Source organism: Pseudomonas sp. B21_DOA, assembly GCA_030544685.1.
GTDB classification, from domain to species: Bacteria; Pseudomonadota; Gammaproteobacteria; order Pseudomonadales; family Pseudomonadaceae; genus Aquipseudomonas; species Aquipseudomonas fluorescens_AO.
In genome coordinates, this window is sequence record CP086683.1 from 519,043 (window position 1) to 749,728 (window position 230,686).

175 protein-coding genes, 1 other RNA gene, 53 pseudogenes and 1 riboswitch (2 of these 230 running past the window's edge) are annotated in these 230,686 nt (G+C 61.3%); of the genes and pseudogenes, 99 read left to right on the forward strand and 130 right to left on the reverse strand.

Annotation, left to right across the window (positions count from 1 at the left end; genetic code table 11):
• The 3 genes from metK to LJU32_02465 all read left to right on the forward strand — a co-directional run.
• Positions 1 to 155, forward strand: the final stretch of a protein-coding gene (gene metK, locus LJU32_02455) for a methionine adenosyltransferase (protein WKV89332.1). Its footprint begins 1,036 nt before the window's first position; the window shows 155 of its 1,191 coding nt (coding positions 1,037-1,191); its start codon lies off the left edge, out of view; it ends in the stop codon at positions 153 to 155.
• A 218-nt stretch (positions 156 to 373) separates the two neighbouring features.
• The gene (gene ligB, locus LJU32_02460) at positions 374 to 2,050 is read left to right on the forward strand and encodes an NAD-dependent DNA ligase LigB (protein WKV89333.1); all 1,677 of its coding nucleotides are present in this window, start codon (positions 374 to 376) and stop codon (positions 2,048 to 2,050) included.
• 96 nt (positions 2,051 to 2,146) lie between these two features.
• Complete coding sequence (locus LJU32_02465; GenBank protein WKV89334.1) at positions 2,147 to 2,542, forward strand: DUF1090 domain-containing protein; 396 nt, start codon at positions 2,147 to 2,149, stop codon at positions 2,540 to 2,542.
• Positions 2,543 to 2,706: 164 nt separating this feature from the next.
• Here the strand turns inward: LJU32_02465 and LJU32_02470 are convergent, their stop codons facing one another.
• Positions 2,707 to 3,156 (reverse strand): cytochrome c, encoded by a 450-nt coding sequence (locus LJU32_02470; GenBank protein ID WKV89335.1) that lies wholly within the window; start codon positions 3,154 to 3,156, stop codon positions 2,707 to 2,709.
• A 128-nt stretch (positions 3,157 to 3,284) separates the two neighbouring features.
• Between LJU32_02470 and LJU32_02475 the strand changes: the two are divergent.
• Positions 3,285 to 4,468 (forward strand): annotated as a pseudogene (locus LJU32_02475) (MltA domain-containing protein).
• A gap of 114 nt (positions 4,469 to 4,582) precedes the next feature.
• Here LJU32_02475 and LJU32_02480 read toward each other — a convergent pair.
• Positions 4,583 to 4,966, reverse strand: a complete 384-nt coding sequence (locus LJU32_02480) for an MAPEG family protein (protein WKV89336.1) — start codon at positions 4,964 to 4,966, stop codon at positions 4,583 to 4,585.
• 38 nt (positions 4,967 to 5,004) lie between these two features.
• Positions 5,005 to 5,082, reverse strand: a pseudogene (locus LJU32_02485) (hypothetical protein).
• A 228-nt stretch (positions 5,083 to 5,310) separates the two neighbouring features.
• On the opposite strand from LJU32_02485, the pseudogene LJU32_02490 reads away from it, so the two are divergent.
• Positions 5,311 to 6,479 (forward strand): annotated as a pseudogene (locus LJU32_02490) (MFS transporter).
• A 249-nt stretch (positions 6,480 to 6,728) separates the two neighbouring features.
• Entirely contained in the window at positions 6,729 to 7,994 is a 1,266-nt protein-coding gene (locus tag LJU32_02495; protein ID WKV89337.1) for a sodium:proton antiporter, read from the forward strand.
• Here the strand turns inward: LJU32_02495 and LJU32_02500 are convergent, their stop codons facing one another.
• Positions 7,995 to 8,882, reverse strand: a complete 888-nt coding sequence (locus LJU32_02500; GenBank protein WKV91023.1) for a formate/nitrite transporter family protein — start codon at positions 8,880 to 8,882, stop codon at positions 7,995 to 7,997.
• Between the two features lie 173 nt (positions 8,883 to 9,055).
• Positions 9,056 to 9,460 (reverse strand): annotated as a pseudogene (locus LJU32_02505) (acyl-CoA thioesterase).
• A 189-nt stretch (positions 9,461 to 9,649) separates the two neighbouring features.
• Positions 9,650 to 9,748: riboswitch (S-adenosyl-L-homocysteine riboswitch) on the forward strand.
• A 23-nt stretch (positions 9,749 to 9,771) separates the two neighbouring features.
• On the opposite strand from LJU32_02505, the gene ahcY reads away from it, so the two are divergent.
• The 4 genes and pseudogenes from ahcY (at position 9,772) to LJU32_02525 (ending at position 15,278) form a co-directional block, all read left to right on the forward strand.
• The gene (gene ahcY, locus LJU32_02510; protein ID WKV89338.1) at positions 9,772 to 11,181 is read left to right on the forward strand and encodes an adenosylhomocysteinase; all 1,410 of its coding nucleotides are present in this window, start codon (positions 9,772 to 9,774) and stop codon (positions 11,179 to 11,181) included.
• A gap of 186 nt (positions 11,182 to 11,367) precedes the next feature.
• Positions 11,368 to 12,213, forward strand: a complete 846-nt coding sequence (gene metF / locus LJU32_02515) for a methylenetetrahydrofolate reductase [NAD(P)H] (protein WKV89339.1) — start codon at positions 11,368 to 11,370, stop codon at positions 12,211 to 12,213.
• A 163-nt stretch (positions 12,214 to 12,376) separates the two neighbouring features.
• Positions 12,377 to 13,189 (forward strand): transporter substrate-binding domain-containing protein, encoded by an 813-nt coding sequence (locus LJU32_02520; GenBank protein WKV89340.1) that lies wholly within the window; start codon positions 12,377 to 12,379, stop codon positions 13,187 to 13,189.
• Between the two features lie 221 nt (positions 13,190 to 13,410).
• A pseudogene (locus LJU32_02525) lies at positions 13,411 to 15,278 on the forward strand (DEAD/DEAH box helicase).
• Between the two features lie 83 nt (positions 15,279 to 15,361).
• Here LJU32_02525 and LJU32_02530 read toward each other — a convergent pair.
• The 4 genes and pseudogenes from LJU32_02530 to LJU32_02545 all read right to left on the reverse strand — a co-directional run bounded on the left by LJU32_02530 (position 15,362) and on the right by LJU32_02545 (position 18,865).
• A pseudogene (locus LJU32_02530) lies at positions 15,362 to 15,454 on the reverse strand (metal ABC transporter ATP-binding protein).
• A gap of 89 nt (positions 15,455 to 15,543) precedes the next feature.
• Positions 15,544 to 16,122 carry a YceI family protein gene (locus LJU32_02535; protein ID WKV89341.1) on the reverse strand — a complete coding sequence of 193 codons (579 nt, stop codon included), beginning with the start codon at positions 16,120 to 16,122 and terminating at the stop codon, positions 15,544 to 15,546.
• 31 nt (positions 16,123 to 16,153) lie between these two features.
• Positions 16,154 to 16,705: a cytochrome b gene (locus LJU32_02540; GenBank protein ID WKV89342.1), complete on the reverse strand. Its 552-nt coding sequence runs from the start codon at positions 16,703 to 16,705 to the stop codon at positions 16,154 to 16,156.
• Positions 16,706 to 17,095: 390 nt separating this feature from the next.
• A complete protein-coding gene (locus LJU32_02545; GenBank protein ID WKV89343.1) occupies positions 17,096 to 18,865 on the reverse strand; it encodes a flavin monoamine oxidase family protein in 1,770 nt (589 codons plus the stop codon).
• A 221-nt stretch (positions 18,866 to 19,086) separates the two neighbouring features.
• On the opposite strand from LJU32_02545, the gene LJU32_02550 reads away from it, so the two are divergent.
• Together LJU32_02550 and LJU32_02555 are read left to right on the forward strand one after the other, a co-directional pair.
• A complete protein-coding gene (locus LJU32_02550) occupies positions 19,087 to 20,493 on the forward strand; it encodes an adenosylmethionine--8-amino-7-oxononanoate transaminase (GenBank protein WKV89344.1) in 1,407 nt (468 codons plus the stop codon).
• A 207-nt stretch (positions 20,494 to 20,700) separates the two neighbouring features.
• The gene (locus LJU32_02555) at positions 20,701 to 21,420 is read left to right on the forward strand and encodes a 16S rRNA (uracil(1498)-N(3))-methyltransferase (GenBank protein ID WKV89345.1); all 720 of its coding nucleotides are present in this window, start codon (positions 20,701 to 20,703) and stop codon (positions 21,418 to 21,420) included.
• Between the two features lie 111 nt (positions 21,421 to 21,531).
• Here the strand turns inward: LJU32_02555 and LJU32_02560 are convergent, their stop codons facing one another.
• Positions 21,532 to 22,149: a hemolysin III family protein gene (locus tag LJU32_02560; protein ID WKV89346.1), complete on the reverse strand. Its 618-nt coding sequence runs from the start codon at positions 22,147 to 22,149 to the stop codon at positions 21,532 to 21,534.
• 140 nt (positions 22,150 to 22,289) lie between these two features.
• Here LJU32_02560 and LJU32_02565 point away from each other — a divergent pair, with 140 nt between their 5' ends.
• Positions 22,290 to 23,210, forward strand: a complete 921-nt coding sequence (locus LJU32_02565; protein ID WKV89347.1) for a LysR family transcriptional regulator — start codon at positions 22,290 to 22,292, stop codon at positions 23,208 to 23,210.
• 116 nt (positions 23,211 to 23,326) lie between these two features.
• Here the strand turns inward: LJU32_02565 and madM are convergent.
• From madM to pilG, 16 genes and pseudogenes are all read right to left on the reverse strand, one after another.
• Positions 23,327 to 24,090 (reverse strand): annotated as a pseudogene (gene madM, locus LJU32_02570) (malonate transporter subunit MadM).
• Positions 24,091 to 24,095: 5 nt separating this feature from the next.
• Positions 24,096 to 24,488: a malonate transporter subunit MadL gene (gene madL, locus LJU32_02575; GenBank protein ID WKV89348.1), complete on the reverse strand. Its 393-nt coding sequence runs from the start codon at positions 24,486 to 24,488 to the stop codon at positions 24,096 to 24,098.
• Positions 24,489 to 24,555: 67 nt separating this feature from the next.
• A complete protein-coding gene (gene mdcH, locus LJU32_02580; GenBank protein ID WKV89349.1) occupies positions 24,556 to 25,476 on the reverse strand; it encodes a malonate decarboxylase subunit epsilon in 921 nt (306 codons plus the stop codon).
• Positions 25,473 to 26,093, reverse strand: coding sequence for a malonate decarboxylase holo-ACP synthase (locus tag LJU32_02585; GenBank protein ID WKV89350.1), 621 nt, complete (start codon positions 26,091 to 26,093; stop codon positions 25,473 to 25,475). The genes mdcH and LJU32_02585 overlap by 4 nt, the downstream gene beginning before the upstream one ends.
• Positions 26,087 to 26,872 (reverse strand): biotin-independent malonate decarboxylase subunit gamma, encoded by a 786-nt coding sequence (gene mdcE / locus LJU32_02590; GenBank protein ID WKV89351.1) that lies wholly within the window; start codon positions 26,870 to 26,872, stop codon positions 26,087 to 26,089. Before mdcE ends, LJU32_02585 begins: the two co-directional genes overlap by 7 nt.
• On the reverse strand, positions 26,869 to 27,720 hold the full coding sequence (locus LJU32_02595) for a biotin-independent malonate decarboxylase subunit beta (GenBank protein ID WKV89352.1): 852 nt from the start codon (positions 27,718 to 27,720) through the stop codon (positions 26,869 to 26,871). Before LJU32_02595 ends, mdcE begins: the two co-directional genes overlap by 4 nt.
• Positions 27,713 to 28,012, reverse strand: a complete 300-nt coding sequence (locus LJU32_02600; protein WKV89353.1) for a malonate decarboxylase subunit delta — start codon at positions 28,010 to 28,012, stop codon at positions 27,713 to 27,715. The genes LJU32_02595 and LJU32_02600 overlap by 8 nt, the downstream gene beginning before the upstream one ends.
• On the reverse strand, positions 28,012 to 28,869 hold the full coding sequence (locus LJU32_02605; GenBank protein WKV89354.1) for a triphosphoribosyl-dephospho-CoA synthase: 858 nt from the start codon (positions 28,867 to 28,869) through the stop codon (positions 28,012 to 28,014). Before LJU32_02605 ends, LJU32_02600 begins: the two co-directional genes overlap by 1 nt.
• Positions 28,869 to 30,538 (reverse strand): annotated as a pseudogene (mdcA, locus tag LJU32_02610) (malonate decarboxylase subunit alpha). Before mdcA ends, LJU32_02605 begins: the two are co-directional and overlap by 1 nt.
• Positions 30,539 to 30,767: 229 nt before the next feature.
• Positions 30,768 to 31,133 carry a hypothetical protein gene (locus LJU32_02615; GenBank protein ID WKV89355.1) on the reverse strand — a complete coding sequence of 122 codons (366 nt, stop codon included), beginning with the start codon at positions 31,131 to 31,133 and terminating at the stop codon, positions 30,768 to 30,770.
• A gap of 532 nt (positions 31,134 to 31,665) precedes the next feature.
• Positions 31,666 to 32,136, reverse strand: a complete 471-nt coding sequence (locus tag LJU32_02620; GenBank protein WKV89356.1) for a chemotaxis protein CheW — start codon at positions 32,134 to 32,136, stop codon at positions 31,666 to 31,668.
• Positions 32,129 to 38,038: an Hpt domain-containing protein gene (locus LJU32_02625; protein ID WKV89357.1), complete on the reverse strand. Its 5,910-nt coding sequence runs from the start codon at positions 38,036 to 38,038 to the stop codon at positions 32,129 to 32,131. The genes LJU32_02620 and LJU32_02625 overlap by 8 nt, the downstream gene beginning before the upstream one ends.
• A gap of 11 nt (positions 38,039 to 38,049) precedes the next feature.
• Positions 38,050 to 40,098 carry a methyl-accepting chemotaxis protein gene (locus tag LJU32_02630; protein ID WKV89358.1) on the reverse strand — a complete coding sequence of 683 codons (2,049 nt, stop codon included), beginning with the start codon at positions 40,096 to 40,098 and terminating at the stop codon, positions 38,050 to 38,052.
• 206 nt (positions 40,099 to 40,304) lie between these two features.
• Positions 40,305 to 40,843: pseudogene (locus LJU32_02635) on the reverse strand (chemotaxis protein CheW).
• A 10-nt stretch (positions 40,844 to 40,853) separates the two neighbouring features.
• Positions 40,854 to 41,219 carry a twitching motility response regulator PilH gene (gene pilH / locus LJU32_02640; GenBank protein WKV89359.1) on the reverse strand — a complete coding sequence of 122 codons (366 nt, stop codon included), beginning with the start codon at positions 41,217 to 41,219 and terminating at the stop codon, positions 40,854 to 40,856.
• 60 nt (positions 41,220 to 41,279) lie between these two features.
• A complete protein-coding gene (gene pilG, locus LJU32_02645) occupies positions 41,280 to 41,684 on the reverse strand; it encodes a twitching motility response regulator PilG (protein ID WKV89360.1) in 405 nt (134 codons plus the stop codon).
• 225 nt (positions 41,685 to 41,909) lie between these two features.
• Here pilG and gshB point away from each other — a divergent pair.
• The 7 genes and pseudogenes from gshB to LJU32_02680 all read left to right on the forward strand — a co-directional run bounded on the left by gshB (position 41,910) and on the right by LJU32_02680 (position 47,998).
• A pseudogene (gene gshB, locus LJU32_02650) lies at positions 41,910 to 42,880 on the forward strand (glutathione synthase).
• Positions 42,881 to 43,033: 153 nt separating this feature from the next.
• A pseudogene (locus LJU32_02655) lies at positions 43,034 to 43,932 on the forward strand (energy transducer TonB).
• A 168-nt stretch (positions 43,933 to 44,100) separates the two neighbouring features.
• Positions 44,101 to 44,673, forward strand: a complete 573-nt coding sequence (locus tag LJU32_02660; protein WKV89361.1) for a YqgE/AlgH family protein — start codon at positions 44,101 to 44,103, stop codon at positions 44,671 to 44,673.
• Positions 44,673 to 45,110 carry a Holliday junction resolvase RuvX gene (gene ruvX, locus LJU32_02665; GenBank protein WKV89362.1) on the forward strand — a complete coding sequence of 146 codons (438 nt, stop codon included), beginning with the start codon at positions 44,673 to 44,675 and terminating at the stop codon, positions 45,108 to 45,110. The genes LJU32_02660 and ruvX overlap by 1 nt, the downstream gene beginning before the upstream one ends.
• Positions 45,111 to 45,191: 81 nt before the next feature.
• The gene (gene pyrR / locus LJU32_02670; protein ID WKV89363.1) at positions 45,192 to 45,698 is read left to right on the forward strand and encodes a bifunctional pyr operon transcriptional regulator/uracil phosphoribosyltransferase PyrR; all 507 of its coding nucleotides are present in this window, start codon (positions 45,192 to 45,194) and stop codon (positions 45,696 to 45,698) included.
• Positions 45,699 to 45,725: 27 nt separating this feature from the next.
• Complete coding sequence (locus LJU32_02675) at positions 45,726 to 46,730, forward strand: aspartate carbamoyltransferase catalytic subunit (GenBank protein WKV89364.1); 1,005 nt, start codon at positions 45,726 to 45,728, stop codon at positions 46,728 to 46,730.
• Positions 46,727 to 47,998 carry a dihydroorotase gene (locus LJU32_02680; GenBank protein WKV89365.1) on the forward strand — a complete coding sequence of 424 codons (1,272 nt, stop codon included), beginning with the start codon at positions 46,727 to 46,729 and terminating at the stop codon, positions 47,996 to 47,998. Before LJU32_02675 ends, LJU32_02680 begins: the two co-directional genes overlap by 4 nt.
• 151 nt (positions 47,999 to 48,149) lie before the next feature.
• Here the strand turns inward: LJU32_02680 and LJU32_02685 are convergent, their stop codons facing one another.
• The gene (locus LJU32_02685) at positions 48,150 to 48,584 is read right to left on the reverse strand and encodes a TM2 domain-containing protein (GenBank protein ID WKV89366.1); all 435 of its coding nucleotides are present in this window, start codon (positions 48,582 to 48,584) and stop codon (positions 48,150 to 48,152) included.
• A gap of 247 nt (positions 48,585 to 48,831) precedes the next feature.
• On the opposite strand from LJU32_02685, the gene LJU32_02690 reads away from it, so the two are divergent.
• Positions 48,832 to 49,449 (forward strand): C40 family peptidase, encoded by a 618-nt coding sequence (locus LJU32_02690; GenBank protein ID WKV89367.1) that lies wholly within the window; start codon positions 48,832 to 48,834, stop codon positions 49,447 to 49,449.
• A gap of 151 nt (positions 49,450 to 49,600) precedes the next feature.
• Here the strand turns inward: LJU32_02690 and LJU32_02695 are convergent, their stop codons facing one another.
• Entirely contained in the window at positions 49,601 to 50,635 is a 1,035-nt protein-coding gene (locus tag LJU32_02695; GenBank protein WKV89368.1) for a type IV pilus twitching motility protein PilT, read from the reverse strand.
• A gap of 56 nt (positions 50,636 to 50,691) precedes the next feature.
• Here LJU32_02695 and LJU32_02700 point away from each other — a divergent pair, with 56 nt between their 5' ends.
• From LJU32_02700 to LJU32_02745, 10 genes and pseudogenes are all read left to right on the forward strand, one after another.
• On the forward strand, positions 50,692 to 51,378 hold the full coding sequence (locus LJU32_02700) for a YggS family pyridoxal phosphate-dependent enzyme (GenBank protein WKV89369.1): 687 nt from the start codon (positions 50,692 to 50,694) through the stop codon (positions 51,376 to 51,378).
• 23 nt (positions 51,379 to 51,401) lie between these two features.
• Positions 51,402 to 52,220: a pyrroline-5-carboxylate reductase gene (gene proC / locus LJU32_02705; GenBank protein WKV89370.1), complete on the forward strand. Its 819-nt coding sequence runs from the start codon at positions 51,402 to 51,404 to the stop codon at positions 52,218 to 52,220.
• Between the two features lie 10 nt (positions 52,221 to 52,230).
• A complete protein-coding gene (locus LJU32_02710; protein ID WKV89371.1) occupies positions 52,231 to 52,821 on the forward strand; it encodes a YggT family protein in 591 nt (196 codons plus the stop codon).
• Positions 52,822 to 53,024: 203 nt separating this feature from the next.
• A complete protein-coding gene (locus LJU32_02715; GenBank protein ID WKV89372.1) occupies positions 53,025 to 54,164 on the forward strand; it encodes a homoserine O-acetyltransferase in 1,140 nt (379 codons plus the stop codon).
• 7 nt (positions 54,165 to 54,171) lie between these two features.
• Positions 54,172 to 54,792, forward strand: a complete 621-nt coding sequence (gene metW, locus LJU32_02720; protein WKV89373.1) for a methionine biosynthesis protein MetW — start codon at positions 54,172 to 54,174, stop codon at positions 54,790 to 54,792.
• Between the two features lie 26 nt (positions 54,793 to 54,818).
• A pseudogene (locus LJU32_02725) lies at positions 54,819 to 55,254 on the forward strand (DUF4426 domain-containing protein).
• Positions 55,251 to 55,847 (forward strand): RdgB/HAM1 family non-canonical purine NTP pyrophosphatase, encoded by a 597-nt coding sequence (rdgB, locus tag LJU32_02730; protein ID WKV89374.1) that lies wholly within the window; start codon positions 55,251 to 55,253, stop codon positions 55,845 to 55,847. The pseudogene LJU32_02725 and the gene rdgB overlap by 4 nt, the downstream one beginning before the upstream one ends.
• Positions 55,844 to 57,049, forward strand: coding sequence for a radical SAM family heme chaperone HemW (gene hemW / locus LJU32_02735; protein WKV89375.1), 1,206 nt, complete (start codon positions 55,844 to 55,846; stop codon positions 57,047 to 57,049). Before rdgB ends, hemW begins: the two co-directional genes overlap by 4 nt.
• A 22-nt stretch (positions 57,050 to 57,071) precedes the next feature.
• Positions 57,072 to 57,395, forward strand: coding sequence for a DUF3392 domain-containing protein (locus tag LJU32_02740; GenBank protein WKV89376.1), 324 nt, complete (start codon positions 57,072 to 57,074; stop codon positions 57,393 to 57,395).
• Positions 57,396 to 57,534: 139 nt separating this feature from the next.
• Positions 57,535 to 58,083 carry an RNA 2'-phosphotransferase gene (locus LJU32_02745; protein ID WKV91024.1) on the forward strand — a complete coding sequence of 183 codons (549 nt, stop codon included), beginning with the start codon at positions 57,535 to 57,537 and terminating at the stop codon, positions 58,081 to 58,083.
• Between the two features lie 123 nt (positions 58,084 to 58,206).
• Here the strand turns inward: LJU32_02745 and LJU32_02750 are convergent, their stop codons facing one another.
• From LJU32_02750 to LJU32_02770, 5 genes and pseudogenes are all read right to left on the reverse strand, one after another.
• Complete coding sequence (locus LJU32_02750; GenBank protein WKV89377.1) at positions 58,207 to 58,995, reverse strand: hypothetical protein; 789 nt, start codon at positions 58,993 to 58,995, stop codon at positions 58,207 to 58,209.
• A gap of 172 nt (positions 58,996 to 59,167) precedes the next feature.
• Positions 59,168 to 59,893, reverse strand: coding sequence for a tRNA (guanosine(46)-N7)-methyltransferase TrmB (gene trmB, locus LJU32_02755; GenBank protein WKV89378.1), 726 nt, complete (start codon positions 59,891 to 59,893; stop codon positions 59,168 to 59,170).
• Positions 59,894 to 59,902: 9 nt separating this feature from the next.
• Positions 59,903 to 60,696: pseudogene (locus tag LJU32_02760) on the reverse strand (thiazole synthase).
• A 60-nt stretch (positions 60,697 to 60,756) separates the two neighbouring features.
• Complete coding sequence (thiS, locus tag LJU32_02765) at positions 60,757 to 60,957, reverse strand: sulfur carrier protein ThiS (protein WKV89379.1); 201 nt, start codon at positions 60,955 to 60,957, stop codon at positions 60,757 to 60,759.
• A 71-nt stretch (positions 60,958 to 61,028) separates the two neighbouring features.
• On the reverse strand, positions 61,029 to 61,409 hold the full coding sequence (locus LJU32_02770; protein ID WKV89380.1) for a DUF423 domain-containing protein: 381 nt from the start codon (positions 61,407 to 61,409) through the stop codon (positions 61,029 to 61,031).
• Positions 61,410 to 61,483: 74 nt separating this feature from the next.
• On the opposite strand from LJU32_02770, the gene mtgA reads away from it, so the two are divergent.
• Positions 61,484 to 62,206: a monofunctional biosynthetic peptidoglycan transglycosylase gene (gene mtgA, locus LJU32_02775; protein WKV89381.1), complete on the forward strand. Its 723-nt coding sequence runs from the start codon at positions 61,484 to 61,486 to the stop codon at positions 62,204 to 62,206.
• Positions 62,207 to 62,385: 179 nt separating this feature from the next.
• On the opposite strand, the gene rpoH is transcribed toward mtgA, so the two are convergent.
• From rpoH to ftsY, 4 genes are all read right to left on the reverse strand, one after another.
• A complete protein-coding gene (gene rpoH, locus LJU32_02780; protein ID WKV89382.1) occupies positions 62,386 to 63,240 on the reverse strand; it encodes an RNA polymerase sigma factor RpoH in 855 nt (284 codons plus the stop codon).
• A gap of 114 nt (positions 63,241 to 63,354) precedes the next feature.
• Complete coding sequence (ftsX, locus tag LJU32_02785) at positions 63,355 to 64,380, reverse strand: permease-like cell division protein FtsX (protein WKV89383.1); 1,026 nt, start codon at positions 64,378 to 64,380, stop codon at positions 63,355 to 63,357.
• Positions 64,377 to 65,048, reverse strand: a complete 672-nt coding sequence (ftsE, locus tag LJU32_02790) for a cell division ATP-binding protein FtsE (protein ID WKV89384.1) — start codon at positions 65,046 to 65,048, stop codon at positions 64,377 to 64,379. The genes ftsX and ftsE overlap by 4 nt, the downstream gene beginning before the upstream one ends.
• Positions 65,045 to 66,535 carry a signal recognition particle-docking protein FtsY gene (gene ftsY / locus LJU32_02795; GenBank protein ID WKV89385.1) on the reverse strand — a complete coding sequence of 497 codons (1,491 nt, stop codon included), beginning with the start codon at positions 66,533 to 66,535 and terminating at the stop codon, positions 65,045 to 65,047. Before ftsY ends, ftsE begins: the two co-directional genes overlap by 4 nt.
• Between ftsY and LJU32_02800 the strand changes: the two genes are divergently transcribed.
• The 5 genes and pseudogenes from LJU32_02800 to LJU32_02820 all read left to right on the forward strand — a co-directional run bounded on the left by LJU32_02800 (position 66,534) and on the right by LJU32_02820 (position 71,654).
• Positions 66,534 to 66,728 (forward strand): hypothetical protein, encoded by a 195-nt coding sequence (locus LJU32_02800; protein WKV89386.1) that lies wholly within the window; start codon positions 66,534 to 66,536, stop codon positions 66,726 to 66,728. The two genes, ftsY and LJU32_02800, sit on opposite strands and share 2 nt — an antisense overlap.
• 415 nt (positions 66,729 to 67,143) lie before the next feature.
• Positions 67,144 to 68,499 carry an insulinase family protein gene (locus tag LJU32_02805; GenBank protein WKV89387.1) on the forward strand — a complete coding sequence of 452 codons (1,356 nt, stop codon included), beginning with the start codon at positions 67,144 to 67,146 and terminating at the stop codon, positions 68,497 to 68,499.
• Positions 68,492 to 69,982, forward strand: a complete 1,491-nt coding sequence (locus LJU32_02810) for an insulinase family protein (protein WKV89388.1) — start codon at positions 68,492 to 68,494, stop codon at positions 69,980 to 69,982. The genes LJU32_02805 and LJU32_02810 overlap by 8 nt, the downstream gene beginning before the upstream one ends.
• 34 nt (positions 69,983 to 70,016) lie before the next feature.
• Positions 70,017 to 70,556: pseudogene (gene rsmD, locus LJU32_02815) on the forward strand (16S rRNA (guanine(966)-N(2))-methyltransferase RsmD).
• Positions 70,557 to 70,659: 103 nt separating this feature from the next.
• A pseudogene (locus tag LJU32_02820) lies at positions 70,660 to 71,654 on the forward strand (hydrolase).
• Between the two features lie 35 nt (positions 71,655 to 71,689).
• On the opposite strand, the gene LJU32_02825 reads toward LJU32_02820, so the two are convergent.
• The 3 genes and pseudogenes from LJU32_02825 to LJU32_02835 form a co-directional block, all read right to left on the reverse strand.
• Positions 71,690 to 72,685 carry an IS110 family transposase gene (locus LJU32_02825; GenBank protein ID WKV89389.1) on the reverse strand — a complete coding sequence of 332 codons (996 nt, stop codon included), beginning with the start codon at positions 72,683 to 72,685 and terminating at the stop codon, positions 71,690 to 71,692.
• Positions 72,686 to 73,053: 368 nt separating this feature from the next.
• Positions 73,054 to 73,908, reverse strand: a complete 855-nt coding sequence (locus LJU32_02830) for a sulfurtransferase (GenBank protein ID WKV89390.1) — start codon at positions 73,906 to 73,908, stop codon at positions 73,054 to 73,056.
• 31 nt (positions 73,909 to 73,939) lie between these two features.
• Positions 73,940 to 74,610 (reverse strand): annotated as a pseudogene (locus tag LJU32_02835) (TetR/AcrR family transcriptional regulator).
• A gap of 147 nt (positions 74,611 to 74,757) precedes the next feature.
• Here LJU32_02835 and LJU32_02840 point away from each other — a divergent pair.
• From LJU32_02840 to LJU32_02860, 5 genes and pseudogenes are all read left to right on the forward strand, one after another.
• A complete protein-coding gene (locus tag LJU32_02840) occupies positions 74,758 to 76,188 on the forward strand; it encodes a coniferyl aldehyde dehydrogenase (protein WKV89391.1) in 1,431 nt (476 codons plus the stop codon).
• A 29-nt stretch (positions 76,189 to 76,217) separates the two neighbouring features.
• Positions 76,218 to 76,763, forward strand: a complete 546-nt coding sequence (locus tag LJU32_02845; protein ID WKV89392.1) for a twin-arginine translocation pathway signal protein — start codon at positions 76,218 to 76,220, stop codon at positions 76,761 to 76,763.
• Positions 76,764 to 76,894: 131 nt separating this feature from the next.
• Positions 76,895 to 78,489 (forward strand): annotated as a pseudogene (locus tag LJU32_02850) (GMC family oxidoreductase).
• 115 nt (positions 78,490 to 78,604) lie between these two features.
• Complete coding sequence (gene coaD, locus LJU32_02855; protein WKV89393.1) at positions 78,605 to 79,084, forward strand: pantetheine-phosphate adenylyltransferase; 480 nt, start codon at positions 78,605 to 78,607, stop codon at positions 79,082 to 79,084.
• Positions 79,085 to 79,229: 145 nt separating this feature from the next.
• Positions 79,230 to 79,481, forward strand: coding sequence for a YfhL family 4Fe-4S dicluster ferredoxin (locus LJU32_02860; GenBank protein WKV89394.1), 252 nt, complete (start codon positions 79,230 to 79,232; stop codon positions 79,479 to 79,481).
• A gap of 96 nt (positions 79,482 to 79,577) precedes the next feature.
• Here the strand turns inward: LJU32_02860 and LJU32_02865 are convergent.
• The 3 genes and pseudogenes from LJU32_02865 to LJU32_02875 form a co-directional block, all read right to left on the reverse strand.
• Positions 79,578 to 79,927: pseudogene (locus LJU32_02865) on the reverse strand (multidrug transporter).
• A gap of 56 nt (positions 79,928 to 79,983) precedes the next feature.
• A pseudogene (gene mutM / locus LJU32_02870) lies at positions 79,984 to 80,795 on the reverse strand (bifunctional DNA-formamidopyrimidine glycosylase/DNA-(apurinic or apyrimidinic site) lyase).
• A gap of 13 nt (positions 80,796 to 80,808) precedes the next feature.
• Positions 80,809 to 81,621 carry an HDOD domain-containing protein gene (locus LJU32_02875; GenBank protein ID WKV91025.1) on the reverse strand — a complete coding sequence of 271 codons (813 nt, stop codon included), beginning with the start codon at positions 81,619 to 81,621 and terminating at the stop codon, positions 80,809 to 80,811.
• Between the two features lie 228 nt (positions 81,622 to 81,849).
• Here LJU32_02875 and LJU32_02880 point away from each other — a divergent pair, with 228 nt between their 5' ends.
• From LJU32_02880 to ilvD, 6 genes and pseudogenes are all read left to right on the forward strand, one after another.
• The gene (locus LJU32_02880) at positions 81,850 to 82,389 is read left to right on the forward strand and encodes a type 1 glutamine amidotransferase (GenBank protein ID WKV89395.1); all 540 of its coding nucleotides are present in this window, start codon (positions 81,850 to 81,852) and stop codon (positions 82,387 to 82,389) included.
• Positions 82,390 to 82,548: 159 nt separating this feature from the next.
• Positions 82,549 to 83,745, forward strand: a complete 1,197-nt coding sequence (locus tag LJU32_02885) for a class I SAM-dependent rRNA methyltransferase (protein WKV89396.1) — start codon at positions 82,549 to 82,551, stop codon at positions 83,743 to 83,745.
• Positions 83,746 to 84,195: 450 nt separating this feature from the next.
• On the forward strand, positions 84,196 to 85,269 hold the full coding sequence (locus LJU32_02890) for a SagB family peptide dehydrogenase (GenBank protein WKV89397.1): 1,074 nt from the start codon (positions 84,196 to 84,198) through the stop codon (positions 85,267 to 85,269).
• A pseudogene (locus LJU32_02895) lies at positions 85,266 to 86,241 on the forward strand (diiron oxygenase). Before LJU32_02890 ends, LJU32_02895 begins: the two are co-directional and overlap by 4 nt.
• Positions 86,234 to 87,465, forward strand: a pseudogene (locus tag LJU32_02900) (multidrug effflux MFS transporter). The pseudogenes LJU32_02895 and LJU32_02900 overlap by 8 nt, the downstream one beginning before the upstream one ends.
• A gap of 256 nt (positions 87,466 to 87,721) precedes the next feature.
• Complete coding sequence (gene ilvD, locus LJU32_02905) at positions 87,722 to 89,563, forward strand: dihydroxy-acid dehydratase (GenBank protein ID WKV89398.1); 1,842 nt, start codon at positions 87,722 to 87,724, stop codon at positions 89,561 to 89,563.
• 210 nt (positions 89,564 to 89,773) lie between these two features.
• Here ilvD and LJU32_02910 read toward each other — a convergent pair whose 3' ends face one another.
• Positions 89,774 to 90,829 carry a haloacid dehalogenase-like hydrolase gene (locus LJU32_02910; GenBank protein ID WKV89399.1) on the reverse strand — a complete coding sequence of 352 codons (1,056 nt, stop codon included), beginning with the start codon at positions 90,827 to 90,829 and terminating at the stop codon, positions 89,774 to 89,776.
• A 239-nt stretch (positions 90,830 to 91,068) separates the two neighbouring features.
• Here LJU32_02910 and LJU32_02915 point away from each other — a divergent pair.
• A pseudogene (locus LJU32_02915) lies at positions 91,069 to 92,459 on the forward strand (L-cystine transporter).
• 108 nt (positions 92,460 to 92,567) lie between these two features.
• Here the strand turns inward: LJU32_02915 and LJU32_02920 are convergent.
• Positions 92,568 to 93,079, reverse strand: a pseudogene (locus tag LJU32_02920) (dihydrofolate reductase).
• 85 nt (positions 93,080 to 93,164) lie between these two features.
• Here LJU32_02920 and LJU32_02925 point away from each other — a divergent pair.
• Together LJU32_02925 and LJU32_02930 are read left to right on the forward strand one after the other, a co-directional pair.
• Positions 93,165 to 94,538: a DUF2868 domain-containing protein gene (locus tag LJU32_02925; GenBank protein ID WKV89400.1), complete on the forward strand. Its 1,374-nt coding sequence runs from the start codon at positions 93,165 to 93,167 to the stop codon at positions 94,536 to 94,538.
• Positions 94,531 to 95,905 (forward strand): annotated as a pseudogene (locus LJU32_02930) (GTPase/DUF3482 domain-containing protein). The gene LJU32_02925 and the pseudogene LJU32_02930 overlap by 8 nt, the downstream one beginning before the upstream one ends.
• Positions 95,906 to 96,018: 113 nt before the next feature.
• Here the strand turns inward: LJU32_02930 and LJU32_02935 are convergent.
• The 7 genes and pseudogenes from LJU32_02935 to LJU32_02965 all read right to left on the reverse strand — a co-directional run bounded on the left by LJU32_02935 (position 96,019) and on the right by LJU32_02965 (position 105,081).
• Entirely contained in the window at positions 96,019 to 96,573 is a 555-nt protein-coding gene (locus LJU32_02935; protein ID WKV89401.1) for an HD domain-containing protein, read from the reverse strand.
• The gene (locus LJU32_02940) at positions 96,530 to 97,702 is read right to left on the reverse strand and encodes a TIGR03364 family FAD-dependent oxidoreductase (protein WKV89402.1); all 1,173 of its coding nucleotides are present in this window, start codon (positions 97,700 to 97,702) and stop codon (positions 96,530 to 96,532) included. Before LJU32_02940 ends, LJU32_02935 begins: the two co-directional genes overlap by 44 nt.
• Positions 97,703 to 97,828: 126 nt before the next feature.
• Positions 97,829 to 98,853 (reverse strand): annotated as a pseudogene (locus tag LJU32_02945) (putative 2-aminoethylphosphonate ABC transporter substrate-binding protein).
• A gap of 26 nt (positions 98,854 to 98,879) precedes the next feature.
• Positions 98,880 to 100,603: pseudogene (locus LJU32_02950) on the reverse strand (putative 2-aminoethylphosphonate ABC transporter permease subunit).
• A pseudogene (locus tag LJU32_02955) lies at positions 100,603 to 101,678 on the reverse strand (putative 2-aminoethylphosphonate ABC transporter ATP-binding protein). The pseudogenes LJU32_02950 and LJU32_02955 overlap by 1 nt, the downstream one beginning before the upstream one ends.
• Positions 101,679 to 101,899: 221 nt before the next feature.
• On the reverse strand, positions 101,900 to 102,763 hold the full coding sequence (locus tag LJU32_02960; GenBank protein WKV91026.1) for a LysR family transcriptional regulator: 864 nt from the start codon (positions 102,761 to 102,763) through the stop codon (positions 101,900 to 101,902).
• Positions 102,764 to 102,778: 15 nt separating this feature from the next.
• Positions 102,779 to 105,081: pseudogene (locus LJU32_02965) on the reverse strand (heavy metal translocating P-type ATPase).
• A gap of 83 nt (positions 105,082 to 105,164) precedes the next feature.
• Here LJU32_02965 and cadR point away from each other — a divergent pair.
• Positions 105,165 to 105,614 carry a Cd(II)/Pb(II)-responsive transcriptional regulator gene (cadR, locus tag LJU32_02970; GenBank protein WKV89403.1) on the forward strand — a complete coding sequence of 150 codons (450 nt, stop codon included), beginning with the start codon at positions 105,165 to 105,167 and terminating at the stop codon, positions 105,612 to 105,614.
• A gap of 128 nt (positions 105,615 to 105,742) precedes the next feature.
• Here the strand turns inward: cadR and LJU32_02975 are convergent, their stop codons facing one another.
• From LJU32_02975 to LJU32_02985, 3 genes are all read right to left on the reverse strand, one after another.
• Positions 105,743 to 106,714: a thymidylate synthase gene (locus tag LJU32_02975; protein WKV89404.1), complete on the reverse strand. Its 972-nt coding sequence runs from the start codon at positions 106,712 to 106,714 to the stop codon at positions 105,743 to 105,745.
• A 50-nt stretch (positions 106,715 to 106,764) separates the two neighbouring features.
• A complete protein-coding gene (lgt, locus tag LJU32_02980) occupies positions 106,765 to 107,580 on the reverse strand; it encodes a prolipoprotein diacylglyceryl transferase (GenBank protein WKV89405.1) in 816 nt (271 codons plus the stop codon).
• A gap of 79 nt (positions 107,581 to 107,659) precedes the next feature.
• Positions 107,660 to 108,442, reverse strand: a complete 783-nt coding sequence (locus LJU32_02985; protein ID WKV89406.1) for a sulfite exporter TauE/SafE family protein — start codon at positions 108,440 to 108,442, stop codon at positions 107,660 to 107,662.
• Between the two features lie 130 nt (positions 108,443 to 108,572).
• On the opposite strand from LJU32_02985, the gene LJU32_02990 reads away from it, so the two are divergent.
• On the forward strand, positions 108,573 to 109,319 hold the full coding sequence (locus LJU32_02990) for an NRDE family protein (protein WKV89407.1): 747 nt from the start codon (positions 108,573 to 108,575) through the stop codon (positions 109,317 to 109,319).
• 108 nt (positions 109,320 to 109,427) lie between these two features.
• On the opposite strand, the gene ptsP is transcribed toward LJU32_02990, so the two are convergent.
• Complete coding sequence (ptsP, locus tag LJU32_02995; protein WKV89408.1) at positions 109,428 to 111,707, reverse strand: phosphoenolpyruvate--protein phosphotransferase; 2,280 nt, start codon at positions 111,705 to 111,707, stop codon at positions 109,428 to 109,430.
• 22 nt (positions 111,708 to 111,729) lie between these two features.
• Positions 111,730 to 112,207, reverse strand: a pseudogene (locus tag LJU32_03000) (RNA pyrophosphohydrolase).
• A 143-nt stretch (positions 112,208 to 112,350) separates the two neighbouring features.
• Between LJU32_03000 and LJU32_03005 the strand changes: the two are divergent.
• Entirely contained in the window at positions 112,351 to 113,007 is a 657-nt protein-coding gene (locus LJU32_03005; GenBank protein ID WKV89409.1) for an HAD-IB family hydrolase, read from the forward strand.
• Between the two features lie 119 nt (positions 113,008 to 113,126).
• Here the strand turns inward: LJU32_03005 and LJU32_03010 are convergent, their stop codons facing one another.
• Positions 113,127 to 113,540 carry a DUF2269 domain-containing protein gene (locus LJU32_03010; protein WKV89410.1) on the reverse strand — a complete coding sequence of 138 codons (414 nt, stop codon included), beginning with the start codon at positions 113,538 to 113,540 and terminating at the stop codon, positions 113,127 to 113,129.
• A gap of 41 nt (positions 113,541 to 113,581) precedes the next feature.
• Positions 113,582 to 115,096 (reverse strand): threonine ammonia-lyase, biosynthetic, encoded by a 1,515-nt coding sequence (gene ilvA, locus LJU32_03015; protein ID WKV89411.1) that lies wholly within the window; start codon positions 115,094 to 115,096, stop codon positions 113,582 to 113,584.
• Between the two features lie 310 nt (positions 115,097 to 115,406).
• Between ilvA and rpiA the strand changes: the two genes are divergently transcribed.
• On the forward strand, positions 115,407 to 116,081 hold the full coding sequence (gene rpiA / locus LJU32_03020; protein ID WKV89412.1) for a ribose-5-phosphate isomerase RpiA: 675 nt from the start codon (positions 115,407 to 115,409) through the stop codon (positions 116,079 to 116,081).
• A gap of 141 nt (positions 116,082 to 116,222) precedes the next feature.
• Here rpiA and LJU32_03025 read toward each other — a convergent pair whose 3' ends face one another.
• The 4 genes and pseudogenes from LJU32_03025 to LJU32_03040 form a co-directional block, all read right to left on the reverse strand.
• Positions 116,223 to 117,140, reverse strand: coding sequence for an SdiA-regulated domain-containing protein (locus LJU32_03025; GenBank protein WKV89413.1), 918 nt, complete (start codon positions 117,138 to 117,140; stop codon positions 116,223 to 116,225).
• Between the two features lie 115 nt (positions 117,141 to 117,255).
• A pseudogene (locus tag LJU32_03030) lies at positions 117,256 to 118,178 on the reverse strand (SdiA-regulated domain-containing protein).
• Positions 118,179 to 118,452: 274 nt separating this feature from the next.
• Complete coding sequence (locus LJU32_03035; protein WKV89414.1) at positions 118,453 to 119,118, reverse strand: fumarylacetoacetate hydrolase family protein; 666 nt, start codon at positions 119,116 to 119,118, stop codon at positions 118,453 to 118,455.
• 41 nt (positions 119,119 to 119,159) lie between these two features.
• Positions 119,160 to 120,554 (reverse strand): FAD-binding oxidoreductase, encoded by a 1,395-nt coding sequence (locus LJU32_03040; GenBank protein WKV89415.1) that lies wholly within the window; start codon positions 120,552 to 120,554, stop codon positions 119,160 to 119,162.
• A gap of 204 nt (positions 120,555 to 120,758) precedes the next feature.
• On the opposite strand from LJU32_03040, the pseudogene serA reads away from it, so the two are divergent.
• Positions 120,759 to 121,987, forward strand: a pseudogene (gene serA, locus LJU32_03045) (phosphoglycerate dehydrogenase).
• Positions 121,988 to 122,102: 115 nt separating this feature from the next.
• Here the strand turns inward: serA and LJU32_03050 are convergent.
• The gene (locus LJU32_03050) at positions 122,103 to 122,528 is read right to left on the reverse strand and encodes a DUF4399 domain-containing protein (protein WKV89416.1); all 426 of its coding nucleotides are present in this window, start codon (positions 122,526 to 122,528) and stop codon (positions 122,103 to 122,105) included.
• A 135-nt stretch (positions 122,529 to 122,663) separates the two neighbouring features.
• Here LJU32_03050 and LJU32_03055 point away from each other — a divergent pair, with 135 nt between their 5' ends.
• A complete protein-coding gene (locus LJU32_03055) occupies positions 122,664 to 123,227 on the forward strand; it encodes a transporter substrate-binding domain-containing protein (protein WKV89417.1) in 564 nt (187 codons plus the stop codon).
• Between the two features lie 191 nt (positions 123,228 to 123,418).
• Here LJU32_03055 and LJU32_03060 read toward each other — a convergent pair whose 3' ends face one another.
• On the reverse strand, positions 123,419 to 123,904 hold the full coding sequence (locus LJU32_03060; GenBank protein ID WKV89418.1) for a DUF523 domain-containing protein: 486 nt from the start codon (positions 123,902 to 123,904) through the stop codon (positions 123,419 to 123,421).
• A gap of 2 nt (positions 123,905 to 123,906) precedes the next feature.
• A complete protein-coding gene (locus tag LJU32_03065) occupies positions 123,907 to 124,539 on the reverse strand; it encodes a 2OG-Fe(II) oxygenase (GenBank protein WKV89419.1) in 633 nt (210 codons plus the stop codon).
• Between the two features lie 134 nt (positions 124,540 to 124,673).
• Between LJU32_03065 and LJU32_03070 the strand changes: the two are divergent.
• A pseudogene (locus LJU32_03070) lies at positions 124,674 to 125,377 on the forward strand (DUF2059 domain-containing protein).
• Between the two features lie 102 nt (positions 125,378 to 125,479).
• Here the strand turns inward: LJU32_03070 and LJU32_03075 are convergent.
• A pseudogene (locus LJU32_03075) lies at positions 125,480 to 126,426 on the reverse strand (alpha/beta hydrolase).
• 98 nt (positions 126,427 to 126,524) lie between these two features.
• Between LJU32_03075 and LJU32_03080 the strand changes: the two are divergent.
• Together LJU32_03080 and LJU32_03085 are read left to right on the forward strand one after the other, a co-directional pair.
• Positions 126,525 to 127,103: a DUF6436 domain-containing protein gene (locus tag LJU32_03080; GenBank protein ID WKV89420.1), complete on the forward strand. Its 579-nt coding sequence runs from the start codon at positions 126,525 to 126,527 to the stop codon at positions 127,101 to 127,103.
• Between the two features lie 102 nt (positions 127,104 to 127,205).
• Positions 127,206 to 129,616: pseudogene (locus LJU32_03085) on the forward strand (penicillin acylase family protein).
• A 113-nt stretch (positions 129,617 to 129,729) separates the two neighbouring features.
• On the opposite strand, the gene LJU32_03090 reads toward LJU32_03085, so the two are convergent.
• Positions 129,730 to 130,695: a GlxA family transcriptional regulator gene (locus LJU32_03090; protein ID WKV89421.1), complete on the reverse strand. Its 966-nt coding sequence runs from the start codon at positions 130,693 to 130,695 to the stop codon at positions 129,730 to 129,732.
• Positions 130,696 to 131,005: 310 nt separating this feature from the next.
• On the opposite strand from LJU32_03090, the gene LJU32_03095 reads away from it, so the two are divergent.
• Positions 131,006 to 131,647: an HD domain-containing protein gene (locus LJU32_03095; GenBank protein WKV89422.1), complete on the forward strand. Its 642-nt coding sequence runs from the start codon at positions 131,006 to 131,008 to the stop codon at positions 131,645 to 131,647.
• 170 nt (positions 131,648 to 131,817) lie between these two features.
• Here LJU32_03095 and LJU32_03100 read toward each other — a convergent pair whose 3' ends face one another.
• From LJU32_03100 to LJU32_03130, 7 genes and pseudogenes are all read right to left on the reverse strand, one after another.
• A complete protein-coding gene (locus LJU32_03100; GenBank protein WKV89423.1) occupies positions 131,818 to 132,708 on the reverse strand; it encodes an ABC transporter permease subunit in 891 nt (296 codons plus the stop codon).
• The gene (locus LJU32_03105) at positions 132,705 to 133,586 is read right to left on the reverse strand and encodes an ABC transporter permease subunit (protein ID WKV91027.1); all 882 of its coding nucleotides are present in this window, start codon (positions 133,584 to 133,586) and stop codon (positions 132,705 to 132,707) included. The genes LJU32_03100 and LJU32_03105 overlap by 4 nt, the downstream gene beginning before the upstream one ends.
• Positions 133,587 to 133,621: 35 nt before the next feature.
• Positions 133,622 to 134,763, reverse strand: a pseudogene (gene potA, locus LJU32_03110) (polyamine ABC transporter ATP-binding protein).
• Between the two features lie 63 nt (positions 134,764 to 134,826).
• The gene (locus tag LJU32_03115; protein WKV91028.1) at positions 134,827 to 135,894 is read right to left on the reverse strand and encodes a polyamine ABC transporter substrate-binding protein; all 1,068 of its coding nucleotides are present in this window, start codon (positions 135,892 to 135,894) and stop codon (positions 134,827 to 134,829) included.
• Positions 135,895 to 136,110: 216 nt separating this feature from the next.
• Complete coding sequence (locus LJU32_03120; protein ID WKV89424.1) at positions 136,111 to 137,223, reverse strand: polyamine ABC transporter substrate-binding protein; 1,113 nt, start codon at positions 137,221 to 137,223, stop codon at positions 136,111 to 136,113.
• 169 nt (positions 137,224 to 137,392) lie between these two features.
• Positions 137,393 to 138,757, reverse strand: coding sequence for an aspartate aminotransferase family protein (locus LJU32_03125; protein WKV89425.1), 1,365 nt, complete (start codon positions 138,755 to 138,757; stop codon positions 137,393 to 137,395).
• A 55-nt stretch (positions 138,758 to 138,812) separates the two neighbouring features.
• Positions 138,813 to 140,170, reverse strand: a pseudogene (locus LJU32_03130) (glutamine synthetase family protein).
• Between the two features lie 724 nt (positions 140,171 to 140,894).
• Between LJU32_03130 and LJU32_03135 the strand changes: the two are divergent.
• Together LJU32_03135 and LJU32_03140 are read left to right on the forward strand one after the other, a co-directional pair.
• Entirely contained in the window at positions 140,895 to 142,271 is a 1,377-nt protein-coding gene (locus LJU32_03135; protein WKV89426.1) for a glutamine synthetase family protein, read from the forward strand.
• A gap of 280 nt (positions 142,272 to 142,551) precedes the next feature.
• A complete protein-coding gene (locus LJU32_03140) occupies positions 142,552 to 143,178 on the forward strand; it encodes a TetR/AcrR family transcriptional regulator (GenBank protein WKV89427.1) in 627 nt (208 codons plus the stop codon).
• 166 nt (positions 143,179 to 143,344) lie between these two features.
• Here the strand turns inward: LJU32_03140 and LJU32_03145 are convergent, their stop codons facing one another.
• From LJU32_03145 to LJU32_03180, 8 genes and pseudogenes are all read right to left on the reverse strand, one after another.
• Entirely contained in the window at positions 143,345 to 143,560 is a 216-nt protein-coding gene (locus LJU32_03145) for a TOBE domain-containing protein (protein WKV89428.1), read from the reverse strand.
• A 104-nt stretch (positions 143,561 to 143,664) separates the two neighbouring features.
• Positions 143,665 to 144,471: an aliphatic sulfonates ABC transporter ATP-binding protein gene (gene ssuB, locus LJU32_03150; protein ID WKV89429.1), complete on the reverse strand. Its 807-nt coding sequence runs from the start codon at positions 144,469 to 144,471 to the stop codon at positions 143,665 to 143,667.
• Positions 144,468 to 145,250, reverse strand: coding sequence for an aliphatic sulfonate ABC transporter permease SsuC (gene ssuC / locus LJU32_03155; protein WKV91029.1), 783 nt, complete (start codon positions 145,248 to 145,250; stop codon positions 144,468 to 144,470). Before ssuC ends, ssuB begins: the two co-directional genes overlap by 4 nt.
• Positions 145,251 to 145,262: 12 nt before the next feature.
• Positions 145,263 to 146,408: pseudogene (ssuD, locus tag LJU32_03160) on the reverse strand (FMNH2-dependent alkanesulfonate monooxygenase).
• Between the two features lie 25 nt (positions 146,409 to 146,433).
• Complete coding sequence (locus tag LJU32_03165) at positions 146,434 to 147,408, reverse strand: sulfonate ABC transporter substrate-binding protein (protein ID WKV89430.1); 975 nt, start codon at positions 147,406 to 147,408, stop codon at positions 146,434 to 146,436.
• 89 nt (positions 147,409 to 147,497) lie between these two features.
• On the reverse strand, positions 147,498 to 148,091 hold the full coding sequence (gene ssuE, locus LJU32_03170) for an NADPH-dependent FMN reductase (protein WKV89431.1): 594 nt from the start codon (positions 148,089 to 148,091) through the stop codon (positions 147,498 to 147,500).
• 319 nt (positions 148,092 to 148,410) lie between these two features.
• A complete protein-coding gene (locus LJU32_03175) occupies positions 148,411 to 149,049 on the reverse strand; it encodes a peroxiredoxin (protein ID WKV89432.1) in 639 nt (212 codons plus the stop codon).
• Positions 149,050 to 149,340: 291 nt separating this feature from the next.
• On the reverse strand, positions 149,341 to 150,684 hold the full coding sequence (locus LJU32_03180) for an OprD family porin (protein ID WKV89433.1): 1,344 nt from the start codon (positions 150,682 to 150,684) through the stop codon (positions 149,341 to 149,343).
• 363 nt (positions 150,685 to 151,047) lie between these two features.
• Between LJU32_03180 and tauA the strand changes: the two genes are divergently transcribed.
• Entirely contained in the window at positions 151,048 to 152,037 is a 990-nt protein-coding gene (gene tauA, locus LJU32_03185) for a taurine ABC transporter substrate-binding protein (protein WKV91030.1), read from the forward strand.
• Between the two features lie 137 nt (positions 152,038 to 152,174).
• On the opposite strand, the gene argA is transcribed toward tauA, so the two are convergent.
• A complete protein-coding gene (gene argA / locus LJU32_03190) occupies positions 152,175 to 153,476 on the reverse strand; it encodes an amino-acid N-acetyltransferase (GenBank protein WKV89434.1) in 1,302 nt (433 codons plus the stop codon).
• Positions 153,477 to 153,737: 261 nt separating this feature from the next.
• A complete protein-coding gene (gene argE, locus LJU32_03195) occupies positions 153,738 to 154,892 on the reverse strand; it encodes an acetylornithine deacetylase (protein ID WKV89435.1) in 1,155 nt (384 codons plus the stop codon).
• Between the two features lie 155 nt (positions 154,893 to 155,047).
• On the opposite strand from argE, the gene LJU32_03200 reads away from it, so the two are divergent.
• Positions 155,048 to 156,418 (forward strand): CYTH domain-containing protein, encoded by a 1,371-nt coding sequence (locus LJU32_03200; GenBank protein ID WKV89436.1) that lies wholly within the window; start codon positions 155,048 to 155,050, stop codon positions 156,416 to 156,418.
• A gap of 118 nt (positions 156,419 to 156,536) precedes the next feature.
• Here LJU32_03200 and LJU32_03205 read toward each other — a convergent pair whose 3' ends face one another.
• Positions 156,537 to 157,001 carry an Lrp/AsnC family transcriptional regulator gene (locus tag LJU32_03205; protein WKV89437.1) on the reverse strand — a complete coding sequence of 155 codons (465 nt, stop codon included), beginning with the start codon at positions 156,999 to 157,001 and terminating at the stop codon, positions 156,537 to 156,539.
• A gap of 125 nt (positions 157,002 to 157,126) precedes the next feature.
• Here LJU32_03205 and LJU32_03210 point away from each other — a divergent pair, with 125 nt between their 5' ends.
• The 3 genes from LJU32_03210 (at position 157,127) to LJU32_03220 (ending at position 159,728) form a co-directional block, all read left to right on the forward strand.
• Positions 157,127 to 157,465: a hypothetical protein gene (locus LJU32_03210; protein WKV89438.1), complete on the forward strand. Its 339-nt coding sequence runs from the start codon at positions 157,127 to 157,129 to the stop codon at positions 157,463 to 157,465.
• A gap of 91 nt (positions 157,466 to 157,556) precedes the next feature.
• Positions 157,557 to 159,341: a Flp pilus assembly complex ATPase component TadA gene (gene tadA / locus LJU32_03215; protein WKV89439.1), complete on the forward strand. Its 1,785-nt coding sequence runs from the start codon at positions 157,557 to 157,559 to the stop codon at positions 159,339 to 159,341.
• 66 nt (positions 159,342 to 159,407) lie between these two features.
• Positions 159,408 to 159,728, forward strand: coding sequence for a DUF2388 domain-containing protein (locus tag LJU32_03220; GenBank protein WKV91031.1), 321 nt, complete (start codon positions 159,408 to 159,410; stop codon positions 159,726 to 159,728).
• 173 nt (positions 159,729 to 159,901) lie between these two features.
• On the opposite strand, the gene gcvP is transcribed toward LJU32_03220, so the two are convergent.
• The 10 genes and pseudogenes from gcvP to LJU32_03270 form a co-directional block, all read right to left on the reverse strand.
• The gene (gene gcvP, locus LJU32_03225; GenBank protein WKV89440.1) at positions 159,902 to 162,775 is read right to left on the reverse strand and encodes an aminomethyl-transferring glycine dehydrogenase; all 2,874 of its coding nucleotides are present in this window, start codon (positions 162,773 to 162,775) and stop codon (positions 159,902 to 159,904) included.
• Positions 162,776 to 163,030: 255 nt separating this feature from the next.
• On the reverse strand, positions 163,031 to 163,414 hold the full coding sequence (gcvH, locus tag LJU32_03230; GenBank protein WKV89441.1) for a glycine cleavage system protein GcvH: 384 nt from the start codon (positions 163,412 to 163,414) through the stop codon (positions 163,031 to 163,033).
• A 47-nt stretch (positions 163,415 to 163,461) separates the two neighbouring features.
• Positions 163,462 to 164,543, reverse strand: a pseudogene (gene gcvT, locus LJU32_03235) (glycine cleavage system aminomethyltransferase GcvT).
• A gap of 420 nt (positions 164,544 to 164,963) precedes the next feature.
• On the reverse strand, positions 164,964 to 166,577 hold the full coding sequence (locus LJU32_03240; GenBank protein WKV89442.1) for an iron ABC transporter permease: 1,614 nt from the start codon (positions 166,575 to 166,577) through the stop codon (positions 164,964 to 164,966).
• A gap of 147 nt (positions 166,578 to 166,724) precedes the next feature.
• Positions 166,725 to 167,729, reverse strand: a complete 1,005-nt coding sequence (locus tag LJU32_03245) for an extracellular solute-binding protein (protein ID WKV89443.1) — start codon at positions 167,727 to 167,729, stop codon at positions 166,725 to 166,727.
• Positions 167,730 to 167,949: 220 nt separating this feature from the next.
• The gene (locus LJU32_03250; protein WKV91032.1) at positions 167,950 to 169,167 is read right to left on the reverse strand and encodes a 2-octaprenyl-3-methyl-6-methoxy-1,4-benzoquinol hydroxylase; all 1,218 of its coding nucleotides are present in this window, start codon (positions 169,165 to 169,167) and stop codon (positions 167,950 to 167,952) included.
• 9 nt (positions 169,168 to 169,176) lie between these two features.
• Positions 169,177 to 169,662 (reverse strand): DUF4442 domain-containing protein, encoded by a 486-nt coding sequence (locus tag LJU32_03255; protein WKV89444.1) that lies wholly within the window; start codon positions 169,660 to 169,662, stop codon positions 169,177 to 169,179.
• Positions 169,655 to 170,842, reverse strand: a complete 1,188-nt coding sequence (gene ubiH, locus LJU32_03260) for a 2-octaprenyl-6-methoxyphenyl hydroxylase (protein ID WKV89445.1) — start codon at positions 170,840 to 170,842, stop codon at positions 169,655 to 169,657. The genes LJU32_03255 and ubiH overlap by 8 nt, the downstream gene beginning before the upstream one ends.
• Positions 170,839 to 172,173 carry a Xaa-Pro aminopeptidase gene (gene pepP / locus LJU32_03265; GenBank protein WKV89446.1) on the reverse strand — a complete coding sequence of 445 codons (1,335 nt, stop codon included), beginning with the start codon at positions 172,171 to 172,173 and terminating at the stop codon, positions 170,839 to 170,841. The genes ubiH and pepP overlap by 4 nt, the downstream gene beginning before the upstream one ends.
• 27 nt (positions 172,174 to 172,200) lie before the next feature.
• Positions 172,201 to 172,760 (reverse strand): annotated as a pseudogene (locus LJU32_03270) (YecA family protein).
• A 167-nt stretch (positions 172,761 to 172,927) separates the two neighbouring features.
• Between LJU32_03270 and LJU32_03275 the strand changes: the two are divergent.
• The 4 genes and pseudogenes from LJU32_03275 to LJU32_03290 all read left to right on the forward strand — a co-directional run bounded on the left by LJU32_03275 (position 172,928) and on the right by LJU32_03290 (position 174,302).
• Positions 172,928 to 173,094, forward strand: a pseudogene (locus LJU32_03275) (TIGR02449 family protein).
• Complete coding sequence (locus tag LJU32_03280; protein WKV89447.1) at positions 173,091 to 173,408, forward strand: cell division protein ZapA; 318 nt, start codon at positions 173,091 to 173,093, stop codon at positions 173,406 to 173,408. The pseudogene LJU32_03275 and the gene LJU32_03280 overlap by 4 nt, the downstream one beginning before the upstream one ends.
• A 30-nt stretch (positions 173,409 to 173,438) precedes the next feature.
• Positions 173,439 to 173,617, forward strand: a non-coding RNA gene (gene ssrS, locus LJU32_03285) — 6S RNA.
• A gap of 79 nt (positions 173,618 to 173,696) precedes the next feature.
• Complete coding sequence (locus LJU32_03290; GenBank protein WKV89448.1) at positions 173,697 to 174,302, forward strand: 5-formyltetrahydrofolate cyclo-ligase; 606 nt, start codon at positions 173,697 to 173,699, stop codon at positions 174,300 to 174,302.
• A gap of 35 nt (positions 174,303 to 174,337) precedes the next feature.
• Here the strand turns inward: LJU32_03290 and LJU32_03295 are convergent, their stop codons facing one another.
• The gene (locus tag LJU32_03295; GenBank protein ID WKV89449.1) at positions 174,338 to 174,493 is read right to left on the reverse strand and encodes a hypothetical protein; all 156 of its coding nucleotides are present in this window, start codon (positions 174,491 to 174,493) and stop codon (positions 174,338 to 174,340) included.
• A gap of 196 nt (positions 174,494 to 174,689) precedes the next feature.
• On the opposite strand from LJU32_03295, the gene LJU32_03300 reads away from it, so the two are divergent.
• Positions 174,690 to 175,142: an EVE domain-containing protein gene (locus tag LJU32_03300; protein WKV89450.1), complete on the forward strand. Its 453-nt coding sequence runs from the start codon at positions 174,690 to 174,692 to the stop codon at positions 175,140 to 175,142.
• 113 nt (positions 175,143 to 175,255) lie between these two features.
• Here the strand turns inward: LJU32_03300 and fliL are convergent, their stop codons facing one another.
• Positions 175,256 to 175,663 carry a flagellar basal body-associated protein FliL gene (fliL, locus tag LJU32_03305; protein WKV89451.1) on the reverse strand — a complete coding sequence of 136 codons (408 nt, stop codon included), beginning with the start codon at positions 175,661 to 175,663 and terminating at the stop codon, positions 175,256 to 175,258.
• Between the two features lie 150 nt (positions 175,664 to 175,813).
• Here fliL and LJU32_03310 point away from each other — a divergent pair, with 150 nt between their 5' ends.
• Positions 175,814 to 176,791, forward strand: coding sequence for an NADPH:quinone oxidoreductase family protein (locus LJU32_03310; protein ID WKV89452.1), 978 nt, complete (start codon positions 175,814 to 175,816; stop codon positions 176,789 to 176,791).
• A gap of 257 nt (positions 176,792 to 177,048) precedes the next feature.
• Entirely contained in the window at positions 177,049 to 178,398 is a 1,350-nt protein-coding gene (gene glpT / locus LJU32_03315) for a glycerol-3-phosphate transporter (protein WKV89453.1), read from the forward strand.
• On the opposite strand, the gene LJU32_03320 is transcribed toward glpT, so the two are convergent.
• The 7 genes and pseudogenes from LJU32_03320 to LJU32_03350 all read right to left on the reverse strand — a co-directional run bounded on the left by LJU32_03320 (position 178,374) and on the right by LJU32_03350 (position 186,545).
• Entirely contained in the window at positions 178,374 to 179,042 is a 669-nt protein-coding gene (locus LJU32_03320) for a gamma-glutamylcyclotransferase (GenBank protein WKV89454.1), read from the reverse strand. The genes glpT and LJU32_03320 overlap by 25 nt on opposite strands.
• Before the next feature lie 237 nt (positions 179,043 to 179,279).
• A pseudogene (locus LJU32_03325) lies at positions 179,280 to 180,248 on the reverse strand (CDP-6-deoxy-delta-3,4-glucoseen reductase).
• On the reverse strand, positions 180,248 to 181,714 hold the full coding sequence (ubiD, locus tag LJU32_03330) for a 4-hydroxy-3-polyprenylbenzoate decarboxylase (GenBank protein ID WKV89455.1): 1,467 nt from the start codon (positions 181,712 to 181,714) through the stop codon (positions 180,248 to 180,250). Before ubiD ends, LJU32_03325 begins: the two are co-directional and overlap by 1 nt.
• An 80-nt stretch (positions 181,715 to 181,794) precedes the next feature.
• A complete protein-coding gene (locus tag LJU32_03335; GenBank protein WKV89456.1) occupies positions 181,795 to 183,750 on the reverse strand; it encodes an acyltransferase in 1,956 nt (651 codons plus the stop codon).
• 137 nt (positions 183,751 to 183,887) lie between these two features.
• The gene (gene rho, locus LJU32_03340) at positions 183,888 to 185,147 is read right to left on the reverse strand and encodes a transcription termination factor Rho (protein WKV89457.1); all 1,260 of its coding nucleotides are present in this window, start codon (positions 185,145 to 185,147) and stop codon (positions 183,888 to 183,890) included.
• Between the two features lie 244 nt (positions 185,148 to 185,391).
• Entirely contained in the window at positions 185,392 to 185,721 is a 330-nt protein-coding gene (gene trxA / locus LJU32_03345) for a thioredoxin TrxA (GenBank protein ID WKV89458.1), read from the reverse strand.
• Positions 185,722 to 185,841: 120 nt separating this feature from the next.
• Positions 185,842 to 186,545 (reverse strand): annotated as a pseudogene (locus LJU32_03350) (FadR family transcriptional regulator).
• 256 nt (positions 186,546 to 186,801) lie between these two features.
• On the opposite strand from LJU32_03350, the gene LJU32_03355 reads away from it, so the two are divergent.
• The 5 genes from LJU32_03355 to ppx all read left to right on the forward strand — a co-directional run bounded on the left by LJU32_03355 (position 186,802) and on the right by ppx (position 191,272).
• Positions 186,802 to 187,587, forward strand: coding sequence for a transporter substrate-binding domain-containing protein (locus LJU32_03355; protein WKV89459.1), 786 nt, complete (start codon positions 186,802 to 186,804; stop codon positions 187,585 to 187,587).
• 21 nt (positions 187,588 to 187,608) lie between these two features.
• Positions 187,609 to 188,277, forward strand: a complete 669-nt coding sequence (locus LJU32_03360) for an amino acid ABC transporter permease (protein WKV89460.1) — start codon at positions 187,609 to 187,611, stop codon at positions 188,275 to 188,277.
• The gene (locus tag LJU32_03365) at positions 188,274 to 188,924 is read left to right on the forward strand and encodes an amino acid ABC transporter permease (protein ID WKV89461.1); all 651 of its coding nucleotides are present in this window, start codon (positions 188,274 to 188,276) and stop codon (positions 188,922 to 188,924) included. Before LJU32_03360 ends, LJU32_03365 begins: the two co-directional genes overlap by 4 nt.
• On the forward strand, positions 188,911 to 189,648 hold the full coding sequence (locus LJU32_03370; protein ID WKV89462.1) for an amino acid ABC transporter ATP-binding protein: 738 nt from the start codon (positions 188,911 to 188,913) through the stop codon (positions 189,646 to 189,648). Before LJU32_03365 ends, LJU32_03370 begins: the two co-directional genes overlap by 14 nt.
• A 121-nt stretch (positions 189,649 to 189,769) precedes the next feature.
• Complete coding sequence (ppx, locus tag LJU32_03375; GenBank protein WKV89463.1) at positions 189,770 to 191,272, forward strand: exopolyphosphatase; 1,503 nt, start codon at positions 189,770 to 189,772, stop codon at positions 191,270 to 191,272.
• Between the two features lie 169 nt (positions 191,273 to 191,441).
• On the opposite strand, the gene ppk1 is transcribed toward ppx, so the two are convergent.
• Both ppk1 and hemB read right to left on the reverse strand, forming a co-directional pair.
• A complete protein-coding gene (ppk1, locus tag LJU32_03380; protein WKV89464.1) occupies positions 191,442 to 193,667 on the reverse strand; it encodes a polyphosphate kinase 1 in 2,226 nt (741 codons plus the stop codon).
• Between the two features lie 18 nt (positions 193,668 to 193,685).
• Positions 193,686 to 194,699 carry a porphobilinogen synthase gene (gene hemB / locus LJU32_03385; protein ID WKV89465.1) on the reverse strand — a complete coding sequence of 338 codons (1,014 nt, stop codon included), beginning with the start codon at positions 194,697 to 194,699 and terminating at the stop codon, positions 193,686 to 193,688.
• A gap of 207 nt (positions 194,700 to 194,906) precedes the next feature.
• Between hemB and LJU32_03390 the strand changes: the two genes are divergently transcribed.
• The gene (locus tag LJU32_03390; protein ID WKV89466.1) at positions 194,907 to 195,566 is read left to right on the forward strand and encodes a DedA family protein; all 660 of its coding nucleotides are present in this window, start codon (positions 194,907 to 194,909) and stop codon (positions 195,564 to 195,566) included.
• Between the two features lie 165 nt (positions 195,567 to 195,731).
• A complete protein-coding gene (gene elbB, locus LJU32_03395) occupies positions 195,732 to 196,400 on the forward strand; it encodes an isoprenoid biosynthesis glyoxalase ElbB (GenBank protein ID WKV89467.1) in 669 nt (222 codons plus the stop codon).
• A 127-nt stretch (positions 196,401 to 196,527) separates the two neighbouring features.
• Here elbB and LJU32_03400 read toward each other — a convergent pair whose 3' ends face one another.
• Both LJU32_03400 and LJU32_03405 read right to left on the reverse strand, forming a co-directional pair.
• Positions 196,528 to 196,983, reverse strand: a complete 456-nt coding sequence (locus LJU32_03400) for a YaiI/YqxD family protein (GenBank protein WKV89468.1) — start codon at positions 196,981 to 196,983, stop codon at positions 196,528 to 196,530.
• Between the two features lie 101 nt (positions 196,984 to 197,084).
• Positions 197,085 to 198,982 (reverse strand): annotated as a pseudogene (locus LJU32_03405) (FTR1 family protein).
• 167 nt (positions 198,983 to 199,149) lie between these two features.
• On the opposite strand from LJU32_03405, the gene LJU32_03410 reads away from it, so the two are divergent.
• From LJU32_03410 to LJU32_03430, 5 genes and pseudogenes are all read left to right on the forward strand, one after another.
• A complete protein-coding gene (locus LJU32_03410; GenBank protein ID WKV89469.1) occupies positions 199,150 to 200,535 on the forward strand; it encodes a hypothetical protein in 1,386 nt (461 codons plus the stop codon).
• 223 nt (positions 200,536 to 200,758) lie between these two features.
• Positions 200,759 to 202,151 (forward strand): annotated as a pseudogene (locus tag LJU32_03415) (hypothetical protein).
• A 16-nt stretch (positions 202,152 to 202,167) separates the two neighbouring features.
• On the forward strand, positions 202,168 to 202,539 hold the full coding sequence (locus LJU32_03420) for a YcfL family protein (protein WKV89470.1): 372 nt from the start codon (positions 202,168 to 202,170) through the stop codon (positions 202,537 to 202,539).
• A 36-nt stretch (positions 202,540 to 202,575) separates the two neighbouring features.
• Complete coding sequence (gene lpoB, locus LJU32_03425; protein WKV89471.1) at positions 202,576 to 203,163, forward strand: penicillin-binding protein activator LpoB; 588 nt, start codon at positions 202,576 to 202,578, stop codon at positions 203,161 to 203,163.
• 3 nt (positions 203,164 to 203,166) lie between these two features.
• Positions 203,167 to 203,913 carry a penicillin-binding protein activator LpoB gene (locus LJU32_03430; protein ID WKV89472.1) on the forward strand — a complete coding sequence of 249 codons (747 nt, stop codon included), beginning with the start codon at positions 203,167 to 203,169 and terminating at the stop codon, positions 203,911 to 203,913.
• Between the two features lie 170 nt (positions 203,914 to 204,083).
• Here the strand turns inward: LJU32_03430 and LJU32_03435 are convergent, their stop codons facing one another.
• The 3 genes and pseudogenes from LJU32_03435 to LJU32_03445 all read right to left on the reverse strand — a co-directional run bounded on the left by LJU32_03435 (position 204,084) and on the right by LJU32_03445 (position 207,397).
• Complete coding sequence (locus LJU32_03435; protein WKV89473.1) at positions 204,084 to 204,716, reverse strand: LysE family transporter; 633 nt, start codon at positions 204,714 to 204,716, stop codon at positions 204,084 to 204,086.
• Between the two features lie 190 nt (positions 204,717 to 204,906).
• Entirely contained in the window at positions 204,907 to 205,488 is a 582-nt protein-coding gene (locus LJU32_03440; GenBank protein WKV89474.1) for a mechanosensitive ion channel family protein, read from the reverse strand.
• Positions 205,488 to 207,397: pseudogene (locus LJU32_03445) on the reverse strand (ATP-binding cassette domain-containing protein). Before LJU32_03445 ends, LJU32_03440 begins: the two are co-directional and overlap by 1 nt.
• Before the next feature lie 50 nt (positions 207,398 to 207,447).
• On the opposite strand from LJU32_03445, the gene LJU32_03450 reads away from it, so the two are divergent.
• The gene (locus LJU32_03450; GenBank protein ID WKV89475.1) at positions 207,448 to 207,909 is read left to right on the forward strand and encodes a TIGR02444 family protein; all 462 of its coding nucleotides are present in this window, start codon (positions 207,448 to 207,450) and stop codon (positions 207,907 to 207,909) included.
• On the opposite strand, the gene LJU32_03455 is transcribed toward LJU32_03450, so the two are convergent.
• On the reverse strand, positions 207,906 to 209,099 hold the full coding sequence (locus tag LJU32_03455; protein WKV89476.1) for an AlgP family protein: 1,194 nt from the start codon (positions 209,097 to 209,099) through the stop codon (positions 207,906 to 207,908). The two genes, LJU32_03450 and LJU32_03455, sit on opposite strands and share 4 nt — an antisense overlap.
• A 190-nt stretch (positions 209,100 to 209,289) precedes the next feature.
• Here LJU32_03455 and LJU32_03460 point away from each other — a divergent pair, with 190 nt between their 5' ends.
• A complete protein-coding gene (locus LJU32_03460; protein WKV89477.1) occupies positions 209,290 to 209,955 on the forward strand; it encodes an FKBP-type peptidyl-prolyl cis-trans isomerase in 666 nt (221 codons plus the stop codon).
• A 57-nt stretch (positions 209,956 to 210,012) separates the two neighbouring features.
• On the opposite strand, the gene LJU32_03465 is transcribed toward LJU32_03460, so the two are convergent.
• The 8 genes and pseudogenes from LJU32_03465 to LJU32_03500 all read right to left on the reverse strand — a co-directional run bounded on the left by LJU32_03465 (position 210,013) and on the right by LJU32_03500 (position 216,549).
• Positions 210,013 to 210,471 carry an Rsd/AlgQ family anti-sigma factor gene (locus tag LJU32_03465; protein ID WKV89478.1) on the reverse strand — a complete coding sequence of 153 codons (459 nt, stop codon included), beginning with the start codon at positions 210,469 to 210,471 and terminating at the stop codon, positions 210,013 to 210,015.
• Positions 210,472 to 210,653: 182 nt separating this feature from the next.
• Positions 210,654 to 211,204, reverse strand: a pseudogene (locus tag LJU32_03470) (disulfide bond formation protein B).
• A gap of 215 nt (positions 211,205 to 211,419) precedes the next feature.
• Positions 211,420 to 212,658 carry a heme biosynthesis protein HemY gene (locus tag LJU32_03475; protein WKV89479.1) on the reverse strand — a complete coding sequence of 413 codons (1,239 nt, stop codon included), beginning with the start codon at positions 212,656 to 212,658 and terminating at the stop codon, positions 211,420 to 211,422.
• Positions 212,655 to 213,797: a uroporphyrinogen-III C-methyltransferase gene (locus tag LJU32_03480; GenBank protein ID WKV91033.1), complete on the reverse strand. Its 1,143-nt coding sequence runs from the start codon at positions 213,795 to 213,797 to the stop codon at positions 212,655 to 212,657. The genes LJU32_03475 and LJU32_03480 overlap by 4 nt, the downstream gene beginning before the upstream one ends.
• A gap of 24 nt (positions 213,798 to 213,821) precedes the next feature.
• Positions 213,822 to 214,580: pseudogene (locus LJU32_03485) on the reverse strand (uroporphyrinogen-III synthase).
• Complete coding sequence (gene hemC / locus LJU32_03490) at positions 214,577 to 215,518, reverse strand: hydroxymethylbilane synthase (protein WKV89480.1); 942 nt, start codon at positions 215,516 to 215,518, stop codon at positions 214,577 to 214,579. Before hemC ends, LJU32_03485 begins: the two are co-directional and overlap by 4 nt.
• 138 nt (positions 215,519 to 215,656) lie before the next feature.
• Positions 215,657 to 216,403 carry a LytTR family DNA-binding domain-containing protein gene (locus LJU32_03495; GenBank protein ID WKV89481.1) on the reverse strand — a complete coding sequence of 249 codons (747 nt, stop codon included), beginning with the start codon at positions 216,401 to 216,403 and terminating at the stop codon, positions 215,657 to 215,659.
• Positions 216,400 to 216,549 (reverse strand): annotated as a pseudogene (locus LJU32_03500) (sensor histidine kinase). Before LJU32_03500 ends, LJU32_03495 begins: the two are co-directional and overlap by 4 nt.
• A 322-nt stretch (positions 216,550 to 216,871) precedes the next feature.
• Between LJU32_03500 and argH the strand changes: the two are divergent.
• Complete coding sequence (gene argH, locus LJU32_03505; GenBank protein ID WKV89482.1) at positions 216,872 to 218,266, forward strand: argininosuccinate lyase; 1,395 nt, start codon at positions 216,872 to 216,874, stop codon at positions 218,264 to 218,266.
• A 119-nt stretch (positions 218,267 to 218,385) separates the two neighbouring features.
• Here argH and LJU32_03510 read toward each other — a convergent pair whose 3' ends face one another.
• Positions 218,386 to 219,045 carry a glutathione S-transferase N-terminal domain-containing protein gene (locus LJU32_03510; GenBank protein WKV89483.1) on the reverse strand — a complete coding sequence of 220 codons (660 nt, stop codon included), beginning with the start codon at positions 219,043 to 219,045 and terminating at the stop codon, positions 218,386 to 218,388.
• 123 nt (positions 219,046 to 219,168) lie between these two features.
• On the opposite strand from LJU32_03510, the gene LJU32_03515 reads away from it, so the two are divergent.
• From LJU32_03515 to LJU32_03525, 3 genes and pseudogenes are all read left to right on the forward strand, one after another.
• The gene (locus tag LJU32_03515) at positions 219,169 to 219,459 is read left to right on the forward strand and encodes a hypothetical protein (GenBank protein ID WKV89484.1); all 291 of its coding nucleotides are present in this window, start codon (positions 219,169 to 219,171) and stop codon (positions 219,457 to 219,459) included.
• 196 nt (positions 219,460 to 219,655) lie between these two features.
• On the forward strand, positions 219,656 to 219,901 hold the full coding sequence (locus tag LJU32_03520) for a TIGR02647 family protein (protein WKV89485.1): 246 nt from the start codon (positions 219,656 to 219,658) through the stop codon (positions 219,899 to 219,901).
• A gap of 183 nt (positions 219,902 to 220,084) precedes the next feature.
• Positions 220,085 to 222,927 (forward strand): annotated as a pseudogene (locus tag LJU32_03525) (class I adenylate cyclase).
• A 9-nt stretch (positions 222,928 to 222,936) separates the two neighbouring features.
• Here LJU32_03525 and rnk read toward each other — a convergent pair.
• From rnk to LJU32_03545, 4 genes and pseudogenes are all read right to left on the reverse strand, one after another.
• Entirely contained in the window at positions 222,937 to 223,356 is a 420-nt protein-coding gene (gene rnk / locus LJU32_03530) for a nucleoside diphosphate kinase regulator (protein WKV89486.1), read from the reverse strand.
• A gap of 249 nt (positions 223,357 to 223,605) precedes the next feature.
• Positions 223,606 to 223,827 (reverse strand): DUF1289 domain-containing protein, encoded by a 222-nt coding sequence (locus LJU32_03535; protein ID WKV89487.1) that lies wholly within the window; start codon positions 223,825 to 223,827, stop codon positions 223,606 to 223,608.
• 3 nt (positions 223,828 to 223,830) lie between these two features.
• Positions 223,831 to 224,163 carry an iron donor protein CyaY gene (gene cyaY, locus LJU32_03540; protein ID WKV89488.1) on the reverse strand — a complete coding sequence of 111 codons (333 nt, stop codon included), beginning with the start codon at positions 224,161 to 224,163 and terminating at the stop codon, positions 223,831 to 223,833.
• 112 nt (positions 224,164 to 224,275) lie between these two features.
• Positions 224,276 to 224,371, reverse strand: a pseudogene (locus LJU32_03545) (metal ABC transporter ATP-binding protein).
• 103 nt (positions 224,372 to 224,474) lie between these two features.
• Between LJU32_03545 and LJU32_03550 the strand changes: the two are divergent.
• The 6 genes and pseudogenes from LJU32_03550 to LJU32_03575 all read left to right on the forward strand — a co-directional run bounded on the left by LJU32_03550 (position 224,475) and on the right by LJU32_03575 (position 229,082).
• A complete protein-coding gene (locus LJU32_03550; GenBank protein ID WKV89489.1) occupies positions 224,475 to 224,648 on the forward strand; it encodes a lipoprotein in 174 nt (57 codons plus the stop codon).
• 9 nt (positions 224,649 to 224,657) lie between these two features.
• Positions 224,658 to 225,905, forward strand: coding sequence for a diaminopimelate decarboxylase (lysA, locus tag LJU32_03555; GenBank protein WKV89490.1), 1,248 nt, complete (start codon positions 224,658 to 224,660; stop codon positions 225,903 to 225,905).
• A 3-nt stretch (positions 225,906 to 225,908) separates the two neighbouring features.
• Positions 225,909 to 226,739: a diaminopimelate epimerase gene (dapF, locus tag LJU32_03560; protein WKV89491.1), complete on the forward strand. Its 831-nt coding sequence runs from the start codon at positions 225,909 to 225,911 to the stop codon at positions 226,737 to 226,739.
• Between the two features lie 13 nt (positions 226,740 to 226,752).
• Positions 226,753 to 227,478, forward strand: a complete 726-nt coding sequence (locus LJU32_03565) for a DUF484 family protein (protein ID WKV89492.1) — start codon at positions 226,753 to 226,755, stop codon at positions 227,476 to 227,478.
• A gap of 2 nt (positions 227,479 to 227,480) precedes the next feature.
• A pseudogene (gene xerC, locus LJU32_03570) lies at positions 227,481 to 228,378 on the forward strand (tyrosine recombinase XerC).
• On the forward strand, positions 228,375 to 229,082 hold the full coding sequence (locus tag LJU32_03575; protein ID WKV89493.1) for an HAD family hydrolase: 708 nt from the start codon (positions 228,375 to 228,377) through the stop codon (positions 229,080 to 229,082). Before xerC ends, LJU32_03575 begins: the two are co-directional and overlap by 4 nt.
• Positions 229,083 to 229,091: 9 nt before the next feature.
• Here LJU32_03575 and LJU32_03580 read toward each other — a convergent pair.
• From LJU32_03580 to LJU32_03595, 4 genes and pseudogenes are all read right to left on the reverse strand, one after another.
• Positions 229,092 to 229,193, reverse strand: a pseudogene (locus LJU32_03580) (metal ABC transporter ATP-binding protein).
• 78 nt (positions 229,194 to 229,271) lie between these two features.
• Entirely contained in the window at positions 229,272 to 229,598 is a 327-nt protein-coding gene (locus LJU32_03585; GenBank protein ID WKV89494.1) for a hypothetical protein, read from the reverse strand.
• 101 nt (positions 229,599 to 229,699) lie between these two features.
• Positions 229,700 to 230,124: pseudogene (locus LJU32_03590) on the reverse strand (secondary thiamine-phosphate synthase enzyme YjbQ).
• Positions 230,125 to 230,337: 213 nt separating this feature from the next.
• Positions 230,338 to 230,686, reverse strand: partial view of an ammonium transporter gene (locus LJU32_03595; protein WKV89495.1) — the 3' end only. Its footprint extends 989 nt past the window's final position; only the last 349 of its 1,338 coding nucleotides appear in the window; its start codon lies beyond the right edge, outside the window; its stop codon occupies positions 230,338 to 230,340.

Sequence of the window (230,686 nt, forward strand, 5' to 3'; positions counted from 1 at the left end):
TCGACCTGCTGCACCCGATGTATCAGGAAACCGCAGCCTACGGCCACTTCGGTCGGGCACCGCAGACCAAGACCGTTGGCGAAGACAGCTTCACCACGTTCACCTGGGAAAAAACCGACCGCGCCGACGCCCTGCGTTCCGCCGCTGGCCTGTAAAACCCTGGCTGCATGAAAGCCCCGCACGGTTCGCGCCGTGCGGGGCTTTCATGCCTGACAGATTTTTGAGATCCGTGTGGGAGCGAGCCTGCTCGCGAAGGCGCCCGCCCCGGCAACACCAGTTCCCCTGCCCCGAAACAGTTCGCAAAAAAGCCGCGCAACGTTCTTCTGATCCTCACCTACCCTTCAAGCATCACCCCCGAGCAAGGACGCTCACAATGCTTTTCACACTGCGCCTGTTGCTGGCCTTTCTGCTGGCACTCATCACCCTCGTCAGCCAAGCCAACTGCCCCGACTGGCCCTTACCCCAAGCCCAACGCGAAATCACCGCCCTGCAAAACCGGATCGATCAATGGGACGACGCCTACCACCGCGAAGGCCGTTCATTGATCAGCGATGAACTCTATGACCAGTCCCGGCTGCGGCTGAAAGAATGGCAAGCCTGCTTCAACCAACCCTCATCACCGCAACCGTTGCGCACCGCGTCCGGAACGGTCACCCACCCCATCGCCCACACCGGCCTGGACAAGCTGCACAAAGCCGAAGACGTCGCCCTCTGGCTGCGCGATCGCCAGAACGTCTGGGTGCAGCCCAAAGTCGATGGTGTGGCCGTCACGCTGATCTACCGCCAGGGACTATTGCAGCAGGCCATCAGCCGCGGTGACGGGGCCAACGGCAAGGACTGGACCGCCTCCGCGCGCAGGATCGCAGCCATTCCGCAGCGTTTGAGGCAGCCACGGGATCTGCTGGTACAGGGCGAACTCTATTGGCGCCTGAACGCCCATGTTCAATCACAGTCCGGCAGCGTCAATGCCCGCGCCACCGTCGCCGGGCTGATGGGGCGCAAATCGCTGGATGCCGAACAGGCTGCCGGGATCGGGCTGTTTGTCTGGGACTGGCCGCAAGGCCCTGTGCGACTGCCGGAGCGATTGTCAAAACTTCAGGCATTGGGGTTCGCCGCAACCGAGCCCTTTACACAACCCATCAGCCAATACGAAGACGCGCAAAAATGGCGCGAGCACTGGTATCGCTCGCCCCTGCCCTTTGCCAGCGACGGCGTGGTGCTGCGTCAGAGCCAACGGCCACCCGCCGAGCGCTGGCAGGCCAAGGCACCTTATTGGGCGATTGCCTGGAAGTACCCGTTCGCCCAGGCATTGGCCGAAGTGCGCAAGGTCAACTTCAAGATCGGCCGTACAGGGCGGATCACACCAGTGCTGGAACTGCTGCCGGTCAGACTCGATGACCGCGAAATCAAACGAGTCAGCGTCAGCTCGCTGAAACGCTGGCAAAGCCTCGACATCCGTCCCGGCGATCAGGTGGCAATCAGTCTGGCGGGGCTGACCATTCCGCGCCTCGACAGTGTCGTGCTGCGCACCAGCGAACGGGCGGACATCAGCATTCCCAATGGCGACGACTACCACGTCCTGAGTTGTTGGCAACTGACGCCGGGGTGTGAAAGCCAGTTTCTCGCGCGTCTGACCTGGCTCAGTGGCAAGCAGGGCCTGGCCATGCAGCATGTCGGTCGTGGCACCTGGGAGAAACTTTTGGAAACAGGCCGTCTGAAACACCTGCTGGATTGGCTGACCCTCGATGCGTCAGAGCTTGCTACCATTGCCGGCCTCGGCGAGCGCAGCAGCGCACGTCTGATCCAGAGTTTTCACGGCGCGCGGCAACAGCCGTTCGCTCGATGGTTGAAAGCGCTGGGCATGCCGCCGACCGGACAGGCACAACTGAACGATTCGTGGCAGGCCCTGGCACAACGCGACACGGAACAATGGCAGGCAGAAACCGGCATCGGCCCGGGACGCGCGGCGCAACTGAGCGCATTCTTTCGCGACCCGCAAGTAGTGGCTTTGAGTGAAACCTTGAAAGCCGCCGGAATCGACGGCTTCTGAACCTGCAATCCCGCCCGGCGGGAACCCAACGGCCGGCCAGACGCTCCAACAGCGCAGTGCCCTCCCACCCCGATTGCCTTTGCACATGGAGCTTTTATGAAATTTCTCGCACCGCTCGCCCTGCTCACTCTTTGCGGCGTCATGGCCGCCCCGGTCATGGCCGAGGAAGACGGCCCGGGCCTGACCGGTTGCGCTGCCAAGAAGCAGGGCATCATCAACCAGATCGAACAGGCCAAGTCGCGCGGCAACATGGAGCAGCAGGCGGGTCTGGAAACCGCACTGCGTGAAGTGAACGAACATTGCACCGACGCCGGGCTGAAAAAAGAACGTGAGAACAAAGTGCTTGAGGCCAAGCATGAGGTGAGCCAGCGTCAGGCGGACCTCGACAAGGCCATGAAGAAGGGCGATCCGGAGAAGATCAACAAGCGCAAGGAAAAGCTCGCCGAGTCGCGCAAGGAACTGCAGGACGCGCTGGACGAGATCGATAAGTAACCAAAGCCGTGTGGCGAGGGGATTTATCCCCGTCCGGCGGCGAAGCCGTCGCAAATTCGGCTGGTCGGGTCCGACTGAAAAACCCGGTTGTATGGTGTTGGGGCTGCTTCGCAGCCCATCGGGGATAAATCCCTTCGCCACAAGGTACTCAGCAGCCTCAGGAATCAATGATCGCGAAACTCTTTATGGCAAGCACTGCAGGCATCTTCAACTTTCTGCACTGCCGGCCCAAGATTGCTGGCCTTGTACGGCTGAACCTGACTGACGACGACCAATTCACCGGTGGCCGTCTCGAGGGCGCGGGCCAGTTCCTGAAAACGCGCCTGTTTCTGCCAGACATCATCTTTGGCGCTGGTGTGATCTTCTTCGCGCACCTGCGGGAAATGCTTCCACGGCTCATGGGCCAACGCATCAAGCCTGACTGCGCCCTCGGCAAATTTCGGCCCGTCAAAGGCAATGCGCCCGCGCAACATGCCGCCGAGGTCTTCGCTGGTCTTGAGCATCTGCTTGAAGATCGCCTTGCGTTGACCCAGCGGCGAATTCGGGTCGACACCGCCACAGGCGGACAAGGTCAGGCAGGCCAGCAATACAACAGCAATGGGTTTCAGAGTCATGGTCGCTTCAGGTCGCGGAAATCGGCGGCCAGTATCCTCGGCTCATCGCCAAACACCAATAGCCCTATTAAAAATACGGGTTGGTCGAGCGCATGGAGCGCTCGGCCAACCGGCAAAGGAATCACTCCATGAACAGCCGCTTCACGGCCTGGCGTCACCCGCTCTTCGCTACCCTGCCCTTATTGGCGGCTCTCGCAGGCTGCACCGGCGGCGACAATGCCGAACCGAAAACCCATGCGCTGGCCACTTATTCCAGCGCGACCTGGGAAGCGTTGCCCGCGGTCTCTGACAACGATCTGGTCGCCGGTTTCGGATCCTGGCGCAGCGCCTGCACGCGACTCAAGGCCGACACAGTCTGGGGCCGACCTGCACTGCGGCGGCGAATGTGCCGCAAAGCGCCGCCGAGATTCGTGCATTCCTCAAGCAGAACCTCGATGTCTACGGCCTGCGCGCCGAGAACGACAACCCCAACGGTCTGATCACGGGCTATTACGAACCGGTCTATCCCGGTAGCCTGACGCCCACCGCAACGGCAAACGTGCCAGTGTATGGCGTGCCGGAAGACATGATCATCGTCTCGCTCGACAGCATCTACCCGGAATTGAAAGGCAAGCGCCTGCGCGGCCGCCTCGAAGGTCGCGTGCTCAAGCCTTACGACGACGCGGCGACGATTGCATCCAAAGGCGTGAAAGCGCCGGTGGTCGCCTATCTGACTGATCCGATGAATCTGCAATTTCTGCAGATCCAGGGCTCAGGCCGGATCCAGACCGAGGACGGCAAACAGTTGCGCATCGCCTACGCCGATCAGAACGGCCACCCGTACCGGCCGATCGGTCGCTGGCTGGTCGAGCAAGGTGAGCTGAAGAAGGAAGAGGTAACCATGAGCGCGATCAGCAACTGGGCCAAGGCCAACCCGACGCGCATCCCGGACCTGCTCGCCAGCAACCCGAGCTACGTGTTCTTCACCCGCAACCCGGACAGCAACGAAGGCCCGCGCGGCTCGCTGAACGTACCGCTGACCGCCGGCTACAGCGCGGCGGTGGATCGCAAAGTGATTCCGCTGGGCAGTCTGTTGTGGCTGTCGACCACCAAGCCGGACGGCACACCGCTGGTGCGCCCGGTCGCCGCGCAGGATACCGGCGGCGCGATTGCCGGTGAGGTGCGCGCGGATCTGTTCTGGGGCACCGGCGATGCGGCCGGGCAACTGGCCGGAGACATGAAACAGCAGGGGCAGATATGGATGCTCTGGCCTAAAGGAAAAGAGTTGCCGCAAGTGCCGCAGGTGGCGGATACACCGAAGCAAAAGTCTTAAATTCTTCGTGGCCTGATCCATCGCTTTCGCGAGCAGGCTCGCTCCTACATCTGGAATGCATCTCCATGTGGGAGCGAGCCTGCTCGCGAAGAGGCCGGCAGCAACAGCCGATAATCAGATCGACACAAAGAAAAACGAAGCAATCAGCCCCATCCCGATAAACCACACCACCGAACGCAGTGCAGCCCAGTCAGCCAGGTAGCAGATGATGTACAGCAGGCGACTGGTGATAAACAGCACCGCCAGCACATTGACCGTCACCAGCTGCGCAGTGCCGACCAGATGTGCGACGATCACCGCGGCGGCAAACGCCGGTGTGACTTCAAAGCTGTTCAACTGCGCCGCATGGGCGCGACGGGCGACGCCATCGACGCTATCGAGAAAATCCCGTGGATCGTAATTGTCCTTCAAGCGGAAACCGCCGGTGGCCTTCGCCACGATCGTGCACACGTAAGGCAGGAAAATCGCGATCAACACACACCACAGAGCCACTGTCATAACGTCGTCCTTTTTCGATTTGAATAATTGGCGAGCGGTCAGAGCTTCATCACCAGCATGCCGATCAGCACCTGCCCACAGGCTAAGAGCCGTGGCCGGCCGAAAGGTTCTTTCAGGCGGATATTTCACGGCAGCGTTTACGGTGAATATGCGATTGCAGAACCGACTGGTCAGAATTGATTCGCCATGTGTCAGCAGCTGTTTATACTGCAACCCACCACGCCGTACTCAGCTGCACACCCAAAAATTCCAATAAAAGCTGCCTGCTCCGCTTTCTTCGAAAACGGTCGCTGGCACGCGTATGCCTGATCAAAGCGTCAAGACTACCGACAGAGACCTTGCGCATGCCCCTCGCTTTGCTTGCACTCGCCGTTGCCGCGTTCGGCATCGGCACCACCGAATTCGTCATCATGGGCCTGCTGCCCGATGTCGCCCGCGACCTTGCGGTGAGCATTCCTCACGCAGGCCTGCTGATCACCGGTTACGCCCTGGGCGTGGTGTTCGGCGCGCCGATTCTGGCGATCGGTACCGCCAACATGCCGCGCAAAGCGACACTGCTGGGCATGACGCTGATGTTCATTCTCGGCAACGTGCTCTGCGCGCTCGCGCCGAACTACGCAACGCTAATGGCCGCGCGTGTGGTCACGGCGCTGTGCCACGGGGCGTTTTTCGGCATCGGCTCGGTGGTCGCCGCCGGACTGGTGGCGCCGAACAAACGCGCGCAAGCCATTGCCATGATGTTCACCGGCCTGACGCTCGCCAACGTCCTCGGCGTGCCGCTGGGCACAGCGCTGGGGCAATACGCTGGCTGGCGCTCGACCTTCTGGGCGGTGTCGGTGATCGGCATTGTCGCCGCGCTGGCGCAGTGGCTGTGGTTGCCGAAACACATCGCGATGGACAAGGCCAACCTCGCCAGCGAATTCAAAGTACTGGGCAAGGTCAACGTCCTGCTGGCGCTGGGCATGAGCGTGCTGGCCTCGACCAGTCTGTTCAGCGTGTTCACCTATATCGCTCCGATTCTGCAAGACATCACTGGCGTCAGCCCCACGGCGTGACGGTGATGCTGCTGTTGTTTGGTGTCGGCCTGACGGCGGGCAGCATGCTCGGTGGGCGCCTGGCCGATAGTCGCTTGTTACCGTCGCTGGTCGGTGTAGCGCTGGCAGTCGTGGTCATTCTCGCGGCCTTCAGCCAGACCAGCCGAGCGGTTATTCCGGCGGCGATCACCTTGGTGCTGTGGGGCATTTTTGCCTTCGCGCTGTGCCCGATTCTGCAGCTGTTGATCATCGATCAGGCCCACGAAGCGCCGAATCTCGGCTCGACGCTGAACCAGAGCGCGTTCAACCTCGGCAACGCGGCAGGCGCCTGGATTGGCGGGCTGGTAGTCGCCAGCGGCGCGGACCTGGCGGACTTGCCGTGGACCGGGGCGCTGGTTGGCGGGCTGACGGTGTTGACGGCGCTGCTGTTCATTTACCTGCAACGTCGGCGGGCCAGTGCGGTCAATGTGTCTGGCTGAGACCTCTGCGACTGACTACCTGTGGCGAGGGATTTATCCCCGTTGGGCTGCGCAGCAGCCCCAAAAACCTTCAATCGGGTTTTGTCAGAAATAATCGATAAGCCGGATTGCGACGGCTTCGCCGCCGAGCGGGGATAAATCCCCTCGCCACAATGAACTGTGGTGTGTCCCATGTCGCTGTTCGCCCATCAAACCCCTGCGTCCAACCTCCGGTCGCGCTCCATTCACCCTTCATCCAAAGGACCCCGGATGCTTGAACTTGTCGCCGCTTTCATCTGCCTCACCACCCTCCTGACTTTCGTCAATTTCCGCTTTATCGGCTTGCCGCCGACCATCGGCGTGATGGTTACCGCCCTGCTGTTCTCATTGCTCCTGCAAGGTCTCAGCGTGCTCGGCTTTCCCGGCCTCGAAGACCGCGTGCAGCAACTGATCGGCCAGATCGATTTCGGTGATCTGCTGATGAACTGGATGCTTTCGTTCCTGCTGTTCGCCGGCGCTCTGCACGTCAACTTGAATGACTTGCGCAGCTACCGTTGGCCGATCGGTCTGCTGGCCACCTTCGGTGTGTTGATCGCCACCGTAGTGATCGGCAGCCTGGCGTTCTACATTTTTGCCCTGTTCGGCTGGCACGTGAGCTTCCTCTACTGCCTGTTGTTCGGTGCGCTGATCTCACCGACCGACCCGATTGCCGTGCTCGGCGTGTTGCGTACCGCCAACGCCTCGAAACCACTTAAAACCACCATCGTCGGCGAATCGCTATTCAACGACGGCACGGCTGTCGTGGTCTTCACCGTGCTGCTGGGCATCGCGCAACTGGGCGAAACCCCGACCGTCAGTGCCACGGCCATGCTCTTCGTCCACGAGGCGATCGGCGGTGTGTTGTTCGGCGGACTGATCGGCTATCTGGTCTATCGGATGATCAAAAGCGTCGAGCAGCACCAGATCACCGTGATGCTGACCCTGGCCCTGGTGATCGGCGGTTCGGCGATGTCCACCGAATTGCACGTTTCGGCGCCGATTGCGATGGTGGTGGCCGGTCTGATCATCGGCAACCTCGGGCGCAATCTGGCGATGAACGACATGACCCGCCGCTATCTGGACGGTTTCTGGGAATTGCTCGATGACATGCTCAACGCGCTGCTGTTTGCGCTGATCGGCATGGAGCTGTTGCTGCTGCCGTTCAACTGGCTGCACATGGCCGCCGCAGGCCTGCTGGCGGTGGCGATTCTGCTGTCGCGCCTGCTCACCGTGGCCCCGGCGATCCTGCTGCTGCGGCGCTGGCGCTCGGTGCCGGCCGGGACCATCCGCATCCTGACCTGGGGTGGTCTGCGCGGCGGTGTTTCGGTGGCACTGGCGCTGGCCCTGCCGCTGGGCCCGGAGCGCGATCTGCTGCTGAGCATCACCTACATCGTGGTGCTGTCGTCGATCCTGCTGCAGGGCCTGACCATCGGCAAACTGGTCAAGCACGCAACGCGCAATGAGCCGGCCAGCGTGCCTGAGCCAGCCCACCACTGATCATTTCTTGATCGACTGCGGATCGGGCTTAACAGCCTGATCCGCAGACTCCTTCGGCGCACCACTTTCGCTGCGAATCTGCGCATGGCTGATCAGCGCGAAGATGAAACTGCCGCCGATGATGTTTCCCGCCAGCGTCGGCGCGGCGAACACTGCCCAGAAGTCACTCCACGGCAACTCGCCGGCAAACACCAGATACGACACTTCCGCCGATCCGACGACGATGTGGGTGAAGTCGCCCAGCGCCATGAAGTAAGTGATGAGGATGATGATCCACATCTTCGCGCTCTCCATGGACGGGATCATCCAGACCATGGTGGCGATCATCCAGCCGGAGACGATGCCCTTGGCGAACATCTGACTGGCGCTGTGTTCCATGACCTTGCGGCCGATTTCGAGGAAAGCGACGTCGGTCTTGCTGTCGAAGATCGGCAGTTCCAGCATCACGTAGGCCACCAGAATCGTCCCGCAGAGGTTGCCGACCAATACCACTGTCCACAGACGGATCAGGCGCAGGAAATTCTTCAGCGTCGGCTTGGTCATCACCGGCAGCACGGCGGTCAGGGTGTTTTCGGTGAACAATTGCTGGCGCGCAAGGATCACCGCGAGGAAACCGGCGCAGTAGCCGAAACTGGCGATCACCTTGAATTCGTCGCCATCGGGCAGGCGTGAATTGAGCAATCCCATGCCCATCAAGGACAGGCCCATGGTCAGGCCCGCCGCCAGCGCCGACCACCACAGCGCGGCAATGCTGCGCTCCAGTTCCTGATCGCCCTGGGTGCGGATGATTTCATGCAGAACGGCCGCGCGCGGCGGCTGGCTCTTCTCGACTTCGTGCTGCTCCTTGGCCGAGAGGTCGGGGGTCTTGTCGCTGGTGGGGGTGGTCATGGCGTGGCAACCGGTGGGGGCGATGTAGCTACGACCGTTGCGCTTCATGGCTGTTCAGTGGCCAGGCGAATCTTCGCTGACCTGGCAAGCGATTTCGCGAGCAGGCTCGCTCCCACAAGGATCACGCTGTACCTGTGGGAGCGAGCCTGCTCGCGAAGAATGCGCCGCCGATGTTATTGAACGGCTTCGTCATCCTGGAACTGGTCTTTCACATATTTGATCTCGGTCCGCCCGTGCGGCGCCGGCAGGCCGTCTTCGCCGAGGTTGACGAACACCATCTTCTCGACGGTCAGGATGCTCTTGCGGGTGATCTTGTTGCGCACTTCGCAGGTCAGGGTGATCGAGGTGCGGCCGAATTCGGTGGCGGTGATGCCCAGTTCGATGATGTCGCCCTGGCGCGAGGCGCTGACGAAGTTTATTTCCGAGATGTACTTGGTCACCACACGCTGGTTGCCCAGTTGCACGATGGCGTAGATCGCTGCTTCTTCATCGATCCAGCGCAGCAGGCTGCCGCCGAACAGGGTGCCGTTGGGGTTGAGGTCTTCGGGTTTAACCCATTTGCGGGTGTGGAAATTCATGGGGGCTCCTGGGTCGAGGCGTTTGAGCGTTAGGGGTATTGGCCCCCAGCTTCAAGTTTTCAGCTACAAGCTGCAAGTAAAAGCGGATTGGCTTTTACTTGCCGCTTGTAGCTTGCCGCTTGCCACTAGCCGGGCGAAGACCGCTATAATCGCCACCGTTTCAGAACGGCTATGCCGTTTTCCCGCCACCTGTCCGAGGGGCGCTGCAGCAGGTTCGACCTGTCAGGCTCGGATGGGGCGTTGACCGGCCTGCGCCGGACACTAAACGCACAACGGCGCCCATTCGCATACATTACGAATGGAGGCTCTTCATGAGCGCTGTCAACACGCCTGCAGATTTTACCGATTACAAAGTTGCCGACATGTCCCTGGCTGCCTGGGGCCGTCGCGAAACCATCATCGCCGAATCGGAAATGCCTGCCCTGATGGGTCTGCGCCGCAAATACGCTTCCGAGCAGCCGCTCAAGGGCGCGAAAATCCTCGGCTGCATCCACATGACCATTCAGACCGCCGTGCTGATCGAAACCCTGGTTGCCCTGGGTGCCGAAGTACGCTGGTCGTCCTGCAACATTTTCTCTACTCAGGATCAGGCCGCTGCCGCAATCGCTGCTGCCGGTATTCCGGTGTTCGCCTGGAAAGGCGAGACTGAAGAAGAGTACGAGTGGTGCCTGGAGCAGACCATCCTCAAGGATGGCCAGCCTTGGGACGCCAACATGATCCTCGACGACGGCGGCGACCTGACCGAGCTGCTGCACAAGAAATACCCGCAAGTGCTCGATCGCGTTCACGGCGTGACCGAAGAAACCACCACTGGCGTACACCGTCTGCTGGACATGCTGGCCAAGGGCGAGCTGAAAATCCCGGCCATCAACGTCAACGACTCGGTGACCAAGTCCAAGAACGACAACAAGTACGGCTGCCGTCACAGCCTGAACGATGCAATCAAGCGCGGCACCGACCACCTGCTGTCCGGCAAGCAAGCGCTGGTCATCGGTTACGGTGACGTGGGCAAGGGCTCGGCTCAGTCGCTGCGTCAGGAAGGCATGATCGTCAAAGTGTCGGAAGTCGACCCGATCTGCGCCATGCAGGCCTGCATGGACGGCTTCGAACTGGTGTCGCCGTTCATCGACGGTATCAACGACGGTTCCGAAGCGAGCATCGACAAAGCACTGCTGGGCAAGATCGACCTGATCGTGACCACCACCGGTAACGTCAATGTTTGCGACGCGAACATGCTCAAGGCCCTGAAGAAGCGCGCCGTGGTCTGCAACATCGGTCACTTCGACAACGAAATCGACACCGCTTTCATGCGCAAGAACTGGGCATGGGAAGAAGTCAAGCCACAGGTGCACAAGGTTCACCGCACCGGCGCTGGCAGCTTCGATCCACAGAACGACGACTACCTGATCCTGCTGGCCGAAGGCCGCTTGGTGAATCTGGGCAACGCCACCGGTCACCCGAGCCGCATCATGGACGGTTCGTTCGCCAACCAGGTCCTGGCACAGATCTTCCTGTTCGGCCAGAAATACGCCGACCTGTCGCCAGCACAGAAAGCCGAGCGCCTGACCGTTGAAGTGCTGCCGAAGAAACTCGACGAAGAAGTGGCTCTGGAAATGGTCCGCGGCTTCGGCGGCGTGGTCACCCAACTGACCAAGCAACAGGCTGACTACATCGGCGTCACCGTCGAAGGCCCGTTCAAGCCGCACGCCTATCGCTATTAAGAGCAGCTGCGAGCTTCAAGCTGCAAGCGGCAAGTAAAAGCGGTTGGTTTACTTGAGGCTTGTAGCTGTCGCTGGCTTCTTCATCGTTATTACGCAGCCGCTGGCTGCAAGCTTCAGGTACAGGATCCCGGCGCTCCGCCCTCTTGCAGCTTGAAGCTTGCAGCTTGCAGCTGGAGGCCCCCTCCAATGTCCCAAGACCGTCGCTACAGCTTCGAGTTTTTCCCGACCAAGACCGATGCCGGGCAAGAAAAGCTGCTCGCCACTGCCCGTCAGTTGGCCACTTACAACCCTGATTTCTTTTCCTGCACCTACGGCGCTGGCGGTTCGACCCGTGATCGCACGCTCAACACCGTGTTGCAGCTGGAAAGCGAAGTCAAAGTTCCCGCCGCTCCGCACCTGTCGTGCGTCGGTGACAGCAAGGACGATCTGCGCGGCCTGCTGAACGAATACAAGGCTGCCGGCATCAAGCGCATCGTTGCCCTGCGTGGCGACCTGCCGTCCGGCATGGGCATGACCAGCGGTGAGCTGCGTCACGCCAACGAGCTGGTGGAATTCATTCGCGAAGAAACCGCCGATCACTTCCACATCGAAGTCGCCGCTTACCCGGAAATGCATCCACAAGCGCGCAACTACGAAGACGATCTCGCCAACTTCGTGCGCAAGGCAAAGGCCGGTGCCGACAGCGCGATCACCCAATACTTCTTCAACGCCGACAGCTATTTCTACTTCGTCGACCGTTTGCAGGCGCTGGGCGTGGATCTGCCAATCGTGCCGGGGATCATGCCGATCACCAACTACAGCAAGCTAGCGCGCTTCTCCGATGCCTGCGGTGCGGAAATCCCGCGCTGGATCCGCAAACAACTGGAAGCCTACGGCGACGACACGCTAAGCATTCAACGCTTTGGCGAACAAGTCGTCAGCGAAATGTGCGAACGCCTGCTGCAGGGCGGCGCACCGGGGCTGCATTTTTATTCCATGAACCAGGCCGAACCTAGCCTGGCGATCTGGAATAACCTGAAGTTGCCGCGTTGAGGCAGCCGCAAGCTTCAAGTTGAAAGCTACAAGCAACAGATCGCAGCCTTCGGCGGCTCCTACAGGGGTGTCGCGGCTGCGATTTTTTGCGTTTTGAACCTCGGAACAGAGCTTGTGCAGGCACTTTCTGGCTCTTTCGGGTTTCTCGTCGTAATCTCCAGCCATGCCTTTGATCACGCAGTTATTCGCCGTGCTGGTTTTTGCTTGCCTGAGCTTCGCCGCTCGGGGCGAGAAGTTGCGTATTGTCACCGAGCCCTGGGCGCCGTACGTGTACGAACAGGGCGGGCAGAATCTCGGGCTGGACTACGAAACCACCGCCATCGTGTTCAAGCGTCTGGGCATTGAAGTCGAATGGCAGTTCCTGCCGTGGAAGCGCTGCCTGTCGATGCTCGAAACCGGTCAGGCCGACGGTGCGCTGGACATCTTTCACAGCGCAGAGCGTGACGCCACCCTGCTCTATCCCAGCGAACCGTTGTCCGACGTCGAATTCGTGATGTTCTACGCCAACGACCGGCCACATCCTTTCCGCACCCTCGAACAACTCAAAGGCCTGACCATCGGCACCTCGCCGGGTTATCTGTACAGCCCTGACTTCAGCCAGTCGGAGCTGTTTACCCGGGAGCCGGCGCCAACCCATGAAGCCAACTTCGGCAAACTGGTACGCGGGCGTATCGACCTGCTGATTACCGATCGCCGCGTCGGTCAGCATTTGCTCGATGAGCTGAATATTCGCGATCTGATCACGGAAAACCCGACGGTTATCAGCCGTCAGAGCCAGTTTCTTGCGGTTCGGCGCAATGCCGGTATGGATTTGCTGGTGCAGCGATTCGGTGCCGAACTCAAGCGTTTCAAGCGCGAACCAGCCTACGCCGAGCTCAGCGCGCGCTATGGCGCTGCGCCCGTCGACAATGCCTCACTGCGCTCAGCCACGGGCAGCGGCAAAACCGTTGAGCAGCAGGAAAGCAGCGCGCAGTGATTGCTCTGTTATACTCCGGCGTTCCCGCCAGGCTCACGCCCGGACGCCCGGAACCGTAACAGGCCTCTCGACCCGCTACAGCGCAGCTTCCAGCCCGCGCGAGCGCTCCTGACGTGCCTTCGGAACCGCCGCTGGACCGGACGGGATTGCGTCCTCTTAAACGTGATTCGCGCCAGGCAAGACTCCCATTGGGCCAAGCCCTAACTAAAACAGGATTACTCATGTCCTTTGCTTCCCTCGGTCTCTCCGAGGCTTTAGTCCGTGCCATCGAAGATGCGGGCTATACCGAGCCTACTCCGGTGCAACAGCGGGCCATTCCCGCCGTGTTGCAAGGTCGCGACCTGATGGTTGCGGCTCAGACAGGTACCGGTAAAACCGGCGGTTTCGCCCTCCCGATTCTGGAGCGGTTGTTCCCCAACGGTCACCCGGACAAATCCCAGCGTCACGGCCCGCGCCAACCGCGCGTACTGGTCCTGACCCCGACCCGCGAACTCGCGGCCCAGGTGCACGAGAGCTTCAAGATCTACGCCCGTGACCTGAAATTCGTCAGCGCCTGCATCTTCGGCGGCGTCGGCATGAACCCGCAGGTCCAGGCCATGTCCCGTGGCGTTGACGTCCTCGTCGCCTGCCCGGGTCGCTTGCTCGACCTCGCCGGCCAGGGCAGTGTCGATCTGTCCCACGTGGAAATCCTCGTTCTCGACGAAGCCGACCGCATGCTCGACATGGGTTTTGTGCACGACGTGAAAAAGTTCTCGCGCGTCTGCCGGCCAAGCGTCAGAACCTGCTGTTCTCGGCAACGTTCTCGAAAGACATCACCGACCTCGCCGGCAAACTGCTGCACAACCCGGAGCGCATCGAAGTCACGCCGCCGAACACCACGGTCGAGCGCATCGAACAACGCGTGTTCCGCCTGCCCGCCAGCCACAAACGTGCGCTGCTGGCGCACCTGATCACCGCTGGCGCGTGGGAACAGGTGCTGGTCTTCACCCGCACCAAGCACGGCGCCAACCGTCTCGCTGAATACCTGGACAAACACGGCCTGCCGGCTGTAGCGATCCACGGCAACAAGAGCCAGAACGCCCGCACCAAAGCCCTGGCCGACTTTAAGGCCGGCGAAGTGCGCATTCTGGTTGCCACCGACATTGCTGCTCGGGGTCTGGACATTGATCAGTTGCCGCATGTGGTCAACTTCGAGCTGCCGAACGTCGATGAAGACTATGTGCACCGTATCGGTCGTACCGGCCGTGCCGGTCGTTCGGGCGAGGCGATCTCGCTGGTCGCGCCGGACGAAGAAAAACTGCTGAAAAGCATCGAGCGCATGACCAGGCAGAAGATTGCCGACGGCGATCTGATGGGCTTCGACTCCAGCACCATCGAAGCCGAGAAGCCGGAAGCCCGCGAGCGTCCCGACATCCGCAACCCGCGCAATTCCCGTGGCCCACGTGGCGATGGCCCGAATGGCGGCGGCGGTGGCGGCGGTCGCAAGGACAAAGGCAAAGACAAGGGCAAGGAAAAACCGGCCGGTGAACGTGGCGAGCGCCCTGCCCGTCAACAGAAACCGCGCGAAGGCACCCCGAGCCGCGACCAGCGCCCAAGCCAGCCACCACGTGCAGCGGCTGATCGTGCTCCGGACGAATTCCTCGACGACGATATCGATAACTTCGGTAACCGCGTCGACTACGTGCCGAAAGCCGCTCCTGCCGGTGGCCGTGGCCGTCGTCCGGGCGCACCGGCCCAAGGCTCAGGCACTGGCGCACCGCGCGGCGGTCAGCCACAGGGTCGCCAGAACGGTCCGCGCAACAGCAACGGCTCGAGCACCGGCACGCCACCGGCCAAACGCAGCGGCCCGCGCAATGGCGCTCCGCGTGACGGTCAGGGTCGTCGTGACGAATCCGCGCCGCGCAACCGCCGTCCGGCCCGTGACGATCAGCCACGCAGCGAACCGGCCGTGCAGAACCCGCGCAGCAACGGTCCGAAGATCATGCACAAGGAATCGAAAGCCGACCGCTTCCCGACGCCTGAACAGCTCGATCAACTGCCAAGCCGCCCGCGTGGCGAGAAACCGGCTTTGCTGACCCGCAATCGCTGAGTTTCAAGCCGCCATGAAAAATGCCCCGACTCGAAAGAGCCGGGGCATTTTTTTGACTTGTGAAAATCGCAAGATCACTCAGATCCCTGTGGGAGCGAGCTTGCTCGCGAAAGCGGTGCGTCATTCAACAAATCAAGTGATTGACCTGACGCCTTCGCGAGCAAGCTCGCTCCCATAGGTTTTCAGTGACGCGAAGTGATGTATCAGACAATAAAAAACGCCCCCGGCCTTGCGACCGGGGGCGTTTTTCATGTGGCGGCGAAATTTATTTCGCTTTCACACCTTCAAACGAAACATACAACTCGACCGCATCGGACTTCGGACCGAGGTCTTTCTGCTTGCCGAAATCGGAACGCTTGATGGTGGTGGTGCCTTCGAAGCCGGCACGGTAGCCGCCCCATGGATCCTTGCCTTCGCCCAGGAAGGTGGCCTTGACGACAACTGGCTTGGTCACGCCCAGCAGGGTCAGGTCGCCGGTCACGTCAGCGGTGTTGGCACCGGTGGATTTGACGCTGGTGGAAACGAAAGTGGCCTTGCCGAATTTGCTGGCGTTGAGGAAGTCAGCGCTGGCGATGTGCTTGTCGCGCTCGGCGTGGTTGGTGAACACGCTGGCAGTGTTCACGTTGAATTCGATCTTGCTGTCTTCAGGCTTGGCAGCGTCGAAGCTGAACTTGCCGTCGATGTCCTTGAAGGTACCGGTGATGTAGCTGTAGCCCAGGTGGCTGATCTTGAAGTCGACGAAGGCGTGCTGGCCTTCCTTGTCTACTACGTAGTCAGCAGCCATTACGTTGGCGGACAGCACGGCGGAACCGATTGCCAGAGCGGCCAGAGTCTTTTTCAACATGCTTTCTTTTCCTTTGAGTCGAGGTTGAATTTCAGGCTTTGCGACCGAGCATTCGAGTGAGGGTCGCATCACGATCGATAAAGTGGTGCTTCAATGCTGCCAACGCATGGAGACCGGAAAAAATTACCAGTGCCCACGCCAGCCACAGATGAATCACCCCAGCGGTATCTGCCTGATCCGGTAGTCCGGAGAGCAGAGCAGGGACTTCAAACAGGCCAAACACCGGGATCCCGACACCGTCTGCGGTGGAAATCAGGTAACCGGCAATCATCACAGCGAACAGCGCCAGATACAGAAACCCGTGGCCGAACTTGGCGCCGATACGGGTCATGCGGCTGTAGCTTTGCAGCGTAGAAGGCGGTGGGCTGATGAAGCGCCACAGCACCCGCAACAGCATCACACCGAGCAGCACCAGACCGATGCTCTTGTGCAGGTCCGGCGCGTCTTTGCGCCAGGTGCTGTAGTAATCCAGCCCGACCATCCACAAACCCAGCGCGAACAGCCCGAAGACCGCCAGCGCCACGCCCCAGTGCATGAAGATGCTGACCCAACCATAGCGCGAAGAAGAGTTACGTAGCTGCATTGCCCAAATCCTGTGAGAACTGCGAACCAAGACTAGCGAGTTATCTATCGAATTAAAGCGGAAAATTTTGCTTTGAAATATCGAGAAATACGATCAAGAGTCTGGAAGTGGCGTGTTAAGGAAAGATTAAAGGCAAAAGTGTGGCGGGATGTTGTTGCAAGGCATTGGAATCGGAATGCCTGCGCCGGCCCTTCGCGAGCAAGCCCGCTCCCACAGTGATTGCATTCCAACTGAGGAAACACGGTCAAATGTGGGAGCAAGGCCACTCCCACAGCGATTGCATTCCAACAAGAAACACGGTCAAAGGTGGGAGCGGGCTTGCTCGCGAAAGCGGTCTCGGAGGCAAAAAAGCGCGGCGTAAAAGCCGCGCTTTTTCATTCACCGCAAGGCTTACTGCGCCTTGGTCTCGGTCGTCGCTGCTGGCTTGGCCGCTGGCTTCTTCGCCGGTTCAGCCTTTTTTGCTGCGGGTTTGGCAGCCGGCTTTTTCGTATCGGTTTTGGCTGCAGGCTTCTTCGCCGCAGGCTTGGTCGCTGCTTTCTTTGCCGGCTCGGCTTTTACCGGGGCCGCTGGCTTCGGTGCTTCCACCGGCGCTGGCGCAGGTGCCGGGGTCGGTGCAGGCGCTGGAGCGACCGGAGCAGGTGCTGGCTCTGGCGCTTTCGCAGGCTCAGGCTTTTTCTCGTCATCCGAACCGCCGAAGAGGTTAGTGAAGAAGTTGCCCTTCTTCGCCGCCACCGCGCCCGCTGCGCCTGCCGCTGCTGCAGCCGGAACCACTTTGACCGGTTCGAACGACTTGCCGGCCGCCAGATCTTCAACCTGGCTGGCCGCGCGCTGGCCGGTGCGCAGTGCGCCTTCCAGAGTGCCCGGGTACAAGGTGTCGGTGTGTTCGCCGGCGAACGCCACGCGTTGCAGCGGACGTTCCCACAGGCGCCAGAACTTGCTGATCTGCCCCGGGCCGTAAGCCAGGTAGGCGCCGCCCATCGACGGGTCGGTGCTGTAGCGACGGATTTCATAACCGGTGAACGAGCCACGGGCCTGTGGATAAAACGCGTGCAGACGGATCAGCACCTGATCGACCATCTGCTTGTCGCCGAATGCCTGCATCACACGGGCGTTGTCGCCGGACAGGTTGATCACCACGTTGGCGCCGCCCTTCAGCGCCGGTTCGATCCAGAGCATGCCTAAACCTGCGTTGCTGTAGATCTCGCCGGACATGCGCGATTTGCTTTCCCACACTGGCGTCTTGAACTTCAGCATGATCTGGTCGCGCCAGCCGTAGTTGGTGCCCTTGATCGCCGCCAGATGCTGGGCATCCAGCGCCGGGGTCAGCGAGATCTTGTTCAGTGCGCGCAACGGCACCGCCAGCACCACGTAGTCAGCCTGATAGCCGACGCTGCCGACTTTGACGGTCACGCCGTCCTTGTCCTGGATGATGGCCGAGACCGGCGAGCTGGTCTTGATGGTCTTGATCTGTTTGACGAAGGCCTGGGCCAGTACCTGGCTGCCGCCGACCAGACGCGAGGCGCGCAGGTCGCGGTCGGAAACGCCGCGATAGACGCGGTTCTGCTGAGCGAAATACAGCAGCGACAGACGCGAAGGTTCGTCGTAGTGGGTGCGGATGTCCTGGTTGATCAACTGACGCGCGGTGGCCGGCAGGTTCTGCTTGTCGAGCCAGCTCGATACGGTGATCTGATCCAGCGCATGCAGGGTGGCAGTCGCCGCCGGGTTCTGCGGATCGTCGATCGAGCGCGCCAGATCGTCGAGGGTCTTCTGGTAGCGCTTGAGTGCGTCGGCGGTGGCTGGCTGCTTGGTGGCCAGATCGGTAGCGGAGAAATAATCACCGTCGATCAGATAGCTCGGCGTACGCACGAATTCCGGCGCCGGCGTGGTGCCGAGCTTGAAGGTCGACACGTACTTGTTCAGCACCGGCTGGGTCTTATCGTTGCCGATCCACTCGCTGGTGGCCATGCCCGAGCGACCGCCCAGGCTCGGTTTGGCTTCCAGCAGGGTGACCTGCCAGCCCTTGTTCTGCAGCTCGTAAGCAGCGGTCAGACCCGAGAGGCCGCCGCCGATCACGATTGCGGTTTTATCCTTGGCCAGCGCCGTAACGCTGAACAGCCCCAACATCACCAGCGCACAGGCGCGCAGCCAACCGACAGACATTCAGCGAACTCCGGAAAAACAGGTGGGAAAAGCAGTTTGCGAGCCAGACGACTCAAAGAACCGCGAAGAATACGTTAGCCATCAAAACGCCGCCAGCGACGTCTATCGGCTCAGACAAAGTAGCTCAATCGACACAATGGGTTGTTCCCGCGCGATGCATTGCATAGGCTTGCGCGATTGTTCGCCCGCGCCTGACGCGAGCCGCCTCGAGGAGACTGTAAATGGGCCTGAATAACCAGTGGATGCAACGCGATCTTGCGGTGTTGTGGCATCCCTGCACCCAGATGAAAGACCACGAACAGCTGCCGCTGATCCCGATCAAGCGCGGCGAAGGCGTCTGGCTCGAAGACTTCGAAGGCAAGCGCTACCTCGACGCGGTCAGCTCCTGGTGGGTCAACGTGTTCGGCCATGCCAACCCACGCATCAACCAGCGCATCAAGGATCAGGTCGATCAACTCGAACACGTGATCCTTGCCGGTTTCAGCCACCAACCGGTAATCGAGCTGTCCGAGCGTCTGGTGAAAATGACCCCGCAAGGCTTGAACCGAGTGTTCTACGCCGATAACGGTTCGTCCTGCATCGAAGTCGCACTGAAGATGAGCTTTCACTACTGGCTCAATCGCGGCCAGCCAAACAAGAAGCGCTTCGTCACCCTGACCAACAGCTACCACGGTGAAACCATGGCAGCGATGGCGGTCGGCGATGTGCCGCTGTTCACCGAGACCTACAAAGCCCTGCTGATGGACACCATCAAGGTGCCGAGCCCGGATTGCTATCTGCGCCCCGACGGCATGAGCTGGGAAGAACACTCGCGCAACATGTTTGCCGCCATGGAACAGACCCTGGCGCAAAACCATGACAGCGTCGCGGCGGTGATCGTCGAGCCGCTGATTCAGGGCGCCGGCGGCATGCGCATGTATCACCCGGTTTATCTCAAGCTGCTGCGCGAGGCCTGCGACCGCTACGGCGTGCACCTGATTCACGATGAAATCGCCGTCGGCTTCGGTCGCACCGGGACGATGTTCGCCTGCGAACAGGCCGGCATCCGCCCGGACTTCCTCTGCCTGTCGAAAGCCCTGACCGGCGGCTATCTGCCGCTGGCAGCGTGCCTGACCACCGATGAGGTCTACAGCGCGTTCTACGACGACTACCCGACCCTGCGCGCCTTCCTCCACTCGCACAGCTACACCGGTAACCCGCTGGCGTGCGCGGCAGCATTGGCGACGCTGGATATCTTCGAGCAGGACAACGTCATCGAGAACAACCAGGCGCTGGCTCAGCGCATGGCCTCGGCGACCGCGCATCTGTTCGATCACCCCAACGTCTCCGAAGTGCGCCAGACCGGCATGGTCCTGGCGATCGAGATGGTCAAGGATAAAGCCACGAAAGAGGCCTACCCTTGGCAGGAGCGTCGCGGTTTGAAGGTGTTCCAGCATGCGCTGGAGCGAGGCGCGTTGCTGCGGCCGCTGGGCAGCGTGGTGTATTTCCTGCCGCCGTATGTGATCACCCCGGAGCAGATCGATTTCCTTGCTGAGGTGGCTAGCGAAGGTATCGACATTGCTACGCGTGACAGCGTCAGCGTGGCGGTGCCGAAAGACTTCCACCCGGGATTTCGCGATCCGGGCTGATCGATACCAAAGGTTTGAGAAGGACCCTGTGGCGAGGGGATTTATCCCCGTTGGGTGGCGAAGCCGCCCTGAAATCTGCAATCGTGGTGAGTCAGGATTATTGCGTGTGCTGATTTCACGACTGCTGCGCAGCCGAACGGGGATAAATCCCCTCGCCACCAAAGCTCTGCCAACAGTGACTACGCGCCAATTTTTTAGAGACCCGAAATGAGACTGTCCCGCTTCTTTATCGACGCCCCGCTGAGCACCGGCGAACACGAACTGCCGGAAGCCCAGGCGCATTACATCAGCCGCGTGTTGCGCATGGTCGAGGGCGATGCGGTGCAGTTGTTCGACGGTTCCGGCCATGAGTTTCGCGGGTCCTTGGTGGATGTCGGCAAGAAACGCGTGGTCGTGCAGATCGACGAGCAATTCGCCGGGCAAATCGAATCGCCGCTGCAGATCCACCTCGGCCAGGGCCTGTCCCGGGGCGAGCGCATGGACTGGGCGATTCAGAAAGCCACCGAACTGGGCGTCACGGAAATCACCCCAATCTTCAGCGAACGCTGCGAAGTCCGGCTCAAGGACGAACGCGCCGACAAGCGCTTGCTGCACTGGCGCCAAGTGGCGATCAGTGCCTGCGAACAGTGCGGGCGGTCACGGGTGCCGGTGATTCATCCACCAGTGTTGCTGGCGGACTGGCTCAAGCAGACTGAAGCCGAATTGAAACTGGTGCTGCATCCGGTGGCAGAGCCGTTGGTGAGTCATGCCAAACCGGCGACGCTGGCGTTCCTGATCGGGCCGGAAGGTGGCTTGACGGACGGCGAAGTCGAGCAGGCCAAAGGCAATGGCTTCCACGCCGCCCGCCTCGGCCCACGCGTGCTGCGCACCGAGACCGCGCCGGTGGTGGCGCTGGCGGTAGCCCAGCAACTGTGGGGTGATTTCTAGGACGCCATCGCTGGCAAGCCAGCTCCCACAGGTGCTTTGTTGGCCACAACATTTGTGAACACCACTGAACCCTGTGGGAGCTGGCTTGCCAGCGATTAGCCGCACCTCGGTCTACAGGACGTAAAACAGAATCGCGACAAAATGCAGCAAGCTCCCGGCAATCACGAACAGATGCCAGATGCCATGGGCATGCCGCAGCCGGTGATCGAGGGCAAAAAAGATAATCCCCACCGTATACAGCACCCCGCCCGACGCCAGCCAGGCAAACCCCGCCGTGCCCAGCGCGGCAATCAGCGGTTTGACCGCGACCAGCACGATCCAGCCCATCACCGCGTAAATCACGATCGACAGAATCCGTGCCTCGGAGCGCGGTTTGATCTCTTGCAGAATGCCGATCAGCGCCAGCCCCCAGACGATCCCGAACAGCGTCCAGCCCCACGGCCCGCGTAACGTCACCAGGCAGAACGGCGTGTAGCTGCCGGCGATCAGCAGGTAGATCGAAAAGTGATCGACCTTTTTCATGATCGCTTTCTTGCGCCCGCGCACGCTGTGGTACACGGTCGAAGCGCTGTAGAGCACCAGCAAAGTGAAGGCGTAGATCGCCACGCTGACGATCTTCCATGGACTGCCGTCGAGGCTGGCAATCACCAGCATCCAAACGCCGCCGATAAACGCGGCGATGGCTCCGACCAGATGGGTCCAGGCGTTGAGTTTTTCCCCGTGATACATGTGTCGCAGACCTCGTAGTCACTAGCGCAAGCGCGCAAGGCTCGGGCCTTGAGCGTAAAAGCGCAATGTTTCTGTTCAACCTCGCCTGCGCGGCACGTCGGAATTGGGCACAATCGGCCGATACCAAAAGAGTCCGCGCCATGCTGATCGACGAAGAATTGACCCTGAAAAAACTCGAGGTGTTCCTCGCCTTCATGCGCACCGGCAACCTCGCCCGCGCCGCCGCCGAATTGCAGACCAGCAACGTCAGCGTGCACCGCGCGATTCACTCACTGGAAAACGCCCTGCGCTGCCCGCTGTTCAAACACGAGGGTCGCAATCTGACGCCGCTGGAAAGTGCTTACGTGCTGGAAGAGCGCGCGCAGAAGCTGATCAACGATGTGGTCGACAGCGTGCGCCTGACCCGCGAAGCCGCCGGGTTCTCCGCTGAGCGCTTCAAGCTTGGCTCGCTGTATTCGCTGACGGTGAAAACCGTGCCGCAACTGATCATGGGCTTGAAAATCCGCCGCAGCGAACTCAACATCGACCTGATCCTCGGCTCGAACATCGACCTGCTCTACAAGCTGAAAAACATGGAGGTCGACGCGATTCTGGTGTCACTGGACGACAGCATCAACGATCCGGACTGCGAACAGATTGCGCTGTTTTCCGACGACATCTTCCTCGCCACCCCGGCGGATTCGAAGTTTGCTCAGCGCAGTGAAGTCGATCTGGCCGAGGTGCGGGATGAAACGTTCATCACCCTGACCCAGGGCTTTGCCACGCATCAGGATGGCAATCGGGTGTTCAAGCAAGCGGGGTTCGAGCCGAAAGTGGCGATGCAGGTCAATGACATCTTCACTTTGCTGAGCATGGTCAGCTCCGGGGTGGGGTACGCCTTGTTGCCGGGGCGGATTGCGGCGGTGTACGAGAATCGGGTGAAGCTCATCCCGTTGCAGGAGAAGTACCGCTTGCAGCAGCACATTGGCGTGGTGTTTCTCAAGGCCAAGGAGCGCGATCCGAATTTGCTGGCGTTGCTGGCGGAGTGTCGGATGTATGCCAATCGCCAGGCCAGCTCATGATCGTTCCCACGCTCTGCGTGGGAATGTCTCAATGGACGCTCTGCGTCCGCTTTGGGACGCGGAGCGTCCCGGCTGCATTCCCACGCAGAGCGTGGGAACGATCAATGTCAGCTCGGTCAGCCCATCAACCCGCGCATCGCCAGAAACAACAGCGAAGGCCCGAGCAGACACCCTAGCGCGGTGTAGAACGCCGCCGTCAGGCAACCATATGGCACCAGCTTCGGATCGGTGGCCGCCAGGCCCCGGCAACGCCGCTGGAGGTGCCCATCAAACCACCGAAAATCACCGCGCTGCGCGGGTTGTTCAGACCGATCATCGGTGCCACGAACGGTGTCATCACCATCACCAGAATCGCCTTGATCAGCCCCGCCGCAATCGACAGCGCCATCACCTCGGAGCTGGCGCCGATCGCCGCGCCGGTCACCGGGCCGACAATGTAGGTCACCGCACCGGCGCCAATGGTGGTCAGGCTCACCGCATCGGTGTAGCCGAACGCCATCGCCACGCCGACGCCGGCGACGAACGAGGTGCCAACGCCGACAAACAGCGCCAGCACACCGACGAGTCCGGCGCGTTTGAGCTCATCGACACTCACCCCAAACGCCGTCGCCACAATCGCGAAATCCCGCAGCATCGCACCGCCGAGCAGGCCGATGCCGGACAGCAGGGGAATATCCACCACGCCTTTTTGCCCACCGGTGAGTGCGCCGCCGATATACGACAGCACCAGCCCGAGCAGAATGGCGATCGCCGAACCGTGCAGCCGGCCCTTGGTGAAGGTGTTGGACATCCAGTAGGACACCCACATGGTCAGGCCGACAATCAAAAAGCCGCTGATCAGACCGTAGCCGGTGATCACTTTCATCATTGATTCGTACATGGCGATCACCCCGCAGTCTTGGCAGGAGCAATCGGCGTTTCTTGCTTGTTGCCCATGCGTGTCAGCACTGGCACCAAGGCAAAAGCGATCACTACGGCGAGGGTGCCGGCAAGAATCGCCATCGGCCCGCCCTTCAGCGCACCGTAGACATTCTGCTGCGCGGCCATGGCGACCACGATGGGAATGTAGATCGCGCTCCAGAACTCCACGCCCTGCTCGGTCTTGCCCTTGAGCCAGCCGCTCTTGTAGAGATAGCTGCCCAGGCCGATCAACAGCAGCATCGCAATGCCGACACCGCCGACGTTGGCTGGCACGCCGATCAGCTTGCCGAGCAGTTCACCGACCCAGATCCCGACCAGCGTGCAGAAGGCGAGAAACGCCACACCGTAAATAATCATTGTTGTAGTCCTCAAAGTGCATCGTCGAATGTTGTTTTTGTTGTTCGAAGCTTGAGTCGCGGCGGTTTTAGAGTTGGCGGCCACCCTCCTCTCGCAACAGCGCTTGCAGGGTGTCGAGGCGGGCACTGTCGAAGGCAGTGACGGTGCCCTGCTCGAACACCCGGCGCGCCAGCCCGGTCAGCACCGCACCGGGCGGCAGTTCGATCTGTAGACGTACGCCGCGCTCGTAGGCGCTTTGCACGGTGCCGCGCCAGTCCACCACGCGGCACATGTTGAAAGCGAGGTCATCGCGCAGCGCTTCGACTTTGCTCACAGGCCGCGCGCGACTGCCGCTCAGATAAGCGATTTTCGGGTTCTTCAGTTCAACCTTGGCGAAGGCCTCGGCAAGCGCCTGCGCCGGCCTTTCCAGTAGCGGACAGTGCGATGGCACGCTCACCGCCAGCCGCTTCGCCACTCCGGCGCCGCGACTGCGCGCCAGTTCAGCCACCGCGTGCATGGCCTTGTCGCTGCCGGCAATCACCACTTGGTTATCGGCATTGATGTTGGCCAGATACACCGGCCGATCTTCGCGGTGCACTTGCGCCAGCAGTGTTTCGACTGTGGACAACTGCAAGCCGATGATCGCGGTCATGCCGTAGCCCTGTGGATAAGCCTGTTGCATCAGCTCACCGCGCAGGCTGACCAGATGCAGCGCATCGCTGAAGCTCAAGGCTCCTGCCACCACCGCCGCTGGATAAGAGCCGATTGACAGGCCGGCGACGTAATCCGCGCTCAGTTCATCCTGCAATAACTGCCGCGAAGCCGCGACGCCAGCGATCAGCAGGCACAGCTGCACCGCTCTGGTCGTGCACAATGCCTCGGCTGAATCCAGCAGCAAAACATCCTCGCCGAGCACATCACTGGCCTCGACCAGCGTTTCCCGAGGCAAGCGCTGGAGCATGCCGGCTTGCTGCGCGCCCTGGCCGGGAAACACCAACAGACTGCTCACGCCGCCTGCTCCTGCGGGTTCCACGGATCGACCACCAATGCCGCCTGATGGGCATTTTTCAGCAGCACTCGCGCCGAACCGCTGGCCCATTCCCGCAACGCCACAGCGCCGAACGGCGTTTGCAATTGCATGTCGACCCGGCACGCAGTTTGATCAAAAAGCGCGACCAGTTCGCGCGCCTGATTACGGGCGATGATGTGCGGCGCACGCAGAATCAGATCGAGATCACTGGCTTCATGCATTGCTTTGAAACCACTGGCCAATTCAAACCCGACACTGCCGCTGACACCCCAGACCCAACCGCAGTCATCGAGTATCGGCCGCAGTTGTTTGAGCGCCTGCGTCACCGGCAGATCTCGTTCGCATTCAACATGACGAAGGGCCTCGGGACTGACCCGACAGGCAATCGAATCGAGCGGCATAAACGCCGCCAGCCGCTGCTCGCGCAACACACCACGAACGCCGACCGCGACCAGACCTTCCTCGCTCAAGGCCCGGCGCACCACCACCGGTTGCCCGGCCGCCAGCGCCGCGACCGCCCACTGCGGCGCATCCGCCGGCAACTGCGCCGGGGTCATGCCCCAGAGCAGATCGTGGGCCAGGGGCAGGTTCACCACTGCGCCCTCAGCAACTCGCGGACTTTGCTGGAGGCGGCACGATTGCTCGCACCAAGGCGCCCTTTCAAATCAGTGCTGGTCACATCGCTGATCGCTTGCTTCAGGCACTCAGTCACGCGCGCCAGATCTTCCGCCGTCGGCTGTTCAATTTGCTGCACCGAGAGGGTTTCCCAGAGCAGGCCGAGGCTGGCGTAGCTGTCGATGTCATAGGCCATCGGCGGCACGCTCGACGCCAGCGCCTCCAGTTCCTCGACACTGCGCAAGGTGACCCGCGCCGCCGAGGCTTTGCCCATCGCGTGGACCATCACGCCGGGATCGCGCAGCGCGATCAGGCGATTGGCCTGATAACCGTGGGCCAGAAACGCCCCGGACATGGCTTTGCCCACCAGCAGCGCAATCACCGGATGCCCGGCCAAGCGTGCACGGGCATAACTGTCCGCCGCGCCGGCCAGCGCCTGATGAATGCCGAGGGCTTCTTCGCGCCGGCCATACGCCTGGCTCGGTACATCGACGATGGCGATGATCGGGCGCTTTTGCGCTTTATCACGATCAGCGCTGATCGCGTCATCCACAGCCTTGGCCAGACCCCACCCTTCGAGCAAGCCGACTTCGCCGTTGCGGGCGCGTGGGAAACGGTTGTCCGGGTCAGCCACCACGGCGATAAACCGGCCGAGTTCACCGTCAGCCACTTTCAGCGAGGGCGGTAGCCCTTCGACGCTTTCAGCGCCCGCGCTCAAGGCGTTGAACCAGTGCAAACCGCGCAATGAATAACTGCTCATGAGCGCTCTCCTTGATACAGATCGCGAACCACTGACGGTTCGATTTGCTTGTCCGTGTCCAGCTTGCCGAGGCGCTGCAGGAACCACTCGGCGCGCTGACTGCGCGGCTGTGCCGGCAGGCCTTGCTGGAGCAATTCGCCAACCTGCTGACGAATCTGCGCCACGTCATCGCCGACATAACAGTCCACCAGTCCCGTGTTGAAACGCTGCTCGCCGCCGGTCAGGCTCCAGATGAAGGGCCGGTCGCGGGAGTCGTATTCCTCGATCCCGGCTTCCTGCTCGATCACTTGCGGGCCGTTCAGGCCGAGACGTGCTTCCTGGGTCACTAACAGATAGCTGCACAGCGCAGCGGCGATCGACATGCCGCCGAAGCAACCGACGCTGCCGGCGACCACGCCGACCACCGGTTGGTATTGCTGCAAATCGACAATCGCCGCGTGAATATCGGCAATCGCCGCCAGCCCCAGATTGGCTTCCTGCAAGCGCACGCCGCCGGTTTCCAGCAGCAACACGGCGCGGGTGGGGATGCCGTTGCGGTTGTCTTCGGCGGCCAGTTCCAGCGCACCGGCAATCTTCGCCCCGCCGACTTCGCCAAGGCTGCCGCCCTGAAACGCGCCTTCAATCGCCGCGATGACCACCGGCAAACCGTCGAGACTGCCCTTGGCGATGATTACGCCGTCGTCGGCTTGCGGCACTACGCCCTGGCGCTCAAGCCACGGCGACATGACCCGTTGAAACGGATCGAGCAGTTCGCGAAAGGTCCCGGCGTCGAGCAAGGCTTTCGCCCGTTGCCGCGCGCCGAGTTCGACGAAGCTGTGTTTGTTCAGCAACGCTGCGCTGTCAGTCATGGCCGATCTCCTCGAAACCCTGTTCCAGACGCAAGCGCACCACCCCCGGCGTCGCGCCGAAATCGTGGATATCGATGGCCATCGCTGGCGGCGTGGTGCCGTCGAACATCCGCGCAAACAGGTGCTGCCAGCGCTGCTGCGCGCCGTTGACCGAGGTCTGCACGTTGATCGTCAGTTTGCCGGCCAGACCCGGTTCGATCAGCACTTCCAGATCACCCGAACCGACACAACCGACCAGCGCACGCCCGCGTGGCGGCTGCCCCGCGGGGAATTCAAACGATAGGTTTTCCATCAAAACGCTCCCTGAGAGATGCCGTCGCGCTCGATACGATCAAGCAACAGCGTGGCGGCGAGCAGGTCGGCGGCGCCACCGGGCGAGGCATTCAATGCGATGAGTTGTTGATCCAGTTCGTGCAGGCGACGACGACCGCTGAGGCTGGCGCTGCCGCCGGCATCGAGCACCGCTTGCGCGCCGGACTGCATGGCCTGCAGGCCCGGTTCGCCGGCGCGGTAGAGCACGCAGGTGTCGGCCAGCTCGGTCATGATCGCCAGCAACGCATCGAGCCGGGCGTTCTGTTCGCCGTGGCCGCTGGCGCGGCTTTTGTGCAGTTGCGGCAGGCCGCGTTGCAGCACGGACGGGAAGCCGAGTTGCGCTTCCTCGCGAGCACCGCGTGCGCCGTAACGCTGGGCGACTTGTGCGCCGTGGCTGAGCGGTTTCGGCGCGTAGCGGTCGTCGAGCAGTGCCAGGCGGGCGGCACACAGGGCGACGGATTTCGGTTGCAGCGCGGCGGCCGTCACCAACAGTCCCAACGCCCAGATCGCACCGCGATGGGTGTTGACGCCGTTGGTGGTCACAAGCATCGCTTGCTCGCCTTCACGGCCGATGCGGCCAATCGCTTCGCGCAATGGCAAACCGACTTCGCCCAGCTCCAGCGCCGCCTCGGCCATTTCCTTGAACGCCGGCCACAACGCCAACGCCGAAGCGTGCATCAGGCCCAGGTGCAGATCGGTGTGTGCGCCATTGCCGCGACGGTCGACCAGCGCCGGTTTCGGCGACAGATCGGCTTCGTCGATCAGCGCATCCACCGCCAGATCGGCCAATCGATCCCCCAGAGAAAGCGGTTTCGCTTGCAGGTTGAATGCGTGCATTACCAGCTCCTGAATTTGGCGGGCGGGTTGTACAGGCCACCGGACCACTCGACCAGATCGGTCACGCTTTTCGCCGCGAGCAACTCGCGAGTGGCGTCAGTGCGGCGGATGCCGAGGTCTTCGGGCAAGGCGATCAGGCCTTCGCGGCGCATGCGTTCGGTGTCTTTCGGGTTGTGCCGCAGGCCAATTGCGGTAACGCCGGCCACGGCGGCAATCATCGCCTGCCGCTCTTCCAGCGAGCGCGCCTTGTACAGGTAGGCGATGCCCTCTTCGGTCAGCAGGTGGGTGACGTCGTCGCCGTAGATCATGATCGGCGCCAGTGGCATGCCGCTTTTCTTCGCCACTTCGACCGCGTCGAGGGTTTCGACGAAGGTCGGTTTGCCGCCCTCCTGGAAGGTCTCGACCATTTGCACCACGAGTTTCTTGCCGCGTTCGAGCATCGGTTGCGGCCCATCGGCGTGGCGCATGTCCAGCCACGCCGGGGTGCCGTGACGGCGGCCGCGCGGGTCGTGGCCCATGTTCGGCGCACCACCGAAACCGGCGAGGCGGCCACGGGTTACGGTCGAGGAATGGCCGTCGCCGTCGACTTGCAACGTCGCGCCGATGAACAGGTCCACCGCGTACTGCCCGGCGAGTTGGCAGACCATGCGGTTGGAGCGCAGCGAGCCGTCGCGGCCAGTGAAGAACACATCTGGCCGGGCGGCGATGTAGTTTTCCATGCCCAGTTCTGTGCCGAAGCAATGCACGCTTTCGACCCAGCCGCTTTCAATCGCCGGGATCAGCGTCGGGTGCGGATTGAGCGTCCAGTTGCGGCAGATCTTGCCTTTCAAACCGAGGGATTCGCCGTACGTCGGCAGGATCAGTTCGATGGCGGCGGTGTTGAAACCGATACCGTGGTTGAGCGACTGTACGTTGTGTTTTTCGTAGATCCCGCGAATCGCCATCATCGCCATCAGCACATGCACAGGCTTGATGTGGCGTGGGTCACGGGTAAACAGCGGTTCGATGTAGAACGGCTTGTCGGCGACCACGACGAAATCGACCCATGAAGCGGGAATGTCTACGCGGGGCAGTTCGCTGACGTCATCGACCAATTGGTTGACCTGAACGATAACGATGCCGTCGCTGAACGCCGCCGGTTCGATCAGTGCGGGAGTGTCTTCGGTGCTCGGGCCGGTGTAGATGTTGCCGGCGCGGTCGGCCATGAAGCCGGCCGAGAGCACAACGTTGGGGATCAGGTCCACAACGAGGCGGGCGTAGAGTTCGATGTAGGTGTGGATCGCGCCGACTTCGAGCAAGCCGTCTTCGAGCAACTGGCTGATGCGCAGGCTCTGGGTGCCGGCGAAAGAGAAATCGAGCTTGCGGGCGATGCCGCGTTCGAACAGATCAAGGTGCTCGGAGCGGCCGACGCTGGGCATGATCATGTGCAGATCATGGAGCTTGGCCGGATCGGCCTTGGCCAGCGAACGCGAAAGGAAATCCGCCTGCTTCTGGTTGTTGCCCTCCAGCACCACGCGGTCGCCGGGATGGATCAGCGCTTCAAGCGCGGCGACGATTTTGTCGCTGGGCAACACCGCACCATCGGCCAGCCCCGCACCTTGTCGAGCCGGCGCTGCTTCTCGTCACGCCGCCGCGTCCAGCGCGAGTCGGGGGAAATTGTTGTTGTCATGCTCACTCCACGGGTTCGCTGTCGTGGAGCCAAGTTAGGCGTGTGCGATGAGGGCATCAATCAAGCTGGGTGGTGAATCATTACGCTGAGAGTAATGGTCACGATCGCTTTCGCGAGCAGGCTAGCTCCACATTGATCGTTCCCACGCTCCGCGTGGGAACGATCGAACGCATTCCAATTGTGGGAGCGAGCCTGCTCGCGAAGAGGCCAGTCGCCTCAGCGCACTCGCTCAGTCGGTTGGCACCATTTTGTCCAGCACCCGGTTCACCGCCATCTCCGCCACCATGACAATCTGCGCGATGCCCTGCAGGGTCTTGCGCTGCGAGCCTTCCACGGAGGCTGCGTGGTTGTGCAGCATCACCGTCGCCGAACCCAGGGTTTCACAGGCGTCGGCCAGCAGCGATTCGGTGTCGGCTTCGGGGTTGGCCATGTACAGCGTGTTGGGGGTGTACGGCGGGGCCATGAAGTCAGCGCTGGGTGGGCCGAGGTAATGGTCGAGGGCGCGCTCGGCGGCTTGGTGGAATTGCTTTGAGTCGGGGGATTGGTAGGGCGATGCCGGACTTGCTACCGGCGGGTTTGGCGATGGTTTTTTCATCTTCAGGTTCCGGATAAAGCCGCAACCGCATCTCTGCTAAAAGAAGGGGTGGCAGCTGAACGCAGGTTAGCAGACCGGGGAACCTAAGGAAGCCGGCGCGCCGAAGCGCCCTGCGCACAGCCGCCATCGAGTGCAGGCGTGAAGCCTGACTGACGGTGCTCGTGCAACCTCAGATTTACCACGGGCTGCTAAACCCGATCACTGGGAATCAGTGACCCGATCCAAGTTACGCAGCAAGCCCTGGGCGCACAAGCCGGCGGATTCTGGCGCAGGCGTAGGCAGCGGCGCAAGGATTTGTAGGCTGGCGGGGCGTAACACTGGGTGTCTTTAAACACCTCAATCAATTGTTGTTTATTGGCTGATCTGGATTGGGGATCTACCCGTAGGAATTTGCTGCCGCGACTGGCGCTTTCGCGAGCAAGCCCGCTCCCACATGGGAGCTTCAGGGTACGCAGATTTTGTGTACGACCTCGCTCCACTGTGGGAGCGGGCTTGCTCGCGAATACGCCCGCCAGGACACCACAAACGCAAATCAATAAACCAATCCCGCATCCACCAGTAACTTCTCCAGCCCCAACAAATCCGGCACCTTCGCCACCTGCTCGCCCACCTGCACCGCTGCCTGCTCCAGCGCGCACAACGGCACATCGACATAACTCAACTGACTGTCCAGCTTGTAGGAGCGAGGAATCCCCTGCACCAGCAGGCCGATGAATCTCAGCTCCGGCAAGCCGCCCAGCGCATTCAGGATGACGATCCGTGTCCGTTCGCCGATGACGATTTTCTGCCCACAGGCCGATTCGAAACTGATCAGCGGAATCTGCCGTTCACGCCAGGTCACCCGCCCCAGGTACCACGGCGGCGTGTCGAGGTCGAAGGCGCTGGCTTGGTAGTCGATCAGCTCGGCGATGGCGACATTGGGCAGGATCAGGTTGCGATCGGCCAGCGGCAGCAGCAGCCCGGTGAGCTGGCTGGTGCGCGGGTTGTGCCGGTGCTCATGCATGTTTCTTGCTCCACTGGGCGATGCTCTCCAGCAACACCGATTCCTGATACGGCTTGCCGAGGTAGTCGTTGACGCCGATGGCCATGGCGCGGTCGCGGTGTTTCTGCCCGGTGCGCGAGGTGATCATGATGATCGGCAAGTGGCGCAGGCGTTCGTCGGCGCGCACCTGGGTGGCGACCTCGAAGCCGTCCATGCGCGGCATTTCGATATCGAGCAGCATCAGGTCGGGCGTGTGTTCTTCAAGCAGCAGCATCGCATCGACACCGTCCTTGGCGGTCAGCACGTTCATGCCGTGACGCTCGAGCAAACGGCTGGTGACCTTGCGCACCGTCACCGAGTCATCGACGACCATGATCAGCAGCGGCTTGTGCGGTTCGCTGTCGATCTCCGTGAGTGACGGCTCCTGCGCCAGGCGCGCCTGCATCGCGCGGATCGGTGCGAGCAGATCCAGAATCAGCACCACCCGGCCATCGCCGAGAATCGTCGCCCCCGACACGCCCTGCACCGACGCGAATTGTGCGCCGAGGCTTTTGACCACGATTTCACGGGTGCCGGCCATGGCGTCGACCAGCACGGCAATGTGGCGGTCATTGTAATGCACCAACAGCACCGGCAACGGCAGGTTCTGCCCGAGCAGTTTTGGCCGTGGCGCAGTCTTCAACAGCTCGCCGAGGTAGCACAGCTCATAACGCTGGCCGGCGTATTGATAGCTCGGCGGATCCTGACGGAAGTGCCCTTCCAGATCATTCGGCAACACACGCACGATGCCTTCGATGGTGTTCAGCGGGATCGCGTACTGATCCTCAGCGCACTGCACCATCAGCGCGCGGTTAACCGACACGGTGAACGGCAAGCGAATGCGGAAATGCACGCCCTGCCCCGGCACCGAATCGATGCTCATGCTGCCGCCGAGCTGGCGCACTTCTTCGTGGACCACGTCCATGCCGACGCCACGCCCGGAAATCTGAGTGATTTTCTCTGCCGTGGAGAAACCCGGCTGAAGGATGAACTGCAACACGTCGCGGTCGCTGATCTCGGCATCGGGCGCCAGCAGACCGCGCTTGATCGCTTTGCGCCGCACGGCTTCCAGCGGCACCCCGGCGCCGTCATCGCGGATGTCGAAAACCATGTCGCCGCCCTCGCGCGACAGATCAAGGGTGATCTGCCCTTGCGCCGGTTTGCCCGCCGCCAACCGCACTTCAGTGGACTCCAGGCCATGGTCGACGGCGTTGCGCAGCATGTGTTCCAGCGGCGCGGCCATGCGCTCCAGCACGTTGCGATCCATCTCGCCATCGGCATTGCCGACGACGAAGGCGACATCCTTGCCCAGCTCCTCGGCGACCTGACGCACGATGCGTTTGAGACGCGGCACCATGCGTTCGAACGGCACCATGCGCGTGCGCATCAGGCCTTCCTGCAATTCGGTGTTGATCCGCCCCTGTTGCTGCAACAGGTTCTCCGCATCGTGGTTGCGGCGGTCGAGGGTTTCCTTGAGGTCGAGCAGGTCAGAAGCGGATTCGAACAGCGCCCGCGACAGTTGCTGAAGCTGCGAATGGCGGTCCATTTCCAGCGGATCGAAATCTTCATAACCGAGGCGTTCGCCATCGACTTGCTGGCGGCTGAGAATGCGCCCCTGGGTTTCGGTGTCGAGGCGGCGCAACTGATCGCGCATGCGCTCGATGGTGGTTTCCATCTCGTTGAGAGCAATCTGCGCATCGTTGACTTGCTGCTCGATTCGCCCGCGAAAAATCGAGGTTTCCCCGGCCAGATTGACCAGTTCATCAAGCAGTTCGGAAGAAACCTTGACCATGTCTGCGCCAGCATCGGCCGCCGGTGGCGCTGTCTCAGGCTTGATGACCGGAGCTGGCGCCAGCGGCGCTTCAACCTGCGCCGGATGGCTGAAATTCTGGATCGCGCTGATCAGCCGATCGGCCGGCGGGCACGGCTGTCCGGCGCGCACGCCATCGAGCATTTGCGCCAGTCGGTCATGGCCGCGCTGCACCAGCGCGAACAGCTCGGCGGACGGTTGCAGCGCACCGCTAGAGAGGCTTTCGTAGAGAAATTCCAGCTCATGGGCGAGGTCGCCGATCGGGCCGATTTCGACCATCCGCGCGCCACCCTTGAGGGTGTGCAGATCGCGCAGCAGGGTTTCAATTTCCTGACGGTTGCCCGGCTCGGCCTGCCAGCGCAACAACGCGCCGCCGGAGCTTTCGATGATGTCGAAACCTTCTTCGAGGAAGATCTCCAGCAACTCCGGATCGTGCCCGGCGCTGTCGTGTTCGACCGCTGCGGAGGATGATTCGCTGGCGGCCTGGCCCTGACGCAACTGACGGATCGCGTCGATCAGATCCTGCGCCGGGGTCAGCGCTTGATGCGCTTGCAATTGCTCGAGCATCAGTGCCAAACGCTCATGACTGTGCTGCAACAAACCTTCGAGCGCGGCGCTGTGGTTGTAGCGTCGATCAACCAGCCCTTCGTAGAGATTTTCCAGCTCCTGGGCGAGGTCGCCGACGGCCTCGACCTCGGCCATCCGCGCGCCGCCCTTCAGCGTATGCAAGTCGCGCTGCAATGACGACAGTGGCGCAGCGTTGTCCGGGTCCTTGAGCCAGCGCTGCAAGGCTTGCCCGGCGCTGTCGAGAATGTCCACCGCCTCTTCGAGAAAGATTTCGACGATTTCATCGTCCGGCTCGAGGGCGGCAACCGATTGCTGCAATTGCGCGGTGGCGTTGCCCAGCTCGCGAATATCGAGGGTGCGGCTGCCATCGCTGCGGATCAGGCCCATCGCCGCCGGGTCGAGGCCTTCGTCGAGCAGTTCCTGCAAGGCCCGAATCCGCTCCGGCTGCGGGGTGATTTCCTGGCCGGCGGCGAGTTCGTCGAGCATGTTGATCAGCGCTTCGTGGGCCAGTTGCGCTTCGTGGAAAAACCGCTCGCTGACCGCAAGGCTGCTTTCTTCCACCGCGCCATACAGATCGAGCAAGGCTTCGCATAAACCGTCGACCGGCAGCAGATCGGCAAGGTGCGCGCCTTCGCCGAGGGTGGTCAGTTCATCGAGCAAGGCGCTGAGTTCCTGGCGTTCGCCGGGGTGCTGCTGCCAGCGCTGCAAGAGGTTTTCCGCGTCGAGGAGGATGTCCATGCCCTGGGCGAGGAAGTTGTTGATCAGTTGCGGATCGCGCTTGAGGCGCAGGCCGCTGTCAGCGCCATCGGTGCTGCCTTGCAGGCGCTCGGCGAGCAGCGCCTCGGTGCGTTTGATCAGCGACTGCGCACCGACAATCGGCGCCAGCGGATCGTGTTTGAGCTGGCGCAGGCCTACGCGGAACAGGCCCTCGGCTTCGAGCAGCAGTTCGACCTCGTCCAGATCCAGCGGCAACTGATGCGCCTTGAACTCGCGGGCCAGTTGATCCAGCGAAGCCGCCAGTTCGGCCATCGGCAATACGCCGGCCATCGAGGCACTGCCCTTGAGCGTGTGCAGCGCCCGTTGCAGTTCGTCGCTGGCCGGCAACGGCACCTGTTCGGCGGCCTGATCGAGGAAACGGTTGAGGCTGGCGAGGTGGGTTTCGGCTTCTTTGCGGAAGATTTCCAGCAGCAGCGGATCGAGGGCGGCGACGTCGTCGGTGTCTTCGGCAGCCAGCGGCTCATCGCCTTTGGCCAACGCGTGGGCGCGTGCGGCGAGTTGGTCGACATCGTTGCGCTGGCGCTGACGCTGGGTGGCAAATTCGTTGATCAGCTCGGGCAGCAGCAACACGGTGTCGCCGAGCAATTGGCGCAGCACTGCGCCGGGCTCGACGCTTTGTTCGAGCACGCGGTTGAGCAGGTTTTCCACGGCCCAGGCCAGTTCGCCGAGGACCAACGCGCGGACCATGCGCCCGCTGCCCTTCAAGGTGTGAAAGGCCCGGCGCAGTTCGGTCAGCGCGGCGCGGTCCTGGGGATTGGCGGTCCAGCGCGGCAGGTATTCGTGGAGAACTGCGAGAACTTCGCCGGTTTCCTCCAGGAACACTTCGCGCAGTTCATCGTCGACCGCTTCTTCATCGGCCGGCGGCGGCATCAGGCTGTCGGGGCTGTTGCGCGCCGGCGGGTTGAGCGCCGACAACGGGCTGGCCAGCACTTCGGCCAGCGACTGCACGACGTCGGGGTCGTCGAGAGTTTGCAGATCCTGCATGACCTGGGCTTCGCTGGGGCTGAGTACCTCATCGAGCACCGGCACTTGCGCTTCGCCGGGCTGCTCGTTGGCGAAGTAGCCGAGGCTGGCGAGGCTGTTCTGCGCGACATCGAGCAGATGCTCGGCGGGGGCCTGCGGGTCGTCGCTCAGGCGTTCGAGGTAATACTCCAGGCTGCTGATCACATCGGCCAGATGATCGAGTTGTTCCCAACCCGGTTCGTGGGCATCAAGCATCAAATGCTCGCGAATGAAGCCGTTGCAGGCCTCGACCAGACTCGCTGCGCGGGCCAGCGGAATCATCGCCAGCGCGCCGCGCACCTGCGTCAGCAGTTCGGGCAGCGATTGCAGATGCTGGCGGTCCCAATCGGCGTCGATGTAATCGACGATCATGTCCTTGGCCTGTTGCAGGCAGATGCGCGCTTCCTTGATCACAATCTGATGGATCTGTGTCAGGTCGGTGGTCGGCAGGCGCGTGTCGTCGGCGCTTTGCGTCTCCACCGTGCCGACCATGCCGGCCAGCGTTGCTTCGACGTAGAGCAAGGCCCCGGCGACGTCCATGAGGATTGCGTCGTTCGGTTCGCGCTGGCCCTGAGCGAGGCTGAGCACCACCGCCAATTGGTCGATGATGACCTTGCGCGGCTGGCCGAAACCCAGCACCGCGAGGGTGTCGGCGATCTGCCGCAGCGGCGCGAGCAGGCTGTCCAGATCCGAAGCGTGCTGGCGGTCGCTGCGCACGAACAGATCGAGGCGCTCCTTGACCCGCACCAGCTCTTCGCACAGCGCTGCCAGCACCGAGCGCATGGCATCGCGGTCGGGGCCGGCGAGGCGCGCGCGTTCTTCATCGACCATCGCGCTGTCGGGCAACGCGTCGTCCAGGGAGTAGCGATCTTTCATGGTCAGCATCTGCCCGGTGGGATGTTCGGCTTTGGCAATATAGAACAACAGGCTTTTCAGCAGCTCGGCCGGCGCCGGCTGATTGAGCCCGACGATGCCCTGTTCGAGCAGGCGCTTGAGCTCTTTGTCGGCGTCCTTGAACAGGCTGCGCAGCGCCGGACTGTTGGCGATGGCGCCCTCGCGCATGCCCTCGACCAACGCCGAGGCGACCTGCCACAACGGGCTCAACGGCGCGTCGCCGCAAAGCGCTTCGAGACGGCTGAAGACCTTGGCCAGATAGCCAAGGTGCGTCTGGTCGTCCTGTTCGCGCAGCAGACCGACCAATGCCATTTGGAGCATCTGCCGCAGTTTGCGCAGCACGTTCGGCAGATCGGGCGGTTCCAGTGTCGCGAGTGCCGCGTCGCTGATCGGCGCGAGCTCGGGCAGTGGCGGGCTGAACAGGCTGGTTTCCGCCAGCAGGCTTTCACCACGGGCGCTGCGCAGGTCGTTGATCAGCGGCAGCACCACCAACGGCAGGTCACGACGGGCGCTCTGCACACGGTCGAGGTAAAGCGGCAGTTGCCCCAGGGCTTGCAGCATCAGGTGCAGGGCTTCGTCGCGGTGCGGTACACGATCATGTTGCAGGGCTTCGACCAAGTGCTCCATTTCTTCGGCCAGTAACGCTGCGCCGTAGAACTCGACCATTTGCAGGCTGCCGTGGACCTGATGAATGTAGGCCAGGCATTCGTCCAGCCCGGGGAAGGCCTGCGGATCGTCGAGCACGGCTTCGATCGCCTGATGCGCCAGCTTCAGCGTTTCGGCAATTTCGCCCTTGACCCATTCCAGGGCCACGTAGTCGTGCCGATCACCCATAACCACTCCACTCACGCTTTATCTGTCGCCGCCGGCAAGGTGAAACCGGACACCGAACGGCGCAACTGACTGGCCATTTTCGCCAGGTTGCCGATGCTCTCGGCGGTGGCCGTGGACCCCGACGAGGTCTGCGAGGTGATCTGCTGGATCACGTTCATCGTCAGCGAGATCTGCCCGGCCGAAGACGTCTGCTGTTGCGCCGCGTTGGAAATGCTCTGGATCAGCGCCGCGAGGGTCTTGGACACGCCTTCGATTTCTTCCAGGGCCACACCGGCATCCTGCGCCAGTCGCGCGCCGCGCACCACTTCGGTGGTGGTCTGCTCCATGGAAATCACCGCTTCGTTGGTGTCGGCCTGAATCGCCCGCACCAGGGTTTCGATCTGCCGGGTCGCGGCGGACGAACGTTCGGCCAGCCGTTGCACTTCGTCGGCAACCACGGCAAACCCGCGTCCGGCATCCCCGGCCATCGATGCCTGGATCGCCGCGTTGAGGGCGAGGATGTTGGTCTGGTCGGCGATGTCGTCGATCAGGCTGACGATGTCGCCGATTTCCTGGGACGACTCGCCGAGGCGCTTGATGCGCTTGGCGGTGTCCTGAATCTGTTCGCGGATGTTGTCCATGCCGTGGATGGTGTTGTGCACCACCTCGTTGCCTTTGTTGGCGATTTCCACCGAGCGTTCGGCCACCGCCGACGATTCGGCAGCGTTGGCCGAGACTTGATCGATGGATTCGGCCATGTCGCTGATCGCCGTCGAGGCTTCGGAAATCTGCTGCGCCTGTTGCTCCGAGGCCTGGGCCAGATGCATGGCGGTGGCCTGGGTTTCCTGCACAGCAGCGGCAACCTGGCCGGCGGTGAGGTTGATGGTCGCCACCAGATCGCGCAATTGGTCGACGGAATAGTTGATCGAGTCGGCGATGGTGCCGGTGAAGTCTTCAGTCACCGAGGCGGTCACGGTGAGGTCGCCATCGGCGAGGTCTTCGATTTCGTCGAGCAGGCGCATGATCGCGTTCTGGTTGCGCTCGTTCTTCTCGGCGGTCTCGCGCAATTGGCGATTGGTTTCGCGGACCATGACCAGACCGATGAGGATGATCGAGGCCAGCGCCAGCAAGCCCAGCACATAGCCGCCAATGGTGTCGGTGTTGCGCCCGCCGGCCAGATGTTCGAAACCTGTAGCAAGGTGCGAGGCTTCGTCGAGCAGGGTTTGCGACAGGGTGAAGATGTTGCTCGCCGATTCGCGCACCTTGAACAGCTCTGGCGAGGTTTCGAGGATTTCGTCCACCGAGCCGGAAACGAACTGGAACAGCTCGGAGATTTCGCTCAAGCGCGCACGGGCGTCGCGGTCTTCGACCTGGCTGATTTTCAGCGCCGGGTTGCCCTGCAACATGCCGTTGAGCACCAGACCGAAACGCGCGGCATCGCGGCCAAAGGCGTCGGCGGCCTGCTGCGAGTTTTCGTCACCGGCGAGCACGGTGTTGACTGCGCCAAGAATGCGTTCAGCCAACAGCGATTGCCGTTGCGCCATCGCCACCTGCGCCGCCGGGGCGCCGCGCTGCAGGAGGATTTCCACGACTTTCTCGTATTCGATCTGCAATTGCGGCACGGTTTCTGCGAGTGTCGCGGCGACTTGATGCAGCGACAGCACGGTCTGTTCGCTGGTGAGGATCGCATCGGTGTTTTTCAGCAGGCGTTCCCAGTCCATCTGCACCGCACGCATTTCCGGGCGCACGGCGACGGGTGCCGGCGGCAGGCCGGTGTTCGGGTCACCCTTTTTCAGGTAACCCCAGCGCTGGGCGAAATCGTTGCGCGCATCGCTGAGCAGTTTGAACGCCGCCGCCTTGCCCGCCGCCGCTTCGGTGGCGTTCTTGGCAATGCGTTGCGAGAGCACGCGTAGCTCACCGGCGTGGCCGATGTACTGCTTGTCGTAGTTCGCCTGGGTGTTGAGGTAAGCGAAGTTGGCGAACAGCAGCATGATGAACACGATCAGTGCGATAAACAGCACGATGATCTGCGCACGGCTGCGCGATGCTTCTGCCGACTTGCCTGTTTTTGCTTTTGTCATCGGTCCTCGCCTATGAAACCTGCCATGGCCCTGGTGGGAGCGAGCCTTGTGGCGAGGGATTTATCCCCGTTCGGCTGCGAAGCAGTCGTAAAAAATCGCATGCGCTGACGGTGTCAGGCATTGCAGTTTTTGGGCCGCTGCGCGACCCAACGGAGATAAATCCCCTCGCCACATGGCCCGCGTCCACATGGGTTCTGTTGTTCGTGCTATAGAGCCACACCCATGAACACCGGGGATTTGGCCAACGCAAACAGGCTGAACACCCGCCAGTTCTGTTCGCGGCGGAAATAGCCTTTGACGAATTCGGCCTTGGAGCCCTGGCGCTTGCTGATCGACAGTGGTTCGAAACTGCCCTGTTCGAAATGCTGCAATCCGATCACCTCGTCGACCATCACCCCGGCGAACACGTCTTCATGTTCCACCACCAATACCCGGCGCTGTTTACGCAGCGGCGACAGCTCATGGCCGAAAAACCCGCACAGGTCCATGATCGGCAGCAGCCGCCCGCGAAGGTTAGCCACCCCTTGACCCACGGCTTGACCCCGGGCAACTGGGTGAAGCGCGGCTCATGCAAAACTTCGCTGACTTCACCCATCGGCGCCACATACCAATGCTCGCCGAGGCGAAAGCCAATGCCGCTCCAGCGATCCGGGCGCGCCGCTTGCGACGGCAGGTCCGCCGCCAGCAAGCGGCAGCGCTGGTCGATCTGCCAGAGCAGTTCGAACGCAGTCAGCGATTCGCTCATGATCGCGCGATCAGCCTTTGAGGACGTTGTTCAGGGTCTTGATCAGGGTGTCTTCGTCGACCGGTTTGGTCAGGTAATCCTTGGCGCCCTGACGGGTGCCCCAGACCTTGTCGGTTTCCTGATCCTTGGTGGTGATGATGATCACCGGGATGTGCGCGGTGTCGGCATCCTTGGTCAACTGGCGGGTCGCCTGAAAACCATTGAGGCCGGGCATGACGATGTCCATCAGCACGGCGTCGGGTTTTTCCTGACGGGCCAGGGCCACGCCGTCGGCGCCGTTCTCGGCCTTGAGCACTTCATGGCCGTGCTTTTCGAGCATGCCGGTGAGTTTGTACATTTCAGTCGGCGAATCATCGACGATCAGGATACGTGCCATGGTCTTCCCCATTTTTCTGGTCGACTGCCGGCCCGCTGGCCGAGCGTCACTGTGCGTGTGTTACTGCGGCAAAACGGCGGCGAAGCCCGGAACATGGGCCTGGATCGCGTTGAGCAGTTCTTCTTTGCTGAACGGCTTGGTCAGAAATTGATCAGAGCCGACAATCCGCCCCTTGGCCTTGTCGAACAGCCCGTCACGCGATGACAGCATGATCACCGGCGTGGCCTTGAACGCACTGTTGTTCTTGATTAAAGCGCAGGTCTGATAACCATCCAGACGCGGCATCATGATGTCGACAAAGATGATCCCGGGATGGTGGTCGGCGATCTTCGCCAGCGCATCGAAACCGTCGATGGCAGTGATCACTTCGCAACCGACGTTCTTCAACAATGTTTCGGCGGTGCGGCGAATCGTTTTCGAGTCGTCGATCACCATGACCTTCAAGGCGCTGGACTGCTGTTCCATAAGAGGGTTCTACCGTCGCCTTTGCGAATCAAATTGTCCGTTTTGCTGTGAATAATGGCCTGAAACCCTTGATAGCCAAGGGTCGGCGCGATCTGCCAGCCTTTTTAGCACAGTCTCCAGATGCAATCTATCGACGGGTTTTTCCTTGACCCGAAACCCGCCCGGCGCCACTCTGGCGGCACTTTTTCAATACCGATCCGGTAGCCAAATTTCGAGGAAAACCCAATGAGCGTTCGCGTCGGAATTGTCATGGACCCTATCGCCAGCATCTCCTATAAAAGGATAGCTCGCTGGCCATGCTGCTGGCCGCGCAAAAGCGTGGCTGGGAACTGTTCTACATGGAACAGAAAGACCTGTATCAGGCCGAGGGCCAGGCGCGGGCGCGGATGAGCCCGCTGAAAGTCTTCGCCAACCCGGACAAATGGTTCGAACTGGACGCCGAGCAGGACAAACTGCTGAGCGACCTGGACGTGATCCTGATGCGCAAGGATCCGCCGTTCGACATGGAATTCGTCTATTCCACTTATCTACTGGAACAGGCCGAAGCCGCTGGCGTGCTGGTGGTGAACAAGCCGCAGAGCCTGCGCGACTGCAATGAAAAGCTGTTCGCCACGCTGTTTCCGCAGTGCACGCCGCCGACCATCGTCAGCCGCCGCCCGGACGTATTGCGTCAGTTCGCCGACCATCACGGTGACGTGATCCTCAAGCCGCTGGACGGCATGGGCGGTTCGTCGATCTTCCGCCACACCGCCGGCCATCCGAACCTCTCGGTGATCCTCGAAACCCTGACTCTGCACGGCAAGCAGCAAATCATGATTCAGGGCTACCTGCCGGCGATCGTCGATGGCGACAAGCGCATCCTGATGATCGATGGCGAGCCGGTGGATTACTGCCTGGCGCGGATCCCGGCCATGGGCGAAACCCGTGGCAACCTCGCCGCCGGTGGCCGTGGCGAAGCACGTCCGCTGACCGAAAAGGATCGCTGGATCGCCGCCCAGGTCGGACCGACCCTGCGCGAGAAAGGCCTGCTGTTCGTCGGCCTCGACGTGATCGGCGAGCACCTGACCGAAATCAACGTCACCAGCCCGACCTGCATCCGCGAAATCGACAATGCGTTCGGCACTGACATCGGCGGCATGCTCATGGATGCTATTGAGAAGAAGCTGCAAGCTGCAAGCTCCAAGCCGCAAGCTTGAAGCCGAGCGACAAGCTTCTGACTTGCAGCTTGGAGCTCGAAACTTGCAACTGCCTCTATGCAGCTTGTCGCTTGAAGCTCGTCGCTTGCAGCTAAAAACCAACATTGCGTTATCATGCCGGGCCCATGAAAACGCGATGTTGGTTTTTCTGTCATGACCCTCCCGTCCGATCTGCCCGCTGAACTCGCCCATCGTGGCGTGCGCCCGGCCGATCGCCTCGGTTTTACCCTGTTTCTCGCGGCGCTGATTCACCTGGCGCTGCTGCTCGGCGTCGGTTTCACCATGGTCGAGCCGCAGCAGATCAGCAAAACCCTGGAAATCACCCTGGCCACCTTCAAGGCCGAGAAGAAGCCGGAAAAGGCAGATTTTCTCGCTCAGGAAAACCAGGAAGGCAGCGGCACGCTGGACAAGAAAGCCCTGCCCAAGACCACCGAAGTCGCGCCGTTCCAGGACAATCAGGTCAAAAGGTCACCCCGCCGCCCGCGGCCAAGCCAGAGGTGCAGGAAGCCGCACCGAAAGCAGCGGTGACCACCGTCGCGCCGAAACCAAAGAAAGCGCCGACCAAGAAAGAAGAAAGCAAAACCGAGGTCAAGCCGACTGTCGACGCGCCGGCGTTCGACAGCTCGCAGCTGTCCAGCGACATCGCCAGCCTCGAAGCGGAACTGGCCAAGGAACAACAGCTGTACGCCAAACGCCCGCGCATCCATCGCTTGAGCGCGGCTTCGACCATGCGAGACAAGGGCGCCTGGTACAAGGACGACTGGCGCAAGAAGGTCGAGCGCATCGGCAACCTCAACTACCCCGAAGAAGCACGACGCAAGCAGATCTACGGCAATTTGCGCCTGATGGTCTCGATCAATCGCGACGGCTCGCTGTATGAAGTGCTGGTGCTGGAATCCTCCGGCCAGCCGCTGCTCGATCAGGCGGCGCAGCGCATCGTCCGCCTGGCCGCACCTTTTGCACCGTTTACCGGCGATCTGTCGGACATCGACCGCCTGGAAATCATCCGCACCTGGAAATTTGCTCGGGGCGACAAGCTCTCCAGCAATTAAAGACCCTGCAAACCCTGTGGGAGCGAGCCTGCTCGCGAATGCGGTGTGTCATTCAATATTAATGTGACTGATCCACCGCATTCGCGAGCAGGCTCGCTCCCACATCGGAATTGTGTTGTCAGCATCTCCAGCTTGTCAGTTCGCCCCTCGAACGCCACACTAGCGCTCATGAAAAACGTCAGCCCCAGCTACCTCAAGCATCACTTCCTGATCGCCATGCCACACATGGCCGACCCGAACTTTGCCCACACCTTGACCTACATCGTCGAGCACACGGCCAATGGCGCGATGGGGCTGGTGGTCAACAGGCCGCAAGACTTGAACCTGGCCGACATCCTCGAACAGTTGCGCCCGGACATCGAGCCGCCCGCGCGCTGCCAGGATGTGCCGATCTTCATCGGCGGGCCGGTGCAGACCGATCGCGGTTTCGTCCTGCACCCGGCGGGCCAGACCTTCCAGGCCACCGCGCAGCTCGACGGCGACCTCGCCCTGTCGACGTCGCAGGACGTGCTGTTCGCCATCGCCGACGGCGTCGGCCCCGCGCAGAGCCTGATCACCCTGGGTTACGCCGGCTGGGAGGCCGGGCAGCTGGAAGCCGAACTGGCCGACAACGCCTGGCTGACCTGCCCGTTCAACGCCGACATCCTGTTCAATACCCGCAGCGAATTGCGCCTGGAAGCGGCAGCGCGGCATTTGGGCATCGACCTCAATCTGCTCACCAGCCAGGCGGGTCACGCCTGATGGCCCTGCGCCTGATTCTCGGCTTCGACTACGGCACCAAACAGATCGGCGTCGCGGTCGGCCAGGTGATTACCGGCCAGGCCCGCGAACTGTGCACCCTCAAAGCGCAGAACGGCGTGCCGAACTGGGATCAGGTCGAAGCGCTGATAAAAGAATGGAAACCCGACGCCGTGGTGGTCGGCCTGCCGCTGAACATGGACGGCACGCCCAGCGAGATGTGCGTACGCGCGGAGAAATTCGCCCGCCGCCTCAACGGCCGCTACAACCTGCCCTTCTATACCCACGACGAACGCCTGACCACCTTCGAAGCCAAGGGCGAGCGACTGGTGCGTGGCGGGCAGAAAGGCAGTTACCGCGACAACCCGGTGGACGCCATCGCCGCCGCCCTGCTGCTGCAGGGCTGGCTCGATGAAAACACTGCATTGTTTGAATCCTGACAAGCGCTTCGGCGCTTTTCTTTTGGTTATAAACCGAGCTTCGTCCGGCAGGACGCAGCGCGGAATCACGAAGGAGCAACCATGAGCCTGCCCAATCCCGCCGATCTGATCAGCCAGATGGCGACCCGCCTCAAGGCGCACCTTGCCCAGCGTGACATCAGCGAACCGCGTTACATCGGCATCCGCACCGGCGGCATCTGGGTCGCGCAGGCGCTGCTCAAGGAGCTGGCCAGCGATGCGCCACTGGGTACGCTGGACGTGTCCTTCTATCGCGATGACTTCAGCCAGAACGGCCTGCACCCGCAAGTGCGCCCTTCCGCCCTGCCCTTCGAGATCGAAGGCCAGCATCTGGTGCTGATCGACGACGTGCTGATGAGCGGTCGGACCATCCGCGCCGCCATGAATGAACTGTTCGATTACGGCCGCCCGGCCAGCGTGACGCTGGTCTGCCTGCTGGACCTGGACGCCGGCGAGTTGCCGATCCGCCCGAACGTGGTCGGCGCCACCCTGACCCTGGCCGGCAGCCAGCGGGTCAAGTTGTCCGGCCCCGAGCCGCTGACGCTCGAACTGCAAGACGTCACCCTTTAATCCGCCCTATTGAGAGTCCCCCTCGCGATGACGCCTCTAGATACCAAGCGCCCGCTGCAGCTCAATGATCAGGGCCAGCTGCGCCACTTCCTCTCGCTCGACGGTTTGCGCCGCGAGTTGCTGACGGAAATCCTCGACACTGCCGACTCGTTTCTTGAAGTCGGCGCCCGGGCGGTGAAGAAAGTCCCGTTGCTGCGCGGCAAGACCGTGTGCAACGTGTTCTTCGAGAACTCCACGCGCACCCGCACCACGTTTGAACTGGCGGCCCAACGGCTGTCGGCGGACGTGATCACCCTGAACGTGTCGACATCGTCGGCGAGCAAGGGCGAAACGTTGCTCGATACCCTGCGCAACCTTGAGGCGATGGCCGCCGACATGTTCGTCGTGCGCCACGGCGACTCGGGCGCGGCGCATTTCATCGCCGAGCATGTCTGCCCGCAGGTGGCGATCATCAACGGTGGTGACGGCCGGCATGCGCACCCGACCCAGGGCATGCTCGACATGCTCACCATCCGTCGGCACAAGGGCGGTTTCGAAAACCTCTCGGTGGCGATCGTCGGCGACATCCTGCATTCGCGGGTGGCACGCTCGAACATGCTCGCGCTGAAAACCCTCGGCTGCCCGGACATCCGCGTGATCGCGCCGAAAACCCTGCTGCCGATCGGCATCGAGCAATACGGCGTCAAGGTCTATACCGACATGGCTGAAGGCCTGAAAGACGTCGACGTGGTGATCATGCTGCGCCTGCAGCGCGAGCGCATGACCGGCGGCCTGCTGCCCAGCGAAGGCGAGTTCTATCGCCTGTTCGGCCTGACCACCGCGCGTCTGGCCGGGGCCAAACCCGATTGCATCGTGATGCACCCGGGGCCGATCAACCGTGGCGTGGAGATCGAGTCGGCGGTGGCCGACGGCCCGCACTCGGTGATCCTCAATCAAGTGACCTACGGCATCGCGATTCGTATGGCCGTGCTGTCCATGGCCATGAGCGGGCAGACTGCGCAACGTCAATTCGAGCAGGAGAACGCCCAGTGAAGCTCAGCATTCTCGGCGCACGCGTCATCGATCCCAGCAGCGGCCTGGATCAAATCACCGACATCCACGTTGAAGCCTGCAAGATCGTCGCCCTCGGCGCCGCGCCGGCCGGTTTCAGCGCAGTAGAAACCATCGACGCGCATGGCCTGGTGGCCGCGCCTGGCCTGGTAGACCTCAACGTTGCCCTGCGCGAGCCGGGTTACAGCCGCAAAGGCTCGATCGTCAGCGAAACCCGCGCCGCCGCTGCCGGTGGCGTGACCAGCCTGTGCTGCCCGCCGAAGACCAAACCGGTGCTCGACACCTCGGCCGTGGCTGAGCTGATCCTCGACCGCGCCCGCGAAGCCGGCAACGCCAAGGTGTTCCCGATCGGCGCACTGAGCAAAGGTCTCGATGGTGAGCAACTGGCCGAACTGGTGGCCCTGCGCGACGCTGGTTGCGTGGCGTTCGGCAACGGCCTGGAAAGCTTCCGCAACAGCCGCACCCTGTGCCGGGCGCTGGAATACGCGGCGACTTTCGACCTGACGGTGATCTTCAACTCGCAGGATCACGATCTGGCCGAGGGCGGTCTCGCCCACGAAGGCGCGGTCGCCAGTTTCCTTGGCCTGCCGGGCATCCCGGAAACCGCCGAAACCGTGGCGCTGGCTCGCGATCTGCTGCTGGTCGAGCAGACCGGCGTGCGTGCGCATTTCAGCCAGTTGACCAGTGCGCGCGGTGTTGCCCTGATTGCTCAGGCGCAGGCCCGTGGTCTGAAAGTCACTGCCGATGTGGCGCTGTACCAGTTGATTCTGACTGATGAAGCGCTGATCGACTTTAACAGCCTCTATCACGTGCAACCGCCGCTGCGCACCCGCGCCGACCGCGATGGCCTGCGTGAGGCGGTGAAATCCGGGGTGGTCTCGGCCATCTCCAGCCATCACCAGCCCCACGAGCGCGACGCCAAACTGGCCCCGTTCGGCGCCACCGAGCCGGGCATCAGCAGTGTTGAGTTGCTGCTGCCGCTGGCGATGACGCTGGTTGAGGATGGTTTGCTCGACTTGCCGACGCTGCTGGCGCGTCTGAGCGCAGGCCCGGCCGAAGCGCTGCGTCTGCCGGCGGGCAAACTGGCGGTAGGCGGCGCGGCGGATATCGTGCTGTTCGACCCGAAAGCATCGACGGTGGCCGGTGAGCACTGGCTGTCGAAGGGCGAGAACTGCCCGTTCATCGGCCACAGTCTGCCGGGTGTGGTGCGCTATACGCTGGTGGATGGGCGGATTACTCACCAGGCATGACTTGCTGCTGAGGGAGATTGTGGCGAGGGGATTTATCCCCGCTCGGCTGCGTAGCAGTCGCGAAGCCATTGCACGCGGTGGAACAAATCCACCGCGTTCTCGGATTCAGGACCGCTTCGCGGCCCAACGGGGATAAATCCCTCGCCACAACTTACTGGAAGGCGCCGCGATTTTGCGCGTTGCGCACCGACACCTGGTCGTTCAGGGTCCAGAAGTCATACAGCACGCCAATAAAGAACAACCCACCCGTCAGCAAATACAGCAAACCGCTGATCCACTTGCCCTGATACATGCGGTGCACACCGAACACACCGAGGAAGGTCAGCAGGATCCATGCGACGTTGTACTCGATCGGCCCGGCGGCAAAGCGCAGGTCGGCTTCGCGATCCATCGCCGGGATCAGGAATACGTCGATCAGCCAGCCAATCCCCAGCAAACCGAAGGTGAAGAACCAGATCGTCCCGGTCACCGGCTTGCCGTAATAAAAGCGGTGCGCGCCAGTGAATCCGAAAATCCACAGCAGGTAGCCGATAACTTTGCTGTGAGTGTCTTTTTCCTTCACGCGGGGTAGCTGATAGCTGTTCATTAAGACCTCATTGAACTCGATAGATAAATATTCTTCATTTCTTTGTGACTTTTTTACAGGTGGCCGACGTATGGCAAATGTTACCGTTGCTAGCGCGAAACCCTTGTAGAACCTGACTTCTGTCGGACAATTGCGTACTTTTTGAGCGTTTTTGGTTCCGTAGCCGGCGGCATGAATCGATGAACGGCCTCGGAACGTCAAAAAAGCTGTTATAAAGTTGCGCGCTATCACTTACGAGCCACGCCTAATGCGACCATTTTTCAAGACATGGCTGACTATTTGCCTATTAATGCCACTGGCCGCCCACGCCACCAATCGTGAGCAACGTCTTCCCAACGTCAACGGCTTCACCCCGAAATCCCATGCTTCGGCTCCATCGAGCAAAAGCAGCAAGTCCAAGACCACCACGCTGAGCAGCAAGAGCCGCAGCAAGCTGGTGCCACCGATGGCGAGCAAGGAAAGCAGCAATGTGCTGAGCCGTGCGGTAAACGTCCTCGGTACACCTTATCGTTGGGGCGGCAGCAGCCCAAGTAAAGGCTTCGATTGCAGCGGTCTGGTGAAATATGCGTTCAACGACGCTACGTTCGACCTGCCACGCACCTCCAACGCCATGGCCAGCGGTCACGGCGAGAAAGTCGAGCGCAAGGATCTGAAGCCGGGCGATCTGATTTTCTTCAACATCAAGAGCCGCCGGGTCAACCATGTTGCCATCTACCTGGGCAACGACCGCTTCATCCACGCACCGCGTCGTGGCAAAGCGGTGAGCATCGACACGCTGAACAAGCCGTACTGGGAAAAGCACTACGTCGTGGCCAAGCGCGTATTGCCGAAAGAGCAACAGCAGCTGCGCGTAGTCCAGCGCTGAGCTGACTGATCCGGAAATCTGCTCAAGCAGTACTGCCCTCTTCGCGAGCAAGCTCGCTCCCACAGGTGAAAGCATTCCAGCTGAAGGAATGCAATTACATGTGGGAGCGAGCTTGCTCGCGAAAGGCCGGTGAGAGCACCGAAAACCTCTTTCAGAAATTATCCGGGGTGCGCGCCTTCTCTCGCGCATGCTCGCGGCTGATCAAGCCCTTGGTCACCAGATCCTTCAGGCACATATCGAGTGTCTGCATCCCCAACGACCCACCGGTCTGAATCGCCGAATACATCTGCGCCACCTTGTCCTCGCGAATGAGGTTACGGATCGCCGACGTCCCGAGCATGATTTCATGCGCCGCCACCCGCCCGCCGCCGATCTTCTTGATCAATGTCTGCGACACCACTGCCAGCAACGACTCCGAGAGCATCGAACGCACCATCGACTTCTCGTCTCCGGGAAACACGTCGACCACGCGATCAATGGTCTTCGCCGCCGAGGTCGTGTGCAGCGTGCCGAACACCAGATGCCCGGTCTCGGCGGCGGTCAGCGCCAGGCGGATGGTTTCCAGATCACGCATCTCGCCAACCAGAATCACGTCCGGATCTTCACGCAGCGCCGAACGCAGTGCGGTGGCGAAGCTGCGGGTATCACGATGGACTTCGCGCTGATTGATCAGGCATTTGCGCGATTCGTGAACGAACTCGATGGGGTCTTCAATGGTGAGGATATGGTGATGGCGATGAGTGTTGAGGTAATCGATCATTGCCGCCAGCGTGGTCGATTTGCCGGAGCCGGTCGGCCCGGTGACCAGCACCAGCCCGCGCGGCGCATCGGTGATCTTGCGGAAAACATCGCCCATGGCGAGGTCTTCCATGCTCAGCACTTTCGACGGAATGGTACGGAACACAGCGCCGGCACCACGGTTCTGGTTAAAGGCGTTGACGCGAAAGCGCGCCACGCCGGGTACATCGAAGGAAAAATCCGTTTCCAGATTTTTCTCGAATTCGATGCGCTGGGTGTCGTTCATGATGTCGTAGATCAGATCGTGCACTTGCTTGTGGTCCAGCGCCGGCAGATTGATCCGTCGCACGTCGCCATCGACGCGGATCATCGGCGGCAGGCCGGCCGACAGGTGCAGGTCGGAAGCGCCCTGTTTGGCGCTGAAGGCCAGCAATTCAGTGATATCCATAGCGTCCCTCAATTCCAGTAGAATGCCGCGAACCTACAGACCGCCGGCGCCTCTTGATGTCCACGATAGCAGACAACATCCTTCAGGTTAGTTCGCGCATCCAGGCAGCGGCCAAAGCCGCGCACCGCGACGAAAACAGCATCCATTTGCTCGCCGTGAGCAAGACCAAACCCGCCCAGGCCCTGCGCGAAGCCTACGCCGCCGGCCTGCGCGACTTCGGCGAGAACTACTTGCAGGAAGCCTTGGGCAAACAGCTGGAGCTGGCCGACCTGCCCTTGATCTGGCACTTCATCGGCCCCATTCAATCGAACAAGACTCGCGCGATTGCCGAGCATTTCGACTGGGTGCACTCCGTGGATCGTCTGAAAATTGCCCAACGCCTGTCCGAACAACGCCCGCCCGAACTGCCGCCACTGAACATCTGCATTCAGGTCAATGTCAGCGGCGAGGCGAGCAAATCCGGTTGCACTCCGGCCGATCTGCCAGCGCTGGCCGCGGCCATCAGCGCGTTGCCACGCTTGAAGCTGCGCGGACTGATGGCGATTCCCGAGCCGACCGAGGAGCGCGCCGAACAGGACGCTGCCTTCGCCGCCGTGCAGGCATTGCAGGCGAGCCTCGATCTGCCGCTCGACACACTGTCGATGGGCATGAGCCACGACCTCGAGTCGGCCATCGCCCAAGGAGCCACCTGGGTGCGGATCGGTACCGCGCTGTTTGGCGCCCGAGATCATTCCCAGTCTTGAACGTTTCCAGATAAGGACCACACATGAGCAACACACGTATTGCGTTTATCGGTGCGGGCAACATGGCGGCCAGTCTGATTGGCGGCTTGCGCGCCAAGGGTCTGGAAGCGGCGCAGATCCGCGCCAGCGATCCGGGCGAAGAAACCCGTGCCAAGGTCAGCGCCGAACACGGCATCGAAACCTTCGCTGACAACGCCCAGGCCATCGACGGCGTCGATGTCATCGTCCTGGCGGTCAAGCCACAGGCGATGAAAGCCGTGTGCGAGGCGATTCGCCCAAGCCTGCAGCCCAATCAACTGGTGGTGTCGATTGCCGCTGGCATCACCTGCGCGAGCATGACCGCATGGCTCGGCGAGCAGCCGATCGTGCGCTGCATGCCCAATACTCCGGCGCTGCTGCGTCAGGGTGTCAGCGGTCTGTACGCGACCAGTGAAGTCACCGCCCAGCAGCGTCAGCAAGCCGAAGAGCTGCTGTCCGCCGTCGGCATCGCCCTGTGGCTGGACGAAGAACAGCAACTGGACGCAGTCACCGCAGTGTCCGGCTCCGGTCCGGCGTACTTCTTCCTGCTGATCGAAGCCATGACCGCCGCTGGCGTCAAACTGGGCCTGCCGAAAGCAATCGCTGAGCAACTGACCGTGCAGACTGCCTTGGGCGCCGCGCACATGGCGGTGTCCAGCGATGTCGACGCGGCCGAACTGCGCCGCCGCGTGACCTCGCCGAATGGCACCACGGAAGCTGCGATCAAATCATTCCAGGCTGGCGGCTTCCAAGCGCTGGTTGAAACCGCACTCGGCGCCGCCGCGCACCGCTCGGCCGAAATGGCCGAACAACTGGGCAAATAAGGAGCCTTACATGATCGGATTGAACACCGCAGCGGTTTACGTGCTGCAAACCCTCGGCAGCCTGTACCTGCTGATCGTGCTGCTGCGCTTCGTCCTGCAACTGGTACGGGCGAACTTCTACAATCCGCTGTGCCAGTTCGTGGTCAAAACCACCCAGCCGCTGCTCAAGCCTTTGCGCCGGATCATCCCGAGCCTGTTCGGCCTCGACATGTCCTCGCTGGTGCTGGCGATTCTGGTGCAACTGCTGCTGATGGCGCTGACCCTGCTGCTGACCTACGGCACCACCGGCAACCCGCTGCAACTGTTGATCTGGTCGCTGATCGGCGTCACTGCACTGTTCTTGAAGATCTTCTTCTTCGCTCTGATCATCAGCGTGATCCTCTCGTGGGTCGCACCGGGCAGCCACAATCCGGGCGCCGAACTGGTCAACCAGATCTGCGAGCCGGCACTGGCACCGTTCCGCCGCTTCCTGCCGAACCTCGGCGGCCTGGACCTGTCGCCGATCTTCGCCTTCCTTGCACTCAAACTGATCGACATGCTGGTGATCAACAATCTGGCGGCGATGACGATGATGCCGGAGATTCTGCGTTTGCTGATGTAACCGAGTGCGTTCGGTCTGACTGACCGAGTCGCCTTTTCGCGAGCAGGCTCGCTCCCACATTGGAATGCATTTCAACTGTGGGAGCGAGCCTGCTCGCGAATGGCTGCACCTCGATCCGAAGCGAAAACGCCGGACCTGATCGTTGCTTGCCGCTAACCCCCCGGTCTTTAGACTTACGCCTCATTTCAACGAGAGCAGGGTCGATGCCAACTGCCTTTCCCGCCGATTCTGTTGGTCTGGTAACGCCGCAAACCGCGCATTTCAGCGAACCGCTGACGCTGGCCTGTGGCCGTTCGCTGGCCGCTTATGACCTGATCTATGAAACCTACGGCACGCTGAACGCTCAGGCGAGCAACGCCGTACTGATCTGCCACGCGCTGTCCGGTCATCATCACGCCGCTGGTTATCACAGCGTCGACGACCGCAAGCCCGGTTGGTGGGACAGCTGCATCGGCCCCGGCAAGCCGATCGACACCAATAAATTCTTCGTGGTCAGCCTGAACAACCTCGGCGGCTGCAACGGCTCCACCGGGCCGAGCAGCATCAACCCGGAGACCGGCAAGCCGTTCGGCGCTGATTTCCCGGTGCTCACCGTCGAAGACTGGGTGCACAGCCAGGCGCGCCTCGCTGATTTGCTCGGCATCGGCCAGTGGGCAGCGGTGATCGGCGGCAGCCTCGGCGGCATGCAGGCGTTGCAATGGACCATCACCTACCCGGATCGCGTGCGGCACTGTCTGGCGATCGCCTCGGCGCCGAAACTGTCGGCGCAGAACATCGCCTTCAACGAAGTCGCGCGTCAGGCGATCCTCACCGACCCGGAATTCCACGGTGGTTCGTTCCAGGAAGCCGGCGTGATCCCCAAGCGCGGGCTGATGCTGGCGCGCATGGTCGGGCACATCACCTATCTGTCCGACGACTCCATGGGTGAGAAATTCGGCCGTGGCCTGAAGAGCGAAAAGCTCAACTACGACTTCCACAGTGTCGAGTTTCAGGTCGAGAGCTACCTGCGTTATCAGGGCGAAGAGTTTTCCGGGCGCTTCGATGCCAACACCTATCTGTTGATGACCAAAGCGCTGGATTACTTCGATCCGGCGGCGAACTTCGACGATGATCTGGCGAAAACCTTTGAAAACGCTACGGCAAAATTCTGCGTGATGTCGTTCACCACCGACTGGCGCTTCTCCCCTGCGCGCTCGCGGGAACTGGTGGATGCGCTGATGGCTGCGCGCAAGGACGTCAGTTATCTGGAAATCGACGCGCCCCAAGGCCACGACGCCTTCCTGATTCCGATCCCGCGTTATTTGCAGGCGTTCGGCAATTACATGAACCGCATTTCGTTGTGAGAAAGCCATGAGAGCTGATCTGGAAATCATTCAGGAGTGGATCCCCGCCGGCAGCCGCGTCCTTGACCTCGGTTGCGGTGACGGCGAGCTGCTGACCTGGCTGCGCGACAACAAGAACGTCACCGGTTATGGCCTGGAAAACGACGCCGATAACATCGCCGAGTGCGTGGCCAAGGGCATCAACGTCATCGAGCAGGATCTGGACAAAGGCCTGGGCAATTTTGCCAGCAACAGTTTCGACATCGTCGTCATGACCCAGGCCCTGCAAGCGGTCCATTACCCGGACAGGATCCTCGACGAAATGCTCCGGGTCGGCCGTCAGTGCATCATCACCTTCCCCAATTTCGGCCACTGGCGCTGCCGCTGGTACCTGGCGAGCAAGGGCCGTATGCCGGTCTCGGAATTCCTCCCCTATACCTGGTACAACACGCCGAACATCCACTTCTGCACCTTCGAGGATTTCGAAGAACTGTGCCGCGAACGTGACGCGAAGGTCATTGATCGGCTTGCCGTGGATCAACAGCACCGCCACGGGTGGGCCAGTAAGCTATGGCCTAATCTGTTAGGTGAAATCGGCATCTATCGCGTCAGTAGTCCCCAGTTGGCGGACCACCGAGTCGCGGTCTGAGCCAGGGCATTTGAAGGAGCACGAACATGAGTCGTCTAGCGTTGCTGTTACTCACCGCCTGCCTGAGCGCCAGCGCCGCTGGCGGCGGACGTCATCAAAGGTGAACGCAAGGAAACCTTCGGTGACGTCACGGTGCACTACAACACGTTCAACTCGACGTTCCTGCAACCGGACATCGCCAAGGCTGCCGAGCTGATCCGCAGCAAGAATCAGGGCGTGATCAATGTTTCGGTGGTCAAGGACGGCAAGCCGGTGATCGCCAGCGTCACCGGCACGATCAAGGACCTGACCAGCAACAGCATGGCGCTGAAATTCCGCCAGGTCACCGAACAGGGCGCGATCTACTACATCGCTCAGTACCCGGTGCCGCAGCAGGAAACCCGCACCTTTGAAATCAAGGTGCAGAACGGCGACAAGATCAACACCATCAACTTCAACCAAGAACTCTTCCCCGGCGAATGATGAACATCAAGCAGCTCGTACTGGCCAGCCATAACGCCGGCAAACTCAAAGAACTCCAGGCCATGCTCGGCGACTCGGTGCAACTGCGCTCGATTGGCGAGTGGAGCAAGGTCGAACCGGAAGAAACCGGCCTGTCGTTTGTCGAGAACGCGATCCTCAAGGCCCGCAATGCCGCGCGCATTTCCGGGCTGCCGGCACTGGCCGACGACTCCGGGCTGGCAGTGGATTTCCTTGGCGGTGCGCCGGGCATCTATTCGGCGCGTTACGCCGACGGCCAGGGCGACGCGGCAAACAACGCCAAACTGCTCGATGCGCTGAAGGACGTGCCGCAAGCCGAACGCGGCGCACAGTTCGTCTGCGTATTGGCACTGGTGCGCCACGCCGATGATCCGCTGCCGATCCTCTGCGAAGGCCTGTGGCACGGGCGCATCCTCAACGCAGCCAGCGGCGCACACGGTTTCGGTTACGACCCGCTGTTCTGGGTGCCGGAGCGCGATTGCTCCAGCGCCGAGCTGAGCCCGGCCGACAAGAACCAGATCAGCCACCGCGCCCGTGCAATGGATCTGCTGCGCCAGCGTCTGGGCTTGAAATGACCACTGATTCTTGCGCGTCGTCGCTGATCATCGGCGGGGCCGCGTCCTCGCCTCGGGCACCGCTGCCAACCCTGCCGCCCCTGGCGCTGTACATCCACATTCCGTGGTGTGTACGCAAATGCCCGTATTGCGATTTCAACTCGCACACCGCCAGCCCGGTGCTGCCGGAGCAGGAATACGTCGACGCGCTGCTGGCCGATCTCGATCAGGATCTGCATGCGGTGTATGGCCGTGAGCTGACTTCGATTTTCTTCGGTGGCGGGACGCCGAGCCTGTTCAGCGCCGAAGCCCTCGGGCGGTTGTTGAAGGGTGTCGAGCAGCGCATCCCGTTCGCCGCCGACATCGAAATCACCCTTGAGGCGAATCCGGGCACCTTCGAGCAGGAGAAGTTTGTCGCCTATCGCAAGCTGGGGATCAATCGGCTATCAATCGGTATCCAGAGCTTTCAGCAGGAGAAGCTTGAGGCCCTTGGCCGCATCCACAACGGTGACGAAGCCGTGCGTGCGGCAGGCATGGCGCGGCAGGCCGGGTTCGATAACTTCAACTTGGACTTGATGCACGGTTTGCCCGATCAGTCGCTGGACGATGCCTTGAGCGATCTGCGCCAGGCCATTGCGCTGAAACCGACGCACATTTCCTGGTATCAGCTGACGCTGGAGCCGAACACGGTGTTCTGGAACCAGCCGCCAGTGCTGCCCGAAGATGACACCCTGTGGGATATTCAGGAAGCTGGGCAGGCGCTGCTGGCCGAGCACGGTTACGCGCAATACGAAGTGTCGGCGTATGCCCAGGCCGGTCGCCCGGCGCGGCATAACCTCAATTACTGGAGTTTTGGCGATTTCATCGGCATCGGCGCCGGCGCCCATGGCAAGTTGAGCCACCCGGACGGGCGCATCGTGCGCACATGGAAAACCCGCCTGCCGAAGGATTATCTGAACCCGGCGAAAAGCTTTCAGGCCGGCGAGAAATCCCTGAGCAATGACGAGATGCCGTTCGAGTTCCTGATGAACGCCCTGCGCCTGACCGCCGGGGTCGAATCGCGCCTGTATCCGGAACGCACCGGCCTGTCGCTGGAGACCCTCGCCGAAGGCCGCCGCGAGGCCGAACAAAGCGGCCTGTTGCAGGTCGAACCGTCACGCCTGGCGGCGACCGAACGCGGCCAGCTGTTCCTCAACGACTTGCTGCAACAATTTCTGAACTGACTTCAGCTCAAAGGGAAAACGCATGGATTTGATACTCGACCTGCTGGCCACCGTCTCCCGCTGGAGCCGCAGCAATCTCTCGGAAATCGCTCTGGCGCTGGTCGGTTGTCTGCTGGTGCTGTTCGGCGCCGACTTCAAAGGCTGGGTCGAACAACGCCTGGGCAGCATCGCCGGCGCCCTGCGCGTGCCCCTGATGGCCCTGCTCTGCCTGATCGGCAGCGGCGCCGCGCTGATCTACGCCACGCCGTGGGTGATCAAAGGCCTGAGCCAGTTCAACAACTACAGCCTGGCGCCGGTGCTGCTGGTGGTGTTAGTGCTGATCGGCGTCGTCGCCGACCGCCGCTGAACCCGCAAACACCCCAAAACGAAATGTGGGAGCGAGCCAGCTCGCGAAGGCGTCATGACATCCAACATCATCGTTGATTGTCAGACCGCTTTCGCGAGCAGGCTCGCTCCCACAGTTGATCGCAATGAAAGGGAAGTTCATGAGTAAAAAACTACTGGATGAGACGAGCAAATTTCTCAGCTTCGTGTTGCGTCACCAGCCTCAAGCGATTGGTCTTACGCTGGATTCGGATGGCTGGGCAAATATCGACGCACTGATTCATGGTGCTGCGCGTGACGGTCGCAATCTCGATCGCGATTTGATTGAAACAGTGGTGGCAAGTAGCGACAAAAAGCGTTTTGCGATTTCCACTGACGGCTTGTGCATCCGCGCTGTTCAGGGCCATTCGACGAAGACTGTCGAGTTGCAGTTCGACGAGAAACACCCACCGCAAACGCTGTATCACGGCACAGCGACGCGTTTTCTCGATTCGATCAATGAACAAGGTCTAATCCCTGGATCACGCCATCATGTGCATCTTTCGGAAGAGATCGTCACTGCCACTTCCGTAGGTCAACGCTACGGCAGCGTAGTGGTCCTCGCAGTCGCGGCGCAGCAGATGCAGGAAGGAGGCTTCAAGTTCTATCAGGCCGAAAACGGCGTGTGGCTGACAGACCACGTACCTGCGCGCTTCATGACAAAACTGTAAATCCGAGATACTCACAACTACTGTAGGAGTGAGCCTGCTCGCGATAGCTGTTTGACACTCAACATCCACGCCGACTGACACACCTCTTCGCGAGCAGGCTCGCTCCCACTATCGGGCCATGGTTCAATGATTCTTCGATAAGCGGCTCTGCGCCTGCAGGATCGCCTTAAGGCCAACGGAATCTTTGCAGCCCAGCGCTATCGCTTTATCGAAGTGTTCGATATTCCCGCTGTCGCGCAGATCGCTGCCATTCACACGAGTCAACGCGAGTATGTAGTAGGCCTCAGCCCGGAACTGGTCTTCGGACAATACCAGGCCAGCTGCGCGGGCTCGCATGGCGGCCATCGGCCCGACCCTGCCGGCAGGCGCCCCGTTTTCTTCAAAACACAGCGAACGTTTGGCCTGCAACGGATAGTCGTCAGCCTGCGTATCAGGCTTGAGCAGCAACTGCTCGAGAGACTGCAAGAATTTCAAATGATCAGGATTTTGCGCATCAAATCGTTCATACGCCTTGTCGCACAAATGGTAATAGCCCACCGCAGCCGCTAACAATCCATCATCCATGGCCTGCTGATAAAGACCACAGGTCTGTAAGCGCGTCTGCTCGGAAAACATCGGGTTGTCCTGCAGGCTGGCCAGAAAATAGGTGGCCAGCGTGTGCCCGCCGTCCGACGCATGCTTGAGGTTATCCACAAGAGCCTCGAGATCACCCTCGGCAACGCGCAACTGTTCAGGGGTGTATTGCACGCTTTCCCCGGCGGCCTCACGCTTGATCCGGTCATTAGCGTCGCGCTCGATCTTTGCCGCCGTTCTCTGCGCACTCGCGAAGTATTCCTCGGGGCTGACTACCCGTTCGCACGCTGCGCAAAACAGCAGCCCCAGAACTACGGTGCAGGCAAAAATGGCTTTCAAGATTTGTCTTCCTTTACAAATGGGGCCTCGAGCTATCGGCGGATCATGGCCAAACTTGAGCGAACCCCAGAAACAACTGTAGGAGCTGCGGCACGCTGCAACCTTTGATCCTCAAAATCAAGATCAAAAGATCGCAGCGCGCCGCAGCTCCTACCGGGGTGTTGCGTGATGCTTAAGACAGTTTTTCGAACTTCAGATCCCACACGCCATGGCCAAGACGTTCGCCGCGGCGTTCGAACTTGGTGATCGGGCGTTCGGCCGGGCGCGGGACGCATTTGCCGTCTTCGGCAAGGTTGCGGTAGCCGGGGGCGACGTTCATCACTTCCAGCATGTACTCGGCGTACGGTTCCCAGTCGGTGGCCATGTGCAGAATGCCGCCAACCTTCAACTTGCTACGCACCAGCTCGGCGAACGAGGCCTGGACGATGCGTCGCTTGTGGTGGCGGCTCTTGTGCCACGGATCCGGGAAAAACAGCATCAGGCGATCGAGGCTGTTGTCGGCGATGCAGCGGTTGAGCACTTCGATCGCGTCGCAATCGTAGACCCGCAGGTTGGTCAGACCTTGGGTCAACACGCCATTGAGCAGCGCGCCGACACCCGGACGGTGTACTTCAACACCGATGAAATCCTGCTCCGGAGCAGCCGCGGCCATTTCCAGCAGCGAATGGCCCATGCCGAAACCGATTTCCAGCGAGCGCGGCGCCGAGCGGCCGAACACCTGGTCGTAATCGACCGGCGCATCGGCCAGCGGCAGCACGTACAGCGGCGCGCCCTGGTCCAGGCCGCGTTGCTGGCCTTCGGTCATGCGCCCGGCGCGCATCACGAAACTCTTGATGCGGCGGTGTTGGCGCTCGTCGCCTTCGTCCGGCTGGACAGGCGTGTCGTTCGATTCAGTCATCAATGGCTCTTACTTGATCAGACCATCCAGCGGCGAAGAGGCGCTGGCATAGAGTTTTTCGGCATACGGCCAGCGAGGTAGGCCAGACGACCCGCGACGATGGCGTGTTGCATGGCTTGCGCCATCATCACCGGCTGCTGGGCGTGGGCGATGGCCGAGTTCATCAGTACGGCGTCGCAACCCAGCTCCATGGCGATGGTCGCGTCGGAAGCGGTACCGACGCCAGCATCCACCAGCACCGGGATCTTGGCTTCTTCGAGGATGATCTGCAGATTGTACGGATTGCAGATGCCCAGACCGGAGCCGATCAGACCGGCCAGCGGCATCACGGCGATGCAACCGATTTCCGCCAGTTGCCGGGCGATGATCGGGTCATCGCTGGTGTAGACCATCACGTCGAAGGCTTCCTTGACCAGCGTTTCGGCGGCCTTGAGGGTTTCGATCACGTTGGGGAACAGGGTCTTCTGATCGGCCAGCACTTCCAGCTTCACCAGGTTGTGGCCGTCGAGCAGCTCACGCGCCAGGCGGCAGGTGCGCACGGCTTCGATGGCGTCGTAGCAACCGGCAGTGTTCGGCAGGAAGGTGTAGCGCTCCGGCGACAGCACCTCAAGCAGGTTCGGCTCGCCTTCGATCTGGCCCAGGTTGGTGCGGCGTACGGCGAAGGTGACGATTTCGGCACCCGAGGCTTCGATGGCCTGGCGGGTTTCTTCCATGTCACGGTACTTGCCGGTACCGACCAGCAAACGCGACTGGTAAGTACGACCGGCCAGCACAAAAGGCTTGTCGCTACGAACGATGCTCATGGGGAATCCTCTTTAGGGGTGAGGGTCTTGCAGAATTCTGTGCCCTCGCGGGCCGGGCGATCAGCCGCCGCCGATGGCGTGGACCACTTCGACGTTGTCGCCGTCGTTCAAGGTGGTATCGGCGTGCTGGCTGCGCGGGACGATGTCCAGATTGAGCTCTACCGCCACACGGCGCCCGGTCAGATCCAGACGGGTGATCAGGCCCGCAACGGTTTCACCGTCGGGCAATTCAAAGGACTCGCCGTTCAACTGAATGCGCATGCACAACGCCGCCATCATTTTTAGGGGCTGGCATTCTAGCCCGATCATGACCTAAAGGTCAGTACCAAGCGTCAAGCGGTTAGCTGCAAGCGCCAGGCGGCGAGGCCGAGGCAAACCCAACCGATGAGAAACGCGAGGCCACCAAACGGCGTGATGATGCCGAGCTTGCTGATGCCGGTCATGGTCAGCACGTACAGGCTGCCGGAGAACAACAGGATGCCGATGGTGAAGGACACGCCGGCCCAAGTGATCAGTCGCCCTTGAATCTGCGTGGCCAGCAGCGCAACGCCGAACAGCGCGAGTGTGTGCACCAGTTGGTAGGTGACGCCCGTGTGGAAAATCGTCAGGTATTCCGGGGTCAGGCGGTTTTTCAGGCCATGGGCGGCGAACGCGCCCAGCGCAACGCCGGTGAATCCGAAAAAAGCGGCCAGCATCAAAAAGCCACGCAGCATGGGGAACTCCAGTCAGACGCCATCGGCAGGGTCTGTATAATGGCCCGCTCCACGGGTTCGGCCAAGCCATCTCTATGCTGCGTTCAATTTTCCGTCGTCTCACTAAGGCCCTGCTCTGGTTCGCCGGCGGCAGTGTCTTGCTGGTGCTGGTGTTTCGCTTCGTGCCACCGCCGGGTACGGCGTTGATGGTCGAGCGCAAGGTCGAATCCTGGGTCGACGGTGAGCCGATTGATCTGCAGCGCACCTGGAAACCTTGGGGCGAAATCTCCGATGACCTGAAAGTGGCGGTAATTGCTGGCGAAGACCAGAAATTCCCCGAGCACTGGGGCTTCGATCTGAGCGCGATTCAGGCCGCTCTGGCACACAACGAACTGGGCGGTTCGATTCGCGGTGCCAGCACCTTGAGCCAGCAGGTGTCGAAAAATCTCTTTCTCTGGTCGGGCCGCAGTTATCTGCGCAAAGGCCTGGAAGCGTGGTTTACCGCGCTGATCGAGGTGTTCTGGCCCAAGCAGCGGATTCTCGAGGTGTACCTGAACAGCGTTGAGTGGGATGACGGCGTGTTTGGCGCTGAAGCGGCGGCCCGTCATCACTTTGGCGTGAGTGCGAAGTCATTGTCGCGTCAGCAGGCGAGTTATCTGGCCGCGGTACTGCCCAATCCACGGGTGTGGAGCGCGAGTCATCCGACCGGTTATGTATCGCGACGCGCCGGGTGGATTCGGCAGCAGATGAGTCAGTTGGGTGGCGATAGTTATCTGCTCGGACTGAATGATTCGCGGCGAGCGCCTTGGTCTGAATAACGCCGAAATACTAATGTGGGAGCGAGCCTGCTCGCGAAAGCGGTGTGTCAGCCTGTGTTGATGTCACTGATAAACCGCATTCGCGAGCAGGCTCGCTCCCACAGGGATTTATGTTGAAACAGAAATGAAAACGCCCCGATCATCGCTGATCGGGGCGTTTTTTATTGCTGATGCGCCGGTTACGCGGCGATCGACAACTTGAGCTTGTTCATCGCGCTCTTTTCGAGCTGACGGATTCGCTCGGCCGACACGTTGTACTTCTGCGCCAGGTCGTGCAGCGTGGCTTTCTCTTCTGCCAGCCAGCGCTGGTAGAGGATGTCGCGGCTACGCTCGTCCAGCACTTCGAGTGCTTCGTGCAGGTTGGTGTTCGAGTTGTCGCTCCAGTCGGCATCTTCCAGTTGACGCGCCGGGTCGTACCGGTGGTCTTCCAGGTAGTTGGCCGGCGACTGGAAAGCACTGTCGTCGTCGGCTTCGGCAGCCGGGTCGAAGGCCATGTCATGGCCGGTCAGGCGACTTTCCATCTCGCGCACTTCACGTGGTTCGACGCCAAGGCTTTCCGCCACACGGTGGACTTCCTCGTTGTTCAGCCACGCCAGACGCTTCTTCTGGCTGCGCAGGTTGAAGAACAGCTTGCGCTGGGCCTTGGTGGTCGCGACTTTCACAATGCGCCAGTTGCGCAGGATGAACTCGTGAATTTCCGCCTTGATCCAGTGCACGGCGAACGACACCAGACGCACACCCATTTCCGGGTTGAAGCGCTTGACGGCCTTCATCAGGCCGACGTTACCTTCCTGGATCAGGTCAGCCTGAGCCAGACCGTAGCCGGAATAGCTACGGGCAATGTGTACGACAAAACGCAGGTGGGCGAGCACCATCTGCCGAGCCGCCCCCAAATCCTGCTCATAGTAGAGACTCTCGGCCAGTTCACGCTCCTGCTCCGGCGTCAGCAATGGAATGCTGTTGACGGTGTGCACGTAGGCTTCCAGGTTCGCACCCGGAACCAGCGCATACGCAGGTTGCAAAGAATTGGTCATACGAAAAAACCTCCCACTTACATACTCGTGCCTCTCGGCACTGCGAAAAATTGACCGGGAACTCAGGTACAAGTTCCCATAAAAACCGCAAGGTCAATCACGCGCAAAAAGATTCTACTTCGGCGCCAGCTCCCTGAGATGACGTGCGACTGCAATCCATGCACCGATATAACCCAACAGCACCGCGCCAAGCAAGAGCGACAGACCGTCGGCCACTGGCACGCCGGCCAAGGCGAAATCACTGCCGTACAAGCCGGCCAGTCCAACCACCGCATCGTTCAGCCAGTTGAGGCCGAACGCCAATACACCCCAGGACAACAGCCCTGCACCGAAGCCATACAACGCGCCCATATAAAGGAAAGGGCGACGCACATAACTGTCAGTGCCGCCGACGAGTTTAATCACTTCTATCTCGGTGCGGCGGTTTTCAATATGAAGACGAATGGTATTGCCTATCACCAAAAGTAATGCAGACACCAAAAGCACCGTCAGACCGAAGACAAAGCGGTCGCCAAGCTTGAGGATGGCTGCCAGACGCTCGACCCAGACTAGATCAAGTTGCGCCTGTTGTACCTTGGGCAGCTCGGAAAGTTTTTGTCTTAATGCTTCGAGTGTCGGCTTGTCGACTTCGTTCGGTGTCACCAGCACTACACCGGGCAAAGGGTTTTCCGGCAGCTCACGCAGGGCTTCGCCCAGGCCGGACTGCTGCTGGAACTCCTCCAGCGCCTGATCGCGGCCAACATATTCGGCATCGGCTACGCCGGGCATGCCTTTGATCTGCTCACGCAGCGACTCGCCCTGATCCGGGCTGGCGTCGAGTTGCAGGTACAGGGAAATCTGCGCCGCGCGCTGCCAGGAACCGCCAAGACGCTCGACGTTGTTAAGCAACAGCGACAGCCCCATCGGCAGACTCAATGCAACGGCCATCACCATGCAGGTGAAGAAGCTGCCGATCGGCTGTTTGCCGAGGCGGCGCAGGCTGTCGAGCAGGCTGGCGCGGTGGCTTTCGATCCAGGCGCGAAACAGCGTGGCGAAGTCCGGACCATCGTCATCGTCGTGCTTTTTCTTCTTTTGCGGTTGCGGGTCGGCGGCCTTCGGGGCCACGCGCTCGGAAACCTTCGGACTGCGTGTCGCACTCATACCCCGGCCTCCCCGTCGCCGATCAGGCGGCCGCGTTGCAGGGTCAGCATGCGATGACGCATGCGCGCGATCAGTGCCAGGTCGTGACTGGCGATCAGCACGCTGGTGCCCAAACGGTTGATGTCTTCGAACACGCCCATGATCTCCGCCGCAAGACGCGGGTCGAGGTTACCGGTCGGTTCGTCCGCCAGCAGCAAGGCCGGGCGGTGGACGATGGCGCGGGCGATGCCGACGCGCTGTTGCTGACCGGTGGACAGGTCGCCCGGGTACAGATCGCTTTTATCCGACAGTGCCACGCGCTCCAGCGCCGAATCGACGCGCTTGGCAATCTCGACCTTGGACAGGCCGAGAATCTGCAGTGGCAAGGCGACGTTGTTGAACACCGTGCGGTCGAACAGCAACTGGTGATTCTGGAACACCACGCCGATCTGCCGGCGCAGAAATGGAATCTGCGCGTTGCTGATGGTGCTCAGGTCCTGCCCGGCGAGCAGCAGTTTGCCGCTGGTCGGCCGCTCCATTGCCAACAACAGGCGCAACAGCGTGGATTTACCGGCACCGGAGTGACCGGTGACAAACAAGAACTCGCCACGACGGACTCGAAAGCTCAGCTCATGCAAGCCGACGTGACCGTTCGGGTAGCGTTTACCGACCTGTTCGAAACGAATCATGAACGCTCCCGCTCGGCAAATAGTGCCTGGACAAAGGGTTCGGCTTCAAAGGTACGCAAATCGTCGATGCCTTCACCGACGCCGATGTAGCGGATCGGCAGACCGAACTGCTTGGCCAGGGCGAAAATCACCCCGCCCTTGGCGGTGCCGTCGAGCTTGGTCAGGGCCAGGCCGGTCAGTTCGACAGTCTGATTGAACTGCTTGGCCTGATTGATGGCGTTCTGGCCAGTGCCGGCGTCGAGCACCAGCAGCACTTCGTGCGGCGCGTCGGCGTCGAGCTTGCCGATCACCCGGCGGACCTTTTTCAGCTCTTCCATCAGGTTGTCTTTGGTGTGCAGGCGACCGGCGGTGTCAGCGATCAGCACGTCGATACCACGGGCCTTAGCCGCTTGCACCGCGTCGAAGATGACCGAAGCCGAATCGGCGCCGGTGTGCTGGGCGATCACCGGAATCTTGTTGCGCTCGCCCCAGACCTGCAATTGCTCCACGGCGGCGGCGCGGAAGGTATCGCCGGCCGCCAGCATGACTTTCTTGCCTTCCAGTTGCAGCTTCTTCGCCAGTTTGCCGATGGTGGTGGTTTTGCCGGCGCCGTTGACGCCGACCACCAGAATCACGAACGGCTTGTTCTGCGAGGCGATTTTCAGTGGCTGTTCAACCGGCTTGAGCATCGCCGCCAGTTCGGCCTGCAAGGATTTGTACAGGGCGTCGGCGTCGGCCAGTTCCTTGCGGGCGACCTTTTGAGTCAGGCGCTGGATGATCTGCGTGGTGGCTTCAACGCCGACGTCGGCGGTCAGCAGACGGGTTTCGAGGTCATCGAGCAGGTCATCATCGATGGTCTTGCGCCCGAGGAACAGGCTGGCCATGCCCTCGCCGATGCTGGCGCTGGTCTTCGACAGGCCTTGCTTGAGACGGGCGAAGAAGCCGGCTTTGGTTTCTTCGGTGCGCGGGGTTTCGACGGGCGCTTCTACAGGCGCTTCCATGGGCACGACCGGAGCGACAACTGGCGCAGCGGCAAGCGGTGCAGGCTCAGGCTCAGGCTCGGATGGCGGGACAACCGGAGCGACGGGTTCAGCAATGACCGGCGCGGGTTCGGCAACCGACTCAGGCACAGGCTGCGCAGCCGGCTCGGCGGCCGGCGCGGGAATCACAGGCGTCACATGCGGCGCTGCTTCTTCAACCAGGGCCACCGGCTCTTCTGCCACCGGCAAGGTCAGCCACGGCTCGGCAGCGGGCGTCAGCGGCAACTCGGCAGCGGCCGGTGTTTCACGCTCGGCTTCAGCCTCCGGTTGCAGCACCGGCTCAGCGATCGGCAGCACAATCGGCGCCGGCTCTTCTTCTATTACAGGCGCTGGCGCGGGGGCCGGCTCAGGAATCGCGGGCGGCTGTTCGACGACGGGTTCCTGCGGTTTCTTCCGCAGCCATCCGAACAGGCTTTTCTTCTCGCCAGCCGCAGCTGGGCTCTTCTTGTCGTCGTTGGAACCAAACATGGAGGACGGCTATCTCACGGTAGCGACGCGCCAACAGGGCGCCCCGGCAAATAAATATTCGATGCAGAACAGACTGTGTTTCACCCAGCTTGTTCACGCGCAACATTTTGTCGAGGCGCCGAAGGCACCTCAAAATTCAATTAACACGAAGGACTGGAGCGGCATCGTCGGCGAAAACGCGCAGTTCAGATGAAAAACTGCTGTTATCAGCGACAAACCCATACAGCCTGACCGGGTATCGAAACCTGATAGGCGTGGCCGCCAGTAAAACGGATCAGTATCCTAGGGCGTGTCATTGATCATTACCAGTACCGCGTGGCCGCCTGAAAACGGGCCAGACAAGGCGCAGGCCGCAGGGAATGTGCTTTCCTTGCCAAGGACTGCAACGCAGTATGGCCCGTTTTCAGGCGCCACCTGGAGGGCCGGGCCTGATAGTGTGCAGGGCTGCGTTGCTCGGAGTTTATTTGGAACAACCAAACCACACTCCTCGCGCCTTGCCCTGCACACTATCAGGCGCCGGCGCGGTACTGGTAATGATCAATGACACGCCCTACCTCTCGCCCGCCGACGCTAAGACCAAGCGGGCAGCCCAACAGGTTGAAAAACGAATGAATGCTCTAGCCCGCCGCGCTGCTGGCCTGCTGCTCAGCGCAGTCTGCCTGCCCCTTTCGGCCCTGGCGGCCGACCCGCAACCGACCCATGAATTCACCCTCGACAACGGCCTCAAGGTCGTCGTGCGCGAGGACCATCGTGCGCCGGTGGTCGTTTCGCAGATCTGGTACAAGGTCGGCTCCAGCTACGAGACTCCGGGCCAGACCGGTCTGTCCCACGCGCTCGAGCACATGATGTTCAAGGGCAGCGAGAAAGTCGGCCCCGGCGAAGCTTCGCTGATCCTGCGTGACCTCGGCGCCGAAGAGAACGCGTTCACCAGCGACGACTTCACGGCTTATTACCAGGTGCTGGCCCGCGATCGCCTCGGCGTAGCGTTTGAGCTGGAAGCCGACCGCATGGCCAACCTGCGCCTGCCGGCCGACGAGTTCGCCAAGGAAATCGAAGTCATCAAGGAAGAGCGCCGCCTGCGCACCGATGACAAGCCGATGTCCAAGGCCTACGAGCGCTACAAGGCCATGGCCTACCCGGCCAGCGGTTATCACACGCCGACGATCGGCTGGATGGCTGACCTCGACCGCATGAAAGTCGAGGAACTGCGCCACTGGTACCAATCCTGGTACGCGCCGAACAACGCCACGCTGGTGGTGGTCGGTGACGTCACCCCAGACGAAGTGAAAACCCTCGCCCAGCGCTATTTCGGCCCGGTCGCCAAACGCGACGTGCCACCGGCGAAAAAGCCGCTGGAACTGGCCGAGCCCGGCGAACGCCAGATCACCCTGCGCGTGCAAACCCAACTGCCGAGCCTGATGCTTGGCTTCAACGTGCCGAGTATTGCTACTGCTGACGACAAACGCTCGGTCAACGCCCTGCGCCTGATCTCGGCGCTGCTCGACGGCGGCTACAGCGGGCGCATCCCGGCGCAACTGGAACGCGGCGAAGAGCTGGTCTCCGGCGGCTCGTCGGACTATGACGCCTACACCCGTGGCGACAGCCTGTTCACCCTGTCGGCGACGCCAAATACGCAGAAGAAAAAGACCATCGCCCAGGCCGAAGCCGGCTTGTGGAAACTGCTTGAGCAACTGAAAACCACCGCGCCGTCTGCCGAAGAGCTGGAACGCGTCCGTGCTCAAGTCATCGCTGGCCTGGTTTACGAGCGTGACTCGATCACAAGCCAGGCCACCGCGATCGGTCAACTGGAAACGGTCGGTCTGTCGTGGAAGCTGATGGACACCGAACTGGCCGATCTGGAAAGCGTGACCCCGCAAGACATCCAGAACGCCGCGAAAAAGTATTTCACCCGCGAACGTCTCAGCGTCGCCCACGTTCTGCCAATGGAGACGACTCATGAGTGAGCGCAAAACCCCACGCCTGATGCTGCTTGGCCTGCTCGCTGTCGCGGTGATCGGCTCGGCGGCAATGTATCTGTCGCCAGGCGCTGACACCCACGCCAGCGAAGCACTGGATAACGTCAAAATCAGCCAAAAATTGCAATCGCTGGCCGAACTCGACGGCAAGGCCCCGGCCAGCCGCAAGCTCGATGTGCAGACCTGGAACACCGCTGAAGGCGCGAAAGTGCTGTTCGTCGAAGCGCATGAGCTGCCGATGTTCGATATGCGCCTGATCTTCGCCGCCGGCAGCAGCCAGGACGGCAACGTGCCAGGCCTCGCGGTGCTGACCAATGCCATGCTCAACGAAGGTATCGCCGGCAAAGACGTCGGCGCCATCGCTCAAGGGTTTGAAGGCCTCGGCGCCGACTTCGGCAACGGTGCGTTCAAGGACATGGCGCTGGCTTCGCTGCGCAGTCTGAGCGCACCTGAGCAGCGTGAACCGGCGTTGAAGCTGTTCGCCGATGTGGTCGGCAAACCGACCTTCCCCGCCGACTCCTTCGCGCGCATCAAGAACCAGTTGCTCGCCGGTTTCGAATACCAGAAACAGAACCCCGGCAAACTCGCCAGCCTCGAGCTGATGAAGCGTCTGTACGGCGATCACCCTTACGCGCATTCCAGCGATGGCAATGCGCAAAGCGTGCCGAAGATCACCGTCGCGCAATTGCGCGAGTTTCATGCCAAGGCCTACGCCGCCGGCAACGCTGTGATTGCACTGGTCGGCGACCTGTCGCGAGCTGAAGCCGAAGCGATCGCCAATCAGGTCTCCTCTGCCCTGCCGAAAGGCCCGGCACTGGCGAAGATCGCGGCGCCGCAGGAACCGAAAGCCAGCGTCAACCACATCGAGTTTCCGTCAAAACAGACCAACCTGATGCTCGCGCAACTGGGCATTGATCGCGACGATCCGGATTACGCCGCGCTGTCGCTGGGCAACCAGATCCTCGGCGGCGGTGGTTTCGGCACGCGCCTGATGAGCGAAGTGCGCGAGAAGCGTGGCCTCACCTACGGCGTGTATTCGGCGTTCAGCCCGATGCAGGCCCGTGGGCCGTTCATGATTAACCTGCAGACCCGCGCCGAGATGAGCGAAGGCACCCTGAAACTGGTGCAGGACGTGCTCGCCGACTACCTGAAAACCGGGCCGACACAGAAAGAACTCGACGATGCCAAGCGCGAACTGGCCGGCAGCTTCCCGCTGTCCACCGCGAGCAACGCCGACATCGTTGGCCAATTGGGCGCGATGGGCTTCTATAATCTGCCGCTGAGCTATCTCGACGATTTCATGCGGCAGTCGCAGAGCCTGACTGTGGAGCAGGTGCGCGATGCGCTGAACAAACACCTGAGCACGGAGAAAATGGTCATCGTCACCGCTGGCCCGACCGTGCCGCAAAAGCCGTTACCGGCCCCATCTGATAAACCTGCCGAGCAACCGCTCGGGGTTCCGGAGCATTAATGGCTACTCGAGCACCGAAAAACCTGTGCAAAACGTGCACAACGGCGTCAATCAGCTGCGCATCATTGGCGGCCAGTGGCGCAGCCGCAAGCTGAGCTTCCCCGACGCACCGGGCCTGCGCCCGACCCCGGATCGCGTGCGCGAAACCCTGTTCAACTGGCTCGCGCCCTATGTCGAAGGGGCGAAAGTGCTCGACCCGTTCGCCGGCAGCGGCGCGCTGTTTCTCGAAGCGCTGTCCCGAGGTGCGGCTACCGCTCAGGCGCTGGACGCCAGCAACGTTGCAGTATCGAGCCTGAAAGAGCACCTCGGCACCCTGCGTTGCAGCAACGGCCAAGTGCAAACTGCCGATGCGCTGCGCTACCTGGAAACCCAAACCGCAACGCCGTTCGACCTAGTGTTCCTCGACCCGCCGTTCAACCAGAACCTGTTGCCAGCGGTTTGTACCTTGCTGGAAGAGCGCCAATGGCTGGCGGCCGATTCGTGGATCTACACTGAAAGCGAAACAGCGCCATCGACGCTGGGCCTGCCGGGCAACTGGCGCCTGCATCGTGAACAGAAATCCGGTCGGGTTTTTACGCGCTGTGGCAGCGCACGGCGGACATCGCCGGCTGACAAGGTCGCAAGCAACCTGCGGCGAGGGGGCAAGCTTCCTCGCCACAAGCCCATCGAGAATCATCGTGCCCCCTTCGCCAGAACGCTTCATCCCCGCCTTCGGCCTCGGCAATCCACATCTGCAAACCCTGTGGGGCCGCTGTGGCGCAAGACCGTGCACATCGAGCGCGAACGCGAACGCCTGTGGCTCGAGGACGGCGATTTCCTCGACCTCGACTGGCACGGCCCGCACAGCGCCGAGGCGCCGTTGGTACTGGTGCTGCACGGTTTGACCGGCTCTTCCAATTCGCCCTATGTGGCGGGCATTCAAAAGGCCTTGGCCGACCAGGGCTGGGCCAGCGTCGCACTGAACTGGCGCGGTTGTTCCGGCGAGCCGAATCTGTTGCCGCGCAGCTACCACTCCGGCGCCAGCGAAGACCTTGCCGAAGCCATCCAGCACCTGCGCGCGAAACGACCGTTGGCGCCGTTGTATGCGGTTGGCTATTCCCTGGGCGGCAACGTGCTGCTCAAGCATCTGGGCGAAACCGGCAGCGACAGCGGCGTGCTCGGCGCGGTGGCGGTGTCGGTACCGTTCCGCCTCGATCAATGTGCCGATCGTATCGGCCAAGGGTTTTCGCGGGTGTATCAGGCGCACTTCATGCGAGAGATGGTCGCCTACATCAGGAACAAGCAGCGCCAGTTCCAGCATGACGGGCGCGAAGACGGCCTGGCAAAACTGGCCGCGCTCGGCTCGCTGGAGAACATGCGCACATTCTGGGATTTCGACGGCCGGGTTACCGCGCCATTGCACGGTTTCAATGACGCCGAGGATTACTACCGCCGCGCATCGAGCCGCTACTACCTTGGCGAAATCCGCACGCCGACGCTAATCATTCAGGCCGCGGACGATCCGTTCGTGTTCCCGCACAGCTTGCCGCAACCCGACGAGTTGTCAGCCTGCACCCAGTTCGAATTACAGGCGCGTGGCGGTCACGTAGGTTTCGTCGACGGCTCGGTGCGCAGGCCCGGGTATTACCTGGAGCGGCGTATCCCGCAATGGCTGGCCGAGACCAGTGTGTGAACACCGCATATCCCCTGTAGATACTCTGTTCACGGTCAAGCTTTTTGGACGTGTTTACCGCTAAAAAGCTTGGCCGTGTCGAAGTCTTCTCCGGCCTGCATGCAGGCCCATAGTCCGGTCAGGTATTTGCGCATGACTGCGACGATAGCTTGCATCTTCCTCTTTCCTCGGGCCACCAACGCTTCGTAAAACGCTTTCACGTTCGGGTCGCAACGTATGGCGGTCAGCGCAGGCATGTACATCGCTGAGCGCAAATAGGCATTGCCGCCCTTACTTATCCGGCCGGGTTTATCAATGCTGCTTCCTGATTGCGTGAGTCGGACATCGAGTCCGGCATGGCGGCTAACCTGCGCGGATTTAAGCGTCACCGGTAAGGTCGTCAGTTCAGCCAGCGCTGCAAATACTGAGATCTCACCCATGCCTGGAGCGGCAATCATGTGTCCAAACTGGGCGCTCAACATTGGGCAGTTGTCGATCAATGCCCGACCAGCGACACGGAAACGCTCGATTCGTTTGTCAAAGGCGTTGATGGCCTCTTCTTCATCCTCAATCAGCATCGGGAGTGTTGTTTGAGTAGCTTTTAGCGCATGCAGCTCGTTTTTGGCGCGGGTGCGGTGACCTGTCAAACGATTGATGTGGCGGCCGATAGCACGCAGCTCAAGCTGTATTGAAGTGGGCGGCGTCCACAACCTTGGGCTCATCCGTTCGCCGTATTCAGCTAATAATTGGGCATCGATTGCGTCCGTTTTGCTGTTTTTCAGCATCAGCTTTGCAAAGTTGTGAAAACTCTTCGGATTGATAACCGAGACTGGCAAACCCGCCGCAGCGAGCTCCATGGCCAAGTCCAGGTAGTAGATACCGGTGGCTTCCATCACCACAGATATCGGCTTGAGCTCAAGCAATTTGCCGACAGCAGCCTTGCGCCCCGCCGGCGTCTGGTCGATATTGCACTGACCTGCAAAGCGGCCGCCATTGCGCCAGCCCATCGCTGTAGTGCGAGATCCCACATCCAAACCGACGTGCATGTTCATGCTTTCAACTCCAAGAGAACTGAGTTAAAAATGCTTCCTGGTTCCCCTGACCTCGAACTTCATGCCACTGCAACCTTGTAATGCGAAGTCCGACTCGTCGGCTTCTCGATACTCTTCGTGGTGGGCAATGAGGCGGGGGACCTCTCTACAGACAAGGTCAGGAGCAAGTCCTGCCTTAAGGAGCGATCGGTCTCCCCAGAAACACATCTTCGTATGTCGCACCAGCGAGCTTAGATCTCATTCATGCTGGTGTCTGGGGAACATACAAGGAGTGAGCCTGCTCGCGATCGCGGTGTGTCAGTCTGGAAATTCAATGCCTGACAGGACGCCTTCGCGAGTAGGCTCGCTCCCACATGGGATCAGCGATGTTATTCGCCGGTGGCAATGCCGCGCGATGGCTCGTTGATCCATTCGCTCCACGATCCGGCATACAGCGCACCCAGCGGGTAGCCGGCCAGGCACAGTGCAAACAGGTTGTGACACGCGGTCACCCCGGAGCCGCAGTAGGCGACGAGTTCCGACGGTGAGCGATCGCCCAGTTTTGCGGCAAAGCGCTGCTTGAGCTGCTCGGCCGGCAAGAAGCGACCATCACTGCCGAGGTTGTCGGTGAACGCCGCGCACTGCGCGCCGGGAATGTGTCCGGCCACCGGATCGATCGGTTCCATTTCGCCCTTGAAGCGCGGCAAGGCGCGGGCGTCGAGCAGAGTCAGGGTTGGCTGGCCGAGGCGTTGCTGCAATTGCTCGGCGCTGAGCAACAGGCGCATGTCCGGCTGACCACTGAAGTTACCCGGCGTCACGCTCGGCGGATCCAGGCTCAGCGGCAGGCCGGCGGCGTGCCAGGCTTTGAGCCCGCCATCGAGAATGAATACACCGTCGCGCTTGCCCAGCCATGCCAGCAACCACCACGCCCGCGCCGCGTATGCACCCGGGCCGTCGTCGTACAAAACCACATCGCTGTCGTTGCTGATGCCCCAGGCTTGCAGGCGTTCGATCAGCGCCGCCGGCTCGGGCAACGGATGACGCCCGGTCACGCCCTTCTCGACTTTACCGCTCAGATCCCGCTCCAGATCGGCGAAACTCGCTCCGGCAATGTGCCCTTCGGCGTAGCTGCGCTGGCCGTAATCCGGATCTTCGAGGGCAAAACGACAATCGAGAATCACCAGCCCCGGCTGCTCTTTGCGAGCGTCCAGTGCTTGTGGGCTGATCAACTGCGCAATCGACATAACGGGCTCCTGTGGAATTCGGCTGAACGGTTTATTTCACGTCTTCGAGAGCCTGCGCCAGCGGCACGTAGAACTCGTCGAACAATGCGTTGACTTCATCCCGCGCCTGATCGGTAACAAACCCTGCTTCCAGCACCAGCACCTGATACACGCCACGCTTCACGGCCTGTTCGCTGAGGTGGTTAGAGTTTTCCCGGTGGTGCACAGAAATCGCACCCACGAGGTCAGGATGATCCACGCATTGAGGGTCAGCGATTCGATCTGCACGCGATCCATTTTCAGAATGCCGGCGGCGACAAAACCTTCGTAGATTGCGGCACCCTGGATCACGCAACGCTGGGAGAAGCGCCGATAACGCGCGGCCAGTTCCGCATCGCTGTCGAGCAGATGCTCGAGGTCGCGGTGCAAAAAGCGGTAGCGCCACATGGCCGAGAGCAGTTCCTTGAGATAGAAACGCTTGTCCTCGACGGTCGCCGGGCGACCCTGAGGCGGACGTAAAAAGCTGTCCACCAGGGCTTCGTACTCACTGAACAACACGGCGATGATCGCCTGCTTGTTGGGGAAGTGGTAGTACAGGTTGCCCGGAGAAATCTCCATGTGCGCGGCGATGTGGTTGGTGCTGACGCTGCGCTCGCCCTGCTGATTGAACAGCTCCAGGCTGTTCTGAACGATGCGCTCGCTGGTTTTTATTCGTGGGGCCATGGCTTGAGCTTTAATTCAGAGTGCGTTGACGGCGCATCTTACGACCTAACCGGAAATGGATAAAACCTTGCCGTGCACGGAAGTCGTTTGACTTTCTAGAGCATAGACTCTAAAAAGTGCCCACTACAATAAAATCCGGAGCCCGCGATGACTGCCGACATTGCCTACCTGCAAACCCTGCAACAGCCTCTTGAAACCCTCGATCGGCAGTTCCAGGCACAACGGGCCGCGTACGCCGCCAACCCGATGCCGCCGGCCGCGCAACGTCAGCAATGGCTCAAGGCTTTGCGCGATCTGCTCAGCGCTGAGCGGCAGGCATTGATCGACGCGATCAGCGCCGATTTCAGTCACCGCAGCGCCGACGAAACCCTGCTCGCCGAGCTGATGCCGAGCCTGCACGGCATTCACTACGCCAGTCGTCACCTGAAAAACTGGATGAAGCCCTCGCGGCGCAAGGTTGGCATGGCGTTCCAGCCTGCTTCGGCGAAGGTGGTTTATCAGCCGCTGGGCGTGGTCGGCGTGATCGTGCCGTGGAACTACCCGCTGTATCTGGCCGTAGGGCCGATGGTCGGCGCCCTTGCTGCCGGCAACCGGGTGATGCTCAAGCTCAGCGAATCGACCCCGGCCACCGGACTGCTGCTCAAAGAACTGCTGGCGCGGATCTTTCCCGAAGACCTGGTTAGCGTGGTGCTGGGCGAAGCGGATGTCGGCGTGGCGTTCTCGCGTCTACCGTTCGATCATTTGCTGTTCACCGGTTCCACCAGCGTCGGCAAACACGTCATGCGCGCTGCCGCGGAAAACCTCACGCCAGTGACGCTGGAACTGGGCGGCAAGTCGCCGGCCATCGTCTCCAGAGACGTACCGCTCAAGGACGCCGCCGAACGCATCGCTTTTGGCAAAACTCTCAATGCCGGGCAGACCTGCGTCGCGCCTGACTATGTGCTGGTGCCGGAAGACCGCGTCGGCGCTTTCGTCGAGGCCTATCGTCAGGCTGTGAAAGGCTTCTACCCGACCCTGGCCGACAACGCCGACTACACCGCGATCATCAACGAACGCCAACTGGCCCGGCTGAACGGATACGTCAGCGACGCGACCAGCAAGGGCGCGCTACTGATCCCACTGTTCGACCAAGGCCAGGGCCGACGCATGCCGCACAGCGTGCTGCTCAATGTCAGCGATGAGATGACCGTAATGCAGGACGAAATCTTCGGCCCGTTGCTGCCAATCGTGCCTTACCGCGATCTGGAGCAGGCATTCGCTTACATCAATCAGCGGCCTCGTCCTCTGGCTCTTTACTACTTTGGCTACGACAAACGCGAGCAGCATCGCGTACTGCACGAGACCCATTCCGGCGGTGTGTGCCTGAACGACACCTTGTTGCATGTGGCTCAGGACGACATGCCCTTCGGTGGCATCGGCCCCTCGGGCATGGGCCATTACCACGGCCACGAAGGTTTCCTGACGTTCAGCAAGGCCAAGGGTGTGCTGATCAAACAGCGCTTCAACGCGGCCCGGCTGATCTACCCGCCCTACGGCAGATCGATTCAGAAACTGATTCAGAAGCTGTTCATTCGCTAAACGTTCGTCGACGCCGGGTAATAACAACAATGCACCCAAGCCTGACCGAAACACCCGCCCTGTCGCGCCGTGGCCTGCTGAAATTCAGCCTCGGCGCCACCGCGTTTCTCGCCACCGCCGGCCTTGGCGCCAGCCTCACTGGCTGCTCGTCGAGCGTCAGCGCCAACGGCTTTGTCGTTTTGCGCGACGGCGATCTGCTGTTCCTGCGCGCGCTGGTCCCGGTGATGCTCGACGGCGCCGTCGCCGCCGGGGAAATGCCCGCAGCGGTCGACGGCACGCTGAAGTCGCTGGACTACAGCCTTAATCACGTGTCGCCGGAAATGCTCAAGCTCACTCGGCAACTGTTCGACGTGCTGGGTATGGCCGTGACCCGTGGCCCGCTCACCGGCATCTGGGGCAGTTGGGAAAACGCCAGCCCTGAAGCGATGCGGCATTTCCTCGAACGCTGGGAGAACAGTTCACTGAGCTTGCTGCGCATGGGCCGTAGCTCGTTGCAGCAGATGGTGATGATGGCCTGGTACACACGCGCCGAATCCTGGGCTCACTGCGGTTATCCCGGGCCGCCGAAGGTCTGAAACCGGGGCGCGGCCTTCGCGAGCAGGCTCGCTCCCCTATTTGAAATGCATGTCCCTGTGGGAGCGAGCCTGCTCGCGAAGGGGCCAACTGCATCACCTCAGCATCCAGAATAATAAAGAGAACCTGACCGATGCCCGTACCCGATCCCTTCCGTGAAGGCCTCGCCCGAGGCTGGAAAACCTACAACGGCGCGCAACTGAGCGACGACCTCACCCTCGAAGCCGACGTGGCGATCATCGGCAGTGGCGCCGGCGGCGGCACCACGGCGGAGATCCTCAGCGCGGCCGGCTACAAAGTCCTGCTGATCGAAGAAGGCCCGCTGAAGACCAGTTCGGATTTCAAACTGCTCGAAGACGAGGCCTACAGCAGCCTCTATCAGGAAGGCATCGGCCGCATGAGCAAGGACGGCGCGATTACTATCCTGCAGGGCCGCGCGGTCGGCGGTACGACGCTGATCAACTGGACCTCGAGTTTCCGCACGCCCGAGCCGACCCTCGAACACTGGGCCAGCGAGCACAACGTCAGAGGCCATAGCCCGGCAGAGATGGCGCCGTGGTTCGAAAAAATGGAGCAGCGCCTCGGCGTCGCGCCGTGGATGGTGCCGCCCAATGCCAACAACGATGTGATCCGCAAAGGCTGCGAGCAACTCGGCTACAGCTGGCACGTGATCCCGCGCAACGTTCGCGGTTGCTGGAATCTCGGCTATTGCGGCATGGGCTGCCCGAGCAACGCCAAGCAATCGATGATGGTGACAACCATCCCGGCGACGCTGGAAAAGGGCGGCGAGCTGCTGTATCTGGCGCGGGTGGAGAAACTGCTGATCAGTGGCGACAAGGTCACCGGCCTGCATTGCGTGGCGATGGACCAACGCTGCGTCGAGCCGACCGGGCGCAGCATCAGCGTCAAGGCGCGGCATTACGTGCTGGCCGGCGGCGGGATCAACAGCCCGGCGCTGTTGCTGCGCTCCGACGCACCGGATCCGCATGAGCGCGTGGGCAAGCGCACCTTTCTGCACCCGGTGAACATGTCCGCCGCGCGTTTCGCCGAGGTGGTCAATCCGTTTTACGGCGCGCCGCAGTCGATCTATTCCGACCATTTCCAGTGGAAGGACGGCACCACCGGGCCGATGGCGTTCAAACTCGAGGTGCCACCGCTGCACCCGGCGCTGGCAGCCACACTGCTCGGCGGTTTCGGCCAAGAGAACGCGCAACACATGGCTGATCTGCCGCACACACACGCGATGCTGGCACTGCTGCGCGACGGCTTCCACCCGGACAGCAGCGGCGGCTCGGTGGAGTTGCGCGGCGATGGCTCGCCAGTGCTCGATTATCAAGTCTCGCAGTACGCCTGGGACGGTTTGCGCCGAGCCTTTCACGTCATGGCCGAAATCCAGTTTGCCGGCGGCGCGCAATCGGTCATGCCGATGCACGCCGACGGCCGCTACGTGAAGACACTGGCCGAGGCCCGCTCAATGATCGATGGATTGAGCCTGGAGCTATATCGCACGCGTTTGGGCAGCGCTCACGTCATGGGTGGTTGTGCGATGGGTGAAGATCCGCAAAGCGCGGTAGCCGACAGCCTCGGTCGCCATCATCAACTGCGCAATCTGTCGATTCACGACGGCTCGCTGTTCCCCACCAGCATCGGCGCCAACCCCAGCTGTCGGTGTATGGCCTGACCGCGCGCCTGGCGACAGCCTTGGCTCACCGACTGAAAAATCCATGAAAAAGCAGAATGTTCCTATCGTCTATAGTGCTTTCTTACCCAACAGGCGACTTGGCCGACCGGGAAGGCTGCGATACCATCCGACTCCCCAACGGACTCCCGCCAGGACGACGCGATGAACCGAGTGTTGTACCCAGGTACCTTCGACCCTATTACCAAGGGCCATGGCGATCTGGTCGAACGCGCCTCGCGCCTGTTCGATCACGTGATCATTGCGGTCGCCGCCAGCCCGAAAAAGAACCCGCTGTTCCCGCTGGAACAACGGGTCGAACTGGCTCGCGAGGTCACCAAGCACCTGCCGAACGTGGAAGTGGTCGGTTTCTCGACGCTGCTCGCGCATTTCGCCAAAGAGCAGAACGCCAATGTGTTCCTGCGTGGTCTGCGCGCGGTGTCGGACTTCGAATACGAATTCCAGCTGGCCAACATGAACCGCCAACTGGCGCCGGATGTGGAGAGCCTGTTTCTCACGCCGTCAGAGCGTTATTCGTTCATTTCCTCGACTCTGGTGCGTGAGATTGCCGCGCTGGGCGGCGATATCAGCAAGTTCGTCCACCCGGCCGTGGCCGACGCGCTGACCCTACGCTTCAAGAAGTAGGAGCTGCTGCAGACTGCGATCTTTGCTTTTAAAGATTGCAGTCTCGTGCCCTTGATCGCCCCCGCGTGCACTGCGCTCGCCAATGCGGCACAATTGCGCGCATTGATTTATAGCGCCCGGGCCTGCCGCCCCGGCTGGAGTTAGCATGTCCCTGATCATCACCGACGATTGCATCAACTGCGACGTCTGCGAACCCGAGTGCCCGAACGCCGCCATTTCCCAAGGCGAAGAGATCTACGTGATCGACCCGAACCTGTGCACCCAGTGCGTCGGCCACTACGACGAGCCGCAGTGCCAGCAGGTCTGCCCGGTGGATTGCATTCCACTGGACGAAGCCCATCCGGAGACTGAAGAACAGTTGATGGAGAAGTACCGCAAGATCACCGGCAAGGCCTGATCACTTCAGCGCCTATACCGCCCTCTTCGCGAGCAGGCTCGCTCCCACATTTGCAATGCATTCCCTGTGGGAGCGAGCCTGCTCGCGAATGGGCCATCAGCCACACCACTGAAACCCGATCAGCTCACTCGCGCTGCTCGAACCCCTCCCTGTACACCCCAGACACCGCACAAACGCCGCTTTCGCCGGATCAACCACCAGCGCCTGTCCCGCATCGCCAACACCGCCGCCCAGCGCGGTAAACGGCAACGACACCACAAACGCTCCTGCACCGATCACCGTGGCCACCACCAGCAAAGGTCGGGCAATCAGCAGGTCGCCAAGCATGGCGTAGGCCGGGGATTCTGGATGGTGTAACGCGGATCACCGCTGCCGGTTTCCGAGGCCTGAACAGCCAGGCTGGAACACAACAGCAGCGTGACGAAGAAGACTTGCAGGACTTTCATGGCACGATCCTTCGGGCTGAGCAGTGAGACTTCTCACTATAGACCCAAGGATTTTTTCAGGTCTGGCAGCGCGGGCAAAACACGCTGGCGCGTTGACCCAGCTTCACTTCGCGCAGGCCGGTGCCGCAGACCTTGCAGTGCTGACCACCGCGGCCGTAGACAAACAGTTCCTGCTGGAAATAGCCCGGCTGACCGTCGCCGCCAATGAAGTCGCGCAAGGTTGTGCCGCCACGCTCGATGGCGGCGGCGAGGATGCGTTTGATCTCGATCGCCAGTTTCAGATAACGCCCGCGGGAAATACCCCGGCTTCGCGGCGCGGGTCGATGCCGGCGGCGAACAGCGCTTCGGTCGCGTAGATATTGCCGACCCCGACCACCACGGCGTTGTCCATGATGAACGGCTTGACCGCCATCGAGCGCCCGCGTGACAGCTGGAACAGGCGCTCGCCATCGAACAGATCGGTCAGCGGCTCCGGCCCGAGGCGAATCAGCAATTCGTGATTGAGCGGGTCGTTGCTCCACAGCATCGCGCCGAACCGTCGCGGATCGGTGTAGCGCAGGGCCAGACCCGATTCCAGTTCGATATCGACGTGCTCGTGCTTCAACGCCGGCAACCCGGCCTCGACCAGGCGCAGATTGCCGGACATGCCCAAATGGCTGATCAGCGTGCCGATCTCGGCGTTGATCAACAGGTACTTGGCGCGCCGCTCGACCAGCACGATGCGCTGCCCGGACAGGCGCACATCGAGGTCTTCCGGGATAGGCCAGCGCAAACGCCGGTCACGAACGATGACGCGGCTGACCCGCTGGCCTTCCAGGTGCGGGGCGATCCCGCGACGGGTGGTTTCGACTTCCGGCAGTTCAGGCATGGTGTCCTCGGGATCAATGCGCGCCGAGGTCGCGAATCGTTTGTTTGAGTGTTTCGAAATCGTAGTCCGACAGACCGACGTAATCGAGCACCAGCGGGCCCACCGCGCTCCACTCGAAATCTTCGCTCTGGTTGCCGAGCACCCGATACGAGGCGCAGATGTGCTCGGCCATTTTCAGAATCGCCAGCAAGTTTTTCAGTTGGCTGTTCTTCGACGATTCGTCGCTGAAAATCGCCAGCGCATTGTGGTGGTTGGCGATGGCAGCGCTGACATGCTCCGGCAGGCGCCAGGACTTGGCGGTGTAGTAACCGACCACGGCGTGGTTGGTGTTGAACACACGGTTTTCCGTATCGACCACGCGGCATTCCGGGCTGGCGCTGGCGTAGGCCTCTTCCAGCACGGTCATGTAATTGGGGAAGCGCTGCAGCATCAATGGCACGCCGCAATCGTGGAACAGGCCCAAGGCATAGGCTTCGTCACCGGCCTGGGTGCCAATGCGCTTGGCCAGGGTCAGGCAAGTCATCGCCACATCCTGCGCGGTGTCCCAGAAACGGTTGAGGGTGACGATGGTGTCGTCGTTCATCTCGCCCTTGATCGACTGCGCGTTGATCAGGTTGATGATCGAGCGGCTGCCCAACAGGTTCACCGCACGCTGGATCGAGGTGATCTTGTTGCTCAGGCCATAATGCGGCGAGTTGACGATTTTCAGCAGCGCGCCGGACAGGCCCGGATCCTGGGAGATCAGTTTGGCGATCACCTCCAGGTCCGGGTCGGGCATGTACTGCTCCATTTGCAGATCCACCATGATCTGCGGTTGCGCCGGCACACTGATGCCTTGCAGCGATTGTTGAATCTGTTCGGTGGTCAGCTCTTGGGACATAAGTACACACTCCGGGGCAGGCGGCGATTCTAACCGCTGAAACCGCAGGGCGACACACCGATGGGCACATCGCCGGAACTTTCATCTGTGCCCAGGCTTCGGAATCTGTAGGGCGCATCGGACCTCAACGGTCCGCTGCGAAGGCAAAATCTCCACAGACTCAGGAGCTTACCGATGGCAACTTCCCTCAATGGCAAACGCGTCGCTATTTTGGTTACCGATGGTTTCGAACAGGTCGAAATGACCGGCCCCAAGGATGCCCTCGAGCAGGCCGGCGTGCAGGTCGATATCCTCTCGGCCGAGTCCGGCACCGTCAAAGGCTGGAACCATGACAAACCGGCCGACGACTTCCCCGTCACCAACACTTTCCAGGCTGTGAGCGTCGATCAATACGATGCCGTGCTGCTGCCGGGTGGTGTGCAAAATTCCGACACCATCCGTATCGATCAGGATGCTCAGCATCTGGTCAAGACTGCCGCTTCGGCGGGCAAGCCGATTGCCGTGATCTGCCACGGCAGCTGGTTGCTGATCTCGGCAGGACTGGTCAATGGCAAGACCATGACCAGCTACAAAACGGTCAAGGACGATCTGGTCAATGCCGGGGTCAACTGGGTCGACCAGGAAGTGGTCAAGGACGGCAACCTGATCAGCAGCCGCCAGCCGGATGATGTGCCGGCGTTCAGTCAAGCGCTGATCGACGCACTGGCTGCATAAGGACTGACATCCCTTTCGCGAGCAGGCTCGCTCCCACAATGGTTTGGTGTTCACCTGTGGGAGCGAGCCTGCTCGCGAAGGCATCAGCGTTTCATCGCATCCTCAGCCCTGCGCAAACTTCAACACGCTATACTCCCGCTCTTTTTCCGGAGCGACGTCATGTCCCTGCCTAGCCTGCGCCTCAAAGCCAACGCCGACCGTCGCCTGCGCAACGGCCACTTGTGGGTCTACAGCAACGAAATCGACGTGGCCGCCACGCCTCTGCACGGCTTCAAGGCCGGCGATCAGGCGGTGCTCGAAGCCGCTGGCGGCAAGCCGTTGGGCATCGTCGCCATGAGCCCGAACAACCTGATCTGCGCGCGCCTGCTGTCGCGCGACATCAAACTGGCACTCGACAAGTCGCTGCTGGTGCACCGTCTGAACGTCGCGCTGTCGTTGCGCGAGCGTCTGTTCGACAAGCCGTTCTATCGTCTGGTCTACGGCGACTCCGACCTGCTGCCGGGTCTGGTGGTCGATCGTTTCGGCGACATCCTCGTGGTGCAGATCGCCTCGGCGACCATGGAAGCGCATAAAGACGACGTGATCGCCGCGTTGACCCAGGTGCTCAAGCCAAGCGGCATCCTGTTCAAGAACGATTCCGCCGCCCGTGATGCCGAAGGCCTCAACCGCTACGTCGAGACCGTGTTCGGTCTGGTCCCGGAGTGGGTCGCGCTGGAAGAGAACGGCGTGAAGTTCGAAGCGCCGGTCATTCAAGGGCAGAAAACCGGCTGGTTCTACGACCACCGCATGAATCGCGCGCGCCTGGCGCCTTATGCCAAAGGCAAACGCGTACTTGATCTCTATAGCTACATCGGTGGCTGGGGCGTGCAGGCCGCTGCGTTCGGCGCCAGCGAAGTGTTCTGCGTCGACGCCTCTGCATTCGCCCTCGACGGCGTCGAACGCAACGCGGCGTTGAACGGCTTCGCTGACAAAATGACCTGCATCGAAGGCGACGTCTTCGAAGCGTTGAAGGAACTGAAAGCCAGCGAAGAGCGCTTCGACGTGATCGTTGCTGATCCGCCAGCCTTCATCAAGCGCAAGAAAGACATGAAGAACGGCGAAGGCGCCTACCGTCGTCTGAACGAGCAAGCCATGCGCCTGCTGACCAAGGACGGCATTCTGGTCAGTGCTTCGTGCTCCATGCACCTGCCGGAAGACGATTTGCAGAATATTCTGCTGACCAGCGCGCGCCATTTGGACCGCAACATCCAAATGCTCGAGCGTGGCGGTCAGGGCCCTGATCATCCGGTGCACCCGGCCATCGCCGAAACCCGCTACATCAAGAGCATTACCTGCCGCCTGCTGCCCAACAGCTGATTGCGATAGAACACGGGGAGCCGCTGAGCTCCCCGTTTTTTTCCACCACCCTCCCTCTTTCCTTCACACTCAACATGAGTGTTTTGTCGTCTTCCTACAATTACTTTCCAGCTTCCTTGCAGGACGTTTCGCCATACCTGTTAGTTGCGGGAAATTAACCTACAGCGTAGATATCCAGCACTCGATCACTCCGACAGAATTACTGGAATATTCCTACTTAATATCCCCTTGCCAATATTCGATTACAAACTATTATGAAGTTGTCGCCATGAGGCGACTTCAACTACTGATGAACAAGGAGTTCACATCATGAAAACCATTTATCTGGAAACAAATAAACTCGCCAACCTCGCCTTCCTGGTTGCAGCCAACGCCCGCTAAGTAAGTCTGGACGCCGGAGAGTGCCGGCACTTCGGCGTCCTCATGACTTTCCCTGAGTGATCTGAACCAATGCATATCAATCCCTTTCTGTTTATATTGCCGCGCCCGCCTGGACAAGTTGTGTGGAACTACAAGAACCATACTCAGCACGAGCTTGATCTTGACTATTCCCACCGCCTCGCCATTCTTATAGACAACCCAAACCTGTTTGACCCAAACAACATAATAGATACACAACTTCTGGACGCAGGCATTCTAACAGTTTCAAAACTAGACAGCCCAACTTGGGGCTGGGATGAACTGTCGAAGATTTATCACATCGGCACGCAAAATATCCCCTGCGAATATACGCCACAGAATATTCAGGAGTGGTCCAGACACTATCTGGCGCACTGCAGCGAAGTATTGGCGAAGCCAGAACCTTCAACAGGCAGCAAGCGCCGGCCAGCGGAGGCGCTCATCAACTTGCCTGCACCCGGCGCAATGATCGATGACAGCCTGACTCAGGCATTGCGGACGCGCAAAACCTGTCGCTCCTACACCGGTGCGGCGGTGACACTGGCCGAGGTTGCAACGCTGTTGTATTTCACGCTCGGCTATCTTCCCAAGCGCAATCATTCGCAGGACGACCCTGTCGCACCCGGCCTTGAGGCCCGCCGGAGCAGTCCCTCAGGTGGTGGTCTGAACGCTTGCGAAGGCTTTCTTCTCGCTCAGAACATCGTCGGGCTTGAACCGGGCATCTACGCCTACCATTGTGGCGAGCATGCCTTGAGCCGGATCAACCCTTTGCCTGAACCGGCGTTGGGTCAAATGCTCGGCGGCCAGCATTTCATCAACAATCTGCCGCTGGGCGTATTCATCACCGCCAGGTTTGATCGACTCTGGTGGAAGTACGAACACTCGCGCGCCTATCGAATGGCGTTCATCGAGGCTGGCCATCTTTCGCAAACCTTCCAGCTCGTCGCGACGACGCTGGGGCTCAATACCTGGCTGACCGGCGCGTTTGCCGACGCCCAGGTTGAAACCCTGCTCGGGCTCGAAGGCAGCGCTGAGCAACCGTTGTTTTTTGTCGGTTGCGGCGAAAGCGATGGCCAAGCCATGTGCCAGGAAATGCGTGATTTGCTTGCCGGGGTACCGTCATGATTTCCACAGCGCTGGATGAGGGCGAGGCACCGGTGTCGTGGTCGCTCAAATTCACCCTTCCCGACTGGGAAAGCCGCGCATCGGTGCGCAGCAGTACCCATGACTATCGTTTGCCGGGCGATGTCGAGCAGCAACTGCAAAATCGCTATTGGTTTCCCCGGCCTTTCTGCCTTATCTGGGGCATCCGGCGATCCAGGCCAAAGGTCGCGAAACATTGCACCGCCTGACCGCCAGTCATCTGGTGTATTTCCTCGATTACACCACCCTGCTCGAACACCGCATCGTCAACCGCGCAGTTGAGGTCATCGTCCACCGCGAACTGCCCATCTATATACCGCTGCCAATGAAACACGCTGCATTGCAGCTGTACACCGACGAGGGTTACCACGCGCTTTTCTCCAACCAGATAGCCGAGCAGATCGCCGCGTTCTACAGCATCACCCGGCGACCGGTCATTCCGAAGCGGATCACACGCATGAACGCTCTGATTGCGCGCACGCCGGAGAAGAACCGCGCACTGGCCTGGTTTCTGCTCGGATTTGTCTCGGAAACCATCATCGCCCGGGAGTTGCTCGAGGTCTGCCGCAACACGATGGTTTCAAGTGTGAACGACATGCTGCGTGATCATCTTGCCGACGAAGCCCGGCACAGCCGTTACTTCGCAGAAGCCTTCCATTACTTCTGGATTGCGATGAACAGTCGCCAGCGCCTGTTCGCCGCCAGGACTCTTGTGGAGATCATCCCCCTGTTCTTCGAGGTCGACGAGAGCTGGCTGCAACAAAGCCTGCGCTCGGCGGGTATTGCCGAAAGTGACATGAAAGAGATTGTCGGTGCGATGGCAACTGTGCAGGCCAGCCGTGCTCGCGCTCGCGCCGGCTGCAAACCCACGCTGGAGGCCCTGCACAAGGCTGGTTTTTTGCTCTGCCCCATAACCAGACACTTTTCGCCAAAGCAGGATTGATCGATGAATAAACACAGCTGTGCAGTCAGCCGCCGACAACGGCGCGGAGCAGTCACGCTGTTACTGGCAATGATCCTGCTCGGCGTGTTCCCGCTGGATGTTCTGCTGCCCTCGTTCCCGGCGCTGGCGGCACACTTTGGTCGATCACCGAGCGACATCGCGCTGTCGATCAGTCTGTTCGCCGTCGGTATTGCCTTCGCTCAGCTACTGATCGGTCCGCTATCGGACGTGATCGGACGCAAGGGTTTGCTGCTGGCCGGCATGAGCGTGTCGCTGCTCGGCGCCCTTGGCTGCGTGCTGAGCAATGACTACACGCTGTTCCTCGTTTTCCGGGTGATGCAGGCGATGGGGTGCGGTTGTTTCGTGCTGTCTCAGGCACTGGTGCAGGATCTGTTTGAAGGCCAGGAGCGTGACCGGCTGCGGATCCTGATGGTCACTGCCACGGGCATCTTCATTTCGCTATCGCCGCTGGCGGGTACGTTTCTGCAAGCCACGCTCGGCTGGCGCGGCAGCTTCTGGGTATTCATCGCCCTTGCGGCTGTGGTTCTGATCAAAACCTGGCGACTGCTCGACAACAGCCGGCCTGTTCAGAACGGTCCACACCTGGGTTTCATTCAGTCCTACAGACGGGTGCTGAGCAACTTCCCGTTTGTCGGCTATTGGCTGATTTCCGCGTTCGCTTTCGCCTGCCACTTTTCCTTCATCGTCACTTCGCCGCTGATCTTCATGGAGCAGTTGCAGATGGCGCCTTACGATTTCGCCTTGATTCTGGTGATCTATGGCGCCGCTTATGTCTTCGGCGGCCTGCTCGCCAGCGTGCTGAACCGGCTTATCAATGCGCAACAGCAGATTTTCACCGGCCTGAGCCTGATCCTGCTCTCGGGTCTGGTGATGCTCTATCTGGCCACCAACCATGAGCTGTCAGCCGCGGCGGTGCTGGTCCCAATGCTCATCTGCACCGTGGGCACCACCATTGCGCGCCCCCGGCTACCTCCCGCGCCATGAGCGTGTTTGCCGAAAATGCCGGCGCATCGGCATCCGCCGGTAGCACCATCATTTTTATCTGTGGCGGGCTGGTCAGCGCCCTGATCAGCCTCGGCCCGGCCAACCTGCAAGCGACGCTGGGTTACGGTTTTGTGGTGTTGAGCGGCGTATCGCTGTTGCTCAACAGCGTGATTGGCCGTCGCGTCAGCAACCTGCGCAGCAATCCGGTGATGCCGGGAGGCGACCATTGACCCTGCCAGTCGTCATTGCACCGGCCCCTTCAGCACGGGAACAACGCTTTGCGCCATTCCCTCGCGACGCCAGCGGTGTAGAATCGCCTCATTCATCGCCATTCATCCCCGGCGGGTTTATGAGCTCAGGCTGAGACCAGCGGCGATCCCGCAACGTCATCGGCAGCTTCCGGACACACGGCCATTTTTCGGGTGTTTCAGAGGTCAACAGAAGCTCACTCCCCTTTAGTACGTGATTAGCCGCCCGGAGTGCTCCATGCCAGATTACCGCTCGAAAACTTCCACCCACGGCCGCAACATGGCCGGCGCCCGCGCCCTCTGGCGCGCCACCGGCATGAAAGATGACGACTTCAAGAAGCCGATCATTGCCATCGCCAACTCGTTCACCCAGTTCGTCCCGGGGCATGTGCATCTGAAGGACCTGGGTCAGCTGGTCGCCCGCGAGATCGAACGCGCCGGTGGCGTGGCCAAGGAATTCAATACCATCGCCGTCGATGACGGCATCGCCATGGGCCACGACGGCATGCTGTATTCGCTGCCGAGCCGCGAGATCATCGCCGACTCCGTCGAGTACATGGTCAACGCCCACTGCGCCGACGCCATCGTCTGCATTTCCAACTGCGACAAGATCACCCCGGGCATGCTGATGGCCGCGCTGCGCCTGAACATCCCGGTGATCTTCGTTTCCGGCGGTCCGATGGAAGCGGGCAAGACCAAACTCGCCTCCCACGGCCTCGACCTCGTCGACGCCATGGTGATCGCCGCCGACTCCAGCGCTTCTGACGAGAAAGTCGCCGAGTACGAGCGTAGCGCCTGTCCGACCTGTGGTTCGTGCTCCGGCATGTTCACCGCCAACTCGATGAACTGCCTGACCGAAGCACTGGGTCTGGCCTTGCCGGGCAACGGTTCCACTCTGGCCACCCACAGCGACCGCGAGCAGCTGTTTCTGCAGGCTGGTCGCACCATCGTCGAGCTGTGCAAGCGTTACTACGGCGAGAACGATGACTCCGTATTGCCGCGCAACATCGCCAACTTCAAGGCGTTCGAGAACGCGATGATGCTCGACATCGCCATGGGCGGTTCGACCAACACCATCCTGCACTTGCTCGCAGCCGCCCAGGAAGCCGAGATCGATTTCGACCTGCGCGACATCGACCGTCTTTCGCGCAGCGTGCCGCAGCTGTGCAAGGTCGCGCCGAACATCCAGAAGTACCACATGGAAGACGTGCACCGCGCCGGCGGCATTTTCAGCATCCTCGGTTCGCTGGCCCGTGGCGGCCTGCTGCACACCGACCTGCCGACCGTGCACAGCCGCAGCATGGAAGAAGCCATCGCCAAGTGGGACATCACCCAGACCAGCGACGAGGCCGTGCATCACTTCTTCAAGGCAGGTCCTGCGGGCATCCCGACCCAGACCGCGTTCAGCCAGTCGACCCGTTGGGAAACTCTGGACGACGATCGTGAAAACGGCTGCATCCGCAGTTTCGAGCACGCCTATTCGAAAGAAGGCGGCCTCGCCGTGCTGTACGGCAACATCGCGCAGGACGGCTGCGTGGTGAAAACCGCCGGGGTTGATGAGTCGATCCACGTCTTCGAAGGCAACGCGAAGATTTTCGAAAGCCAGGACAGCGCCGTGCGCGGCATCCTCGCTGACGAAGTGAAGGCAGGCGACATCGTCATCATTCGTTACGAAGGCCCGAAAGGCGGCCCGGGCATGCAGGAAATGCTCTACCCGACGTCCTACCTGAAATCCAAAGGTCTGGGCAAAGCCTGTGCGCTGCTCACCGACGGCCGTTTCTCCGGCGGTACTTCCGGCCTGTCGATTGGTCACGCTTCGCCAGAGGCCGCGGCCGGTGGCGCGATCGGTCTGGTGCAGGATGGCGACAAGGTGCTGATCGACATTCCGAACCGCTCGATCAACCTGTTGGTCAGCGACGAAGAACTGGCGGCACGCCGCGCCGAGCAGGACAAGAAAGGCTGGAAACCGGTTGAAGTGCGCCCACGCAAAGTGACCACCGCCCTCAAGGCCTACGCCCTGCTGGCGACCAGTGCCGACAAGGGTGCTGTGCGCAACAAAGCGATGCTCGACGGCTTGTAAGCGTCCAGGTGCAGAAACAAAAATGCCCCGCCAACGTGCGGGGCATTTTTTTATCCGTCTGACACTGATCGTTCCCACGCTCCTGCGTGGGAATGCCTCAAGGGACGCTCCGCGTCCAGTGACGCGGAGCGTCACGGGCTGCATTCCCACGCGGAGCGTGGGAACGATCAAAGATCGCAGCCTTCGGCAGCTCCTACATGCGATCGTGAGTTACTGGATTTCCTCAGGTTTGACGATCACCCAGTTCTTGTCCGCTGTCACCGGCAAGCCTTCCTTGGCCTGCGCCGCTGCGTGCTTGGCCATCATGCCGTTGATCTGGGTCATGTACTTGTCCTTGCGGTTGATCCACAAGTGAATGCCGCCCTTGGCTACGTCGACGTCATGGAACAGCATGTAACCGTCGCTCGTCGGGGTATCGCCGCCGACCAGTACCGGTTTTTTCCATTCATCGATGTAGGTCAGGATCGCCGCGTGCTTGCCGGCCATCCACGTTGCCGGGGTCCACAGGTACGGCGTCAGTTCGAGCCCGAGGTTGGCCTTCTCGTCATATTTGCCGGCAGTGATCTGTTTGCGCGCAGTGGTCAGCTCGCCAGTCTTCTGATCCTTGAGCAGCAGTGAAACGCCGATGACGTTCTGCGGTTTGACGTTGTAGCCGTACTTGGGATCCGCCGCGACCATGCGCACCAGTTCCTCTGAAGCGGCGGTCATTACGTAGACCTCGATGCCGTTCTCCATCAGCTTGTTGTACAGCTCCTGCTGGCCAGTGAAGATCTTCGGCGGATTGACGTCGAGCTTCTTCACCACATCGCCTTCGTAGTACGTCGCCGGCACCGGTTTGCCAGAGGCCATCAGCTCGTCGACGTAGCCCTTGAGTTCCTTGAGGGTGAAGCCGGAGAACACCTGCGCCACCCACGGGTAGCAGACCATGTCGTCGACTTCGCAGAGCCGGTAGTAATAACTGAACAGGCTTTCCTTGTGCTCGGCGGTGTCCTTGAAGGGCATCAGTTTCAGCGAGGGGTCGAGCTTGTCACGGGTGATCAGGCCCTTGTTTTCCATGAACGGCAGCAAGGATTCTTCGAGGTCGTAGCGGTAACTGGTGTTGTCCATGTCGAACACCGCGTAATTACCCTTGTTGGCGTTGGCGGCGATCATCGCGTCCAGCGCCTTGGCCTGATCCGCCGGCCAATGCTTGAGGTCCGTGGCCAATGCATGGCCGGCAAGGCCAGCCGCCAGTGCCACAGCCAACAACGTGCGTGCAATTTTCATAGCGCTACTCCCCGATGCAAAGAGTTCGACGCTAACAAATAAGTGTGACAACCCTCGCCTGTCAGCGACCGCCTGCGTCCCCTGCGCGCCAGTTGCATTGCCGACAGCGACACAGGCTTATTCCAAAAACGACGGACGCCCTGCGATTTTGGTATTAATTCATTGCAAATCAAGCTGTTAGGCTTGCCGGTTCGCAGCAGCCCCGGATGGCTGTTGGCACAGTCTTTACTGGAGTCCTCATGAATCTACCGCTGATTCTCAACCTGCTGGTGTTCCTTGCCCTGCTCTTCGGTCTGGCGCAAACCCGCCACACCACCTGGAGCCTGGCGAAAAAGTCCTGCTCGCACTGGTCCTCGGCGTGGCGTTCGGTGTCGCGCTGCACACGATTTACGGTGCCGGCAACCCGGTGCTGAAAGCCTCGATCGGCTGGTTCGATCTGGTCGGCAACGGCTACGTGCAATTGCTGCAGATGATCGTGATCCCACTGGTGTTCGCCTCGATCCTCAGCGCGGTCGCCCGTCTGCACAATGCCTCGTCGCTGGGCAAGATCAGTTTCCTCACCATCGGCACGCTGCTATTCACCACCGCCATCGCGGCGCTGATCGGCATCGGCCTGACCAATCTGTTTGGCCTCAGCGCTGAAGGTCTGGTCGCCGGCACTCAGGAAATGGCGCGCCTGCAAACCATTCAGAACGACTACGCCGGCAAGGTAGCCGACCTCAATGTGCCGCAATTGCTGCTGTCGTTCATCCCGCAGAACCCGTTCGCCGACCTGGCCCGGGCCAAGCCGACCTCGATCATCAGCGTAGTGATTTTCGCGGCATTTCTCGGGGTGGCTGCGCTGCAACTGCTCAAGGACGACGTCGAGAAAGGTCAGAAAGTGATCAACGCCATCGACACCCTGCAAGCCTGGGTGATGCGTCTGGTGCGTCTGGTGATGAAGCTGACCCCCTACGGCGTGCTGGCGCTGATGACCAAAGTGGTCGCCGGTTCCAACCTGCAGGACATCATCAAGCTCGGCAGTTTTGTCGTGGTCTCGTATATCGGCCTGGGCCTGATGTTCGTGGTGCACGGCGTGCTGGTGTCGGCCGCCGGGATCAACCCGCTGCGCTTCTTTCGCAAGATCTGGCCGGTGCTGACCTTCGCCTTCACCAGCCGCTCCAGCGCGGCGACCATTCCGCTGAGCATCGAAGCGCAGACCCGTCGCCTGGGTATTCCGTCGTCGGTCGCCAGTTTCGCTGCCTCGTTCGGCGCGACGATTGGCCAGAACGGTTGCGCCGGCCTGTACCCGGCGATGTTGGCGGTGATGGTCGCGCCAACTGTTGGCATCAACCCGCTGGATCCGTTGTGGATCGCGACGCTGGTGGCGATTGTCACGTTGAGTTCGGCCGGTGTCGCCGGAGTTGGCGGCGGCGCAACGTTCGCCGCCCTGATCGTGCTGCCGGCAATGGGCTTGCCGGTGTCACTGGTGGCACTGCTGATTTCGGTCGAGCCGCTAATCGATATGGGCCGCACCGCGTTGAACGTGAGTGGCTCGATTACCGCCGGGGCGATAACCAGTCAGGTCATGCAGCAGACTGACAAGGCACTGCTCGATGCCGATGAGCATGCGGAACTTGCTCAGGCTTGAGCCAAGATGATCGTTCCTACGCTCCGCGTGGGAATGCAGCCCATGACGCTCCGCGTCACTGGACGCGGAGCGTCCCCTGAGGCGTTACCACGCAGAGCGTGGGAACGATCATGCGCGCTCCCAAACTTCGAAGCTGTACGCGGGCTTGTCGCCCTCTGCCGGATTCGGCACGTTCGACACCAGCTTCCACTCGCTCAGATCAAACTCCGGAAACCACGCATCCCCTTCCGGGCTCAGTGCCACGCGGGTCAGGTACAGCCGATCGGCCTGCGCCAGTCCCTGCGCATACAACTGCGCGCCGCCAATCAGCATCAGTTCATCAACGCCCTGGGCTTTCGCCCATTCCTCGGCGCGGGCCACAGCGGCTTCCAGCGACGGATAGACCTCGGCACCTTCGAGTTGCAGATCAGGCTGGCGGCTGACCACGATGTTCAAGCGCCCCGGCAGCGGCCGGCCGAGCGAATCCCAGGTCTTGCGACCCATGATGATCGGCTTGCCGAGCGTGGTCGCCTTGAAGTATTTGAAGTCCCCGGCAGGTGCCAGGGCATGCTGTTGTCGACGCCGATCACGCGGTTTTCACCGAGGGCTGCGATCAGGCTGAGGGGCAGTGATTTAGTCATGCCGGCGAGGATACCAGAGCCGCGCTTACCCCGATAAGCGCCACAGCGGTTATGCTCAGCGCTCGATTTAGCGACGGGACGCCGCGTGACTGAACTGACTCCATTGCAAAACCTCTGGCTCACCGAAACCATCCGCCTGCGCGAAGAACACGCGGGGCCGCTGGATGATCTGGAAGCCAATCGTCTGGCCCGTGCCGCTGGCGGCGATCTGCCGAGCCGCATTGCGCGCCGGGCGCTATGGCTGGCCGAGCGCGACGGACTCACCGCCGCGCTCAAGCACTGGCTGCAAGGCGCGCGCCTGGCGCTGGTGCTGTTGATGATTTTCGCCGTGCTCAGCGGCGCCGGGCTGGCATTCGCCGCACTTGGCCAGACGCCGGTGAATGTGTTCTGGGCGCTGGGCAGTCTGCTCGGGATCAATCTGATTTTGCTGCTGAGTTGGGCGCTGGGCTTGATTTTCGCTGGCGAACACGGCGCCACCCTCGGGCGCTTGTGGCTGTGGCTCAGCGAAAAATTCGCCCGCGACGCCAAAGCCGCGCAACTGGCGCCGGCCCTGCTGTTGTTGCTGCAACGCAAGAAACTCAATCGCTGGGCACTCGGCGCGCTGATCAATGGTCTGTGGCTGCTGGCGATGCTCAGCGCGCTGATTCTGTTGCTGACGCTGATGGCCACGCGGCGCTACGGCTTTGTCTGGGAAACCACGATCCTCGGCGCCGACACTTTCATCCACGTCACCCAGGCTCTCGGCTATCCGCCGTCGCTGCTCGGCTTCAACGTGCCGACCGAGGAAATGATCCGCGCCAGCGGCGCCGGCGCACTGGATATTGAAAGCGCGCGACAGGCCTGGGCGACCTGGCTGGTCGGCGTGCTGGTGGTCTACGGCGTGCTGCCGCGCCTGCTGCTCGGGTTGTTCTGCCTGTGGCGCTGGAACAGCGGCAAAGCTGCGTTGCACCTGGATCTGAACCTGCCCGGCTACGCGCAACTGCGCGAACGGTTGATGCCAACCAGCGAACGCCTCGGCGTCAACGACCCGGAGCCGGCGCAGCTGCATCGCGTCGAAAGCAACGTCGGCGAACTCGTCAGCGAGGGCGCGCTGCTGGTGGCGATCGAGCTGGACGAACAGCGTCCGTGGCCACCTGCGCTGCCGAAGAATGTCAGCGACGCTGGCATCCTCGACAGCCGGGAATCGCGACACAAACTGCTCGAGCAACTCAGTCGCTTTCCGCCAGCGCGGCTGGCGATCGCCTGCGATCCACGACGCTCGCCGGATCGCGGCAGCCTTGCGCTGATCGCCGAACTGGCACGCAATGCCGGCGCCACTCGCGTCTGGCTGCTGCAAGCGCCACCCGGCGAAGCGCTGGACGGGCAACGTCTGGGTGACTGGCACGCGGCGCTGCAACAACTGGAACTGCCGTTCGCCGATTGCGCGCCGATGAACTGGCTGGAGAGCGGACATGACTGATGCACGCAAGGCCCCGCTGAAACTCGCGGTGGTCGGCCACACCAACGTCGGCAAGACCTCGCTGCTGCGCACACTGACTCGCGATGTCGGCTTCGGCGAAGTCTCGCATCGGCCAAGCACCACTAGGCATGTCGAAGGCGCGCGGTTGTCGGTAGATGGCGAGCCGTTGCTCGATCTGTACGACACGCCGGGGCTGGAAGATGCGATCGCCCTGCTGGATTTTCTCGAGCGTCTGGAACGCCCCGGCGAACGCCTCGACGGCCCGGCACGACTGGCGCGGTTTCTCGACGGCAGCGAGGCGCGCCAGCGTTTCGAGCAGGAGGCCAAGGTACTGCGACAACTGCTGGCCTCCGATGCCGGTCTGTATGTGATCGACGCCCGCGAACCGGTGCTGGCCAAGTACCGCGACGAACTGGAAGTGCTCGCCAGTTGCGGCAAACCGCTGCTGCCGGTGCTGAATTTCGTCAGCAGCGCCAACCATCGCGAACCCGATTGGCGCGAGGCGCTGGCGCGGTTGGGGCTGCATGCGTTGGTACGTTTCGACAGCGTCGCACCGCCCGAGGATGGCGAGCGGCGCTTGTACGAGAGCCTCGCCCTGCTATTGGAAAACGCCCGGCCGCAACTGGAGCGGCTGATCGCCGACCAGCAGGCGCAGCGCCTCGCCCGTCAGCAAAGCGCCGCACGCCTGATTGCCGAATTGCTGATCGACTGCGCTGCGTGCCGGCGCAGTGTGGTCAGCGAAGCCGAGCAGGAACAACAGGCGATCAGCGAGCTGCGCAAAGCCGTACGTCAGCGTGAGCAGAAGTGCGTTGAGGCGCTGCTCAAGCTCTACGCGTTTCGCCCGCAGGACGCGGCGGCCAGTGATTTGCCGTTGCTCGACGGGCGCTGGGGCGATGATCTGTTCAACCCGGAAACCCTGAAGCAACTCGGCGTGCGCGTCGGCGGCGGCATTGCTGCCGGTGCAGCGGCCGGGGCTGGTGTGGATTTGCTGGTCGGCGGGATTACCCTCGGCGCAGCGGCGTTGGCCGGTGCGATCGCCGGCGGTGCGCTGCAAACCGCGCGCAGTTATGGCAGTCGCCTGCTCGGCAAGATCAAAGGCCAGCGGGAATTGACGGTGGATGACGCCGTGCTGCGCCTGTTGGCGTTGCGCCAGCGGCAGCTGGTGTTGGCGCTGGATCAGCGCGGGCATGCGGCAATGGACAGCATTCAGGTGGCCACACCTGTGGATAAAACCTGGCGCGAAGGCAAGTTGCCGGAGGCGCTGAACAAGCGCGCGCGCATCCGCAGTGGTCGTCGCTCAATCCGCAGGCGAAGTTGAATCAGGGGAAAGGCAGGAGCAGATTGATTTGCTGGCAGCAGATTTGTAGCGTCTTAGCCGGCCTCTTCGCGAGCAAGCTCGCTCCCACATTGGATCGTGGTCACAACACAAAACCCTGTGGGAGCGAGCTTGCTCGCGAATGGCGCGACTCGGTTACTTGGATTACGCCGCCAGCAGCCGCGCCGCCTTCTCCTTCAGCAAACCGAGATCCATCACCGGCACCGCCCTATCCTTCGCCAACTCATCCCAGCGCCGCATGCGCAAACTCAGCGCACACAACGGATCAGCCGCAAACGCATCCGCCTCTGCCTCACTCATCACTCCGCCCTGATATTCCAGCGTACGCCGACTCGCCTCACTCAACTGCGCGTAGTACCCCGGTTCACGCAAGGTCAGATAGCGCTTGGCCTGCACGTGATATTCCACCAGTCGCGCCAGCCGTTCGCTGAAACCTGCCTCGCGCAGATAATCGGCACCGAGCCGTTCATGGCTGACCACGCCATAGCCACCCATGTTTTCTGCGCCCTCGGCACATAGATGGCCGATGTCATGAAAGAACGCCGCCAGCACCACTTCGTCATCACAGCCTTCAGCCATGGCCAGTTCTGCGGTTTGGGACATGTGCTCGAATTGCGACACCGGTTCGCCGATGTAATCGCTGGCGCCGAAGCGTTCATACAGGCCGAACACCCGCGCGATCACCTGCTCGTGATTCATGCCCCTCCAGTAGCTGCGCGACGTTGCGTTCGGCCAGCGCCGGGCCGACGCTCATGCCGACGCCGGTGTGCATCAGCGCCACGCTCAGGCCCGGTGCCGGACGCAGGAACGAGAACGGGCCCGGTCCGCGAGCGCCATAAACGCCCTGCCAGCGTTCTACTACTTGCACCTTGCAGCCCAGCGTCTGCTCGGCGAGTTCGAGCATCCAGTTGTCGACCTGCTCAGCGTTGAACGGTGAAGCATCGCTGCCGTAATCATGCGAATCGCCGATGATCAGTTCGCCATACGGCGTCGGGCTGATCAGCAGGTGAATGCCGTTGGCGTGCAGGTGCGGTTGTTCACGGAGAATCTGCGCCTGCACCGCTGCGGCTTGCGGCAAATCGGCGAAAGCGCCGTAGTGCACGCAGCTCAGGCCGGTGAGCACGGCGTGTTGCAGATTGAGATCGACCTGCGGTTTGGCCCGCAGCATTTGCAGACGACAGATCTGCGGATTGAGCGCAGCAATCGGCTCCGCCAGCAAGGTCTGATAGTCGTGGCCGGAGCAGACGATGATCTGCTTGGCGCAGAACTCATCGGCAGTGCTGCGCAGTCGCCCCGGCTCGACGTCGCGCACCAGCGTGGAAAAGTGAAACTCGACGCCGAGCTCGCGGCGCAAATAATCGATCAGCGCCGGAATCGCTTCGCGCGAGTACAACTGCTGATCATCGACACCGTGCAGCGCGGCGCGGTGATGGCTGAACTGGCCGCCATACAGATCACGCAACGCCGCGCCGCGCAGCAGCTCGACGTCGTAGCCATGCTCGACGGCACGGCCGGCGCAGAAGGCTTCGAGCAGGTGTTCTTCGGCTTCGCTGCGGGCGAACAGGTACGAGCCGTTGCGCTTGATCTGCAGGCCGGCCAGTTGCGCCCAGTCGCCCCAGATCTCGCGGCTGGCCTTGGCCAGGTCGAGCATGATGCCGGGCGGCTGACCGGTCACCAGCGCCTGGCCGAAGTTGCGCACCGAAGCGCCAAGGGGCGTGGCGGTGCGTTCGAATACCGCGACTTTCAGGCCGCGTTTGGCGGCGGCGTAGGCGTGGGACAGACCGAGGATGCCGGCGCCGATGATGAGCAGGTCTTTGGGTTGTGTCATGAAGCCACCTCAATGATCGTTCCCACGCGGAGCAAAGGAACGCAGCCGAGGACGCTCCGCGTCCTTTGTGACGCAGAGCGTCACGGGATTCATTCCCACGCAGAGCGTGGGAACGATCGGCACCGGTTACTTGGCGACAACTTTCTCGGACTTGCCGTCATACCGCTTGCGCCATTCAGCCAGGATCTCGTCGCGATTCTTCGAGGCCCAGGCAAAGTCATTCTTGATCAGGCGCTGCTCATAGTCGGCGGGCAATTCGGTTTGCGGCTTGGCAATCCCCGGCTGGGCGAGCACGGCGAAGTTTTCCTTGTACAGATCCATCGCCTCGGCGCTGGCGGAGAAATCGGCGAGCTTCTTCGCCGCTTCTTCATGCGGTGTGCCTTTAATCACCGCCGTCGCTTCGATCTCCCAGCCCAGACCTTCCTTCGGCAGGATGATGTCCAGCGGCGCGCCCTGGCGTTTCAACTGTACGGCTGGATATTCAAAGGAAATCCCGATCGGAAACTCCCCGCCGCCGCCAGTTTGCACGGTTTGGAACCTGAGTGAACGTACTGGCCGATGTTCTGGTGCAAGCCGTCCATGTAGGCCCAGCCCTGCTTCTCGCCAAAGGTTTGCAGCCAGGCGCTGACGTCGAGGAAACCGGTGCCGGACGACGCCGGGTTGGGCATGACGATCTTGCCCTTGTACTCAGGCTTGGTCAGGTCCTGCCAGCTCACCGGTTTGCTCAGCCCCTGTTTCTCGGCTTCGACAGTGTTGAAGCAGATGGTCGCGGCCCAGACGTCCATGCCGACCCAGGCTGGCGGGTTGGCGGCGTCGCGGTAATTCGCGCCGATCTTGCCCAGATCCTTCGGCGCATAGCTTTGCAGCATGCCTTGCTGATCGAGAATCGCCAGGCTCGACGCGGCCAGGCCCCATACGGCGTCGGCCTGCGGACGAGCCTTTTCGGCGAGCAGTTTGGCGGTGATGATCCCGGTGGAATCGCGCACCCACTTGATCTCGACGTCCGGGTTGGCCTTTTCAAAGGCGTCCTTGTAGGACTTCAGTTGCTCGGCTTCGAGGGCGGTGTACACCGTCAACTCGGTTTTTGCCGCGAAGGCATTCAGGCTGAAAGTCGCGAGCACAGCAGCGGCCAGGGCCATAGGCTTGAACATGAGCGTTTTCCTGTAAGTGAGTTGAATCAGTGACCGGGCGCGGTTTGCCGCCAGGCCTGGGAACGGCGCAACAGGCCGCGCGAAGCCCACGCCAGCAGCAAGGACACGCCCGCCGAGGTGAACAGAATCAGGGTCGACATCGCCGCCGCGCCGCCGACGTTGCCGGCGTCGTCCATGTTCAGCACCGCCACCGCCGCGAGGATGGTGTCGGGGCTGTAAAGGAAGATCGCAGCGGAAACCGTGGTCATCGCCGAGACGAACAGGTAGCGCACGATGTCCAGCAGCGCCGGCAGGCAGATCGGCACGGTGACGCGCAGGTAATGCCGGTACAGCGGCGCCTTCAGCGACAGCGCCGCAGCCTCGAACTCAGCATCGAGCTGGCGCAGCGCGGTGGTCGCGGTCATTTGTGCGGTGGTCAGGTAGTGCGCAATGGTGCAGACGATCAGCAGCGTCATCGTCCCGTAGAGCACGTGCAGCGGATTGCCGCTGAGGTTGAAGAAGAAAACGTAACCCAGGCCCAGCACCAGCCCCGGCACCGCCATCGGCACGAAGCTGAGCATGCGCAAAGCCAGGTTGAGCCCGCGCTGAGTGCGGGTTTTCTCCATCAGATAGGCGCCAGTGAAAATCAGCACGCTGCCAATCAGCGCGGTACCCAGCGCCATTTTCAGACTGTTACCGTAGGCGAGCCAGCCACCGCCGGCGGTCTCGTTGAACTGATAGTGGTTGAGCGACAGCGACAGGTTGTACGGCCAGAATTTCACCAGCGACGAGAACACTGCCATGCCGAACACCAGAATCAACGCGGCGCAGATCAGCAGAACAATCGCCAAATAACAGCCATCGCGCAACCTGGATGGCAGCGGCTTGAACACCTGCGCGCGCCCGCTCATGGAGTCGCCGTGACGCCGACGCAACCACGCATCGACACCGAAACTGAACAGCGCCGGCAGCAACAGCACCATGCCGATCAACGCGCCGCGACCGAATTGCTGCTGGCCGACCACGGCTTTATAGGCTTCCAGCGCCAGCACTTGATAGTCGCCACCGACCACCACTGGCACACCGAAATCGGTGATGGTCAGGGTGAACACCAGACAGAACGCGGCGAACACTGCCTGCCGTGTCGCCGGCCAGGTGATGCTGCGAAACGCCTTGGCCGGGCTGGCGCCCATGCTCGATGCGGCATCGAACAAACGTGCATCGGCCAGCGACAATGCCGAGAGCAAAATCATCAGCGCATGGGGAAAGGTGTAGATCACCTCACCCAGCACAATGCCCCAGAAACCGTAGATATTGTCCGAGAGCAGCCCACGCAGCATGCCCTGGTTGCCGAACAGATAGACCAGCGCAATCCCCGGCAGCATCGACGGCGCCATCAGCGGCAGCAGGAAATCCCGCGCCAGATGCCTTTGCCCGGAATCAGCGTGCGTTGCAGTGCGTAGGCAAACAGGTAGGCCAGCGGTACGACAATGGCCGCAACGCTGAGGGACACTTTCAGGCTGTTGCCGAGCAGCCAATGGAAATTGGCACTGGTCACCAACTCCTTCGCCGCGAGCCATCCACCGCCCTGCCCGGCGTCATTGCTGAAACCGCGCCAGAAGATCGCCAGCAACGGCAGCAGCACCGCGAGGCCGAGCAACACCAGCAGGAGGATTTTGCCGCCGAGCACGAACAGGCGATCGCCGATCTCGGCTTTCGAAGACTGTCGCACCTGCTTGTGCGGTAGCGGCAGCGCGAGGTTGCTGTTCATCAGGCGAACACCTGCAAACTGCGCGGCGGCAAGGCGACCATGATCTGCTGGGCGCCCAGGCGCGGCATGGCTTCTGGTGCGAGCTCGGCGAGCAGCGCATGGCCCGGCAATTGATCGAGTTCGAAGCTCATCCGGCAGCGGTTGCCGAGGAAAGTGATTTCGCGAACCTTGGCCGGGAACAGGTTCTCTTCGTGTACCAGCGGGTTGACGTTGATCGCTTCCGGGCGGCAGAACAGTCGACCCGATGCGCCGTGCACGCTGCCATCGGCCAGACGCAGATTCATCCCGCCGACCCGGGCGTGACTGTCGCTGCTGCGCTGAAACGGCAGCCAGTTGCCCTGACCGACAAACTCGGCCACGAACGGCGTGGCCGGGCGGTTGTAGATTTCCTGCGGCGTGGCGTACTGCTCGACGCGGCCGTTGTTCATCACTGCGATGCGATCGGCCATCAACATCGCTTCGTCCTGATTGTGCGTGACCATCAGCGTGGTGATGCCTAGATTGCGTTGCAGCTGACGCAGCTCGGTGCACAGATGCTCGCGCACCCGCGCGTCGAGGGCCGACATCGGTTCGTCGAGTAATAACAGCGACGGCGCCGGCGCCAATGCGCGAGCGAGTGCTACTCGCTGTTGCTGACCGCCGGACAATTGGCCGGGGTACTTTTCTCACTGCCGCTGAGGCCGACCAGCTCCAGCATCTGACCGACACGCCGACGCACTTCATCGCGACCGCTGCCGGCAAGGCCGTAGGAAATGTTCGCCTCGACCGTCAGATTGGGGAACAACGCGTAGGACTGGAACAGGATCCCGTAATCCCGCGCTTGCGGGGCAAGATGCGAGACATCGCGATCGCCCAGGTACAGCTCGCCACTGTCCTGCTGCTCCAGCCCGGCAATGCAGCGCAACAACGTGGTCTTGCCACAGCCCGACGGGCCGAGCAGACACACCAGTTCGCCGGCGGCGACATCGAGGGAGACGTTATCCAGCGCAGTGAACGCACCGAAACGCTTGTGCACGCCGCGCACTTTCATCGGCGCACCGGGGTTGGTCAGGGCTGTTGCGATGGCGGGATTCATGGACGGACCTCATCAAGCAGATGAGGCCAATCCTAGAGTTGTAATGCGTCCGTCATGTGGCAGCGAGGCAAAAACCGCTGATAGTGGTATTCGGGGATTTTGGTTCGCCGCCGATCGTTCCCACGCTCCGCGTGGGAATGCCTCAACGGACGCTCCGCGTTCGGCTTTTGGGACGCAGAGCGTCCCGGGCTGCATTCCCACGCGGAGCGTGGGAACGATCATTACGCGGGAGACATCTCTTGGGCCAAGCCTAGGAACGCCGCCGGCAACCGCGCACCCTTGCGCTCTTTGAGGCAATACAGATACTCCGGAATCTGCGGCGCATTCTCGATGGTCAGCACCCTCAGTTGCGGATCATGCGGCACCTCCTGGCGGGCAATGATGCTGATGCCGATATTGCGCAGCACGGCTTCACGGATCGACTCGCGGCTACCAATTTCCAGCAACGGCCCGAAGCTGACCCCGGCGCTGGCCAGCAACTCTTCGGTCAAGCGCCGCGTGGTCGAACCCGGCTCGCGCATCAACAACGTATGCCCGGCCAGCGCACTCAGCGTCACATGCTCCTGCGCGGCCAATGGATGATTGCGATGCACCGCCAGCACCAGCGGATCGGTGCCGAGTACCCGGCGAATCAGCCGCGCATCGTCGAGCAGCTGCGACGAGGCCGCGACATCCACGCGGTAATCCTCCAGCGCTTCCAGGACCTGCTGCGAATTGCCGATTTCCACCGACACTTCCACCTGCGGCAAACGCTCGCGGAAGGTCTTCACCAGATCGAGAATGTAATACGGCGCGGTGGCGGCAATGCGCAGCGCGCCCTGCACCTGACCGCTGTTGCGCAGGAAGAACTCGATGTCCGCCTCTTGCTGCAGCAGCACCTTGACCATCGGCAGCAAGCGCGCGCCTTCGTCACTGACACTTAAACGGCGCCCGCCACGGTAGAACAGTTCCACCGAATACTGACTCTCCAGATTGCGGATCTGCGTGGTCACGGTCGGTTGGCTGAGGCCGAGTTTTTTCGCCGCCAGCGTTATGCTGCCCAGGCGGGCGACCATGTAAAACGCTTTCAGCTCGGCACTCAGCACAACCATCCCTCACGTTTATTTGCGCAGCAGGCGCAAACCGTTGAACACCACCAGCAGGCTCACGCCCATATCGGCAAACACCGCCATCCACATGGTGGCGAGCCCGGCGAAGGTTACCGCAAGAAAGATCGCCTTGATCATTAGCGCCAGGGCGATGTTCTGTTTGAGGATGCTCGCGGTATTGCGCGACAGGCTGATGAAAGCAGGGATCTTGCGCAGATCGTCGTCCATCAAGGCGACATCGGCGGTTTCGATCGCGGTGTCGGTGCCGGCGGCGGCCATGGCGAAACCGATTTCGGCGCGGGCCAATGCCGGGGCGTCATTGATGCCGTCGCCGACCATACCGACCCGGTGACCCTGCTTGTACAGATCTTCAACGGCTTGCAGCTTGTCGGTCGGCAGCAAATCGCCGCGAGCCTCGTCGATGCCGACCTGGGCGGCAATCGCTTGCGCGGTGTGGACGTTGTCGCCGGTCAGCATCAGGGTTTTCACGCCGAGCTCATGCAACTGGCGAATCGCTTCGCGGCTGGTTTCCTTGACCGTGTCGGCCACGGCGAACAGCGCCAGCGGGCCTGAGTGGTCGAGCAGCAGCACCACGGATTTGCCCTGTTTTTCCAGCGCGAACAGCTTCTCTTCCAGTTGCGGCGAGCAAAGGCCCAATTCTTCGACCAGACGATGATTGCCCAGGTGATAGGTCTGGCCATTGATGTCGCCTTTAACACCGCGCCCGCCCAGTGCCTCGAAGTTGTCCACAGGCAGTGCGCTTAAATTTTTATCCACAGCGGCATTGGAAATCGCCAGCGACACCGGATGATCGGAGCGCCCGGCCAGCGCGGCAGCGATGGCCGGCGCGCTGGCATCGGCTGTCGGATCAAGCGACAGGTAATCGGTCTGCACCGGTTTGCCGTGGGTGATGGTGCCGGTTTTATCAAGCGCCAGGTAATCGAGCTTGAAGCCGCCCTCCAGATACACGCCGCCCTTGACCAGAATGCCCTTGCGCGCCGCCGCCGCGAGGCCGCTGACGATGGTCACCGGCGTGGAAATCACCAGTGCGCACGGGCAGGCAACCACCAGCAACACCAGCGCGCGGTAGATCCAGTCGAACCAAGCCGCGCCCATGAACAACGGCGGGATCACCGCCACCGCCAAAGCGAAGACGAATACCGCTGGGGTATAAACTTTCGAGAATTGATCAACGAAGCGCTGAGTCGGCGCCCGCGCGCCCTGGGCCTGTTCGACGGCGTGAATGATCCGCGCCAGCGTCGAATTGTTCGCCGCTGCGGTCACCGTATATTCCAGCGACCCGGCCTGATTGATCGTGCCTGCGAAGACTTTGTCTCCGATGGTTTTCTCCACCGGCAAGCTTTCCCCGGTGATCGGTGCCTGATCGATGGTCGAGCTGCCACTGATCACCGCGCCGTCGAGCGCGATGCGCTCGCCGGGTTTCACCCGCACACGGGCGCCCAGTTCGACGCTTTTTACCTCTTGTTCGAGCCAGTTGCCGTCGGCCTGCAAGACCGTGGCCTGCTCGGGGTCATCTGCATCAGGCCGCTGATCGCATTGCGCGCGCGGTCCAGCGAGCGTGCTTCGATCAGCTCGGCGATGGTGAACAGGAACATCACCATCGCCGCTTCCGGCCACTGACCGATGAGGATGGCGCCGGTTACGGCGATGCTCATCAGCGCATTGATGTTGAGGTTAAGGTTCTTCAGGGCGATCCAGCCCTTTTATAAGTGCCGAGGCCGCCGCTGAGGATCGACACCAGCGCAACGACTGCCACCACCCAGTCCGGCGCGACGCTGGTGAAATGAATGACTTCGGCGCCCAGCGCGGTCAGGCCGGACAGCGCCAGTGGCCACCAGTGTTTTTACTGGCGCCGGGGCCGGCGCATCGACGCCCGCCTCCAGCGGCTCGGCGTGCATGCCGAGGGATTTGATCGCCTCGGTGATCGGCTCGGTACCCGGCAGATTGTGGGTCACGCCAAGCACGCGGTTGATCAGATTGAATTCCAGCTGCTGCACACCGGCCAGTTTGCCGAGCTTGTTCTGGATCAGCGTCTGCTCGGTCGGGCAGTCCATCGCCTCGATGCGGAAACTGCTCAGGCGCGCATCATCGCTGGTCTTTTCGCTCAATTGCACCAAGGCAGGCGCTGCGGCTTTCGACGAGCAGCAGGAATCTTCGTGCGAATGAACCGGGGCCGGCGCAGCTTTCGAAGCGCAGCAGGAATCGCCGCCGTGCTCATGGTTATGCACTGGCTGCAATTTATGACTGTGATCGTGGCCGTCGCCGGGCTTGTGGGTGTGCAGGGAATCGCTCATTGGTCGCGTCCATGAAGGTGCCTGTTGCCAAGTAAAGACCCTGTAGCCACTATAGGGTCAAGCACCCTTTGGAGATGGCCGTCATGAAGATCGGCGAACTGGCGAAACTCACCGACTGCGCGGTGGAAACCATCCGCTACTACGAGCGCGAAAACCTCCTGCCGGAACCGGCGCGCAGCGATGGCAACTACCGCGTCTACACCCAGGCCCACGCCGAGCGGCTGACCTTCATCCGCAACTGCCGCACCCTCGACATGACCCTCGAAGAAATCCGCAGCCTCCTTGCCCTGCGCGACAGCCCGCAGGATCAGTGCGAGAGCGTCAATGCGCTGATCGACGAACATATTCAGCACGTGAAGGCGCGGATTGATGGCTTGCTGGCCTTGCAGACACAACTGCTCGACCTGCGCCAACGCTGTGGCGAAGGGCCGGAGGCAGATCAATGTGGGATCTTGCAGCGGCTGGAAGTCAGTGGCGGGGTTGTGGCGACCGAAGTCGAACACTCCCATGTAGGCCGTAGCCACGGCCACTGAGCCCTGCACAAAGCCAAATGTGGGAGCGGGCTTGCTCGCGAAGGCAGTATGTCAGTCGACATCATCGTTAACTGATACACCGCTTTCGCGAGCAAGCCCGCTCCCACAAGGGTTGTGCGTGAGGACCGTCAGACCGCCATCGGCGCGGTCATCGGCGGATGGTGCTCATAGCCTTCCAGCGAGAAGTCGCTCGGCTCGACCAATTCCAGCCACTCCGGCTGATACACACCAGTCTTGGCAAACTCCGGCACGCGATCGGAGATCTTCAGTTTCGGCATGGCAAACGGCTCGCGCTTGAGCTGTTCGTTGAGCATGTCCAGGTGGTTCTCGTAGACGTGCGCATCGCCGATGAAATAGGTGAACCAGCGCGGCGTGTAGCCGGTCAGGCGACCGATCAGGCTCAGCAGCGCGGCGCCTTCGGTGAGGTTGAACGGTGTGCCCAGCCCTAGATCGTTGGAGCGGATGTAGAGAGTTAGAGAAATCTCTCTGGTCTCGACGTTCGGGTGGAACTGGTACAGCAGATGGCATGGCGGCAGGGCCATTTCATCGAGCTGGGCGCAGTTCCAGCCGTGGAACAGAATGCGGCGGCTGCCCGGATCCTTGATGATCGTGTCGACGCACTGGCGTACCTGATCGATCGCCTTGTACAGCACGACGTAGGCCTGGCCGTCTTCTTCGCCCTGGGCGATCTGCTTGTAGCCGTTGCTCAGGGTCTGTTCGATGGCAGCGGTGTTGCTCAGCGGGATCTGCTTGTACGCTGGCCATTTGCGCCATTGCACGCCGTAGATTTCACCGAGGTCGTCGTCGCCCTGACGGAACGGGTTGGCCAGCCATTGCGCGTTTTCGTTGGCGTTCTGGTCCCAGACCTTGCAGCCCAGCGCACGAAATTCGGCAGCGTTGTTCACGCCACGGAGGAAGCCGCACATTTCGCCGATCGCCGATTTGAAGGCCATCTTGCGCGTGGTGATCGCCGGGAAACCTTCCTGCAGATCGAAACGCAGCATCGCTCCCGGAAAACTGATGGTGTTGATGCCGGTGCGGTTGGCCTGTTTGGTGCCGTTCTGAATGACGTGCGAGACCAGTTCGAGATATTGCTTCATGAGTTACCTGTGTCCTTGGAGCCCCGGCGGCGCGTGCCGGGGTTCGTAGTTTAAGCCGTCGGCGCGAGCGGCGCTGCCGGGGCGCGACGATAGGCCAGCCAGATCAGCAACAGCCCGCCGACGATCATCGGCACGCAGAGCACCTGACCCATGGTCAGCCAGTTCCACGCCAGATAGCCCAACTGCGCATCAGGCACGCGGACGAACTCGACGATGAAACGGAAGATGCCGTAGAACAGCGCGAACATGCCGGAGACCGCCATGGTCGGGCGTGGTTTGCGCGAGAAGATCCACAGGATCAGGAACAGCGCCACGCCTTCGAGGGCGAACTGGTACAGCTGCGACGGGTGACGCGGCAACTGCGCCGGATCGCTGAACGGCGGGAACACCATTGCCCACGGCACGTCGGTGGCCTTGCCCCACAGCTCGGCGTTGATGAAGTTGCCGATGCGCCCGGCGCCCAGGCCGATCGGCACCATCGGCGCGACGAAGTCCATCAACTGGAAGAACGACTTGCCATTGCGCTTGCCGAACCACAGGGCCGCGAGCATCACGCCGATGAATCCGCCGTGGAACGACATGCCGCCCTTCCACACTTCGAAAATCAGCGTCGGGTTGGCCAGGTACGCGCTCAGATCATAGAACAGCACGTAACCCAGACGGCCGCCGACGATCACGCCCATCGATAGCCAGAACACCAGATCGGAGAGTTTCTCCTTGGTCCAGGTCGGGTCGAAGCGGTTGAGCCGGCGCGACGCCAACAGCCACGCGCCGCCGATGCCGATCAGGTACATCAGACCGTACCAGTGGATTTTCAGCGGACCGATGGCCAGGGCCACCGGGTCGATCTGCGGGTAAGGCAGCATTGCGACTCCTTGTTAGAGTGGAAAGCGAAATTCCCGGGCGACGCTGCCACCTCAGGATTAAGCCAGGATTGCCACGCGGTCAGAGCAGAAAGCTCAAACCCACGCAGAACAGCAAAGCGGCGAACAGCCTTTTCAGCAAGCGCGGCGACAACCTGTGCGCCAGACGCGCGCCGAGCCGAGCAAACACCATGCTGGTCAGGGCGATGCCCAACAATGCCGGCAAATACACAAAACCGAGACTATGGGCCGGCAACAACGGATCGTGCCACCCCAGAATCATGAAACTTGCTGCACTGGCCAGAGCGATCGGCAAGCCACAGGCCGATGAGGTTGCCACGGCCTGCTGCATCGGCACGCTGCGCCAGGTCAGAAACGGCACGGTCAGCGAGCCGCCACCAATGCCGAAAATCGCCGAGGCCCAGCCAATCACCGTACCAGCGGCAGTCAGACCGAGTTTGCCCGGCACCGTTCGGCTGGCCTTGGGTTTGACATCCAGCGCCAACTGCACGGCGATCACCAGGGCAAATACGCCGATGATCTTTTGCAGGTTCGGCCCGGAGATCGCTTCTGCGGTCAGCGCACCGAAACCGGCGCCGAGCAGAATGCCCACAGTCATCCAGCGAAAAATCGCCCAGCGCACCGCGCCCCGGCGGTGATGTTCACGTACGGCGTTGACCGAGGTGAAAATGATCGTCGCCAGCGACGTGCCCACCGCCAGGTGCGTGAGAATCGACTGATCAAAACCCTGCAAGGTAAAGCTGAACACCAGCACCGGGACGATGATGATCCCGCCGCCAACGCCAAACAGCCCGGCGAGCACGCCCGCACAGGCGCCGAGCGCCAGGTAGAGCAGAAATTCCATGACCGTCTCCAGCACGCATCGGCAAAACAGGAGCGGCATGTTAACGGATGCGCAGCCTTCTGCTCCACTGGCGATGGATGCACGGACGCCGGATGCGTAGAGTGGGCAAAAAACACACAAGGACCACCTTATGTGCCTGATTGTTTTCGCCTGGCGCCCGGGCCATGCCCAGCCACTGATCGTCGCGGCCAACCGCGACGAGTTCTACGCCCGCCCCAGTCTGCCATTGGCGCCGTGGCCCGAGGCGCCGCAAGTGCATGCCGGGCGTGATCTTGAAGCTGGCGGCACCTGGCTGGGGATCGGCGCCAACGGACGCTTTGCCGCGCTGACCAATATCCGCGATCCGCAACAGCCGCCGGCAACCAAATCCCGGGGTGAACTGGTGGCGCGCTTTCTCACCGGTGATCTGTCGATTGATGATTATTTGAGCGATGTGGTGGGTCGTGCAGCGGAATATGCCGGGTTCAATCTGCTGCTGGGCAACGCCCATGAGCTGTGGCATTTCAATGCGAGGGCGTCAGAGCCGGTGATGTTGCAGCCTGGAGTTTATGGGTTATCCAACGCGGGGCTGGATACGCCGTGGCCGAAATTGCTCAAGGCCAGGGCGGCGTTGAGCGCGGTGCTGGATGATCCGCAGCCTGAGCGGTTGCTGGCCTTGCTGAGCGATGCGCAGACAGCACCCGAGGCGGAGTTGCCGGATACGGGGATGGGCATGGCGACGGAAGCGTTGTTGTCGAGTGTGTTTATTGCCAGCCAGAGTTATGGCACCCGGGCGAGTACAGCGTTGATCGTGCAGGCAGACGGGACGCGGCGGATGGTAGAGCGCAGTTTTGGGCCGTATGGCGGTCATTTGGGCGAGGTGGAGGTTGTGGTTTAGCGGTGCCTGAACTGGCGCCTTCGCGAGCAGGCTCGCTCCCACATGGGTTTCGTGATCGATACGAATCCCTGTGGGAGCGAGCCTGCTCGCGAAGAGGACATCAGCCTGTTAGAGAGCCTTGTTCACCACCGGCGAATTCATCTTCGCCAACCCGAGATTCTTCAGCGCCAACTGCAGCGAGCTGTGGATAACCTGCGGGTTATCGATCTTCATCAGTTCCGCCAGCATCTCCTGCGCCTTGCTCAGGTTCACCTGGCGCAACATCCACTTTACCTTCGGCAGGTTGGTGGCGTTCATCGACAGGCTGTCGAAACCCATCGCCATCAACAATACTGCTGCCGCCGGATCACCGGCCATTTCACCGCAGATGCTCACCGGTTTGCCTTCGGCGTGGGCGTCAGTGACCACGGTTTGCAGGGCTTGCAGCACCGCCGGGTGCAGATAGTCGTAGAGGTCGGCGACGCGCGGGTTGTTGCGATCGACCGCCAGCAGGTACTGGGTCAGGTCGTTGGAGCCGACGGAAAGGAAGTCGACCATCCGCGCCAGTTCCTTGGTCTGGTACACCGCTGCCGGGATTTCGATCATCACGCCGATAGGCGGCATCGGCACATCGGTGCCTTCGTCGCGTACTTCGCCCCAGGCACGGTGGATCAGGTGCAGGGCTTCTTCGAGTTCGTGGGTGCCGGAGATCATCGGCAGCAGAATCCGCAGGTTGTTCAGGCCTTCGCTGGCCTTGAGCATCGCGCGGGTCTGCACGAGGAAGATTTCCGGGTGGTCGAGGGTTACACGGATACCGCGCCAGCCGAGGAACGGGTTGTCTTCCTTGATCGGGAAGTACGACAGCGACTTGTCACCGCCGATGTCGAGGCTGCGCATGGTCACCGGTTGCGGGTGGAACGCGGCGAGCTGTTCACGGTAGATCGCCAGTTGCTCCTTCTCGCTCGGGAAGCGCTGGTTGATCATGAACGGCACTTCGGTGCGGTACAGACCGACCCCTTCGGCGCCACGCTTCTGTGCCCGCGCCACATCGGCGAGCAAACCAGTGTTGACCCACAGCGGCATGCGGTGGCCATCGAGAGTCACGCACGGCAGGTCGCGCAGGGTGTCGAGGCCCAGCGCCAGTTGTTTCTCTTCTTCGACGACTTCGGCGAACTGCTTGCGCAGCACTTCGCTGGGGTTGGTATAGACCTCGCCACGGGTGCCGTCGACGATCATTTCGATGCCGTCGACCTTGGCGTACGGCAGGTCGACCAGACCCATCACCGTCGGAATGCCCATGGCCCGGGCCAGAATCGCGACGTGGGAGTTACCCGAACCGAGTACCGAGACCAGGCCGACCAGCGTGCCTTCCGGCACCTCGCCGAGCATCGCCGGCGTCAGCTCTTCGCTGACCAGAATGGTTTTTTCCGGGTACACCAGGTTCTGCTGACGCTCTTCCTGCAAATAGGCGAGCAGCCGCCGGCCAAGGTCTTTGACGTCCGAGGCGCGCTCGCGCAGGTAGGCGTCGTCCATCAATTCGAAACGGTTGACGTGCTCAGTGACCACCTGACGCAGCGCGCCCTGAGCCCACTGACCGGTCTTGATCACGGTGGTGATTTCGCTGCCCAGCGAGGCATCGTCGAGCATCATCAGGTAGACGTCGAACAACGCGCGCTCCTCCGGGCGCAGTTGGGTCGCGAGTTTGGCGGACAATGCGCGCATGTCGGCGCGCACGCCTTCGATGGCGGTCTTGAACAGCGCCAGCTCGGCGTTGATGTCGGTGATGGTCTTGTCCGGCACCACGTCCAGGTCCGCTGGCGGCAGCATGACCACCGCGGTACCGACGGCCGCACCCGGCGAGCCCGGCACGCCGACAAACTTGGCTTCCTGAATGCCCTTGCCCTGCCGGCCCAGACCACGGATCGAACCGGTGGCCTCGGCGTGGGCGATAACGCCGGCGAGCTGCGCGCTCATGGTCACGAGGAAGGCTTCTTCACCTTCGTCGAACTGGCGGCGTTCTTTCTGCTGGATGACCAACACGCCGACGACGCGGCGGTGGTGGATGATCGGTGCACCGAGGAACGAGGCGTAACGCTCTTCACCGGTTTCGGCGAAGTAGCGATAGCGCGGGTGAACCGAAGCGTTTTCGAGGTTCAGGGGTTCTTCACGCGTGCCGACCAGACCGACCAGCCCCTCGTTGGGGGCCATGCTGACCTTGCCGATCGAGCGCTTGTTCAAGCCCTCGGTGGCCATCAGGACGAAGCGATTGGTTTCCGGATCAAGCAGGTAGACCGAGCAGACCTGGCTGCCCATGGCCTCTTTGACGCGCAACACAATAATCCCCAACGCCGCCTTGAGATCCTTGGCGGAGTTAACTTCCTGGACGATCTTGCGCAGCGTATTGAGCATGGCTCGGGGTCGAACTCCGTCGTCAGTCGCGCGCTAAAAGGCGCGGGCAAGCTCTTTGAGAGCGCGTCGATACACCTCGCGCTTGAATGTCACCACCTGGCCCAACGGATACCAATAGCTGACCCAGCGCCAGCCATCGAACTCCGGTTTACCGGTCAGATCCATCCGCACCCGCTGCTCGTTGGAGATCAGGCGCAGGAGAAACCATTTCTGTTTCTGGCCGATGCACAGCGGTTGGCTGTGGGTACGCACCAGGCGTTGCGGCAAACGATAGCGCAACCAGCCTCGGGTACAGGCCAGTATTTCAACATCTTCACGTTCCAGGCCAACTTCTTCGTTCAGCTCGCGGTACAAGGCGTCTTCCGGCGTCTCCTCGGGGTTGATCCTCCTTGCGGAAACTGCCAGGCGTCCTGATTGATACGGCGAGCCCATAGCACCTGGCCGGCGTCATTCGTCAGAATGATCCCGACATTGGGGCGGAAACCATCGGGGTCGATCACGGCAACAACCTCGCAAACGCATGTCGCCGCATTGTTCCACAAAGCTTGAGCAGGCGGCAACGAAGGTTCCTACCTTATGTGCACTCTTGTGAAAAGACCGTATTCTTGTCGCCTTTTTACTGACTTTTCAGCGGGTAACTGCAATGCGCCTGGCTTTATTCGATTTGGACAACACCCTTCTGGGCGGCGACAGCGATCACGCCTGGGGCGATTATCTGTGCGAGCGCGGCTTCCTCGACCCGATCGCCTACAAGGCGCGCAACGACGAGTTCTATCAGGATTACCTGGCCGGCAAGCTGGACAACGCCGCCTACCTGAACTTCTGCCTGGAAATTCTCGGCCGCACCGAAATGGCCGTGCTCGACGCCTGGCACAACGATTACATGCGCGACTGCATCGAGCCGATCGTGCTGCCCAAGGCACTCGATCTGCTGAAAAAGCACCGCGACGCCGGCGACAAACTGGTGATCATCACCGCGACCAACCGTTTCGTGACGGCGCCGATCGCCGTGCGCCTGGGCGTGGAAACCCTGATCGCCACCGAATGCGAAATGATCGACGGCCGCTACAGCGGGCGCAGCACCGACATTCCATGCTTCCGTGAAGGCAAGGTCACGCGCCTGAATCGTTGGTTGGAAGAGACCGGGTATTCGCTTGAGGACAGCTATTTCTATAGCGACTCGATGAATGATCTGCCGTTGCTGGAGCAGGTGGCGAATCCAGTGGCGGTTGATCCTGACCCGAATTTGCGTGCCGAGGCCGAGAAGCGGGGCTGGCCGGTGATCAGTCTGCGCGGCTGAAATGGCCATCGCTGGCAAGCCAGCTCCCACAGGTTTTTCGGGTGGTCACACAATCTGTGTTCACTGAAAATCCTTGTGGGAGCTGGCTTGCCAGCGATAGGGGCGCCCGGTCTCCAGCCTTAAACCGGCTTGGCCCCCATCAACCCCGCTATGGCGAGAAATCCGACGCCGCTGACAATCGCCAGGGCCAGATTGAATGCGCGGTTGCCCACCCCGCTGGTCCAAAGCCGATCCAGCCGGACCAGCAGCCAGACCGCACTGAATGTGGCCACGGCATAGATCACGCTGGACCCCAGAATCCACAATTGGCCCAATGGCCAGCCAACCAGATGCACCAGCCACCAGCCGGTGAAAGGCATGCTGAGCATGCCGATCAGCATCAGGCACCAGATGAACAGCCACGGACGGCGCATCGTACTGGCCGGCCCTTCGCTGCGATTACGCCAGGTCAGGGCGGCGAGCCCCAGCCCGCTCGCGAGGATGACCACGGTCGCCGCGACGTGGAGGACTTTCAGAGTGGTCAGGGTTTCCATGTCATTCTCTTCCGTAGATCCATGCCCATCAGCGTAGCCGCTCAGCCAAGAAACAGCTGATAGGCCGGGTTGTCGCTTTCATCCCAATACGGGTAGCCGATTTCCGCCAGTGCCGCCGGCACCAGATGACGCTCGTCATGGGGCACTTGCAGGCCGGCAACCACACGGCCGTCCGCCGCGCCGTGGTTGCGGTAGTGGAACATCGAGATATTCCAGCGCCCGCCGAGCTTGTTGAGGAAGTTGAACAGCGCGCCCGGACGCTCCGGGAATTCGAAACGCAGCACCACTTCATCGACCACCTGCGCCGCGCGACCGCCGACCATGTGGCGGATGTGCAGCTTGGCCAGTTCGTTGTCGGTCAGGTCGATGACCGGGAAACCCTGCTCGGTCAGGCTCGCCAGCAAGGCGCTGCGCGGATCGTTGTCCGGGTGGGTCTGCACGCCGACGAAGATGTGCGCTTCGCTGCCGGTGTTGTAGCGGTAGTTGAATTCGGTGATCTGGCGCTTGCCGATGGCTTCGCAGAACGTTTTGAAGCTGCCGGCCTTTTCCGGAATGGTCACGGCGATGATCGCCTCGCGACCTTCGCCCAGTTCGGCGCGCTCGGCGACGTGGCGCAGGCGGTCGAAGTTGACGTTGGCGCCGGAGTCGATGGCGACGAAGGTCTGGCCGCTGACGCCACGCTGCTCGACGTATTTCTTGATCCCGGCCACGCCCAGCGCACCGGCAGGTTCAGTGATCGAGCGGGTATCGTCGTAGATATCCTTGATTGCTGCGCAGATCTCATCGGTGCTGACGGTGATCACTTCGTCGACGTAATCCTTGCAGATATCGAAGGTGTACTGGCCGATCTGCGCCACCGCCACGCCGTCGGCGAAGATGCCCACGGTCGGCAGAACCACGCGCTCGCCCGCCGCCATCGCGGCTTGCAGGCAGTTGGAATCGTCCGGCTCGACGCCAATCACCTTGATGTCCGGCCGCAGGTATTTCACGTACGCCGCAATACCGGCGATCAGCCCGCCACCGCCGACCGGGACGAAAATCGCGTCCAGCGGCTGCGGGTGCTGACGGAGGATTTCCATGGCCACGGTGCCCTGCCCGGCAATGGTGTGCGGATCGTCGTACGGGTGGATGTAGACGTAGCCTTTTTCATCGACCAGTTTCAGCGAGTAGGCCAGCGCTTCCGGGAACGAGTCACCGTGCAGCACCACTTTGCCGCCGCGCGAACGCACGCCTTCGACTTTGATTTCCGGGGTCGTCTTGGGCATGACGATGGTGGCTTTGACGCCCAACACTTTCGCCGCCAGAGCCAGACCCTGCGCATGATTGCCCGCCGACGCGGTGACCACGCCACGGGCGCGCTCCTCGTCAGTCAGCTGGGTGAGTTTGTTGTAGGCACCGCGAATCTTGAACGAGAACACCGGCTGCAAGTCTTCGCGCTTGAGCCAGATGTCGTTGCCCAGCCGCTCGGAGAGCTGGCGAGCGTTCTGCAGCGGGGTTTCTACGGCAACGTCATAAACGCGCGAGGTGAGGATCTTTTTGACGTACTGTTCGAGCATCGGAAAGCATCACTGGCGATTGGGCGGGACCAGCGAGTCTAACCCGCCTTTTGCCGAGGCGACCACACTAAACAGGTGGTTTTAGGGTCTGGAAACCCATTCTTGAGTGAGCACCGTTGTGGCGAGGGGATTTATCCCCGTTGGAGTGCGAAGCGCTCCCTGCTTTTTTCAGTCACACCGCGTTCCTGGGTTTTACGACGACTGCGTCGCCGAACGGGATAAATCCCCTCACCACAGCTTGTTTCCCCGCACCACCGCGAGGCCTATAATGCCGGCCTTTCTGCCCACCCTTGCCCGCTTCGGAGCCCGCATGACCCAGGATCAACTCAAACAGGCCGTGGCCCAGGCCGCCGTCGACTTCATCCTGCCGAAACTCGACGACAAGAGCATTGTCGGCGTCGGCACCGGCTCCACCGCCAACTGCTTCATCGACGCCCTGGCCCAGCACAAGGGCGCGTTCGATGGCGCGGTCGCCAGCTCCGAAGCCACCGCTGCGCGCCTCAAGGGCCACGGGATTCCGGTGTATGAGCTGAACACCGTGAGCGATCTGGAGTTCTACGTCGACGGCGCCGATGAAAGCGATGCGCACCTGAATCTGATCAAGGGCGGCGGCGCGGCCCTGACCCGCGAGAAGATTGTCGCCGCCGTGGCCAAGACTTTCATCTGCATCGCCGACGCCAGCAAACTGGTGCCGGTGCTCGGTGAATTCCCGCTGCCGGTGGAAGTGATTCCGATGGCGCGCAGCCACGTGGCCCGCCAACTGGTAAAGCTGGGCGGCGACCCGGTGTACCGCGAAGGCGTGTTGACCGACAACGGCAACATCATCCTCGACGTGTTCAACCTGCAGATCACCAACCCGGTGGAGCTGGAAGCGCAGATCAATGCCATCGTCGGCGTGGTCACCAACGGCCTGTTCGCCGCGCGCCCGGCGGATCTGTTGTTGCTGGGCACCAGCGAAGGCGTGAAAACCCTGAAGGCTGAGTAACAGACTGCCCGAATCATGGGCAGACAAATAAACCAGTGGGAGCGAGCCTGCTCGCGAATGCGCCGGTTCAGCCAACATCTTTATTGACTGGCCAACCGCATTCGCGAGCAGGCTCGCTCCCACAGTGTTTTGTGGTGTTGGTCAGTTTTGCGTGGGCTTTTTGAAGACGTAAAACAGATTCGGCTCGCTCACCAGGTACAACGTGCCGTCATCATCCATCGCAATCCCCTCCGCCTGCGGCACGGTTTTCTGCAAGCCTTGGCGCCCGCCGCTGATCGACATGGTGCTCAACGGGCGGCCGTCGACATCCAGCTCGATAATCAACCGCGACTCGTCCGACAGTGCCAGCAAGTGCCCGCTGCGTTCGTCGTACTGCAGACTCGACAGATCACGCACGAACATCCCGGCATCGCGCTTGGGGTTGTTGATCACGTGCACGGCGTAGGTCTTGTCCGGTTTGAAATGCGGGAAACCGTGGACTTCGTAAATCAGCATCGGGTCGCGTTCTTTCGCCACGAACAGCCGCTTGCCCACCGAGTCGTAAGCCAGCCCCTCGAAACCCTTGTTGCTGGCCATGTGCACACCGAGGGTCATCTGCTCGGCGTCTTCGGCATCGAGGAAAGTGGTGTCGGCTTCAAGGTGGATCTTGATCAGGCGTTGCTGGCGCTCGTCGGTGATCACGTAAGTGTCGGCACTGATGTACTCGACCGCTTCCGGATCGCCGAACCCGACCAGGGCAATGCGCCGCAGGATCTTGCCTTCCAGCGACAGTTCGATCAGTTCGGAATTCTTGTTGGTCACGGTGAACAGGCTTTTGCGCACCGGATCGTAGGTCAGCGCCGAAACGTCATCGTCGAGCCCCTCAATCGGCCGCGCTTCGATGGTCACCCGATATTGATCCAGGCCAATCGCCTCGCTGCTCAACGGCTGCCACAACGTGTGCAGGTTGAACCAGGCGCGCTCGAACAGGCGCAGGTATTGGCCGAGCGCGAGCAACGCGACCAGGGCAATCATCAACAGGACAAGAATCAGCGGTTTGGGACGGGCAAGTCGACGCATTGGGGGGCTCGGATTCAAAACAGGCCGATGAAATATCACGCCTGTCTGAACTGAAGCTTAATGGCCACTTGCCTGCCACTACAACCGCACAATTCCGCGATTGTCGTAGGGAAAATTACCGGTGTTTTTCGAAGCGGTAGAACAGGTTCGGTTCGCTGACCATGTACAGCGTGCCGTCCTCGTCCATCGTCACCCCTTCGGCGCGGGGAATGGTGTCTTTCAAACCGTTGAAATTGCCGAGCAGGGTCATGAAGCTGACCTGCTCGCCGCTCTCGTCCAGTTCCAGCAAAAGGTGCGAATCGGCGGACAACACCAGCAGATGGCCAGTGCGTGGGTCGACCGCCAGCGCTGAGAGGTTGCGAATATCGAGCTCGTCACTGGCCAGCTTCTGCTTGTCGCCGGTCAGTGTCTGGCTGCCGTCGCTCTTCCAGGTGAACAGCGCTGGCGGGCGTTCTTCCCCAACACCAGCTGTCGATTACGCGGATCCCAGGTGATGGCTTCAAAGGCTTTGTTCTGGTCTTTCGACGGCCCGAGGTCGTACTTCGGAAAGTCGGCCATGTTCAGCTCGCGTGTACCGGCGTCGACCTTGACGATCGACAGTGTGTGCTGACGTTCATCAACGATCGCCAGCAGGCCGTTTTCCATGACCGTCAGGCCTTCCGGATTGCTCCAGCCCACCAGCGGCATCTTGCGCAGGACATCGCCCTGCAGTGTCAGCTCAGCGAGGAACGGATTTTTGCCCATCACCGAAAACAGGGTTTTGGTCTGCGGGTTGTAAGCCAGGTCGGAAGCTTCGTCCTTTTCCATGCCCGGCAGCGGCTTGGCATCAATCACCACCTGATAATCGGGCAGCCACACACTCTCCTTCTGCTCGGCCTTGCTCTCGAAGCGCTCCAGCACCCAAAGCACGCCGCGATCATCCCAGTGCATGACGAACGCCAGCCCATAGGCTGCCGCGATGACCAGCAACAGCCAGACATACCAGCGCAGGACGAAGCGGGATCGGAGGGAGGGTTTCTGCTGAGTTGGAGATGCCATCGAGGGATGCGTTCCGTTAATTCAGGCCAAGGGTAATAGCACAAAGAGGCCGGCTGAGACGCCAGAATCGCGGAAATTATCCAGAGAGGATGTGAAAAAACGGGAAATGGCGGGATTGCCGTGTGCATTTGCCAGCAGCACACTTGTGGCGAGGGGATTCATCCCCGTTGGACTGCGCAGCAGGCCCTCTTTAAGATCAAGAGGGGCCCGCTTCGCCCGCCACCGGGGATAAATCCACTCACCACAAAGCTCACCCCCACAAGGGGTTCTGCGGTTAGCGCACGCTGCTGCTGAAGCTGCTCGCCCCTGGCAGTTCGAGGACGATCTCATCGCCGACGTTCAGCGGGCCGACGCCCACTGGCGTACCGGTGAGGATCACGTCACCGGCCTGCAGCGAGAAGCAGCCGGCCATGTGCTGGATCATCGGCACGATCGGGTTGAGCATCGCGCTGCTGTTGCCGTCCTGGCGCACTTCGCCGTTGATGGTCAGGCGGATGCCGATGTCGGTCAGGTCAGCGAAGGTGCTGCCGACCACGAAGGGGGCGATCACCGCCGCGCCATCGAACGACTTGGCGATTTCCCACGGCAGGCCCTTGGCTTTCAGCTCGGCCTGCTTGTCGCGCAGGGTCAGGTCCAGCGCCGGGGCGAAGCCGGAGATCGCATCGAGGACTTCTTCACGGCTCGGTTTGGTCGACAGCGGCTTGCCGATCAACACGGCGATTTCCGCTTCGTAGTGCACCGAACCGCGCTCGGTCGGAATGCTGAAGCCGCCTTCCAGCGGCACCACGCAACTGCCCGGCTTGATGAACAGCAGCGGCTCGGTCGGCACCGGGTTGTCCAGTTCCTTGGCGTGCTCGGCGTAATTGCGGCCAATGCACACGACTTTCCCGATCGGAAAGTGGATGCGCGTGCCGTCGACGTACTGGTGCTGATAGCTCATTTACCGACTCCTGCCTTCATTGATTCAACAGAGATTACCGATCAGACCGGGAAAATCTTGCCCGGGTTCATGATTCCGTTCGGGTCGAACACTGCCTTGACCGCTTTCATGTACTCGATCTCGGCCGGCGAGCGGCTGTAGGTCAGGTAATCACGCTTGGTCATACCGACGCCGTGCTCGGCCGAGATCGAGCCGTTGTACTTCTCGACGGTTTCGAACACCCACTTGTTGACGGTGGCGCACTTGGCGAAGAACTCGTCCTTGCTCAGGTTTTCCGGCTTGAGGATGTTCAGGTGCAGGTTGCCGTCGCCAATGTGACCGAACCAGACGATTTCGAAATCCGGGTAGTGCTCGCCAACGATCGCGTCGATCTCGCGCAGGAACGCCGGCACTTTCGAGACGGTCACCGAGATGTCGTTCTTGTAAGGCGTCCAGTGGGAAATGGTTTCAGAGATGTACTCGCGCAGCTTCCACAAGTTGTGCAGCTGGGTTTCGCTCTGACTCATCACGCCGTCCAGCACCCAGCCCTGCTCGACGCAGTGTTCGAAGGTTTCCAGCGCGCTGTTGGCCACTTCTTCAGTGGTCGCTTCGAATTCGAGCAGGGCGTAGAACGGGCACTCGGTTTCAAATGGAGCCGGCACGTCGCCGCGGCCCATGACCTTGGCCAGGGCCTTGTCGGAGAAGAATTCGAAAGCGGTCAGGTCGAGCTTGCCCTGGAAGGCGTGCAGCACCGGCATGATCGAATCGAAATCGGCGGTGCCGAGGACCATCGCCGTGAGGTTTTTCGGCGCGCGATCGAGGCGCATGGTCGCTTCGACGACGAAACCGAGGGTGCCTTCGGCGCCGATGAATAGCTGACGCAGGTCGTAACCGGTAGCGTTCTTGATCAGGTCCTTGTTCAGCTCGAGCACGTCGCCCTTGCCGGTGACGACTTTCATGCCGGCCACCCAGTTGCGGGTCATGCCGTAGCGAATCACTTTGATTCCGCCGGCATTGGTGCCGATATTGCCGCCAACCTGGCTGGAACCCGCCGAGGCGAAGTCGACCGGATAGTACAGGCCGTTTTCTTCGGCGACGTTCTGCAGATGCTCGGTGACCACACCCGGCTGGCACACGGCGGTGCGGTCGGTGAGGTTGACGTCGAGAATCTGGTTCATGTAATCGAACGAAACCACCACTTCGCCATTGGCCGCCACCGCTGCGGCGGACAGCCCGGTGCGCCCGCCGGACGGCACCAGTGCGACCTTGTGGGTGTTGGCCCAACGCACCACGGCCTGCACTTGCTCGATGGTCTTGGGAAACACGATGGCGCTCGGCGCCGGGGCGAAATGCTTGGTCCAATCCTTGCCGTAGGTGTTCAGGGAGTCGGCGTCGGTGAGGACTTTGCCAGGCTCAACCAGGGTCTTCAGTTCATCAATCAGCGCAGGATTGGTCATCGACAGAACTCTCGAACAATTCATGGTCATCCTGAGAACGCTTCACGTCGCAGGAATGAGTGTTTAGCGGGGTGGCTATGCTAGCATACCGACCCCGCAGGACAGTGCCCAAGGCCAGATCCGCGGTGACGGCTTTGTTGCCGTGCGGGTCAGCTCCAGGCTGCTCCTCCCTGCCATTTTTCTCCGGGATACAGGTTTACGCAGATGAGCAAGACTTCTCTCGATAAGAGCAAGATCAAGTTCCTTCTTCTCGAAGGCGTCCACCAATCGGCTGTCGACGTCCTCAAGGCGGCGGGCTACACCAGCATCGAATACCTGACTGGTTCCTTGCCGGAAGCCCAGCTCAAGGAAAAGATCGCTGACGCTCACTTCATCGGCATTCGCTCGCGCACGCAACTGACCGAAGAGATCTTCGATCACGCGAAGAAACTGGTCGCGGTCGGCTGTTTCTGCATCGGCACCAACCAGGTTGACCTCAGTGCGGCCCGCGAGCGCGGTATCGCCGTGTTCAACGCGCCGTACTCCAACACCCGCTCCGTAGCGGAACTGGTACTGGCCGAAGCGATCCTGCTGCTGCGCGGCATCCCTGAGAAAATGCCTCCTGCCACCGTGGTGGCTGGATCAAGTCCGCCGCCAACTCGTTCGAGATCCGTGGCAAGAAGCTGGGCATCGTCGGCTACGGCTCGATCGGCACGCAGCTGTCGGTGCTGGCTGAAGGCTTGGGCATGCAAGTGTTCTTCTATGACACCGTGACCAAGCTGCCGCTGGGCAACGCTACGCAGGTCAACAACCTGCACGAGCTGCTGGGCATGTCCGACATCGTCACCCTGCACGTACCGGAAACCGCCGCCACTCAGTGGATGATCGGCGAGAAGGAAATCCGCGCCATCAAGAAGGGCGGCATCCTGATCAACGCCGCGCGCGGCACCGTGGTCGAGCTCGACGCCCTGGCGGACGCGATCAAGGACAAGCACCTGATCGGCGCAGCCATCGACGTGTTCCCGGTGGAACCACGCTCCAACGACGAAGAGTTCGAAAGCCCGTTGCGTGGCCTCGACAACGTGATCCTGACCCCGCACATCGGTGGCTCGACCGCCGAAGCGCAAGCCAACATCGGTCTGGAAGTGGCAGAGAAACTGGTCAAGTACAGCGACAACGGTACCTCGGTGTCGTCGGTGAACTTCCCGGAAGTGGCCCTGCCGGCTCACCCTGGCAAGCACCGCCTGCTGCACATCCACGAAAACATCCCGGGTGTGATGAGCGAGATCAACAAGGTCTTTGCCGAAAACGGCATCAACATTTCCGGTCAGTTCCTGCAGACCAACGAGAAAGTCGGCTATGTGGTGATCGACGTCGACGCCGAATATTCCGAGCTGGCGCAAGAGAAGCTGCAACACGTCAACGGTACTATCCGTAGTCGGGTGCTTTTCTAAAAGCAGCTACAAGCCGCAAGCTACAAGCGGCAAGTGAAAGCGCTTTGCCGTTACTTGCCGCTTGCAGCTAGCCACTCGAAGCTGAATGAAAAAGGGAGCCCCGCAGGGCTCCTTTTTATTTCACGTTAACCGTGATTTTTTCCGAAACGATCGATGGGTCGAACGGCATGTGGCCGCTGTCGCCGAGGATCAGTTGCAAGGTGTGCTTGCCCGGGGCCAGTTTGATCGTGGCTTCGGTCTGCGCCTTGCCGAAATGCATGTGGTGGGCGTCAGTCGGGATCGGCGCGCCTTCGGCCGGCAGGTCGTCGACGTCGATCAGCAGGTGATGGTGGCCGGTGTTCTTGGTGGTGTCACCCGCCGGGGCCAGCGCGATGTTCTTGACGCCGAACTTGACCTTGAATTCCTGGGAGACGGTAGCCCCATCCTCGGGAGAAACGATGAACACTTCAGCATCTTTCGGCGCCGGCGTCGCCGCACTGGCCAGCACCGAAACACCCATCAGCACACCGGCCAACGCTGCACGTGACAAAAAGCTTTTCATTTTCTTCTCCAGTTTTTCCGTAAAATCCGCACGGTCATGACAACTTCATGACCATTCGTTGTCGAAGGCACTCGACAACCATAGCAAAGCGAGCCTGAATCAGAGCGTCGCGATAATGATTTCAAAGGAGTGACCATGCGCCTGCTGCCTGGCCTGTTCTGCCTGCTACCCCTTCTGAGCCCGCTGGTTCACGCCGAACTGATTGATGACGTCAACGACCGTGGCGAGCTGCGCATAGCCCTTGAGGCTAATACACCGCCCTTCAATTACAAGGAAGGCGACACCCTCACGGGGTTCGAGGTCGAGCTTGGGCAACTTCTGGCCCAGGAGCTGGATGTGCGCGCCGACTTCATCGTCACCGACGAGGGCGACCTGCTCCAGGGCGTTGAAAGCGGCAAGTACGACGTCGCGCTCAACCACATAGCACTGACACCCGAACTCAAGGATCGTTTCGACTTCAGCGAGCCTTACGGCGAGGTTGATGGGCAGTTGTTGGCGAAGAAGGACGAGACGCCGCGGCCGATGGTGCTGGTGCAGGCGTTGACCGAAGAGAAGCCGAAAGCGGCAGCGCCGGTCGAGCTGGCGATTCCGTTCCAGAAGGGCAACCCGGCGTTTCAGGCCAGCCTCAAGAGTGCGCTGGAGAGGATCAAGGCGGATGGGCGATTGGCGGCGTTGTCCGAGAAGTGGTTGAAACCGTAAGAGCCCCTCACCCTAACCCTCTCCCGGAGGAGAGGGAACTGATCCGGGGATGCTTTAGAGGTACGCCGACCTGAAACTGCCCTGCCGAATCCATAATCAATAAGGTGTTTCAGGTCGATGGACAACGCCAGATACCACGGTCGGCCCCCTCTCCTCCGGGAGAGGGCTGGGGTGAGGGTAACGACTCAGGATCAGTCCAAAGCATCCAGTGCCAGCGCGGCCTGCGGCAATTCCAGCTCACTGAAAACCCGAACCCCATGACGCTTGAGCAACGCCGCCGTCACCCCTTCGCCTTTCACCTTGACCCCACTGAACGTACCGTCATAGGTCAACAGATTCCCGCAAGAGGGACTGTTGGCCTTGAACACCGCCACGCGAATGCCGTGCTTTTGCACCAGTTCCAGCGCTTGCCGCGCACCCTCGAGAAACTGCGCACTGACATTCTCGCCTTCGGTGGTGATCACAGCAGCAGTGCCATCGAGCACCTCACCGCCCTGCCCGCCGGGAATCTCCGCCGCCGCTCTCGGCGTCGGCAAACCACCGGCCACTTCCGGACACAACGGCACCACGCGTCCTTCTTCGATCCATTGCTCAAGCAGATCAAACGGCCCGCTCGCGCCACCGTCATAACGCACGCGATGGCCCAACAGGCAGCGGCTGACCAGGATTTTTTCCATGTTCAGAACGGCTCGTTGCCACGGCGACGGAACCAGCCGGTCAACGACAGCCGCTCGCGATGGGCCGGCAATACTTCGTGGGGTACTTCGCCGGAAAGGAATACCACCAGACAGCCGCCGGTAGGCTGTACGTCATGCACGCGCTCGTCACCCAGATACATGCGCAACTGGCCACCGTCCTCCAGCAGCCATGCGTCATTGAGATAGATCACCGCCGACACCATGCGCCGGTCGTCATCGCGAAAGCGGTCGACGTGCTTGAGGTAAAACGCGCCGGGCGGGTACAGGGCGAAATGGCATTCGAAATCCTCAAGCCCAAGAAACAAACCGCGATTGAGTGCCTCGCGAAGACTGTCCATCAGGCTCAGATAGCGATCAGTGGCCTCGGCCTGGCCCGGGTCGATCCACTGAATGTGATCGCCACGAATGCCCTCGCGAATCTCCGAAAACGGCCCGCGCCCGACCGCCGCCGGCGCCAGCTCACCCTCGGCTTCACGTTTACGGCACTCGGCCGCCAGCGCCCGGGTCAGATCGGCGGGCAGGAAGATGTTCTGCTGCGACCAGCCGTGTTCGGCCAGGTCGTCGACAATGCGTAACAGCAGCGGGTGTTCAGAGGATATCGGCATGGCGCGCATAGTATGCCGACGGCAACAAATCCGACAGAGCCACGCAGCGGCTTGCTACGAATTCTCGACAAGTACCGGCACCGCACGGACAATAGTCCGCTGCTGACAGGAGTCCCTATGCGCCGTTTGCTTTTTCACTGTTGATGTTCTGCGTATTGCCCGCCTGGGCGGACGGCCACGATCAGTTGTACAAGGTCGCCGGCTGGCCAGAACAACGCGCGCATTTCAACGATGCCCTGAGCGCCGCTCAGCAGCGCTATCAGAACAGCCTGCCGCCTGCGGTATTTCAGGCGCTGGTCAACAATAGCAACCAGCGCTTCGCCGCACAGGCCATGGATCAACGCGCCGAAGCGCAACTGCGGCAGAAACTCGCCGACCCGAAACCGGCGCTGACCTTCTTTCAATCACCATTGGGCAAGAAAATCGTCGCCGCCGAGTTGCTAGCGACTCGTCGCGATCAACTGGCAAAAATGCCCAGGGCCTGCCAAAAATGCAGGCGAGCGACAGTCGTTTGCTGATCATCGGCCATCTCGCTCAGGCACTGCCGGCCCGTGAGGCTGGCGCCGAGGTCAGTCTGGCGATTGCCGGCGTGGCGGCGGACAGTTTGAGTTCGATGATCCCGGGATTGCTCGGTGGCGGTCAGGCGCAGGGTATGTTGAACGGTCAGCGCCAGCGGCTGATGGATCAGATCGGCGCGGATCTGAACAATACGCTGCTCTACGTTTATCGCGATTTGTCGGATGAAGAGCTGGAAGAGTTTGCGACGTTTGCCGAGTCGACCGAGGGCAAGGCTTATTACCAGGCGGCGCTGGCGGCGATTCGGGCGGGGTTGGCGGTCGGCCAATAATCTTCGTCGCCAGATAAGCCGCCTTCGCGAGCAAGCTCGCTCCCACAGGGTTTGCATTCCAATGTGGGAGCGAGCTTGCTCGCGAAGAGGCCGGCACAGCCGCTACAGATTCCTGCCCCTGATCCGCTTGCTCAAGAATTCGAAATACTCTTCACGCATCTCCGCCGTCTCATTGGCCAGGTGATGCCGTGCCTCGGCCAACAGCAGAATCTGCGGGCGGTCGAACTTCCATTTCAATACCTGCAGATTGTGCTGCCAATCGACCGTCATGTCCGCCTGCCCCTGAATGATCAGCGGCCGTCGCGGGCTTTTTTCGCGTGCTCGACGCGAATGATCCAGCGCGACAGCGCGCCCACCCATTTCGTCGGCAGACGCCTTGGCTGTAACGGATCGGTCTGCAGAAACGGCAGGAAATCCGGATCGTTGGAGTTCTCGCTGAAGCGTCGCGCCACACCGCGTACAAACGGCCGCAGCAGGTAATAACTCAACTGCGACCAGCCCCACGCCCTTGGTCGCACCAATGGCGCCAGCAGAATCACTTGCCCCTGCGCCGGACTGTTCTCGCCATGATTAAGCAGATGATCGACGACAATCGCGCCACCGGTGCTCTGCCCGCACAAATGCCACGGCTGCGGCAGCGCGATCGAATGGGCTTCGGCAAACAGCGCTTGCAGCATGTGCTGATATTCGGCGAAATCGCGAATGCTTGCCCGCGGCCCGCTCGACAGACCATGCCCCGGCAAGTCGCAGGCGATCACGGCGAAATCCTGATCCAGCGCCCACTCGATCACATGCCGGTACAGGCCGATGTGATCGTAATAACCGTGGAGCAGAAACAGCGTCGCCTTGACCTTCTCCGGCCACCAGCAATGGCTGACCAGCTCGTAGCCATCGACTTCGAAACGACCCATGCCGCGCCACACATCGCGCTCGACGAAGTCGGTCTTGTAGAAGCGCTGATAAGCCTTCGCCTCATCCGATAACGGCTGCCACTCGGCCAACGGCTTGAGGCTCGCGCGTAAATGATCGGGGTCGAAAGTATCAGGCATGCGGGCATTCCAGAGCGGTAAACGGACTTTATCGGCCTGCGATATTCATCTGTAGAGACAGACATGGCAAGCTAGCCCGCCTCTGAGGAAGTCAATCCATGCGTTCGCCGTACCGCACCGCACTGTTCGCCAGCCTGCTCGCGCTGATCTGCGCCGGGGTGCTGTGGGCGGCATATGACTGGTTTCAGGGCCGCTATCTGCGTGCATTCAGCGAGCACACCGCGGTGTTTTCCGGTGACCCGCTGCGCTTGCCGGGCAACCTCGCCGGGCCGGGCAATATTCGCCTGGTGCACTTCTGGGACCCGGCTTGCCCGTGCAACGTCGGCAATCAACAGCACCTGAGCGAGATGGTCGAACAGTTCGGTCCTCGCGGCGTGGAGTTCTTCGCCGTGCAAAAGCCCGGCAGCCACGGCCAGTTGCCCGCCACCCTCGCCAGCCTGAAAACCATCATCGTCCTGCCCGGCTCCGAACAAATACCCGCCAGTCCCGCCGTGGCGATCTGGGATCGCAGCGGCAAACTTGCATACTTCGGCCCGTACAGCGAAGGCCTGGCCTGCAACTCGAGCAACAGCTTCATCGAACCGATCCTGCATGCCCTGACCGAGGATCGCCCGGTCAATGCCACGCATACGCTGGCGGTGGGGTGTTATTGCCCGTGGCCGGCGGATGCGAAGTAAGGCATTCCGGACTTTTCAAGGACAGCGCTGCAGCGCACAGATGCTCTGTGCTAAATGTTTGCAGCCCGATGGGCGGCCCTCCCGCCTGCACAAGGAGTCACCATGAAGCGTGCGTTCACCGTTGTTGCCCTGCTCATCGTTGTCCTGCTCTGCGCCGTTGGCGGCTATATCTACAGCAAGCAGCCAACGCGCCAGGGCCAGGTCGAGCTGCGCAATCTGCAAGGCTCGGTGACCGTGCGCTACGACGAGCGCGGTGTGCCGCATATCCGCGCCGAGAACGAAACCGACCTTTATCGCGCCCTCGGATATGTCCACGCGCAGGACCGGTTGTTCCAGATGGAAGCCATGCGCCGCCTCGCCCGCGGTGAACTGGCCGAAGTGCTCGGGCCGAAGCTGCTCGACACCGATAAGCTGTTTCGCAGCCTGCGCATCCGCGAGCGCGCGGCCAGTTACGTCGCCAGCCTCGACAGGCAGTCGCCGGCGTGGAAGGGCCTGCAAGCTTATCTGGACGGCATCAACCAATATCAGGACAGCCACGCCGCGCCGATCGAGTTCGACGTGCTGGGCATCCCCAAGCGGCCGTTCACGGCCGAGGACAGCATCAGCGTCGCCGGTTACATGGCCTACAGCTTTGCCGCCGCGTTTCGCACCGAGCCGTTGCTGACTTACGTGCGCGATCAGCTCGGTGCCGATTATCTCAATGTGTTCGATCTGGACTGGCAGGCCAAAGGCGTTCTGGCTACCGATCACACCCGGCACGCGCCGGCCCTGGCCGCCGGCGACTGGCAGGACCTCACCGCCCTCGCCCGCCTCAGCGAACACGCGCTGCTCGACAACGGTCTGCCGCAGTTTGAGGGCAGCAACGCCTGGGTGATTGCCGGCAACCGCAGCCAGAGCGGCAAGCCATTGCTGGCCGGCGATCCGCATATCCGTTTCTCGGTGCCGTCGGTGTGGTACGAGGCGCAGCTGTCGGCGCCGGGTTTCGAGTTGTACGGCCATCATCAGGCGCTGGTGCCGTTCGCGTTTCTGGGGCACAACCTCGATTTCGGCTGGAGCCTGACCATGTTCCAGAACGACGATCTCGATCTGATCGCCGAGAAGGTCAACCCGGACAATCCCAATCAGGTCTGGTATCGCGGCCAGTGGACCGACCTGCTCGTGAGCGAGCAGCAGATCAATGTGAAGGGGCAGGCGCCGGTGACTCTTACCTTGCGCCAGTCCCCGCACGGGCCGATCGTCAACGATGCGCTGGGCACTGCTGCCGGGAAAACACCGATCGCCATGTGGTGGGCCTTTCTGGAAACGCCGAACCCGATCCTTGAAGGCTTCTACCAGCTCAACCGTGCCGACACCCTGGCCAAGGCCCGCGCGGCTGCGGCCAAGGTCCAGGCACCGGGGCTGAATCTGATTTACGCCAACGCCAAAGGTGATATCGCCTGGTGGGCGTCGGCGCTGCTGCCCAAGCGGCCGGCCGGGGTGAAACCGGAATTCATTCTCGATGGCAGCACCAATCAGGCGGACAAGGACGGTTACTACCCGTTCAGCGCCAACCCGCAGGAAGAGAACCCGGCGCGGGGCTATATCGTCTCGGCCAACTTCCAGCCCGTGTCGCCGACCGGCATGGAGATTCCCGGTTACTACAACCTTGCCGATCGCGGCCAGCAGCTCGATCGTCAACTCAGCGACAACCGGGTGAAGTGGAGCAACGAGGCCAACCAGAAACTGCAACTGGGCACGGCGACAAGTTATGGACCGCGTCTGTTTGCGCCGCTGCTGCCGGTGTTGCGTGAAGTGGTGAGTGATCCGGCGCAACGCAAACTGGTCGAGCAACTGGCGCAATGGCCCGGCGACTATCCGCTGGATTCGGTCAGCGCGACGGTGTTCAACCAGTTCCTCTACGACCTTGCCGACGCGGCGATGCGCGATGAGTTGGGCAATGACTTTTTCGAAACGATGCTGTCGACGCGGGTGATCGATTCCGCCTTGCCACGCCTGGCGGCGAAGGCGGATTCAGCGTGGTGGGACAATCGCAGCACGCCAGCCAAAGAAACCCGCGCCGATGTCGTGCGCACGGCGTGGGCGGCAAGCATGGCGCATCTGAAACTCACCCTCGGCGATAACGTGGCCGGTTGGCAGTGGGGCGCGGCGCACACCCTGACCCACGGCCATCCACTGGGGCAGCAGAAGCCGCTGGATCGCCTGTTCAACGTCGGGCCGTTTGCGGCGCCGGGCAGTCATGAAGTGCCGAACAACCTCTCGGCGAAGATCGGCCCGGCGCCTTGGCCGGTGACTTATGGGCCGTCGACCCGGCGTCTGGTGGACTTTGCCGATCCGGTGCATGGCTTGACGATCAACCCGGTCGGCCAGAGTGGCGTACCGTTGGACAGTCACTATGACGATCAGGCGGAGGCGTACGTGGAGGGATTTATGTGCAGGCGCATTTCAGCGAGGAAGAGGTGCTGGCGAATACGCGCAGTACGTTGAAGCTGTTGCCTGCGCGGGCTGCGCAATAGATTAATGCCGTCTCGACCGGCCCTTCGCGAGCAGGCTCGCTCCCACATTGAAATGCGTTCTCCTGTGGGAGCGAGCCTGCTCGCGAAAGGGCCTTCAGCGACGCCGCAAAACGTCAGAGCTTCACGGCAAAATTCAGCCGAAACTGCTGCGGCGTCACGCCTAATCTGCGGTTGAACACACTGCGCATATGCTGCGCATCACGAAATCCGCACTGATACGCCACGGTCTTCAACGGCGCCGTGGTGCTTTCCAGCATGACCCGCGCCGCATCCACCCGCGCCCGTTCGACAAACTCCGCCGGGGTCACTTTCGCTTCCCGCGCGAACACCCGGGAGAAATTGCGCGCACTCATGTTCGCCGCATTGGCCAGATCGGCGATCGTCAAGTCGCCGGTGAGATTGGCCAGCACATACAACTGCACCAGCGCCACCGCTGACGTCGGTTCGGCATGCGGCGTGAGGAACGGGCTGAACTGCGATTGCCCGCCCGAGCGCTGGGTGAACACCACCAGCCGTTTCGCCACACTCAGCGCCACCTCGGCGCCGTGGTCGCGCGCCAGCAGGTACAGCGACAGATCGATGCCCGCCGTGACCCCGGCCGACGTGTAGAGCGCGCCGTCCTCGACATACAGACGATCCGCCTCGACCCGCGTGGTCGGGCACAACTGCGCCAAAGCTTCGGCATCGTTCCAGTGCGTGGTGACGGTGCGCCCCTCAAGCAAACCGGCGCGGGCGAGCATGAACGCGCCATTGCAGATCGAGCCGAAACGCCGGGCGCGGCCACAGGCTTCACGCAGCCAGGCATCGAACGTAGGGCCAAAATCCATGAACGGCAATTGCGGTCCACCGGCGACCAGCAGCAGGTCACAGGCCTGCGTAGATTCGCTGAAATGGCGGTGGGCATGCAGGCTGAGTCCATTGGAACAGGCCATCGCCCCGTGCTCGACGCCGATCACTTCCAGCCGATAGTGATCCTGCGGCGCAAGAAAGCGGTTGGCTTCGGCGAACACGTCCATGGGGCCGCTGACGTCCAGTGACTGCACGCCGGGGAACACCACAATGACGACGGATTTGTTCATGACTGAAACGTCCTCGATCCTTTGGCAAACACACAAACCTGTGGGAGCGAGCCTGCTCGCGAAGAGGCCGTCACACGCAACATAGCTGTCGAATGACACACCGCCTTCGCGAGCAGGCTCGCTCCCACATGGGCCGTGCCTGGCTTGTTGCCCGGGTCACCCTAGCCAATCCACACCCGACAAGCGAGCCTGGCACGATTTGCAGGTGGATTGGCAAGGATCGCAGCCATGACTCGATTGTTCGCTTGGCGCGCGGGGAACAGACTTTTCCCAGCAGCGCCACGACGGCGTTTTCGACGAGGAAACCGTTATGACCAGCACCATCGCCGGCATCAAAATCCCTGACAGCGCCCTCGCCCGGGCCACCACCGAGTACATTCGCGACATCGAATCCGACCTGCTTTATCACCACTCGCGCCGGGTGTTTCTGTTCGGCGCCTTGAGCGGCGAGCGCCAGCAATTGGCCTATAACCCGGAGCTGCTGTACGTCGGCGCAATGTTCCACGACCTTGGTCTGGTCGCAGGCCATCGCAGCGATGACGAGCGCTTCGAAGTGGACGGCGCAAATGCCGCCGCAGCGTTTCTCAAGCCGTACGGGCTGAGCGACGACGATATCGAGCAAGTCTGGCTGTCGATCGCGTTGCACACCACGCCGGGCGTGCCCAGGCATCTGCGCCCGACCGTAGCACTGGTGACCGCCGGGGTGGAGATGGACGTGCTGGGCATGGATTACGCGGCGTTCAGCAGCGTGCAGCGCGAAGCCGTGGTGCATGCGCATCCACGCGGGGAAGGTTTCAAGGAGTGCATCATCTGCGCGTTTGCCGATGGCTTGCGTCATCGCCCGCAGACTACGTTTGGCAATGTGAAGACTGATGTGCTGGTGGATCAGGAGCCGGGGTTCAAACCGATGAATTTCGTCGAGGTTATCCGGCAGTCTCCCTGGACTGCTTAAAACCAGATTTGGAACTGGGCCCTGTGGCGAGGGATTTATCCCCGTTGGGTTGCGAAGCGACCCCAAAAAAGGCCTGCTGCGCAGTCCATCGGGGATAAATCCCTCACCACAAAAGCCCGCTCCCACATTTTGATTTGGGTTGGCCTCGGGAATGAGACCACCCCCTCGGCTCACACGGTCTGTGGCGCAGGCGCGCGACGTGCGTCCGGTTGCTTCCACGAATCAGCCGCGCTCTCTTCGATGGCTTGCTGGATGGCTTTCTTGCGTGCTTCTTCGGCACGGCGGCTGAAGAACCACACCAGGAAGGTCACCAGCGACACCGCCAGCAGAATCAGGCTGGCCACGGCGTTGATTTCCGGCTTCACGCCCAGGCGCACGGCCGAGAACACTTCCATCGGCAGGGTCGTCGAACCCGGGCCGGACACGAAGCTCGCCAGCACCAGGTCGTCCAGCGACAGGGCGAACGACATCATCCCGCCCGCTGCCAGCGACGGTGCGATCATCGGGATGGTGATCAGGAAGAACACCTTCCACGGCCGTGCACCCAGGTCCATCGCCGCCTCTTCGATCGACAGGTCCAGCTCACGCAAGCGCGCCGACACCACGACTGCCACATACGCCGCGCAGAACGTGGTGTGGGCGATCCAGATGGTGACGATGCCGCGTTCCTGCGGCCAGCCGATCATCTGCGCCATGGCCACGAACAGCAGCAACAGCGACAGACCGGTGATCACTTCCGGCATCACCAAGGGCGCAGTCACCAGGCCGCCGAACAGCGTGCGACCCTTGAAGTGGGTGATACGCGTGAGCACGAATGCCGCCAGCGTACCCAGCGCCACCGCGGCAACCGCCGTGTAGCAGGCGATTTCAAGCGAGCGCAACACCGAGCCCATCAGTTGCGAGTTGTCGAGCAGGCCGACGTACCATTTGATCGACCAGCCGCCCCACACCGTTACCAGTTTCGAGGCGTTGAACGAGTAGATCACCAGGATCAGCATCGGCAGATAGATGAACAGCAGACCCAATACCAGCATCAGGCTGGAGAAACGGAAGCGCTTCATTCTTTACCCTCCATTTCCTTGGCCTGACTGCGGTTGAACAGGATGATCGGCACAATCAGGATCGCCAGCATCACCACCGCCAGCGCGGACGCCACCGGCCAGTCGCGGTTGTTGAAGAATTCTTGCCACAGCACCTTACCGATCATCAGGGTTTCCGGGCCGCCGAGCAGTTCCGGAATCACAAACTCGCCCACCACCGGAATGAACACCAGCATGCAACCGGCAATGATCCCGTTCTTGGACAGCGGAATGGTGATTTTCCAGAAGCTGTTGAAGGTGCTCGAACCGAGGTCGGAAGCAGCTTCAAGCAAGCTTTGATCGTGCTTCACCAGATTGGCGTACAGCGGCAGGATCATGAACGGCAGGTACGAATAGACCACGCCGATGTACACGGCGAGGTTGGTGTTGAGGATCTGCAGCGGCTCGTCGATCAGGCCCACGCTCATCAGGAAACCGTTGAGCAGACCGTTGTTGCTGAGAATGCCCATCCACGCGTAGACGCGGATCAGGATCGCCGTCCAGGTCGGCATCATGATCAGCAGCACCAGCACCGTTTGCAGCTCTTTGCGCGCGCTGGCGATGGCATAGGCCATCGGGTAACCGATCAGCAGGCAGAGCACGGTGCTGATAAAGGCCATTTTCAGCGAGCCGAGGTAGGCGGCGATGTACAGCTCGTCGTCGCCGAGCATCGCGTAGTTGCCGAGGTTCAGCAGCAGTTGCAGCTTCTGTTCGGCGTAGGTGTAGATCTCGGTGTACGGCGGGATCGCCACGTCGGCTTCGGCAAAGCTGATTTTCAGAACGATGAAGAACGGCAGCATGAAGAACAGGAACAGCCAGATGAACGGCACCCCGATGACCATTTGCCGGCCATTGGGGATGATTCGGTTTATACGGCGTTTGAATTTGCGCATGTTCATGAGCGAAGTACCACGCCGCTGTCGTCTTCCCACCACACGTAGACCTGATCACCCCAGGTCGGACGTGCGCCGCGACGTTCGGCGTTGGCGACGAACGACTGCACCAGTTTGCCGCTCGGCAATTCGACGTAGAACACCGAGTGCCCGCCCAGATAGGCGATGTCGTGGACCTTGCCGCTCGACCAGTTGTACTCGCAGGTCGGCATGTCGGCGGTGACCAGCAGCTTCTCCGGACGAATCGCGTAGGTGACCGACTTGTCCTGGACCGAGGTGCTGATGCCGTGGCCGACGTAGATCTGCCGGTCGAGGTCCTTGCAGGTGATGGTCGCGTGGCCTTCGGCGTCGTCGATCACTTCGCCTTCGAAAATGTTGACGTTGCCGATGAATTCACAGACCAGACGGCTGGTCGGGGTTTCGTAGATGTCGATCGGGCTGCCGATCTGCGCGATCCAGCCCAGGTGCATGATCGCGATGCGCTCGGCCATGGTCATGGCCTCTTCCTGATCGTGAGTCACCATCACGCAGGTCACGCCGACGCGCTCGATGATTTCCACCAGTTCCAGCTGCATCTGCGAGCGCAGCTTTTTGTCCAGAGCGCCCATCGGTTCGTCGAGCAGCAGCAGCTTCGGGCGCTTGGCCAGCGAACGGGCCAGGGCCACGCGCTGACGCTGGCCGCCGGACAGTTGATGCGGCTTGCGCTTGGCGTACTGGCTCATCTGCACCAGCTTGAGCATCTCGGCCACGCGGGCGTCGATCTCGGCCTTGGGAATCTTGTCCTGCTGCAGGCCGAAGGCGATGTTCTGCGCCACGGTCATGTGCGGGAACAAGGCGTAGGACTGAAACATCATGTTGATCGGACGGTCGTACGGCGGCATGTCGGTGATGTCGACGCCGTCGAGGAAAATCCGCCCTTCCGTGGGCCGTTCGAAGCCTGCAAGCATCCGTAGCAAGGTGGATTTGCCCGATCCCGAACCCCGAGCAGGGCAAAGATCTCGCCCTTCTTGATTTCCAGGGACACGTCGTCCACGGCAATCGTCTCGTCGAACTTCTTCGTGACCCGGTCGATTTTGACCAGCACCTGTTTTGGTGTCTGGTCGCCCTCGAGGGCTTTCTTGTAGGCGCCGGAGGCAACTGCCATTTACGAAACTCCCAACAGAAGCAGCAGTTCGCCCCGCAAGACGAACCCTGGATAGTTTGTGCGTTATTTGCCCGACTTGACCTTGGTCCAGCTGCGGGTCATCAAACGCTGAATATTGGCTGGCAACTCGGTCGACACGTAGGTCTTGTCGAGGACTGCTTGCGGTGGGTAAACCGCTTCATCGGTGCGAATGGATTGTTCCATCAGCTTGTCCGAACCCGGGTTGGGGTTGGCGTAACCGACGTAATCACTGACCTGGGCGATCACCTCAGGTTTCAGCAAATAGTTGATGAAGGCGTGGGCCTCTTTGACGTTGGACGAATCCTTGGGGATCGCCAGCATGTCGAACCACAGCGCGCCGCCCTCTTTCGGAATCGAATAGGCGATGTTGACGCCCTTCTTGGCTTCCTCGGCACGGTTCTTCGCCTGGAAGATATCGCCGGAGAAACCGATGGCCACGCAGATGTCGCCGTTGGCCAGATCGCCGATGTACTTCGAGGAATGGAAATAGGTCACGTATGGACGCACCGCGAGCAACTTGGCGGTGGCCTTTTCGTAGTCCTTGGTGTTGGTGCTGTTGGCGTTCAGGCCCAGGTAATTGAGCATGGTCGGCATCATTTCATCAGCCGAATCGAGGAACGCGACACCGCAGCTGTGCAGCTTCTTGATGTTTTCCGGCTCGAACAGCACGGCCCAGGAATCGATCTTGTCGATACCGAGCACGGCTTTGACCTTGTCGACGTTGTAGCCGATGCCGTTGGTGCCCCACAGATACGGGACGGCGTAGAGGTTGCCGGGATCGTTCTGCTCCAGGCGCTTGAGCAGCACCGGGTCGAGGTTGGAATAATTCGGCAGCTGCGCCTTGTCGAGCTTCTGGAACGCGCCCGCCTTGATCTGCTTGCCGAGGAAGTGGTTCGACGGCACGACCACATCGTAACCGGTACGCCCGGCGAGCAGCTTGCCTTCCAGGGTTTCGTTGGAGTCGAAAACGTCGTAGACCGGTTTGATCCCGGTCTCTTTCTCAAAGTCGGCCAGGGTCGATTCGCCGATGTAATCGGACCAGTTATAAATATGCACCGTACCGGCGGCCTGGGCTCCGACAGCGATTGTCAGGCCGGCAGCGGCCAGCAGGGCTTTGCGCAAAGAAGAAAATACAGGCAAGTGGAGGTCCTCTAAATGGATTGGGCCCAAGTTGCCCCGCGCTGCATGACAGCCATGGCTGCCCGACAACAAAACCGGCGCGCAACTTACCCTCGAAAAACCGATCCAGCAAAACTTTCTGTCATTTAATTATCCGCTGGCCGCCGTCGCAGCGACGACGGCCAGTGGTTGTGGCGACAAACCGGCTTATTTGCCCGATTTGATCTTGGTCCAGCTACGGGTGATCAGGCGCAGCGTGGCGGCGTCCAGATCGCTGATCGCATAGAGCTGCTTCTTCACTTCAGCCGAAGGGTAGATGCTCGGGTCGCTGGTGATGTCCTTGTCCACCAGAGGCGTCGCCGCCTTGTTGCCATTCGGGAAACGCACGGCGTTGGTGATGCCGGCCATCACTTGCGGCTCGAGCAGGTAGTTCATGAACTTGTAGGCGGCTTCGACGTTTTCGGCATCCTTGGGAATGGCGACCATGTCGTAGAAAGTACCGGCGCCTTCTTTCGGAATGGTGTAGGCCAGTTTGACCTTGTCACCGGCTTCCTGAGCGCGGGTCTTGGACTGCTCCAGGTCACCCGAGTAACCGACGGCGACGCAGATGTTGCCGTTGGCCAGGTCCGAGATGTACTTGGACGAGTGGAAGTAGGCAACCGAAGGACGGATCTTCAGGAACAGGTCTTCGGCGGCTTTCAGATCAGCCTTGTCCTTGCTGTTGGTCGGCTTGCCCAGATAGTGCAATGCCGCCGGAATCATTTCGGTCGGGGCATCGAGGAAGCTCACGCCGCAGCTTTTGAGTTTCTCGATGTTTTCCGGCTTGAACACCACGTCCCACGAATCGATCTTGTCGATGCCCAGCGCAGCCTTGACCTTGGCCGGGTTGTAGCCAATGCCGATCGAGCCCCACATGTACGGGAAGGCGTGTTTGTTGCCTTCGTCGCTGGCATCGCCAACGGCCTTGAGCAGGTCTTCGTCGAGGTTTTTCCAGTTTGGCAGCTTGGACTTGTCCAGCTCCTGGTAGACGCCGGCCTTGATCTGCTTGGCGAGGAAATTGTTGGAAGGCACCACGATGTCGTAACCGGACTTGCCGGCCAGCAGCTTGGCTTCCAGGGTTTCGTTACTGTCGAAGACGTCGTAGACGACTTTGATCCCGGTGGCTTTCTCGAAGTTGGCCACGGTGTCCGGCGCGATGTAGTCGGACCAGTTGTAGACATGCAGTACCTTGTCGTCCGCGTGCACCGCACCCGCCATCATGCCCGCCATGGACAGCGCGAGCAGAGTCTTGCCAGCTAGCTTTTTACCTAATGCCTTCATGCGTCATGCTCCAAATTTTTCTTTTTGAACCACTTTGTTCAGCGGCCGAACCCGGACAACTGGAACCGCGGCTAGTCTGGCAAGATCCGAGGCGGTCTTTCAACAAAAGACCAGCCTTTCTGACAGCTTTGAGCGAGTGCGCCGCAGCTCCCCGCTCAAAGCCTAGCACCTAGGCCTGCAGCGCACCGAGGGTCAGGTCCAGACACTTGCGTGCCTTTGTAACCAGCTCATCGATCTCCGCTTTGCTGATCACCAGCGGCGGCGCAATGATCATGGTGTCACCCACCGCGCGCATGATCAGGCCGTTGTCGAAGCAGAACTGCCGGCAGATCATGCCCACGCCCTTGCCCTCGTAACGCTTGCGCGTGGCCTTGTCCTGCACCAGCTCGATCGCCCCCAGCAGCCCGACGCCGCGAACTTCACCCACCAACGGGTGATCGTTCAGCTCGCGCAGACGTTTCTGCAAATACGGTGCCGTTTCGTTGTGGGCGTTCTCGATAATTTTTTCATCGCGCAGGATGCGGATGTTTTCCAGACCCACCGCTGCGGCCACCGGGTGGCCTGAGTAAGTGAAGCCATGGTTGAAATCGCCGCCTTCATTGAGCACGGCCACCACCGAGTCACGCACGATCAGCCCGCCCATCGGGATGTAGCCTGAGGTCAGGCCCTTGGCGATGGTCATCATGTGCGGCTTGAGGTCGTAGAAATCGCTACCGAACCACTCACCGGTACGGCCGAAACCGCAGATCACTTCATCGGCAACGAAAAGGATGTCGTACTTGGCGAGGATTTCCTTGATGCGCGGCCAGTAAGTGTCGGGCGGAATGATCACGCCGCCGGCACCCTGGATCGGCTCGGCAATAAAGGCACCGACGTTGTCGACGCCGACTTCGAGAATCTTTTCTTCGAGCTGGTTGGCCGCCCAGATGCCGAACTCTTCCGGCGACATGTCACCGCCTTCGGCGAACCAGTACGGCTGCGCGATGTGGACGATGCCCGGGATCGGCAGGTCGCCCTGCTCGTGCATATACGTCATGCCGCCAAGGCTTGCGCCGGCCACGGTCGAACCGTGATAACCGTTCTTGCGGCTGATGATGACTTTCTTGTTCGGCTGGCCCTTGATCGCCCAGTAGTGGCGAACCATGCGCAGCATGGTGTCGTTGCCTTCGGAGCCGGAGCCAGTGAAGAACACGTGGTTCATGCCTTCCGGCGCCACGTCGGCAATCGACTTGGCCAGTTCCAGTGCCGGCGGGTGGGCGGTCTGGAAGAACAGGTTGTAATACGGCAGCTCGCGCATCTGTTTGGCAGCAGCATCAGCCAGCTCATCGCGACCGTAACCGATCGCCACGCACCAGAGCCCGGCCATGCCGTCGAGGATCTTGTTGCCTTCGCTGTCCCACAGGTAAACGCCCTTGGCGTTGGTGATGATCCGCGGGCCTTTCTCTTTCAGTTGCTTGAAATCACTGAACGGGGCCAGGTGGTGATCGCTGCTCAGCGCTTGCCACTCACGGGTTTGCGGGTTGTTGCTGGTCATGCCAATTCTCCTGTTATCGGTGAAGGCGCGCCGCCTGCGCGGCGCGCCCGGCGCATCAGACGGCGAAGAGCAGGTACTCACGCTCCCAGGAACTGATCACGCGCTTGAAGTTTTCATGCTCGGCCCGCTTGACCGCGACGTAGCCGGTGATGAAGGTCTTGCCGAGGTACTTCTCGATGGTCGCGCTGTTTTCCATGCGCTCCAGCGCGTCCTCAATGGTCAGCGGCAGGCGCAGGTTGCGGCGCTCGTAACCACGGCCGACCACTGGCGCGCTCGGGTTCAGGCCCTCGACCATGCCGATGTAACCGCAGAGCAGGCTGGCAGCGATCGCCAGGTACGGGTTGGCGTCGGCGCCCGGCAGGCGATTTTCCACGCGACGGTTCTGCGGGCCGGCATCCGGCACGCGCAAGCCAACGGTGCGGTTCTCCTCGCCCCACTCGACGTTCACCGGTGCCGAAGTGTCCGGGAGGAAGCGGCGAAACGAGTTGACGTTCGGCGCGAACAGCGGCAACAGCTCGGGGATCAGCTTCTGCAAACCACCGATGTGGTGCAGGAACAGTTGGCTCATCGTCCCGTCTTCATTGGAGAAGACGTTCTTGCCGGTCTGAATGTCGATGATGCTCTGGTGCAGGTGCATGGCGCTGCCCGGCTCGCCGGTCATCGGCTTGGCCATGAACGTCGCCGCTACATCGTGTTTGAGCGCGGCTTCGCGCATGGTGCGCTTGAACACCAGAATCTGATCGGCCAGCGACAGCGCGTCACCGTGACGGAAGTTGATTTCCATCTGCGCCGTGCCGTCTTCGTGGATCAGCGTATCGAGGTCCAGCTCCTGCAATTCGCACCAGTCGTAGACGTCTTCGAACAGCGGGTCGAATTCGTTCGCCGCTTCAATGGAGAACGACTGTCGACCGATTTCCGGACGGCCCGAGCGGCCGATCGGCGGCTGCAACGGATAGTCGGGGTCGTCGCTGCGCTTGGTCAGGTAGAACTCCATTTCCGGCGCCACGATTGGCTGCCAGCCCTTGTCGGCATACAGCTTCAAGACTTTCTTGAGGACGTTGCGCGGCGACAGCTCGATCGGGTTGCCTTGCTTGTCGTAGGTGTCGTGGATCACCTGCGCGGTCGGCTCGATGGCCCACGGCACCAGGTACACGGCGTTCTGGTCGGGACGGCAGATCATGTCGATGTCGGCCGGGTCGAGCAGTTCGTAATAGATGTCGTCTTCGACGTAGTCGCCGGTCACGGTCTGCAGCAACACGCTCTCCGGCAGACGCATGCCTTTCTCGGCGATGAACTTGTTGGTCGGCGAAATCTTGCCCGGGTGATCCCGGTCAAGTCGCCGATCATGCATTCGACTTCTGTGATCTTGCGGTCTTTCAACCAATCGGTGAGCTGGTCGAGGTTGTTACTCATAAATGCCTCTGGGCTGAGTCTCCTGACGCAATGTCAGGCAATTTTGACGCTTGCGGCGTCGCGTTAAAGGGCTTGCTCGCGCAGTGCCGGCTTACGCCTGGCACCGCGCATAGACAATGAAAGAGGAGCTTACCTGCCCTTGACGCTGGCGTTGCATTTCCCGTGCACTTTGCAAACGTGCAGAATCACAGGCACGACGCTGAGTGCGGCACGGGCTTTGGGAGGAAAGAGTTCTATAGTGGAAGGAGACGCCATAAAGCGGATGCTGTGTCCGACGTCCAGAATATCGGACGCTGCCGTTTTTCCCGATGCTGACGAGAGTCTCGTCGACAGGCTGCGCGCCTTGCTGGCTGCGCTCCGGACGGATGGATCGCCACTGATGTGATGAGCATGCAGACCGGACTGTTGCGAGCAGTCGGTGATGCCGATTAACGGCAGGCGAGACATGAAGCACCCCGGTATTATTGCTGTTATGGGTTTGACCGGAGCTTAGCCTTGTTCATTTTTTTACACAACACCCCCGTAAAAAATACAACACGGCCTGCTCAAGCCCGCAGCTGAGCAACGTTCAAGGTTGGAAAAAACGCCCCAAAGTGCCCCATAAATGCCCTTCAAGCGCTTTTTCGGGGCAAAAAGGCCTCGCTTGACTTCGGCAGGCCGTTCGGGTTGACTGAAACCAGAAAAGATCAATGATTGATATTTTTAACAACAAAGGTGTTGCATCATGTCGGTACCCCCGCGTGCCGTTCAGCTTAACGAAGCGAACGCGTTCCTTAAGGAACATCCTGAGGTTCTGTACGTTGACCTTCTGATTGCGGATATGAATGGTGTGGTGCGCGGCAAGCGCATTGAACGCACCAGCCTCCACAAGGTTTACGAGAAAGGCATCAACCTGCCGGCCTCTCTATTTGCCCTGGATATCAACGGCTCCACGGTGGAAAGCACCGGTCTGGGCCTGGACATCGGCGACGCCGATCGTATCTGCTATCCGATCCCCGATACCCTGTGCAACGAGCCATGGCAGAAGCGCCCGACCGCGCAGCTGTTGATGACCATGCACGAACTCGAAGGCGATCCGTTCTTCGCCGATCCCCGTGAAGTGCTGCGTCAGGTGGTGACCAAGTTCGACGAACTCGGCCTGACCATCTGCGCCGCCTTCGAACTCGAGTTCTACCTGATCGACCAGGAAAACGTGAACGGCCGTCCGCAGCCGCCACGCTCGCCGATCTCCGGCAAACGCCCGCACTCGACCCAGGTCTACCTGATCGATGACCTCGACGAATACGTCGACTGCCTCCAGGACATTCTGGAAGGCGCCAAAGAGCAAGGCATCCCGGCCGATGCGATCGTCAAGGAAAGTGCCCCGGCGCAGTTCGAAGTGAACCTGCACCACGTCGCCGACCCGATCAAGGCCTGCGACTACGCCGTCCTGCTCAAGCGTCTGATCAAGAACATCGCCTACGACCATGAAATGGACACCACCTTCATGGCCAAGCCGTATCCGGGCCAGGCGGGCAATGGTCTGCACGTACACATTTCGATTCTGGACAAAGCCGGCAAAAACATTTTTGCCAGCGAGGATCCCGAGCAGAACGCCGCGCTGCGTCACGCGATCGGCGGTGTGCTCGAGACCCTGCCGGCGCAGATGGCTTTCCTCTGCCCGAACGTCAACTCCTACCGTCGCTTCGGCGCGCAGTTCTACGTACCGAACTCGCCGTGCTGGGGCCTGGACAACCGCACCGTGGCGATCCGCGTACCAACCGGTTCTGCCGATGCCGTACGTATCGAGCACCGCGTGGCCGGCGCCGACGCCAACCCGTACCTGCTGATGGCTTCGGTACTGGCCGGCGTGCACCACGGCCTGGTCAACAAGATCGAACCGGGCGCGCCTGTCGAAGGCAACAGCTACGAGCAGAACGAACAGAGCCTGCCGAACAACTTGCGCGATGCCCTGCGCGAGCTGGACGACAGCGAGGTGATGGCCAAGTACATCGATCCGAAGTACATCGATATCTTCGTCGCCTGCAAGGAAAGCGAGCTGGAGGAGTTCGAACACTCCATCTCCGACCTTGAGTACAACTGGTATCTGCATACCGTTTAAACGGTTTGCAGCTTCAAAAACGCCGTTGGCTGATTCAGCCAGCGGCGTTTTTTATGGCCGAACATAAAACCTGTGGCGAGGGATTTATCCCCGTTGGGTTGCGAAGCAGCCCCAAATCCATCCCACTCGGTGTGTCAGGAATACCCGGCTCTCAGGGTTTACGACTGCTGCGCAGCCGAACGGGGCGGTGCGACGTTTCGCTAAATCCCTCTCCACAGGGTACTGGCAGACAACACTTGAACCGCCTCGTACAATGCCCGCTGCCCCGCAGGAGACTTCCATGACGCGACCCGCCACCGTCCGCAAACCCCGTGCCCGCAGTCAGGCGCGGATCGATTCGATCCTCGATGCCGCGCGCACGCTGCTGGCGGCCGAGGGCGTGGCCAGTCTGTCGATCTACAGCGTCGCCGAGCGCGCGCAGATTCCGCCCTCCTCCGTGTATCACTTCTTCGCCAGCGTCCCGGCGCTGCTCGAAGCGCTGACCGCCGATGTCCACGCAGCATTTCGTGCTTGCCTGCAAGCGCCGATCGATCACGATGCGTTGCGTGACTGGCGTGACCTGTCGCGACTGGTCGAACAGCGCATGCTCGAGATCTACGACCAGGATGCGGCCGCACGGCAATTGATCCTGGCGCAACACGGCCTGACCGAAGTGACCCAGGCTGACCGCCAGCACGACCTCGAACTGGGCGACCTGATGCACAAGCTGTTCGACCAGCATTTCGAGTTGCCGAGGCTGCCGGACGATGTCGATGTGTTTGCCCTGGCGATGGAACTCGGCGACCGGGTGTATGCACGTTCGGTGCAGCAACACGGACAGATCACCTCGCGCATGGCCGAGGAAGGGATGCGGGTGTTTGATGCCTATATCGGGTTGTACCTACCGCCGTATCTACCCAAGCGCTGAGACATGATCGTTCCCACGCGCAGCAAAGGAATGCAGCCCGTGACGCTCCGCGTCACTGGACGCGGAGCGTCCCTAGAGGCATTCCCACGCGGAGCATGGGAACGATCGACAGGCACAAAAACCCCGCAGGGCTCACACCCTCCGGGGTTGTTATTTGCTCATCGGCTCACAACTTGGCGATCGACACCTCGGTGGATTTCACAAAGGCGATCACTTCGCTACCCACGACCAACTCCAACTCCTTGACCGAGCGGGTAGTGATCACCGAAGTAACGATGCCCGAAGCGGTCTGCACGTCGATTTCCGACAGCACGTCACCGAGAACGATTTCCTTGATCGAGCCTTTGAACTGGTTGCGCACGTTGATGGCTTTGATAGTCATGATATTTCTCCTGAGGTCGAAATAAGCTGCAAGGGGCAAGCTACAAGCGGCAAGTAAAAGCAGTGCTTCTACTTACAGCTTGTAGCTTGTAGCTTGCAGCTGCGTCATTGCGCCCAACGCAATTGCGTAGGCAGGGGTGAAACGGGTTCCGGCGCCGGCGGTTCGCCGGGCAGGGACAGAACACGGTTGAGCACTTCGGTTTCCAGCGCGGCGAGGCGATGCGAGCCACGCACCCTGGGGCGCGGCAGGTCGACGTGCAGGTCGAGGCCGACTTCGCCGTCCTCGATCAGGATCACCCGATCGGCAATCGCCACCGCTTCACTGACGTCATGGGTCACCAGCAGCACGGTAAAACCGTGTTGCTGCCAAAGCCGTTCGATCAGTTGCTGCATCTCGATGCGGGTCAGTGCATCCAATGCGCCGAGCGGTTCGTCGAGCAGCAGCAGACGCGGTTGATGGATCAGCGCCCGCGCCAGCGCCACGCGCTGCTTCTGGCCACCGGACAATGCCGCCGGCCATTCATTGGCGCGATCAGCCAGACCCACGGCTTCCAGTGCGTCCAGCGCTTGCTGGCGCCAGTTGCCCTTGAGGCCGAGACCGACGTTGTCGATGATCCTTTTCCACGGCAGCAGCCGCGCTTCCTGGAACATCAGCCGCGTGTCGTCGCGCGCCTGGCTGAGCGGCGCGGAGCCGGCCAGCAGCTCGCCGCCAGTGGGTTGATCGAGGCCGGCGAGCAAGCGCAAGAACGTGCTCTTGCCACAACCGCTGCGCCCCACCACGGCGACAAACTGCCCCGCCGGAATGTGCAGATCGATGTCGCGCAGCACTTGGCGCGTGCCGAAGGTTTTCTGCAGGTTGCGCACCGCCAGCGGAATCCCGCGCAACAGGCGTGGAGGTTGTTGAGCGGTCATGCCGCACCTCCTTTGGCAACCTGATAGGCCGGATGCCAGCGCAACCACACGCGCTCAAGTCCACGGGCGGCGAGGTCGGCGAGTTTGCCCAGCACCGCATAAAGCAAAATCGCCAGCACCACCACGTCAGTCTGCAGAAACTCGCGGGCGTTCATCGCCAGATAGCCGATGCCGGAGCTGGCCGAGATGGTTTCAGCGACGATCAGCGTCAGCCACATGAAGCCCAGGGCGAAGCGCACGCCGACCAGAATCGACGGCAGCGCACCCGGCAGAATCACCTGCCAGAACAGGCTGAAACCGCTCAAGCCATAACTGCGCGCCATCTCCACCAGCGCCGGGTCGACGTTGCGGATGCCGTGATACGTGTTCAGGTAAATCGGGAACAAGGTGCCCAGCGCGACGAGGAAAATCTTCGCCGACTCGTCGATGCCGAACCACAGGATCACCAGCGGAATCAGCGCCAGATGCGGCACGTTGCGGATCATCTGTACCGAGCTGTCGAGCAGGCGCTCGCCCCATTTTGACAGGCCGGTGATGAAACCCAGCAACAGGCCAATGCTGCCGCCGATGGTAAACCCGAGTGCCGCGCGCCAGCCGCTGATCGCCAGGTGCGTCCAGATCTCGCCGCTGCGTACCAGACTGACACCGGCTTCGATCACCGCCACCGGCGCCGGCAAAATCCGCGTCGACAACCAGCCCGCCGACACCGACAACTGCCACACCGCCAGCAGCAACACCGGCAATGCCCAAGGCGCGAGGCTGTGGATAAATTTGTTCATGGCCGCGCCTCGGCTCTGCGACGCGGCTTTGGGCAGGATGTCGTTGGCGACCATCTCGCCGAACGGGCTCACATAGCCGGCGCTCTTCGGCAGTTCCGGGCGTTCGACGTCGAGGTGCGGGAACAGCAGCTCGGCCACCCGATACGATTCTTCGAGGTGTGGATAACCGGAGAAGATGAAGGTGTCGATGCCCAGATCCGCATATTCCTTGACCCGCGCTGCCACGGTCGGGCCATCGCCGACCAGCGCGGTACCGGCACCGCCGCGCACCAGACCCACTCCGGCCCAGAGGTTCGGGCTGACTTCAAGGTTGTCGCGGCTGCCGCCGTGCAGCGCGGCCATGCGTTGCTGGCCGACCGAGTCAAAACGCGCCAGCGACGCCTGGGCACGCTGGATGGTGTCGTCGTCCAGGTGCGAGATCAGCCGATCCGCCGCCTGCCAGGCTTCGGCGTTGGTTTCACGGACGATCACATGCAGACGAATGCCGAAGCGCACGGTACGGCCGAGTTTGGCGGCTTTGGCCCGGACTTGTGCGATCTTCTCGGCCACCGCGGCCGGCGGCTCGCCCCAGGTCAGGACCATTTCCACTTGCTCGGCAGCCAGATCCTGCGCCGCTTCCGAAGAACCACCGAAATACAGTGGCGGACGCGGTTGCTGGATCGGCGGATAGAGCAGCTTGGCGCCCTTCACGCTGATGTGCTCGCCGTCGTAATCGACGGTTTCGCCTTCCAGCACGCGGCGCCAGATGCGGGTGAATTCCACCGAGGCCTGATAGCGTTCTTCATGGTTGAGGAACAGGCCATCGCCGGCCAGTTCTTCCGGGTCGCCACCGGTGACCAGATTGAACAGCGCGCGCCCGCCGGACAAGCGATCCAGCGTCGCTGCCTGCCGCGCCGCGACCGTCGGAGAAATGATCCCGGGGCGCAAGGCAACGAGGAATTTCAGACGCTGGGTGACCGGAATCAGCGAGGCCGCGACCAGCCATGAGTCCTCGCAGGAACGCCCGGTGGGAATCAGCACACCGCCAAACCCCAGACGATCCGCCGCTTGCGCGACTTGTTGCAGATAACCGTGATCAACCGCGCGGGCGCCTTCGGCGGTGCCAAGGTAATGGCCGTCGCCGTGGGTAGGCAGGAACCAGAAAATATTGAGGCTCATGGAGTGGTCTCCTTATGGATTCGAATTACTGGGCTGGGGAGCTTTGGGCCACAGCGGCCGGCGGGGTCCAGATCACATCCTTGATGCTCAACGGCTTGGGAATAAGCTTGAGCTGGAAGAACGTGTCGGCGATTTTCTGTTGCGCGGCGACCACTTCCGGGGTCAGGAACAGCGCGCCGTAACCCTGGCGTTTCACCGAGGTCAGGGTGATGTCCGCCGGCAGGCCCAGCAGCGGCGCGACCTGTTGGGTCACGTCTTCGGGATTGGCTTTCGACCATTCACCCACCGCGCGCACTTCTTCGACGAGGGTCTTGATCACCTCGGGATTTTTCTGCGCGTAAGGTTTGGTCGCGAGATAGAACTGGTGGTTGTCGACGATGCCTTTGCCGTCACGCAGGGTGTGCGCTTGCAGTTGTTTCTCGGCAGCGGCCTGGTACGGATCCCAGATGACCCAGGCGTCGACACTGCCACGCTCGAACGCGGCCCGTGCATCTGCTGGCGGCAGGAATACCGTCTGTATGTCGCTGTACTTGAGGCCGGCGTCTTCCAGTGCACGCACCAAAAGGTAGTGCACGTTGGAGCCTTTATTCAGAGCAACTTTCTTGCCCTTGAGGTCGGCCACCGATTTGATCGGCGAGTCCTTCGGCACGAGGATCGCTTCACTGTTCGGCGCTGGCGGTTCGTAGGCAACGTAGAGCAGATCAGCGCCGGCAGCTTGAGCGAAAACCGGCGGGGTTTCGCCGGTCACGCCGAAATCGATCGAGCCGACATTAAGGCCTTCAAGCAGTTGCGGGCCACCGGGAAACTCGGTCCATTGCACATCGACGCCTTGCGCGGCGAGACGTTTTTCCAGCGTGCCCTTGGCTTTGAGCAGCACCAGCGTGCCGTACTTCTGATAACCGATCCGCAATGTCTCGGCTTGAGCTTGAGTGATGGCGCCGAAGGTGACAGCCGCAGCAAACAGAGCGACCAGACCACGACGCAAAAATACAGTGCGCATAGCGCTCTCCTTTTTGCTGTTGGGTTTTGGCTGCACCTGCTTGCCCGTTGGCGGGCGAGTAAGGCCAGTACTTCAAATTTCGATGAGGCTTAAATGCTCCAGCGAGCACTCAACAAACGTTCGTTCAGCAGGCCCGGCTCCAGCGGTTTCGGCCGGCGCGCCATGGCGCCGATGAACTGGTCCAGGGCCTCGTGCAAGCGCTGCTCCAGGGCCGGCGCCAATTGCGCGGCGGCACTGCCTTCGCCGTAAGCGATCTGGCTGTCCTCGGCGAAAATGCCCTGAAGCATTTCCTGCGCTTTGAGTGCCGACAGCACAGGCTTGAGGGCGTAATCGACCACCAGCATGTGGGCGATGCTGCCGCCGGTGGCCATCGGCAAGACGACCTTGTGATTCAACGCACGCTCGGGGAGCAGATCCAGCAGGGTCTTCAGCGCCCCGGAAAACGAGGCCTTGTACACCGGCGTGGCGATCAGCAGGCCGTCGGCGTTTGCGATCTGTTGCAGCAGGTCGAGGACCTTCGGACTGTCGAAGCGGGCGTGGAGCAGATCCTCGGCCGGGAAATCCCGTACCTGATAACTCACCACTTCCACCCCTTGCTGTTGCAACCAGCGTTGCGAGCGCTCCAGCAGCACCCCAGAACGGGAGCGCAGGCTGGGGCTGCCACCGAGTGAGACGACCAGCATTGCAGATTCCTTCAAGCGTTACGGGCGATTCGCAGGCTGCGATCTCGCTTCAATGGCAGTGACCTTACCAGCTGATTTATATATCCATAAATCATATTTATTCATTTGGTTATTCTTTTCGGAGATATGCCATTGAGTAAATTTCGGGCGAAAAAAGGCCGTCGAAACGGCCGAAATTCCCCTGCGTTGTAGTCACACGAAGATCGTTCCCACGCTCTGCGTGGGAATGAATCCATGGACGCTCCGCGTCCACCGTGACGCGGAGCGTCACGGGCGGCATTCCCACGCAGAGCGTGGGAACGATCAAAATCTCACTGACTTATTTGTTCGGCTGCGGCGTCAGGCGCAGGTACGGCTTCACCGCGCGATAGCCTTTCGGGAAGCGCTGCTTGATCTCGTCTTCGTCCTTGAGCGACGGCACGATCACCACCTCTTCACCGTCCTGCCAGTTGGCGGGGGTGGCGACCTTGTAGTTGTCGGTGAGCTGCAGCGAGTCGATCACCCGCAGAATCTCGTGGAAGTTGCGCCCGGTGCTCGCCGGGTAGGTGATGGTCAAGCGGATCTTCTTGTTCGGATCGATCACGAACAGTGAACGCACGGTCAACGTGTCATTGGCGTTCGGATGGATCAGGTCGTAGAGATCGGAGACCTTGCGATCGGCATCGGCCAGGATCGGGAAGTTGACGATAGTGTTCTGGGTTTCGTTGATGTCCTCGATCCACTTGTGGTGCGAGTCCACCGGGTCGACCGACAGCGCGATGGCCTTGACGCCGCGTTGGCTGAATTCATCCTTGAGCTTGGCGGTGAAACCCAGCTCGGTGGTGCACACCGGGGTGAAATCCGCCGGGTGGGAGAACAGCACGCCCCAGCTATCGCCCAGCCATTCGTGGAAACGAATCTTGCCGGCGCTGGAATCCTGTTCGAAATCGGGGGCGATGTCGCCGAGTCTGAGGCTCATGGTGCTGCTCCTGATGAGGGATGGGAGACAACAACTGTAGCTCGTGATCGGTCAGCGTGAAAAAGAATAAATAACTAGATATCTAGATCATTAATGAATATTAAACATCTGTTCATTGGACACCGACCGGCATCGCGACGAACATCCAACGCAAGGTTCGAAAAGGCCTTGAGTTGCAGCAAAGAGGGAAATCGAGAAGGGCTTACGGGGGTGAGCCTGACTCGAAACGCAAAAGCCCCGTCCGGCGCGATGCCGGACGGGGCTTTTTTGTCTGCGTGTCGAGCCGCGTGATTACAGCAGCGGGATCGAGTAGCTGACGATCAGGCGATTTTCATCCTGCGAACGGGTGTTCGGCAGGTCGGTGCGCCACACAGCGTTTTTCCACATCAGGCCGACGTTCTTGAACGGGCCTTCCGGTACTACGTAACCGATGGTGAAGTCGCGTTCCCACTCGGAGCGGTTCGACGCGCTCTCACGACCATTGGTGCCCACGGTGTCGATGCTGTCACCTTTCAGGTAAACCACACCGGCGGTCAGGCCAGGTACGCCGACCTTGGCGAAGTCGTAGGAGTAGCGAGCCTGCCAGGTTTTCTCACCGGCACGACCGAACTTCTGGATCTGCATATCGGTGATGGTGTAGTTCGACGAACCGTCACCCTGGTTCAGCCAAGGGAAGTCGCTGCTGCCGTTGGAAACCTGGTAACCGCCACCGAAGGTGTGACCGGCAACGGTGTACAGGAACAGGCCGCTGTACAGGTTGTTGTCGACTTCACCACGGCCGTTACGGAAACCGGTGTAGTTACCCGAGCTGTAGTAAGCCGAGTCAGTGCCATTCTTGCCGTCGTCGGAGCTGTTGAAGTAACGCAGGTCAGACTTCAACACACCCGGGCCGATCGACCAGTTGTGTACCAGACCGAGGAAGTGCTGCTTGTAGAAATCTTCCAGGTTGCCGTAGTAGTACTGGGCAGTCAGGTCTTTGGTGATCTTGTAGTCACCACCGGCGTAGATGAACTTGTTGCTGTCACGGAAAGCCGTGCCGCGGGTGTTGGCGCCGCCGATCGACAGGTTTTCGTTGTTGCTGGAGTTACGACCTTTTACCGCTTCGATCTGACCACCGACCAGGGTCAGGTCCTTGATCTCGCCGGAAGTGATCTGACCGCCCTGCCAGGTTTGTGGCAGCAGGCGGCCGTCGTTGGTGACGATGACTGGCAGTTTCGGCTGCAGGGTGCCGAGCTTCAATTCAGTCTGGGAGATCTTGGCTTTGGCCGTCAGACCCAGGCTGGAGAAGTTGTCCACGGCTTTACCGTTGGACTCGCTCGGGAACACGGTGCCGCCGTAAGCGGTGCCGCTGTTGCCGTTGGTGCCGCCGCCCGAATCAAGACGGATGCCGAGCAGGCCGATGGCGTCGAGACCGAAACCTACGGTGCCTTGGGTGTAACCGGAGATGAAACGCAGATCGAAGCCTTGACCCCACTCTTCGTTCTTGTTGGCGCCAGCGCCGTCACGGTTGTCAGTGTTGATATAGAAGTTGCGCAGACCCAGAGTAGCCTTGCTGTCTTCGATGAAACCGGCGGCGCCTGCCTGCTGCGCCATAACCCCAACGGCCACAGCCAGGGCCAAGGTGGACTTGTTCATGTATCGCTCCTCTCGTTCTAATTCTTGTGTTCCTGGTTCGGGGTCGATTTGCCCTGAATCCTAAGATTCGCGATTAGCGCCAGACCGTGACTGCCAAGTCAATCGTAACCTTGTGTGTCTACGACCATCGTCTAATCGCAAGTGATTGGGTCCCTGCAGCGTAAAGACTTCCTGATAATCCCAAAAAGAATTTATTCATTCTTTTTCATGCCATTCGGGTATATGGCCCATTAATGGCCATCTGCGCCGGGAAACAGCGTATCGGCGCCTAAGCTCATTCCTAAATGGTATTTGTTGACCTTTTTTAGATCGATTAGCTTTGCCGTACTCCCAACACGGCAAATCCCATCGAAAAGGCGACGCATCATGGCGAAACGCGCACTATCAAGTCAATTTGTTACAGTTTGTGTGTCGGCACTGTTTTGTTTTTCCGCACATGCCGCCGGTCTGACGGTGGGCTATCAAACCGGCATCGACCCGAGCAAGGTGCCGCAGGCCGATGGCGTGTACGAAAAAACCATTGGCGAGAAGATCGACTGGCGACGCTTCAACAGCGGCCCGGAAGTAGTGACAGCCATTGCTTCTGGCGACGTACAGATCGGCAACCTCGGCTCGAGTCCCTTGGCAGCGGCTGCCTCGCGCAATTTACCGATCGTGGCTTTCATCGTCTCGGCGCAGATCAATGCCGCCGAAGCCTTGGTGGTGCGCAACGGCAGCGGCATCGACAAGCCGCAGGATCTGATCGGTAAAACCATCGCCACGCCGTTCGTGTCGACCTCGCACTACAGTCTGCTTGGGGCGCTGAAGCACTGGGGCCTGACGACTTCGCAAGTCAAAGTGGTCAATCTGCAACCGGCCGAGATCGCCGCCGCGTGGAAGCGCGGCGACATCGACGGGGCGTTTGTCTGGTCACCAGCGCTGGGCGAGATCCGCAAGACCGGCAAGACCCTGACCGATGCTGCCCAAGTCGGCCAGTGGGGCGCGCCGACCTTCGAAGTGTGGGTGGCGCGCAAGGACTTTGCCGAGAAGCATCCCGAGGTCGTGGCCAAGTTTGCCAGGGTCACCCTGGACTCGTTCGCTGATTACGCCGCGCACAAGGACAGCTGGACGGCGGACTCGGTGCCTGTGCAGAAAATCGCCAAATTGACCGGCGCCAATGCGGCGGATGTACCGGAACTGCTGGCCGGGTCGGCATTCCCCGACGCGCAGGCGCAGCAAACCACGGCGCTGCTGGACGGCGGCACCGCGAAGGCCATTGCCGAAACGGCAAAATTCTTGAAAGAACAGGGCAAGGTCGAGACGGTGCTGCCGGATTACTCGCCGTACGTCAGCGCTAAATTCATCACTGACTGAATGCAGAACCCTGTGGTGAGGGGATTTATCCCCGTTGGACTGCGCAGCAGTCCCCTTGCGTTTCCAGGTGAAAACACAGGGGCCGCTACGCGACCCAGCGGGGATGAATCCCTCGCCACAGGAGACCTCGCTGTTGTTCAGAGAGTCTTTTCGAAGATCTTCGAGTTGCGCTGATAGTTGTACAGCGATGCCCGCGCTGCTGGCAGGCGTTCTACGCTGCTTGGCTCGAACCCGCGCTCGCGGAACCAGTGCGCCGTCCGGGTGGTTAGCACGAACAGGGTTTTCAACCCCTGCGCTCGCGCCCGGGTTTCGATGCGTTCGAGCAACTCATCACCGCGGCCGCCGTGGCGGTACTCCGGATTCACCGCCAGACACGCCAGCTCGCCAGCATCGGAATCGGCAATCTGATACAGCGCCGCACAAGCAATGATCATTCCTTCACGCTCGACCACGCTGAACTGCTCGATCTCGCGCTCCAGTACTTCCCGCGAGCGACGCACCAGAATGCCCTGCTCTTCCAGCGGACTGATCAGATCGAGCAGGCCACCGACGTCTTCAATCGCCGCCTCGCGCACCAATTCGAATTGCTCCTGCGCGACCAGCGTACCGCCGCCGTCACGGGTGAATAGCTCGGTCAGCAGCGCGCCGTCTTCGGCGTAACTGACGATATGACTGCGCGCCACGCCGCCACGGCAAGCTTCGGCGGCGGCATCGAGCAACTCCGCTTGATAGTTGCTCATGCCCAGACGCTGCAAATGGGCTGGCACTTGTTGCGGGCGCAGTTCGCGCACCAGTTTGCCGTTCTCGTCGATCAGGCCGAGTTCGGCGCCGAACAACAGCAGCTTGTCCGCCCCCAGATCAATCGCGGCGCGGGTGGCGACGTCTTCGCAGGCGAGGTTGAAGATCTCGCCGGTCGGTGAATAGCCCAACGGCGACAGCAGCACGATCGAGCGCTCGTCGAGCAGGCGGTTGATGCCCTTGCGATCGACCCGACGGACTTCGCCGGTGTGGTGATAGTCGACACCTTCCAGCACGCCGATCGGCCGCGCGGTGACGAGGTTGCCGCTGGCCACGCGCAAGCGCGAGCCCTGCATCGGCGACGAGGCCATGTCCATCGACAGGCGCGCTTCGATAGCGATGCGCAACTGGCCGACCGCATCGATCACACACTCCAGCGTTGCGGCATCGGTGATGCGCATGCCGTGATGGTAATGCGGGGTCAGGCCACGGGCGGCGAGGCGGGTTTCGATCTGCGGGCGCGAACCGTGCACCAGCACCAGGCGCACGCCGAGGCTGTGCAGCAAGACCAGGTCGTGGACGATGTTGCCGAAATTCGGATGCTCGACGCCGTCGCCGGGCAGCATGACGACGAAGGTGCAATCGCGGTGGGCATTGATGTAAGGAGACGCGTGGCGGAGCCAATTGACGTATTCGGGCATGAACCTGGGCCTGTAATAAAGAGCAGCCGAAAAAGGGGCGAAACGAAAAACGCACAGCGGGCTGATGGTTATCGTCGGAACAGGCTTGGCGACACGCGCGCTCTCCTCATGAATACGGGTTGGGGTGCAGGCAATTTACCGGGTTGATGCAAGACATTTAACCCTGTGGGAGCGAGCCTGCTCGCGAAAGCGGTGGATCAGGTTCATCAATGGCGACTGACAAAACGCTTTCGCGAGCAGGCTCGCTCCCACACAGGGCCGTCATCGTTCGTCTGTCGTCAGGCAATAATGTTCAATCAACTGCCGGATCAGATGCACGGTAGGCTGCAAACGTGACATTTCAAGGTACTCGCCGGGTTGATGCGCACAGGCAATGTCACCGGGGCCGAGGACGATGGTTTCGCAGCCGAGGCGCTGAAGATAAGGCGCTTCGGTGCCGAACGCTACTGCTTCGGCGCGATGGCCGGTGAGCTTTTCGGCGATGCGCACCAGTTCGGCATCCTCGGACTGTTCGAACGGCGGCACTTCCGGGAACAGCGGCTTGTAGTCGATCTTCACCTTGTGCCGCTCGGCTACCGGGTTGAGCTTGCGCAGGATTTCCGCGCGCAGCACGCTCAGGTCCATGCCCGGCAGCGGCCGCAGGTCAAACTCCAGCGAACACTGGCCGCAGATGCGATTGGGATTGTCGCCACCATGGATGCAGCCAAAATTCATCGTCGGTTGCGGCACGCTGAATTGTGGATTGCTGAATTCGCGCTGCCACAACAGGCGCAGGCCGCGCAATTCGCCGATAGCATCGTGCATCGCTTCAAGGGCGCTATGGCCCAGGCGCGGATCAGACGAGTGGCCGCTCTGCCCGAGGACGTCGATGCGCTCCATCATGATGCCTTTGTGCATGCGGATCGGCTTGAGCCCGGTCGGCTCGCCGATCACCGCCGCGCGGCCCAGCGGTTGCCCGGCCTCGGCCAGCGCTCGGGCGCCGGACATCGAGCTTTCTTCATCGCAGGTGGCAAGAATCAGCAGCGGTTGTTTGAACGACTGATCGAGCAGCGGCCGCACCGCCTCGATGATCAGCGCGAAGAAGCCCTTCATGTCACAGCTGCCCAGCCCGACCCAGCGGCCATCGACTTCGGTGAGCTTCAGCGGGTCGGTCTGCCACAACGCGTCGTCATAAGGCACAGTGTCGCTGTGCCCGGCCAGCACCAGGCCACCGGGGCCGCTGCCGAAACTGGCAAGCAGATTGAATTTGCCGGGGCTGACCTGCTGGATATCGCAGCTGAAACCCAGGTCACCGAGCCAGCCAGCGAGCAAATCAATGACGGCGCGGTTGGACTGGTCCAGGTTCGGTTGAGTACAGCTGACCGATGGCGCGGCAATCAGCGCGGCGAACTGGTCTTGCATGGACGGCAATGGCATCACTGACTCCAGGTCCCGGATTGAGGCCCACTATAGAACCATCCGGCGCGCGGAATAAACCGCCGCAGGGCGTAGGAAGTTTGACTCCTGTACACTGCACGGCCTTGGCAGCCACCCATCCCCCGGCTGCGCTCCCGATTCTGGATGTTCCGGCCATGCAAAAAGAAACTGAAATCAAACTCCGCGTCAGCCGCGAAACCCTCGCTGCCCTGCGCGAGCACCCGCTGCTGAAGAAACGCAACAAAAGTGGCTGGGAACGCCGTGAGTTGATGAACCAGTACTTCGACACCCCCGAGCGCGACCTCGCCCAGGCAAAGGTCGCCCTGCGCCTGCGCAAGGACGGTGACGAAGTGATTCAGACCCTCAAGACCCGTGGCCAAAGCGTCGCCGGTCTGTCCGAGCGTAACGAGTACGACTGGAAACTGCCGAAAGCCAAGCTCGACGTAAAGAAACTCGACGGCGAATGCTGGCCCGAGGCACTGGCCGAGCTGGACAAGAAAACCCTCAAGCCGATCTTCACCACCGATTTCGTCCGCGAGCGCGCCGAAATCGCCTGGGGCCGTGGCAAGACCAAAGTGGTCATCGAAGCCGCCCTGGACCTCGGTCATGTGGTGGTCGGCAAGCATAAGGAAGAAATCTGCGAGCTGGAACTGGAACTGCGCGAAGGCGAGCCGGCCGCGCTGCTGGAACTGGCTGCCGAACTGGCCGAAACCCTGGCGCTGATGCCGTGCGATATCAGCAAGGCCGAGCGCGGCTATCGTCTTCACGATGCAAACAGCTATTCGCTGAGCCTGCCGGCGCCGCAGTTGACCAGCGAAACCCGCCTCGACGACGCCTTCGCCGCGCTGAGCTGGCATCTGCTCGGCAGCAGCCAGCGGCTGGCCGAGCAATATCGTTTCAACGGCCACTGGCGCCTGCTGCAAGACTGGGTCGAGAACCTTGCGGAAATGCGCGCCCTGCTCAGCAGCCTCGGCCAGGCCGCACCGCGTCAGTCGACCCACGACCTGCGCGCGGCCCTCGATGCCTTGCTGGAAGACTGGCGCCCGCTGGTGCAAGTCGGCATCGAAGACGAAGACGTGCGCAAGGCCGCGCCGGAGCAGTTCGTTGAAGAACTGGAAGACCCGCGCTGGGGCCAGTTCTCGCTGAACGCTTCACGCTGGCTGCTGGCCCGCACCTGGACCGCCGACCGCAACACCCGTGGCAACCGTCAGGGTGACGCGCAATTGCACAGCTGGTTGCCGCGTCTGTTGGGCGAAGAAGCCACCGCTCTGCAGCTGCAGCGCTATCAGCAGCAGCCGGAAGATCTCGCCGAGCAACTGCCGCGTATCGAGCGCATTCAGGTCTGGTTGCACCATGCGCGCAACGTGCTGGACATTCCGGAAATGGATCGCCTGTACGGTGAGCTGAACAAACTGGCGCAACTGGCCAACGAGCCGACCATCACTGACGAACTGCTCGATGCGCGCAAGCATCAGGCGATTGCGGTGTACCAGAACCGCGCCTGGAAAATCCTCCTGCGCATGTGATGACCCTGTGGCGAGGGATTCATCCCCGCTGGGTCGCAAAGCGGCCCCGTTCTTAAAAAGCGGGGACTGCTGCGCAGCCCAGCGGGGATAAATCCTCTCGCCACAAAGGCCATCCGCACTAGACCGGCAGGCTGGTGGTGGACTTGATCTCCGACAGCGCCACGATCGAGTTCACTTCCTGTATCCCCGGCACCAGCGACAGCTTCTCGAAGAAGAACCGCTCGTACGCCTCAATGTCCGCCGCGACAATGCGCAACATGAAGTCCACCGCGCCCATCAGCACATAACACTCCAGCACTTCCGGAAAGCCGCGAATCGCCTCGGTGAATTCGGTGAAGTTCGAGCGGCCGTGAGCGTTGAGTTTGATCTCGGCAAAGATCTGCGTGTTCAGGCCGATCTTCTTGCGATCAAGCAAGGTCACCTGACCGCGAATGATGCCCTCCTCCTTCATCCGCTGAATCCGCCGCCAGCACGGCGATTGCGATAGGCCGACCTGCTCGGCGATCTGCGCGCTCGACAGCGAAGCGTCTTCCTGCAGCAGGGCGAGGATCTTCCGGTCGTAAGCGTCCAGCTCGCTGTGCATAACAATTCCTCCAAGATCGCCTTTAACGAATTATCCGTTTCGACAAATCGCTATAAAGGCCGATCATAGCCAAGAAATACCCCGCACCGAATGCAAAAATTTCTCCACTGATCTGGAGATTCGCCATGCCGCACCTTGAAGCCGTGAACAGCGCGCCTGCCCGCGCCGATGTCTGGAACGTCAACAACGCCCACTGCCTGGCGCAATACCAAATCCTCGCGGAGGCCGAGCCGGATCTGCTGATGCGCGTGCTGAATCTGTTCGCCTTGCAGTTTCTGACTCCGGAGCGGGTCAATGTCCAGCGCCAGGACGATCTGCTGTCGATCGATCTGCTCATGAGCGGCCTGAGCTGGCATCGCGCGCAAGTGATCGCGGAAAAACTGCGCAACCTGATCAGCGTCTGCGCGGTGGACCTGCACAACGCCGACGCGGCCTGGCAGGCGCCCACCCAGGCCGCCGGCTGACAAATCCGGCAACGGCTTCGTCGGGTAGTGGCCCAACGGTCAGCGGGGCCACGACTATCCTTTTGCGCATGACGCTCAAAAGGAAAGCCGCATGTCCGTTCAATTTGTCACTCAGGACCGCTGGCTCGACCTCAACGATGTGTTGCGAGAACTGGTCGCCCAAGGCTTCATCTGCCAGGACGCCGCGGAACAGGCGCTCAATGCCCGCCGTCGCCATGCGGCTCACGGGCAGATGCATCCGCTGGAATTCATCGCCAGCCAGCAACTCGACGACCTCAGCCGTCCGGGCAAACATATGGATCTGGAAAGCCTGACCCTGTGGCTGGCGCAGCAGGCCGGGCAGCCGTATTTGCGCATCGATCCGCTGAAAATCAATGTCGCGGCGATCACGCCGCTGATGTCGTATGCCTTCGCCCAGCGCCACAAAATTCTCGCCGTCGCCGTGGACCGCGACTCGGTCACCGTGGCCAGCGCTCAGCCCTACGTCAGCGGTTGGGAAGCCGATCTGACCCACGTATTGAAGCTGCCGATCAAACGGGTTGTGGCCAACCCGGTCGACATCCAGCGCTTCAGCGTCGAGTTTTTCCGGCTGGCCAAATCGGTCAGCGGCGCCAGCAATGCCGACGCCCAGGGTGGCAACCTCGGCAACTTCGAACAACTGCTCAACCTCGGCGCCAGCAACCAGGAGCCGGACGCCAACGACGCGCACATCGTCAACATCGTCGACTGGCTGTTCCAGTACGCTTTCCAGCAGCGCGCCAGCGATATCCATATCGAACCGCGCCGTGAGCACGGCACCGTGCGCTTTCGCATCGACGGCGTGCTGCACAACGTCTATCAATTCCCGCCGCAGGTGACCATGGCGATTGTCAGCCGCCTGAAAAGCCTCGGCCGCATGAACGTCGCGGAAAAGCGCAAACCCCAGGACGGCCGGGTCAAGACCAAGACCCCCGATGGCGGCGAAGTGGAGCTGCGGCTATCGACCTTGCCGACGGCGTTCGGCGAAAAAATGGTCATGCGTATTTTCGACCCGGAAGTGCTGCTGAAGAATTTTGACCAGTTGGGTTTCAGCGTCGACGATTTGCGTCGCTGGCAGGACATGACCCGTCAACCCAACGGCATCATTCTGGTCACCGGGCCGACCGGTTCGGGCAAGACCACGACCCTGTACACCACGCTGAAAAAACTGGCGACACCGGAGGTCAACCTCTGCACCATCGAAGATCCGATCGAAATGGTCGAGCCGGCCTTCAACCAGATGCAGGTGCAGCACAACATCGAGCTGACCTTCGCCGCCGGGGTCCGGGCGCTGATGCGGCAGGACCCGGACATCATCATGATCGGCGAGATCCGCGATCTGGAAACTGCGGAAATGGCGATTCAGGCCGCGCTCACCGGGCACTTGGTTCTGTCGACGCTGCACACCAACGATGCGCCGAGCGCCATCAGTCGTTTGCTCGAACTCGGCGTACCGCATTACCTGATCAAAGCCACCGTGCTCGGGGTCATGGCCCAGCGTCTGGTGCGCACTTTATGTCCGCACTGCAAGGCGCCGCTGACGCTCGAAGATGAAGACTGGCAAACCCTGACCCGACCCTGGCAGGCGCCGCTGCCGAGCAATGCGCAACGGGCGATCGGCTGCCTGGAATGCCGCGACACCGGCTATCGCGGCCGCGCCGGGGTTTACGAAATCATGCAACTGAGCGACAGCCTCAAGGCGCTGATCACCCCGGATACCGACCTCACCGCGATCAGGCGTCAGGCGTTCAAGGAAGGCATGCGCAGCCTGCGTCTGTCCGGTGCGCAGAAAGTCGCGGCAGGGTTGACCACGGTGGAAGAAGTGCTGCGGGTGACGCCACAAAGTGAGTTGAAATAAGTCGGCACGGAACTGGATCGGGGAATCGCCTATCCAACGCCGTAGTCAATCCCCAGGAGTCACCTCATCATGCGTCTCAAACTTGCTGTCGCCACCTTGGCCCTGCTGTCGCTTCCCGTTGGTTCGGCCATGGCGGACAGCTTTTGGCGTAACGTCATCTCCTCCGGTGCCACCACCGGTTCGACCTACCTGACCTTCAAGGATCACAAGCTGATCGTCGCCGCCCAGGACGACGCCGGCAGCTTCGTCGCCAGCGACGGCGGCATCCGTGGCCCGTACCTGGAAGCAGCGATACAGAAAGTCCGCGCCGACAACCCTGGCCTCCAGGCTTCGGACATGGAACTGGCGAACGCGATCCTGGCGAAGAACGCCGTGGCTTCCGAGTAACAAAAATGCCGCTCAAACGAGCGGCATTTTTTTGCCTGTCTTCTGAACCCAATACAAAACCCGGTGGGAGCGAGCCTGCTCGCGAAAGCGGTGAGCCAGTCACCGAAAATGCTGGCTGGACGATTGCTTTCGCGAGCAGGCTCGCTCCCACAGGGCGGTGGTGGATTTAGAGATCAGCGGTAATCATCCACCGGCACACACGCGCAATACAGGTTGCGATCGCCGTAGACGTTATCCACCCGATTCACCGCCGGCCAATATTTGTGCAAGCGTGTGTGCGCATCCGGGGTGATGGCCTGTTCGACACTGTAGGGTCGCTCCCAGATCCCAGTGACATCGGCCAAGGTATGCGGCGCGCGTTTGAGCGGGTTGTCTTCGCCCGGCCAGTTGCCCTTCTGCACTTCATTGATCTCGGCGCGAATGCTCAGCATCGCCGCGATGAAGCGGTCGAGCTCTGCCTTGGACTCGCTCTCGGTCGGCTCGACCATCAACGTCCCTGGCACCGGGAAGGACATGGTCGGCGCGTGGAAGCCGTAATCCATCAGACGCTTGGCGACGTCTTCCTCGCTGATGCCGGTCTGCGCCTTCAGCGGGCGCAGATCAAGAATGCATTCATGCGCCACCCGGCCATTGCGCCCGGTATACAGCACCGGAAACGCGCCAGATAAATGCTGCGCCAGATAATTCGCCGCCAGAATCGCCACCTCGCTGGCGTCCGCCAGTTGCGGGCCCATCATGGCGATGTACATCCAGCTGATCGGTAAAATGCTCGCGCTACCCCACGGCGCTGCGCTGACTGCGCCGTTCTGTGCCAGCGGCACGTCAATCGGCACCACCGGATGGTTGGCGACGAACGGCGCCAGATGCGCGCGAACCCCGATCGGGCCCATGCCCGGCCCGCCGCCGCCATGGGGAATGCAGAAGGTCTTGTGCAAATTCATGTGCGACACGTCGGCACCGATGTCCGCCGGCCGTGCCAGCCCGACCTGCGCATTGAGGTTGGCGCCGTCCATGTACACCTGACCACCGTGCTTGTGGATAACCTCGCAGATCTCGCTGATGCCTTCTTCGTACACGCCGTGGGTCGATGGGTAGGTCGCCATAAGGCATGACAACTTATCCCCAGCCTCGGCGGCTTTTGCTTTCAAATCCTCCAGATCGACATTGCCCGCCTCATCGCATTCAACAATCACCACACGCATCCCGGCCATCTGCGCCGACGCTGGATTGGTGCCGTGGGCCGAGGACGGAATCAGGCAGATATCCCGCGCGCCTTCCTTCCGGCTCTCGTGATATTTACGGATCGCCAGGAGCCCGGCGTACTCGCCCTGCGCGCCGGAGTTGGGCTGCATGCAGATCGCATCGAAACCGGTAATCGCACACAACCAACGCTCAAGCTCTTCGATCATCAGCGTGTAACCGACAGCCTGCTCCCTCGGCACAAACGGATGCAGATGGGCGAACTGCGGCCAGGTAATCGGGATCATCTCGCTGGTGGCGTTGAGTTTCATCGTGCACGAGCCTAGCGGGATCATCGATTGGTTGAGCGCCAGATCCTTGTTTTCCAGCTGTTTGAGGTAACGCAGCATCTCGGTTTCGCTGTGGTGAGCGTTGAACACCGGATGTTGCAGGTACGGCGTACTGCGCTGGAGTTCGTCGGGAATTCCCGAGGCGATGTCCTGCGCATCAAGCGCATCAACGCTCAGGCCGTGATCGGCGCCGAGCAGCACATCGAACAGTTTCGCCACGGTGTGTTCATCACAGGTCTCGTCCAGACTCAGACCGACGCGGCCGCGACCAAGAATGCGCAGGTTGATCTGCGCTGCCTGAGCACTTTCGATGATCGCCGTTTGCGCACCGCCGACCTCCAGGGTCAGGGTGTCGAAGAACTGCCTGTTGAGCCGCTTGATGCCGTTGCGCTCGAGTCCCGCCGCAAGGAGGCAGGTCAGGCGATGCACGCGCTGGGCGATACGCTTCAAGCCCTCGGGGCCGTGATACACCGCATAACAGCTGGCGATATTGGCCAGCAGCACCTGCGCGGTGCAGATGTTCGAATTGGCTTTCTCGCGGCGGATGTGTTGCTCGCGGGTTTGCAGGGCCATGCGCAGCGCGACGTTGCCGCGAGCATCTTTCGATACACCGATGATTCGCCCCGGAATCGCCCGTTTGTATTCCTCGCGGCTGGCGAAGAACGCCGCGTGCGGGCCGCCATAACCCATCGGCACACCGAAACGCTGGGACGAACCGAACACCACATCGGCACCCAACTCACCCGGCGGCGTCAGCACCAGCAGGCTGAGCAAATCGGTGGCGACACAGGCCAGGGCCTGATGCGCGTGCAGGTGATCGATCAGCGGTTTGAGGTCGCGGATTTCGCCGTGGGTGTCGGGATATTGCAGCAGCGCGCCGAACACCTCGTGCTGCGCCAGGTTATCCACCGCGTCGACGATCAGTTCGAAGCCGAAACCTTCGGCACGGGTCTGCACTACTGAGAGGGTCTGCGGATGGCAGTTTTCGTCAACAAAGAACAGATTGCTCTTGGACTTCGCTACGCGCTTGGCCAAAGCCATGGCTTCGGCCGCTGCGGTGGCCTCATCGAGCAGCGAGGCGTTGGCCAGTTCCAGGCCGGTGAGGTCGATGGTCAGTTGCTGAAAATTGAGCAGCGCTTCGAGCCGGCCCTGGGCGATCTCCGGTTGGTACGGGGTGTACGCGGTGTACCAGCCGGGATTTTCCAGGACGTTGCGCAAAATGACGGTTGGCGTGACGGTGCCGTGATAGCCCATGCCGATCAGGCTGGTGAACAGCTGATTCTGCTCGGCATAACCGCGCAGCTTCGCCAGCGCAGCCTGTTCGTCGAGGGCCGGCGGCAGATCCAGTGCGCGATTGAAGCGAATGCCTGGCGGCACGGTCTGTTCGATCAGCTCGGCGCGACTGCCCAGGCCGAGGCTGTCGAGCATCGCCTGCTGCTCGGCGGCATCCGGGCCGAGATGGCGGCGCAGAAAGGCTTCGGGATCGCGTAACTGGCTCAGGGACGGCGACTGGGACATGACGGGCTCTCTCTTGGCTTGCGCTCGGCGTCATTGCAACACGGTCAAACCAGCATAGCAGCCCGTATCGCGCCCAATATTCCAGTATCAGACGCATTTCCATTGTGGGAGCGGGCTTGCTCGCGAAGGCGGTTTGTCAGTCGACATGAATGTGTCTGATACACCGCCTTCGCGAGCAAGCCCGCTCCCACAGGGGGAAATCATCGTGCACAAAAAAGCCCCGACAGGTCGGGGCTTTGCGGTGTTGCTTAACGCTTACTCGCCAATGGCAGCCTTGTACGCGCCAGCATCGAGCAGCTTGTCCAGCTCGGCCTGGTCGCTTGGCTTGAGCTTGAAGATCCACGCGCCGTACGGGTCGGAGTTCAGCAGCTCGGGCGAGCCGCTCAGGTCTTCGTTGATCGCGATGACCTCACCGCTGACCGGGGCGTAGATGTCGGAGGCGGCTTTTACCGACTCGACCACACCGGATTGATCACCGGCAGCGAAGACCTTGCCGACTTCGGTCAGTTCGACGAATACCACGTCGCCCAGCGCTTCCTGCGCGTGATCGCTGATGCCCACGGTGACGGTGCCGTCGGCTTCCAGACGCGCCCATTCATGACTCTCGGCAAATCGCAGTTCGGCAGGGATATCGCTCATCTTCGGTTTCCTCAGGAATTGGTCAGCGGTCGTGCCCGCCAAAAAGGTTAGATCAAAGTCTTGCCATGGCGTACGAAGGTCGGTTTGACCACCCGTACCGGGTACCACTTGCCACGGATTTCCACTTCGGCGCGGTCGGCGGTTGCCATCGGTACACGCGCCAGGGCAATCGATTTGCTCAGCGTAGGAGAGAAACTACCACTGGTGATCTCCCCTTCGCCAACATCGGCGATGCGAACCACCTGGTGAGCACGCAAAACCCCGCGCTCTTCCAGCACCAGACCGACCAGTTTGTGCGCCACGCCGGTGGCTTTTTCCGCCTCCAGCGCCGCACGGCCGATGAACTGCCGCGAAGCCGGCTCCCAGGCGATGCTCCAGGCCATGTTCGAGGCCAGCGGTGAAACGTCCTGATGAATGTCCTGACCGTACAGGTTCATTCCGGCCTCGACACGCAAGGTGTCACGGGCACCGAGGCCGATCGGCGAAATGCCGGCGCCGACGAGGTCGTTGAAGAAACCCGGCGCCTGATTCGCCGGCAGGCAGATTTCCAGGCCATCCTCGCCGGTGTAACCGGTACGCGCGATGAACCAATCGCCGTCGATGGCGCCTTCGAAAGGTTTGAGTTGCTGGATCAGCGTGGCGCGCGACTGGGTGACCAGTTCGGCAATCTTGTGCCGCGCCTGCGGGCCCTGAATGGCGAGCATCGCCAGCTCGGCGCGCTCGTGCAACTGCACGTCGTAAGCGCCGAGCTGGGCGTTCATCCAGGCCAGATCCTGATCGCGGGTGGAGGCGTTGAATACCAGCCGGTACGCATCGTCGAGGCGATAGACGATCATGTCGTCGACGATGCCGCCACGCTCGTTGAGCATGGTGCTGTACAACGCCCGGCCGGGGCTGTGCAGACGTTCGACGTCGTTGGCCAGCAATGCTGAAGCCAGGCCTTGGCCTGGGCGCCGGTGACATCGATCACGGTCATATGGGAAACATCGAACACCCCGCAATCGCGGCGCACTTCGTGGTGCTCCTCGACCTGCGAGCCGTAATGCAATGGCATGTCCCAACCGCCAAAATCGACCATCTTCGCGCCAAGCGCGAGGTGCAGGTCATACAGAGGCGTACGCTGTCCCATGGGTTTCTCCTTCCGGGCGTGGCGAGGGTGCGGACCGCCGCTATACGGCTGAAAGCCTTGATGGATAAGGCTTTCAGTCGATTCCAGCGCACGGGTCTGTCAGACGAACCGCACCGAATGCCGCGCATTGTAGCCGCATGATGTAGGACTCACTACTACGGGGGCGTTCTCAATTGGTTTCCCCACCGCGTTGTCGCCTAAAAGCGAGCCAGGCAAGGCGCAGGCCGCTGGGAATGGTATTCCTTTTCAAGGCCTGCAACGCAGGCTGGCTCGCTTTAGGCACAACCTGGAGGGCCGGGCCTGCTGTTGTGCAGGGCTGCGTTGCTCGAAGCTTATTTGGAACAACCAAACCACGCTTCTCGCGTCTTGCCCTGCACAACAGCAGACCCGGCGCGGTGGGAAACCAATCGAGAACGCCCCCTAGTTTCGGTGCGCGGAACGTCGAATCAATCCGATCACCGGCAACAGGCCGACCAGCACCAGCGTCAATGCCGGCAATGAGGCGCGCGCCCATTCGCCTTCGCTGGTCATTTCGAAGATGCGCACCGCCAGCGTGTCCCAGCCAAATGGGCGCATCAGCAGGGTCGCGGGCATTTCCTTGAGCACATCGACGAACACCAGCAACGCGGCGCTCAAGGTGCCGGGCAGCAACAGCGGCAGATACACTTTGAAAAACAGTCGCGGCCCACTGACACCCAGGCTACGTGCCGCTTCGGGCAAAGATGGCCGTATACGCGCCAGACTGCTTTCCAGAGGCCCATACGCCACGGCAATGAAGCGCACCAGATACGCCATCAGCAACGCCGCGAGGCTGCCAAGCAGCAACGGTTTGCCGGCACCGCCGAGCCAGGCGGAGAGCGGAATCACCAGTTCACGATCCAGATAACTGAAGGCAAGCATGATCGACACCGCCAGCACCGAACCGGGCAAGGCGTAGCCGAGATTGGCCAGACCGACGCCGGAGTTGATGGCCGGGGTCGGCGCCAGACGCCGGGCGAACGCCAACAACAGCGCAACGCTGACGGTGATCAGAGCGGCCATCGCGCCCAGATACAGCGTGTGCAGAATCAGCCCGGCGTAGCGTTCATCCAGATCGAAGCGTCCGCGCTGCCAGAACCAGACGAACAGTTGCAGAACCGGAATGACGAAGGCGCAGGCGAACACCATTCCACACCAGCCTGTCGCCGCCAACGCCTTGAGCCCGCGCAAGTGATACAGCGCCTTCACCCGTGGCCGCTCATTGCTGGCCCGATTCGCCCCGCGCGCGCGGCGCTCGCCGTACAGCACCAGCATCACCACCAGCAGCAACAGACTGGCCAGTTGCGCAGCGCTGGGCAGGCTGAAGAAGCCGTACCAGGTCTTGTAGATGGCCGTGGTGAAGGTGTCGAAATTGAACACGGACACCGCGCCGAAATCCGCCAGGGTCTCCATCAGCGCCAGCGCCACGCCCGCGCCAATCGCCGGACGCGCCATCGGCAGCGCAACCCGCCAGAACGCCTGCCACGGCGACTGGCCGAGCACCCGCGCCGCTTCCATCAGGCCTTTGCCCTGAGCCAGAAACGCAGTACGCGCCAGCAGGTAAACGTAGGGGTAGAAGACCAGCACCAGCACCACGATCACCCCGCCGGTGGAGCGCACTCGCGGCAGGCGCAGGCCGCTGCCGAACCATTCGCGCAGCAGGGTTTGCACCGGGCCGGCGAAATCCAGCAGGCCGACGAAGACAAACGCCAGCACATAGGCAGGGATGGCGAAGGGCAGCATCAGCGCCCAGTCGAGCCAGCGCCGACCGGGAAATTCGCAGAGGCTGGTCAGCCAGGCAAGGCTCACACCCAACAGGGTCACACCGACACCGACGCCGAGAATCAGCGTCAGGGTATTACCGAGCAGACGCGGCATCTGGGTTTGCCACAGGTGCGACCAGATCTGCTGGTCGATGGTTTGCCACGACAGCAGCAGCACGCTCAGCGGCAACAGCACCAGCGCGGCGATGGCGAAGACGATGGGGTACCAGCGGCGTTGGGCGGGGTGGGCCAAGGAAACAATCTCGTTCAAATGATTGTGCCCACGCGCTGCGTGGGCACACATCCTGTGACGCTCCGCGTCACGCTTTCAGCGGCACGACGCAGAGCGTCGAAGGCTGCATTCCCACGCGGAGCGTGGGAACGATCAATCGCAAACGCCTCAGTTCCACCCCGCCCGATCCATCATCCGGATCGCCTCAGCCTGACGTTTGCCCGCCACCTCAACCGGCAAGGTATCGGCGACAAACTTGCCCCACGCCGCCACTTCTTCCGAAGGCGCCACCGCCGGGTTGGCCGGGAATTCCTGGTTCACATCTGCAAAAATCTTCTGTGCCTCAGGCGTGGTCATCCATTCAACCAGAGCCTTGGCCGCTTCCGGGTGCGGTGCATGTTTGGTCAGGCCGATGCCCGACAGATTCACGTGCACGCCGCGATCGGCTTGGTTCGGCCAGAACAGCTTCACTGGCAATTCTGGCTTTTGCTTGTGCAGGCGACCGTAGTAGTAGGTGTTGACGATGCCGACGTCGCACTGCCCGGCGTTGATCGCTTCCAGCACTGCAACGTCATCGGAGAACACGTCGGTGGACAGGTTGTTGACCCAGCCCTTGAGGATCTGCTCGGTCTTCTCGGCGCCGTGGACTTCAATCATGGTCGCGGTCAGCGACTGGTTGTAGACCTTCTTCGCCGTACGCAGGCACAGGCGGCCTTCCCAGTTCTTGTCGGCCAGCGCTTCGTAGGTGGTCAGTTCGCCCGGTTTCACTCGCTCGGTGGAATAGGCGATGGTCCGCGCGCGCAGGCTCAGGCCGGTCCAGGCGTGGGTGGACGAGCGATATTGCAGGGGGATGTTGGCGTCGATGGTCTTTGAAGTGAACGGCTGGAGGATGCCCATCTGCTCGGCCTGCCAGAGGTTGCCGGCATCGACGGTGAGCAGCAGGTCGGCGGTGGCGTTTTCACCTTCGGCCTTGATGCGTTGCATCAGCGGCGCTTCCTTGTCGGTGATGAACTTGATCTTCACCCCGGTCTTGGCGGTGTAGGCGTCGAATACCGGTTTGATCAGCTCATCGATACGCGACGAGTAAACCACCACCTCATCGGCAGCCTGGGCAGTGGTGCTGCCGATCAGGGTCAAGGCCAGTGCGGTCAGAAGACGCTTGGGTGCCAACATGGGAGTGGTCTCTCGGTCGGGAAATGTGGGCCAAATGATAAGGACTCACATTTACCACCACAATCGAACACTGGGGGAAGGCGTTACCAGATGTTGCACGGCTCAAAACTGCGGTAAGTGGGCGGACGCTTTCGCGAGCAGGCTCGCTCCCACATTGGAATGCATCTCAACTGTGGGAGCGAGCCTGCTCGCGAAGGGGCCATCAGCCTCAATGAGGCGGTCAGGGCTTTGCCAGAGCTGGAAGATCCCCAGTCAACCCCAGCGCCTCGCGCACAAACAACGCCTTCGCCTCGGGCATCTGCTCGACCAGTTTCAACCCGGCATTGCGCAACCAGCGCAGTGGCAGCGGGTCGGCCTGGAACAACCGCTCGAAGCCCTCCATCGCCGCCATCAGCGCCAGATTGTGTGGCATGCGCCGGCGCTCATAACGGCTCAATACTTTGACATCCGCCAGTCGCTCCCCACGTTCATGCGCTTGCAGCAGCACTTCGGCCAGCACCGCTGCATCGAGGAAACCAAGGTTTACACCCTGCCCCGCCAACGGGTGAATGGTATGCGCCGCATCACCGATCAACGCCAGGCCTTCTGCGACATAGCGTTTGGCGTGGCGCTGACGCAGCGGCACGCAGAGACGTGGATCGGCGCTGATGACCTCACCGAGGCGCCCTTCAAAGGCTCGCTCCAGCTCAGCGCAAAACGCAGTTTCCTCCAGCGCCATCAAGCGCTCGGCTTCACCCGGTGTGGTCGACCAGACGATCGAGCACCAGTCCTGCTGACCATCACGCTCCAGCGGCAGAAACGCCAACGGTCCGTGATCGGTAAAGCGCTGCCAGGCGGTTTTGCGGTGTGGCTGGCTGCAGCGCACGCTCGTCACGATGGCGTGATGCAGATAATCCCACTCGCGAGTCGCCACGCCGGTCAGACGGCGCACCGCTGAATTGGCGCCATCGGCCGCGATTACCAGCGGCGCGCGCAAGGTGCGGCCATCGGCCAGGGTCAGCAGCCAGTCATCGCCGGAGCGACGCATCTGTTCCAGCCGCGCATTGGCCAGCATGCCGAGGTCACAGTCATGCAAACGCTCGAGCAGCGCATCCTGCACCACGCGGTTTTCGACGATGTGGCCGAGCACATCGGCATGCACACTGCTCGCCGAGAAATGAATGTGCCCGGTGCCGCTGCCGTCCCAGACGTGCATGTCGGTGTACGGGCTGCTGCGCCGCTGGGCGATGCCGTCCCAGACGCCGAGGCGTTCGAGGATGCGCTGGCTCGCCGCCGACAACGCGCTGACGCGCGGTTCGAACGCCGCTTCGGCATCGAACGGTTTCACGCTCAGCGGGCTGCCGTCGAGCAGCAGCACTTCCAGGCCGCTGTCCTGTAGCGCCAGCGCCAGGGCGCTGCCGACCATTCCGGCTCCGACAATCAGCAGATCTGCGCGCATTTCCATGCTTTAGGCCTGTCTCGCTTGCGGCTTGAGCCGCACGTAAAGGGTTTTACCGACCCGCGCCACAAGATTGCCGGCGCCGTCATGAATGTCGACCTGCAACTGCGGCAGGTATTTCTCGCCGTTGGCGGTCTGCCGGCGGATCTCGTCGAGCAGGGTCTGGTCGATGTTGAACCGGGCGAACACCGGGCCTTTGCCCGGCGCAATGAAATCGATATCGGCGGCCTTGTCCCAGACGATGTATTTCGGGCCGAGGTTTTCCATGAGCATCAACATGAAGAACGGGTCAACCATCGAATACAGACTGCCGCCAAACTGGGTGCCGACGTAGTTGCGGTTGTACCAGCCCAACCCCATGGACACCTGCACGTCGCGAAAGTCATCGCTGATGTGCCGAACGCGCACGCCGGCGCCAAGATACGGCGGATAAAAGGTCATCACCCAGCGCATCAACCGCGCCTTGCCGAATGTGTTGCTCAGCCACTCAAGCATCCGGACGGGTTCCCAGGCCCATCGCCTGCCGGGCAAACCAGCGTTTGGCTGGCGGCAGCAGGTCGAGGCCGAGCAGGCCGAGGTTGCGCCCCAGCGACACCAGCGGCTGGGTGCTGCCGAACAGGCGCGTGACCTGATCGGAGAAGCCCACCGTCAGGTCCTGATCGAGGCGCTGCCGCTCGCGATAGGCCTGCAACGTAGCGAAGTCGCCCAGCGGCTTATCACTCGCCAGCAGCGCGGTAGCCAAGGCGTCGGCGTCACGCAGCGACAGGTTGAAGCCCTGTCCGGCGATCGGGTGCAGGCTATGTGCGGCGTTGCCAAGCACGGCCAGATGCGAGCGCACCTGTTCTTCAGCTTCGATCAGCGACAGCGGATACAGATGCCGTGCGCCGACCTGTTTCAAAGTGCCGAGGCGGTAACCGAACACGCTTTGCAATTCGCTGAGGAATTCACGCTCGCTCAATTCAGTCAGACGCTGCGCATCCATGCCCAGTCGCGTCCACACCAGTGCGCAGCGATTGTCCGGCAACGGCAGCAGGGCCATCGGCCCCTCGTCGGTGAAGCGCTCGAAGGCCATGCCGTTATGCGCTTCACTCGGGGTGATGTTGGCGATCAGTGCGCTCTGGTTGTAAGGGCGCGTGCGCACGTTGATGCCCAACTGTTCGCGCAGCCCGGAGCGGCCGCCATCGGCGAGCACCGCGAGGTCGCATTCCAGCGTGGTTTCATCGTTGAGGGTCAGGCGATAGCCATCGGCCAACGGCTCCATGCGCGTGACCTCCGCCGGGCAGCGCCACGTGATCACGTCTTTGTCGAGGTGCTGCCACAGGCACTGGCCGAGCCAGGCGTTTTCCACCACGTAACCGAGCGCTGGCACACCCTCTTCCATCGCCGACAAGCGCGCGGTGGAGAAGCGGCCACGGTCGGAGACATGAATCTGTTTGATCGGCTCGGCGCGGCGGGAGATTTCCTGCCACACGCCCAGGCGCTGATAAATCTGCCGCGAGCCGTACGACAGCGCCGAGGAGCGGGCGTCGTAGCTCGGCTGCCAGCTGTCGCCGGGGGCGAACGGTTCGATCAGGACGATTTTCCAGCCCTGCGCCTTGGCCCCGGCCTGCAACGCCAACGCCAGACTGGCGCCGACCAGACCGCCACCGATGATTGCCAGATTGACTCGACTCATGCTGCATGTGTCCTTGCTTGTGCCATCAGCGCTTCGATCTCGGCGACGGTTTTCGGCACGCCGCTGGTGAGAATTTCACAGCCGGATCGGGTCACGACCACGTCATCCTCGATGCGCACGCCAATGCCGCGCCATTTCTTCGCCACGTTCTGATTGTCCGCGGCGATGTAGATACCCGGCTCCACGGTCAGCGCCATGCCGACCTCCAGCACGCGCCATTCGCCGCCGACCTTGTACTCGCCAACATCATGCACATCCATGCCCAGCCAGTGGCCGGCGCGGTGCATATAAAAAGCCTTGTAGGCTTCGCTGGCGATCAATTCGTCAACCTCGCCCTGCAACAAACCAAGCTTGACCAGACCTGCGGTGATCACCCGCACCGTGGCTTCGTGCGCCTGGTTCCAGTGCTTGTTCGGTGCGATCTCGGCGAACGCGGCTTCCTGTGACGCCAGCACCAACTCGTAGATCGCCTTCTGCTCCGGCGAAAACTTGCCGTTGACCGGCCACGTGCGGGTGATGTCACTGGCGTAGCAGTCGATCTCGCAACCGGCGTCGATCAGCACCAGATCGCCGTCCTTGAGCAAGGCGTCATTCTGCTGGTAATGCAGGATGCAGCTGTTGCGCCCGGCGGCGACGATCGAACCGTAGGCCGGCATCTTCGCCCCGCCCTTGCGGAATTCATAATCCAGTTCGGCTTCGAGGCTGTATTCATACAGCCCCGGACGACTGGCCTGCATCGCGCGGATATGCGCTTGCGCCGAAATCCGCGCGGCTTCGCGCATGACCTTCACTTCTGCCGCCGATTTATACAGGCGCATGTCGTGCAGCAGATGATCCAGGGCAACGAATTCATTCGGCGGCTGCGCGCCGAGGTGCGCCTTGGAACGGATCACGTTGATCCAGTCCATCAGGTGCCGGTCGAATTCCGGGTTGCTGCCCATCGCCGAATACACCCGGTCGCGGCCTTCGATCAGGCCCGGGAGGATGTCGTCGATGTCGGTAATCGGAAAGGCGTCGTCGGCGCCATATTCGCGGATCGCGCCTTCCTGCCCTGCGCGCAGGCCATCCCACAATTCGCGTTCGGCGTTGCGTTCACGGCAGAAGAGGATGTACTCGCCGTGCTCGCGACCGGGCATCAGGACGATGACGGCCTGTGGCTCGGGGAAACCACTGAGGTACTGGAAATCGCTGTCCTGCCGGTAGACGTGCTCGACGTCGCGGTTGCGGATGGCCACCGCGGCGGCAGGCAGGATCGCGATGCTGTTGGGTTCCATCTGCGCCATCAGGGCCTTGCGGCGACGGCTGTATTCCGCTTTCGGGATATAGGTCATGGGCAGATGGCTTTCCCTGGCACGCGATTAATGCAGCGACGGTTTGGCGGCTGGCGGCACATCGGTTTTTTGGTTTCCGAGAACAGCAGCAACGGCGCAACGCGCAGGTATTCCATGACTTCCATGTAGTCGGATTCGCCGTCTTCGGATTCTTCCAGCGCGTCCTGCACCTGGGAAATGGCCGCCAGATCCTGCAGCACTTCGGTGGCTTCGGTGCTGAGCATGCTGCTGTCGCGGCAGTTCAGGCCGAACCCGCTGAGGAAGCCCTGGCACCACTCGCCCAGTGCAGCAGCGCGGTCGGCCAGCGGCGCATCGTCGGTCGGCAGCAGCAGAACGACGGTGACGTCGTCGCCGGTCAGCTCGCCCTTGACCATCTCCTGCAGGCCGATCAGGGCATTGCGGACGTTGTCCTGGATATCGCCTTCGAGCAGTTCGGCGGCGTCGATCAGCCAGCCTTCGTGATCGAAGCCGGCGCCGGCGCAACTGCGCCCGAGCAGCACGCCGTGCAGTTCGGCAGGCGAGACGTTGTGGCCGCTGGCAGTCAGCAGGGTGGCAAAAGCTTGGTACGGGGAATTCGCAATGGTCATGGGCAGCTAGGCGCCAGACGGCGCTATGTCTAGAATGAAGGCCTTGTATCCTACATCGACAGCCCCGCCAAGACCATTAAAGGCTGTCCGCCAGTTACCACCCATCAGACGAACACGTGGACCCAATGGAAGACACCGACCTGCAAGCGCTGATGGCCAGACTCGAACTGCTGATTGGCCGAGTCGAGCAACTTAAGAGTCAAAACGCACTCTTACTAGCTCAGGAAAAAACCTGGCGCGAGGAACGCGCTCACCTCATTGAAAAAACGAAATCGCCCGGCGTAAGGTCGAATCGATGATTTCGCGCCTCAAGGCCCTGGAGCAAGACTCATGAGTTCAAGCAATAGCGTTACCGTGCAGATCCTCGACAAAGAGTATTCGATCATCTGCCCGCCGGAAGAACGCAGCAACCTGGTCAGCGCCGCCCGCTACCTGGACGGCAAGATGCGCGAGATCCGCAGCAGCGGCAAAGTCATCGGCGCCGACCGCATTGCCGTGATGGCCGCGCTGAACATCACCCACGACCTGTTGCACAAAGAAGAGCGCCCGGACATCCAGGCCAGCGGTTCGACCCGCGAACAGGTACGCGACTTGCTCGATCGTGTCGATCTGGTCCTGGCCGACGATCAGAACACCGCCAAGGGCTGATTCGACTGACAGCTTGAGGTATACTCGCGGCACTCCCTGGGGTGCTTGCCAGTTGACGATGTCCCGGAGCCGATTCGCACTACCCTGGAAGTTGCACGTTGGGCTGGTGTGCATGTCCGCTAGACGGAAAGCCTTAAAGTCTACTGCTTCTTCCACCTTGAACTTTCGGGTTCAAGGGCTGAGTTGACAGCGGTTCATCCGGGGAGCCTGATTCGAATCCGATGTCGGTGTATGCCGACATCGGATTTTTTATGCGTACGTTTTCGTCCAACCTGCCGAAGCCGAACCATGACCGAACCCGCGCTGCTGCCCCGCCCGCAACTCCGCCGCCTGCTGCGCAAGGCGCGCCGCGCACTGACGCCGGGCGAACAACGCCAGGCTGCCAAAGGCCTGTTCCGGCAACTCGCCCAAGACCCGCATTTTCGCCGGGCGAAACATATCTCTCTGTATTTACCCACCGACGGTGAAATCGATCCACGCCTGCTCCTGCGCGAAGCCCAGCGGCGTGGCAAGGCGACTTATCTGCCGGTACTCAGCGCCTGGCCGCGAACGAAAATGGTCTTCCAGCGCATCCTCCCCGACGAGAAGCTCAAGCCCAATCGTTTCCGGATTCTTGAACCCCGGGCCAATCTGGCTCGGCAACGCAAGGTCTGGGCGCTGGATCTGGTGTTGTTGCCGCTGGTGGGGTTTGACGATGTCGGCGGGCGCCTGGGCATGGGCGGCGGATTCTATGATCGCAGCCTCGCCTATCTGGCCCGGCGCAAGAACTGGCGCAAGCCGACGCTGCTGGGCCTGGCCCATGAATGTCAGAAGGTCGAGCGTCTGGCGCAGGCGAGCTGGGATGTCCCGTTACAAGGCACAGTCACCGACAAGGCATGGTATTTCGCAGAGTAGACGCCGCACAGAACAGCGGCGTCGAAGAGACAGGTTCAGCGTTTGAAAGCAGTCGACTGTTGTACTTGTTGCGCCACTTCAATCGGCGCGTCGGCCTTGTTCGCCCACAGACTCTGCGCGTAACCGGTGGTTACCACGCCCAGGCCAAACAAAATTACCAAAGTCCATAGCAAATCCGGTTTGCGTTTCATCGATTGCCCCCTCAAGGCACATCATCACGATGACAGCAGCGGTTTCCGTTCGTAGGCCGTGCAGCAGCGTCAAGCTTTAAAGGCCGGCATTTTGCGGCAACGTGAACCTGTGCGCAAACGCTGACGTCAACCGACTGTCGGTTTGTCATAAAATTGCCCGACAACCTGCCCAATGACCGCTTCAGGAGCACACCACATGGCCTACTGGCTGATGAAATCAGAGCCCGACGAACTCTCGATCAAGGGTCTGGAAAAGCTCGGCAAGGCGCGCTGGGACGGGGTTCGCAACTATCAGGCACGCAACTTCCTGCGAGCGATGGCGGTCGGTGACGAGTTCTTTTTCTACCATTCCAGCTGCCCGGAGCCGGGGATTGCCGGGATCGGCAAGATAATCGAAGCAGCGTATCCCGATCCGACGGCACTGGAGCCGGACAGCCATTACTTCGATCCGAAGGCTACGCTGGAGAAAAATGCCTGGAGCGCGATCGATGTCGAGCATGTCGAGACGTTCAAACGGGTGTTGAAGCTGGATTATCTGAAGCAGCAGACGGCGCTGGCGGAGCTGCCGCTGGTGCAGAAGGGCTCACGGTTGTCGGTGATGCCGGTTACACCAGAACAGTGGACGGCGGTTATCGGGCTCAAACCCTGATTCATTTTTGCCTGATAAATAGCTTTCGCGAGCAGGCTCGCTCCCATAGGAACATGCAGTCCAATGTGGGAGCGAGCCTGCTCGCGAAGAGGCCAGCCCGGACAGCGAATGACTTACTGAATGATCAGGTTGTTGAACAACAGATCCTCAACCACTGGCTTGCCGGTCTCGTCATTCATGACCTGCTGGGTCTGCTTCAACGCTTCCTGACGCAGCTTTTCCTTGCCCTCGATGCTGCCCATCGCCTCGGTGGTCTGCTGAGTGAACAGCGCCACCAGCTGATTGCGGATCAGCGGCTCGTTGGCCTTGACCAGTTTGGTCGCCTCTTCGCCGGTTACGCGCAGGGCCACATCGGCCTTGTAGACCTTGAGTTTGGCGGTGCCGTCGAGGCCATAGTTGCCGACGAACGGCGGGCTCAGGGTGATGTAATTGACCTTCGGCGCCTCGCCTTCTTTGGCTTCTTCGGCCAGTGCTGCCACAGGCAGAGACAGGGCCAGCAACAACATGATCCACGCTTTCACAATTCGCTCCTTATCCGGTTTGCGGCCTAGCATAACGACCCGCCGCGCAAGCACAAGCTTATGGCTGACTATCAGGGCCGGGCATGCTCGTTGACCCGTTGATTCACACACCTACACTTATCGGCCATCACTCCCAAAGGAATAGCCCTGATGAAAGCCGTGCTGTGCAAAGCCTTCGGCCCTGCCGAATCGCTGGTGCTGGAAGACGTCGCCAGCCCTGTCGCCAAGAAGAATGAAATCCTGCTGGACGTGCACGCCGCCGGGGTCAATTTCCCGGACACGCTGATCATCGAGGGCAAATACCAGTTCAAGCCGCCCTTCCCCTTCTCGCCGGGCGGTGAAGCGGCGGGCGTCGTGCGCGAAGTCGGCGAAAAGGTCAGCCACCTGACAGTCGGCGACCGGGTCATGGCCCTGACCGGTTGGGGCAGTTTTGCCGAGCAGGTGGCGGTGCCGGGCTACAACGTCCTGCCGATTCCGCCGTCGATGGATTTCAACGTCGCCGCTGCATTCAGCATGACCTACGGCACGTCGATGCACGCGCTCAAACAACGCGCCAACCTGCAACCGGGCGAAACCCTGCTGGTCCTCGGCGCATCCGGTGGTGTCGGCCTCGCCGCGGTGGAGATCGGCAAAGCCATGGGCGCCCGCGTGATCGCCGCCGCCAGCAGTGCCGAGAAACTCGCGGTGGCCAAGGCTGCCGGCGCCGATGAACTGATCAACTACAGCGAAGCCAGCCTCAAGGACGAGATCAAACGCCTCACCGACGGCCAGGGCGCCGACGTGATCTACGACCCGGTCGGCGGCGACCTGTTCGACCAGGCCATCCGCGCCATCGCCTGGAACGGCCGCCTGCTCGTAGTCGGCTTCGCCAGCGGCCGCATCCCCGAACTGCCGGTCAACCTCGCGCTGCTCAAAGGCGCGGCGGTGCTCGGCGTGTTCTGGGGCTCCTTTGCCCAGCGCCAACCCCAGGACAACGCAGCCAACTTTCAGCAGCTGTTCGCCTGGTTTGCCGAGGGCAAGCTCAAACCGCTGGTGTCACAGGTGTACCCACTGAGCAACGCCGCACAGGCAATCGATGATCTTGGCCAGCGCAAAGCCGTGGGCAAGGTTGTCGTTCAGGTTCGTTAAGAACATGGAGCGATCCGGAGCAGCGATCCGGATCGCCTCAGCACTGACATGCGTCTCTGAAATACGCAAAACCGCAGAAACCCACCCGAGCCACCATTCCCTCCGCGCCCCGTACTTGTCTCAGAGCGACATGTTCATAAAGGAACGCTCACCTGCCCAAATTTCCGCTGTTTTGCCGACGTGAAGCGATGCTATTTTCGGTAACGAAACTGTAACATTCGCATCCGCAGTCAAAACAAGAAAACTGGAGCTCTTGAATGTTTGCTTTCTTTCGTCCTGCCGCACATCAGGCTCCTTTGCCTGAAGAAAAAATAGACAGCACCTACCGCCGCCTGCGCTGGCAGATCTTCGCCGGTATCTTTATCGGCTACGCCGGTTACTACCTGCTGCGCAAGAACTTCTCCCTGGCCATGCCGTACCTGATCGATGAAGGCTACAGCCGTGGCGACCTCGGTCTGGCGATGTCGGCGATCGCCATTGCGTATGGTTTGTCGAAATTCCTCATGGGCCTGGTGTCCGACCGCTCCAACCCGCGCTTCTTCCTGCCGTTCGGCCTGCTGGTGTCGGCCGGGGTGATGTTCATTTTCGGTTTCGCGCCGTGGGCAACGTCCAGCGTGACGATGATGTTCATTCTGTTGTTCATCAACGGCTGGGCGCAGGGCATGGGCTGGCCGCCGAGCGGGCGGACCATGGTGCATTGGTGGTCGCAGAAGGAACGCGGTGGCGTGGTCTCGGTGTGGAACGTGGCGCATAACGTCGGCGGCGGTCTGATCGGCCCGCTGTTCCTGATCGGCATGGGCCTGTTCAATGACTGGCACGCGGCGTTCTACGTACCGGCAGCGGTAGCGCTGGGCGTGGCGGTATTCGCCTTCATCACCATGCGTGACACCCCGCAATCGGTCGGCCTGCCGCCGATCGAGCAGTACAAGAACGATTACCCGGAAGGCTACGACGCCAGCCACGAAGACGAATTCAGCGCCAAGGAAATCTTCGTCAAGTACGTGCTGCGCAACAAAATGCTTTGGTACATCGCCATGGCCAACGTTTTCGTCTACCTGCTGCGCTACGGCGTGCTGGACTGGGCGCCGACCTACTTGAAGGAAGCCAAGGGCTTCACCGTGGATAAAACCTCGTGGGCCTATTTCTTCTACGAGTGGGCGGGGATTCCAGGCACGCTGCTGTGCGGCTGGATGTCGGACAAGATCTTCCGTGGCAATCGTGGCCTGACCGGCATGGTGTTCATGGCGCTGGTGACTGTTGCGACCCTGGTGTACTGGCTGAATCCGGCCGGCAACCCGATGGTCGACATGATCGCCCTGCTGTCGATCGGGTTCCTGATCTACGGTCCGGTGATGCTGATCGGTCTGCAGGCGCTGGAACTGGCGCCGAAGAAAGCCGCCGGTACCGCAGCGGGCTTCACCGGCCTATTCGGTTATCTGGGCGGTTCGGTCGCAGCCAGTGCGGCGATGGGCTACACCGTCGACCACTTCGGCTGGGATGGCGGTTTCGTCCTGCTGGTCGGCGCTTGCCTGCTGGCGATGGCCTTCCTTGCGCCAACGCTATGGCACAAGCAAGTTGCCAGTCAAAGCCGTGAAGCGGTCGCCTGATCGCTGTGTGATTTACAGCGCTTGAGCCGCGCCTCCAGATTTCGATCCGGCATGGCGTGGCTGCGCAGGGCGTGCACGGTCTGCTCGACATAATCGCGAGTGGTGCCGTAACGCCCGCTGGCGCTGGCAAAGACCTGGCTGAGCACATGATCCGGCAAGTTGCCGGCATAGCTCGGCAGGTGACGCTCCAGAACAAATCCCAAGGCCTGCACCTGAGTGCCATCTTCGAGCCGGCAATTGAGCCAGTGCGGGCGATACGACGGAAACGGCATCTCGCGTTTCCACAAGGCATACAGCGCCGTATCGAGATCGTCTTCCGGCAAACGGTAGGCAAAGCCACTGCATGAGCCACCGCGATCCAGACCGAATACCAGGCCGGGCATTTCCGGCGTACCCCGGTGCTCGTGGGACCACAGGTACAAGCCACGATGATAGCCATGCACGCGACCGCGCATGCGCTCAACCGCCGTGCATTCCGGCCGCCAGATCAGCGAGCCATAGGCGAACAACCACACCGGCCCGCCCTTGTGGCGCGCCATGGTCGATTGCATGGAAGCGAGAAGTTGTTCGTGCGTCAGCTGCGGCCCAAGATCGAGCCGCGGAGGGTAAGCCAGGTTCAGAATTGCGTTTTCAATGGCGCTCATGGCGAATAGCGTTCAGCTCCCCGCGGGTGAAGAATTACTTAATAGAACGCACCGCTGTAACAATAAGGCACATATGTTTCAAGGCAATTTAAGTGCCACCGATTAATTACCTGACTGATATATAACCTAGCGGTATTTACGCAATTAGATAAATACCGATCGGCTATATGTAGAGTTATAACGCGTTGCGAGCGCTACGCATTAAACCAATGTGGGAGCAAGCTCGCTCCCACATCTTCAAGAGCGCGGCGCGTAGGCGAACACATCGGCGCGCATCTGATGTGCATCCATGCCCGCCTCGACCAGCGCGTCCAGCGTGCCGTAGACCATCGCTGGCGAACCGCTGGCATAGACGTGCAGCGGCTTCAGGTCTGGGAAATCCTCGCAAACCGCCTCGTGCAACATCCCGCAGCGCCCCTCCCAGCCGCACTGGTCGCTGACCACCTTGTGCAGGAACAGATTGGGCAGCTTCAGCCATTCGTCCCAGTGCTCGATCTGATAGAAATCCTCGGGCCGGCGCACGCCTCAGTACAGATGCACAGGATGCTTGAAGCCTTCGGCGCGGCAATGTTCGATCAGGCTGTGAATCTGGCCCATGCCGGTACCGGCGGCGATCAGCACCAGCGGACCATCAGGCAACTCGGCGAGATGCGTATCGCCGAAAGGCAGTTCGACACGCACCATCGGGTTGCGTTGCAACTGCTCGACCAGGCTTAACGCACTGGTTTCGCGCGCCAGCACATGAATTTCCAGATCACGTCCGCCGTGCGGTGCCGAAGCCATGGAGAACGCCGATTTCTCGCCGTTCTCACGCTCGATCATCAAGTACTGCCCGGCGTGGTAACGCGGCGGCTTGCCTGCTGGTGCCCGCAGACGCACGCGCCAGGTGTCGCCGCCGACCTCGCGGCACTCGATGACCTGACACGACAGGCTGCGCACCGGCAATTCACCGAGTGCGAGCACGCCATCCCACAACAGCACGCAGTCTTCCAGCGGTGCGGCGATGCAGGTGTAGAACTCGCCATGATCGTGGACTTTGCCGGCCTGCTCGACGCGGCCCTCCACCAGCAGCGCTGCACACACGTGGCAATTGCCGTTGCGGCAGCTTTGCGGGCAGTCATAGCCCAGGCGCCGCGCACCGTCGAGAATCCGCTCACCGGGCTGTATCTCGAGCACCGCTCCGGAAGGCTGCAGGGTTACACGCATCAATCTATTCCTAACTGATTCCAGATGGCATCGATCCGTTGGGTGACGGCGTCGTCCTTGACGATCACACGGCCCCACTCGCGGGTGGTTTCGCCCGGCCACTTGTGGGTGGCATCCAGGCCCATTTTCGAGCCCAGGCCGGAAATCGGCGAGGCGAAGTCGAGGTAGTCGATCGGCGTGTTATCAATCATCACCGTGTCGCGCTTGGGGTCCATGCGCGTGGTGATGGCCCAGATCACGTCGTTCCAGTCGCGGGCGTTGATATCGTCGTCGGTGACGATAACGAACTTGGTGTACATGAACTGTCGCAAAAACGACCAGACGCCAAGCATCACGCGCTTGGCATGCCCCGGATAGGACTTCTTCATCGTCACCACAGCCATGCGGTACGAGCAGCCTTCCGGCGGCAGGTAGAAATCGGTGATCTCCGGAAACTGCTTCTGCAGGATCGGCACGAACACTTCGTTCAGCGCCACGCCGAGAATCGCCGGCTCATCCGGCGGACGGCCGGTGTAAGTGCTGTGGTAGATCGGCTTGATCCGGTGGGTGATGCGCTCGACGGTGAACACCGGGAAGCTGTCGACTTCGTTGTAGTAACCGGTGTGGTCGCCATACGGACCTTCGTCGGCCATTTCGCCGGGATGAATCACGCCTTCAAGGATAATTTCCGCGGTGGCCGGCACTTGCAGGTCGTTGCCACGGCACTTGACCAGTTCCGTGCGATTGCCGCGCAAGAGCCCTGCGAAAGCATATTCGGAGAGGCTGTCCGGTACCGGCGTCACCGCACCGAGAATCGTCGCCGGATCGGCGCCAAGGGCCACGGACACCGGAAACGGCTGGCCCGGATGTTTCTCGCACCACTCGCGAAAGTCGAGGGCGCCGCCACGGTGGCTGAGCCAGCGCATGATCACCTTGTTGCGGCCGATCACTTGCTGGCGATAGATACCGAGGTTCTGGCGTTCCTTGTTCGGGCCTTTGGTGACGGTCAGACCCCAAGTGATCAACGGGCCGACGTCGCCGGGCCAGCAGGTTTGCACGGGCAGCATGGCCAGATCGACGTCGTCGCCTTCGATGACCACTTCCTGGCACACCGCGTCTTTGACCACTTTCGGCGCCATGGAGATGATCTTGCGGAAGATCGGCAGTTTTGACCACGCGTCCTTCAAGCCCTTCGGCGGCTCCGGCTCCTTGAGGAAGGCCAGCAGCTTGCCAATCTCGCGCAGTTCGCTGACCGACTCGGCGCCCATGCCCATGGCCACCCGCTCGGGGGTGCCGAACAGGTTGCCGAGCACCGGAATGTCGTAACCGGTGGGTTTTTCGAACAGCAGCGCCGGGCCCTTGGCTCGCAGCGTGCGGTCGCACACCTCAGTCATCTCCAGCACCGGCGAGACGGGAATCTGGATGCGTTTCAACTCTCCGCGCTGCTCAAGCTGCTGCACGAAATCCCGAAGATCCTTGAATTTCATTGACGATGGCACCCTCAAAATAGGCGTACATCCTACCTGCTCTGAAGGGCAAACAGCAGTCCGTCAGAGCCTGACAGTACTCAATCTCGATTTGTGCCCAGCAATACCGGCGCAAACAACGGGCTCAGCCTGGCGCTGCCAATGTCCGAGAGATGGTCCTCATCCTTGTACTGCGAGTGGCCGTTGACCTCAATGCTGCAGACCCCGTCAGCACACATCATCGGCGTCGGGTCGATGACGTGAACACCCGGATCGGCTTCGCTCATGGACGTGAACAAGTTGCCGAGAAAATGCTGGCGCGCCAGATGCTCATCAAGCGGACGCCCCAGACCTTCGGCGGACCGGCCAATCCTTGCCAGACTGGTTAGGCGGTTAATGGCGCCCTTGCGTTGCAGCGGCACCTCCTTGAACAGCCAGACCTGCACGCCGGCTGCGCGCAAGGCGGCCACCCGCGCGCGCAACGCGGCGGCCATGCGTTCCTCAGCCTGGGCGGTATCGTCATGGGCGTTGAGCAAAACCTTTCTGTCGCCATCCTCGCGACCATAGACGTAAAGACTCCAATTGGACGCCAATACCACGTCCTTGATGCCAAGGCTGAGCACTTTGTCCATGGTCTGCTGGTTGAAGTCCTTGCACCGCTGGCGCGGCTCGTCGCTGAGAATCGGCGGACAGGCGCTCATACTGAACAACCACACCGAACGACCGTCGCGGCGGGCATTGGCCTCGATGGCCGGCATCAACGCAGCCGCATGGCTGTCACCCCAGAACGCCTGGGTCGGCGGCGTACTCTGTTCGCCGCCGACCAGACAGGCCTTGTCGATCGATTTGTCTTGCGTCACCACCATGCATTTCATCTGCCCGGCACGCCATTCGCGGGCCTGCGCATATTCCAGAGCCTTGCCGCTCAGGCGCCCGGGGATACCGTCGGCCGAGCGAATCGCCGAACCGACCGCGACCAGTACAGCAATGGCCACTACCGCACCCGCCAGTATCGATTTACGTTCGCCCAGCAAACGCTTTTCTCGAAACGGCAATTCGATGTAGCGCAGGCTCAGCCACGCCAGACCCACTGCCAGCACCATCCAGGCGAGCGCCTCGAGCGGCTGGATACCGTCGATGGAAATGGCGTTGGCGTAAACGTAAATCGGCCAGTGCCACAGATACAGCGAATAAGACAGCAGGCCGATCCAGACCAGCGGTCGCAGGCTCAACAGTCGCGCGGCCCAGCTTGGTCCCTGGGCGCCTGACCAGATCAGGGCAGTGGTGCCCAATACCGGCAGCAACGCCGCCCATCCGGGAAACACCGTTGAGCGATCAAACGTGAACACGGCGAGCAGCACCGCTGCCAGACCGGCAATGCCGACCATCTGGTACAGCCATGGTCGTACGGCCTGTCTCGGCGCAGGCATTACCGCAAGCATTGCCCCGCACAACAATTCCCAGGCACGGGTCGGCAGAGAGAAAAAGGTGAATTCCGGCTTGTGCTCAATCCAGGCGATGTTCAGGCCAAAGGAAATCAGCAGCAATCCCAGCAACATCCAGCGCCAGTGTCTGACATAGCGAACCAGCACCGCCATCAGCAACGGGAAGAAGATGTAGTACTGCTCTTCAACCGCCAGCGACCAGGTGTGCAACAACGGTTTCAGATCGGAGGCCGGCTGGAAGTAGCCGTCCTCGCGCATGAACAGGATATTGGAGATAAACAGCGACTGATAACGCACCGTCCGGCCAAGTTCGGAGAAATCCTTCGCTGTCAGCAGCAGCCAACCCAGCGCCAGCGTCACCAGCATGACCACCGTCAGGGCCGGAATAATGCGGCGGGCACGGCGCGCCCAGAAATCGACAAAGCTGAAACGCTTGGCGCTGATTTCACGGAACAGGATCGAGGTGATCAGGAATCCGGAGATGACGAAGAAAACATCCACGCCGACAAAGCCGCCGCTGAATGTATTGAATCCGAAATGAAAGAGCACGACGGGAAGTACCGCGAGCGCGCGTAAGCCGTCGATATCACGGCGATTGCCAAACGTGTGCATGAAAAACCTTACCTGTTCTGGATACAGAATCCCTTGAAGGCGCGACGTTAGCAGCCGCGCAAATTTCAATCCAGATACAAATAAATCGCAGACAAAAAAAGCGCCCCTTGCGGAGCGCTCCTTCTGTCAGCGGCGTACTACTTGCGCTTCATCGACAAGAAGAACTCGTCGTTGGTCTTGGTCGTTTTCAGTTTGTCGACCAGGAACTCGATGGCGGCGACTTCGTCCATCGGGTGCAGCAGCTTGCGCAGAATCCACATGCGCTGCAGCTCGTCGTCGGCAGTCAGCAACTCTTCGCGGCGGGTGCCGGAGCGGTTGATGTTGATGGCCGGGAACACACGCTTCTCGGCGATCTTGCGATCCAGCGGCAGTTCCATGTTGCCGGTACCCTTGAACTCTTCGTAGATCACTTCGTCCATCTTCGAGCCGGTTTCAACCAGCGCGGTGGCGATAATGGTCAGCGAGCCGCCTTCTTCGATGTTACGCGCGGCGCCGAAGAAACGCTTCGGCTTCTCCAGGGCGTGGGCATCGACACCACCGGTCAGGACCTTGCCGGAGCTCGGGATCACGGTGTTGTAGGCTCGGGCCAGACGGGTGATGGAGTCGAGGAGGATCACCACGTCTTTCTTGTGTTCGACCAGGCGCTTGGCCTTCTCGATCACCATTTCAGCAACCTGCACGTGACGGGTCGGCGGCTCGTCGAAGGTCGAGGCAACCACTTCGCCGCGCACGGTGCGCTGCATTTCGGTCACTTCTTCCGGACGCTCGTCGATCAACAGCACGATCAGGTGAACTTCAGGATTGTTACGGGCGATGTTCGCTGCGATGTTCTGCAGCATGATGGTTTTACCGGCTTTCGGCGGTGCGACGATCAGGCCACGCTGACCTTTGCCGATCGGTGCACACAGGTCGATCACACGACCAGTGAGGTCTTCGGTCGAACCGTTACCGGCTTCCATCTTCATGCGCACGGTCGGGAACAGCGGAGTCAGGTTCTCGAAGAGAATCTTGTTTTTCGCGTTCTCCGGACGATCAAAGTTGATCGTGTCGACCTTGAGCAGGGCGAAATACCGCTCGCCTTCCTTCGGAGGACGAATCTTGCCAACGATGGTGTCACCGGTGCGCAAGTTGAAGCGGCGGATCTGGCTCGGCGAGACGTAGATGTCGTCAGGGCCGGCGAGGTAGGAAGCGTCTGCGGAGCGCAGGAAGCCGAAGCCGTCCTGGAGAATCTCCAGCACGCCATCACCGGAGATTTCCTCGCCGCTTTTCGCGTGTTTTTTCAGCAGGGAGAAAATCACGTCCTGCTTGCGCGAACGGGCCATATTTTCTATGCCCATCTGTTCGGCTAATTCGAGCAGTTCGGTAATCGGCTTTTGCTTGAGTTCAGTCAGATTCATATAGGAATGACGTAATCATTTATGGAGGGGAAATTAAGCTTTTGGCTTAATGAGGCCGCGCCGCGGAGAAGGCGACAGGATCGCGAACTAATTCGAAAAGGAGTGCGTCGGCGACGGCTAGCAGGGGGCAGTGGAGAAACCAGTGCGGGGCCGAATGTACCACCTGAGTTTCGGAGCGTCTAGCCCTGAATACGCAAAAAGCCCCGCGATTTGCGGGGCTTTTTTCAGCGTTTTACTGCGACGCTCAGATGTTGGCGTCGAGGAAAGCCGCCAGCTGCGACTTCGACAGTGCGCCGACCTTGGTCGCTTCAACGTTGCCGTTCTTGAACAGCATCAGCGTCGGAATACCACGCACGCCATGCTTGGCCGGGGTTTCCTGGTTTTCGTCGATGTTCAGTTTGGCGACGGTCAGCTTGCCTTTGTAAGTCTCGGCAATCTCGTCCAGAACCGGTGCGATCATTTTGCAAGGGCCGCACCATTCAGCCCAGTAGTCGACCAGGACAGCGCCTTCGGCCTTGAGTACGTCGGCTTCGAAGCTAGCGTCGCTAACGTGTTTGATCAGATCGCTGCTCATGGAATTCTCCAGGTTGTAAGCAAAAAAACGTGGCCCATCATAGCCGCCCTTCCCTTGTTCAGGAAGCCGCAGATGATTGAGTGTTGCTATGGCCCTTGATGAGTTTGGGTATAGCTCAAGTCACGCCGTGGCGGGAGCGATGAAGGCGATTCCGGTACGCAGGGCGGCGTTGCGCACATGTTCCTGCATGGCTTTTGCGCTGCTCCCGACGCACGGCGCGCCAAGGCACGGAGGATCTTGCGGTGTTCCTGCCAGGTTTCCATGGCGCGCTCGGCGCGGATGAACGGCAGTTTCTGGCTCTCGAGGAAGATCTCGGCGCTGGCGGTGAGAATGCTCAGCATCGCCTGATTGCCGCTGGCGAGAAGGATGCGCCGGTGAAATTCGAAGTCGAGTTTCGCCGCTGCTTCGAAGTCGCCGCCGCGCAAGTGCTCGCGCATCGCCGCGACATTGTCTTCCAGCGCATCCAGATCAAACGTACTCAAGGTTGTCGCGGCGAGCCCGGCGGCGAAGCCCTCCAGCGCGTAGCGCAACTGAAAGATGTCCAGCGGCGAGGCTTGCGCCGCGAATGGCCAGCCCGGCGCTTCGCCGCGCGACAACTCGACCGGCGACTGCACGAACACGCCCTTGCCCGGCTGAATACTGACCACGCCCAGTGCACTGAGCGACGACAAGGCTTCACGCAAGGAAGCGCGGCTGACGCCCAGTTGCAGCGCCAGATCCCGTTGCGACGGCAACGCATCGCCGGCGCCGAAACCCTGTTCGGTGATCAGTTTGCGGATCGCTTGCAGCGCCACTTCGGGTACGGCGCGGGAGATCGAATTCATGGTTTGCGGACGCATCAGGGCCAAGGTGCGGCTAGTTGTAAAGCTATTCGCCGAGTCCGGCAAGTCGTGCCCCAGCGGGGTTCGGCGCGGGCAGCCGATGCGCCATCGCAGTGCGAAAACCGAGTTGACTGTTCAGACCAGTAAGACCGAACCAAACCGCTGCTACCGCGGCCTGCCGGGGCGAAATCCACCTCTTGGCACGGCCCATGCTCTGTCCGATCGCAGCAACCACTTCCCGCCGATCCGGAGATTGTCCATGACCCAGCGTTACAGCGCCCTCCTCGCTTCCCTGTTTGCCGGCCTGCTGCTTTGCCAGGCTCCCGCTCACGCCGACGGTCTGGACGACGTGGTCAAACGCGGCACGCTGAAAGTCGCCGTGCCCCAGGACTTCCCGCCCTTCGGCTCGGTCGGCCCGGACATGAAGCCGCGCGGTCTGGATATCGACACGGCGAAACTGCTGGCTGACCAACTCAAGGTCAAACTCGAGCTTACGCCGGTCAACAGCACCAACCGCATTCCGTTCCTCACCACCGGTAAGGTCGATCTGGTGATTTCCAGCCTTGGCAAAAACGCCGAGCGCGAGAAGGTCATCGACTTCTCCCGCGCCTATGCGCCGTTCTACCTCGCCGTGTTCGGTCCGCCAGACGCTGCGATCACCAGCCTCGACGACCTCAAGGGCAAGACCATCAGCGTCACCCGTGGCGCCATCGAAGACATCGAGCTGAGCAAAGTCGCCCCCGAAGGCGTGACCATCAAACGTTTCGAAGACAACAACTCGACCATCGCCGCTTATCTGGCAGGGCAAGTCGATCTGATCGCCAGCGGCAACGTAGTGATGGTGGCCATCAGCGAGAAGAACCCCAAGCGCGTACCGGCGCTGAAAGTGAAGCTCAAGGATTCGCCGGTCTACGTCGGTGTGAACAAGAACGAAGCGGCGCTGCTGGCCAGGGTCAACGACATCCTCAACACCGCCAAGGCTGACGGCGCACTGGAAAAGAACTCGCAGACCTGGCTGAAAGAGCCGCTGCCGGCCGATCTCTGATCGACTGCGCGGGAGACCTTCATGGCTTATCAGTTCGATTTTTTGCCGGTGGTGGAAAACACCGACCTGCTGCTGCGCGGCGCCCTGTTCACGCTCGAGCTGACCGCCATCGGCGCATTGCTCGGGGTCGGCGTCGGGATTGTCGGGGCGCTGGTGCGGGCGTGGCAGATCCGCCCGTTCTCGGCGATCTTCGGCGTCTACGTCGAGTTGATCCGCAACACGCCGTTTCTGGTGCAACTGTTCTTCATCTTCTTCGGCCTGCCGTCGCTCGGCATGCAGATCTCGGAGTGGCAGGCGGCGGTGCTGGCGATGGTGATCAACCTTGGCGCCTATTCGACCGAAATCATCCGTGCCGGCATCCAGGCGATTCCGCGCGGGCAACTGGAAGCGGCTGCGGCACTGGCGATGACGCGCTTCGAAGCGTTCCGCCACGTCGTCCTGCTGCCGGCGCTGGGCAAGGTCTGGCCGGCGCTGAGCAGCCAGATCATCATCGTCATGCTCGGCTCGGCGGTGTGTTCGCAGATCGCCACGGAAGAATTGAGCTTCGCCGCCAACTTCATTCAGTCACGCAACTTCCGCGCCTTTGAAACCTACGCGCTGACCACCCTGATCTACCTGTGCATGGCGCTGCTGATCCGCCAATTGCTCAACTGGTTCGGCCGGCGGTTCATTGCGAGGAGCAGCCAATGAGCGACTTCACTTTCTGGGACATCCTGCGCAACCTGCTCACCGGCCTGCAATGGACCCTGGCGCTGTCGCTGGTGGCGTTCATCGGCGGCGGCCTCGTCGGCCTGCTGATTCTGGTGATGCGCATTTCGAAGAACACGCTGCCAAGCAGTATCGCCCGCACCTGGATCGAGCTGTTCCAGGGCACGCCGCTGCTGATGCAGCTGTTTCTGGTGTTCTTCGGTGTGGCGCTGGCCGGGATCGAGATTTCGCCATGGATGGCCGCCGCGATCGCCTTGACCTTGTTCACCAGCGCCTATCTGGCGGAGATCTGGCGCGGCTGCGTCGAGGCCATTCCCCACGGTCAGTGGGAAGCCTCGTCGAGCCTGGCGCTCAGTCCGCTGGAGCAGCTGCGCTACGTGATTCTGCCGCAAGCGCTGCGCATCGCCGTGGCGCCGACCGTGGGCTTCTCGGTGCAAGTGGTCAAAGGCACAGCGGTGACCTCGATCATCGGCTTCACCGAACTGACGAAGACCGGCGGCATGCTCGCCAATGCCACGTTCGAACCGTTCATGGTCTATGGCCTCGTCGCCCTCGGCTACTTCCTGCTCTGCTACCCCTTGTCCCTCAGTGCGCGCTACTTGGAAAGGAGACTGCATGCCTCTGCTTAGAATTTCCGCCCTGCATAAATATTACGGCGATCACCACGTACTCAAAGGCATCGACCTCAGCGTCGAGGAAGGTCAGGTCGTGGCGATCATCGGCCGCAGTGGCTCGGGCAAATCGACCCTGTTGCGCACGCTCAATGGCCTGGAGTCGATCAACGACGGCGTGATCGAAGTCGACGGCGAATACCTCGACGCCGCCCGCGCCGATCTGCGCAGCCTGCGACAGAAAGTCGGCATGGTCTTTCAGCAGTTCAACCTGTTCCCGCACCTGACCGTCGGCGAAAACGTCATGCTCGCCCCGCAAGTGGTGCAGAAAGTATCCAAGGCCAAGGCAGCCGAACTGGCGCGCGAAATGCTCGAGCGGGTCGGGCTCGGGGAAAAATTCGATGCCTTTCCGGATCGCCTGTCCGGCGGCCAGCAACAGCGCGTGGCGATTGCCCGGGCCCTGGCGATGTCGCCGAAGGTGCTGCTGTGCGATGAAATCACCTCGGCCCTCGACCCTGAGCTGGTCAACGAAGTGCTCAGCGTGGTGCGGCAATTGGCCAAGGAAGGCATGACACTGATCATGGTCACCCACGAAATGCGCTTTGCCCGCGAAGTCGGAGACAAACTGGTGTTCATGCACCACGGCAAGGTGCATGAGGCGGGCGATCCGAAGGTGTTGTTTGCCAATCCGCAGACGGCAGAGCTGGCGAACTTTATTGGCACGGTGGAGGCGACAGCCTGAAGCAGCCTCATCCTGATCGTTCCCACGCAGAGCGTAGGAACGATCAGGTTTGAACCATGCGCGTTGGCGCCAGCGTTTGATCGTGGCACGATGTCGGGGTTATCGACCGAGACCCCTGACCATGCCGCAATCCCAAGCCAAGAATCTGTCCCTGATCGCCGCAATCGACCTGGGCTCCAACAGCTTTCACATGGTCGTGGCCAAGGCCCAGAACGGCGAAATCCGCATCCTCGAGCGCCTCGGCGAGAAGGTGCAACTGGCCGCCGGCATCGACGACGCGCGCCAGCTCAACGAAGAATCGATGCAGCGCGGCCTCGATTGCCTCAAGCGCTTTGCCCAACTGATCAACGGTATGCCGCTCGGCGCCGTGCGCATCGTCGGCACCAACGCCCTGCGTGAAGCGCGCAACCGCGGCGAATTCATCCGCCGCGCCGAGGAAATCCTCGGCCACACGGTAGAAGTCATCTCCGGCCGTGAAGAAGCGCGCCTGATCTATCTCGGCGTGTCGCACACACTCGCCGACACCCCAGGCAAACGTTTGGTCGCCGACATCGGCGGCGGCAGTACCGAATTCATCATCGGCCAGCGCTTCGAGCCGTTGCTGCGTGAAAGCCTGCAGATGGGCTGTGTGAGTTTCACTCAGCGCTACTTCAAGGACGGCAAGATCACCCCGGCGCGCTACGCCCAGGCCTATACGGCGGCGCGCCTGGAAATCATGAGCATCGAGCACGCCCTGCATCGCCTGACCTGGGATGAAGCCATCGGCTCTTCCGGTACGATTCGCGCCATTGGCCTGGCCCTGAAGGCTGGCGGTCATGGCAGCGGCGAGGTCAACGCCGAAGGCTTGGCGTGGCTCAAGCGCAAGCTGTTCAAGCTGGGCGACGCCGACAAGATCGATTTCGAAGGCATCAAGCCTGACCGCCGCGCGATCTTCCCGGCGGGCCTGGCGATTCTCGAAGCGATCTTCGACGCCCTCGAACTGCAACGCATGGACCATTGCGAAGGCGCGCTGCGTGAAGGCGTGCTCTACGACCTGCTCGGCCGCCATCATCACGAAGACGTGCGCGAACGCACCCTGACCTCATTGATGGAGCGCTATCACGTCGATCTGGAACAGGCGGCGCGGGTCGAGCGCAAGGCCCTGCACGCGTTCGATCAGGTCGCCGTCGACTGGGAACTGGACGACGGCATCTGGCGCGAACTGCTCGGCTGGGCGGCGAAAGTCCACGAAGTCGGCCTCGACATCGCTCACTATCACTACCACAAGCACGGTGCCTACCTGATCGAGCACTCCGATCTGGCCGGCTTCTCGCGAGAAGACCAGCAGATGCTCGCGCTATTGGTGCGAGGCCATCGGCGCAATATCCCCAAGGACAAATTTGCCGAATTCGGCGATGACGGCATCAAGCTGATTCGCCTGTGCGTGCTGCTGCGGTTTGCCATTCTGTTCCATCACATTCGCGGAACCCAGGCGATGCCGCAGGTGGTGCTGCATGCCAATGGCGACCATCTCGATGTGCAATTCCCGGAGAACTGGCTGGATGAAAATCAGCTGACCCAGGCGGATTTCGGACTTGAGGCGGATTGGCTGACGCGGGTGGGGATTGTTCTCACGGTGCACTGACACTGATTGTGGCGAGGGATTTATCCCCGCTGGCCTGCGCAGCAGGCCTGATTTTGCCTCAAGGGGTCGCTTCGCGCCCAACGGGGATAAATCCCCTCGCCACAGGTCGGAATCAGTGTAGATACAAAAAGGCGATCCCGAGGGATCGCCTTTTTTATTGGGCTGACGGTCAACTGCTCACCGGCAATATCGGGCTGCCCAACCGCTCCAGCAACGTCGCCTGCGCACTGCGCGGGTTCTGGTTGCCAGTGGGCGTGTTGCGGATGTAGCGGCCGTCCGACTGCAAACTCCAGCTGTGGGTGTTGTCGGTCAGGTACAGCTCCAGCTCCTTCTTGACGCGGGTCAGCAGCTTCTTGCCTTCCACCGGGAAGCAGGTCTCGACGCGCTTGTCGAGGTTGCGCTCCATCCAGTCGGCGCTGGAGAGGAACATCTGCTCGTCGCCGCCGTTGAGGAAGTAGAACACCCGCGTGTGCTCGAGGAAGCGGCCAATGATCGAGCGCACATGAATGTTGTGCGAGACCCCGGCGATGCCCGGGCGCAGGCAGCACATGCCGCGCACCACCAGATCGATGCGCACCCCGGACTGACTGGCCTTGTACAGCGCGCGGATGATCTTCGGATCGGTCAGCGAGTTGAACTTGGCGATGATGTGCGCCGGTTTGCCTTCGAGGGCGAACTGGGTTTCGCGGGCAATCATGTCGAGCATGCCCTTCTTCAGGGTGAACGGCGCATGCAGCAGCTTTTTCATGCGCAGCGTCTTGCCCATGCCGATCAACTGGCTGAACAGTTTGCCGACGTCCTCGCACAAGGCGTCATCGGAGGTCAGCAGGCTGTAGTCGGTGTAGAGCTTGGCGTTACCGGCGTGATAGTTGCCGGTGCCGAGGTGCGCGTAACGGACGATCTCGCCAGCCTCGCGGCGCAGAATCAGCATCATCTTGGCGTGGGTCTTGAAGCCGACCACACCGTAGATCACCACGGCACCCGCCGCTTGCAGACGGCTGGCCAGTTGCAGGTTGGACTCTTCGTCGAAGCGCGCGCGCAGCTCGATCACCGCCGTGACTTCCTTGCCGTTACGCGCGGCGTCGACCAGCGCATCGACGATCTCGGAGTTGGCGCCGGAGCGGTACAGGGTCTGGCGAACGGCGAGAACGTGCGGGTCTTTCGCCGCCTGACGCAGCAGGTCGACCACCGGGGTGAACGACTCGAACGGGTGCAGCAGGAGGATGTCCTGCTTGCTGACCACGCTGAAGATGTTTTCGCTGTTCTGTAGCAGTTTCGGGATCTGCGGCGTGAACGGCGTGTATTGCAGCTCCGGATGGCTGTCCAGACCGGTGATGCTGAACAGGCGCGTCAGGTTGACCGGGCCGTTGACCTGGTACAGCTCGGTCTCGCTCAGGTTGAACTGCTTGAGCAGGTAGTCCGAGAGGTGTTTTGGGCAAGTGTCGGCGACTTCCAGACGCACCGCGTCACCGTAACGCCGCGAGAACAACTCACCACGCAGGGCGCGGGCGAGGTCTTCGACGTCTTCGGAGTCGAGCGCCAGGTCGGCGTTGCGGGTCAGACGGAACTGGTAGCAGCCTTTCACCTTCATGCCCTGGAACAGGTCATCGGCGTGGGCGTGGATCATCGACGACAGGAACACATAGTTGTCGCCGGCGCCGCCGACTTCTTCCGGCACCTTGATGATCCGCGGCAGCAGACGCGGCGCCGGAATGATCGCCAGACCGGAGTCGCGACCGAAGGCGTCGATGCCTTCGAGCTCGACGATGAAGTTCAGGCTCTTGTTCACCAGCAGCGGGAACGGGTGCGTCGGGTCGAGGCCGATCGGGGTGATGATTGGCGCGATCTCGTCGCGGAAATAGCGGCGGACCCAGGTCTTGAGCTTGGTCGTCCAGTTGCGCCGACGGATGAAGCGCACCTGATGCTTTTCCAGCTCCGGCAGGAGGATGTCGTTGAGGATCGCGTACTGGCGGTCAACGTGACCGTGAACCAGCTCGCTGATCCGCGCCAGCGCCTGATGCGGCTGCAAGCCGTCAGCGCCGGCCTGTTCGCGGGCGAAGGTGATCTGCTTTTTCAGCCCGGCGACGCGGATTTCAAAGAATTCATCGAGGTTGCTGGAGAAGATCAGCAGGAACTTCAGCCGCTCCAGCAACGGGTAGGACTCGTCCAGCGCCTGTTCCAGCACGCGGATGTTGAACTGCAATTGCGATAGCTCGCGGTGGATGTACAGGCTGCTGTCATCCAGGCCGGGAATGGCGATCGCCGGCACCGCCGCGGCGGTTTCGGCGACCGGCGCGGGTGGCGCAGGCTCCAGTTCCGGCGGAGTTTCGGTGATTTGCTCGACCACCGGCTGAGCTTCTTTTACGGCAACTTCAGTGAGTCCTTCGGTATTCATGGAATGTTCCTGGGAGGGCTATTTCTGCTCTCGTAACAATTGAGCGGCACGAACGGCAAAGTAAGTCAGGATGCCATCTGCACCGGCACGTTTAAAGGCGGTCAGTGACTCGAGGATCACCGCTTCGCTCAACCAGCCATTCTGGATAGCGGCCATGTGCATGGCGTATTCGCCACTGACCTGATAGACGAAGGTCGGCACCTTGAAGGCATCTTTGACCCGAAAAAGAATGTCCAGGTAGGGCATGCCCGGTTTGACCATGACCATGTCCGCGCCTTCGGACAAGTCCGCACCGACTTCGTGCAGCGCTTCGTCGCTGTTGGCCGGGTCCATCTGATAAGAGGCTTTGTTGGCCTTGCCGAGGTTCGACGCCGAGCCCACCGCATCGCGGAATGGGCCGTAGTAGGCGCTGGCGTACTTCGCCGAGTAGGCCATGATGCGCACATTGACATGACCGGCGATTTCCAGCGCTTCACGGATGGCCTGGATGCGACCGTCCATCATGTCCGATGGCGCCACGACCTGCGCGCCGGCTTCGGCGTGGGACAGCGCCTGACGCACCAGCGCATCGACGGTGATGTCGTTCTGCACGTAGCCGTCTTCGTCGAGAATGCCGTCCTGACCGTGGGTGGTGAACGGATCCAGCGCCACGTCAGTGATCACGCCCAGCGCCGGGAAACGCTCTCGCAAGGCGCGAGTGGCGCGCTGAGCGATGCCTTCAGGGTTCCACGCTTCGGCGGCATCGAGAGATTTCAGTTCAGGCGGGGTGACCGGAAACAGCGCCAGCGCCGGAATGCCCAGCTCGACCCATTTCGCCGCTTCTTCAAGCAGCAGATCAATCGTCAGTCGCTCGACGCCCGGCATCGAGGCCACGGCTTCGCGGCAGTTTTCACCGTCGAGCACGAACACCGGCAGAATCAGGTCATCGACCGTCAATACGTTTTCACGCACCAGGCGCCGCGAAAAATCATCACGGCGATTGCGACGCAGACGAGTGGCAGGGAACAGACGATTGGCAGGGGTAAAGCTCACGGCGGACTCCTGAGCCCGGGCAAACGGGCGAGCGTGACAGTTATAGACGGCCATTATGACCAACAGATGACAGTTGTGTGCGCTCTGTGACAGGTAGCCGCAATCCATTGTCGGTGTAGGAAATGTTAACGTCGAGACACATTTGGACACTTTCATGAATGTGCCCGAAGGGTTAGGCTGCGCGTTCATTTCGCCAGCACCCAGACAATGCTCCAACAATTTCTGCACGACTTTGGCTACTTTGCCTTGTTTCTCGGCACGTTCTTCGAAGGCGAAACCATCCTGGTGCTCGCAGGCTTCCTCGCGTTCCGTGGATACATGGACATCAACCTGGTGGTGGTCGTGGCGTTCTTCGGCAGCTACGCCGGCGATCAGCTGTGGTACTTCCTGGGGCGCAAGCACGGGCGCAAATTGCTCGCGCGCAAACCGCGCTGGCAGATGATGGGCGACCGTGCCCTGGAGCACATTCGCAAGCATCCGGACATCTGGGTCCTGAGCTTCCGCTTCGTTTATGGCCTGCGCACGGTGATGCCGGTGGCGATCGGCCTGTCCGGGTATCCGCCGGGACGCTACCTGCTCCTCAACGGCATTGGCGCGGCAATCTGGGCCACCGCACTGGCTGCGGCGGCTTACCACTTCGGCGCAGTGCTGGAAGGCATGCTCGGCAGCATCAAGAAGTACGAGCTGTGGGTGCTCGGCGCCTTGCTGATCCTCGGGCTGGGCCTGTGGCTGCGGCGCCGCTTCAAGAATGCGCAACTGGCGAAGAAGATCTATCAGGACGAACAGATCGCCAAAGCCAACGAAGCCGAGCAGTTGCGCCAGGCCGAAGCGCCCCTTCCTGCCGAGCCGAAAACGCCAGCCGAATAAGCCATTCGCTGGCGGCTGCCATGCGCAGTCCAGGCAAATAATGAACACCCCGCCGCCGTTGCGATCCATTGAGAGAGCGCTCTGTTCCGCGCGCGTCGCCCATGCCCTATGGCAACGCGTGACGATTTAAGGGACATTGAGCGCCATGAATCTGGAGAGAAGCCCATGAGCAAAAAAGTTGCAATGATCCTGTCCGGCAGTGGCGTATACGACGGCGCCGAAATCCAGGAAAGTGTCATCACCCTGTTGCGCCTCGACCAGCGCGGCGCACAGGTGCAGTGCTTCGCGCCAAACATCGCGCAATTGCATGTGATCAATCACCTGACCGGCGAAGAAATGCCGGAATCGCGCAACGTACTGGTGGAATCGGCGCGGATTGCCCGGGGCAACGTCAAGGATATCCGCGATGCCGACGTCGAAGACTTCGATGCGCTGATCGTGCCCGGCGGTTTCGGCGCGGCGAAAAACCTGTCGAACTTCGCCATCGAAGGCGCCGGCTGCACCGTGCAACCTGAAGTGCTGGCCCTGGCCGAAGCATTTGCCGAAGCGGGCAAGCCGGTCGGGCTGATCTGTATTTCCCCGGCGCTGGCGGCGAAAATCTATGGCCCGGGAGTGACCTGCACCATCGGCAACGACGCCGACACCGCGGCGGCCATGAACAAGATGGGCGCCACCCACGAAGAGTGCGCGGTGACCGAAATCGTCGAAGACAAGGCGCGCAAACTGGTCACCACCCCGGCGTACATGCTGGCGCAGACCATCAGTGAAGCGGCTTCGGGGATCAACAAACTGGTCGACCGCGTGCTCGAACTGACTCACGAAAACGACGCCTGATCCCTGCCCGCCTGCAAACCCGACTGTGGGAGCGAGCCTGCTCGCGAAAGCGGAGTGTCATTCAATTCAAATCTGTTTGATACGACGCCTTCGCGAGCAGGCTCGCTCCACAGCGATTGTGCAAGACTCAGTCCTTGCGGGTGAGCCGGGTCAGAATCCGGTCCAAAGCATTGGCAAACGCCTGCTTTTCACGCTCACCAAACGGCGCCGGCCCGCCGCTCATCTGGCCCTGCTCCCTCAGATCGGTGAACAGGTTACGCACTGCCAGACGCTCGCCCATGTTCTGCGCATCGAACTCCTTGCCGCGCGGATCCAGCGCCGCCACGCCCTTCTTCACCAGCCGATCGGCCAGCGGGATATCGCTGCAGATCACCAGCTCACCCGGCACGGCGTGCTCGACCAGATAATCATCCGCCGCATCCGGCCCGCTCGGCACCACGATCAGTTTGACGATGGCCAGCCCCGGCTTGGTCTGCGGCTGCCCGGCCACCAGCACCACTTCGAACTGGCGCTTTAACGCGAACTTCACCACCAGATCCTTCGCCGCCCGTGGACAGGCGTCGGCATCGATCCATACACGCATGTTCTTGCCTCCAAAAATTCGCGAGCAGGCTCGCTCCCACAGGATACATACCGAACCTGTGGGAGCGAGCCTGCTCGCGAATATGAGCGCAGCGAATGCCTTTATGCAGCCGAAACCCGGCGCTTCTCCGCCACCCAACTACGCCCGTACAACACAACAATCGCCACAATCGCCACCGCCTGCGCAATCAGCGAATAGGCATCGGCATGGATCCCCAGCCAGTCGAATTCAAAGAACGCCACCGGCCGTGTGCCGAAGATCCCGGCCTCCTGCAAGGCTTTCACGCCATGCCCGGCAAACACCACCGACAACGCGCACAACAGCGCGGCGTTGATGCTGAAGAACAGCGTCAGCGGCAGTTTCGCCGAGCCGCGCAGAATCACCCAGGCCAGGCCGACCAGCAGCACCAACGCCGTCGCACCGCCGGCCAGCACGGCGTTGTGCCCGGCGGGCCCGGCCTGCAGCCAGAGGGTTTCGTAGAACAGGATCACTTCGAACAACTCGCGATAGACCGAGAAGAACGCGAGGATCGCAAAGCCGAAACGTCCACCGCCGCCGACCAGGCTGCTCTTGATGTAATCCTTCCAGGCCGCTGCATGACGGCGGTCATGCATCCACACGCCGAGCCACAACACCATGACGCTGGCAAACAGCGCGGTGGCGCCTTCCAGCAACTCGCGCTGCGAACCGCTGACGTCGATCACATACGCCGCCAGCGCCCAGGTGCCCAAGCCCGCCAGCAACGCGAGGCCCCAGCCAACGTTGACACTGCGCACCGCTGACTGCTGACCGGTGTTGCGCAAGAAGGCGAGGATTGCCGCCAGCACCAGAATCGCTTCCAGACCTTCGCGCAGCAGAATCAGCAGACCGGAGATGTAGCTCAGCGACCAGCTCAGACCATCGCTGCCCAGCAGGCCGGCGGATTCCTCGAGTTTGGCCTTGGCCGCGTCCAGACGCTGCTCGGCCTGCTCGACCGACAGACCGTCCTGCAGCGATTGCCGATACGCCATCAACGATTTTTCTGTGTCCTTGCGCACGTTGGCATCGACGTTGTCCAGCGAGCTTTCGACCAGTTCGAAGCCTTCCAGATACGCCGCCACCGAGAGGTCATAGGCCTGATCATGTTCACCGGCGCGGTAGGCCGCGAGGCTCTTGTCCAGCGTGGCGGCAGTGTAATCGAGCAACTGCGCCGGACCGCGTTTGACCTGCGGTGGTTGTGCGCGCTGAGCCCGGAACGTCGCCGCAACCTCTGCGCCTTCCGCCGCCTGCACTTCGGCCGGGGTCTGGCGGGCCAGATCGGCGATGTTGTAGACCTTGTCGGACTTGGCGGCCGCCGCATCGGCACTGAAGCCGGCGATGTAGGTGGCCAGATCCCAGCGCTGGCGATCATCGAGCTGATCGGCAAACGCCGGCATGTCGGTGCCTTCGACGCCCTGGCCGAGGGTGCTGTAGATCGCGTACAGGCTCAGGTGATCCATGCGCGCAGCGTCGCGCAGGTTGGCTGGCGCAGGGTCAGACCTACGCCGGCCGGGCCGTCGCCGGCACCGGAATCGCCGTGGCACACCGAGCAATTCTGCGCATACAACGGCGCACCGCGTGTCGGGTCCGGGGTGATGATCGGCGCCTGACTGACCTCATAAGCCACCGCCAGTTTCGCCCCCAACTGTCGGGCCTGACGGGCTACATCAGCACCGTCCTGCTTCGCACTGATGGCGGCGTGCAAAGATTCGACGCCCTGTTCCAGCGCGGCTTTTTCCGGTTTGGCCGGTAATGCAGTGATCAAGCCTTGCAGAACCTGGGTGAATTCCAGCTGCTCGCGGTATTCGCCATCGTCGATGACTTTGCCTGCCGCGACCGTCGGCGGGTAATCGGCACTGATGTAATCGAGCAGGTGCAACGCTTGCGGCGCGCCTTCCACGGTATCGGCCAGCAGCGGCAGGCCGCTCAGGGACAATAACGGGAACAGCAGCCAGGCCAGCAATCGGGACGAGGCAATCATGAACGAATCTCAAATGGAAATGCGAAGTTACATATTGTTCACTTCGTAGACGTTTCTCTCAAGCTTTGTCGATGTTGGCAGGGAATGATTCATATCGTTGAAGCCATGTGCCACCATCGACTCCAATAACGTAAATGTTCCCGCTTTGTTCAAGGAAGACCCTTTCAATGCGCCCTTGCCTGCTGCTTCCCCTGCTGCTGACCGCCATGACACAACTGGCGGGTTGTGCGGCTTATCGCAATTACGACCTAGAGCTGGAACAGACCACCGAGCAATTGAAACAAGGCAACGTCGCCGGCTCGCTGGCCTTGATCGAGGCCCATAACCCGGACGAGCAGAAGGATCTGCTCTATTACTTCGAGAAAGGCGCGGTGTTGAGCGCGGGCGGTGAACTGCCCCAGAGTCAGGCGGCATGGCGCAGTGCCGAGCAAATGGTGATCGAGCGCCAGGACACCCTTGAAACCACCGGCGACAAACTCTTGGCCGCCATGGGTAATCACTGGGGCAGCATCATCAATGACAAGCTGCGGCGCTACGATGGTTATGACTATGAAAAAGTCATGCTGACCACGCAGATGGCCCTCAACCAGCTGGCCGTGAATGATTTCGATGGTGCTCGCGCCGACATCAAGAAAACCCATGAGCGCGAAGCGCTGATCGCCCGGCAGCGCGAGCTCGAATATGAGCGCGTCGAAGAGGTGGCGAAAAAGCAGGGCGTGCGTGTGCACTACAAGGATCTGCAGGGCTATCCGGTAGTCATGCTGGACGCGCCGGCGGTGATCGCCTTGAAGAACGGTTACCAAAGCGCGTTCAGTCACTACCTCGCGGGCTTTACCTATGAAGCGCTAGGGGAAAAGAATCTCGCCGCGCCCGGCTATCGCCAGGCCATCGAATTGCGCCCGGATTTACCGTTCTTTCAGCAGGCATTGCGTGACCTCGACAGTCCCGGCCTCAAGGGTGACGAAAGCGATGTGCTGATCATCGTGCAAAGCGGCCTCGCTCCCGCACGCAGTTCGCTGCGTGTGCCGTACCCGGTGAAGCTGGCAGACGGGCAGGTGATTGTCGCCAACATCTCGTTCCCGGTGATGGTGCCCGACACTTCGACGCCGGCCTTCAATCAGATCGGCATCGATGGCCGGCAGAAGAAACTCATCGCGGTCAACAGCATCACCGACATGTCCTTGCGCACGTTGCGCGATGACATGCCCGGCATTATCCAGCGCACCACTTACCGGGCCTTTCTGGCAGCCGACGTGCAAGCCACCGACAACCGACGCGACCCGAGCAAAGCATCGTACGTGACCCATTGGGATGGTTTCGAACACGCCGATACGCGTACCTGGCGCACCCTGCCCAACCTGACTCAGGTATTGCGCGTGCGCCTGAGGAAAGGCGAACACGCGATCACTCTGCCCCACATCAACAACGCCGCACCGCTGAAGATCCGGATTGATCAGAACCGCCAGGTCATCACCCTGCGCGCCCTCGGCGATCGGGTTTTCGCCATGGCAGCGCGTTCGGGCCCGGCAAAACAGCGGCCGAACGCGTCGTGAACAACTAAACCAGGTGATGGCACGACCGCCCTCCACGCCACCAAAAAGACATTACATAGCCATCATCACGCGCTTATAATGCCGCGCCCTCGCCCAGCGAGCCGGCATCAAAAGCTCCTCACCCATGAGGAATTGGCAGGAGGCCAGCGCCGCCGTCGATAGGTCACACCAGCCCGACCAGCACACGCGGCTGCAAGTCTTGTTACTCAGGGAAGAAGTACCCATGGCATTCCGCGCTCCCATGCTGCTCGCGCTCAGCGCCGTCACGCTGTTGTCCGGCTGCGCAGCGTTTCGCAACTACGATTCCGAACTGGCCCAGACCAATCAGCAACTGGCTTCCGGCAACGTCGATGCGGCGCTGACCCTCCTGGAAAAGAACAACACCGGCGCCGACAAAGACCTGCTCTATTACTTCGAGAAAGGTGAACTGCTGCGCGCCAAGGGCGACCTGTCGGGCAGCCAGAACGCCTGGGGCAGTGCCGATCAGGTGGTCGGTCAGTGGGAAGACGCGGTCAAGCTCGACTCGGCCAAGTACCTGGCACAGTTCGGCAGCTTCATCGTCAACGACAAGGTGCGTCGCTACGAAGGCTATGACTACGAAAAAGTCATGCTGACCACGCAGATGGCCCTGAACCTGTTGGCGGTCAACGATTTCGATGGCGCCCGCACGGCGATCAAAAAGACCCACGAACGCGAAGCGGTGATCGCCGACCTGCGTGACAAGGAATACCTCAAGAGCGAAGAACAGGCCGAGAAAGAAGGCATCAAGACTCAGTACAAGGATCTGCAGGGTTATCCGGTGGCCAGCCTCGACGCACCGGAAGTGGTCGGCCTGAAAAACAGCTACCAGAGTGCATTCAGCCATTACCTCGCCGGTTTCGTCTACGAAGCACTGGGCGAGAAAGATCTGGCCGCGCCGGGTTATCGCAAAGCCGCCGAATTGCGCCCGAACACGCCACTGCTCGAACAGGCGCTGGTCAATCTCGACAAACCGTCGAAGTCCGACGACAGCGACATTCTCATCGTCGTGCAGAGCGGTCTGGCCCCGGCCCGCGACTCGATTCGTGTGCCGCTGCCATTACCGATCTCCAATAACGTCGTGATCACTCCGCTGTCGTTCCCGATCATCAAGCCTGACACCTCCACCGCGCCGTTTGCGCAGATCGGCGTCGACGGCAAGCAAGTCGACCTGACCGCGCTGAACAGCACCACCGCCATGTCCCGCCGCGCTCTGCGCGATGACATGCCGGGGATCATCGTGCGCACCACCGTGCGCGCGATCACCAAAGGCGTGGCGCAAAGAAGATCAACGAAACCAATCCGCTGGCCGGTCTCGCTGTGGGTATTTCTTCAGCAGTGCTCGAAGGTGCCGATACCCGTACATGGCGCACCCTGCCGGACAACACCCAAGTGGTGCGTCTGCGCCTGAAAAAGGCGAGCATCAGGTTACCCTGCCGAGCGCCGTCGGCGGCTCGGTGGTCAAGGTCACTGTCGACCAGCACTACCAAGTGATCAGCCTGCGTGCCGTGGGCAACCAGGTATTCGCTGGCGGCATCGCTGCTCACGTAATGCCGAGCGCTGCCGCGACCAATGTCGCCAGCCTCAAACAACCTTAAGAACGGAGTCTTTGCAATGCGCTTGAAGATCATCGCCGTCGCCGCCCTCGCCTTGCTGGCAGGCTGCGCCACCCCGCCACCGCCGGAGCCGGGCAGCGCCGCGAGCAAAGTCGTGGCCATGGGCCCGCAGAAACACATCGTCGTCGGCGCCATGCGCGTGGCCCGGGAAAACGGCTTCATGACCGTCAACGTGCAGTTGAGCAACACCCTCAACAGCAACAAGATCTTCTACTACCGCTTCGCCTGGCTTGGTGCCGAAGGTTTCCCGGTTGCCGAAGAAGAAGTGTGGAAAAGCCAGATGATGTACGGCGCCCAGACCAGCTTCATTCAGGCCATCGCGCCGACCCCGAAAGCCGTGGATTTCCGTCTGGAAATCAAGACGCCTTAAGCCCGCCACCCTATTTCTGATTGAGAGAGCTTTCTCATGTTTGCACGCTTTTCCTGCATCGCCGTCATCGCCCTGCTCGCCTCCGGTTGCGCCAACACCTCGCCGACCCTGGGCAGCAAGAACATCAGCTACGGCGACACCAAAGCGGTTGAAACCGTGACCAACGAATTTGGTTCGACCGACCTGCAAATGATCGCCGAGTCGATGACCCGCTCGCTGGCCCAGTCCGGCATCCTGCAGGGTCGCCCGGTGGTTCAGGTCTACGACGTGAAGAACAAGACCAGCGAGTACATCGACACTCGCGAAATCACCACCAGCATCAAGACCCAATTGATGAAAACCGGTGTCGCGCGCTTTGCCAGCGACAACAATGCGATGCAGAGCCAGGTTGATCAGCTCAAGCTGCAGAACCAGAGCGGCCTGTACAAGAAAAGCACCGTGGCCAAGACCGGCAACATGATCGCCGCCAAGTACCGCATCGAAGGTTCGATCAGCTCGATCGTCAAGCGAAGCAGCGACTACAAGGACGTCTTCTACAAATTCAGCCTGCAACTGATCGACGTCGAAAGCGGGCTGGCCGAGTGGATGGACGAAAAAGAGATCCGCAAAACCACGGAGCGTTAATCGATGCGCACATGGATTGGCATGATGGCCCTGGCTTGCGCGTTCAGCGCGCAGGCGGCCCCGAAAGTCGCGGTGACGGATCTGGCGTATCAGGAACGCGTGGAGCAATACATCCACATCGTTTCGGCGCAAAGCAACCACCGCGAGAGTTACTACAGCGCCAGCGGTTCTTCGAGCTACAACGAGATCGAAGCGACCACCAGCTACATCGAACAGGGCGAGTTGCGTAAATTCACCGGCGACATCAAGGGTGAAATCCTGCGTACCGGCATGTTCCAGCTGGTGCAGGGCACACCGTACACCGCCTCGTCCAAGGGCGATGTGTATGACGTGATCAAGCGCATCAAGGCCGGCAACTTCAAAGGCGCCGACTACGTGCTGTTCGGCACCGTGTCCGACATCGACTTCACCCAGGACATCAACGAGCTGGCGCACACCGACAGCTATTCGGCGGTGCTGGGCCTGACGCTGGTGGCGGATTTCAGCCTGATCAACACCAAGACCTACGAGATCACCTCGGCCTTCACGGCGATGGGCGAAGCGCAGGACACCAAACTGGTGAACCACCGCGACATCAAGATCTCGCTGAACCGTCCGCGGGTGGTGCGTGACGTGTCCAAGGCGTTGGGCGAAGACGTGGCCGGGCAACTGAGCATGCAGCTCGGTGGCGGTGACGGTTATGAACAACCGCGTGAGGCGCCGCAGCGCAACAATCTGCCGCGTGACACGGCGCCGGTGATTTTACGCTGAGCCGGATCTGAGGACTTTTGTGGCGAAGGGCTCTGTTGCGAGGGGATTTATCCCCGTTGGGTCGCGAAGCGGCCCTCGCTATTGATTCAAGAAAAGCTCGCTTGCCCCGATGTCTCGGTAGAAATGAAAAAGGCGACCTCTTGAGGTCGCCTTTTTTCTGCCCGAGCGGTTTACGCCGCCGCTTTGCGCAACGTCGCCATGAATGCCGCCGCGCCGATGAACAGCCCGGCAAAGGTGCGGTTCATGCGTTTCTGCTGCTTGGGTGTGCGCAACAGGCGCAGCACCTTCGACGCGAGCCCGGTGTAGCCGGCCATGACAATCAGGTCGACGAATACCATGGTCACGCCGATCACCAGATACTGAATCAGCAGCGGCGCATGGGGATTGATGAACTGCGGCAGCACCGCGAGCATGAATATCAATGCCTTGGGATTGCTGATATTCACCAGAAAGCCGCGAAACACCAGGGCCAGCGGCTTGCCGATCGGCCGTACCCCGGCGTCATCGCTCATGTCCATGGGCAACGCGCGCCATTGCTTGATAGCCAGATAAACCAGATAGGCAACGCCGAACCATTTGATCGCATGGAACGCCGTGGCCGAAGCAGTGAGCACGGCGCCAACACCTGCGCCGACAATCGCAATCTGCACCGCCAGACCGATCTGCAGGCCCAGCGCGTTCCAATAGCCGCGCCAGAACCCGTATTGCAGACCGCTGGACATCGACGCAATGGCGCCCGCGCCCGGGGACAAACTGATCACCCAGCAGGCGGCAAAGAATGCCAGCCATGTTTGAAGCTCCATCGCATACCTCGGCTGATGCTTGTGACAAATGCCTAAGCTAATGCGGCTTCGTGTGGATGACTACCAGTTTTTTGCTAAATATTGCGGGAAGCTGAGGGCCCTTCGCGAGCAGGCTCGCTCCCACAGGGGAACGCATTCCAATGTGGGAGCGAGCCTGCTCGCGAAGGCGTCGGAACAGACGACGTAGAAATTACTTCTCAAACCCGCTCGACGGCAACACATCGGTCCCGCGCCAACGCCGCACCGAACGCTGGAAGAACAGGCTGTTCGGCACCTGCACCATGGCGCTACCGGTGCCGAGCTCTTCGGCCTCGACCAGCGTGGTGTAGAGCAGATTGATCGCGATCACCCGGCCTTTGACGCCAGGCTTGTCGGTGGTGTCCACCAGCTCGACCACGTCGCCGAGGCGGAACGGCCCGACGGTGAAAATGAGAATTGCGCAGAGCAGGTTCGACAGCACACTCCACATGGCGAAGAACGCCACCGCCGCCACCGCGACAAACCCCGACAGCGCCGTCCACAGCACCGTGGCCGAAACGCCGAGGCGCTCGAGCACGAAGAGCAGCGCGCTGCCCATGATCAGCCAGCGCAACACGCCGCGCAGCGGCATCAGCAACTGCGGTGGAAACGGATAGCGCTCACCCAGGCGAGTCAGGCCTTTGGCAACGAAACGCTGGGTGAGGTAACCGGCCAGCAGAATCAGCAGAATCTGCGCGGTGAACCAGATGGGCTCGACCCACACCGCCGCAAAGGGCAGCTTGAAGGCTTCCATCAGGACAACGCCTCCAGCTCCGCCTGCATGCTTTCCAGGGTTTCCAGGGCTTCCATCCAGGCCTCTTCCAGCTCGGCTTCACGCACCTTCAATTTCGCCTGTTCGGCGAGCAGATCACGCAATTCATTCTTGCGCGCCGGCTCGTAGATATCGCTGTCACCGAGACTGGCATCGACCCTGGCCAGTTTCTCGTGAAGCTTGCCCAGCTCGGCTTCAAGCTTGTCAGCCTCGCGCTTGTGCGGCGCCAGTTGCTGACGCAACGCTGCAGCCGCTTGGCGCTGAGCTTTCTTGTCGGTCTTGTCCGGGTTGACCGGCGTGTTGCTGACCGGCGCATTGCGCTGACGGTATTCCACCAGCCAACGTGCGTAGTCTTCGAGATCACCGTCGAACTCTTCGACCTTGCCGTCGGCAACCAGATAGAAGTTGTCGGTGGTGCTCTTGAGCAAGTGCCGATCGTGAGAGACCACCAGCACCGCACCACTGAATTCCTGCAGGGCCATGGTCAGCGCCAGACGCATTTCCAGGTCGAGGTGGTTGGTCGGTTCGTCGAGCAGCAGCAGGTTCGGCCGTTCCCAGGCGATCAAAGCGAGGGCCAGACGGGCCTTCTCGCCACCGGAGAAATTCAGCACTGGCTCATCGATGCGTGCGCCACGGAAGTCGAAACCGCCGAGGAAGTCACGCAGGGTCTGCTCACGCTCGCTTGGTGCCAGGCGCTGCAAGTGCAGCAACGGGCTGGCCTTGGAGTCCAGCGAGTCGAGCTGATGCTGGGCGAAGTAGCCGACCACGGTGTTTTCGCCACGGGTCAGGCGCCCGGCCAGCGGTTCGAGCTCGCCGGCGAGGTTCTTGATCAGCGTCGATTTACCCGCACCGTTCGGCCCAAGCAGACCGATCCGTGCACCGGGGTCAGTTGCAGCTTGACCTTCTCGAGGATGGTCTTGTCGCCATAACCCAGGCGCGCATCGGACAGGTCGATCAGTGGGCTGGAGATCTTGGTAGACTCGCGGAAGACGAAATCGAACGGCGAATCGACGTGGGCCGCCGACAATTCTTCCATGCGCTCCAGTGCCTTGATCCGGCTCTGCGCCTGACGGGCCTTGGTCGCTTGGGCCTTGAAGCGGGCGATGTAGCTTTCCATGTGCGCACGCTGCGCCTGCTGCTTCTCGTAGGCCTGTTGCTGCTGGGCCAGACGCTCGGCACGAGCGCGTTCGAACGCGGTGTAGCCGCCGCGATAGAGCGTCAGTTTGCGCTGATCGACATGGGCGACGTGATCGACCACTTCGTCGAGGAAATCCCGGTCGTGGGAAATCAGCAGCAAAGTGCCCGGATAGCTCTTCAGCCACTCTTCGAGCCAGATGATCGCGTCGAGGTCCAAGTGGTTGGTCGGTTCGTCGAGCAACAGCAGATCAGACGGGCACATCAGCGCCTGCGCCAGATTCAGACGCATCCGCCAGCCACCGGAGAAATCGCCTACCTGACGGTCCATCTGCTCATTGGTGAAACCCAGGCCGGCGAGCAGCTTGCGCGCCCGCGCATCGGCGGTGTAGCCATCGGCGCTGTCGAGTTCGGCGTGCAGCCGCGCCAGTGCGGTGCCGTCGTGGGCCTCCTCGGCGGCGGCAAGCTCGCGTTGCACCTCACGCAGACGCAGGTCGCCATCGAGCACATAATCGACTGCCAGGCGTTCGAGGGTGTCGACCTCTTGGCGCATATGCGCAATGCGCCAGTCGGCCGGCAGCAGGCAGTCGCCCGAATCCGGGTGCAACTCGCCGCGCAGCAAGGCGAACAGGCTGGATTTGCCGGCACCGTTGGCGCCGATGAGGCCGGCTTTGTGGCCGGCGTGCAGGGTCAGCTCGGCGTCTTCTAGCAGACGTTGCGGGCCACGCTGTAAAGTCAGGTTCTGAAGTCGGATCATAATGGCGGCGGAGTCTACCAGCTTCGCTCACAACTGGCGCGAGTAGCACGATGTCCTCTGACCTGTGGAGCTTTGCCCTTGATGTCTACGCCCGGCCGGGTGTGGAAGATGCCTGCCTGCAATTGCAAACGGCGGGCGCCAATGTCTGCCTGTTGCTGTGCGGTTTGTGGCTTGAGCAGCGCGCAGTGACCTGCGATGAGTCGCGCGTTCGTTTGCTCAAGGCCTTGACCGCGCCGTGGGATATCGAGGTGGTGCAACCGCTGCGAACCTTGCGCATGCAATGGAAAGCGCGGGCCGTCGATGATGCGGTGGTGGCGGGCATGCGCGAGCAGATCAAGTCACTTGAGCTTGAAGCTGAGCGAACCTTGCTGTCACGGCTGGAAGGTGTGGCGCAGGAGTGGGCGCGCAACGATGCAGGTTCGGTGACCTGGCTGGAAGATCTGGCCGGCACTGCCGCCAGCCTGAACCGCGACGCGCTGCAAGTGCTGCGCGTCGCGGCAACCGGCACTTAGGAAGCGCTGGTCGGGGTGCTGCTGACGTTCGACGAAGCGGCTGGTGCTGGCGCAGTCGAAGGGGTCGATTGAGCAGCGGACGACGGTGTCGAGGCAGCTGGAGCAGCCGGGGTAGCCGCAGGCGCAGGCTTGGCGGCTGGAGCAGCAGCCGGTTTGGTCGCGGCTGGCTTGGCAGCAGCAGGCTTTTTCACCGCTGGTTTTGCGGCTGGCTTGGCGGCCGGTTTTGCAGCAGCGGTCGCAGGCTTGGCAGCAGCGGGTTTCGCAGCAGGCTTGGTGGCCGGTTTCGCAGCAGTTTTTGTCGCAGGTTTTGCTGCCGATGTGGCGGCTGGTTTGGCAGCCGGTTTTACCGCCACTTTCGTAGCAGGTTTGGCGGCGGCCGGCTTGGCCGCAGTCTTGGCAGCAGGCTTCGCAGCGGCGGTCTTGGCAGCAGGTTTCGCTGCAGGTTTTGCCGCTGCTTTGGCAGCAGGTTTGGCGGCTGCGGTTTTCGCCGGTGCAGCTTTGCTCGCGGCCGGTTTTGCAGCGGCTTTGGCAGGGGTGGCTTTCACTGCTGGCTTGGCTGCAGCAGGTTTGGCTGCGGTGGTTTTAGCCGCCGGTTTTGCCGCGCTCGCCGCTGGCTTCTTCGCTGCAGTTTTCGCCGCTGGTTTGGCAGCCGCTTTCACTGGCGCCTTGGCCGCTGGTTTGGCGGCGGTTTTCGCAACAGCAGGCTTGGCCGCTGCGGTTTTCGCCGGGGCTTTGCTTGCAACAGGTTTGGCGGCGGCTTTCTTCGCTGGTGCTGCTGCCGGTTTGACCGAACGCGACGACAGAACTTTGCCCACTGCTTCTTGAACGCGGCCAACACCCTGGGCCAGCTTCAGGCTTTCCTGAGCATCGCGCTTGAGTTGCAGAATGTAGCTGCGGGTCTCGGACTGACGATCTTTCAACGCGTCGAGCAGGTCTTCGAGTTCTTTCACCGAAGCCTTGGCTTTGTTCTGTGCCTTGGCTTTGCCGGCGCTGGCGGCGTCCTGCAGTTTGGTGCGCGATTTGTGCAGTTTTTCCTGCGCTTTGCCACGCTGTTTTTCAAGCTTGGCGAGCAGTTTTTCAGCATCAGCCAAGGCTTGCGAGCAAGCGTTTTCCAAATGCTCGAGCAGGCTGCCCGACAACTGTTGGAGTAAGTGCAACGGAGTATTTACAGGCTTCTTGGTGGCCGACATGGTTTACCTCCTGGCTGACGTGAGTGCGGCTCATACTAGACCTCTGCTGATACCGCCGCTAGGGCATGTTGACAGTATCTCTGCCGTTGCGTTGCACCGAAGCCCAAATGTTCTGCGTGCGAAAAAAGCAGTTCACCGATGCAGGCGTCGGCACTGGCATAATCCCCGCATCTCAGGTCGGAGAGTGCCCATGTCGCGCTACTTTATGTTGTCCCTCTGCATGGTTTTTTCGGCGGCGTATGCCGATGAAAAAACTACGGCAAACGATGCTCATGACCTGGCTTACAGCCTCGGTGCCAGCCTCGGCGAACGGCTGCGTCAGGAGGTGCCGCAATTGCAAATCCAGGCACTGATCGAAGGTCTGCAACAGGCGTATCAGGGCAAGCCGCTGGCGCTGAGTGAAGCGCGTATCGAACAGATTCTGGCCGACCACGAATCGCGCAATGCCGAGCAGGCATCACGGCAGTCGAGCGATGCGGCGATGGAAAACGAGCAACGCTTTCTCAGTGCGGAAAAAGCCAAACCGGGGGTGAAGGAACTGGCCGATGGCATCCTCCTGACTGAACTGGTTCCGGGCACTGGCGCCAAGGCTGGCCCGGACGGCAAAGTGCAGGTGTTGTATGTCGGCAAGCTGCCGGACGGCACCGTGTTCGATCAGAACACCCAGCCGCAATGGTTCAACCTCGACAGCGTGATCACCGGTTGGCGCACCGCTTTGCAGAGCATGCCGGTGGGGGCGAAATGGCGATTGGTGATTCCGTCGGATCAGGCTTATGGCGCCGACGGTGCCGGCGACCTGATTGCGCCATTCACACCACTGGTATTTGAAGTGGAATTGCGTGGCGCGACGAGCTGATCAGGCATAAAAAAACGGTGCGCTTTCGGGCGCACCGTTTTTCATGAAGGACGTGGATCAGGCCTGAACCGGATCTTCTGCCTTGTGTGCCGTGTGCAGCACTTCGATCAGGCAGTCTTCAAGTTCGAAGCGCTCATGCAGCAAGCCGCCCAATTCCTTGAATTTCTCCGCAACGCATTTGCCTTCATCGCACAGATCATTGAACGCGAGCAGCTTCTCGGTAATGACGTCAATGCGTGGGTAAATGGTCTCGGCGAGTTCCAGACCGCGCTTGTCGTTGAACGCCTTGGCTTCGCCAGTCAGCTGTTCATAGATTTCGAAGTGCCCAGCCGATACGTAATCGACCAGCACGCCGCAGAACTCCAACAGAGGTTTGCGGCTTTCGGACAGCGAATCAGGCTGCGCACCGAGTTTGTCGTAGGCGCCGATCAGCTCTTCACGCTCCTGCAACCAGCGGTCGATCAGCAGATGAACCCCACCCCAACGTTCCTGAGCATTCTGACAACTTTCGAGCATGGCGATCTCTCTTCCCTTGTGGGTCATGCTGCTCTACACCCGCGCCCCTGTTCTGATTTGACTGGGTGGACGATCGGGCAGAGCGTCATCGAGCAACATAATTCCAATGACACGTGCCGGCCAGATTATGCCCGCACGCCTATGGCTTCAAGGTACGCAGGAGATAAAGTTCATACAAGTGTTTAATCCTTGACCAGCGTGTAGTGCGACGCTTCGTCGCTGACCGGTCGTTGCAGAGCGCTCCAGATCAGTCGCAGCAACTGATAAACCGCAAGAATCGACACGCCGACAAAAACAGCAGGCTCCATTCCGGAATGCTCAGGTCGAACAGCGTCCAGGAGATTTCCGCACAGTCGGCACCGCCCTTGAACATCCGCTGCAAGGCACAGATCCACGGCAGACCGCTGAACAGCGACTCCACGGTGGGCGAGCATTTGACCAGTTGCAACATCGAGTCACTCTGGATCAACACCTGCCGCCACGCAGCGGTAGTTCCACCCAGACTGGCGCCCAGCGCAAACAGCCAGTACCACCACAAGCCAACTCGGCGAGGGCCATGCACCGCCGCCACGCCGCAACCAACGCACAGCAAGGTGAGGAACAACCGCTGCACCAGGCACAGACTGCAAGGCGTCAGACCGACTGCGTATTCGAGGTAATAGGAAGCTCCCAGAGCAAAGGCCCCCGCAATGAAAGCCATGAAGAACAAGGAGCGTGAGCAGGCCAACGACATGGCTTTTCCGTAACAGTAGAGACAGACGGTTACGGTAGAGGAAAGCGTGTCAGCCTTTCAAGGCGAGGGCCTGCCGACAGTTCACCACAGGTGTAGGGAAAACCCGACAGGCTCAAGAGGAAATGATGAAGCGAACTGTAGGAATTTGCCTCCAGCGCGCAAAGAAGCGGAATTTTCAGCATGAAAAGTTCGCGAGGGAGCAACCTCCTCGCCTTTCACACCTTCGCCGCCACCGGCAAAGGCGCCGCCAGCAGGCGTTCATCGAGCAGTCCCAGACCTTCCTGGAACAACTGGTTGCTGCGCTCGGTATCGCCAAGCTGTGCAAGCAGACGGGCCAATTCCGCACAGGTCTCCGGATTGCGCTGCACACGCAGACTGCTTTCCAGATAGTCACGCGCCTTGCCCCACAGACTGGTTTGCAGACACAAACGCCCGAGGGTCAGCAACAGGCTCGGATCGGCCGGGTGCTCTTTGAGCCAGCCTTCGGCAGTCTGCAGCTGACGCGCAGGATCGCTGCCACGAACCAGACCATAGAGCCGCGCCAGATGACTGTCGTACTTGCGCTTGAGCGCTGTGCGCAGCACTTCTTCGGCTTCGACCTGAGCGCCCAACTGGCGCAATTGCTCGGCATAGGCCAGCACCAACGGCGGCTCCTGACGCTGCGCCGAAGTCAGCTGCTCCCAGGCTCGCTTGAGTGACTGCAAACCCACCGTACCGTCTTCTTCGCGATGGGCTGCCAGGGACAGGTTTTCACCCCAGGCGCGACGCTCGAGTTCGGCCAGTTCGGCTGGCGGCAGCACTTTGTCTTTGCGCAACTCCGGCAGCAAACGAATCACCGCCGACCATTCGCCACGTTGCTGATGCAGACGCTGCAATTGACGCAGTGTCTGTGCGCTGCGCGGATGCCGCTCGTGCATCGCCTGCAAAGTCACCAGTGCACCATCGGTGTCGCCGCGATCGGTCTGCAGTTGCGCGTGACTCAGGGCGATCGCCAATTCGGCTTGCGGCTGACGTTCCAGCGCGCGCTCAAGCAAACGATCGCTTTCTTCGTACTGACCTTGCTCGTTCGCCGCACGTGCGGCGCCGAGGTAGTAAAGCAGTGGCTGACGTTCGGCTTCCGCTGCGCGGGTCAGATGCCGCTGCGCACTGGCCCAGCGGCCTTCAGCCAGATCCAGTTGGCCGTGTTCGATCGCCCCTTGCACGCGGCGACTGCGATTGCGCCGCGACCAGGGATTGACTACGCCGGTAGAGGTCATCACCAGCTCGGCCAGCACCTTGATGCCCCAGAACAGCAGCCACAGCACCGCGATCACTGCCAGTGTCGCCCACAGACTTGCCTCGTAGCGGAAGCTCTTGTACGCCACCAGCACGTAACCGGAATGCTCGGCGATCGCCAGGCCCAGCGCTGCCGTCGCGGCGATGACCAGAAACACGATTACATAAAGGCGCTTCATGGGGTCGCCTCCTGCGCCTGGTTGCCGGCAGGCTTGGCGAACGGTTTCACCGATTCCTCGGCATTGACGTTACGTCGCTCCAGATACCCTTGCACGGCGCTCAAGGTGCCGGCCAGATCCGGCGTCTGGACGGTGACCGGTTCCTTGCTCAGCTCGGCGACCTGCTCCAGCATGACTTTGCTTTGCGGGTTGTCCGGGTTGAAATTGCCCTTGAGCACATCGCGCGCCTCGGCCAGCGCCTGGGTATAGACCGCCGCCTGACCATTGAGCGCCGCCCACTGCGCTTGCTCCAGCGCCAGGCTCAGGGCCAGGCGCACCTGGCTCAGGCTCTGTCCGGCCAGCAGCGGCTTGACGTTCTTGTCAGCGTTGAAATCGATGCGGATATAGCGCGATACCTTGTCCCACCACTGCGCCCAGCGGCTGGCGCCGTCGCCGTCGGCAGTCAGGCCCAGCAGCGACTCGCCGCGATCCTTGTACTCCGGCGCCAGCTCGGTGAGGTCGATGACCTGATCGCGCAAAGCGCCGAGGCGCAGGAACAGCCCGGTGCGATCCGGCTGTTCGGTGCTGCGCAAGGCAACCAGGGTTTTCGCCACTTGCTCGCGCGCGGCGAAGGAACCCGGATCGTTCTGTTCACGGAGGATTTCGTCGGCGCCCTGCACCAGTGCCTGGGCGCTGCTGATGTCCTGCAACGCCGACAGGCGCAGGCTGGCCAGACGCAGCAAGTGCTCGGCCTCGGCCAGACGCCAGTCCTTGCGGCTGGCGCCGAGGACGGTTTCCAGACGCTGATTGAGGCGCTGCTGATCGCCCTGCAATTGCGTCACCAGACGCTGGCGTTCGGCGAGTTCGTCAGCACCGGGCAACTGCGCCAGACGCTCGGTCAGACGCTGTTCGTTGAGCTTCAGACTCTGCGCCTGATCGTTCAACGCCTGCACCTGACTCGACTGTTGCTGCGTGTTGCTCTGCAGGTGGCGCACCTGCCAGACACCCCAGCCACCGATGGCGACACCGGCGGCACCGAGCAGCAAGGCGACAATCGCCAGTCCATTGCCTCGGCGCGGCTCTTTGGCCGGTGGTGGAGTTTCAACCTGGGCATCGAGCGCAGGCTGGACGTCATCTTTTGGCAAGGCTGTTTCGCTCACGTATCCATCCTTTGCATTAGAAAACGGCACGGGAAATTCCCGTAACGCCGTCAGCAAAGCCGCGGCACTCGCGCCGCGGCAATCCACAACTGTTTGAGCCCCGGCGGCACGTGCCAGCTCGGCGACTCTCGGGCTTGGTACAAACAACGGCAACTGCGCAATCTTCGGCCAGGCATCGCCGGCCATTTGCCGCAGGTGCTCGAAACCCTGTCCACTGCTGACCACCAGCCCGTTCAAGCGTTCCGCTTCGATCCGCCGCGGCAGCTCGTTTGGCGGGTAGGCTGGCAGGTCGCGGCGATACAACTCCAGATACTCGACACTAGCACCTAGCGCGCGCAGGCGCTCGGCGAGCAGTTCACGACCGCTCTCACCGCGCAGGATCATCACCTGCGCACCGGGCTCGCTAACCGCCTCGCGCAGACGTGGCAATTGCAGCAAGGCTTCACTGTCATCGCCGTCAGCCGGGAAGCTCACATCGAGACCATGATCGCGAAGAATCTCTGCGGTCGCCGCGCCGACGCTGAACCACGGCATGCTCAATGGCGCCGTGCCTGCGGACTTGAGCAGATCCACCGCGATCCGCGCCGCCGGCTTGCTGACCACGATCACTGCGCTGCAAGCGGGCAATCGCGACATCGCCTGACGAATAGTGTCAGAGAGCGGCAGCGGAACAATGTCCAAAAGCGGCAGGCAACTGCTGAAAATCCCGTGCCCGGCCAACTGTTCGGCCAGCGCCGCGCAGTCATCCGCAGGGCGCGTCAGCAGCAGGCGCCAGGCCGTCACTCGTGACCCGCCTCGCCGTACACCGCTTTGAGAATGTCGTCGGCGCCTTGCTTGAGCAGGTCTTCAGCGACCTGTACGCCCAAGGCTTCAGCGTCAGCACGCGGCGCCCGGGCTTCGGCGCTGAGCAACTCGCCGCCGCTTGGCTCACCGACCAGTCCGCGCAACCACAACTGCTCGCCTTCGAGCACGGCATAGCAGGCGATCGGCACCTGGCAGCCGCCGTTCAAATGTTTGTTGAGGGCGCGTTCCGCGTTCACCCGCGAAGCGGTATCGGCGTGGTGCAAAGGCGCGAGCAAGGCGTGAATTTCGTGGTCGGCGCTGCGGCATTCGATGCCGACCGCGCCCTGGCCACCGGCCGGCAGACTGTCATCGACACTGATCGCCGAAGTGATGCGATCTTCGAAGCCGAGGCGGATCAGACCGGCAGCGGCGAGGATGATCGCGTCGTATTCGCCGGCGTCGAGCTTGGCCAGACGGGTATTGACGTTGCCGCGCAGAAAGCGGATCTGCAGGTCCGGGCGACGCGCCAGCAGCTGTGTCTGCCGACGCAGGCTCGAGGTGCCGACGATGGCTCCGCTCGGTAAAGCTTCAAGGCTTGCGTAGGTATTGGAGACGAAAGCATCGCGCGGATCTTCGCGCTCGCAGATACAGAACAGGCCCAACCCTTGCGGGAAATCCATCGGCACGTCTTTCATCGAATGCACGGCGATGTCGGCCTGGTTTTCCAGCAGCGCGGTTTCCAGCTCCTTGACGAACAGGCCCTTGCCGCCGATCTTCGACAGTGGTGAGTCGAGCAGCTTGTCGCCGCGACTGACCATGGGCACCAGCGTCACCAGCAGGCCAGGGTGGGCCGCCTCGAGACGGGCTTTGACGTATTCGGCCTGCCAGAGGGCCAGCGCACTTTTACGGGTGGCGATGCGGATTTCGCGAGGGGACATGGAACAATCCGTACTGAATAGATACGGCGGATAATAACAGCTCAGCCAATTCCACTTTGACCTGAATCAGAAAACGGCGTGGCCTCCCTGGCCTGCCATGCCGGGTAAAAGAATCTGGAACGCCCGGTAAAGACCGGGTCAAAGTCCCTGCATCATCTTGCGTACACCGGCCACATGCCGACGACTGACAATCAGCGCATCGCCATTAAGGCCTTTGAGGAACAACTGGAAATGTCCCAGTGGTGTGCGCTGCAATCGCTCGATGCGGTCGCGAGCGACCAGCGCGTTGCGGTGGATACGCACAAAGCGTTCGCCGAATTCGTCTTCGAGGGCTTTGAGAGGTTCGTCGAGCAGCACTTCGCCGGCTTCGTGACGCAGGGTCACGTATTTGTGGTCGGCGATGAAGTAGACCACCTGATCCAGCGGAATCAGCTCGATGCCTTTGCGGGTGCGCGCGCTGATGTGGCTGCGTGGACCGTTGCCACTTTCGGCAGCGGGACGGGTCAGGGCTGCAAGTTGCGCCCGATTGGGACGTTCAGCCCGCTTCAGGGCCTCATTCAAGTGTTCGGTTCGCACAGGTTTCACCACATAGCCCACGGCGCTGGCCTGCAGGGCTTCCACGGCAAATTCATCGGGACTGGTGCAAAACACCACGGCCGGCGGCGTCTCGCGTTCGCACAGTCGGGCAGCAACCTGCAGGCCATCGAGGCCCGGCATGCGGATATCGAGCAACACGATATCCGGTTTGTGGCTGTCGATCAGCGCTAACGCCTCCTCGCCATTCGTGGCACTGGGCTCCAGGACTGTGTAACCCTCGAGCTCGCTCACCATACGGCTTAGGCGCTCGCGAGCCAGGGGTTCGTCATCAACGATCAGGACATTCATATTGCGCTGGATTCCTGCGTGAGTCTCGCACAAGGATAGCGTAGACAGGTGTAGTGACCTCCGTCACCGCGATCCACGCTAAGACTAGCCCGAGCGCCAAAAAGTGCCGTACGTCGGCCAGCAATATTTGCCAGCGTCCGCCTGGTACTGCTCGGAGCCCAGTGTTTCCTGCGTTTCTCCCGGTGGTTGACTCAAGGACAACTCACCCGCCCCTCTTCTTATAGCCAGTGGCCAGACCTTTGCATGATCCGCATTCGCACCGACCCTTATGTCCACTGTAGACGTTCGTCGGATCGATATTGCTCAATCAAAAAATATCCTTTTGTAAATTCCCTGCAGACCGCGCCGGACATGCCTGACACATCCGCGAAAAAACCTGTCGACCGGCGTCAGCGACAGGATTGGCAACCCTGTTATTATCCGCGCCAGCGTTTCACGCCATTTCTTCAAGCCGATACGAGCGAATTCATGAGCACTGACAAGACCAATCAGTCCTGGGGCGGCCGCTTCAGTGAACCCGTCGACGCCTTCGTCGCCCGCTTCACCGCCTCCGTCACTTTCGACCAGCGCCTGTATCGCCACGACATCATGGGCTCGATCGCCCACGCCACCATGCTGGCCAAGGTCGGCGTGCTGACCGATGCCGAGCGCGACAGCATCATCGATGGCCTGAAGACCATTCAGGGCGAAATCGAGGCCGGCCAGTTCGACTGGCGCGTCGACCTCGAAGACGTGCACATGAACATCGAAGCGCGCCTGACCGACCGCATCGGCGTCACCGGTAAAAAGCTGCATACCGGGCGCAGCCGCAACGACCAGGTCGCCACCGATATCCGCCTGTGGCTGCGCGATGAAATCGACCTGATCCTCGCCGAGATCACCCGCTTGCAAAAAGGCCTGCTGGAGCAAGCCGAACGTGAGGCTGCGAGCATCATGCCGGGCTTCACCCACTTGCAGACCGCGCAGCCAGTGACTTTCGGGCATCACATGCTGGCCTGGTTCGAAATGCTCAGCCGCGATTACGAGCGCCTGGTCGACTGCCGCAAACGCACCAACCGCATGCCATTGGGCAGCGCCGCGCTGGCCGGCACCACTTACCCGATCGACCGCGAATACACCGCGCAACTGCTGGGCTTCGACGCCGTCGGCGGCAACTCGCTGGACAACGTTTCCGATCGCGACTTCGCCATCGAATTCTGCTCGGCCGCGAGCATCGCGATGATGCACCTGTCGCGTTTCTCCGAAGAGCTGGTGCTGTGGACCAGCGCGCAGTTCCAGTTCATCGATCTGCCGGACCGTTTCTGCACCGGCAGCTCGATCATGCCGCAAAAGAAAAACCCCGACGTGCCCGAGCTGGTACGCGGCAAGACCGGCCGTGTGTTCGGCGCGCTGATGGGCCTGCTGACCCTGATGAAGGGCCAGCCACTGGCCTACAACAAGGACAATCAGGAAGACAAGGAGCCGCTGTTCGACGCCGCCGACACCCTGCGCGATTCGCTGCGCGCATTTGCCGACATGATCCCGGCGATCAAGCCGAAACACGCGATCATGCGGGAAGCGGCGCTGCGCGGTTTCTCCACCGCTACCGACCTGGCGGATTATCTGGTGCGCCGTGGCCTGCCGTTCCGTGATTGCCATGAAATCGTTGGCCACGCGGTGAAGTATGGCGTCGACACCGGCAAGGATCTGGCCGAGATGAGCCTGGAAGAACTGCGTCAGTTCAGTGATCAGATCGAGCAGGACGTGTTTGCCGTGCTGACCCTGGAAGGCTCGGTGAATGCTCGCGACCATATCGGCGGGACTGCGCCGGCGCAGGTCAAGGCTGCAGTGGCGCGCGGCCAGGCCCTGCTGACCAGCCGCTAGAAGCATCGCGGGCAAGCCCGCTCCCACAGGGTTCTTTGTGGAACACAATTTTGCGTTCGCCCCATAGCCCTGTGGGAGCTGGCTTGCCAGCGATGACTGACTTCAGAGCGTTACAAAATTCACTTCTTGGCAGCAATCATCGCCAAAAACGCCGGCATCGCCGCGTCCTTGTCCACCGCAATCTTCTGCACGTGCGGATTCTGCTCAAGCCGCTCCAGCAGCGCTTTCGCCTGCGGCATCTCGGCCAGCAGATCAATCCCGAACAGCTTCTGCCCGACCGCACAGGCCAGCGGCACGCTGTAGAGGAAATACAAATCGGCAATGCTCAGGCTGTCACCCGCCACGTAGGGGGCGAACTTGCCATGACGGCCCAGCGCGGCGAAGCCCAGCAGCAGCTCGGCCCGGGTTTTCTCCTTGATCGCCTCCGGCAACGTCACACCGAAAAATGCCTCGCCATAACAGGCGCGCCCCGGCAACTCGATGTACAACTCGATCTCCTTGGCAATCGCGAGCACCTGCGCACGCTCAAACGGATCGCTCGGCAAAAGCGGCGTGGCCTTTTGTGATTGTTCGAGGTATTCGAGGATGATCGCGGTTTCGTTGATGTAACCGGCGTCCACGCCCAGCACCGGGACCTTGCCACGCGGGCTGATGGCCAGCGAGTCCGAGGTTTGCGTCGGATAGAAAGTCACTTCTTCGAAGGGCAGGCCTTTTTCCAGCAGTGCCAGTTTGACCATGTTGTAGTAGTTGCTGACAGCGAATCCGTAGAGCTTGAACATTACAGAGCCTCCAGGCCGTGCGGGGTGGGCAGTGCCTGTTTATAGATCGCCGCGACGTTTCCCGCCAGCAGCATCACGCCGCTGAATGCGGGTAAACTGGCGCCTTTCCCTGAGGAGCCTGCCATGAGCGAGCCGACAGATATCGTCAACGATGACGACGAAGAAGCATTCACCGAAGCGACCCTGATCGAAGCCATCGAGAACCAGATCGAAAGCGACAACCCGCCGGCGGCCAAGGCGACGTTGAACAAGCTGACACTGGTCGGCATCGAGCGCGAAGAGATCCTCAACCTGATGGCTCACGTGCTGGCCTACGAGATTGACGCGATGCTCGATGAAGATCGCCCGTTCGACACCCAGTGGTACGAAGCGGCACTGCGCGCTTTGCCAGAGCTGCCACCGGAAAAGCATTAAGATCAAAGATCGCAGCCTTCGGCAGCTTCTACACCGGTCTCCTGTAAGAGCTGCCGAAGGCTGCGATCTTTTTATGCGGACTACACTGGAATTCGCCTCAAGACAAAATCCCGTTGATCCGAGCACTGGACATGCCGCACCAGCAGGTTCACCTTAGAGGCGCTGTCGTCCAATTCCTAGAAAGTCTGGAGTCCTTATGTCGCTTACCCCTGAGTTGGTTGCCGAACTGGAAGTCCTTGCACTCTTCAACCTGGACAGTTCCCAGGAAGGTCTGAAAATTCATCAGACCGCTGCCCCGAAACACATCGCTGCTGCCCAGCGTCTCTTTGAAAAAGAACTCACCGATCAGCCCGACGGCGGATATCTGACCAGCCTCGGTCGCGATGCCGCGCAAAACGTGCAGACCGTACTGACGATTCTGAGAGAGCAGGAAACCGCCTGATTTTCCCCTGACTTTGCCCACGGGAACTCCTGCCACGGGATTTCCGCGGGCCCGCCCGATCGCTGCCGATAAAAAACCGACGTCAAAAAACAAATTCAGCTTAAACGTCCTGCCGCGCAGCGGCTAAACTGCGGCCATTCCGAGACCCTCTACGTCCGAGCCTGCAAGCCGGTTTGAGCTGACATGACGCGCACCCACGAAATCCGCCCCGACCTCGACGAAGGCATTGACCGCAAGGTACTCAGCCAGCTGCGCGCACGTTTTCTCAAACTCAATGAAGGCCGCCTCGGCCGTGCACTCGAAGGATTGTCGACGCGCCAGCAAAGCGTGTTGACGCTGTTGCCGCTGTTCTTCCACGTCAATCATCCGCTGCTTCCCGGCTACGTCTCGGGCAGTACGCCGGCCGGCTTGTCCAATTATGAACCGGACGCCAGCGCGCTGACCGAGGCGCAGCGCCTGACTCGCTCGTTCTCCTACAAACCGCGCCATGGCAGTAACCCGCCGCGACCGATTCACGGTCTGTTCCTGATGGGCAGCCTCGGCACGCTGGCCCAGGCCGACCAAAGCGACATGGACGTGTGGGTCTGCCATGCCCCTGATCTGAGCGAAAGCGAACTCGCCGAGCTGCGCAAGAAATGCCATTTGCTGGAAACCTGGGCCGCCAGCCAGGGCGCCGAGGCGCACTTCTTCCTGATCGACCCGGCGCGCTTCGTCAAAGGCGAACGTGATTCCCAGCTCAGTTCGGACAACTGCGGCAGCACCCAGCACTATCTGCTGCTCGACGAGTTTTATCGCACGGCGATCTGGCTGGCCGGGCGCACGCCGATCTGGTGGCTGGTGCCGGTTTATGAAGAAACAGCCTACGACGCTTACACCCACACCCTACTGTCGAAACGCTTTATTCGCGCCGACGAAACCCTCGATCTCGGGCCGATGGCGACCATTCCGCCCGGCGAGTTCATCGGCGCCGGGTTGTGGCAATTGTTCAAAGGCATCGAGTCGCCCTACAAGTCGGTGCTCAAACTGCTGCTGACCGAGGTGTACGCCAGCGAACATCCGCAGGTGCAGTGCCTGAGCCTGCGCTTCAAGAAAGCCGTGTTCGCCAATCAGCTCGATCTGGATGAACTCGACCCGTACATGGTCGTGTACCGGCGTATCGAGGAATACCTGCTCGCCCGCAACGAGCCGGAACGCCTTGAGCTGGTGCGCCGCGCGCTGTATCTGAAGGTCAACCGCAAGCTCACCGGCAACAGCCGCAGCCAGGGTTGGCAGCGCGCACTGCTCGAACGCCTGGCTGGCGAGTGGCATTGGGATCAGCGGCAACTGGCGCTGCTCGACAGCCGCAGTCAGTGGAAAGTGCGCCAGGTCAGCGCCGAGCGCCGCGCGCTGGTCAACGAACTCAATTACAGCTATCGCTTTCTGACGCAGTTCGCCCGCAGCGAACAGACCGTCAGTCTGATCAACAAGCGCGACCTCAATGTGCTTGGTCGGCGCCTGTATGCAGCGTTCGAGCGCAAGGCCGACAAGGTCGAGTTCATCAATCCGGGCATCGCCCCGGATCTGGCCGAAGACACCCTGACCCTGGTGCAGTCGCCGAACAAAAGGAGCCGGGGCAGACCCAGTGGGGCCTGTACAACGGCAGCCTGACGGCGCTGGAGTGGGAACATTTCGCGCCGATCAAGCGCAGTCGCGAGCTGCTTGAACTGCTGACCTGGTGCCACCGCAACGGCGTGATCGACAGCAGCACGCGCCTGGCCCTGCATCCTGGCACCAGCGACTTGAGCGAGTTCGAGCTGTTCAACCTGCTCGGCAGCCTGCAGCAGTGCATCGCCCTGCCCTTGCCCACCGTTGCCGAAGAGCCATTGCTGCGTGCCGCCGTGCCCAGCGAAGTGCTGCTGCTGATCAACGTAGGCGTCGACCCGCTCAAGCATCATCGCGATCTGAATATCCTGATGACCACCGAGCGCACCGACTCGCTGAGCTATGCCGGCGTGCGCGAAAACCTGGTGCTGACCCTCGATCAGGTCACGCTCAACAGCTGGAACGAAGTGCTGGTCAATCGTTTCGACGGCGCCCATGCGCTGCTCGATTGCCTGCGCGATTACCTCAACAACCTGCCGCGCGGCCCGGTGCAGCCGTCGCTGAAAGTGCGCTGCTTCTGCCACAACCGCGCGCAATTCATTGCCCGCCGCGTCGAAGAAATCATCGACACCGCACAGACCCTGTTGCTCAGTGATTTGAATCATCGCTATTTGATCCAGGTGCAGCAGCACTATCACGTGCTGGAGCTGGTGCCGGGTCAGGTCAACCATGTTGCCCTCGCCACCCTGCCGGCGCTGCTCGACTATCTGGGCGAAGAACAACCGCGCTACAGCCCACTGCACCTCGATCCGATGGCACTGGAGGATCACGACCTCGCGCTGATCCTGCCGATGGGCCAGCCTGAATGCGTTCAGGTGTTCTATCGCATCAGCGAGCAGCAGGCCGAGCTGTACGTGCTGGATGAATTCAATGCCTTGTGGCAACAGCAACTGCCGTACCACGACGAGCAAAGCCTGCTGGTACCGCTGCAGCGTTTTCTGCAATCGATCCAGTACCGCCGTGAGGCGCAATTGCCGATGGACGCTGGCCCGGCGGGCAGCCCCGAGATTTTGTATTACCAACTGTTGCCGTCAGGTCCGGGCCGCTCGCGCCGAGTCGAAACCCGACTGGCACCGCAGACGCCGGTGAACAAACCGTTCTATGACGTGCAGGCGATCATCGGCAAAGCCGCGCCCGGCGAAGTGCAGGTCACCTTGTACTGCAATCAGCGGGAATTCAGCGAGCTGGAGCATGGCGACCAGCTGTTCAGCGTGGTCGCCCGGGAGATCGTCGAGCAGCGCCGCGAGACCGAGCGCTATCGCTGCTACATCACCGACCTCGACCTCTCGGGTCTGCTCGGTGACGGGCACAGTTCAAGCAACCTGTATCTGCGCTACAAGGCGGACCTGGAGCGCTCGTTGAATGAAGCGCTCGAACAGGTTTGAGGCGAGGATTTACTCGGGGAAGGCGCCGCCGTTGACCGGTTGCGATTCCACTTCCAGTAGGGTCAGCTTCAGCGACTTGCCACCCGGAGCCGGCCAGTCGATGTGCTGACCGACCTTGAGACCCAACAGCGCGCTGCCGACCGGCGCCAGAATGGAAATCTTGCCTTCGTCGGCGTTGGCGTCCTTCGGGTAGACCAGGGTCAGGTGATAATCCTTGCCACTGCCTTCTTCGCGGCAATGCACACAGGAATTCATGGTCACGACATCGGCGGGCACTTCATCGTGGCCAACCACGGTGTCGGCGCGATCCAGCTCGGTTTGCAGCGCAATCACGCCCGGCGCAGCCTGGTCTTTCTCGCTCAGGCTGTCGATCAGGCGCTCCAGACGTTGCACGTCCAGACGGGTAAGGGTGATGGAAGGTGCGGTCATGATCCAGGCAGACTCCTTTCTTCTGCACAAAAAAGCAAAACCCCGCCAAAAAGACGGGGTTTTCACCGTGCCTCGGTGGTTTGAGGCGTTCGCGGACACTATCACAGCTCAAAAAATATACAAGTCACGCCCTTTTTTGCCTGGGTGAAACCCTTGTGGCGAGGGATTTATCCCGTTCGGCTGCGCAGCAGCCGTATGGATTTTGGGGCCGCTACGCGACCCAACGGCGATAAATCCCTCGCCACGATATCAACAGGCTTGGGATTTTCGTGCAGCAGCCTGCTGGCAAATCACCCGGCGCCGTTGATCATCGGCCGAGCGCCATTCGCGAATGTCTTCAACGTGGCGCGCGCAGCCGAGGCAGACTTTCTGTTCGTCCAGTCGGCATATGCCCGTGCAGGGCGAGGGCACCGCCGGGCTGACATTGCTGTAGAGCGGTTTCGGCGGGCGAACAGGCGCGGCATCAGTCACGAATCACAGACCTTCGAAATCGAATTCGGCGCCAGCCTGCTGCTTGACGAGGCGTTCGAGCATTTCGCCAAGTTGCTCTTCGCTCTTGTCGCACATCCAGCGCTCGCTTTCTTCGTTGTAATCGAAGTGGAAACCACCGGACACGGCCGCCAGCCACAGCTGACGCAAGGGTTCCTGGCGGCTGAAGATCAACTGGCTGCCGTTTTCGAATTTGACCGTCAGCACGCCAGCCGAGCTTTCCAGATCGATGTCCAGATCGCTTTCGTCAAATATGTCTTCCAGTTTTTCCTGGGTTTCATCGACCAGATCGTGGAAACGGGCTTCGGACAAACTCATTGCGGCAACCTCAAAAATGTCTGATCAGGCTCAAGCGCCGAAAGATACGGACGCTGCCGGCCGATTGCAAAGATTAACGACCAAGCACCTGGCCCATCCAGCACCGCCCCCGTGGGAGCGAGCCTGCTCGCGAAAGCGGTGTGTCAGGCAACGAGCCTGTTGAATTTGCCGACGCCTTCGCGAGCAGGCTCGCTCCCACAGGGATGATGCGCTTCTCAGGAGCCCCGCCGTACGGGAACCCCCTAGCATAGGCAAGCTGCCGGGTGGCCGGTATACTCCGGCGCAATTAACGCATTTTCAAGGATTTCGCCATGAAGCGCCTGATCTCTTCCCTTGCTGCGCTCGTCGCGGTTGCCTGCCTGGTCTCGGCCTGTGGCCAAAAAGGCCCGCTGTACCTGCCCGATGACGACCAGGACCCGGCCGAACAAGCCCAGTCCTCGCAAAAGCAGCCATCCAAGGCTCACAAGCACGACGTCTACCAATAAGGGATCGCCATGGACGCTTTTAACTACCGTGGCGGGGAGCTGTTCGCGGAAGGTGTGGCGCTGTCCGCCATCGCCGACCGCTTCGGCACACCCACCTATGTCTACTCGCGCGCGCACATCCAAGCGCAATATCTGGCCTACGCCGATGCGCTGGCCGGCATGCCGCATCTGGTCTGCTTCGCGGTCAAGGCCAACTCCAACCTCGGTGTACTGAATGTCCTGGCCCGTCTCGGCGCCGGTTTCGACATCGTTTCCCGTGGCGAGCTGGAACGCGTACTGGCCGCTGGTGGCAGCGCCGACAAGATCGTTTTCTCCGGCGTCGGCAAGACCCGTGACGACATGCGTCGCGCCCTCGAAGTCGGCGTGCACTGCTTCAACGTCGAATCCACCGACGAGCTCGAACGCCTGCAAGTGGTCGCCGCCGAGCTGGGTGTTCGCGCCCCGGTCTCGTTGCGCGTGAACCCGGACGTCGATGCCGGCACCCACCCGTACATTTCTACCGGTCTCAAAGAGAACAAGTTCGGCATCGCCATTGCCGACGCCGAAGACGTGTACGTACGCGCCGCGCATCTGCCGAATCTGGAAGTGGTCGGTGTCGACTGCCACATCGGTTCGCAACTGACCACGCTGCCGCCGTTCATCGATGCACTGGATCGCCTGCTCGATCTGGTCGATCGCCTCGGCGACTGCGGCATTCACCTGCGCCACATCGATCTTGGTGGCGGCCTGGGCGTGCGTTATCGCGATGAAGAGCCGCCGCTGGCTGCCGACTACATCAAAGCCGTGCGCGAGCGCCTCGACGGGCGTGATCTGGCGCTGGTGTTCGAGCCGGGCCGCTTCATCGTTGCCAATGGCGGCGTGTTGCTGACCCAGGTCGAATACCTCAAGCACACCGAGCACAAGGATTTCGCCATCGTCGACGCGGCGATGAACGACCTGATCCGTCCGGCGCTGTATCAGGCGTGGATGGACGTCACGGCCGTGAAACCGCGCGACAGCGCTACACGCAAGTACGACATCGTCGGCCCGATCTGCGAAACCGGCGATTTCCTCGCCAAGGACCGCGAGCTGGCGCTGGAAGAAGGCGACTTGCTGGCAGTGCATTCGGCCGGTGCCTACGGTTTCGTCATGAGCTCCAACTACAACACCCGCGGCCGTGCCGCTGAAGTGCTGGTGGACGGGGATCAGGTTTTTGAAGTGCGTCGCCGCGAAACCGTGGCCGAGCTGTTTGCCGGCGAAAGCCTGCTGCCGGAGTAACCCATGCTGCTGCGTTTTACCAAAATGCACGGCCTGGGCAACGACTTCATGGTCCTCGACCTGGTCAGCCAGCACGCGCACATTCAGCCCAAACACGCCAAGCAATGGGGAGATCGCCACACCGGGATCGGTTTCGACCAGTTGTTGATCGTCGAAGCGCCGAGCAACCCGGACGTGGATTTCCGCTACCGGATCTTCAATTCCGACGGTTCGGAAGTGGAACAGTGCGGCAACGGTGCGCGCTGCTTCGCCCGCTTCGTGCTCGACAAGCGTCTGACTGCCAAGCGGCAGATCCGCGTCGAGACCAAGGGCGGCATCATCGAGCTGGACGTGCGTAACGACGGCCAGATCGGCGTGAACATGGGCGCGCCGCGCCTGGTGCCGGCAGACATTCCATTCCAGGCGCCAGCCCAGGCCAGCAGCTATCAGCTGGACGTCGACGGCACCACGGTCGAACTGGCCGCCGTGTCGATGGGCAATCCCCATGCGGTGATCCGCGTGAACGACATCAACAGCGCACCGGTGCATGAGCTGGGACCGAAGATCGAACACCATCCACGCTTCCCGGCGCGGGTCAATGTCGGCTTCCTTCAGGTCATCGATCGTCACCGCGCGCAACTGCGCGTGTGGGAGCGCGGCGCCGGGGAAACCCAGGCCTGCGGCACCGGCGCCTGTGCGGCGGCGGTGGCGGCCATCAGTCAGGGGTGGATGGATTCGCCGCTGTTGATCGACCTGCCCGGCGGGCGTCTGTCCATCGAGTGGGCCGGCCCGGGCGAATCGGTGTTGATGACCGGTCCGGCAGTGCGTGTATACGAAGGACAAGTGCGTCTTTGAGCGAGCAGAAATCATGACCGACAAGCCACAGGTACCCGCCCGACCAGTCGACGAATCAGCTTCCGAGAGCCTTGAGGCAGCCGCGGTTGCCGCGTACCTGGAGGCTCATCCGGACTTCTTCGTCGAGCACGAAGAGCTGCTGCCATCGTTGCGCATCCCGCACCGACGTGGCGACACCGTGTCGCTGGTCGAGCGGCAGATGACCATCCTGCGCGACCGCAATATCGAGATGCGCCATCGCCTTTCGCATCTGATGGACGTGGCCCGCGACAACGATCGCCTCTTTGAAAAAACCCGCCGCCTGATCCTCGCGCTGATGGATGCATCGACCCTGGAAGACGTGGTCATCAGCGTTGAAGACAGCCTGCGTCAGGATTTCCAGGTACCCTTCGTCAGCCTGATCCTGCTCGGCGACAACCCGGCACCGGTCGGCCGCTGGGTGACTCACGCCGACGCGCAAACCGCGATCGGCGGCCTGCTCACCGAAGGCAAAAGCGTCAGCGGCAGCCTGCGTGAACATGAGCTGGATTTCCTCTTTGGTGAAGAACAGCGCCAGCAGATCGGCTCGACCGCCGTGGTTGCCGTCAGCCATCAGGGCATTCATGGCATTCTGGCCATCGCCAGCCGCGACCCGCAGCACTACAAGAGTTCGGTCGGCACCCTGTTCCTCAGCTACATCGCCGAGGTCATGGGCCGCGTGCTGCCACGGGTCAACAGCTCGCTGCGCTCGGTACGCTGACCATGGAACGACAACTGGACGCTTACTGCGAACATCTGCGCAGTGAGCGACAGGTGTCGCCGCACACCCTGTCGGCTTATCGCCGCGACCTTGATAAAGTCCTCGGTTGGTGCATCAAGCAGAACATCGGCAGCTGGGCCGCGCTGGACATCCAGCGCCTGCGCAGCCTGATCGCCCGGTTGCATGCGCAAGGCCAGTCCTCGCGCAGCCTCGCCCGCCTGCTCTCAGCGGTGCGCGGGCTCTATCACTACTTGAATCGCGAAGGCTTGTGCGACCACGACCCAGCCACCGGCCTGGCCCCGCCAAAGGCGAACGGCGCCTGCCGAAAACCCTCGACACTGACCGCGCCCTGCAACTGCTGGAAGGTGCGGTCGAGGACGATTTTCTCGCCCGGCGCGATCAGGCGATTCTTGAGCTGTTCTATTCCTCCGGCCTGCGCCTGTCCGAGCTGACCGGGCTCAATCTCGATCAACTCGACCTCGCCGACGGCATGGTTCAGGTGCTCGGCAAGGGCAGCAAGACCCGGCTGTTGCCGGTTGGCACCAAGGCTCGCGAAGCCTTGGAACACTGGTTGCCGCTTAGAGCCATGACCAACCCGGCGGACGATGCGGTTTTTGTCAGCCAGCAAGGTCGGCGCCTTGGCCCGCGCGCGATTCAGGTGCGGGTCAAACTCGCGGGCGAGCGCGAACTGGGGCAGAACCTGCATCCGCACATGCTCCGGCACTCGTTCGCCAGCCATTTGCTCGAGTCCTCGCAGGATCTGCGCGCGGTGCAAGAATTGCTCGGCCACTCCGACATCAAAACCACACAGATCTATACCCACCTCGACTTCCAGCATCTGGCGGCGGTCTACGACAGCGCCCACCCCGGGCCAAACGCATGAAAGGCGATGATTCATGAGCATTCAGTTGATCACCTTCGACCTCGACGACACTTTGTGGGATACCGCGCCGGTGATCGCCAGCGCCGAAACCGTGTTGCGCGAATGGCTGAGCGAACATGCGTCGAATCTGGGCGCAGTGCCGGTGGAGCATTTGTGGTCGATCCGCGAGCGCGTGCTGGCGGGCGAACCGGGGCTCAAGCACCGCATCAGCGCGTTGCGCCGACGCGTGCTGTTCCACGCGCTGGAAGAAGCCGGATATGCCCACGGCGAAGCGTCGGATCTGGCTGACAAGGCTTTTGAAGTATTCCTGCACGCTCGGCATCAGATCGAAGTGTTCCCCGAAGTCGAGCCGCTGCTGGAGCTGCTCGCCAATCACTATGCCCTCGGCGTGGTCACCAATGGCAATGCCGACGTGCGTCGACTGGGGCTGGCGGATTACTTCAAGTTCGCCTTGTGCGCCGAAGACATCGGCATCGCCAAACCGGATGCGCGGCTGTTCCAAGAAGCCTTGCAACGGGGCGGCGTAAGCGCTGAAGCAGCGGTGCATGTCGGCGATCATCCCGGTGATGACATCGCCGGGGCGCAGCAGGCAGGCTTGCGCGCGGTGTGGTTCAACCCGACGGGCAAGGTCTGGGAGGCGGAGCGCTTGCCGGATGCGGAGATTCGCAGCCTGACCGATTTGCCAGCGGTGCTCGCACGCTGGAATGCTTCCTCGAACTGATCTATAGCCCTGTGGGAGCGAGCCTGCTCGCGAATGCGGTGTGTCATTCAACATGTGTGTCGGCTGACATGCCCTCTTCGCGAGCAGGCTCGCTCCCACAGGGAACTGCATTTGTTTTCAACGGATTGATTCCAGGCATGAAAAAGCCCGCAGCGACGGCGGGCTTTTTCAGCAAGCGAGCGACGCGCCTCAGATAGGGCGGCTGCCGTACTTGTTGTCCGGCTTTTTGGGCGGATCGGCGACCACGTTGGCCTCTACTTCCTGCACCTTGCCGCCGCGCGCAAGGAATTCTTCCATGGCCTTGGCCAGGGCGTCACGCTCCTTGTTCTTGGCTTCGATGCTCGGCAACTCGTCGACCGATACCGCAGCCTTGGCTTTGCCTTTGGCAGCCGGGGCCGGCGTGTCGTCACCGCCATCGTCTTCGGCAACGTCTTCCGCTGCCGCTTCCAGGCCTTCCTCGGCCTCGTCTTCGTCGCCTACTTCGAGGTCGTCGTTTTCCAGATCATCGTCGCTCATGTTCTACCTCATGACTTGCCAAAAGCAGATTAGTTATAGACCAGCTTTGGCGGCTGTCGAAGCCGCCGTTGAAAAATCTTCCACCGCTGCCCGGCAGCGGCTCATGCCTGTTCACCGTGCAAGGTGGCGAGGACTTTACGGGCACCGCCGTGATCACGGTGCTCGCCCAGATAAATCCCTTGCCAGGTACCCAGTGCCAGCCGCCCTGCCGAAACCGGCAGGCTGATCTGGCAACCCAGCACGCTGGCCTTGAAGTGCGCCGGGAGATCGTCCGGGCCTTCATCGTTGTGCTCGTAGCCGTCCGTTCCTTGTGGGATCAGACGATTGAAAAATCGTTCGAAGTCGCGGCGAACTGCCGGATCGGCGTTCTCGTTGATGGTCAACGACGCCGATGTGTGCTGCAGCCACAAATGCAACAGACCGACCCGACAGGTCCTGAGTTCAGGCAAGCCTGCGAGCAACTCGTCGGTTACCAGATGAAAGCCCCGGGCCGTGCCCGCAGGGTTATCAGAGTCTGTTGCCACATACAGTTCTCCGCTCGTTCGGGGCGCATTCTAGCGTGCTCTGAAAAAAACAAAGGCCCTAATATTCCTGCAGCGATGTAAGCGATTGCCCGCAGAAAAAGCCTCGTCGTAAAGACGACCAAAGCCGTAAGAAAAATCCTTTCAGCCGCTTCTTGGATGACAAATCCCGGACAAAAAAATGCCCGGCGAACCGGGCAATTTTTTATCGCGCGTACTTACAGGTTGTAGCCGCGTTCGTTGTGTTGTGCCAGATCGAGGCCGACCGACTCTTCTTCCTCGGTGACACGCAGCCCCATGACGGCGTCCAGCACCTTGAGGATGATGAAGGTGACGATCGCGGTGTAGATCACCGTGAAGCCGACGCCTTTGATCTGAATCCAGACCTGCGCGCCGATGTCGGTCACGGTGCCGAAGCCGCCCAGTGCCGGGGCTGCGAATACACCGGTGAGGATCGCGCCGAGAATACCGCCGATGCCGTGCACGCCGAAGGCATCCAGAGAATCGTCATAGCCGAGTTTGCGCTTCAGGGTGGTGGCGCAGAAGAAGCACACCACGCCTGCGGCC

Coding starts and splice junctions, on each gene's coding strand:
- ligB (WKV89333.1), top strand. CDS start 374: ATGCTTTTCACACTGCGCCTGTTGCTGGCCTTTCTGCTGGCACTCATC.
- LJU32_02465 (WKV89334.1), top strand. CDS start 2,147: ATGAAATTTCTCGCACCGCTCGCCCTGCTCACTCTTTGCGGCGTCATG.
- LJU32_02470 (WKV89335.1), bottom strand. CDS start 3,156: ATGACTCTGAAACCCATTGCTGTTGTATTGCTGGCCTGCCTGACCTTG.
- LJU32_02480 (WKV89336.1), bottom strand. CDS start 4,966: ATGACAGTGGCTCTGTGGTGTGTGTTGATCGCGATTTTCCTGCCTTAC.
- LJU32_02495 (WKV89337.1), top strand. CDS start 6,729: ATGCTTGAACTTGTCGCCGCTTTCATCTGCCTCACCACCCTCCTGACT.
- LJU32_02500 (WKV91023.1), bottom strand. CDS start 8,882: ATGACCACCCCCACCAGCGACAAGACCCCCGACCTCTCGGCCAAGGAG.
- ahcY (WKV89338.1), top strand. CDS start 9,772: ATGAGCGCTGTCAACACGCCTGCAGATTTTACCGATTACAAAGTTGCC.
- metF (WKV89339.1), top strand. CDS start 11,368: ATGTCCCAAGACCGTCGCTACAGCTTCGAGTTTTTCCCGACCAAGACC.
- LJU32_02520 (WKV89340.1), top strand. CDS start 12,377: ATGCCTTTGATCACGCAGTTATTCGCCGTGCTGGTTTTTGCTTGCCTG.
- LJU32_02535 (WKV89341.1), bottom strand. CDS start 16,122: ATGTTGAAAAAGACTCTGGCCGCTCTGGCAATCGGTTCCGCCGTGCTG.
- LJU32_02540 (WKV89342.1), bottom strand. CDS start 16,705: ATGCAGCTACGTAACTCTTCTTCGCGCTATGGTTGGGTCAGCATCTTC.
- LJU32_02545 (WKV89343.1), bottom strand. CDS start 18,865: ATGTCTGTCGGTTGGCTGCGCGCCTGTGCGCTGGTGATGTTGGGGCTG.
- LJU32_02550 (WKV89344.1), top strand. CDS start 19,087: ATGGGCCTGAATAACCAGTGGATGCAACGCGATCTTGCGGTGTTGTGG.
- LJU32_02555 (WKV89345.1), top strand. CDS start 20,701: ATGAGACTGTCCCGCTTCTTTATCGACGCCCCGCTGAGCACCGGCGAA.
- LJU32_02560 (WKV89346.1), bottom strand. CDS start 22,149: ATGTATCACGGGGAAAAACTCAACGCCTGGACCCATCTGGTCGGAGCC.
- LJU32_02565 (WKV89347.1), top strand. CDS start 22,290: ATGCTGATCGACGAAGAATTGACCCTGAAAAAACTCGAGGTGTTCCTC.
- madL (WKV89348.1), bottom strand. CDS start 24,488: ATGATTATTTACGGTGTGGCGTTTCTCGCCTTCTGCACGCTGGTCGGG.
- mdcE (WKV89351.1), bottom strand. CDS start 26,872: ATGAGCAGTTATTCATTGCGCGGTTTGCACTGGTTCAACGCCTTGAGC.
- LJU32_02595 (WKV89352.1), bottom strand. CDS start 27,720: ATGACTGACAGCGCAGCGTTGCTGAACAAACACAGCTTCGTCGAACTC.
- LJU32_02600 (WKV89353.1), bottom strand. CDS start 28,012: ATGGAAAACCTATCGTTTGAATTCCCCGCGGGGCAGCCGCCACGCGGG.
- LJU32_02605 (WKV89354.1), bottom strand. CDS start 28,869: ATGCACGCATTCAACCTGCAAGCGAAACCGCTTTCTCTGGGGGATCGA.
- LJU32_02615 (WKV89355.1), bottom strand. CDS start 31,133: ATGAAAAAACCATCGCCAAACCCGCCGGTAGCAAGTCCGGCATCGCCC.
- LJU32_02620 (WKV89356.1), bottom strand. CDS start 32,136: ATGCATGAGCACCGGCACAACCCGCGCACCAGCCAGCTCACCGGGCTG.
- LJU32_02625 (WKV89357.1), bottom strand. CDS start 38,038: ATGGGTGATCGGCACGACTACGTGGCCCTGGAATGGGTCAAGGGCGAA.
- LJU32_02630 (WKV89358.1), bottom strand. CDS start 40,098: ATGACAAAAGCAAAAACAGGCAAGTCGGCAGAAGCATCGCGCAGCCGT.
- pilH (WKV89359.1), bottom strand. CDS start 41,219: ATGGCACGTATCCTGATCGTCGATGATTCGCCGACTGAAATGTACAAA.
- pilG (WKV89360.1), bottom strand. CDS start 41,684: ATGGAACAGCAGTCCAGCGCCTTGAAGGTCATGGTGATCGACGACTCG.
- LJU32_02660 (WKV89361.1), top strand. CDS start 44,101: ATGAAAAACGTCAGCCCCAGCTACCTCAAGCATCACTTCCTGATCGCC.
- ruvX (WKV89362.1), top strand. CDS start 44,673: ATGGCCCTGCGCCTGATTCTCGGCTTCGACTACGGCACCAAACAGATC.
- pyrR (WKV89363.1), top strand. CDS start 45,192: ATGAGCCTGCCCAATCCCGCCGATCTGATCAGCCAGATGGCGACCCGC.
- LJU32_02675 (WKV89364.1), top strand. CDS start 45,726: ATGACGCCTCTAGATACCAAGCGCCCGCTGCAGCTCAATGATCAGGGC.
- LJU32_02685 (WKV89366.1), bottom strand. CDS start 48,584: ATGAACAGCTATCAGCTACCCCGCGTGAAGGAAAAAGACACTCACAGC.
- LJU32_02690 (WKV89367.1), top strand. CDS start 48,832: ATGCGACCATTTTTCAAGACATGGCTGACTATTTGCCTATTAATGCCA.
- LJU32_02695 (WKV89368.1), bottom strand. CDS start 50,635: ATGGATATCACTGAATTGCTGGCCTTCAGCGCCAAACAGGGCGCTTCC.
- LJU32_02700 (WKV89369.1), top strand. CDS start 50,692: ATGTCCACGATAGCAGACAACATCCTTCAGGTTAGTTCGCGCATCCAG.
- proC (WKV89370.1), top strand. CDS start 51,402: ATGAGCAACACACGTATTGCGTTTATCGGTGCGGGCAACATGGCGGCC.
- LJU32_02710 (WKV89371.1), top strand. CDS start 52,231: ATGATCGGATTGAACACCGCAGCGGTTTACGTGCTGCAAACCCTCGGC.
- LJU32_02715 (WKV89372.1), top strand. CDS start 53,025: ATGCCAACTGCCTTTCCCGCCGATTCTGTTGGTCTGGTAACGCCGCAA.
- metW (WKV89373.1), top strand. CDS start 54,172: ATGAGAGCTGATCTGGAAATCATTCAGGAGTGGATCCCCGCCGGCAGC.
- rdgB (WKV89374.1), top strand. CDS start 55,251: ATGATGAACATCAAGCAGCTCGTACTGGCCAGCCATAACGCCGGCAAA.
- hemW (WKV89375.1), top strand. CDS start 55,844: ATGACCACTGATTCTTGCGCGTCGTCGCTGATCATCGGCGGGGCCGCG.
- LJU32_02740 (WKV89376.1), top strand. CDS start 57,072: ATGGATTTGATACTCGACCTGCTGGCCACCGTCTCCCGCTGGAGCCGC.
- LJU32_02745 (WKV91024.1), top strand. CDS start 57,535: ATGAGTAAAAAACTACTGGATGAGACGAGCAAATTTCTCAGCTTCGTG.
- trmB (WKV89378.1), bottom strand. CDS start 59,893: ATGACTGAATCGAACGACACGCCTGTCCAGCCGGACGAAGGCGACGAG.
- thiS (WKV89379.1), bottom strand. CDS start 60,957: ATGCGCATTCAGTTGAACGGCGAGTCCTTTGAATTGCCCGACGGTGAA.
- LJU32_02770 (WKV89380.1), bottom strand. CDS start 61,409: ATGCTGCGTGGCTTTTTGATGCTGGCCGCTTTTTTCGGATTCACCGGC.
- mtgA (WKV89381.1), top strand. CDS start 61,484: ATGCTGCGTTCAATTTTCCGTCGTCTCACTAAGGCCCTGCTCTGGTTC.
- rpoH (WKV89382.1), bottom strand. CDS start 63,240: ATGACCAATTCTTTGCAACCTGCGTATGCGCTGGTTCCGGGTGCGAAC.
- ftsX (WKV89383.1), bottom strand. CDS start 64,380: ATGAGTGCGACACGCAGTCCGAAGGTTTCCGAGCGCGTGGCCCCGAAG.
- ftsE (WKV89384.1), bottom strand. CDS start 65,048: ATGATTCGTTTCGAACAGGTCGGTAAACGCTACCCGAACGGTCACGTC.
- LJU32_02800 (WKV89386.1), top strand. CDS start 66,534: ATGGAGGACGGCTATCTCACGGTAGCGACGCGCCAACAGGGCGCCCCG.
- ftsY (WKV89385.1), bottom strand. CDS start 66,535: ATGTTTGGTTCCAACGACGACAAGAAGAGCCCAGCTGCGGCTGGCGAG.
- LJU32_02805 (WKV89387.1), top strand. CDS start 67,144: ATGAATGCTCTAGCCCGCCGCGCTGCTGGCCTGCTGCTCAGCGCAGTC.
- LJU32_02810 (WKV89388.1), top strand. CDS start 68,492: ATGAGTGAGCGCAAAACCCCACGCCTGATGCTGCTTGGCCTGCTCGCT.
- LJU32_02825 (WKV89389.1), bottom strand. CDS start 72,685: ATGAACATGCACGTCGGTTTGGATGTGGGATCTCGCACTACAGCGATG.
- LJU32_02830 (WKV89390.1), bottom strand. CDS start 73,908: ATGTCGATTGCGCAGTTGATCAGCCCACAAGCACTGGACGCTCGCAAA.
- LJU32_02840 (WKV89391.1), top strand. CDS start 74,758: ATGACTGCCGACATTGCCTACCTGCAAACCCTGCAACAGCCTCTTGAA.
- LJU32_02845 (WKV89392.1), top strand. CDS start 76,218: ATGCACCCAAGCCTGACCGAAACACCCGCCCTGTCGCGCCGTGGCCTG.
- coaD (WKV89393.1), top strand. CDS start 78,605: ATGAACCGAGTGTTGTACCCAGGTACCTTCGACCCTATTACCAAGGGC.
- LJU32_02860 (WKV89394.1), top strand. CDS start 79,230: ATGTCCCTGATCATCACCGACGATTGCATCAACTGCGACGTCTGCGAA.
- LJU32_02880 (WKV89395.1), top strand. CDS start 81,850: ATGGCAACTTCCCTCAATGGCAAACGCGTCGCTATTTTGGTTACCGAT.
- LJU32_02885 (WKV89396.1), top strand. CDS start 82,549: ATGTCCCTGCCTAGCCTGCGCCTCAAAGCCAACGCCGACCGTCGCCTG.
- LJU32_02890 (WKV89397.1), top strand. CDS start 84,196: ATGCATATCAATCCCTTTCTGTTTATATTGCCGCGCCCGCCTGGACAA.
- ilvD (WKV89398.1), top strand. CDS start 87,722: ATGCCAGATTACCGCTCGAAAACTTCCACCCACGGCCGCAACATGGCC.
- LJU32_02910 (WKV89399.1), bottom strand. CDS start 90,829: ATGAAAATTGCACGCACGTTGTTGGCTGTGGCACTGGCGGCTGGCCTT.
- LJU32_02935 (WKV89401.1), bottom strand. CDS start 96,573: ATGAATCACGAGCAGGTGATCGCGCGGGTGTTCGGCCTGTATGAACGC.
- LJU32_02940 (WKV89402.1), bottom strand. CDS start 97,702: ATGACACAACCCAAAGACCTGCTCATCATCGGCGCCGGCATCCTCGGT.
- cadR (WKV89403.1), top strand. CDS start 105,165: ATGAAGATCGGCGAACTGGCGAAACTCACCGACTGCGCGGTGGAAACC.
- LJU32_02975 (WKV89404.1), bottom strand. CDS start 106,714: ATGAAGCAATATCTCGAACTGGTCTCGCACGTCATTCAGAACGGCACC.
- lgt (WKV89405.1), bottom strand. CDS start 107,580: ATGCTGCCTTACCCGCAGATCGACCCGGTGGCCCTGGCCATCGGTCCG.
- LJU32_02985 (WKV89406.1), bottom strand. CDS start 108,442: ATGGAATTTCTGCTCTACCTGGCGCTCGGCGCCTGTGCGGGCGTGCTC.
- LJU32_02990 (WKV89407.1), top strand. CDS start 108,573: ATGTGCCTGATTGTTTTCGCCTGGCGCCCGGGCCATGCCCAGCCACTG.
- ptsP (WKV89408.1), bottom strand. CDS start 111,707: ATGCTCAATACGCTGCGCAAGATCGTCCAGGAAGTTAACTCCGCCAAG.
- LJU32_03005 (WKV89409.1), top strand. CDS start 112,351: ATGCGCCTGGCTTTATTCGATTTGGACAACACCCTTCTGGGCGGCGAC.
- LJU32_03010 (WKV89410.1), bottom strand. CDS start 113,540: ATGGAAACCCTGACCACTCTGAAAGTCCTCCACGTCGCGGCGACCGTG.
- ilvA (WKV89411.1), bottom strand. CDS start 115,096: ATGCTCGAACAGTACGTCAAAAAGATCCTCACCTCGCGCGTTTATGAC.
- rpiA (WKV89412.1), top strand. CDS start 115,407: ATGACCCAGGATCAACTCAAACAGGCCGTGGCCCAGGCCGCCGTCGAC.
- LJU32_03025 (WKV89413.1), bottom strand. CDS start 117,140: ATGCGTCGACTTGCCCGTCCCAAACCGCTGATTCTTGTCCTGTTGATG.
- LJU32_03035 (WKV89414.1), bottom strand. CDS start 119,118: ATGAGCTATCAGCACCAGTACGTCGACGGCACGCGCATCCACTTTCCG.
- LJU32_03040 (WKV89415.1), bottom strand. CDS start 120,554: ATGACCAATCCTGCGCTGATTGATGAACTGAAGACCCTGGTTGAGCCT.
- LJU32_03050 (WKV89416.1), bottom strand. CDS start 122,528: ATGAAAAGCTTTTTGTCACGTGCAGCGTTGGCCGGTGTGCTGATGGGT.
- LJU32_03055 (WKV89417.1), top strand. CDS start 122,664: ATGCGCCTGCTGCCTGGCCTGTTCTGCCTGCTACCCCTTCTGAGCCCG.
- LJU32_03060 (WKV89418.1), bottom strand. CDS start 123,904: ATGGAAAAAATCCTGGTCAGCCGCTGCCTGTTGGGCCATCGCGTGCGT.
- LJU32_03065 (WKV89419.1), bottom strand. CDS start 124,539: ATGCGCGCCATGCCGATATCCTCTGAACACCCGCTGCTGTTACGCATT.
- LJU32_03080 (WKV89420.1), top strand. CDS start 126,525: ATGCGTTCGCCGTACCGCACCGCACTGTTCGCCAGCCTGCTCGCGCTG.
- LJU32_03090 (WKV89421.1), bottom strand. CDS start 130,695: ATGAACAAATCCGTCGTCATTGTGGTGTTCCCCGGCGTGCAGTCACTG.
- LJU32_03095 (WKV89422.1), top strand. CDS start 131,006: ATGACCAGCACCATCGCCGGCATCAAAATCCCTGACAGCGCCCTCGCC.
- LJU32_03100 (WKV89423.1), bottom strand. CDS start 132,708: ATGAAGCGCTTCCGTTTCTCCAGCCTGATGCTGGTATTGGGTCTGCTG.
- LJU32_03120 (WKV89424.1), bottom strand. CDS start 137,223: ATGAAGGCATTAGGTAAAAAGCTAGCTGGCAAGACTCTGCTCGCGCTG.
- LJU32_03125 (WKV89425.1), bottom strand. CDS start 138,757: ATGACCAGCAACAACCCGCAAACCCGTGAGTGGCAAGCGCTGAGCAGC.
- LJU32_03135 (WKV89426.1), top strand. CDS start 140,895: ATGTCGGTACCCCCGCGTGCCGTTCAGCTTAACGAAGCGAACGCGTTC.
- LJU32_03140 (WKV89427.1), top strand. CDS start 142,552: ATGACGCGACCCGCCACCGTCCGCAAACCCCGTGCCCGCAGTCAGGCG.
- LJU32_03145 (WKV89428.1), bottom strand. CDS start 143,560: ATGACTATCAAAGCCATCAACGTGCGCAACCAGTTCAAAGGCTCGATC.
- ssuB (WKV89429.1), bottom strand. CDS start 144,471: ATGACCGCTCAACAACCTCCACGCCTGTTGCGCGGGATTCCGCTGGCG.
- ssuC (WKV91029.1), bottom strand. CDS start 145,250: ATGAACAAATTTATCCACAGCCTCGCGCCTTGGGCATTGCCGGTGTTG.
- LJU32_03165 (WKV89430.1), bottom strand. CDS start 147,408: ATGCGCACTGTATTTTTGCGTCGTGGTCTGGTCGCTCTGTTTGCTGCG.
- ssuE (WKV89431.1), bottom strand. CDS start 148,091: ATGCTGGTCGTCTCACTCGGTGGCAGCCCCAGCCTGCGCTCCCGTTCT.
- LJU32_03175 (WKV89432.1), bottom strand. CDS start 149,049: ATGAGCCTCAGACTCGGCGACATCGCCCCCGATTTCGAACAGGATTCC.
- LJU32_03180 (WKV89433.1), bottom strand. CDS start 150,684: ATGAACAAGTCCACCTTGGCCCTGGCTGTGGCCGTTGGGGTTATGGCG.
- argA (WKV89434.1), bottom strand. CDS start 153,476: ATGCCCGAATACGTCAATTGGCTCCGCCACGCGTCTCCTTACATCAAT.
- argE (WKV89435.1), bottom strand. CDS start 154,892: ATGCCATTGCCGTCCATGCAAGACCAGTTCGCCGCGCTGATTGCCGCG.
- LJU32_03200 (WKV89436.1), top strand. CDS start 155,048: ATGCAAAAAGAAACTGAAATCAAACTCCGCGTCAGCCGCGAAACCCTC.
- LJU32_03205 (WKV89437.1), bottom strand. CDS start 157,001: ATGCACAGCGAGCTGGACGCTTACGACCGGAAGATCCTCGCCCTGCTG.
- LJU32_03210 (WKV89438.1), top strand. CDS start 157,127: ATGCCGCACCTTGAAGCCGTGAACAGCGCGCCTGCCCGCGCCGATGTC.
- tadA (WKV89439.1), top strand. CDS start 157,557: ATGTCCGTTCAATTTGTCACTCAGGACCGCTGGCTCGACCTCAACGAT.
- gcvP (WKV89440.1), bottom strand. CDS start 162,775: ATGTCCCAGTCGCCGTCCCTGAGCCAGTTACGCGATCCCGAAGCCTTT.
- gcvH (WKV89441.1), bottom strand. CDS start 163,414: ATGAGCGATATCCCTGCCGAACTGCGATTTGCCGAGAGTCATGAATGG.
- LJU32_03245 (WKV89443.1), bottom strand. CDS start 167,729: ATGTTGGCACCCAAGCGTCTTCTGACCGCACTGGCCTTGACCCTGATC.
- LJU32_03250 (WKV91032.1), bottom strand. CDS start 169,167: ATGCGCGCAGATCTGCTGATTGTCGGAGCCGGAATGGTCGGCAGCGCC.
- LJU32_03255 (WKV89444.1), bottom strand. CDS start 169,662: ATGCTTGAGTGGCTGAGCAACACATTCGGCAAGGCGCGGTTGATGCGC.
- ubiH (WKV89445.1), bottom strand. CDS start 170,842: ATGAGTCGAGTCAATCTGGCAATCATCGGTGGCGGTCTGGTCGGCGCC.
- pepP (WKV89446.1), bottom strand. CDS start 172,173: ATGACCTATATCCCGAAAGCGGAATACAGCCGTCGCCGCAAGGCCCTG.
- LJU32_03280 (WKV89447.1), top strand. CDS start 173,091: ATGAGTTCAAGCAATAGCGTTACCGTGCAGATCCTCGACAAAGAGTAT.
- LJU32_03290 (WKV89448.1), top strand. CDS start 173,697: ATGACCGAACCCGCGCTGCTGCCCCGCCCGCAACTCCGCCGCCTGCTG.
- LJU32_03295 (WKV89449.1), bottom strand. CDS start 174,493: ATGAAACGCAAACCGGATTTGCTATGGACTTTGGTAATTTTGTTTGGC.
- LJU32_03300 (WKV89450.1), top strand. CDS start 174,690: ATGGCCTACTGGCTGATGAAATCAGAGCCCGACGAACTCTCGATCAAG.
- LJU32_03310 (WKV89452.1), top strand. CDS start 175,814: ATGAAAGCCGTGCTGTGCAAAGCCTTCGGCCCTGCCGAATCGCTGGTG.
- glpT (WKV89453.1), top strand. CDS start 177,049: ATGTTTGCTTTCTTTCGTCCTGCCGCACATCAGGCTCCTTTGCCTGAA.
- LJU32_03320 (WKV89454.1), bottom strand. CDS start 179,042: ATGAGCGCCATTGAAAACGCAATTCTGAACCTGGCTTACCCTCCGCGG.
- ubiD (WKV89455.1), bottom strand. CDS start 181,714: ATGAAATTCAAGGATCTTCGGGATTTCGTGCAGCAGCTTGAGCAGCGC.
- LJU32_03335 (WKV89456.1), bottom strand. CDS start 183,750: ATGCACACGTTTGGCAATCGCCGTGATATCGACGGCTTACGCGCGCTC.
- rho (WKV89457.1), bottom strand. CDS start 185,147: ATGAATCTGACTGAACTCAAGCAAAAGCCGATTACCGAACTGCTCGAA.
- trxA (WKV89458.1), bottom strand. CDS start 185,721: ATGAGCAGCGATCTGATCAAACACGTTAGCGACGCTAGCTTCGAAGCC.
- LJU32_03355 (WKV89459.1), top strand. CDS start 186,802: ATGACCCAGCGTTACAGCGCCCTCCTCGCTTCCCTGTTTGCCGGCCTG.
- LJU32_03360 (WKV89460.1), top strand. CDS start 187,609: ATGGCTTATCAGTTCGATTTTTTGCCGGTGGTGGAAAACACCGACCTG.
- LJU32_03365 (WKV89461.1), top strand. CDS start 188,274: ATGAGCGACTTCACTTTCTGGGACATCCTGCGCAACCTGCTCACCGGC.
- LJU32_03370 (WKV89462.1), top strand. CDS start 188,911: ATGCCTCTGCTTAGAATTTCCGCCCTGCATAAATATTACGGCGATCAC.
- ppx (WKV89463.1), top strand. CDS start 189,770: ATGCCGCAATCCCAAGCCAAGAATCTGTCCCTGATCGCCGCAATCGAC.
- ppk1 (WKV89464.1), bottom strand. CDS start 193,667: ATGAATACCGAAGGACTCACTGAAGTTGCCGTAAAAGAAGCTCAGCCG.
- LJU32_03390 (WKV89466.1), top strand. CDS start 194,907: ATGCTCCAACAATTTCTGCACGACTTTGGCTACTTTGCCTTGTTTCTC.
- elbB (WKV89467.1), top strand. CDS start 195,732: ATGAGCAAAAAAGTTGCAATGATCCTGTCCGGCAGTGGCGTATACGAC.
- LJU32_03400 (WKV89468.1), bottom strand. CDS start 196,983: ATGCGTGTATGGATCGATGCCGACGCCTGTCCACGGGCGGCGAAGGAT.
- LJU32_03410 (WKV89469.1), top strand. CDS start 199,150: ATGCGCCCTTGCCTGCTGCTTCCCCTGCTGCTGACCGCCATGACACAA.
- LJU32_03420 (WKV89470.1), top strand. CDS start 202,168: ATGCGCTTGAAGATCATCGCCGTCGCCGCCCTCGCCTTGCTGGCAGGC.
- lpoB (WKV89471.1), top strand. CDS start 202,576: ATGTTTGCACGCTTTTCCTGCATCGCCGTCATCGCCCTGCTCGCCTCC.
- LJU32_03430 (WKV89472.1), top strand. CDS start 203,167: ATGCGCACATGGATTGGCATGATGGCCCTGGCTTGCGCGTTCAGCGCG.
- LJU32_03435 (WKV89473.1), bottom strand. CDS start 204,716: ATGGAGCTTCAAACATGGCTGGCATTCTTTGCCGCCTGCTGGGTGATC.
- LJU32_03440 (WKV89474.1), bottom strand. CDS start 205,488: ATGGAAGCCTTCAAGCTGCCCTTTGCGGCGGTGTGGGTCGAGCCCATC.
- LJU32_03450 (WKV89475.1), top strand. CDS start 207,448: ATGTCCTCTGACCTGTGGAGCTTTGCCCTTGATGTCTACGCCCGGCCG.
- LJU32_03455 (WKV89476.1), bottom strand. CDS start 209,099: ATGTCGGCCACCAAGAAGCCTGTAAATACTCCGTTGCACTTACTCCAA.
- LJU32_03460 (WKV89477.1), top strand. CDS start 209,290: ATGTCGCGCTACTTTATGTTGTCCCTCTGCATGGTTTTTTCGGCGGCG.
- LJU32_03465 (WKV89478.1), bottom strand. CDS start 210,471: ATGCTCGAAAGTTGTCAGAATGCTCAGGAACGTTGGGGTGGGGTTCAT.
- LJU32_03475 (WKV89479.1), bottom strand. CDS start 212,658: ATGAAGCGCCTTTATGTAATCGTGTTTCTGGTCATCGCCGCGACGGCA.
- hemC (WKV89480.1), bottom strand. CDS start 215,518: ATGTCCCCTCGCGAAATCCGCATCGCCACCCGTAAAAGTGCGCTGGCC.
- LJU32_03495 (WKV89481.1), bottom strand. CDS start 216,403: ATGAATGTCCTGATCGTTGATGACGAACCCCTGGCTCGCGAGCGCCTA.
- argH (WKV89482.1), top strand. CDS start 216,872: ATGAGCACTGACAAGACCAATCAGTCCTGGGGCGGCCGCTTCAGTGAA.
- LJU32_03510 (WKV89483.1), bottom strand. CDS start 219,045: ATGTTCAAGCTCTACGGATTCGCTGTCAGCAACTACTACAACATGGTC.
- LJU32_03515 (WKV89484.1), top strand. CDS start 219,169: ATGAGCGAGCCGACAGATATCGTCAACGATGACGACGAAGAAGCATTC.
- LJU32_03520 (WKV89485.1), top strand. CDS start 219,656: ATGTCGCTTACCCCTGAGTTGGTTGCCGAACTGGAAGTCCTTGCACTC.
- rnk (WKV89486.1), bottom strand. CDS start 223,356: ATGACCGCACCTTCCATCACCCTTACCCGTCTGGACGTGCAACGTCTG.
- cyaY (WKV89488.1), bottom strand. CDS start 224,163: ATGAGTTTGTCCGAAGCCCGTTTCCACGATCTGGTCGATGAAACCCAG.
- LJU32_03550 (WKV89489.1), top strand. CDS start 224,475: ATGAAGCGCCTGATCTCTTCCCTTGCTGCGCTCGTCGCGGTTGCCTGC.
- lysA (WKV89490.1), top strand. CDS start 224,658: ATGGACGCTTTTAACTACCGTGGCGGGGAGCTGTTCGCGGAAGGTGTG.
- dapF (WKV89491.1), top strand. CDS start 225,909: ATGCTGCTGCGTTTTACCAAAATGCACGGCCTGGGCAACGACTTCATG.
- LJU32_03565 (WKV89492.1), top strand. CDS start 226,753: ATGACCGACAAGCCACAGGTACCCGCCCGACCAGTCGACGAATCAGCT.
- LJU32_03575 (WKV89493.1), top strand. CDS start 228,375: ATGAGCATTCAGTTGATCACCTTCGACCTCGACGACACTTTGTGGGAT.
- LJU32_03585 (WKV89494.1), bottom strand. CDS start 229,598: ATGAGCGACGATGATCTGGAAAACGACGACCTCGAAGTAGGCGACGAA.